The sequence below is a fragment of the Burkholderia sp. HI2761 genome (genome assembly GCF_002223355.1).
Classification (GTDB): Bacteria; Pseudomonadota; Gammaproteobacteria; order Burkholderiales; family Burkholderiaceae; genus Burkholderia.
This window is the reverse complement of the sequence record NZ_NKFN01000009.1, coordinates 1-230,686: the sequence shown is the minus strand read 5'-3', so window position 1 is coordinate 230,686 and position 230,686 is coordinate 1. Positions and strand designations below refer to the sequence as shown.

Here is a 230,686-nt window from a genome sequence, read left to right as displayed (position 1 = left end):
CCGACGCTCGCCTGCGCGAAGCGCAGGATCCGGTCCGCGATGCCACCATGCAGCATCAGTTCGCCGGAGAAGATGAAGAACGGCACCGCGAGGAACGAGAACGCATTCATCCCCGAGATCATCGCCTGCATCGCGGTCGCGATCGGCAGGCCTTCGACCAGGTAGGTCAGCACGCACGAAATGCCGAGCGCGAACGAAACGGGCACGCCGAGGACGAGAAAGATCAGAAAACTGACGGACAGGATCGCGAGTTCCATGGCGTTATTGTCCCGACGAAGAACGACGAAGCGCGAGCAGGTGCTCGAGCGAGAAGAAGATGATCGCCACCGCCGCGGGCATCGTGATCAGGTAACGCACGCCTTCGGGCAGCCCGATGATCGGGATGCGGTCGCCCATCGTCTCGGCGGCCATGCTGCCGCAGCCGATCATGATCATGATCGCGAACGCGATCAGGCTCAGATGCTGGATCGCGATGACGACCGTGCGCGCCTTCGGCGACAGCCGGCGCACCAGCGAATCGAGGCCGATATGGCCGCCGTCGCGCACCTTCATCGCCGCGCCGAACATCGCGATCACGATCACGAGCAACAGCGCGATCGGCTCGACGAAATCCGGCGCGTTCTCGAACACGTAGCGCATCACGACCGCGTAGAACACCAGCACCGTGAGCACCGCGAGGCACGCCGACGCGATCACGGCCAGCACGCGGAACAGCACGTCGTTCACGCAGCGCAACAGCGGCGCGGCGTGCGGCCGCGCCGGCGCCGCGCCGTCCGGTGCGCCGGCCGGCGAGCCCGCGGCCGCCGCACCGTTCAGGGAAGTACGACGCGTCACTTGGTGGCCTCGATCTCGTCGACGATCTGCTTCATCTGCGGCGTCTTTTCATACTTGGTCCACAGCGGCTGCATCGCCTTCACGAACGCCGCGCGGTCGATCTGCGCGGCCGGCAGGATCTTCGCGCCGCCCTTCGTCACCATCTGCTGCGCGGACGCCTCGCGCGCGGTCCACAGCTTCTGGTAGTACGGCACCGAATCGGCCGCCGCCTTCCTGATCGCCGCCTGCTCCTGCGGCGACAGCGTGTCCCAGATCTTCTTCGAGAACACCAGCACTTCCGGCGTCATCGCGTGCTGCGTCTCCGAGTAATCGGGCGCGACTTCGTAATGCTTGGTTTCCTCGTACGACGGCAGGTTGTTTTCCGCCGCATCGACGAGGCCCGTCTTCAGGCCCGTATACACCTCGGCGAACGGCATCGGCGTCGGCGTGCCGCCCATCGCCCGGATCTCGTCGACCATCAGGTCGGACGGTTGCACGCGCACCTTCAGCCCCTTCATGTCCGCCGGCGAGCGCACCGGGCGCTTCGCGTAGATCGAACGCGCGCCGCTCTCGTAGAACGTCAGCGCGATCATCCCCTTCGCGGTGAACGCGTCGAGGATCTTCTGGCCGGCCGGGCCGTACATCGCCTTGCGGAAATGGTCGACGTCGCGGAACAGGAACGGGAACGACGGGATCAGCGATTCCGGCACGATCTCGTTGAACGACGCGCCGTTCACGCGCGCCATGTCGATCGCGCCGATCCGCACCTGATCGACCGTGTCCTTCTCGGAGCCGAGCGCGCTGTTGCCGAACACCTTGATCGAATCCTTGCCGCCCGTCTGCTTCGACAACTCGTCGCCCATGAACTTCACGGCCATGTTGGTCGGGAAGTTGTCGCCGTGCACGTCCGCCGAGCGGAACACGCGCGCCTGCGCGGACATCGCGAAGCCGGCCATCAGTGCGACGGCCAGGGCGGTACGGGAGCCGGTGAATCGGTGCTTCATGGTGAGTCTCCTTGATGGTCGATCGTTGTTGTGCGGCGATCCGTCGGCCCGCGCGTGCATCGCCGATGCGCTTCCTCGAATCGCAGAGTCATACGTCGTATGACGTGTTGGGCAAATGTACGTCGGTTAACCGTTTAACTCACTTGGTGCATACCCCTATAACTGCCGCCATCAGGGGCTTTTGGCGGGGAACGGGGAATCGCATTCTCTGTTTCCACGCTTTTTCGCGAAACGTTTTCCGGAAATGGGTCGCCCTGCGAATCGGACGCCGATGAGACGGTTTCCCGACATCCGACGGTCTTCTTTCGCTTCGTTTGCGGTCGTTGTAGGATGACTGATCACAATACCATCAGCCCGTCGCGATGCCACGAGCATGCGGCGGCCCGCATCCCGCGCGACGCGATTCGCGCCTGCAGCGCCCGGCCCGACGACCCGCGCCGACGGCCGCGGCCGCCCGTTTCAGCCTTGCCGGCAGTTCGTCCACCACCCGTCCGCTCGCGCCGGGGGACCCGCACCGCCGAACGACCCGATACCAACCCGACATCGCGCAGCCGATGCCTCTTCAGGAGATCTCCGTCATGACCATCCCCGTTTCCCGGCCGAACCGGCGCCCGCGCGCGCTCGGCCTGCTCGCCGCCTTGCTCGCCACCGCCGCGGCGCTCACCGCGTGCGGCGGCGACGATTCGAGCACCGGCGGCGGCGTGGCGTCCACCGCGCCGCCCGCCCCCGCCGTGTTCCAGGTCGGCACGACGACCGTCGACCCGAACCTGCCGGCCGAACCGGCGCTGCCCGCCGATACGCAGGTATGCAGCACGCTCGAAGCCGCCAATACGCTCGTGAGCCGCCCCGACGGCTCGCTGCCGCCGGAGGCCGACCCGTCGACGGCCGGCGTCGGCAAGGCCGTGTCGGCCGCGACGGCCAACCCCGACCAGGCGCGCATCCAGGCCACGCTCGACGCGTGCGGCGCGGCGGTCGACGCCGAAGTCGGCGCGACGATCGCGGCGGCGGACGCCGCGGCCACCGCCGCGCAGAAGACGGCTGCCGTGCCGAACGTGAACATCGCCGGCGCGTCCGGCGAGGAGCTCGCGAAGCCGAAATACCGCGCGAGCAAGTTCGCCGTGCGGCTCGTCGTCAATCACGCGGGGCCCGGCAACGGCTTCATCAGCGGGCCGCTGACGCTGCCGTCCGGCGTCACGCTGTGGATCGACAAGGGCGTCACACTGTATGCGTCGCGCGACGTGAAGGCGTATTCGCCGAACGCCGCCGGCCCGTACTGCGGCAATACGGCCGTCAGTGCGACGAAAGCCGGCAGCTCGTCGAACTGCGCCGCGCTGATCGCCGGCGCCAACCTCGTCAACGCCGCGGTGGTCGGCGACGGCCGGATCGACGGGCGCGGCTACGCGGAGCTCGTCACGTCCGATGCGAAATACCCGCTGATGAAGGTCGACCTGACCTGCTCGAACACCTACGCGGCCTACAAGAGCGGCACCGTGGCGCCCGACGGCACCGCGTGCGACGACGGCGGCACCGTCGTCGATTCGAAATCGACGGTGCGCAACATGACGTGGTGGGATCTCGCGTATCTCGGCAACATGGTGCAGAACGGCACGACCGGCTTCGGCTCGCAGTCGAATTTCCGGCTGATGGTGTTCAACTACGCGAAGAACCTCACGCTGTATCGCATCACGCTGAACAACAGCCCGAATTTCCACGTGGTGCCGAGTGGCGTCGACGGGCTGACGATCTGGAACGTGAAGGTGCAGACGCCGACGCTCGCCGCATTCGCGAACCCGGCCGGCAACGGCAACCCGCTGTACAACGGCCAGACGTTCAACGCGGACAACGTGAAGAACACCGACGCGTTCGACCCGGGCTCCGCGGCGAAGCCGACGTCGGTGGCGCTGTCGACCGGCAGCACGACGACGTCCGCCGCCGCGATCTCGTTCGACGGCTACCTGAAGAACTTCGTGTTCGCCTACAACTACGTGAGCACCGGCGACGACGACATCGCACTCAAGGGCAGCAACAACCCGGCGCCCGCCGGCTCGGGGCTGTTCGGCATCGACGGCAATCGCGACGTGCGCGCCGACCGCAAATGGGGCGTCGCGATCGCGCACAACCACATCTACTGGGGGCACGGCATCTCGATCGGCAGCGAGACCAACGGCGGCGTGACCAACGTTCAGGTGTACGACAATTCGTTTCGCGATTCGGAGGAAGGGCTGCGCATCAAGTCCGACTATGCGCGCGGCGGCGAAGTGAGCAACATCCGCTACGCGAACATCTGCATCCGCGATGCGAAGAACGCGCTGCTGTTCACGCCGTACTACAGCACGAAGGCCGTACCCGCGAGCGGCCCGCTGTACCCGAACTTCCACGACATCTCGCTTGCGAACGTGGTGATCGAGGGCGCGGCCGGCGTGAAGCTGCAGGGGTTCGAGGCGAACACCGGCGGTTACGGCGAGCCGGCGTTCCCGCTCGCGATGTCGCTGACCAACGTGGTGGCCGACACGCCCGACGGCATCGCGACGATCGCATCCGACGCGAACCTCACGCTGCGCAACGTGAACCTGCCGGTGTTCCCGTCGACCGCGAACCGGGTGGTCGTCGACGGCGCCGCGGTCCATGCGATCGATCCGGCCAGCGTGCTCGACTGCAGCAAGGCGTTCGTCGACTTCCCGGGCATCGACCAGTCGAACCCGTTCGGGTCGACGTGGGCGCCGGCGCTGTAACGCGCGGGAAACCCGTCGTCGTCGCGCGTGCCGCCCGCCAGGCACGCGCGATGCTCACCACGACGACGTGCAACGCGAAAGGAGCCCGTGATGTCGACCACGAAGCCATCGGCGACCCCCGACCCCGCTACCCCGGCGAATGACGGCGACGAAGGCCCGGCAAATGCGCCGGGCATCGGCGAGGACACGTGCCGCGTCTGCCGCGGCACCGGCAGGGTGGAAGGCCAGCCCTGCACCGTCTGCGGCGGGACCGGCCGGATACTGCAGGGAATCGGCGGCGGATAGTAAAAACGCCGCCGCACCGGCGCGCATCGATCGCTCAGGTCTGCATGACCAGCGACGTCAGTTGGGCTGCGCGCGCCACGTCCGTTTTCGTGTAGATCGACTTGATCTGCGCGCGGACCGTGCCGATCGACACGCCGCGCAGCGCCGCGCATTCCTGCGGCGAACGCCCGTCGCAGCACAGCAGCACCGCGAGATCGGCTTCCGCCGACGACAGCCCGTAGAACACCCGCAAGCGCTGCGCGCGCGCCGACGGCGCACGCAGGTCGGCGGCCGTCATCAGCGCCGCGACCCCGGGCCGTTCGCGCGCGAGGCGCGACTGTTCGGGAACGGGAATCAGCGCAAGCGGCAGCGGTTCGCCCGTCGCACGACGCAGCAACAGCCCGCCGCATGCGAATGCATGACGCCATTGCGCATCGTCGACGCAGCCTTCCGGTGCGAAACGGCCGCTCACGATCCGCAGCGCCGGTTCGGCGGCAATCAGCTGATCGGCCGCGCGGTTCGTATAGCGCAGTTCGCGCTGCGCGCCGAGCAGGAACACCGGCACCGGCACCGCATCGAGCGCCGATTCCGCGGCGGCCACGCGCGCTTCGAGCTCGCCGATGCGCGCGTGGATGCGCAGCGCGCGGCTGATGTGCGCGCCCATGATTTCGATGGTGCGACGCTGCTCATGGGACAGCCCTTGCGATTCGGGGCCGCTCTGTACGCTGAGAAAAGCGCCCGCGCCGTCGCCGCGATGAATGTACAGGCCCGAGATGCCGCCGAGCCCGAACGGCTGCATGAATTCCCGATAGAACACGCCATGTGTGCGCTGCCGCACCGACAGGTGCTTCACGTCCTCGAACCAGCGCCCGACGGGCCAGTCCGCGGCAACCGGCACGACCGGGTCGTACAGGTGGAACTCGGTGTTGTAGCGGTGGAGGCACGCGGCGACCCAGGACGGATCGTCGCCGGCCACCTGCTCGATCGCCGGCAGCCTGGCGGCATCGTCGAACGACAGCAGGATGGCCATGCGTACGCCGACCGACAGACGCAGCCCGTCCAGCACCGTTTCCCATCGTTGGTCGCCCAGCGCCGCAGCGTAGACGTCATCGATCCATGCCGACGGAACCCACCCGTTCATCTGCATCTGGCCACCCCGCGCCGTGCGTTTGTGTCGAACGCCGTTCGGGCATCTTACTCAATCGGCCTCATTGTTCAAATTGCCGATGCAGGTTTGATCGAAATACCACGTTCAATACCGTTTCTCGTCAGACGTAATGGCCGTTTTCGACATGGCGGCGTCATCCGTGTCGACGCAGCAGACGGCCTGCGCAGCGCCGATCGACGTGACGGCATCCGGATAAAGGGACGCGGCCGACGATGCGATGAAACGCGTTTCGCTGCCCGGCCCGACGATGCACTTACTTCATCGTCGCGAACCGCACTTCCATCTCGTCGATCTTCGCGAGCACCGTTTCGCTCAGCTTTCTGACGTGGCGCGGCACGTCGGGGGTCGACAGCAGCGCCTCGATACGCCCGCGCCAGTATCTCGGATGCCGGACGCGCCCCGCGCCCGACATCGACACATCGTCGACGTCCGTCTCGCTGTCCAGCAGCGCCACCATTCTCTGGATGTGAGAGAGCTCACGTTCCACATAGTCTCGTGCGAGCATATTGATTGAAATTCCCCGAAATACGACGTAAGGCCTTCCGTCATCAACGCGCCATCGTCCGCGGCGCCGACGACGCACCGCACACGTTGCGCATCAGCGTACGCGACGACCGTGTCAATCAAGTGTGCGAGCGCGCACAGAGATCGACGAAGGAACGACGGACCTGTTCGAGTGTTCTGGCGACATCCGGTCCCGGTGCCTCGTCGTCCATCGTAGGCGTACGGCCCGGCGACGGCATCCCCAAAAGTGGGGATGCCGGCCGATATGGGCCGGGTGATGACGTCCGGAAACGACGAGGCGCCGAAACGGCCGGCATGGGGTGGCCGGCCGGCGCTGCGCGGTGACGCTGCCGCGCGCTACCGGCGATAGGGCGGCGGCGCGAGTTCGAGCGGATCGGGGTTCAGGCGTACCCACGCCACCGCGAGCCGGCACAGTTGCGCCGGGTCGCCGGATTGCCGCTTGACGTCCTGCACGACGGCCTCCATGTCTGACAAATCGGCCGCCGGCAGCGACGTGCCGGTGCGCACGATCGCCGCGAACGCATCGGCCATCTTCCTGAAATCGGCGTCCCAGTTGCAGCCGCCGTTGTGGTCGAGTTCATGCGCGATGCGGCCCGAGATCCGGATGAGTTCGCCCTGCACCGTCGCCGCGTGCCCCGTTCCCGGCACCAGTTGCGTCCACAACGCCTGATGCTGTTGCTGCCAGGTTCCGGCCGCGACGACGATCGGCGACCGGCCGTCGTGCAGCCGACGACGCGGCGCCGGAGGCACGTCGAACAGCGTGTAGAGCCGGTCCAGCGCAGCGCTCGCCGCATCGACCTCCTGCGGGTTGTAGCGCTCGCGCATGAACTCGAAACGCTCCCCGATTTCGGCGACGCTGGCCTGCATTTGCGGCGTCTTCGCCGCACCTGCGTCGAGCAGCACGTCGGCGAGCGCCACCATGTGCTCGAGATCCGCGTTGCCGCAGGTGCGCAATGCGCGCTCGAGCGGGGTCTGTCCGTCCCGGTTCAATGCATCGACGCGCGCGCCGTGCTCGAGCAGCAGGCGCGCGGACGATGCATGACGCGAGTCGGCCGCCGCATGCAGGGGCGTGCCGATCGACGCACCGTCGTCGTGAACGTCCGCGCCGAGTTCGAGCAGCACGTCGAAGCGGCTGCGCCGGCATTGCACCCGCGCGTGCAATGCCGTGTTGCCGTACGCATCGGCCGCGCCGATATCCGCGCCGTGCGCGACGAGCCAGCGCGCGAGATCGTCGGGACACCGGTCGAACGACAGCGCGGTCCGCTTGCTCGGCCCGCCGCGTGCATTCACGTCGCAGGTGTCGAACACCGCCTGAAGCTTCGCAACGTCGCCTTCGTCGAGCAGCGCGTCGAAGTCCTTCGGCAGCAGCTTCTTTTTTGCTTTCGGCATGGCGGCTCTCCTGCCTTCGATCGCGTCCGTATCGTCGGCCATTCGTCAAAGTGATAACGCGGTTTTGCGTTCGTTGCCGGTGCGCGTGCAACCGGCCGCATCCGTCAGTCCAGCGGCTCCAGCGCCTCCAGCCCCTCCGGGCGGCCGGATGCGCCGCGGAGCTTCGTGATGTTCCAGCGTGCGGCGTCGTTCCAGTCGTAATCCATTCGATAGGAAAACCGGGCATTGGCGCGAAACAGCGCGGCGCGGAATTTCCTGCCGTCGTTCGCGAGCGCGTCGCGCAGTTGCGGCCCGATGCGCATGATCCCGCCGATCAAATCCCGATGCTCCATGGTCGAAACCAGCTCGACGCCGGTCGCCGTCGCATAGGACGCACGCACGCCGTACTGCGCGTCGCCCGGTGCGCTGAAGCACACGTAAACTTCGCGCCAGCCGGGAAAAGCGGATTGCATGTAGCCGATTACGTGCCGGGCGAGTTCGATCACCCGTTCTGTCGCGTCGTCGTTCATCGATCGTCCCCGGAATGAGATCGGAGAGGAGCGTAATCGGACACGGCGCGACGCGTCAATGGCCGCCGGCAAACCGGCGCGCGGTGCGGTCGCCGTATCCGGATCCGTCAGCGATCCCGAGCATCGCCGCACGCGGCCGGCATCGCGTCGCCTGTCGTCCCCTGCATGTCGATTGGCGCGCTTTGCGAGTGAAGTGGCGCGCAAAAGGCGGCATCATGGCGCATCCTCTCCGCCACGGAATCCCGTCCATGAATATCGATACCGACCTGCCCGTCATGGTGACCGGCGCAACCGGATACGTCGCGGGCTGGCTCGTGCAACGGCTGCTCGAGGCCGGCCTGACGGTCCATGCAGCCGTTCGCGACCCCGACAGCCCGGACAAGCTCAGGCATCTCCAGCGCATCGCGGCCGGCAAGCCCGGCACGATCCGCTACTTCCGCGCCGACCTGCTCGAACCCGGGTCGTACGAGGACGCGATGGCGGGTTGCGGGATCGTGTTCCATACCGCGTCGCCATTCACGGTCACCGTTCGCGATCCGCAGAAGGAGCTGGTCGATCCGGCGCTGCTCGGCACGCGCAACGTACTCGAGACGGCCAATCGCACACCGTCGGTGCGGCGCGTCGTGCTGACCAGCAGTTGCGCGGCGATCTACGGCGACAACGCCGATCTCGCCGCGACGCCCGACGGTAGGTTCACCGAAGCAATCTGGAACACCAGTTCGTCGCTGGCCCATCAACCCTATTCGTATTCGAAGACGGTCGCCGAGCGCGAAGCGTGGCGGATCGCCCGCCAGCAGCAACGCTGGGATCTCGTCACCATCAATCCGTCGCTCGTGATCGGGCCCGGCATCAATCCGTACGCGACGTCGGAAAGCTTCGAGATCGTGCGGCAGATGGGCAACGGCGCGATGAAGGCCGGCGTGCCGGATCTCGGCATCGGCGCGGTGGATGTCCGCGACGTGGCCGACGCGCATTTGCGCGCGGCGTTTCTGCCGAGCGCCAGTGGCCGCTACATCGTATCGGCGCACGACACGAACCTGCCGGCGATAGCCGCCACGCTGCTGGAACGGTATGGCGCCGACTATCCGATACCGCGACGCATCCTGCCGAAGTGGCTGGTGTGGCTGGTCGGCCCGCTCGCGAACAAGAGCGTGACGCGCCGCGTGATCGCGCGCAACGTCGGCCTGCCCTGGCGCGCGGACAACAGCCGCAGCCGCAACGAGCTGGGCATCCGCTATCGCCCGCTCGCCGAGTCGATGAACGACTTCTTTCAGCAGCTCGTCGAAACCGGGCAATTGCGGCGATGAACCGCTTCGCGATTTCGCCGGGCTGGCGGGTCGTGATGGTCGACCTCGGCCTGCGCGTCGACGAACTGCTGCGGCGCGCGCGGTTGCCCGCCGATCTGTTCGCGCGGCCGGAGAACGGGCTGACGACCCGCGAATACTTCCGCCTGTGGCGTGCGATGGAAGACATGACGAATGCGCCGGCCGTCGCGCTGCGCATCCTCGATCTGCTCTCCGTCGAAACCTTCGATCCGCCGCTGTTCGCCGCGTTGTGCAGCCCGAACCTGGAGATCGCGATCCGGCGCATCGGCCAGTTCAAGCCGCTGATCGGCCCGATCCGGTTGCACGTGTCGCACGAGGCCGACGCGCTCACCCTCGCCGTCGACTTCCTGGAGCGCGACGTGCCGCCGCCCGGCATGCTGGTCGCGGCCGAACTCGGCTTCTTCGTGAAACTCGCGCGCCTGGCGACCCGCACCGAGCTGCCGGCGCACGCCGTCACGCTGCCGTGCGACGTCGGCCTCGATCCCGGCTATGCGCACTTTTTCGGCGTGACGCCGCGGTACGGCGATGCGCCTTCCGTGAGCATCGCGCTGCAGGATGCGCGGCGTCCGTTCGTGACCGCGAACCATGCGATGTGGAAGATCTTCGAGCCCGACCTGCGCCGCCGCCTCGATGCGCTGTCGGCCGAGGCCGGCATCGTCGAGCGCGTGCGCGCGGCGCTACTCGAATTGATTCCGGGCGGGCTCGCCACCGCGGACGGCGTCGCGCAAACGCTTGCGATCAGCAAGCGGACCTTGCAGCGGCGACTCGGCGACGAAGGCGCGAACTTCAAAACCTTGCTGGCCGAAGTTCGCGAGAAGCTCGCGTGGCACTACCTCGATCGCTCGGCCCTGCCCTACGGTCAGATCGCCTTCCTGCTCGGCTACCAGGATCCGAATTCGTTCTTCCGTGCCTTCAATGAATGGACCGGGATGACGCCCGAAGCGGCCCGTTCGCGGACGGCGCGGTGATCGACGCAACGCGGCCCGTCCGCCCACGCGGCCATTCTGGGTCAGGCAGTGGCGCCGCTGCGATTCAGCCCGAAAATGAAATCGGCTTCGACCGATGCGCCCTTCGGCAATTGCAGCACGCCGACCGACGAACGCGTATGGACGCCGGCGTCGCCGAGCACCGCGTACAACACGTCCGACGCGCCGTCGGCCACCTCGCTCTGCATCGTGAAGCCGGGCGCGCTTCGCACGTACACGGTCATGCGCGGCACCGTCGCGATCGCATCGAGCGTGCCGCACTGCTTGCGGATCAGCGCCAGCGCGCGCAGTGCGGAAATGCCGGCCGCGCGGCGGCCGTCATTCAGTGAAACGGATTCGCCCACGATGCCGACGAAATGCACGACTTCCCCGATTCGCGGAACCTGGCCGGCGACGTAGGCGGTTCTTCCGTCGACCAGGACGGGCGTGTACTTTCCGCCGATCCTGATCGTTTCGTCTGGATCGAATCCGAATTCGGCTGCGACCTGTTTCAGTTTGTCATCCCTGTTCATCAGTGAATTCCCCAATCCCTCTGAAAAAAGATAAAGAATAATTGAGTCTCCAAAGCTTGTCCCGCATGAGAAGATCGGACGCAAACGATCCAGACAAACCACTTCTCAGGTGTTCGAAGCAGTCGTGCATTGCCATATCGGCAATGGAATTCGTAGTCGGAGCAATTTTCTTCGTCATTTCCGATTGAAACCGCTATCATGTATGGACACAACCTGAAGAGTGATATATGGCAACTTACAAGGAACTGAAAGCTCAAATGGATGCTTTGGCCGAGAAAGCCGAAGCAGCGCGTGCCGCTGAATTCCAGGCGATCGTCGACGACATCCGCACCAAAGTCGCGGAATACGGCATTACCGAAAAAGACATTTTCGGTACGCGCCGCGGTCGGCCGGCCAAACAGGCGGGCGCTCCCGTGCAGGCAAAGTATCGCGATCCGAAGTCCGGGGCGACCTGGTCGGGCCGCGGTCGCGCGCCCGCATGGATCAAGGATGCGAAGAATCGCAATCGATTCCTGATCCAGGAATAAGATTCCCGCATGGCCCGGCGCGTGATTCAACACGCTGGCCGGCAATTTGGGCATTGATTGGGGCATCGATACCGGCGGTATTTCAAAGCCGCTCCGGTTGACGAGGTTTTGCCCGATCGGCGTGTCGCGCATCGGTCAGTCCACCGATCGTGCCGCACGCCAATCCTTTCTTCAGCGTTCGTAATAGATGGCAAGCCAGACGGTTTGCACGTCGTCATGCGTCCATGCGACACGATGACGGCAATGCGGCTCGATCAGCACGTAATCTCCGGCGCGCATATCGAGCCGCGTCGCATTCTCTTCGAATTCAAGCACGGCCGCGCCGGACAGCAGCACAACCCATTCGGCCCGCGGGTCGTCATACCAGAACCCGTCCGGGCTCGCATGCCCCATCGATACGATTCGCTCGACGTTCACGCCCGGGCCCGTGACGAGCATGTCGATTCGCTCGTCGCCGCCGCGCCGCCCTTCGACGTCGAATAAATTACCGGTTTGAAGTTGCATGGCTTCGCCTCGTCATTGCTCTTCGGGTAAAGGATGCGGATTTAAAGGCAACGGGAAATATTCGCTGCAGCCTGGCGTCGCCCTGGTTTGCCCGTGCGTCGTTAAAAGCCGTGTCAAAAAGATGAAGAATGACGGCGACTTCACCGGCGCTCATTCGTTGCAGCGATAAAGCACGCATCGGCATTCCGTTGGCGACGCGCGTGCCATCCCGCGCGATTTTTCGGTAAAAGCCGGTCGACATCCTGCCGGCCGCTGCAACGTCGAGCCAGGGCAATCAGCCTCGAACGTTCGCCCGGCAATTCGGCATCCTGCTTGCAGGGCGTGCGTCGATCGATGCATTCTCCATTCGCTGGCCGGCATGAGCAAGCGTCGGGAAGTCCATTCATTCTTTATTTCGATTCGAGGTAGCGTTTGTTCCATCAGCGACAATATGGTCCGGGGCAAGTCGCCGTGGCTCTTCGATACCGTCAAGCTGATCGGCGCGATCTACCTGATCTACCTCGGCGCAAAGATGCTCATGGCGAAAGCCGGCGGCGTGCAAGCCGATACCGCCGTGGCGCCGCTGTCCGATCTCGCCGCGTTACGCACGGGCTTCCTGACCAATGCGCTGAATCCCAAAACCACGGTGTTCATCGTCAGCCTGTTCATGCAGGCAGTCCGGCCCGACACGCCGTTGATCGTGCAGATCGGCTACGGCGTGTTCATCGCGGCCGCCCATGCCGGCTGGTTCAGCCTCGTGGCGCTCTGTTTCTCGGCCACGGCGGTCCACGATCGCCTGCTGTCGCTACGGCACTGGATCGATCGCACGTTCGGATGCCTGCTGGTGGGCTTCGGCGTCGCGCTCGCCATCGCACACGGCGGGCGCTGACGCTTAATGGCGCGGCGGCCTCAGAACGCGCGCGCCGTCGCCCGTGCCTCGTCGATCGCGCGGCTCCGATCGACCTTCCCGTCCGCACCGAACAACGTGCGCTCGACGACGATCCCGGCGACGTCCGTCACGCCCACGAACTTGAGCCACCTTTCCATGTACGGGCGCTGCAGATCGAACTCGGCGGCCGGCGTAAACGACCCCGGCGACTGGTAGGCGAGCCCGCGAGCATAGACCACCGCCGCCTTTTTCCCCGCCAGCTTGCCGGTAAAACCCGCTGCGTCGAACGTGAACAACACATCCTTCTGCGAGATCACGTCGATCAGGTGCTTGAGCTTGTACGGAATGCTGAAATTCCACAGCGGCACGCCGAACAGGAACTTGTCCGCTTCGTGGAACGGCGCCGCGAGCCGTTCGATCTGCCGCCACGCCGCCGCCTGCTCCGGCGTCAACGCCGTGCCGCTCAGCCCGGCATATTTCGCGGCCAGCGCGGCGCCGTCGAATTCGGGCATCGGCAGATCCCAGATATCGAGCTTCCGAATCTCGTGATCGGGATGGGCATGCCGGTACGCGTCGAGAAATGCATCGCACACCTCGATGGACGCCGAATAGGCCTTGTTGGGTGAGCCTTCGATATAGAGAACGCGTGTCATGGCGCCGGTCCTTGCCAAGGGTGACGACGGCGCGCCCAATGCGCGCTCGCCCACCGCGCTTCACAGCCTATCCAGGCAGCCTATAATCCGGAAACGATATTAATTGATCGAATTAACCCGGATTGGTGATGAATGAATCCTCCTCTCGACACGTCGCTGCTTCATACCTTCGTGGCGGTTGCCGACGTGTGCAGCTTCACCCGCGCCGGGCGGCGGCTGAACCTCAGCCAGTCCGCGGTCAGCGCGCAGATCGTTCGCCTCGAGGAACAGGTCGGGCAGGCGCTGCTCGTGCGCAACACGCGCAGCGTCACGCTGACCGCGCATGGCGAGACGCTGCTCGGCTACGCGCGCGCGATGCTCAATCTGAGCGAGGAAGCTCGAGCCCGGCTGGGAACGGGTGACGCCGTCGACGTCAAACTGCGGATCGGTGTGTCGGAGGACTTTGCAGGCGGCTGGCTTGCGGACCTGATGCGCCGCCACGGCGCCGCGCGGCGCGGCCTGCGGATGGATCTGGCCGTCGACATCGGCGACAGCCTGTTTCGACGGCACGCCAACGGCGAATTCGATCTCGTGATCGGCAGCCGGTGCTCGCACTCGGGCCACGGCGCGACGTTGTCGCACGAGCCGCTCGTCTGGGCGTTCGCGCGCCACGAGCCGCTTCCGGAAGGCGACGTGCCGCTCGCGTGCTTCCCCGATCCGTGCCCGTACCGCGGCGCCGCCATCAAGGCGCTCGCGCTGGCCGGCATGCGCTACCGGATCGCGTGCGAAAGCCCGAGCGTGACAGGCATCCGGACCTTCGCACGGGCCGGCATCGCGATCGCGCCCGTGCCGCGCAGCGCGATCGACGACACGCTCCGCGAATTGGGCTTGCCCGAAGGTTTGCCGGCACTGCCGGAGATGGAATTCGTGATGATGCACGACGCGCGGATGCCGGCGGCCGCCGAATTCGCCGCGACGATTCTGGACGAAACGGCTGCCCGCACGGGCGCGGGCAAGCGCGGCCGCGAGCGTACCGGCGGGCGGGGCATCCATGACGCCCCCGCCCGGCTCGAATAGCTGGCGCGAACTACGTTCGAATCACCTCGAAACGCAACCCGGCATGGCGAACCAGACGCTCGATATAGCGTTCGTCGAACATCGTCGCGGGCGTCCAGAAACCGCCGCCGCGCCCGGTCTTCACGCCGTCGCGGCTGCAATCGAGCGCGAGACCGATCGCGGCCTGGCCGAGCATCTTGCCGGTGGAGCCGTAGCCGGGATCGCGATCGCCGGTGACTTTCACGCGCAAGGTTCGCCCGTCGTCGGCGCGGCCGAAGAAGCGCAAATCGTAGCGGCCAGCCTGTTGGGCGTCGATGCTCGGCCCCTCGCCCGGCTTCGGCAGCAGGAAGCGCTGCATCAGGCCGCGCACCGGCCCGATGAGGACACCGATCATGAACGCGCCGAGGCCCGCCACCATCGTCAGCGCGATCATGCGCCCCTTCAGGCCCGCGCCCGTCATCACGGCTTCGTCATAGGTAAAGCGGCTGCCGTACGCATCGCCAGCCAGCGCATTGGAGCGGTGGACGACGCGCTCGTTGATCGCCGCCATCACGAACGGCGCGATCCACGCATCGCAGTCGCGATCGAATTCGGCGGAGCGAACCGCATGCTGCCGTACCGTGAAACCATGCCGTTGCGGACACAACGAATAAGGATCGAGCAGTTCCCGACGCAATGCCGGATCGGCCGCCGCTTCGCGCACGACGTTGATCACGCTGGCCACGGTGCCGCCCGACGCACCGCCCTTCAGCGTTTTGACGCGCATCGTCACGTGAGCGGCCGGCGCGCCCCACTGCCGCCGCGCCTCTTGCTGCAGGAAGAACACACCCATGTCGGACGGCACCGAATCGAAGCCGCAGCAATGCACGATGCGCGCGCCCGATTGCCGGGCCGCGGGCTCGTACTTGTCGATCATCCGCCTGATCCACTGCGTCTCGCCGGTGAGGTCGCAGTAGTCGGTGCCGGTTTGCGCGCAGACCCTGACCAGCGGCTCTCCGTACAGCGCGTAGGGGCCGACGGTGGACACGACCACCCGCGTTTGCGCGCACAGCGCCCGAAGCTGCGTTTCGTCGGCTGCATCGGCGACGATGATCGGCACGGATTGCCCGGCCGCGCCGAGCGTATCCCTGACCTGCCTGAGCTTCGCGTCGGACCGGCCCGCGATCGCCCAGCGCAGCGTGTCGTCGGTACCGGCGGCCGACAGATAGTCGGACAGATAGCGTGCCAATATCTGCCCGACAAAGCTGGTGGCGCCAAATACGACGAGATCGTAGGTCGGTTGGGGCATGGACGACTCCTTCCGTGCGCGCAGGTCGCACGCATCCGTATCGTTAGCGTGGCTTTCCGGGTTCATCGAAGGCCCTTGAAGGCGTCGGCAGATTCAGGACCCGTTGCGCATCCTCGACCACGTCGAGACGCATGATCGTGGATGCGCCGAGCCCGTCGAGCAACTGGCTTCATCCGGGACCGGTCGTAGCCCCCGCCCTCGGGCACGTCGACCGTGTGCGGCCCGAATTCGACCTGTATAAAACGCCTGTCCATGTCCGTTGCCCCTCGTCGATGATCGACCGTGGCAGGCGAGATCCGAAGCCTGCCGATTCGCCGCCGTCAGCAAGCACTCTAAGCTTCAAGTCAACTTCAAGGTCAAGGCGACGAGTAGAGGAATATGTCGGACTGCGGCGGCGCGGCCCGATGGCCGCAGCCGTTTCGTCGCCCGATCATGGGGCTGGCGGGCGTGGCCGATCGAGCTCGCAAAGAAAATCGGGCACCGCTTCCCCGATCGACGCCAGATACGCGACCATCGCACCGGCCACTTTCCGCACCGCCGGACGCGCCGTCATCCGGTCACGCCACGCGAGCAGGTTGGGCGTCTCTCCGGTCATCGGCGCCCCCTTGCGCGCGCCAAACAACTGCGCCATGTAGAACGCGATATCGGCATAGGAATAGGTATCCGCCAGAAATGCGCGATCCGCGAGCACATGCTCCATGCGCCGATAGTATCGTGCCGCTTCGGCGCGCGCGGCCCGTGCCGCCGGATCGTCCGGCGTTGCTTCAAGCCCCATCAGCCGGACGATGTGCGGAAAATAGATCTCGTCGCTGCCATGTTCGAGCTGACGCGCAACGGCGCGTGCCGCCGGTTGCGCCGGCCACAACGCAGGTTCCGGCTGCAGGTCCTCGAAGTACTCGAAGATCTGCGTGGAATCGAAAATCTCCAGCGCGCCGTCGATCAGCACCGGCACCTGGCGCCTCGGGTTGATCCGCAATACATCCGGATGCGTGGGGTCGTAGCCGCGTTGCTGGCTGAACGGCGCCATCGCCAGCTCGAAATCGATGCCCTTCTCGTGCGCCGCAATCTCGACCTTGGCGCCGAACATGCTCAGCGGTCCTGAAATGATTTTCATGATGTGTCTTCGCTTCGACGGAACGGATCGGGGATGCCACAAAGCATAAGCGTGAAAACACGACACCCGATGTCATGTATTTGCGGTAACGTGCCGTGTATGAAAGCGAGCCGCCTGTTGTCGATCATGATGATGCTGCAAGCGCGCGGCCGGATGACCGCGCCGGCGCTGGCCGAAGCGCTGGAGGTGTCCGAGCGCACGATCCTGCGCGATATCGACCAATTGTCGACGGCCGGCGTGCCGATCTGGGGCGATCGCGGCCGCAATGGCGGCTTTCAGTTGCGCGACGGCTGGAGCACCGATCTCACGGGGCTCACCGAGCACGAGGCGCATGCGCTGATTCTCGCGGGCCTGCCCGGCCCGGCGAGCGAACTGGGCCTCGACGGCATGGCAACCTCGGCACGGCTGAAGATGATCGCCAGCCTGCCGCCGGGCGCGCGCGAACGGGCCGATCGCGTCGCCAGCCGGCTGCATGTCGATACCGTGGATTGGTACCGCGCGCAGGAAACGCCGGAATTTCTGCGCGAAGTCGCCGATGCGGTGTGGGGTGCGTACCGTATCGACGTGAAGTACCAAAGCTGGCGCGGCATGTCCCGGCGCGCGCTCGAGCCGCTCGGCCTCGTGCTCAAGGGCGGCGCCTGGTACCTGGTTGCCCGGGTGGCCGGCAAGGCCGGCGCGCTCACCTTCCGGCTGGCGAACATCCGCGAACTCGAAGCGACGCACCGCCGTTTCAGGCGCCCCGCGCGATTCGATCTCGCCGCGCACTGGCGTGACGCGATGAGCCGGTACGAGGCCGATCTCTATCGGCTGACCGCCCATATCGCCGTGTCGCCGCGCGCCGAAACCTGGCTGGCCAACGCGCGGATCGAAACCGCACCGGTATCGCCGGACGCGGGCAGCCCGGATGTCCCGGCGGGATGGAAAGCGCTCCTGATGCCGATCGAATCGATCGAGCACGGTGCACGCAAGCTATTGGGGTACGGCGCACAGGTGAGGATCCTCGGGCCGCAGGCGCTCAAGGATCGATTCATCGACGAGTTGTCGCAGTTGAAAGCGCTTTATCGATCCGGCGACGATTGACGCGCCGCGACCGGCCGCCGTCGACGGCGTTGGCTTATAGTGCCGATTCCCATTCGACGAGGAGAACAGTCATGAAACTGCAGGCCAGCGGTCCGTTCGAAGTGAAGCTGAATCCGGAACCCCTGAGTCACGTCGCGGAAAGCAGCGGGCTCGGCCGCATGTCGCTGGACAAGCAATTTCACGGCGATCTGGAAGCCGTCAGCCACGGAGAAATGCTCGCGTTTCGCAGCAGCGTTCAGGGTTCGGCCGGCTACGTGGCGATGGAAACCGTCGAAGGCGTGCTCGGTGGACGCAAGGGCAGCTTCGTCCTGCAGCACAGCTCCACGATGACGCGCGGGCAGCCGACGCAGTCGATCACGGTCGTGCCCGATTCCGGAACGGACGAACTGCTCGGGCTCTCCGGCGCGATGCTCATCGACATCGACAACGGCCAGCACGCGTACCGCTTCGACTACGCGTTGCCGGACGCGCCGCAATAAGCCCGCACGTCACGCGAGCGCCGCGTCGCGCAGACGGAACTGTGCGACCGCCGCGCTCAGCCGCGCGCCCTGTTCGTCGAGCGACAGCGCCGCGGCCGCCGCTTCCTCGACCAGCGCGGCATTGCGTTGCATCGTCTGCTCCATCTGGATCACCGCGGCATTCACCTGCTCGATGCCCGACGACTGCTCGTCGAATGCCTGGCTGGTTTCGCCCATGATCGCGTTCACACGCTCGACCGCCGCGACGAGTTCGGCCATCGCCGAGCCGGCCCGGTCGACGAGGCCGCTGCCGTCTTCCACGCGTCGCGCGGAATGGCCGATCAGGTCGCGAATTTCCTTCGCCGCGGCCGCACAGCGCTGTGCGAGCCCGCGCACCTCGGTCGCGACGACCGCGAACCCGCGCCCCTGCTCGCCCGCGCGCGCGGCTTCGACCGCGGCGTTCAACGCGAGGATGTTCGTCTGAAACGCAATGCTCTCGATCACGCCGACGATGCCGGAGATGCGCGTGGAGCTGTGCGAAATCTCCGACATCGTCTCGACGACGCGTTGCATCGCTTCGCCGCCGCGCGACGCGATGCCGGCCGCGCCCTCGACATACGTGCGCGCGTCGCGCGCGTTGTCCGCGTTCTGGCGCACGGCCGCCGTCAGTTGCTCGACGCTCGCGGCCGCCTGCTGCAACGACACGGCCTGCTGCTCGGTACGCGCGGACAGGTCGACGTTGCCGCTCGCGATCGTGCGCACGTCGCCGACGATCGTCTCGGTGCTCGCGCGCACCTGGCTTACGGTATCGACGAGGCCGTCCTGCATCCGCTTCAGCGCATTGAGCAGATACGCCATTTCATTCTCGCCCGGGACGACGACGGCGCCGGTCAGGTCGCCTTTCGAGATTTTTTCGAACTGCTCGACCGCGAGATTGATCGGCTCGATGATCGCCTTCGCGAGCACGCGCTGCGCCAGGAACCCGACGACGAGCGCCAGCACCGCGACCGCCCCCATCCCCCACACGATCCGGTGGAAATGTATGCCGGCCGCATCGTAGCGGGCCTTCTGGCGCGTGACCTGGAACGATTCGAGCGCGTCGATCGCCGTCTGGTAGGCGGCGAACAATGCAGGCGGCGCGGTGCGCTGCGTGTCGAGGAAGTTGAATGCGTCGTCGCCGTCGAGCTGCGACAGCGCCTTCAGGAACACGCGGTCGAGCAGCGCGCGCCGGCGGCTCTGCAGCGTGTCGAACAGCGCCTGCTCGCCGGCGTCGCGCACGTGCAGACGCGTGTACGCATCCAGTTCGTCGTTGCTCTGCTTGAGCAGCGAATGAAGTTGCGCGACTTCCTCTTTCGCGGGCTGGCCGGCGCTGATGATCTGCGCGACGTCGCTCATGCGTTCGCGCAGCACCAGCATCCGCTCGGAGCTGGTCTTCAGGTGCAGCAGCGACGCGGTGTCGTCGCGGTACATCGCCTCGAGCGAGCCGTTGCCGACGTAGAGGGCCGCGATGCAGGCGCCGACCACCAGCACGAGCAGCACGGTATAGCCGGCGATGGTCGCGACGAGTCCACCACGGATAGTGAGTTGTTTTCGCATGACGTTCCCTTGAGCCGGCCGGGCACGGCCAGCGGCGGAGTGAATTCCGGAACACGAACGACGCGCGCCGTGGCGCAATACCAGGCGCGGGGCTGCGAACGGGTTAACGGCGCGGGGAACGGGCGGCTTTTATCCGCACGCGACGCGAATCTTGACGATTGCGACAGAGGGAGGCGAAAGCAGCGCGGCTACTCGCCGTCGCCGAGCCTCGAACGAATCTCGTCGGCCGACGGGTCGCGCTGGTGCGTGGCGATCTGCCAAACGTTTCCCCACGCGTCCTTCACCATCGCCCGCCGGTCGCCGTACGGCATGTCGGCGGGCGCTTCCAGCGGAATCGCCTGCGCCGCGAGCGCCCGTCGATAGGTGGCATCGGTGTCCTGGACATACACGTACAGAAACGCCGGCATCGGATCGCGCAGGCCGTCTGCGCCGCTGATCATCACGACGGAGTCGCCGATCCGGATCTCGGCAGGCAAACCGGTACGGAATTCGCCTTCCGCGTCGAACACCGTGCGGATGAAGGCGATCAGGTTGCGCGGATCGGGCACGACGATCCGCGGCGTGACGGTATGCCATCCATCGGGCTGGAATGGGGCCATGACGTGCGACCTCCGACGAGATTTCAGGCTGGATTGTCCTCCTCGAACGGCAGCTTGCAAAGCGGGCATACGGTATCGACCACGCACGTTGACGTGCCTCACTTCAGGTGTCGGTTTCGTAAAACAGGCCGTATTCGCCGTTCGTTCGCCTGATGCGCGCGAAGCCGGATTCGCCCAGATGCATGCCGGCGATCAACAGCCCTTCCGAGCTGACGCGGTCGAGCAGCCGCGAACGCGTCTTCGCCGCTTGCGACGCGTCCTGATCGAATGCAATCGCGACGTCCGGCCGTTCGATCTGGATGTGCGGAAAATGCACGATATCGCCCCACACGAGCAGGCCCTGATCGCCGGATTCGAGCAGGTATCCGGTATGTCCGTCGGTATGCCCCGGTAGCGGTATGGCAGCAATGCCGGGGAGCACTTCGCCTTCATCGAACGTCCGGAGCGCGTCGCTGTAAGCGTCGAATACCTGACGCGCGATCCGGAAATTGCCGCGAGCGCGCTCGCTGGCGTGGCTCAGATTGCCGTCGTCCCGCCAGAATTCGACCTCGCGTCGATGCGCGACCAGTTCCGCATTCGGGAACGCAACGTATCCGTCGGCATTCACCAGCCCGCCGACATGATCGGGATGAGCGTGCGTGAGCAGAACGGTGTCGATAGCGACAGGATCGATGCCGGCCAGTCGTAAGTTGTCCTGCAGGCGGCCGCCCCATTGCCTGATGCCACCGGCCCCGGCGTCGATAAGAATCGTGCGGCCCGCGCCGCGCACCACGTAGCAGTTGATATGCACGGCGGACGGCTCCTGCTGCCCGGCCGCACGCTGCATCGCGGCAGCGTCGGTCACGTCAATATTCGACAGGAAATCGAGGCTGGCCGTGAGGTAGCCGTCGCTGATCGCGGTGATCGTGAAATCCCCGACGCGCTGGCCGGGAAACGTAACGTTGGACATCATGCTTCTCCGCGGTGGCTAGTTTCGGGCGTGAAGGTTCGGCGCGGCATGACCGAAGCAACGGATGCGCGCCTTCAGCCCCGTGCGACGAACGATGGCGCGATCCAGCGCTTCCATGAACGCGTTCATGACCGCGGGCGGCCGGAACGACGCCACGCGATACTGGATTTCCGCGAAAACGGGATGCCCGCACCCATGCCGAACCGCCACGTAAATGACGTGGACGTTCCCGACTTCTGCCTGAAGGACATCCGTACAGAGTTCGATGCAGTCGCCGGACAGTTCGGCGAGGCGCTCGTCAGGCGGCATGCGTTCCGCATCGATATGGAACGTCACGTTAGGCATCGCTGCTCTTCTTCGTCAGTTGCGCCGTCATCGGTGCGTACAGGTCGAGGCCGGCCGGCACGTCGTCGACGAGCGGGGCATCGCGCCGGGGGAGTACCGCAAGCCAGCGGCGCGCCGGACACTGCTCGAGTGCAACGGCCTGCATGGCCAGCGGTTTCAGGCCCAGTTCGATCAGCGAGTCGGGCCCGCTGGCGCTCAGCAGGAGCAGTTCGTCGGCATGGACCGCCGGCGCACGACCGATATCGCTGTAGAGGTTGCGGTGCCAGTCGGTGATGTGCTGCTGCCACCGCGCGAAATTGCCGCCGCCTTTGCGTCGATATTCATCGCCGGTCAGCACGTCGAGGCCGTCGATCGTGTGAATGGCCAGATAAACGGGGCAGCCGCCGCTGATCGCCCTGAAGCGCTGCGACGTATGAAAGCCGGTCACCGAGATGAGGGCCGGCAGCTTGTCGACGCTGTAGAAGTCGTTCCATTCGGCTTCGCTGGCTGCGTCGGCGAAACTGCATTCAACGGTATAGATCATCGGATCGTCCTTCGTGACGAATGAGCATCCTGTGCTTCGAATGCGGGATATTCAGTGCAGTGACGTAATGCTAATCTGCTGTTTTTCGCAGAGATATCGACTTAAAGTCAGCCTTCAGTGATATTTGATCAAGCTGACCGTCGAATGCACCCGACCGGCGAGACCCCGATGCGACGCAAGATCCCGAGCAATTCCGCGCTTCTGGCCTTCGAGGCGGCGGCCCGACACGGCAGCTTCGCCCGCGCCGCCGACGAGCTGGCGCGCACCGAGGGCGCCGTCAGTCGCCAGATCGGCCGGCTGGAGGCGTTCCTCGGCGTGACGCTGTTCGAGCGCGTCGGCAATCGCGTGCGGCTCGCCCCCAACGGCACGCGATACGCGGTGCAGGTGCGCGAGATTCTGGATCGGCTGGAACGGGACAGCCTGTATCTGATGGGGCAGCCCGTCGAAGGCGCGAGCATCGACATCGCCGCGATCCCGACCTTCGCGACCCGCTGGCTGATCCCGCGGCTGAAGCGCTTTCAGGAGCGCCATCCGAACGTCACCGTGCACATCGCCGAACGGATGGAGCCGTTCCTGCTGGCCGGCAGCGGATTCGACGCCGCCATTCATTTCGAACATCCGGCCTGGGCCGGCATGCATCGGCATCCGCTGCTGGAGGAGGTGCTCGTGCCCGTCTGCAGTCCGGCGCTCATCGAACGCGCCGGCGCGAATCCGTCGCTCGATGCGCTGCCGCGCCTTCACCGGCGGCAGAATCCGGACGCGTGGCAGCTCTATGCGCAGGAAACCGGCATCGCGCTGACCAATTCGGCGGTCGGCCCGCGATACGATCTCCATTCGATGCTGATCGAGGCCGCGCTGGCCGGCCTCGGTGTCGCGCTGGTGCCGCGCCTTTACATCGGGACAGAGCTTGCACAAGGGCGGCTGGTCGCACCCTGGCCGGACGGCAAAGCGATTACGAAAAACTTTTGCCTCGTGCTTCCCGAGCCGATCGAATTGAGCGCGGCGCCGGTGCGGGCGTTTGCGGAATGGTTGCTCGACGAGGCGCGGGACGCGGCGCGCTGATGCCGTGCCCGATGTTCATCGCTACACGAATCAGGAGGGCCTTTCACGCATGATGCAGACGGATATCGAGGCACCCGGGCCGGCCGGCCCGCTGAAAGGCACGCTATTGTCTCCCGCCGCGGACGATGTTCCGGTGGTGCTGATCGTGCCGGGATCGCAACGGAAAAACGAGCGATGACGAGCCTGATTCGATTCCGGGTTCGGCCGGTGTATCACGGTAGCGATCTGCTGGTCGAGGTACTCGACGACCATCGCGCAGCCGACTTTCCGGATATCGCCGCGATCCTGCGCGATGCGCTGCATTCCGTCCGGCTCACACATCCGGACGGCCTCGACGACCCGCAGGCCGCCTCGTCGCAGGACCGCTATTTCAGCTATTGGGCGTATGCGCGCGGTCACTATGAAATCGACGACGATATCTGGGGATGGTGCGTCACCGCGCCGGTCGACAATCGGGCCATCGTCGCGGACATCGAACAAGCGCTGCTGTCGACCGGAAAATTCGTCCGGGAAGCCGTGGATTTCGGCAAGTTCGCATAACGCAAACGGCCGCATCCGCCAGCACGTCGAACCGCTCCCCTCTCAGCTAATCCAGGTAGGGCTGTAATACGCCCCCGATCCAGTCCATGAACGCCCGCACGCGCGGCGAAAGATTGCGCCGATGCGCGACGACGAGCGACGCGGCAAGCGGCTCGGGACGCAAGGCCGGCAACACCTCCACGAGCGCGCCGCTCTCGATGTGATGCGCGAGCGCCGAATAGCCGGCCTGGATCAGCCCGATGCCCGCCAGCCCCGCTGCATGATAAGTCTGGACACTGTTGACCTGCATCGCGCTCGGCAACGGTAGCCACGCATAGCCGTCGCCGTCCGGGTATTCCCATCCGGGATGCCGCGCGCCGAGCGTCAGCGTGTAGTGGATCATCTTGTGCCCCTGGCTGTGCAGATCGCCGAGCGTGTGCGGCACGCCATGCCGGGCCAAATAGTCGGGGCTCGCCGCATTCGTCATGCGCAGCCTGCCGAGCGGTCGGGCAATCAGCGTCTCGTCGGCGATCGGGCCCAGCCGGATCACGCAATCGAACCCTTCCCGAACGAGATCGACACGCCGGTCGGTACTGGAAAGTTCCAACTCCAGATCCGGATGCGCGGCCATCAGTTGCGGCAGCGCCGGCACCACGACACTGCGCGCCAGTTCCGTGGGCATGTCCACGCGCAACCTGCCGCGCAACGATGTGCCGCGCCCCGAAAACATCGACTGCAATTCCTGCACTTCGGCGAGCAGGTCGGTTGCACGGGCATAGAACGCGCGGCCGTCCTCGGTGAGCTGCACGCGCCTCGTGGTCCGATGCAGGAGCGCGACGCCCATGTCCCGTTCGAGTCCGCGAACGACCATGGACACGCGTCCTTTCTGAATACCGAGGCTCTCGGCGGCACGCGTGAAGCTCGCCATTTCGGCGACACGGGCAAAAATCAACAGCGCGTCAAGGTTCTGCATTGTTCATCCGGAAAGTAACGGAACGTTCAATCTGCCGTCGTTTATAACCCGATCGCGGCTCGGTAGAGTGGTTTCCCACGTCGTCTGAACGACAACCCCAAACGAAAGGAAACCATCATGGATCAACTCAACCCGCCGGTAAAAACGGTCGTCGTCTACCACTCCGGCTACGGCCATACGCAACGTATGGCCGCCGCCGTCGCGGACGGCGCCGGCGCCGTACTCGTCGCGATCGATGCCGACGGAAACCTGGCCGACGACGCGTGGAACACGCTGGCCGACGCCGACGCGATCCTGTTCGGCTCGCCGACCTACATGGGCGGCCCGAGCTGGCAGTTCAAGAAGTTCGCGGATGCGTCGTCGAAGGTCTGGTTCGACAGCGGCTGGCAGAACAAGATCTTCGGCGGCTTCACCAATAGCGCCAGCATTAACGGCGACAAGCTCAATACGCTCGAATACTTCTTCCTGCTGGCCGGACAGCATGGCGGCATCTGGGTCAGCATGGACATCAAGCCGGCCAACCTGAAAGCGTCGACGCGCGACGACCTGAACCGCATGGGCGCCTACATCGCGCCGATGGCGCAGACGCCGGCCGATGCGTCGCCCGAGGAGATGTCGCCGGGCGATCTCGAAACGGCCCGCCGCTATGGCGCCCGCGTCGCGGCGATCGCCGCGCGGTTGCGGGCCGGCACATCGCGCGGCAACTGACATTCCGACGTGCGGGGCGCCACCGGCCGACGCCCCGCCTGGTGTCCGGCCGATTCTGAAGGGGGCTGCATTGAAATACAAGCAATTGGGCCGCACCGGCCTGTACGTCTCCGAGCTGTGCCTCGGCACGATGACCCTGGGCGGCAACGCGGATGCCGGCATGTGGGCGGCGATCGGCGCGGTCGGCCAGGACGACGCGAACCGTTTGATTGCCCGTGCGCTCGACGCAGGCATCAACTTCATCGATACCGCCGATATTTATTCCTTCGGCCAAGCCGAACGCGTGCTCGGGCAGGCGTTGCGAGACATCGGCGTCCCGCGCCACGAGATCGTGCTGGCGACGAAGACGGCCGGCGTGATGGGCGCGGGCCCCAACGACCAGGGCGCGTCGCGCGGTCACATCATGGATTCGGTGCAGAGAAGCCTGGAACGGCTCCAGGTCGACCATATCGACCTGTACCAGATTCACGCGAGCGACCCCGTCACGCCGATCGAGGAGACGCTGCGCGCGCTCGACGATCTCACGCGGCAGGGGCTGATCCGTTACGTCGGCGTGTCGAACTGGCGCGCGGGCAAGATCGGCAAGGCGCTCGGCCTGAGTGCCGCGCTTCACGCCACGCGCTTCGAGACGCTCCAGGCCTACTACTCGATCGCCGGGCGCGACGTGGAGCGCGAGCTGATTCCGCTCGCCGTCGACGAGCAGATGGGGCTGCTCGTCTGGTCGCCGCTCGCCGGCGGATTGCTGTCGGGCAAGTTCGGCCCCGGTGCGTCGACCGAAGCAGGTTCACGGCGCGGTCATTTCGATTTTCCGCCGGTCGATCCGGATCGGGTCTGGCCGTGCGTGGCGGAGATGCGCGCGATCGCCGGCGCGCATGGCGTCTCGGTCGCGCGGATCGCGCTCGCGTGGTTGCTCGCCAAGCCGGCAGTCACCAGCGTCATCATCGGCGCCAAGCGGATCGACCAGCTCGACGACAACCTTGGCGCGGTCGACGCCGTCCTGACCGACGAAGAACTGGCGCGTCTCGATGCCGTGAGCGCGTTGCCGCCCTGCTATCCCGGCTGGATGATCACGCGTCAGGAAGCGGGCAGGCTGCCCCGGCCGGTCACGCGCGCCGCGTCGCAATAGGACCGCGACGCTTCGTCGTCGCGTCGGCACGGGCGGTTGCGAAGCTGCCAGTATCAAGGCGGGTGCGCGGCATGCGCGCTTGCGTCCGCCAGCCCGGTTTCTCGTACAGCGTCCCGGCACGTCACGTCGCGCGCCGTGAAAATACCTCCTTGAACACGGGCATCGCCGAAAAGACGTTCGGCCATCCCGCGTAGAACGCCAGTTGCGTCAACGTCTCGGACGCTTCGTCCTGCGTGAGCCCGTTGTCCATCGCCCGGTTCAGGTGATACGGGATCTGCGCCACCTGGCCGTTGGCGACGAGCGCGCTCACCGTCACCAGGCTGCGGTCGCGCGGCGCGAGCCCCGGGCGAAGCCACAAGTCGCGAAACAGCGCGTCGGTCGTGTACTCGACCACGCCCGGTGCAGCGGCGCCAAAGTTCTCCGCGACCGTCCGTGCGCGCTGCGCCTCGGCCGCCTCGTTCAACGGCAGCAGCGTGACGTCCGCAGGCGCGAGCTGATCGGGCCCGATGCCGCGTTCGTCATAGGCGTGCTTGACGACGATCGACGCAGCGCTCGCGTTGGGCCATCCCGAGTAAAAGGCCAGATGCGCGATCATTTCCGATATTTCCGCGGGCTTCACGCCATGATCCAGCGCGAGGCGGACATGAAGCGGCATCTCCGCGGTCTGGCCGCGAGCGATCAGCACCGACAGCGTCACGATGCTGCGATCGCGCGGCGACAGGTGCGGCCGCTTCCACAGGCCGCCGAACACGGTTCGAGTCGTATATCGCTCGAAGGCCGGGGCAATGGCCTTCAACTCATTGGAAGGCAAGGATTCCTGCATGGTGTCGGTCCTTTGCATGGTGGTGCACGCGGCGGCAAGCAGCGCCAGGCCCGTCGCGGCGGCGAGCCGCGACACGCAACGCGTGCGATCGTCAGCGCGGGTCGTACTGCGCATCGGTGACGTGTTCGAGCCAGTCGACGTTGCGCCCATCGAGTGCTTCCTGAATCGCGATATGCGTCATCGAGGTGGTCGACGTCGCACCGTGCCAGTGCTTGTGTCCGGGCGGGCACCAGATCACGTCGCCCGCGCGGATCTCGACGCGCGGCTCGCCGTCGCATTGCGTCCAGCCGCAGCCGGCGGTCACGAGCAGGGTCTGGCCGAGCGGGTGCGTGTGCCACGCGGTGCGGGCGCCCGGCTCGAACGTGACGCTGGCGCACGATACGCGCGCCGGCGGCGGCGGTGCGTTCAGCGGGTCGATCCGGACCGTGCCGGTGAACCATTCGTCGGGGCCCTTGATCGAGGGCTGCGAGCCCGCGCGCTTCAGTTCCATGATGTCGTCCTCTATCGAAAAGGGTGCCGCATGGATCGCTCCAGCGGTCAGCCATTCCACTTTAATGATTCGCGATTCATGCGACTAGATGGCAAAATCGGCATGGACCTATGCTGGGGTGCATGAATCAATGGAAGACTTCAACGATCTGGTGGCGTTCATGGCCGTCGCGCGCGAGCGTAATTTCACCCGCGCGGCCGCGCAGCTTGGCGTGTCCCAGTCGGCGTTGAGCCGAACGGTGCGCGCGCTGGAAACGCGCATGGGCATTGCGTTGCTGACGCGCACGACGCGCAGCGTGTCGCCGACCGAGGCCGGCGAGCGGTTGCTGGAATCGCTCGCCCCGCGCTTTCAGGAAATCGAGGCGGAGCTGGAATCGCTGCGCGCGACGACGGACCAGCCGGCCGGCAACGTCCGCATCACCACGACCGACTATGCGGCGAACGAGTACGTGTGGCCGCGGCTGCAACCGCTGCTGCGTCGGTATCCGGCGCTCAAGGTCGAGCTGGTGAACGACTATGGTCTGACCGACCTCGTCGCCGGCCGCTACGACATCGGCGTGCGGCTTGGCGACCAGGTCGCCAAGGACATGATCGCGCAGCGTATCGCGCCGGACATGACGATGTCGATCATTGGCTCTCCCGATTATCTAGCGTCCCGAGCCGCGGCGAAGACGCCCCAGGACCTGACCGGGCACAACTGCATCAATCTTCGGCTGCCGACCAGAAACGCGCTGCTGTCGTGGGAGTTGAGCAAGGGGCGCCGCGAATTGCAGGTCCGCGTCGAAGGGCAGTTGACGTTCAACAACGTCTATCAGATGGTCGACGCGGCGCTTGCCGGCTTCGGGCTCGCCTATGTGCCGAAGGACCTGGTCGCGCATCACGTCGAAGCCGGACGGCTCGGCTGGGTGCTGGAGGACTGGTTTCCGACGTTCGTCGGGCTCCACGTCTATTACCCGAGCCGGCGCAAATCGTCGCGGGCCGTGGAGCTCGTGGTCGACGCGCTCAGGGCCGGGTATCAACGCAACATGCGATCGGCCTGAGCCGTTACGCCGGTGTATCGGCAGCGTCCCGCCCGTTCTACCTGAAGTATCACGGCTATACCGCGTACTTCCCGCTGGGCACTCGCGCGTTATCGGAGGCTGGCGGGCGCCGCGGCGGCGGCTCCCGCGGCAGTCGAAGCGGACGACACGGCCATCGCTTGAACGACCCGCGCTGCGCGGCGCCGACCGCACCCCGCGGTCGTGACGGCCCCTCCACCGAATCACCCGGCTTCGTTCTCCCGCATCCTCGCGAACGCGTCGCGTAAATCCGCGCAGAACGCGTCGCCGATCATCGACAGCGGCTGCGACGCGGACGTCACCAGATAGAAGTGATCGGGCACGGCCGGCTCGAACGGCTTGACGGCCACGCGCGGGCCCGCGTACGCGGCCGTCACCGGATCGATCAGCGCAACGCCGGCGCCGTTCGCGACGAACGCGACGATCGTCCGCGACAGCTGCGCCTCGATCGACAACACGCGCGACACGCCGGCTTCGACGAACACGCGGTCGATCGCGCTGCGCGCCTCGAAACTCGGCGGAAACGAGATGAACGATTCGTCGCGCAGGTCGGCTGGCTGCACGACGCGCTTGCGCGCGAGCCGATGCCCGCGCGGCACGATGCAGCACATCGCGCTTTCCGCGAGCCGCTCGCCGCGCACGGCCGGATGCGGGACGGGCTCGGCGATCAACCCGACATCGCATTGCCCCGACGCGACCTTGTCGACGACGGTGGACGCACTGTGCGCGAGCAGCGTGATGTCGACGCCCGGATGCGCGTGCGAGAAACGCGTGACGAGCTCCGGCAGCAGGTCGAGCGCGACGGCGGGCGAGCCGGCCACGCGCAGCGTGCCGCGCCGCATCGCGCGGATCTGCTCGGCGGCCTGCGCAACACGGTCGAGGCCGACGAACGCGCGTTCGACCTCCTCGTACAGCACGCGCGCCTGCGCGGTCGGCGTGAAGCGCCCCTGCTGCCGCTCGAACAGCACGAAGCCGATCCGGTCCTCGAGATCGGCGATCAGCCGGCTCACCGCCGGCTGCGAGATATGGAGATCGCGCGCCGCGCGCGTGACGGTATGGCGCTGCATCACCGCGCGAAACGCTTCGATCTGACGAATCCTGAGCGAGGGCGTAGTCATAACATTGAATTATGGGTCGTTGATCAAGCTGTATTGGACAGCGCATTTTGCCTGTCCGAACATCGGCGCCACACCGTACTGAAAGCAAGGAGCCGCGCTCCCATGGGATATAACACGCAACCGCGTCACCCGCGACACCGGAGTCGCGCATGACCGTGCGCCGCTTCGACGTCGTCGTGGCCGGCGGAGGTCTCGTCGGCATGGCCCTCGCGTGGGGCATCGCGCGTCTCGGCCAACGCGTCGCGGTGTGCGACGGCGACGACATCGCGTTTCGCGCGGCGCGCGGCAATTTCGGGCTCGTGTGGGTGCAGGGCAAGGGCGGCCGCTGCCTGCCGTATGCGCGCTGGTCGTGCGAATCGTCGGCGCGCTGGCACGCATTCTCCGCGCAGTTGCAGCGCGAAACCGGCGTGGACTGTGCGTTCGAACGCCCGGGCGGCATCGAGCTGTTCGAACATCGCGCGGAACTCGACAGCGCGACCGACCTGCTCGAATCGCTGCGCCGGCGGGACGCCGCGCTGTCGTATGAAGTCCTCGATCCGGCGGCGCTGCGCCGGCGCATTCCATCGGCATCGCCGTCGCTGGCCGGCGCGCTGTGGTCGCCGAACGACGGTCACGCGAATCCGCTCCATACGCTGCGCGCCATGCTGCTGGCATTCCAGCAGTGCGGCGGCGTCTATCTGCCGCGCAGCGACGTCACGGAAATCCGCCCGCGCGCCGGGCGCTTCGAGATCGACACACGCCACGCGCGGCTCGAAGCCGGGCGCGTGGTGCTCGCGGCCGGCCTCGACAACGCACGGCTCGCGCCGATGGTCGACCTGCGCGCACCGATTTCGCCGTTGCGCGGCCAGATCATGGTCACCGAGCGCCTTGCGCCGTTTCTCGACTATCCGACGCTCGTCGTCCGGCAGACGCGGGAAGGCTCGGTGCTCCTCGGCGACTCGGCCGAAGACGTCGGCTTCGACGACGGACAGACGCGTCCCGCGATGGTCGACATCGCGCGCCGGGCCCGCACCGCATTCCCGGCCCTCGCGCATGCACGCATCGTCCGCGCGTGGGGGGCGCTGCGCATCATGACGCCCGACGGCCTGCCCATCTACGAGGCGTCGGCCACGCATCCCGGCGCGTTCATCGCGATCTGCCACAGCGGCGTGACGCTCGCGGCGACCCACGCCGATCTCGTCGCGCCGTGGATCGCCGGCCGCGCCGCGCCGGCCGACCTGTCCGCCTTTACCACCGCGCGCTTCGCCGCGCCCACGGAAGCCCGGCATGTTTGAATCCCTCATTCCCGCCGCCGCGATGCTCGAACGCGTGCGCATCCATATCGACGGCACGCCGTACGACGTACCCGCGCATGACAGCGTCGCGGCCGCGATGCTCGCCGCCGGTTCGGCCGCATGCCGCACGAGCGCCGTCAGCGGCGCGCCGCGCGGCCCGTTCTGCATGATGGGCGTGTGCTTCGACTGCCTCGTCGAAGTCGACGGCGTACCGAATGTGCAAGGCTGCATGACGCCCGTCGCCGACGGCATGCAGGTGCGCACGATGCACGGCAAGGCGAGGCTCGCATGACGCGCCGCCAGTGCGACCTGCTGATCGTCGGCGCCGGGCCGGCCGGGATGGCGGCGGCCACCGCCGCGCGTGCGACCGGCTTGTCGGTCGTCGTCGCGGACGAAGGCCGCGCACCCGGCGGCCAGATCTACCGCAACGTCGCCGATGCGCCGGCGCCGCTCGCGCAATGGCTCGGCGCCGACTACACGGCCGGCCGCCCGCTCGTCGACGGCCTGCTCGCCAGCGGCGCGCATTACCTGCCGCGCAGCGTCGTCTGGCAAATCGCGTTCGAGCCGGCGCCCGTCGCGATGCTCACGCAAAGCGGCCCGTCGCGCGGCACGCTCGAAATCGGCGCGCGCGCGGTGCTGATCGCGACCGGCGCGCAGGAGCGGTCGTGGCCGGTGCCCGGCTGGACGTTGCCCGGCGTGATGGGCATCGGCGCCGCGCAGACGCTGCTGAAAGCGTCGGGGCTCGCGCCATCGGCCGACGCCGTGCTCGCGGGCAGCGGCCCGCTTCTCTGGTTGTTCGCCGCGCAATTGCTGAATGCCGGCCGGCGCGTGCGCGCGCTGGTCGATACGACGCCGCGCGACGCGTGGCGCCGCGCGCTCCCGCATGCGCTGCCGGCGCTGCGCGGCGCCGACTATCTGCTCAAGGGCTGGCGCATGCTGCGCGCGGTGCGCCACGCCGGGATTCCGGTGTATCGAGGCGCGACCGACATCCGCATCGACGGCGCCGACCGCGCCGAACGCATTCGCTTTCGCGACGCGGAAGGCGTCGTGCAGATGCTCGACACGTCGCTCGTGCTGCTGCATCAGGGCGTCGTTCCGTCGACGCAGCTCGCCCGCTCGCTCGGCTGCGCACACGAATGGGACGATTCGTCGGCGTGCTGGCGGCCGCGCTGCGACGCACGCGGCCGCAGCAGCGTGCCGCACGTCTGGATCGCCGGCGACGGCGCGGGCATCGGCGGCGCGCGGGCTGCGGCACTCGCCGGCGAAGTGTCGGCGCTCGACATCGCCGTGCAACTCGGTGCGCTCGACGCGCAACGGCAGGCCGCGCGCGAACGCCCGGTGCTGCACGCGTTGCGCCGTCATCTCGCGGTGCGCCCGCTGCTCGACGCGCTCTACACGCCGTCCGCCGCGCTGCGCCGCCCCGACGACGACACGATCGTGTGCCGCTGCGAGGAAGTCACGGCCGGCGAAATCCGCCGGCTCGCGGCACTCGGCTGCCAGGGGCCGAACCAGATGAAGGCGTTCACGCGCTGCGGGATGGGTCCGTGCCAGGGGCGCTGGTGCGGCACGACGGTCGGCGAACTGATCGCCGACGTACAGCAGCGCAGCGTCGGCGACGTCGGTCACTACCGGATCCGCGCGCCGATCAAGCCGGTCACCGTCGGCGAGATGGCCGACGCCCTCGAACTGTCGAACGATTTTCAGCGCGGCGAATTCCCGAGCTGACGCGCACGCCCACTCTTCCCCACACGAACGGAGCCCGACCATGAAGACGCGCATCACGATTCTCCTTTCCGCCGCCGCGATGGCCTTCGCATCGCTGGCGTCCGCGAAGGAATGGACGACCATCCGCATCGGCGTCGACCCGACCTACCCGCCGTTCGAGTCGACCGCGACCGACGGCAGCGTGAAAGGCTTCGACATCGATCTCGGCAACGCGCTGTGCGCCAAGCTGAATGCGAAATGCGTGTGGGTATCGAGCAGTTTCGACGGGCTGATTCCCGGGTTGCAGGCGCGCAAGTTCGACGTGATCCTGTCGTCGATGGCCGCGACCGAACAGCGGCGCCAGCAGATCGACTTCACCGATCGCCTGTACCGCAACCAGACGCGGCTGATCGCGCGCAGCGGGTCGGGGCTGCTCCCGGACGCGGCCAAGCTCGCCGGCAAGCGCGTCGCGGTCGAACAGGGCACGGTCCAGGAAACCTATGCACGTGAAAAGTGGGCGGCCGCGAAGGTCGAGGTCGTGCCGTATCCGAGCTACGACCAGGCGTATGCGGATCTCGTCACCGGGCGCGTCGACGGCGTGCTGATGGATGCCGTGCAAGGCCAGCTCGGGTTCCTGGCGACGCCGCGCGGCAAGGGCTTCTCGTTCGCGGGCGGCGTGGTGTACGACGCGAAGATCATGGGCAACGGCGATGCGGCGGGCGTGCGCAAGGCCGACACCGACCTGCGCGACGCGCTGAACCGCGCCATCGCGCGAATTCGCAGCGACGGCACCTACGACGCGATCCAGTCGAAATACTTCGACTTCGACATGTACGGGAACTGACCGCACACGGGGCAGGAAAGCGAAACCCGGCAGCCATTCTTCCCGGGCGCCGCGATGCCTCTGATTGGGTGCACTCGCAACGACATCGACGTGGTGCGGTCTTGTGCCCGGCGGGATGACCGGCCGTGTCAGACGAAGCCCGCTTCGACCAGCGTGCAGCCGTGGGCCGTAATCTCGTGCCGCTGGCCCGAGCCGCCGACCACGCGGCTCCAGCTCTCGGACACGAGCACGGCGGCATCGCCGTCCGTGCGCAGCGCGTAATCGAATCCGCCGTACATGCCGGGCACCGCGAACCACATGCGCCCGGCCTGCGCGTCGAATTCGAGCAGCGGTTCGAGTTCGGGAAAACGCAGCGCGTCGACCCGCAGGTGCGCGATGCGGCCACCGATCATGTCGTGGAAATGACGCTGGATGGCGCGCAGCGTGCCGTCGGGCACGAAGCGTCGCGGCTGCGGCGTCAGCAGCGCGACCAGATGCCGATGCCCGCGCCGCGCGGCAATATCGATCGCACGCTCGCGTCGCGCATCACGCAGCATCCGCCATGCACCGAGCCGCAGCAGCTCAGTGACGACCTCCTCCGGCGCGCCGCCATACGCGGCCTGATGCAACGGCGCGTAAAGCGACGTGCCGCCCGGCCGCGTCGCGTTGACGAGCGCGGGCTGTTGCGCGATACGCTCGAGCAGGGTCGCCCATGCGCCGTCGCGCGCCGCATCGGCCAGCGCGTGCCGGCTCGCCAGTTGCGCGTCGTCAAGCACGTCGGCGCCCGTGATTCCGTCCCATGCGATGCTCAATCGGCTCTCCTCCGTCGCCCGGTGCGTCGCTCGCCGCGCACCGGATTGCCCGCCCATCATAAGCATTTCCCGACGGGCGGGCGCGGCAACGTTACCGCCCGTCGCCGAGCGACCCGAGGATCCGGTAGGCGACCTTCACGCGGTCCTCGATCGGCACGTTGCCGTTCGCGAGCATCACGATCGCGATCCGCTTCGCGGGAACGAACGCGACATACGTGCTGAAGCCGCCGGTCGAACCCGTCTTGTTGATCCAGGTCGCGGGGTTCGGCGCGAGCGGCGGCTGGATCGCGCTGGCCGGCACCGCATCGAACAGCATCTTCGGCGCATTGCCCGCGAGCAGCGTGGGCAGCGCGACCGGGTACGGATACTGTTCCCAGATCAAATCCTGGGTCAGCGGCCCCGCGCGGAAATAGCCGGTGTGCGTGCGTTCGATCGCGCGCTGCAGCCGCGGCGCCGTCTGGATCATCCCCATGTTCGCCTGCACGAAGCGCAGCAGGTCGGCCGCCGTGGTGCGCACGCCGTACGCCGGCTGCCAGAGCATGCCTTCCGTCATCCGGACCGGCTTGCCGTCCTTCGTGTAGCCCTGCGCATAGTCGGCCATGCGCGCGTCGGGCACGTCGATGTAGGTATGCGTCATCCCGAGCGCGGGAAAGAGGCGCTGCTCCATCAGCGTCGCGAAATCCTTGTGCATCGCCTTCGCGGTGAGCCAGCCGAGCATGCCGATCGCGACGTTCGAATACTTGCGGTGCGTGCCCGGCGCATATTCGGGCCGCCACGCGTCGAGATAGCGGATCAGGTCCGCGTCGTCGCGGATGCTGTCCGGCACCTGCAGCGGCGTCCCGCCGGGCGTGTGCGTGCCGAGCTGGAGCAGCGTCACGACGCCGAACGGCTTGCCCTGCAGCTCAGGCAGATATTTGGCCGCGGGGTCGGCGAGCGACAGTTCGCCGCCCTCCTGCGCGTCGGCGGCGAGCGTCGCGGTCAGCGTCTTGCTGACCGAACCGATTTCGAACAGCGTGTCGCCGGTCACCGGCTTGCCGGTTTGCTTCGACATCACGCCGTAGTCGAACACATAGGGCTTGCCGTCGGCGACGATGCCAACAGCCATGCCGGGGACCGCATACTGCTTCATCAGCGGCGCGATATGGCGGGTGACGGTGTCGTGGAGGGCGTCCTGCGTGACGGCGGCCGCACGGCCGGCCGCGGCGGTCGCGCATGCGGCGACGAACAGGGTCGCGGCGAAGCGTGTCGCATTGAATCGCATGAGTGCGGTTCCTTTCGATTTCTGATGGTTGCATGGACAACAGACCTGGCCGCGCCGCGCGGAGCGAGCGGCGGCCGGCCTGCCGAAGCAGGACTATCCGCTACCGCCCGGCCGCCAACAATCGACGATATGTTGCGCGAGCCGAAAGAAAAACTTATGCGATATGCGAAATGCCGGACGGGGGCGGCTCGCCCGCCGCGGCGCCGAGCGCGGCGATCCGGGCGACATCCTCGCGTGGCTCGGCAACCATTTCTTTCGCAGGGTCGTCTGGGCGTTCGAGTACGCGCAGCCGCTCGATTCGCTCGCCGAGTAACGCCCGCGCGTCGGCGGGCCGTGCGCGCATTAACCCGCCAACCGGTCGAGAAACGCCAGCATCGCCGCGTTGAACCGCGCGGGCCGCTGCAGCGGCGCGAAATGGCTCACGCCGGGCAGGATCGTCAGCGTCGCGCCCGGGATCGTCCGCGCGAGGTACGCCGCATGCTCGGGTCGGATGAATTCGTCGTGCTCACCTTGCACGATCGCAACCGGCACGGCAATCGCCGCGAGATCCTGCGCGGTGTAATTCGGTTGCGTGCGCATCATTTCGCTGACGGCAGCCACGAATGCGTCGAACTGGTCCGGTGTCGCGGACAGTTGCGCATAGTCCTTTCGATGTCGCGCGAAACAACGATCGATCAGCGGGCTCGGCACCATTTCCTTCGTGCCGCCCGGATCCATGTTGCACGCGAAGAAGAACACGCCGGCCGCGCGTTCCGGTGCGCGGGCGGCCAGCACGAGTGCGATGCATGCGCCGTCGCTCCAGCCGACGAAGCGTGCACGGTCGACCTGCAGCGCGTCGAGAACGGCCAGCACGTCCGAGGCCATGCGTTCGTACGAATAGGGTCTGTCGTCGCGCGTGCTGCGGCCGTGGCCGCGGCTGTCGATCACGATCGCGCGGTAGCCTGCCGTGAGCAGCGCCGGTACCTGGTTGCCCCAGTTGCCGCCGTGGCCGAGGCCGCCGTGCAGCAGCACGACCGCCGGCCCCCGGCCGAACGACGCGTGCCGGATGCGCGCGCCGTCGTGGTCGAGCCATCCTTCGGCATCGGCCGCGGGCAGCGGCGTGCCGCCGTGTGCGTCGAAGTGAACGAGTTCGTCGTCGTCGAGTTCCGCATTCATCGTTCAGCCGTCCTTGAGAGGGAGACGAGCTTGCGATTGTAATGCGTGCGGCCGACGCCGCCGTGGCCGCTCAGGCCTGCGTCGACACCAGCCCGCCCGACGGCGAGCCGCCGGATTTCTCGAGTGCCGCGGCGAGTTGCGAGATTGCCGTCGCGAGCGCGGCTGAAATCGCGCTGGCTTCCGCATTCAGCGACTGCTGTTCGACGGCCGCGGCCGGATCGTCCTTTGCGCGCTGCGCCGCAGCGGCCATTTGCCGCTCCACTGTCGCGAGCTGCTTCTGCAGCCGCTCGATCAGCGCCTTCAACTGGGCGACCGCCGGGTCTTCCGACGATGCGCCCGCAGCGCCGGCGGCGCCGGCCGAATCCTTCGTGCCGGTGGTGCCGGCCGTGCCGGTCGCACCCGTGGCGTCGGCCGTGCCCGTCGGGCTCGCGGCATCCGTGGCGGCGCCGGTGGACGACGTCGCGGCGGGCGGGTTCGCGGTCACGCCGCTGTCCGCGAGCGGGGATCTCGCGGTCGTGGAGAAATCGATCTGCATCGTGTCGGTCCGTGTGTCGGTAAACGAAATGACAGGGGCGAAAGTCGCCTTCCTATCGTTTTACGGCATTCGTCACACGAAACTTGAATATCGGGGTCGGGTGGATTGCCGGGCGATGACCGCAATTGATCGCGAAAGGGACGGATTGGCGGCATGACGGCGCTGGTAAAATCGCCGCTTCGCCGGCCGGGACGCGCATGTCGGATGCCTCTTCCAGGCCCGATCGCGTGATGCCGCCGGCTTCGACTCACGGCCTTTCGGGGCTCGGCATGCAACGTGTGCCGACGACGACGCGGCTTCCCGGGTCGCCTTTTCCGTTCGCCCGCGTGGATGCTCCGCTCACCGCTCGAGCGGCGAACGCCGCGCGGCACGCATTCACTTCATCACGCATTCGAGGAACACACGATGGCCCGCATCGGCGCCTTCTGCATCACGACGTGGCTCGCCGCCGCGATTCTCTACTTCGGCCAGCACTCCGTCGCGATGATCGTGCTCAGCGGTGTCGTGGTATTCGGCGGGTTCGATCTGCTGCGCCCGTAACTGCGCGGCCATGCCGCCCGGTGCGGCCGTACCGGGCACTTCTTTCCTCAGCATCCTCGTGTGCGCATGGCCGGCTTGCGTGAACGACAACACCTCGGCAAGCCGCGCGATGGTGTTTTCCGCCCGCTCATGGCTGATCGACGAGCCGTGGACTTCGTCGTCCAGCGCTTGCTTCAGCGCCCCGATCCGTATCCTCTGAAACGTCTCCAAGCTCCGTTCCCCGTTTGCATTCAGGCTCCGAAGCCGCGCGGCGGACAACCGCCAGTGACGTTCGCCGCCGCGCCGCATCACGCCAACCACCCGCTCAACATGTCGCGAACGTCGCCACCGCCTGGTCGACCGCCAGCGCGCGCTCGTTGAACACGACCGGCACACCGCCGAGCCCGAGCTTGCAGTTCGGCCGATCGAGTCGCCACCCGTCGATCCGCAACGCGACGCGCGATACCGGGGCGCCGTTCGCATGCGGCAGGTCGATCGTGATCCGCCGCTTCGCGCCCGGCATCAGGTTCAGATAGTTGTCGCTGTAGAACGCCGGCAGGATGCGCGCGCCGGTCGCCGGATCGAACACCTGCAGGTGCGTCATCAGCGCGATGGTAGCGCCGGCGTTGGCGACATCGACCGTGATGCGCGTCGTCACGTCGTCGACCTCGGCCGACGTCGCGCCGACGGCAACGGCCGCGCCCGGCATCGTGTCGAGCGACGTGTACGACGTGTCGCCGCCGTCGCGCTGCCGCCAGTAGACGTTCTCCGCGAGCGTATTGCCGCCCGAATCGGTCAGCGCGAGCGACACGATGCACACGTCGGACTTCGCGGCGGCCATCGCCGGCTTCAGGTTCGCCACCACGCGATACGACGCGCGGGCAACGCCGCCGACGTCGGCCGTGGCGCGGCTGCTCAACGTGCCGTCGAGGTTGTACACGCGCATCTCGACACGGCCGGTGACGGCCGCGCTCGTGTGATTCGCGATCGTCACGTCGGCGGTATTCGCGTCGAGGATCGCGTTGACGCGGCGGCAGCCGTGCCGCACCGCGAAAAACGACGAATGCTCCTCGAGATCGTGGCTGTACATTTGCCACACGAAGCTCGGCTGCGACGGGTTCGTCATCCACATGATCACGCCGGTGGCCGGCGACGTGATCTTCCCGGCCACCGGGCCGATCATCACGGCCGCATTCGCCTCGTAGATCGAGCGGATGCACTCGTAGTTCATCATCTGCGCCTTGCGCACGAAATCGGCGAGGTTGCGGATCGCGCCGTAGCGCAGCGCCGTCATCGCGATGTAGCCGGCGCCGCCCTGCTTGCCGACCTGATCGTAGTAGGCGCCGTTGCCGTTCATGTCGCGATCGGCCCAGAAATCGTCCGGGCAATCGTACGAGCCGGGCGGCAGCATCGACTCGACGAATTCGAGCGTCGGGATCGAGTGCGAGCCGACTTCGTTGTGGAACGCGACCGACGTCGTGCCGTAGCCGCGGCTGAACGCGGCCTGCGGCGACGCCCAGTTGTACGGGCCGCCGGACGAATAGCCGTTCACCGCGCCGGCGCCCGTATCGCCTGCCGAACTCGTGAGGCACAGGCGTTGCGGGTCCAGCTCGGCGACGAGCGCGTCGAGCCCCTTGACGAGGGCCGGCGGAGGCGCACCTTCGTTGCCGCCGCACCAGAGCAGGATCGACGGGCGATGGCGGTTGCGCGCGATCACGTCGCGAATGTCGTCGAGATCGCGCGGCACGTTGGCCGCGCCCGATCCGTCTCCTTCGGTCGAGAAGAAGAAGTCCTGCCAGACGAGGATCCCGTAACGGTCGCACGCATCGAAGAAATCGTCGCTCGTGCTCTGCCCGTTCCAGTTGCGGATCAGGTTGAGGTTCGCGTCGCGATGCAGCCGCACCTGGTTGAACAGCCGTTCGCGCGGAATGCGCTTCAACGCTTCGTCGAGCCCCCAGTTGCCGCCCATCACGAGAATCGGCAAGCCGTTGACCGTGATGCTCAACTGCGTGCCCTGGCCGATGTCGCGCGAGTAGTCGATGCGGCGCAGGCCGACGTTCAGCGTGCGTTCGTCCGACAACAGGCGTCCCACCTTGATCCCCACCGTCACCGCGTAAAGATCCGGCTCGCCGTACCCGTTCGGCCACCACAGGCGCGGCTGCCTGATCGACAGCGCCGCGATATCCGACGACGTGAGCGATAGCTTCGTCGTCGTACTCGATGCGGGAATCGCCATGTCGTGGCTGAACGTCGCGCCGTTGCCGATGCTGCCGACGAGCGTTGCGACGAGATCCTGGCCCGACCCGTTGTCGAGTTCCAGATCGAGCCGTAATTCCGCTCGCGACAGATCGGCGGAAAGCGTGTGCGCGACGTTGATCGCCGCGATCCGTACCGAGCCGGTCGTGAACCACGAAACGGGCTGCCAGATGCCGAGGTTGCGGTCGGGAATCGTCGGCAGCCAGTCCCAGCCGGCCGAGCAGAAGAACGTCGGGCCGTTCTTCAGCGTGACGCCGGTCGGACCGCCGTTGCGGCCGCCACGCGTGACGCCGCTCTGGTAGTTCGGCAGCAGCGGCCCTTCGGAGAAATCCAGCTTGACGACGCGCACGGCCAGATTGACCACACCGCCCGCCTGCGGGACCAGCCGCGAGATGTCGAACGCGCCCTGCTTGAACGCGCCTTCGAGCCGGCCGACGAGCGCGCCGTTCAGCCAGATCTCGGCGCAGTAATTGACCCCGTCGAAGTTCAGCCACAAGCGCTGCCCCGGTTGCCGGGGCGGTGCCGCGAACGTCGTCCGGTACCAGTAGTCGGTGTCCTTCAGCGTATCGGGAATGGTGTCCGTGACGATGCGGCCGTAGAACGGATCGGGATACTTGCCGTTGACGATCATGCTGTTCAGCACGGTGCCGGGCACCGTCGCGGGCGCCATGCCCGTCACGCCGGCAGCGCCCGACAGTTGCGCGCCGCCCGCGCCCGGCAGGCTGCTCGCGGGCGCGAACGTCCAGTTCCGCGTGAGCTGCTGCGTCGCCAGCAGGCTGTGTTCCGGGTCGGCCGGCACGCCGGGGACGGTGGGCGTGACCGTCGCCGGGCCGTCGGTGCTCGGCGTGACCGCTGCCCCCGACGGCGAATCCATGTCGCCATTGCAGCCGGCGAGCCAGCTCGTACCGACCAGCGCGGCACTGTAGGACAGAAACTTTCGGCGCTCTTTCGATTTCATGTAGTTGTCCTCCATGATTGCGTCGTCTCGACGGATGCGCGCAGCGCGGCGCCCTGCGCGCATCCCTGCATTTATCGCGCGCCGGCCTGGTGCAGCAGGCGCGTCGCAGTCGACGCGCCGCCGGCGGTCATCTGCGTATAGTCCGCATTCGGCCCGGACGGCGGCGTCAGGTTGTCGGCGGCCGCCCATTGCGTCGGCGTGGCGGACAGCGCGTAACGCATCGTTCCGCCGTTGGTGATCTTGCCGAGCGGCAGCCACGAGCCCGCGTAGTCCGCGCCGTTTACATTCAGCGACTGGATGTACGGGAACGCGGCGCGGCCGGTATCGTCCGCGGCAACCTGCTTGTCGCTTTCGAGTCGCAGCGTCTTGCCGTTGCCGAGCCACACCGTGATCCCGCTGAATTGCGGCGTCGACAACGCCAGACCGGCTTCCGACGGAATGACCGGGAACATGCCGAGCGTCGCCCACACGTACCAGCTCGACGTCGCGCCCATGTCGTCGTTGCCGGGCAGGCCGTCGCGGCCGGTGCCGAACGTCTGCGCCATGATGATCGGCAGGACGTACTGCGCGCCGCTCGGTTGCCCGGCCCAGTTGTAGCCCCACGGCGACTGGAACGACGGTTCGTTGCCGATATAGAGGCCGTTCGACGATTCGCCGCCGTTCAGGCTGCCGGAAGCCGGCACGGTCGAGTACGGGGTCGTGATCGAGAACAGTTCGTTCAGCCGCGCGACGGCCGCCTGCTTGCCGCCGATCGCGTCGATCAGCGCGGACCAGTCCTGCGCGAAGGTCCAGAAGTAGTTCGGCTCCGTCGATTCGTGGAACGAGCCCTGCACGAGCGTGCCCAGCGTCCCGGGCGCCGCACCGGCCGGCGGCGCATTGCGCGCGGCGATCACCTTGTTCGCGTAGTCGAAGATGTTGCGCCACCACGACGCGCGCGTGTACAGCGTGCCGATGTTGTCCGCCGTCACGCCGACCGACGGCGCGTTCAGCACGCTGGCGGGCAGTGCCTGCAGGAACGCGGCCGCCGAGCGGTCGCTCAGCACGCGCTCGATGGTCGCGGACGACGAATGGCCGTCGTCGCTCTGCGACAGGTAATGGGCCGTCAGGAAATTGGCGAGCCCCGGCGCGCTCGCGCGGTCGTTGCACGCGCTCGACGGATCGAATACCGACTGCTTCGTCAGACGCGCGGCCGACACCAGATCGAAATCGGTCGCGCCGAACTGGTAGGAACCGGCGATCACGTTCAGCGCGTTGTCGCCCGCCATCGGCGTCGAATCGTCGCTGCCGTCGACCCAGTGCGGAAACGCGCCGCATTGCAGCCCGTCGACGACGAGCGACTGCATCATGTCGCTCGCTTCGTGCGGCGCGAGCATGGCAAGCAGCTGCGCCTGCGAGCGATACGTATCCCACAGCGAGAAGCCCGTGTAGTGGTTGGCGCCGCCGCCTTGCGAGCCGTCCGGACGTTTGTACGCATAGTCCTTGACGTTCGCGGTGGCACGCTGCGGGACGGTGCCGGTCCGGTCGACCGAAGTCGGATAGCCGCCGTTCGCGTTCTTCGGCTGACGCATGCTGCGAAACTCGCCATTCGTGTCGCTGTAGAGCGTCGGCGCGCTGAACACGTGATACAGCGCCGTGTAGAACTTCGTGAGGTTCGCCTTCTGCGTGGCGTTCAGCGAACCCGGATCCTTCGCCTGATCGATCTGGATCGTGTTGAGCCGGTCGTTCCATGCTGCCGATGCCTTCGCACGCGCATCGTCGAACGTCAGTTTTTCGCCCTCGGCCGCCAGGTTGGCCTGCGCGTTCGACACGCTGACGGACGAGATGCCGACCTTCACGGTGACGGTCTTGTCAGCATCGGTCAGATCGAACTGCAGTGTCGCGGCGCCGTTGCTTGCGGTATTCACCGACGTACCCGTTTGCTTGCGCAGCGGCTTGTCGAAGGTCGCATAGAAATACACGGGAGCGTTCCAGATCGTGCCGTACGGCGTGCAGAACGCGGGTGCGATGGCCTGCCCGCTCATCGACCTGCCGTCGCTGGCAAGCGCGAGCGCCACGTTGTTCGCGGTGATGCTCGTGCTGCCCGAATCGCTGTTGCCGTTCAGCTTCGCATCGACCGAGAAAAAGCCCTTGTTCTTGTCCGTGTACGTGAAGCGCGCGAGGCCGGAGCGCGCGGTCGCGCTCAGTTCCGTCACGATGCCGTTCGCGAGGCGCACCTTGTAGTAGCCGGGTTGGGCCGCTTCGTCCGAATAGCTGTATCCGATGCCGGTCGGGCTGCCGCCCGGCGCGATGGCGTTCGCCCCGTCGGTGGGCAGCATCGCGACCGCGCCCTGCCCCGGGCAGCCGACGCCGCTCAGGTGCGTGACGCTGAAGAAATCGATCGTACCGTTCGACCCGCCCGACGACAGGTAGCCGCCCGAACCGTTGAAGTCGTAGCGCGGCGTGTTCGGCCCGAAATCGACCATCCCGAACGGCACCGTGGCGCCCGGGTTCACGTTGCCCGCGTAGCCGGAGTCGCCATTGACCTGCGTACCGATCAGCGGGTTGACGAACTGCGTCAGTTGCATGTTGGTACGCGTGGGTGTGGGCGTGGGCGTCGGCGTGGAGGGTTGGCCGGGCTGCGCCGGCTGCCCGGTTTGTCCTGGTTGCGATGGCCCCGATGTCGATGGCCCGTCCGTGCCGCCGTTGCCGGCGGTCGACGTACTGTTCACGTCGTCGCCGCCACATGCGGCGAGCGCGGCACACGTCAGTGCGGCGACGATCAAGAGTCGTGGATTTTTCATTTTTTCGTTTAGCACCATTAACTAAATGAGTCATCCGGCGTCGACGACGCGTGCTCGGTTCGTCAACGTGGGCCTCCTGTTCGGGATATCCGTCCTGCCTTCCCGGGCCTTACAGTGCCGTAACGATTGTTTATTCACCACGAGAAGTTTCCCGAATTTTCAGTTTGTTTAACTAAACAATCGAGAGTTAAGTGGCTTCTGGTACAAATTGCCGGCGTTTGTTGCGTTGCAACCAGACAAGAGAAGGATGGGGATCGGCGGGCACCCGGCGAATGCGGGTACCCTGTTCACTCACGGATGCGAAAAAACGGGCGAAGCGCGCGGCGGCGCGTCAGCGCGGCAACCTCCTCAACGACGACGGCCCGCCCGTCAGCGCGATCCGCTTGCCCGTATCGCGCAGCTTGCCGCCTTCGATCGCATACAGCGCAAGCTGCCGTTCGACGTTGAACTGCACGATCACGTGCCGGCTGTCGGCGGTAAACACGATGCCCTGCGCGGCTTCGCCGCCCGGCACTTCGCTCACCTTCACGGCCTGCCCGTCGCGGATTTCGAACAGCAGCACCTTGCCGAGCTTGTGGCGGCCCGGGTTGTCGGCCGTCAGGTTCGAGCCGTCCATCGCCTGCACGGCGATCCACTTGCCGTTCGGTGAAATCGCGACGCCTTCCGGCAGCGACGGCACCGTCAAATACTGGACCGTGCGGAACGGCACGCGCGATACGTCGATCAGCGCGACCGAATCGGCGTCGCCCGCGAGCGTGCCGGTGTAACCCGGCAGCCCGGCGAGCCCGACGTTGCTGACGACGGCCCAGCGGTTGTCGCTCGACACGTCGATCGTGTACGGCGCGACGCCCGTGCTCAGGCGCGTGCCGCTGTCGGTCACCTTGCCGTCGTCGACGTTCAGCACCGCGATGCCCTGCTCGTCGCGCAGCGACACGAGCGCATGCTTGCCGTCGTGCGTGAAGCTGATCCCGGCCAGCCGCTTCTTGCCGATTTTCAGGGTGCCGTCGAGCGTCACGTGCGTGCCGTCGATGCGAAGGATCGACACGCTGCCGTCGACGTTGGCGACGAGCGCGAGCCGACCCGAGCGGTCGATCGCGATCCCTTGCGGATGCGTGCCGAGCTCGACGCGCGTGATCGCGGGCGGCGCGGTGTCGAGATTCACGACCTGCAGGAACGTGTCGAGCACGAGCTGCTTCGCGGCCGCGTCATAGCGCGTCGGCGCGCCGACGAGCGCGAGCTTCGCGTCGGGCGTGATCGCGACCGCCTGCGGCGGCCCCTGGATGCCGTTCTCGACGTCGACCTGCAGCGCGACCTTCGGCGGGAACGTGCTGGCGTCGAGCAGCGTCAGCGTGTCGGCGGGCGGCGAAGGCAGATAGGTGTCGCGGCCCTCGACGCGCTGGTACTTGCCGTCGTTGCCGGACACGATCCAGTCGGCGGCGTGCACGGCAACGGCCGTCGTGGCGAGGGTCAGCGCGGCGAGCAGGCGCGCGCCGCGCAGGCGGAAGGGATTCGAATGCATGGCGGTCGGTTCTCCGGATCGGTTGCGGACGCAATGGATTGCCCGACCCTGCTGCCCGACGGGCCGGCGCCATCGCATGATGCCCGAAAGCGCGCGAGCCCGGCGTCTCGTATCCGTTTCCGTCAGGCCGTGCGGCCCGCGCCCGACGCCCACCGCCCGATGTCGTCGAGCGGATACACCGGCCGCGCGAGCCGCTCGTAGCGGAACAGCCCGAAGTCCGAACCCGTCACGCCGCGGCTGTCGCATTCGACCAGTGCGGATGCAATCGGCACGAACACCGGCCGGCAATACATCCGCGACTTCAGCAGCAGGAAGCGCGCACGGCGCGGATCGACGCCGACGCTCTCGAACACGCCGAGATCCCACGGCTCCTGCGTGCGCTCGGTGACGACGAGCGTGGCCGTGCCGATGTCGAGCACCGCCGCGCGGCCCATGTACGCACGCTGCCCGGTATACGTCGGCCCGGTGATCACGTATTCGCCGTCGGTGATCGCGCGCACGATGCCCGTCGCCCGAAACGGTTCGCGCCGCACGCCGCCGTGCGACGGCAGGCGGTTGCCGACCGGCACCGTGACGGTTGCGCCAACGCCCGCATCGATCAGCGCCGCCACGGCGTCGGGGTCGCACAACGGCCCGCTGACGATCCCGTCGAGCCCGTGCGCGAGCGCGGCTTCGAGCAGGTCCATCGTGTCGCACGGGCCGCCCGACATGCAGTTGTCGCCGTGATCGAGCATCAGCACCGGGCGGTCCGCGCCGCGGGCGAGCGCGGCGGCCTGCGCGACCGATTCGGCGAGCGGCGCGCTGCGATAGACGAATTCGTCGCGCGCGTCCCAGATCTGCCGCGCGATGCGCTCGGCCACGGCGTCGGCGCCGGCGCGGTCGCCGTCGGCCACCACGACCACGCTGATGCACGGCGCCGGAATATCCGCGAGCGAGAAGCCGGGCAACACCGACACCGCGAGCATCCCGTCCGCCTCCGCCGCGCGCGCGGCCTCCACCGCGCGCCGCATCGCGCCTTCGGCGCTCGCGCTGCGCAGCGTCGACGTCATCAGCGGCGGCTGCCGCCACGCGAGCACGGGCCGCGCGCGGCCATGAAGCCGGTCGAGCAGCAGCCGCGCCGCATGCTCGCCGGTCTCGTACATGTCGACGTGCGGATAGGTCTTGAAACTGACGATCACGTCCGCGTGATCAATCATCTTCTGCGTGACGTTCGCATGCAGGTCGAGCGCGACCGCGATCGGCGCGTCGGGCAGCGCCGCGCGTACGCGCGCGAGCAGGTCGCCCTCGCCGTCCGCGCTCTGCTCGGCGACCATCGCCCCATGCAGGTCGAGCATCACCGCGTCGCAGCCGGGCGCGGCCGCAACGATCGCATCGCAGATCGCCGCGTACGCATCGGCCGCGACCGGACCGCTCGGGTTCGCGGCCGCCGATACGGGCGTCACGATGTCGGCGCCTGCGCGCTCGGCCGCATCGATGAACGCGGCCATCGCGGTGCGCATCCCGCGATTCGCGCGATACGCATCGTCGCCCCAGTCGGGGCCGTTGCGGCCGAACGCGGCGAGCGGCGTCGGCACCGGCGAGAACGTGTTGGTCTCGTGGTTCATCCGGGCGATCAGGATCTTCATTGCGCACGGCCCTCCGCGATCCCGGCAGCGCCCAGCATCGCGTGCAGCAGCACGTTGCAGCCGGCTTCCAGATGGTCCGGATCGGCGTCCTCGATCTCGTTGTGGCTGATGCCATCCTTGCACGGCACGAAGATCATCGCGGTCGGCGCGACGCGCGCAAGATACACCGCATCGTGGCCCGCGCCGCTGATCACGTTCATCGACGACAGCCCGAGCGCACGCGCGCCGGCGCGGACCTGCTCGACCAGCGCCGGATCGAACGGCTGCGGCGGAAAGTACACGACCGGCTCGACGTCGATCCGCATGCCGGCCGCCGTGCCCAGGTCGGCGCATGCCGCACGCAATTGCGCATCCATCGTCGCCAGCGTCGCGTCGTCGGCCGCGCGCAGGTCGACGGTCAGCGTCACGCGGCCGGGAATCACGTTGCGCGAATTCGGGTGCACGTCGACCCAGCCGACCGTGCCGCGCCCGTGCGGCGGATGCGCCCGCGCGATACCGTTCACCGCGCGCACGAGATCGGCCGCGACCAGCAGCGCGTCGTGCCGGAGTTCCATCGGCGTCGGGCCCGCATGCGCCTCCATCCCGTGTACGGTCACGTCGTACCAGCGCTGTCCGAGCGCGCCCTCGACCACGCCGATCGTCGTGTCGTGCGCCTCCAGCACCGGCCCCTGCTCGATATGCGCCTCGAAATACGCGCCGACCGGATGCGCGTCGCGCCCGTCGCCCGCATAGCCGATCGCCGCCAGCGCATCGCGCACCGACACGCCGTCGCGGTCGCGTTGCGCGAGCGCATGGTCGAGCGTGAACGCGCCCGCGAACACGCCGGACCCCATCATCACCGGAACGAAGCGAGACCCTTCCTCGTTGGTCCAGACGGCCACCTCGAGCGGCGCGCGCGTGCGCACCCCCGCGTCGTCGAGCGTGCGCAGCACCTCGAGGCCGGCCAGCACGCCGTAGTTGCCGTCGAACTTGCCGCCGGTCGGCTGCGTGTCGATGTGGCTGCCCGTCGCCACGGCCGGCAGGTCACCCCGTTCGCCCGCGCGCCGCGCAAAGATATTGCCGATCGCATCGACGCGCACCGTGCAGCCGATTTCCTTCGCCCACGCGACGAACAGGTCGCGCGCATCGCGATCGAGTTCGGTGAGTGCGAGACGGCACACACCGCCCTTGTCGGTCGCGCCGATCCGCGCGAGACGCATCAGGCTGCTCCACAGCCGCGCGCCATCGACGCGCAAACCGGACGCCGCGACGCCCGGAGTCGAATCCTGTACTTGCATCGTTGCCATTCCTCGCATTGAAAGGGCACGGCGCTCATGCGACGCCGACGCCCAGGTACCGGTCCTTCACGTCGTGATCGGCCGCGAACGCCGCGTTGCTGCCTTCGTAGACGATCACACCCTGTTCGATCACGAAGTGGCGATCCGCGAGCTGCGTGCACACTTCGAGGTTCTGTTCGACGAGCAGGATCGCGACGCCGGCCGCCTTGATCCGCTTCAACTGCTCGACGATCTCCTCGACGATCACTGGCGCGAGCCCCTCGACCGGCTCGTCGAGCATCAGCAGCCGCGGATGATTCATCAGCGCGCGACCGATCGCGAGCATCTGCTGCTCGCCGCCCGACAACTGCGCGCCGCCGTTGCGGCGGCGCTCCTTCAGGCGCGGAAAGATCCGGTAGATATCGTCGAGCTGCCACGGCGAATCGCGACGCGCGCCGAGCCGCAGGTTTTCCTCGACCGACAGCAGCCGGAAAATCCCCCGATGCTCGGGCACGAAGCAGAGGCCGCGCGCGGCGATCCGGTGCGCCGGCTGCCCGGACACCGGACGGCCCGCGAACGTCACCGTGCCGCCGGTCGGCGCGACCACGCCCGCAATGGTCTTGAGCGTCGTCGACTTGCCCGCCCCGTTGCGGCCGAGGAGCGTCACCGTCTCGCCTTCGTTCACGTTCAGCGAAACGCCCTGCAGCACGTGGCTCTTGCCGTAGCAGGCATGCACCTCCTTCACGTCGAGCATCATGCGCGGCCTCCCGTGATCATGTTGCCGAGATAGGCGCTGCGCACGCGCGCGTCGCCGCGAATCGCGTCGGGCTTGCCCTCGACCAGCACGCGCCCCTGCTGCATCACCGTGATCGTGTCCGATATGTCCATCACGATGCCCATGTTGTGTTCGATCAGCACGACCGTGCAGTCGTCGCGCAGGCTGCGGATCAGCGTCTTCATGTCGTCGAGATCGTCGATGCCCATGCCCGACGTCGGCTCGTCGAGGAAGATCGCGCGCGGCCGTGCCGCCAGCGCCATGCCGACCTCGAGCCGGCGCTGCTGGCCATGCGACAGCACGCCGGACGCCGTGCCGGCGAAGCGCTGCAGGCCGAGCCGCTCGAGTACGTCGTCGACGATGTCGTCATGCGCAAGCGCGCCGCGAGGCGGCGTCCACGGATTCAGCGCCCGCCGCGATTCGACGCCCTGTGCGGCGACGCGCAGGTTCTCGCGCACGCTCAGGTTCGGAAACAGGCTCGTGACCTGGAACGAGCGCGCGATGCCGCGCCGCACGCGCTTGTGATCGGGTTCGTGCGACACGTCGTGACCGTCGAACAGGATGGAGCCCGACGTGATCGGCAACGTGCCCGTCAGCGTATGGAACAGCGTCGTCTTGCCCGCGCCGTTCGGGCCGATCACCGAATGCACGGTGCGCGGCATGATGCGTAGATCGACGCCGCCCAGCGCCGTGAACTTGCCGTAGCGCTTGACGATGCCGCGCGCTTCGAGAATCGCTTCGCTCATTGCCGCTCCTTGACCGTAGCCGCCGCGCGATCGCTACGCCGCAGCGACGCCACGACGCGTTCGCCCAGCCCCCACAACCCGCGCTGCATGAACAGGCTGACCGCGATCAGCACGAGGCCGAGCAGCAGCAGCCAGCGCGGCCACAGCGTCGACAGCCAGTCCGCGAACAGCACGTAGAACGCCGCGCCGAGCACCGACGCGAACAGGTTGCCCGTGCCGCCGATCACCGTCATCACGAGAATCATCTCGCTCGTGTGATAGTCGATGTTCGACAGCGGCGCGATGCCCGTCATCAATGCGTGCAGCGCCCCCGCCAGGCCCGTGACCGCGCCCGAGATCACGAACGCCGCGAGCTTGAAGCGCTTCACGTCGTAGCCGGCCGCCGCCGCGCGCGCCTCGTTGTCGCGAATCGCGAGCAGCGTCCGCCCGAACACCGAGCGCGAGACGCGCAGCAGCAGCCAGAACACCGCGACGAACAGCACCGCGACGAAGCCGTAGTAGCGCCACGGCGAATCGAGCGAGACGAGCGGATGCCCGAACGCGGCGAGCGCGGGACGCGGGATGTCGAGCAGCCCGTTGTCGCCGCCCGTCACATCCGGCGTCGTATACGCGAGAAAGTAGAACAACTGCCCGAACGCGAGCGTCAGCATCACGAAATACGTGCCGCGCTGCCGGATCGAGAACCAGCCGACGAGTGCGGCCGCGACGGCGCCGAGCACCGCGGCCGCGACCAGCGCGGCCGTCACGGATGGGACGCCGCGCGTCAACACCAGCCCCGCCGTGTAGCTGCCGAGCCCGAAGAAGATGCCCTGCCCGAACGACAACAGCCCCGTGTAACCGAGCAGCAGGTTGCAGCCGAGCGCGGCGAGCGCGAACACGAGCACCTCGGTCGCGAGCGAGCCCGAACTCAACACGAGCGGCAACACGCACGCGGCCACCACCGCGAGCCAGGCTTCCGGCCGCTGCAGCACGCCGCGCCACTGCGGACGTTGCGACGCCGCCGCGCCCGGCGGCAGCGGTTTCGACGAGTCGATCATGCGGCCCTCCCCAGCAAACCGTTCGGACGCAGCAGCAGCACGGCCGCCATCGCGACATAAATCATCAGCCGCGCGCCTTCCGGCCACAGCGTGCTCATCAGGCTCTGCACGATGCCGACCAGCAGGCCGCCCACGAGCGCGCCGAGAAAATTCCCCATCCCGCCGACGACGACCACGACGAACGCGACGCCGAGCGCCTCGATACCCATGAACGGATCGACGCCGCGGATCGGTGCGGCGAGTACGCCGGCCAGCGCGGCCGTCGCCGCGCCGAGCGCGAACACGAGGCTGAACACGCGCGTCACGTTGATGCCGAGCAGCGACACCATCTCCGTCGATTCGCTGCCCGCGCGCACCGTACTGCCGAGCCGCGTGCCTTCGAGCACCCACCACAGCAACGCGGCGAGGACGGCCGTGAACGCGATCACGAACAGCCGGTACTTCGGGTAGACGAAGCCGCCCCAGATCACGACGCCGTTCAGCGCGTCGGGCGGCGGCACGTTGTCGCCGAGCGGGCCCCATGCGAGGATCGCGCACTCCTGCAGCACGAGCGCGAGCCCGACCGTCGCGAGGATGTGAAATTCATGTTGCTGCGCGTACACATGACGCAGCACGAGCTTCTCGACGATCCATGCGAACGCGCCGACGACGAGCGGTACGATCGCGAGCGCCACCCAGAAATTCGCCGACCATTGCAACGCCTGGTAGCAGAGATACGCACCAAGCAGGTAGAACGCGCCGTGAGCGAAATTCACGAAGCGCAGCAGGCCGAACACGATCGACAGGCCGACGGCGAGCAGGAAATACAGCATGCCCACGCCGATGCCGTTGACGATCTGCAGCAGATAGACGTTCATGGCTTCCGTGTCGGAAAGGAAGATAACGGACGCCCGCGGCGCGCGATGCGCCGCGAACGCATGCACGGCGTCACGCGAGCTTGCAGCCCGTCTTGTCGACCGCCAGGAACGACTGGCCGGAGCTGACGATGTCCGCGTAGTCGTCCGCGTTCTTCATCCGGCTCTTCGGCTTGCCTTTCAGCAGGTAGTAGTTCTTCAGCACCTGGTGGTCGCCCTTGCGGATTTCCTCCGGACCCGTGAGGCCGTCGTACTTCATCCCTTCCATCGCGGCGACGACCTTCTTCGGATCGGCACTGCCGGCCTTCACCATCGCGTCGATCAGGATCTTCGAGCACATGTACGAACCCGCGAGGCTGTAGTTCGGGTTCGCCTTGAACGCGGCGTTCGCGCGCTTCACGAGATCGCGGTTCAGCGGCGAATCGATGCCGTGCCAGTACTGCGCGCCGAAATACACGCCGTCGCAGATATCCGGACCGAGCGCCTCGAACTGCTCGAGGCCCGATGCCCACGCGAGCAGGATCGTGCAGTTGCGCTTCATCCCGAAGCTGACGGCCTGGCGCAGCGTGTCCGACGATTGCGAGCCGAAGTTGAGGATCAGCAGCACGTCCGGCTGCGCGGCCGCCGCATTGGTCAGGTAGCCGCTGAATTCCTTTTCGGCGAGCGAGTGATAGCTGTTGCCGACGTGCTCGATGCCCTTCTCCTTGAAGAGCGCCTTCGCGGCCGACAGCAGGCCGTCGCCGAACACGTATTGCGGCGTGATCGTGTACCAGCGCTTCGCCTTCGGCAGCATCTGGATCAACGGGCGCACCGTCTGCTCGATCGCGCCGAACGTCGGCACCGACCAGCGGAAGGTCGCCGCGTTGCAATCCTTGCCGGTGATCTCGTCCGCCCCGGCCGTCGTGATGAACACGCCGCCCGCCTTCTGGACTTCCTTGCCCATCGCCAGCGATTCGGACGACAGGATGCCGCCCGCGAAGAAACGCACGCCCTTCTGCTGCGCGATTTCCTGCACGCGCCGCACGGCCGTCGCGGGCTTGCCCTCGGTGTCGAGCGCCGTATAGGCGAGCGGCGCGCCGAGCACCTTGCCGTATTGCTTGACGACCAGTTGCATGCCGAGATCGGCGTACTTGCCGTTGGCGGCGAACGGGCCGGACATCGGCACCGGGCAGGCAAGCTGGATGGGCGAGCCCTGCGCGAACGCGACGCGGGACGACATGCTGCCGAGCGCGCCCGGCACGGCCGACAGCGCGGCCAGTTTCAACAGTTCTCGGCGATTCAAGTTGATGCTCCTCATGATGGGGGACACACGCGATACGACCGACTGCCAAACCGTGCCCACGCCACTCCCGCATGCGCGCCGCCGGTTCATCCTATTTATCATGATAAATAGGATGAACCTGATGCTAGAGTTGATCAAAATTGGTGTCAATCAGGCAAAATTCCGTACCCGCGCCAGGACCGATCGTCGAAGATGACGCGGCGCGCGGTCAGAAAAAGGAGTCGTGAAGATGGTCATGGACCGACCCAGGGCGGGCCTCGCGGTCGAAATCAAGCAGCCGAAGCGGGCCGATCTCGTCGCCGAGGAGATCAAGCGGCTGATCACCGAGAAGGACCTGAAGCCGGGTGACCGCCTGCCGCGCGAAGCCGAGCTGCAGCAGCTCTATGCGGTGAGCAAGAGCACGATCCGGGAGGCGCTGAAGTCGCTCGAGGTGCAGGGCCTCATCAAGGTCACGACCGGGCCGTCGGGCGGCGGGATGATCGTCGAGGTGCCGCTCGACCGCACGCTTCAGCTCCTGCAGAACTACCTGTTCTTCAAGGACGTGACGATCGACGACATCTATACGGTGCGCAAGCTGCTCGAACCCGAGCTGGCCGCCGGCGCCGTGCCGCACCTGACGGAGCGCGACTTCGCGGCGCTGGAATCGAACATCGCGTGCTGCGACGGCGCGTCGGGCGTGCACGATCGCGGCCACATGCTGCGCCAGCGGCAGGAGGACACGACGTTCCACGACATCCTCGCGGCCGCGAATCCCAATCCGTTCCTGCGCTTCAGTTGCGAACTGATCAACGAGATGATCCGGCAGTTGATCGAGTTCCGGAACGATACGCCGCTCGTCGAGCACAAGCGCTTCGGCGAAGCGAACGTGTCGATCCACAAGGCGATCCTGCAGGCCGCGCGCGAGCGCGACGCCGAGCGCGTGCGTGCGCTGATGGTCGAGCACATGACCGAGGCTCCCAAGCATGTGAAGCGGATGAAAGGCAAGCTGCGTGGGCGGTTGATCCTCGATTCCGAGATCCGCAGGCGCGCGGCCGCCGCGCCCGTGGCGGGATCCGATGCGTCCGCAACGGATCCGGAAGAACGCTGAGCGGCGGCACACGCGGCGGGGGCACATTCGCCGCGCGCTTCGTCCGGGCGATCAGGTCGTCATCGCGCGCCGCCTTCCGTGTACCCGGTCGTACCCTTCGTTTCCAGATACTCGACGAGGCCGAACTCCGCATACTCGCGCCCGTTGCCCGAGCGCTTGTAGCCGCCGAACGGCGCGGCCGGGTTCCACGCCGGGTAGTTGATGTGGACGTTGCCGACGCGCAACCGTGCCGCGATCCGGCGCGCGCGCTCGAGATCCTTCGACTGCACGTAGGCCGCGAGCCCGTAGACCGAATCGTTCGCAAGCGCGACGGCCTCGTCCTCGGTCCGGTAGGTCATGATCGACAACACCGGCCCGAAGATTTCTTCCGTTGCGATCGTCATGCCCGGTGTCACGTTCGAAAACACCGTCGGCCGCACGTAGAACCCGTCCGCGTGCCCCGCCGGCCGGCCGGGGCCGCCGGCGACGAGCGTCGCGCCTTCTTCGATCCCGAGCCGGATGAAGTGCTGGATACGATCGAACTGCGTGCGGCTGACCACCGGCCCGATGCCGGTTTCCGTCGAACGCGGATCGCCGACGACGGTACGTTCCGCTTCCCGGCGCGCCGCCTGCTCGGCCCGCGCCAGATGATCGACGTGCACGAGCATGCGCGTCGGCGCATTGCACGACTGGCCGCTGTTGCTGAAGCAACTGCGCGTGCCGCGCGTGACGGCATCCTCGATGTCCGCGTCGGGCAGGATCAGGTTCGGGCTCTTGCTGCCGAGCTCCTGGTGCACGCGCTTCACGGTATCGGCGGCCGCCTTCGCGACTTCGACGCCGGCCCGCGTCGAGCCCGTGAACGACACCATGTCGACCTCCGGATGCCGCGATAGCGCGTCGCCCACTTCATGTCCATAGCCGTGCACGAGATTGAACACGCCGCGCGGCACGCCGGCTTCGTGCAGGATCTCCGCGAACAGGATCGCGCTGAACGGTGCGATCTCGCTCGGCTTGAGCACCATCGTGCAGCCAGCCGCGAGCGCCGGCGCGACCTTGCACACGATCTGGTTGATCGGCCAGTTCCACGGCGTGATCAGCGCGCACACGCCGATCGGCTCGTGCGACACCAGCAGCGAATCGGTCTGCGTGCTGAAGCGGAACGACTGCAGCGCGCGGATCGTCTGTTCGAGGTGCGCGGTGCCGACCGCGGCCTGCATCGCCCGCGCGAACGCGATCGGCGCCCCCATCTCCTGGCTGATCGTCTGCGCGACCTCCTCGTAGCGGCGCTGATAGATCTCGAGGACCCGCTTCAGCAACGCGACGCGCTCATCCACCGGCCAGCGCGAATAGGTATCGAAGGCCCGCTTCGCCGCGCCGACCGCGTGGTCGACATCGGCCGCGCCGCCGATCGCGAGCCGTGCATACGGCCGCGCGGTGGCCGGATCGATCACGTCGATCGATCTCGCATCGGCCGGATCGAGCCACTGGCCATCGACGTAGGACTGTTGTGACGTTCGCATCGAATGCTCCTGAAATGAAGGATGCCGCGCTCAGCGCGTCGCCCGTGCGTAGGTTTCGACGAGGATGTCGCGAATCTGCGCGACGAACCACACGATCTCGTCGCGCGACATCACGAGCGGCGGCGAGAATTGCACGATCGGCGTGCCTTCGTGATCGACGCCCGCGCGGCACAACAGCCCCGCGTCGAAGATCGCCGGCGCGAGCATCGTCGACACGAATGCCTGCGCACTGATACCGGCCGCCCAGCGGCCCGCGGCCTTGTCCGTCACAAGTTCGAGCGAGTAGTGATAGCCGTCGCCGCGCACGTCGCCGACGCACGGCAGCTCGAGCAGCCCGTCGAGCGTCCGGCGAAACACCGCTTCGTTGTCGCGAACGTTCGCGAGCACGCCTTCGCGCTCCATGATCGCGAGATTCGCGAGCGCGGCCGTGCACGCGACCGGATGGCCGCCGTAGGTCGCGCCGTGCAGGAACATCTGCTGCGGCCCGTCGAGCACGGTGTCGACGACCGCGTCGCTTGCGATCACGCCGCCGAGCGGCACGTAACCCGACGCGATGCCTTTCGCGAACGTGATGATGTCCGGCTTCAGCCCATAGCGTGCGGAGCCGAAATACTCGCCGAGCCGGCCGAAGCCGCAGATCACCTCGTCGGCCACGAGCAGCACGCCGTGCCGGTCGCAGAGGCCGCGCAGGCCAGCCGCGTAGCCGGCCGGCGGCGTCAGGCTGCCGCCCGCGTTCTGCAACGGCTCGACGACGATCGCGGCGACCGTGTCGGGCCCCTCCTGCACGATCAGCGATTCGATCTCGTCGAGCAGATGGCGCGTGAACTGCGCTTCCGTTTCGCCTGCCGGGCGGCCGTAGCGCTTCGTATTGCCGACGTGCCGCACACCCGACATCAGCGGCTCGAAATGCTTGCGGAAGTTCGTCATCCCGTTCAGCGCGAGCGCGCCGAACGACGTGCCGTGATACGCGACGCGCCGCGCGATGAACTTGCGCCGCTGCGGCTCGCCGCGCGACTGGTGATACTGGCGCACCAGCTTGATCGCCGATTCGTTCGACTCGGAACCGCTCGACGTGAAGAACACGCGGTTCAGTCCTTCCGGCGCGAGCGCCGCGAGCCGGTGCGCGAGCCGGATCGCCGGTTCGTGGCCGTATCCCCAGTTGGTCGCGAACGGCAGCCGCACCATCTGCTCGCGGATCGCATCGCCGATCTCCGCGCCGTGGCTGTAGCCGACCTGCACGCAGTACAGCCCGGCCAGCCCGTCGAAATAGCGCTTGCCGCTGCGGTCGACGAGCCAGCAGCCTTCGCCGCGGTCGAACACAGTCAGCGCGTTCTCGCGGTATGCATCGGCATGCGTGAAGTGCATCAGCAGATGGCGCTTGCCGAGCGCCTGCAGGTCCGCATCGAGATTGACGTCAACGGCGTTCATGGATCACTCCTCCTTCAGGGTTTCAAAACCGGCATCGCGCAGCCGGTCATTCAGTTCATCGACAACGTCGGCGCCGGGCGCGTGAAGCCGCGCGTGAGCCAGACGAGCTGGCAGAGCCCGAGCACGAGCCAGCCGATGCCGACGTAGAACGTCTGGCGCGACAGCCCAGACCAGAGCCACACGTTCATCGCGAAGCCGATCGCCGGCATCAGGCCGTATGCGATCCAGCCCGCGGCATGGCGATGCTCGGGCCGGCCCAGATAGCTGCGCATCACGCACAGATTCACGATCGCGAACGCGACGAGCGCGCCGAAGCTGATCATCGTCGACGCGAGATCGAGCGTGATGAACAGCGCGGACAGCGATACGACGCCGACCGCGAGCGTCGCTCGCACCGGCGTGCGCAGCCGCGCATGCAGATGACCGAACACGCATTCGGGCAGCACGCGGTCGCGACCCATCGCGAACAGCACGCGCGTCACGCTCGCCTGGCCGGCCATCGCGCTCGCGAAGCAGCCGGCCACGTACACCGCGACGAAGAACGCCGACAGCGTGCGGCCGCCGACCCGCCGCATCAGTTCGAGGCTGGCCGAATCGAGATCCTTGAACGCGTGCCAGTCGGGAAACACCCGTTGACCGACATACGCGATCAGCATGAACAGCAGGCCGCTCGCGAGCGTGCAGAGCAGAATCGCGCGCGGCACCGTGCGCCGCGGCTCGCGCGTTTCCTCCGACAGCGTGGTGACCGCATCGAAGCCGAGAAACGACAGGCACAGAATCGCGGAGCCGGCGAAGATCGCGCCCGCGTCGCCGGACGACGGCAACGCGACGGCCATCGACAGTCCTTCGCCGGCCGCGACGTACGTCGACGCGATGACGAAGACCGCGATAAACACGAGCTGGCTCGCGATCAGGATCAGGTTCACGCGATTGACGAGCCGGATGCCGACGAGGTTCAGCCCGGTGATCAGCGCGATGCTGCCGACGATCCACACGCCGGCCGGCACCGTCGGAAAGATCTGCTTCATGTAGATGCCGATCGCGAGGTAGCTGATCATCGGAATGAACAGGTAGTCCATCAGCAATGCCCAGCCGACCATGAAGCCGGCCGACGTGCCGAAGTTGCGGCTCGCGAACGTATAGGCCGACCCGGCGCTCGGCATCAGCCGTGCCATGTGCCCGTAGCTGCGTGCGGTAAACAGCATCGCGATCAACGTGACCGCATACGCGGCCGTCAGATGTCCGTTCGTCTCGCTCGTGACGAGGCCGTAGGTCGTGAACACCGTCATCGGCAGCATGTACGCGAGCCCGAAGATCACCAGCGTCGAGAGTCCGAGCAGGTGCGGCTTGCCGGCGTCCGTGTGGCCGCGCTCCACGTGCGCCCCGAACTCGTGCGTCGCGGCGACTGATACGGTTCGACCTGGCCTGTCGTTGTCCATGCTGTCCTCACGTGGGTGGCGTCCATGACTTCAACACGCGTGCGTCCGGCGCTGCCGGCGGGGCACGACTCGAGGAAAGTGTGGTGCGTCAAAAAATCGACGACGAATGAGAAAAGCGGACGTAATCGAGGGATATTTACGGACAGGTGGTCGCGCATCGTGCCATTTCACCTTGCATGCTGCTGTGCCGCACTGGCGTTTTGCGGACAATCCGGCTATGTTCGGTGCGACTCCGTCACCCCGTCGGCACCATGAGCAGCCGTTCCCAACGAAACCAGAGCCGGGCCGAGCGCAGCCTGCGTTCGGCGCTCGGCCTCGCGCGCCCGGCCGGGCGTCAGCAGGATATTCCCGCCACGGTCCATGCGATCGCGGTCGCGCTGGACGAGTGCCGCGTGCGGCACATCGACGGCGCCGCGCTGCTCGAAGGCACGGGGCTCGGCGCGGACGAAGTCGCGTCGCCGAACCTGCACGTGAATCGCGGCCAGGAGCAACGCTGCTTCCGCAACCTGCTGCGCTGCAGCGGCGTGCCGTCGATCGGGCTGTCGATCGGCGCGCGGCTGCATGTGTCGACGCTCGGCCTGGCCGGCTACGCGATGCTGATCAGCGGCTCCGTGATACAGGCGTTCCGCTGCATGGGCCAGTTTCCGCTGTTCATGGGGCTGTATTTCGACGTGCGGGTCGACGCGCACGCAGGCGGCATGAGCGTGACGATTGGCCGCTACAACGGCGAGCCCGATCTCGCCGTGTTCCAGGCCGACATGTGCCTGGCGAGCCTGCGCCTGATCGTGTCCGATCTCGTCGGCAAACCGGTATGGCCCGAGCAGGTTCGGCTCGCGCGCCCCACGCCGCTCAACGCGGCCGACTACGCGCGCCACTTCGGCTGCCCGGTCGTCTTCGATGCGGACGACAACCGGCTCGTGTTCACGTCGGTGAACGGCATGGAAGCGCCGCGTCTCGCAAACGAAGTCAGCTTCAATGCATTGCACGGCCAGTGCGAGGTGCTCGAACGGCAGTGGGCCGCATCGGTCGGCACGCGCTTCGCCGATCGCGCGAAGGAACTGATGGCGCGCGACCTCGCGCGCTTCAAGTCGATGACGGCGCTCGCCGACGCGCTCCACCTGACCGAACGCACGCTGCGCAGGCGGCTCGACAAGGACGGCATCACGTTCCAGTCGTTGCTCGACGACGTGCGTCGCGACGAAGCCGTGCGCTTGCTCGACGATCACGCGTTGACCGTCGCCGCGATCGCCGAGCGGCTCGGCTACAGCGAGCCGCGCAGCTTCCGTCATGCGTACCGGCGCTGGACCGGCAAGACGCCGCGCGCCGAGTCGGACGTCGACGCGTGAATCCGACGCACGGTATTCGGCGATCACGCGCGTCGCGGAAATCGACGTCGACCAATATCATCCGGCACACGACGTACGCGAGCGGACCGCGAGGACGATCGTGCGGCTGCCCACCGACATGAGCGGAACGAGCATGTCGCGACCGCGTCTTGACCCACTGATTCGGTCTTCGAATCAATTTTCACGCACCTCGCTCTTCGCTGTCGCGCGGCCGGGGACGCATCGCCGCGATCGTCCCCCACGGTAGACGCGATTAATCGATTGCTCTATACTCGCGTCAACTTCATCACAAAACGCATGATCTCGTGCGCAACGTGATGTCATTTCGCACTTCGTTGCGCATGCATCCGTTTCGCCACGTCAAAGGGGCCACCGGCCCCAGCGGTCGGCGTCAAGCCGCCCGCATCCATGCCGTCCTCACGGGACGGTGCCCTGCTCGAACGCGCCTCGCCGTTACGGCGCCGCCGGGCTGAACCTGACAATCAGACGAACGCGTCGTCGCGTTCACCCGACCGCCAGCCGCACCTCGGTGCAGCCGGCAGCACTGTTTCCGTCAGTTCAATCGCGGCCATGCCGGGATCACGAACTTCCATCGCGACGCCATTCGGCGTCATCGCGGCGTGCGCCTGCGCGCGTCGCACCGAATCGAGGAGGCGTATCTTCATGACTCGACGCACTGTCCAGCTGGTGGGCAGCCTGATGGCAATCATCGCAGTGGGATGGGCATTGGCGCGCGGCATCGGCGCCGAAACGTTCCATCAGCGCTCGGACGATCTCGCCTACTACGCAGGCCAGCACATGCTGCTGGTCGTCTATTCGATGACACTGGCCATCGCCGTGGGCGTGCCGGCCGGCGTGCTGCTGAGCCGGCCGCGATTCCAGCATCAAGCCGAGCGCTTCATGCAGATCTTCAACATCGGCAACACGATCCCCTCGCTCGCCGTGCTGGCCATCGCACTCGGCATCTTCGGCATCGGCAACGTGCCCGCGATCGTCGCGCTGTTCCTCGCGTCGCTCCTGCCCATCACTCGCAATGCGTACGAAGGCATGAAGAACGTGCCGGCCGCGCTGCGCGAAGCCGCCAAGGGCATCGGCATGACCGGCTGGCAGTCGCTGGTTCGCGTGGAACTGCCCAATGCGCTGCCGATCATCGTCGGCGGCGTGCGCACCGCGCTCGCGATCAACGTCGGGACGGCGCCGCTCGCGTACCTGATCGGCGCGGACAGTCTCGGCTCGCTGATCTTCCCCGGCATCTACCTCGACAACCAGCCGGTGCTGCTGCTCGGCGCGTCGCTCACCGCGATCCTCGCACTGGCGCTGGACGGCGTCGTCGCGGCCGGCAGCCGTCACTGGCTCGCACGCCACGGAGGTGCCGCATGATGCTTCGACGCATTCTTCGATCGCTCGCACGCCTGGGCGTCGCCGGCGCGCTGTGCGTCGCAGCCGGCACGCCGGCCTTCGCCGCGAAGCTCGTGCTGGGCGCGAAGAACTTCACCGAGCAATACGTGCTGGCGGAACTCACGTCGCAATACCTGCGCTCGCGCGGCTATGACGTCGAAGTCCGCGCCGGCCTCGGCAGTACGCTCGCACGCAGCGCACTGGAGAACGGCCAGTTCGACCTGATGTGGGATTACACGGGCACTGCGGCCCTCGTCTACAACAAGATCCAGGACAAGCTGTCGCCCGAGGAAATGTACCGGCGCGTCAAGGCGCTCGACGTGCCGCGCGGGCTCGTGTGGCTCGACGCGTCGCCGCTCAACGACACCTACGCGATCGGCCTGCCGAGCCAGCTCGCGCAGGCCACCGGCATCCGGACGGTGTCGCAGCTCGCCGAGCACCTGAAGAACGATCCGGCCGCGAAGCATTACGTATTCGGCATGGACGCGGAATTCGCGAACCGGCCCGACGGCCTGAAGCCGCTGCTCGCCGCGTACGGCATGCAGTTCAGCCGCGCCCAACTGAAACAGATGGATCCGGGGCTCGTCTATACGGCCCTGCACAACGACCAGTTGAAGATCGGCCTCGTCTACACGACCGACGGACGCGTGAAGGGCTTCGGCATCGTTCCGCTCGAGGACGACAGGCACTTCTTCCCGCCGTACAACGCGACGCCCGTGGTCCGCAAGGGCACGCTCGAGCGCAACCCGAAGCTCGCGACGCAGCTCAACGCGCTGTCGGCCGCGCTCGACAACGACGCGATGCAGGCGATGGCCAAGGCGGTCGATCTCGACGGCAAATCGCCGCGCGACGTCGCCGATGCATTCCTGCGCACCCATTCGCTACCTTGAAGGAGAACCGATGAACGTATTCGACTATCTCGCTTCGAGCTGGCCCGAGCTGCTGCAGCTCACGCTGCAGCACGTGTGGCTCGTCGCGATCGCCGTGGGCTGCGCGATCGTCGCCGGCGTACCGCTCGGTGTCCTGATCAATCGCCACGACTGGCTGGCGGGGCCGCTGCTCGGCCTCGCCACGCTCGTGCTCACGCTGCCGTCCATCGCGTTGTTCGGCCTGATGATCCCGTTCTTCTCGCGCTTCGGCCAGGGCATCGGCGCCGCGCCCGCGATCACGGCCGTGTTCCTCTACTCGCTGCTGCCGATCATGCGCAATACCTACCTCGCATTGCACAACGTGGATGCGGGGATCAGGGAAGCCGGCACCGGCATCGGCATGACGTCGTGGCAGCGCCTGCGCCTCGTCGAATTGCCGCTGGCGGTGCCCGTGATTCTCGCGGGCGTACGCACCGCGGTCGTGATGAACATCGGCGTGATGACGATCGCCGCCGTGATCGGCGCGGGCGGCCTCGGCACGCTGATCCTGCGTGCGATCGGGCAGAGCAGCATGATGAAACTGCTGGTGGGCGCGGTGCTCGTGAGCCTGCTCGCGATCGTCGCCGACCGGCTGCTGCAGATGCTGCAACGTGCATTGACACCGAAGGGAGTGCAGAAGACATGATCGAACTCGACAAACTGACCAAGACCTTCACGCGCAAGGACGGCCAGGCCGTGCGCGCGGTCGACTCCGTGAGCCTGTCGGTGCCCGAAGGGGAAATCTGCGTGTTCCTCGGCCCGTCGGGCTGCGGCAAGACCACCACGCTCAAGATGATCAACCGGCTCATCGCCGCGACATCGGGCCGCGTGCTCATCAACGGCGAGGATACGGCGCAGTTGAACGAAGTCGACCTGCGGCGCCACATCGGCTACGTGATCCAGCAGATCGGGCTGTTCCCGAACATGACGATCGAGGAAAACATCACCGTCGTGCCGCGCCTGCTCGGCTGGGACAAGAAGCGCTGTGCCGAACGCGCACGCGATCTGATGTCGATGGTCGCGCTCGATCCGAAGCTGTACCTGAAACGCTATCCGCGCGAGCTGTCGGGCGGCCAGCAGCAGCGCATCGGCGTGATTCGCGCGCTGGCCGCCGATCCGCCCGTGCTGCTGATGGACGAGCCGTTCGGCGCGGTCGATCCGATCAATCGCGAATCGATCCAGAACGAGTTCTTCCAGATGCAGCGGCAACTCAACAAGACCGTGATCATGGTGAGCCACGACATCGACGAAGCGATCAAGCTGGGCGATCGCATCGCCGTGTTCCGGCGCGGCCAGCTCGTTCAGTACGATCACCCCGACACGCTGCTCGCGCGCCCGCGCGACGAGTTCGTCGCGCAGTTCGTCGGCCAGGACAGCACGCTCAAGCGCCTGCTGCTCGTGAAGGCCGGCGACGCCGCCACGCAGCCCGAAACGGCGCGCGTCGATACGCCGCTCGCGCATGCGCTGGCGGTGATGGACGAAACCGACTGCCGCTACCTGACCGTGCTCGACGACGCGGGCCGGGCGCTCGGCTACGTGACGCGCCGCGCGGCACGCACCGACGGCGGCGTGTGCGGCGAACGCGTGACGCCGTACCCGGCCGGCGTCGCGGCGGACGACAACCTGCGCATCGTGCTGTCGAAGATGTACCAGTACAGCGTGTCGTGGATGCCGGTGCTCGACCCGGACGGTGCGTGGCTCGGCGAGATCACGCAGGATTCGATCGCCGCATACCTGAGCTCCGGCCGGTCGCGCCGGCAAACCGGTCAGCCGCCGGGCAGTCCGGTCGAGGTGGCGGCCGCGGTCGCCACGTCCTGAGTCGCACCCGGGCCGGTGCTGCCGGCGCTTCATCGCATCGGCTTCGGGAAGCGAATCGATGCCGCGCGTTGCCGAAAAAGAGGGGGCGTGTTTGTTCGGATCGCAAATCGAATGGAATCGAAACGGGCGGTCGGACGTCGCACGGTGCGACGCTGCTGCGCGAGCTGCGCGAGCTGCGCAAGCCGTCGGCCGCGCTACCGCGCATCGATGCGGCGTGGGTCGGGCACGACGTTCGGCTCGGCGACGGTCGGCCGACGCCGGCCGAATAGCATCGGCAAGTCGATGGCGCTCGCGCGCCGATCGGGAATCCCCATGGCGGCGTACCGAACCGGCGAGCGTCAGCGCAGCGGCGTGCGGATTTTTCCGTCGACCTTCAACGTGCGCCGGTCACGCGCGACCTCGTATTCGACCGTCTGCGCAGGCGCGACCGCGCCGTAGGATCGGCCATTCACATAGGCGACGCCGTCGCGCAACTCGACCCTGTCGCCGTTGACGGTCGCGGTGGCCCGGTCGCCCTGCAACACCGCGCCCGAACAGCCGGCGGTCGAGAAGCTGCGGACCGCCGCGCCCGGCATCGCGGCGTTCCCGCCGCCCCGATCCGCCGCGTGCGCGGCGCTGCACGGCGGCGCATCCATGGTGCCGGCCGCGTGCAGCGGCGCCGCCCCGATGCCGCCCCCCGCAAGCAACGCGATCGTCATCGGCAACAGCTTGTTCATGGTGATCTCCGTGGTGCGTGGTGCGTGGTCGTCGATCGATGATCGGTCGACGACCCTGCTCGCGGGTCGGCCCGTTCCGCCCAGTATGCGGCCACTTCTCCGCGCCCCGCCATCCGATTCGATACCGGTCGCCCCGTCCCGGTTCGTCCCCGCGCCTCGCCCGCTTGGCCGTCGCCTCCCCGAAGCACCGCCCCGAAACGACCGATCCCGCCTGAAAATCCGCGTTGCCAAAGTTGCGACCCGCAACTATTATTGATTGCGACACGCAACCTTTCGGGAGCCATCCATGGACCTCATCGATGCGCCGGCCAAGCCGCGCGACGCGACCATCCTCGAGCTGCGCGACTTCTCGCGCAAACTGGTGCGCGAGCTCGGCTTCATGCGGGCGACGCTGGCCGACAGCGACTGGGCGCCGTCGGCCGTGCACGCGATCCTCGAGATCGGGATGGCGCCCGGCATCAACGCGAAGGATCTCGGCGCCATCCTGCGGCTCGACAAATCGAACACGAGCCGGCAACTCGCGCGGCTCGAAGCGGCCGGTGTCGTGGAGCGGCGCGTGTCGAGCGAGGATGCGCGTGCGATCGAGCTGTACCTGACCGCCGAAGGCAAAAAGCTCCGGAAACGAATCGACACGTTCGCGACCGACCAGGTGTCGAATGCGCTGCGCCGCATGATTCCGGCCGATCAGCAGGCGCTGTTGCGTTCGCTCGCGCTGTACGCCGATGCGCTCGCGCAGGACAACGCGGCCAGGGTGCCCGTCGCGCCCGCCGACGCGCCGTCGATTCGCGAGGGCTACCAGCCGGGCTGCATCGGCGACATCGCGAGCCTGCATGCGCGCTTCTACGCGGAACACTGGGGTTTCGGCGCCTTCTTCGAACAGCGCGTGGCGACCGAGCTGGCCGCCTTCGCGGGCGCGCTGCCGGCCGACGGCAAGGCGCTCTGGCTGTGCCAGGAAGACGGCCGGACGCTCGCGTCGCTCGCGATCGACGGCGATCCGGCGACGGGCGTCGCGCACCTGCGCTGGTTCATCGTCAACGACGCGTTGCGCGGCTCGGGCGTCGGACGTCAGCTGATGACGCTGGCGATGCGTTTCGTCGACGATCACCGGTTTCGCGAGACCTATCTGTGGACCTTCAAGGGGCTCGACGCCGCACGCCATCTGTACGAATCGTTCGGCTTTGCGCTGACGAGCGAGTGCGCGGGTACGCATTGGGGAACCGAGGTGGTCGAGCAGCGCTTCAGCCGCCCAGGACCGGGCGGCTGATTTTCGACGAAACCTGTCATGCGGCTTCGGCGCCTGGATGTTTCGGCTGCGGAACCGGCTGCGGGTGCAGTTGAAGACCGGGCGCCGAGCGGTGCGGCGCGCCGCGCCTGCGGCAGTCCAGGCCGGCGGCACGCGCGGCGCCCCGCATCAGAACCGGTGAATGATCCCCGCACCGAATCCGAACTGGTTGCCCGTCGATGACGGTACTGTATTGAACCCGTCGCCCAGCGTCGCGGTCGCGTCGACGATGGTGCCCGCGCCGCTCGTGCCGAGCGTCTTGCCCTTCGCGTGCTGATACGCTTCGAGCAGGTACAGCCCGGTTCGCTTCGACAGCGAGTAGTACTGCGACAGGTTGAACTGATGATACTGCGCGCTATCGGCAATGCCGTTCGACTCCGTGGCACGCGTGTACGCATAGCCCGCGCCGAAATCCCAGACCGCCGACGGCTTCCAGTGCAGCACGGCGCCCGCCGTGTTGAAGATCGCCGTATTGAAGAACTTCGACGACGCCCCCGGAATGTATTCGGTGTTGGTGTACGTGGCCGTCGCGTCCCAGGCATCGCTGAACCGGTAGCCGAGTCCCACCGCGAACCGCTGCTGCGCCTTCGCGGTCTGGTAGCCGTTCGTGACCGCCGATACGCCGATCTGCGCGCCGCCGTTCGACGTGGTCGAATTCGCGCCCCATGCACCGCCGGCCGTATTCGAGTTGTTCACGCGCTCGAACGCAACACCGATACCGAGCGGGCCGGCCGCATACTGGATGCCGGTCGCCCACGTCGAACCCGCGTTCGTGCTGCCGGCCACGCCGCCGAGCGAATAGGAACCGCTCAGCGTCACGCCGTACCATTTCGGCGACGTGTACTCGATCGTATTGTTCGCGCGGTAAATGGTGTCGAGCCCGTCGACGTCGCCCGGATGCGCACCGTAGTAGCCGGTGATCCACGTGGTCGGGCTGAACGGCGACATCGTCTGGTAGTACGACGCATATTGCCGGCCCGCGGTCAGCGTGCCGTAGCTTGCATTCGTCAACCCGACCCATGCCTGCCGCCCGAACATCGCATCGGTGTACTGCGCGGCACCCGTTGCCGAATTGAAGCCCGATTCGAGCGTGAAAATCGCCTTCGTGCCACCGCCGAGATCTTCGCTACCCTTCAGCCCGAAACGGCTGCCGGCCCAGACGCCCTGGTTCATCCTGACGACCGACTTGCCGCCGCCCGTCGAGCCGACCGTCGTCGCGTTGCTCTGGTAGCCGATACCGTTGTCGACGATCCCGTACAGCGTGACGCTGCTCTGCGCGAACGCCGGTGCGACCACCGCCATCGCAACGCCGGACGTCAGCGCTACCCGCCATGCCTGCTTTTTCATCGATTCGTCTCCTTCCTTGTCTGGTTCAGTCAGTGAGTTGTTGTGATGCCGGCCTGCCGTCCGTCAGGGACGATACGCATGCCAGCCGTTGCCGTCCGTACAGACGAGCTGCGAACCCTTGGCCTGGCATTGCGCCTCGTAGCCCGGCGCATACAGCCATTCGCCGGCCCAATGCAGGTCGACATACGGGTCGGCCTTCGGCGTGTCGGCAACGAAATTGGCCGCGTCGTCGGTGCTGCCGCTGCCCGTGTAGCGCGCGGCGGCCGGGTACGGAAACACCGGGCGCGTACGCGTCGTGTTGCCGTTCGCATCGACGATGGATGCGACGATCCGGCCGGGCGTCGCGCCCGTTTCGGTCCATGCCATCAGCGGCGTGAGGACGTCGAACACGTTCGGCCCCTGCCCGCCACCGCAGTGCGCGACACCCGGGAACAGGTAGAAGCGCGCGAAGCGATCGACCTGCGCATCGCCCATGTAGTGCTTCATCGCTTCGTAGTACTCGATGCTCGAACGCGGCGAGATGTGCTGATCCTCCAGGCCGTGCCACAGCAGCAGCTTGCCGCCGCGGCCGGCGAAGCGGCCGAGGTCCGGATCGGTTGCGGCCAGGTAGTTCGACACCGGCACAGTCTTCACGAACGCGTCGAGCGTGAACTTCAGGTCGCCGATCGTCGCGGACGGATACGACGCGTTGTAGTAGTCGAGATAGCGCAGGAACGGCAGCACGAAGCTGATCGTGCCGCTCGGGGCCGTGGCGGTTGCCGGCACGAACAGGCTCCAGTTCAGCTCTGAGCCCCATTCGCGCGACACGAGCGGTTCGAGACGCGTGCCGTTCGCCGCGGTCGCGCCGTCGTGAATCCGGCGCACGACGTCGGCTTCCTGCGGCGTCAGGCACGTCGCGGTCGATTGCCCGGCCGCGCACACCAGCGTCGCGGGATCGAACCGGCAGGCGCGCGGGTTGTCGATCACGCCGTCAACCACGCCATCGAGCCCGTCGCACGCCTTCAGCACCGCGGCATGCAGCATCGGCAGCTTGCCGGCGAGCAGGATCGCGTTGCCTGTCTTCGGATCCGTGTTGACCGCGGCCGGCCATGCGTGATGGAACGTGTTCTGCACGATCAGGTCGTTCGCGGGCGCGCCGGCCGCGATGCCGTCGAAATCGTCGGGGAAGCGCTGCGCTTCCATCAGCGCTTCGCGGCCGCCGTCCGAGCAGCCGTCGAAATACGCATGGCGCACGGGCCGCGCATAGAACTTGCCGATGATCGCCTTGGCCACCTGCGCGGTGGCATGCTCGGCGCGATACGCGAAGTCGAGCTTCGCCTTCGGGTCGAGCGCCCACGAGCCGTCGTTGCCGCCTTCATGGCCCATGTCGGTCGCGGCCATCGCGATCGTCCCGTTGGTCACCGGCACGCAAGTGGACGCCATCGGCGCATTGACCGACAGGTTGCCGCATAGTCCGCCGCAGCCCGTCTGCAGGTAGCGTTGCGTCCAGCCCTGCGTCGGCAGTTGCAGTTCGAACAGCGACGCGCCCGGACCGATCGTGCCTTTCACGTCGCACATGGGCGCTGGCAGCGTGTTGTTGCCGACGACCGTGCCGGCGGGCAGCAGCACCGCCGACGTGATCGTGACGATGCCGTCGGTCACGCCGCTCAGGTCGAGCGCCGCGACGGCAGGGCACGACATCGCGGGCATCACCGCCGGAAGATTCGCGAGGCCGCCGGCGGCGCTTGCCGCGTTCGGCCAGCCGGCCAATGCCGTACACAACCCCATCATGCCGATCACCAGTATCCGGACCAGCGCATCGCGCCGGACGCCCGCCGCGCGATGCCATACGCGCACGCTCCACCCTGCCCTGCCGTTCGTCTGCATTTTTGTCTCCTGTCGTTCTGTTTGGCATGCCGCGTCGCTTTCGACAGACGATGCGGCGACGTCACGAAAATCCTGCGATACATCCGGCGAACCGAATCGGTACGGCATGCGCCGATTCATCAGCATAACTAAGCTCACTGACAGACCGCATTGCGAAGAATGCCGAATCCCATCCGATCCGTTTATCGATTCCGGTGCGGCGCTGCGATTGCGCCGCACTCCGGCCCTACGCCGGCTCCATCCCGCATTCACGCTTCACGCGATCGGCCTGCGGCGACGCCAGATACGCGAGAAACGCCGCGGCGGCAGCACGATCGTGCGCCGTCTGGCACACCGCGGCGGTGAACACCGTGACGGCCTGAACCGCCTCAGGCAGCACATCGACGACTTCGATGCCCGGCACATGCATCAGTTCGCTCAACTGCTGAAAGCCGAGATCGACCTCGCCGGAGGCGATCAGCGTACCGACCGGCACGCCAGGCGGCGCCTGGACGACACGCGGCGCGATCATGTCCGCGATGCCCCAGTACGCGAACAGGCGATGCAGGTGCGTACCGCTCGGCCCCGTCGAATAGCCGATCCGCCCTGCCTGCAGGATCGCGTCGCGAAGACCGGTTTCGGTGGCGATGTCCGGCCGCGCCGCGCCCGCCGCCACCGCGACCGCCATACCCGAGCACGCGAGCGCCACGCGGCTGCCCGCATCGACACGGCCATCGGCCACGAGCCGCTCGATCGCATCCGACGCGAGCACCACGAAATCGAACGGCTCGCCGGCCTGCACACGCCGCGCCGCGTCGACACCGCCGACTGACGTGACCGATACCCGGCATCCCGTTTCGTCCGCATACGCAACTGCCAGTCGCGCGAGCACCGGCCGCGTCGCCATCGACGAAATTCCGGTGACGGCAGCCGCCGCCTGGAGGGTCTGCACCATCGTCGCCACCCGCATCAGTCGACGTAGCGCAGGCCGGCCTGGCGCAGCGGCTCGCGCATGTCGTACATGTCGAGGCCGAGCACGCCGGACGCGAGCTTCGCGCGCTTCGCCGCTTCGTTCGTCTCGCGCGCGATCGCCTTGTCGAGCACGTCGGCGGCACGCGCCGCAGGCACCGCGACCACGCCATCGTCGTCCGCGACGATCACGTCGCCGGGATTGACGAGCGCGCCCGCGCACACGACCGGCACGTTCACCGAGCCGAGCGTGGCCTTGATCGTGCCTTTCGCGGAGATCGCCTTGCTCCAGACCGGAAACTGCATCGCTTCGAGCACCGCGACGTCGCGCACGCCGGCATCGATGATCAGCGCGTGCGCGCCGCGTGCCTTGAAGCTCGTCGCGAGCAGATCGCCGAAATAGCCGTCGGTGCAGTCCGCCGTGATCGCCGCGACGACCACGTCGCCCGGCCGGATCTGCTCGGCCGCGACGTGCATCATCCAGTTGTCGCCCGGATGCAGCAGCACGGTGACGGCCGTGCCGGACGCCAGCGCACGCGGATAGATCGGCCGCATGTACGGCTTGAGCAGGCCCGTGCGGCCCATCGCCTCGTGCACCGTCGCCGAGCCGAGCGCACCGAGCCGCGCCGCGACGCCCGGGTCCGCACGGTGGATCGTGCGGTAAACCACGCCGAGTTCATTCATGATCAAAGCCCCTTCGCTTTCAGTTGCGCATCCAGACGCGGATACACGCGTCGCGCATTGCCTTCGTAGATCTTGTGCCGCGCCTGCGCATCGAGCGACGACGCTTCGATATAGCGCTTCGTGTCGTCGTAGTAATGGCCGGTCTCGGGATCGATCCCGCGCACCGCGCCGATCATCTCGCTCGCGAACAGGATGTTGTCCACCGGAATCACGCCGGTCAGCAAGTCGATGCCGGGCTGGTGATACACGCACGTATCGAAGAACACGTTGTTCAGCAGGTGATCCTTCAGCAGCGGCTTCTTCAGTTCCTGCGCCAGCCCGCGAAAACGTCCCCAGTGATACGGCACCGCGCCGCCGCCATGCGGAATCACGAAGCGCAGCGTCGGGAAATCGCGGAACAGGTCGGAGGTCAGGCACTGCATGAAGGCCGTCGTATCGGCGTTCAAGTAGTGCGCGCCCGTCGTGTGGAAGCACGCGTTGCAGCTCGTGCTTACGTGGATCATCGCGGGAATGTCGTACTCGACCATCTTCTCGTAGATCGGGTACCAGTAGCGGTCCGACAGCGGCGGACTGGTCCAGTGGCCGCCGGACGGATCGGGGTTCAGGTTGAGCGCGACATTGCCGTATTCCTCGACGCAGCGGACGAGCTCCGGAATGCAGGTCGCGACATCGACGCCCGGGCTCTGCGGCAGCATCGCGGCCGGCACGAAATGGTCGGGAAACAGCCGCTGCACGCGATGGCAGAGTTCGTTGCAGACGGCCGCCCACGTGCTCGACACCGCGAAATCGCCGATGTGATGCGCCATGAAGCTCGCGCGCGGGCTGAAGATCGTCAGGTCGAGGCCGCGCTCGCGCATCAGCCGAAGCTGGTTGAGCTCGATCGATTCGCGCAGCTCGTCGTCGCCGATGTTCAGCTCGGCAACCTTCGGCCGCTCCGACGGGCTGTCGATCGCCGCGACCTGGCGATTGCGCCAGGCCTCCAGCGCCTTCGGCGCGGTCGTGTAGTGGCCGTGAATATCGATGATCATGCATGCTCCTGCGTGTAATGACGTGTCCGGCCGCCTGTCGACAGCCGCGCTCCGTCGGCGCGGCCGCGTCAGTGCGCCGGGTTTTCCAGTTCCTGCGGTTCGGGCGCGCTCGCGCGCTGCGACGTCATGATCGCGATCGCGGCCAACGTGGCCGGCACCGCGAGCATCGACAGGATCGCGCCGAACTTCCAGCCCAGCCCGAGCAGCGCGCCGCCGATCGCCGAGCCGAAGATGCTGCCGAAGCGCCCCATCCCGAGCATCCAGCTCACGCCAGTCGCCCGTGCGACGGTCGGGTAGCGGCCCGGCGCATACGCGTTCAGCCCCGTCTGCGCGCCGCTCATGCAGAAGCCGGCCGCGAACACCAGCAGCGCGAGCGACGACGACAGCGCACCGGCCCAGGCGAGCACGGCCACGCACAGCCCGCCGCCCAGATACGCGACGCCGATCACCGGCGCCGGCCGCACCTTGTCCATCAGCCAGCCGACACCGAGCGCGCCGATCGTGCCGCCGATCTGGAACATCGCGGTCACGTTCGCGGCCGTGCTGACGGACAGGCCCGCGTCCTTGATCAGCGTCGGCAGCCAGCCCGTCAGCAGGTAGATCACGAGCAGGCCCATGAAATACGTGATCCACAGCGACACGGTGACGAACCCGTAGCCTTGCGAGAACAGCACGCCGATCGGCTTGCGCGTCGGCAGCGGGGGCTCGTTCGACACGAACGTCTCGTTGCCGCTGAACTGCCCGCCGCATACGCGGTTCAGCAACGCGGCGATGCGCTGCGACGGCGCGCCGCGCACGGCCAGCAGCCGTGCCGATTCGGGCAGCAGCCACAGCTGCAGCGGAATCAGCAGCAGCGGCAGCACGCCGCCGAACAGCAGCACCGAGCGCCAGCCGTGCTCCGGAATCAGCCAGCCGGCGACGAAGCCGATCAGCGCCGAGCCGAGGTTGAAGCCCGTGAACATCACGGTGATCATCCGCGCGCGCATCCGCTTCGGCGCGTACTCCGACAGCAGCGTCGTCGTGTTCGGCATCGCCGCGCCGAGGCCGATGCCCGTCAGCAGCCGCAGCATCGCCATCTCGAACGGCGAGTGCGCCTGTGCGGTCACGATCGTGAACACCCCGAACAGGAACACCGACGCGATCAGCACACGCTTGCGCCCGAACCGGTCCGCGCTCGGGCCCGCCACCAGTGCGCCGATCACGAGGCCGATCGGCGCCGCGCTCATCACGAGGCCGAACTGGGGCCGCGAGATCGCCCAGTCATGGATGATCGACGGCGCAACGAAGCCCATGATCGCAACGTCCATCCCGTCGGCGATCACGACGAGGCAGCACAGCACGACCAGCAGCCACTGATAGCGCGTCACCGGCCGGTCGTCGATGAACGACTTGATGTCGATTGTCTTTCCGCTTCCCATCATGTCTCTCCTGTCTCCTTGACGACGATCCTTCATATCGATTCGTCATCCTATTTATATGCGTCGATATCTCGCTGAACTGGCCTGCATGATCGCGCGCGATGCGATGCGCGCGATCGTCGTCCGTCAAGCGTTTTCCTACTTCTCCGCGCCATCCCAGCCGAGCGGCCCCGCGCTCTTGCCCGCGACGGAATACAGCGCGCCGGGCGCGTTTCTCGTCCGCTGGAAATCCTCCAGCGATTCGCCGCGCATCGCCGCGTAGATATGCAGGTTCGATACGCCCGTTACCGCGCCGAGCTTTTCGAGCAGGAAGAAGATCACGCCGTAGCGCAGCAGCCCCGGCCAGTCGCGCCGGCGGATCAGGTCGCGCTCCTGCGCACTGAGGCCGGCCGCGTCGAAGCTCGCCTCTGGATCGCTCAGGAACTGCGCACGATGCGCGGGTTCGATCATCCGGTGCAGATAGTCGTTGATCCGGTATGCGTCGACGGCCTTCGCGATCGTGAACGGATAGGTTCCCGGCAACTGCTCGACGCCGGCGAGCTCGGCCGCGATCCGCTGCCGGTGCCGTTCGGCCGCCGCCGTGTCGATGTCGGTGTCCGCCGGCTCGTAGACGGCCGTCGCGATGCCCGTCATCGATGGCAGGTAATAGCCGCGATGCCGGCATACCACGCCGGCCGGCAACGCGCCGCGCATCGTGAGCCACATCACCACCTCGGCCCCCTCGTAACCGCCGAGCGTCGCGTATTCGGCGAGCGGCATGCCGGCAAGGCGTTCGGGATCGCGTTCGAGCAGATCGAGAAAGCGTGCGTCCCATTCGGGGTTATTGAAGCCCGAGCGCTCGCCATGTACCTGGTGCGACAGCCCGCCGGTCGCGACGATCGCGACGCGCAAATCTTCCGGATAGCTTTCGATCGCGCGCCGCAGCGCCTGCCCGAGCCGGTAGAAGCGGCGTGCAGACGGCACCGGCAACTGCAGCACACCCATCTGCAGCGGCACGAGCCGCACCGGCCAGTCGGGCCGGTGCGGGCACAGCACCGACAGCGGCGAGAAGCAGCCGTGATCGAGCGGCTTGTTCTGGAAGAACGACATGTCGAACTCGTCGGCCATCAGCGACTGGCCGACATGCGCGGCAAACGCCGGATGGCCGGCGATCGGCGGCAGGTCGCGCACGCCACCGCCTTCGTCGGCCGGGCGCCACTGCGGCCCGACGCCGAGCGCGAACGCCGAGTAGTGGTCGAAGAAGAACGACGTCACATGGTCGTTGTAGATGAACAGCAGCACATCGGGGCGCTTGTCGGCGAGCCACGCGGCCAGCGGCGCGAAGTTCTCGAAGATCGGTGCCCATACCGGATCGTCGCGCTTGTTCTTGTCGAACGCGAACCCGATCGTGGGCGTGTGGGAGGCCGCGATGCCTCCGATAATCCGTGCCATGCCAGTGCTCCTTCGTGATGCTCGAATGCGGTCCGGCCCACCCGGCCGGCCGCGACAGATTGAATGCGTGCCGCGCCCGCTGCCTCCGCGGCTGCCTACGCGCGGCCGTTCGGCTGCTGCGCGAGGCTGCGCTTGACGACCAGCGCGAGCGGGACGGCAAACACAAAGTGCGACATGAACCCGCCGATGATCACGTTCGGGTCGAAGTAGTTCGGATGGTTGCTCGACGCGATCATGATCAGCGCGTGCATCACGATCCACGCGACGATCGCGAAGAACAGCGCGACGAACGTCGCTTCGAAACCGCGCCGGCGGAACCACGGCCAGATCGCAGCGAACACGATGCCCCATGCGATCGCGAACGCAAAGTGAATCGCGGTGCCGATGAAGTACGACCCGATGCCGAGCGCGTCCTGCACGGCCTTGCCGAACACGAGCCCCGTCGCGTTGCGCGGGATGCCGGCAAGCGGCATCAGGTGCTGCGCGCCGACCCACACGAGTGCCTCGTAGACCCAGATCAGCACCGCGCCCGTCAGGCCGCCGCGAATGCCCGCGCGCACCGTGGCCGCAACGGCGGCACGACCCGGCGATGCGTCAGCCTGCGTGCCGCCCACCGGTTTGCCGGCTCCCAACGTATGCTGCCGTCCCATTGCGCTGCCTCGCTCGTCAAATGGGCACCGCGCTCGGCGGAACGCCCGGGGGTAATCGGACAAACAATGAATCAGATGGCGGCCCGACACGCCGGAAACTGCGTCGATGCGGCTGCCGGGATCGAAATTACGCAAGGGGCCGCCGGACCCAGTAGCCAGGGAAAACCCTGAAATTCCGTCGAAATGGCCGGACCTTCAAGCATTCCGGAACAACGCCATTCACCTGACGGATGGCCTGGAAGCCCGCCGGATATGGCGCTCGCGCCCGGCCGCACGCCGCTCCGCGAGCGTCATCGTCGGTCCTGACGAATCGAACCCGATAAATAAAACAGATAGCTGAATAAGCACGACGCAAGCTGCGGCACCCCCGTTCCGGTAAAGTCGAGCGACCTGCCGCCGGCGCGCCGCGCGCCGGCCGGCATTCAACGCGGCCCATCTGCACCTGACCGACCCATGGACAACAGCGACCTTCCGAACCTCGCCGGCCTGTACGCGGTGCAGCGCGTGTCCGAAGCGGGCAGCGTGAGCCGCGCGGCCGCGACCTTGTTTCGCGCGCAGTCTGCTGTCACGCGCGCCGTGCAGGAAATCGAAACGGCGCTCGGCGAGCCGCTGTTCGACCGGAAACCATCCGGCATGCTTGCGACACCGGTCGGGCGCGCAGTGCTCAAGCGCGGTGAGCGCGTGTTCGCCGAACTCGGCGAGCTGGCGAACTGGTGCGTGCTACGCCAGTCGCGACGGCGCGCATCGGCCGAGGGCGGGCTACCCGCGTATCTGCTCAACACGCGACGGCTTCAGCTGTTCTCGACGCTCGCGCGGCACCGGCACATGCCGAGCGCGGCGCGCACGCTCGGCGTCACGCAGCCGGCCGTCAGCAGCGCGATCCGGATCCTCGAGAGCGGCGCGGGGTTCGCGCTGTTCCATCGCCATCCGCGCGGCCTGCTGCTGACGACCGACGGCGAGACGTTCCTGCTGCACGTGCGGCGCGCGCTGAACGAATTGCGGCACGTCGCCGACGACGTCGCCGCGCTGCACGGCAGCATCCAGGGCACCGTGACTGTCGGCGCGCTGCCGCTCGGCCGCACGCTGATCCTGCCCGAAGCCGTCGCGCGCGTCGTCACGCGCTTTCCGAAGGTGCGCGTGATCACCGACGAAAGCGCGTATGAAGCGCTCGTCGCCGGCGTGCGCGCGGGCGATATCGACTTCATCCTCGGCGCGCTGCGCGCCAGCGACCCGACGAGCGATCTCGAGAACGAACGCCTGATGTCGGAGAACCTCGTCGTGCTCGCGCGGCGCGATCATCCGCTCGCCGGCGTGCGCAACCTCGGCATCAAGAGCCTCGCCGCGGCGCAATGGATCCTGCCGCGCAGCCATGCCCCCGCGCGCGGCCTGTTCGACGCGCTGTTCCGTCGCCTGAAGCTCAAGCCGCCGATGCCGACGGTCGAATCGGCTGACCTTGCCGTAATCCGCGGCCTGCTGCTGCACACCGACATGCTCGCGGTACTGTCCGCGCAGCAGCTGCATTACGAGTGCGACTCGGGGCTGCTGGCCGTCCTCGACGTCGCGCCGATGCGCGAGACGACGCGCGATATCGGCCTGATGACGCGCACCGGCAGCCCGCCGTCGCCGGCCGCGCGTGCGCTGATCGACGCGATCCGGATCGTCGCGACCGAAGTCGCGCGCTCGCCGCACGCAACCGTCGCGCGATAAAGAAAGCGCATGACCGGAGCGGCGGGTTCACATTGCATGGGCGCCGGCCGTCAGCCGACAATATCCAGCACCGGCCGATCGGCGCGGCGTCGATTCTCGATAGCGTCATCAACGACCCGGATACCGACGTTGCGAGCGCGACACGGCTTTTGCCCGACCCAGGTTCTGAAGGAGCGACACGCATGAACGAATCGACGCTCGCGTTCATCGGATTCGGCGAGGCCGGCGGCCTGCTCGGCGGTGCGCTGGCCGCGCGGAATCTGCGCGTGACGATGTACGACCGGCAACTCGACGACGCGCGCGCCGCGCCGGCGATGCGCGACAAGGCCGCACGCCTGAACGTGCAGGCCGCGCCGAGCGTCGCCGACGCGATCCGCGATGCGCGGTGGATCGTCTCCGCCGTCACCGCATCGTCCGATGCCGACGTCGCCGCAGCCGTGGCCGCGTGCATCCGGCCGGGCCAGACCTTCATCGACATCAACTCGGTGTCGCCCGCGCTGAAGCTGCACGGCCAGCGGCTGATCGAAGCCGCCGGCGGCCGCTATGTCGAATCGGCCGTGATGGCGCCCGTGCCGCCTGACGGGCTCGCGGTGCCGATGCTGCTGGGCGGCCCGCAGGCCGAAGCGGTCGCGCACGAACTGAAAGCGCTCGGCTTCAACGCGCGGGCCGTATCGCCCCGGGTCGGCGTCGCGTCGGCGGCCAAGATGTGCCGCAGCGTGATGATCAAGGGCATCGAGGCGCTGACCGTCGAATGCCTGGGCGCCGCCCGCGCGTACGGGGCCGATGCGCTCGTGCTCGCATCGTTGCGGCAGACCTTCGACCGGTTCGCGACGTCGCCCGACCTGCCCGGCTACCTGATCGGCCGCGTTGCCGAGCACGGCCGCCGGCGCGCGGCGGAAATGCGCGAAGTAGCCGAAACGCTACGCGAAGGCGGCATCGCACCGGAGATGAGCGACGCGTGCGCGCGCGTGCAGGATCGGTTCGTCGACAGGATGGCCGAACGTGGCCTCGACTATGCCGCACTGCTGCCGTTCGACTGGGCGCAGGTGCTCGACCTGCTGGACGACCGGCGGCGCTAAGCACCGGCAGTGGCGCGTGGAGGCCGCAACGCCTGCGATCGAAGCCGATCGCGCGACCTGACCTATCGCAGCGCCTGCGCCTGCTCCGCCGAAAACGCGTCTGCCACGAACCGGATCACGTCGTCGAGCGACGACGTGCACACCGCGTCCGCGGCAAGCGAGCGAAACGCCCCGTCCGGCCCGAAGCAGACGAGCGGCTTGCGCCAGCGCTGCGCGAGCGCAATTTCCTCGGCCGTGCCGTGCCCGCCCGGCAGCGCGACGATCAGGTCGCTGCTCAGCACGTTCACATAGTTGCGGTTGATCGTGTCCGGAGCCGCGCCCGGTTCCCGGCGCGGCAGCGGCGTGAGGACCGGAATGTCGACGAACGGATGCGGATAGCCGTCGAGCGGCACGAAGCCCGCGACCGGATCGGCCTGCGTCGGCAGGATGCCGATCGATCGGCCAGCCCGACCGGGCACGCCGGCGAACGCGCGCGCGACCGCCAGCATCACGCCCTGCCCGCCGCCCGTCAGCAGGTTGAACCCGGCCTGCGCGAGCCACGCGCCGAGCGGCTCCGAAAACGCGAGCCACGGCTCCTTGCCCGAGCCCATCACGCCGATCGTCCTGTTGTTCCGTTGCATCGTGGTTTCCGGTGAAATCGTGGCGGCGCAGGCGCGCATCGCGCTCATTCGAGCTCGACGCCCTTGAGTTCGGGGATCAGGAACAGCGTCGCGACCATGTCGAGCACGTAGAGGCCGGCGAGCAGCGCGATGGCCGTCTGGAACGAGTAGCGCGCGGCGAGCGCGCCGACCGCGACAGGACCAAAGCCGCCGACCGCGCGGCCGATGTTCCACAGTACGTTCTGCGCGGTCGCGCGTGCGGCCGTCGGATAGCCTTCCGACATCAGCGTCCCGTAGCCGCCGACCATCCCGTTGACGAACATGCCCATCAGCGCGCCGGCCCACAGCATCGCCGTCGGGTCCGACAGCCGTGCATACGCGACGACCGTCACGACCGAGCCGAGCTGGTACAGCAGGAACGTCGGCTTGCGGCCGATGCGGTCGGCCAGTTGGCCGAACACCCAGACGCCGATCATCATCCCGACGACGGTCGCCGCCGTCCACAGTCCCGATTTCGTCAGCGAGAAGCCCATCTGCTTCGACAGGAAGGTCGGCAGCCAGATCACGATTCCGTAGTAGCCGAAATTCTGGACCGAACACAGGATCACGATGCCGAGGCTCGTGCGCGCGGTGCGGCCGTCGGCGACGAGCATGCGGAAGGCGTTGGACTTCGGCTGCGCCGCGCGCTGCACGAACGCTTCGGGCTCGTGCAGCTTGTTGCGCATCGCCCAGGCGAGCAGCGCCGGCAACACGCCGACCACGAACATGCCGCGCCAGCCGATGTGAAGCAACAGAAACGGCGTCAGCAGCGCGGCCAGCAGCACGCCGGCCTGCCAGCCGAGCGCGACGTAGCACGACACGCGCGCGCGCTTGCCGGCCGGCCACGCTTCGGCCGCGAGCGCCATGCCGATCCCGAACTCGCCGCCGAGGCCGATGCCCGCGATGGTGCGATAGACGAGCAGATCCTGGAAGCCTTGCGCGAATGCGCACAGGCCGGTGAAGATCGCGAACAGCAGGATCGTCCAGGTCAGCACGCGCACGCGCCCGTAGCGGTCGCTCAGCGCGCCGAATACGATGCCGCCCGCGACCGCGCCGATCAGCGTCCACGTGACCAGCGCGCCGCCCTGCCCGGGTGTGAGGTGCAGCGCCGCCGTGATCGCCGGCAGCATGAAGCCGAGGATCAGCAGGTCGAAGCCGTCCATCGCATAGCCGATCGCCGATCCGGCCAGCGCTTTCCACGCGTACGCCCCGACCTGCTCCACGCGCGGGGCCGACGGGCCGCCGAGCGCCGAAGATTTCATGTTTGCTGCCATGGTGTCCTGCCACGAATGTCCGGCGACATTCTAAGGCCTGTGCCGGCGAACGACCGAGGCGCGCGCGTCGGCCCGCGCTGGCCGGACGGCTGGCGAGCAACGCGTGGAAAGGAGAAAGGGAAACGGGGATCCGGTGCGGCGGCAAGGCCGGCGATGTCGCGATCAGGCCGGACACCGGATGCAAGACTGCAGGCTGGCGGGGGATTGCCGGCCGAGCCGCCGGCGCGAACCAAACGGCGCCGGATGGCCCTGCGGCGCGGGCTTCAGCCCTGATCGTCCCCCGGCCACCAGGTTTTGGCCTCGCGGTCGACGGCGAGCGCTTCGAGATCCTTGCCGTCGAGCCATTTCGGCCGCGGGCCGCGCCCCGACCATGAGCGGCCGGTCGACGGATCGTAGTACTTGGCAGGCGCCTTGCGCTTGCGCTGAACGATGTAGCCGAGCGCGCTCAGCACTTCCTGCTGCGAAATTCCCAACAACTCGACCTGTTCCTTGAAGGCCGCGAGCGCGGCTTGCTTCTCCTTCTGCTTCGCCTCTGACAGCTTGATGTTCAGGTCCCGAAGTTGTGCTTCGAGTTCCTGCAGGGCCTGGGTCATGTATTCATCCTCTTTGGGCATGTTTTTGCAAAAAGCTCCGATGGCCGAACCTACCACGAAGTTCCGCCGATCGGGGCTGTCAAATAGGTGAATCGTCCACCTGAGCCGGCATGATTTGCGCGATGCGCACTAAACGACGTCGTGCGTCACTGACAGACAGGACCAGGCCGGCAATGGGCGGCACGCCGCGTACGCATGCACCGGGCGGACGGCGGCGGCAGGTGATCGCCGCACCAGGCACGGGTGCGGCATGGCGCGAATGATAGCAGTGCGCGGCGTCGCGATGCAGAAGTCGCCGGCCGGCGTCGATGCGGGCCCGACGGTTCAGCTGTCCGCGCCGTCGGCTTCCCACGCGATCCGGTCGAACAGCGCGCGCAGCTTCGCGCCGCGTGCCGCATTCAGCGCGGTCGCATGCGCGACGCGTCCGGCCAGATGCGCACGGAAATCCGGATGCGCGTCGCGATTCTGCGACGCCGGGCCACGCCGGATGCAGTTGGTCAGGATGGCCTTCAGGTGATCGAACGCGTCGCGCGCCAGGTTCGGATGACGATTGACGACCACGCCGGCCAGTTGCTGGCGCGTGCCGCGCCGCATCACGCGCGTCTTGCGCAAGTGCAGCGCGAAGCCTTCCTCGAGTGCGATCGCGGCGACCCGGACTTGCAACCGCTCGAGGTCGCGCGCGAGCGCGCCGCCGCCGGAAAACGCGAGATCGTCCGCATAGCGCGTGTAGGTCGCATCGAGCGAACGCGCGAGCGCGGCCAGCCGCATGTCGAACCGGAACGCGCACAGGTTCGCGAGCGCCGGCGACGTCGGCGCACCCTGCGGCAGATGCCGTTCGCGGTAGCGCTGGCGGCCGATCCAGTCGAACCGGTCGCGCAGGTCCGGCGCGAGCAGCCGCGCCGACGGCACGCGATTGGTGCACAGCCCGGTGAGCGCACGCGCGACTTCGGCCGGATACCCGAGCGTCGCGAACAACGCATGCACGCGCGCGGCGCGCACCGACACGAAGAAATCCGCGAGATCGAAGCGCACGACCACATCGCGATCCGCATGCGGCGCCGCGAACGACACGATCCCGTGCCCCTTGCGAAAACCGTGTACCGCGCCGTGCGGCGCAATGCGATCGAGCAGCCCGTGCAGGATGCGGCGCTGCGCTTCGCGCAGCCGCCCCTTCGGGATTTCGACGAGGCGGCACCCGCCGCTGCGCTTGTCGACCGCGACGTACGTGTAGTGATGCAGCGGCGTCGCGCTGCCGCGCGCATCGACGCGCCAGTGATCGGACAGCCAGTCGAGTTCCGGCGCGCTCACGCCGAGCCAGCCGGCGAGATCGCCGGGCGTTGGCCATTGCGGCACGTCGCAGCCGGCGAGCGGCGCCGGCAACGGTCGCTGGACCAGCGGCCGCCGCACGATGCGGATCACCGCCGGCCGACGGTCGCCATACCATGCGCGCACGAACGCGGGCGCCTCGGCCAGGACCGCCGCGAGCACGTCGGTATCGGTATCGGCCCAGTTCGTGCCGAAGCGCGCGAGCGCGAGGTTCGCGCATTCGTGCGTCCACGGCGACGCTTCGCCGAGCACGGCGGCCAGCCGGGCGACGACGCCGTCGCGTTCGGGCGGACCGGCGAGCATCGCCTCGGCAATCGTGCGGGTGGTGTCGCGCAGGGATGAGTGCATGGGAAAAGGGAGGCGGGACGATGAGTCAACGTGGCTGGTGCTGCGAGAGCCGTCGTTGCGCAACGCGCAACTTGCGCGCTTGCGACGCATCGGCGTATCGATCTGATCCACGGGGTAGCCCCGTAGTCCTGGAACATCGGCTGCCTGTTCCGGGCGTGTGCTTGACCCACCGCCCCGCGTCGGCGACTTTAACGGCCGGCGACGCCAGGTGTCAAATCGAGCCGGACGATGCGCGATGCGCGCCGGCGCCGCGATGCGGTCGCTCGTTTGCCCGACGCTCCCGACCGAATCGGGAACCCGCGCAGTGTATCGCCTTTCGATGCAGGTACGGCATTGCGCCATCCCGATCCATGCGGAGGCACCGGCCATCGCCGACTGAAGCGGCAAACGGTCCGCTCAGCGCTGACCCATCTCGCTTCCCTACATGTTGCCCGCCAGATGAAACCGCGACGCCGGATGCCACAGCCTGACCGACGTGGCGACCTGCTCGCCGACCCACGTGCGGCGTCGCAGCAGCAAGCACGGCTCACCGATTTCCATCACGAGATGCCGACGCACCTGCGCATTGGGCTTCTCCGCGTAGATCCGGAACTCCGCACGCTGGATCGGCGCCAGGCGCACCATGTAATGATTCGGCGTCTCGATCGTGAAGTCCTGCTCCAGATACGCGGGAAACAAGGCCGGATTGACGTAGCGATCCTCGAACTGGATCGGTTCGTCCTCCTCGTAATGCACGATGCGCGAATGAAACACGGGCCCGGTGCGCAGCCCGAGCGCATCGATCGCGTCCGGGTCGACGCTGCGCTCGATCAGCAGCACGCGCGCACTGTGCCGATGGCCGCGCTCCGCGATCTCGTCCGCGATGTTGCGGATCTCCAGCACCGTCGACTCGTAATGCCGGCGCTCGACGAACGTGCCGGCCCCTTGAATGCGCGTCAGCACGCGCTCGGCCGTCAGTTCGCGCAGCGCGCGCGACACCGTCATCCGGGCCACGCCGAATTCCTTGACCAGTTCGGCCTCGGTCGGGATCGCGCCGCCGGGCTTCCAGTCGCCCTTCGCGATCCGCTCGACGACGTAGCGCTTGATCTGCTGATAGGCCGGCAATGCCCGCGCCGGCACGGTGTCGGCCGACGCCTTCGCCGGCCGCGCGGAAAGTTTGCGTTCCGTTTCGCTCATGCGCCCTCGACCGAATGAATGTTGGGAGATCGGCCCGTCCTCGATCGTCGTCACTGCAACGACGGCGGCACACCGGCGACGATGCCGGTCGCGATCGCGATATCGTCCGCGAGCGGCCGGTCGTCGTGATACGCCGGCACGCGTGCGCGCACATGCCGCCACAGCGCGTCGGTCGCCGCGGCCCGCCCCGTTTCGTCCGGCTGCAGGTCGCACGCCTGCGCGGCGGCCAGCAGCTCGATCGCGAGCACGCGCGTCGTATTCTCGATGATGTCGAGCGCCTTCAGCGCGGCCGGCGTCGCATGACACAGGTGATCTTCCTGCAGCCCCGACGTGATGCCGCCGTCGAGGCTCGCCGGCGCGGCAAGCCGCTGATTCTGCGCGACCAGCGCGACCGCCGTGTACTGCGCGATCATGAACCCCGAACAACTGCCTCCCGGCGCGGCAAGAAACGCCGGCAGCCCGCTGACGAGCGGATTCACGAGCCGGTCGAGACGCCGCTCGGCGATCGCCGCGACCTGAGCCATCGCCGCCGCGAGGCTGTCCATCGCGAGCGCGATGCCCGCGCCGACCGCGTGCGCCTGCGAATGCACGGCCGGCGCCTCTCGCGTGCCGGCCACGATCGGATTGTCGGTGACGGACGCGAGTTCGCGGTCGACGACCTCTGCCGTGACGTCGAACACGTCGCGCGCCGCGCCATGCACGTGCGGAATCGTGCGCAGGCTGAGCGGATCCTGCGTATGCCGGCCGCTCGCCGCGGCAAGCATGCCGCTGTCCGCCAGCAGTGCACGCAAACGGGCGCCGACCTGCCCGATACCGGGCGAAATCCGCAGCGCGAGCGAAGCCGGATCGAATGCGGCGAGTTGCCCGCCGAGGTTCTCGAAGCTCATCGCCGCGATCCAGTCGGCCCAGTCGAGCAGCCGTTCGGCGCGGGCCAGCGCAAACGCCGCCAGCCCCGTGACGCACGGCGTCCCGTTGACCAGGCTCAGCCCTTCCTTCGCGCCGAGGACCAGCGGTTCGCGGCCGATGCGCCGCAGTGCCTCGTCGCCGCGCAGGCGTTCGCCGCGATGGCGCGCATGGCCGTGCCCGATGCAGACGAGCGCGACGTGCGCCATGTGGGTCAGATACCCGACCGAGCCGTGCGCCGGCACTTCGGGGAGGCAATCGTGCTCGAGCAGCGCGACGAGCTGTTCGACGACGTCGGCGCGGACGCCCGAATGCCCGTGCGCATAGTTGTTGATCGCGGCCGCGATGATCGCGCGCGTTTCGGCTGCACCGAGCGGCATGCCGACGCCCACCGCGTGACTCATCAGGATGTTGTGCGACAGCGTGCTCTGCTGTGCCGGCGACACGATCACGTCGCATAGCGCGCCGACGCCGGTATTGACGCCGTATGCGCGAATCCCGCGCGCGACGATCTCGTCGACGAGTTCGCGAGCGGCGACGACGCGCACGCGCGCATCGTCGGCCAACGCCAGCGGCTCGCCGGCCGCCACGGCCGCGACCTGTCGCCAGTCGAGCGGCCGCGCCCCACGGAATACGGTCATGGCAGCCTCAGTTCGCGGTGCGGTCGTGATGGCTCGACACGAATTGCCGGAAGCGCTCGGAGGTCTGCCCGCCGAACACTTCGTCGGGCGTTCCGTCCGTATCGACCTCACCCTGATGCAGGAACATCACGCGATTCGACACGTGGCGTGCAAACCCCATTTCATGCGTGACGACCAGCATCGTGCGCCCTTCCTCCGCCAGCGAGCGCATCACGCGCAGCACCTCGCCGACCAGCTCGGGATCGAGCGCCGACGTCGGTTCGTCGAACAGCATCACCTTGGGATGCATCGCCAGCGCGCGGGCAATGGCGACACGTTGCTGCTGGCCGCCCGACAGGTGCGCGGGATAGTAGCCGCGCTTGTCGGCGAGGCCGACGCGTGCGAGCAGCGCCTCGGCCTCCTCCACCGCTTCCGCGCGACTGCGCTTCTGCACGCGCAGCGGCCCCTCGACGAGGTTGTCGAGCACCGTCATGTGGGACCACAGGTTGAAGTTCTGAAACACCATGCCGAGCTGCGAGCGGATCCGGTCGACCTGGCGCCGGTCGCTCGGATGCAGCTTGCCGTCGCGTGCACGCTTCATCGCCAGTTCTTCGCCTGCGAGCGCGACGGAGCCGTCGTCGGGCGTCTCGAGCAGGTTCAGGCAGCGCAGGAACGTGCTCTTGCCCGATCCGCTCGCGCCGAGGATCGAGATGACGTCACCCTCGTGCGCATCGAGCGAAATGCCCTTCAACACATGATGATCGCCGAACGACTTGTGGATATTTCTGACCGACAGCGCAACGGGAGCAGGGGTGTTCATCGGATTCTCTTCAAAAGGACGGGGACGCTCAGGATGCGGCGCGCTGAGGATTGCGCGTCGCCGCGGCGGGCGCACCGGACGGCTTCGGCGCACGCAGGTGCCCGGAGAGCCGCCATTCGAGCGCGCCGAGCAGACGCACGACGATGAAGTTCAGGCCTAGGTAGATGATGGCCGCGCAGACGAACACCTCGGTCGTCCGGTAGGTTTGCTGGATGATCTGCTGCGCGACGCCCGTCACTTCCCACACCGTGACGAGGCTCGCCAGCGCGGTCGACTTGACGAGCAGCACGGCCTCGGTCGAGTACGCCGGCAGGCACTGGCGCAGCGCGATCGGGCCGATCACGCGCCGCAGCAGCGAGAAGCCCGACAGGCCGATGGAATACCCGGCCTCGATCTGCCCGACCGGTACGGCCATCAACCCGCCGCGCAGGATTTCGGCCGTGTAGCCGGCGGTGCACAGCGCAAGCGACAGCACCGCGCATACGTACGGCTCGCGCAGCACCGGCCACATGAAGCTCTCGCGGATCACGCCGAACTGGCCGAGCCCGTAATACACGAGGAACATCTGGATCAGCAGCGGCGAGCCGCGAAACACGAGGATGTAGGCACGCGCGAAGCGGTTCGGCAGCCAGCGCGGCGACACGCGCATCGTGACGATCACGAGCGACAGCAGGCCGCCGAGCACGAGCGATGCGAAGAACAGACCGAGCGTGGTCGGCACGGCCGCGAGCAGCTGGCGCAGCGTATCGAGGAGAAAAGCGAAATCGATGGACATGCTCGTTCTCCGTCAGTTGCGCGCGAAATTGCGGCGGAACGACCGGCCGACGATCGCTTCCGCCCGGTTGAACACGCGGTTCGACAAGCCCGTCATCAGCAGATACAACGCGCCGCCCGCGACGAAGAACACGAAGTACTGGTGAGTCGAACTGGCTGCGATCTGGCTCGTGCGGAGCAGCTCGGCAAGACCCGTGACCGAGATCAGTGCGGAATCCTTGAGACTCAGTTGCCACACGTTGCCGATACCGGGCAGCGCGAAGCGCAGCACCTGCGGAACCAGGATGCGCCGCAGCACCATGCCGCGCGGCATGCCGATCGCGCGCGCCGCTTCGAGCTCGCCTTTCGACACGGCGAGCACCGCCGCGCGATATACCTCGGCCTGATAGGCGCCCGAGATCATCCCGACCGCGAGCGCGCCGATCACGAACGGCGGCACGCCGATGAAACCTTCCGCGCCGAACCACTGGCCGACGGTCGTCACGAGCGTCGAACCGCCGAAGTAGAACAGATAGATGACGAGCAGTTCGGGCACGCCGCGAAATACCGTCGTATACAGATCGCCGAGCAGGCGGGCGGTGCGGTAGCGCGACAGCTTCGCAGCCGCGATCGCCGCGCCGATCACCGCGCCGACCGCGAGCGCGGCAAGCGTCAGCGCGACCGTCATCAGGGCGGCGAGCAGCAGCACACCGCCCCAGCCTTCGGATCCGAAGCCGAGCATTTCAAGAATCGCCATGCGTGCCTCCCGGCATGCGTTGAGTGAATCCGCTGGATGCGTGCCGCCGCGCGTCGTCAGGCGACTTACGCGGCGGCGCCCGAACGCGCGCTTACGGCGTGACGTCGGTCTTGAACCACTTGTCGGCGAGCTTCTTCACGGTGCCGTCCGCGAGCGCCGCGGCGATCGCCGTATCGAACTTCGTCTTCAGGTCGGCATCCTGCTTGCGAAACGCGAGCCCCTCGCCCGGCCCCCAGATCGGGCCGCCGAGCTTCGGCCCCGCGAGCACGATCGATGCGTTGTCCTTCTTCGCGTTGTTCGCCGCGTAGTACGTGACGTCGTCGAACGATGCATCGATGCGCCCGGCGACCAGATCGAGATCGCGTTCGGGCGACGTCTTGTACACGCGAATCGACGCGATGTCCTTGAAGCTGTCGTTGATGAATTTCGTGTAGACGGTGCCCGACTGGATACCGATCGTCTTGCCCTTCAATTGCTTGCGCAGCGTGTCGACGGTGGGCTTGTCCGCGTTGGCGTCACCCGTGAGCTTGACGATCGGCGCGCCGGGCGCGGCCTTCGGCAGGATCTTCGTATCGGTGACGGCGAACGTCGCCGGCGTCGCCGCGTACGGACGCGAGAACAGCAGGATCTTTTCACGCTCCGGCGTGATGGAAATCGCATCCATCAGGACATCGAACTTGCCGGCCTGCAGGCCGGGAATCATCCCGTCCCAGTCCTGCGCGACCATGTTGCACTGCACCTTGACGCGCTCGCACACGTTGGCGAGCAGTTCCGGCTCGAAACCGCCCAGCTTGCCGCCCGGCAGCGTGAGGTTCCACGGCGCGTAGCCGCCTTCCAGCGCGACCGTCACCGTCTTCCATTCCTTTGCCTGCACCGGTGCCGCAAGCGTTGCCGCCGCGGCCGCGATGACGCCGATCGCCCTGATTGCCCACTTGATGCGCTTGCCGTTCACGAGATTTCTCCTTGCGTTGAAGTTCGCCATCCCTTCGGTGCAGCAAGCCGCCTCAGGAATTTGTCTATACAAGCATGCAAGAAGAAAAACAGCGAGACAAGCGGCGATCAATAAAAACCGGGTAAACGCGGGAAATCCCCTAATTTCAGGGGTCCGGCGTGCATCGTTACGGGGAATTCCGGCACACGTTTGGTGCAATTCGAGCGGCCGAATCTCAAGGATGACTAGACAAATTTCGAATTCGATCGCCGGACGGGTTGGTCGTTCGGCGTCTCTCACACGCGTCGATTTCCGCCGGCTCGTCCGGGACGGACATCTGCGGTCGGCCGCGGTGCGCCGTCCGGGGCCGGTTTTGACGACAGCTTGCCGGTACGGGCCGGCGCCTGGCGGCCCGACTCAGCGTTCGAGCAGCCGCCCCAGCCGCATCATCGTGACGTTCACGCCGAGATGGCGCATCGACGGCTGCACGATCACGCAGTTGTCGTACGGCGTGACGATTGCGTCGTCGCCGTCGCGGGCGATCTCGGTGCCTGCCTTCGCGATCACTTCGAGCCCGGTGAACGGCTGCGAGAACCGGAAATCCATCGAACGCGCGACGACCGGCTCCGTGATTTCGATGAACTTCTGCCGGACCGGCGCGGCTTGCGTCAGGAACGCCGCGACATCGTCGCGCGCGACGACGCCTGCCTGCAGCAGGAAGCGCGCGGCGCTGTCGAGCGCAACGTCGCGCGCGCTCGCGGCGAAGTGCTGCCCCGTCTCGATCAGCAGCGCGTTCTTCGCGCTCGCCGGATCGCCGAAGCCGCCGTAGTCGCGCAGCCGCGTGCCGTTCGCATGGCCGCGATCGACGATCACGTGCTCCGGCGTGCCGAGCGCGGCCGCCAGCGCGATCGCCTTCTCGAGCGGCCCCGTCATCATCAGCGGCGCGGATGCTTCGTGCATCGAATGAATGTCGAGCAGCAGGTCGACCGTGTCGAGCAGCGGCCGCATCGCCCGCGCACGCGCCAGCTCGCGGCTGTCGCGCGTGCCGTCGAGCGCGGCCGGCGTCCACACGCGGTTCATGTCTTCGTCGAGGTAGCGCGTCGCGTCGGCGTTCTCCGCGCTGAAGTGCTCGTACGCGCCGACGTTGCCGAAGCCGAGCGACAGCCGGCCCGCGACCGGCCGCAGGCCGGCCGCCAGCAGCGCGTCCACGGCGATCGCGCCGCTGACTTCGTTGCCGTGCGTCAGCGCGAGGATCATCACGTGCTTGCCGGGCTTGCCGCTGTCGAACGTGTGCAGATAGTCGATGCCCGTATTGCCCGCGTGCCAGCGCGAGATGTCGGGAAAGGCCACTTCGATCGGATAGGCCGGCAGCGCGGCGCGGATGGCTTCAAGCGTGGTCATGTCGGAAGGATTCGTCAGGGTTCGGAAAAGGCGCGGCCGGCGCGGGCCGGTCACGCCGGAATCGGGTACGTGCGTGGCGCATCACGCCTCGGTCGCGCGCGTCGTCGTCGCGGCACCGGCCGCCGCGCCGCGCATCCGGCGGCCGAGCGAAATCACCGACGTGATGCCGAGCACGGCCGTCGCCATCACGTAGAAACTCGGCGCCAGCTTGTTATGCGTCGCGTCGATCAGCCAGGTCACGATCAGCGGTGCGAAGCCGCCGAACAGCGTCACCGAGAAGTTGTACGACAGCGCGAGGCCCGTGCCGCGCGTGCTGGTCGGGAAGATGTCCGCGAGCAGCGCCGGCAGCGGCGCAAGGCTCACCGCGATCAGCAAGCCGACCAGCGCCTGCACCGCGAGCAGCGTTTCGACGCTCGGATAGCGGTTCAGGATCACGAACAGCGGCCACGTCGTCACGCCGACGAGGATCAGCGCGATCAGCATCACGCGAATGCGGCCGAACCGATCCGACAGGTGCCCGACGACGGGCGCCGCGATCATCAGCATCGCCCCCGTGACGACCGCGCCGAGATACGACGACGTGGCCGGGATATGCAGCTGCTTCACCGCATACGTCGGCATGTACAGCTTGTGCACGTAGTTGAACGCCGTGGCCGTCGCGACCACGCCCGCGCCGAGCAGCATGTTCGCGCGATCGCGCACGAACACGTCGCGCAGCGGCGACTTCGCGCGCCCGGCCTCGCCGAGCCGGCGGAAATCGGCCGGTTCGTCGATGTTGCGGCGGATGTACAGCCCGACCGGGCCGATCAGCAGCCCGACCGCGAATGCGACGCGCCAGCCCCAGGCATGCAGTTGATCGGCCGTCAGCAGCAGGCTCAGCAGCGCGGACACGCCGGCTGCGAGCACCGTCGCGAGCCCTTGCGTCGACATCTGCCAGCTCGCGAAGAAGCCGCGCCGCTTCGCGTCGGCCTGCTCGACCATGAACGCGGTCGCCGCGCCGAATTCGCCGCCCGTCGAGAAGCCCTGCAGCATCCGCGCGACGATGATCAGCAGCGGCGACGCGATGCCGATTTGCGCATACGTCGGTGCGAACGCAATCATCGCGGTGCCGAGCATCATCAGCCCGATCGAGATCGTTAGCGAGGCCTTGCGGCCCGCGCGGTCCGCATAGCTGCCGAGCACGATCGAACCGAGCGGGCGCGTGACGAACGAGATGCCGAACGTGCCGACCGACAGCAACAGCGAGGTGGCCGCGTCGTGCGTCGGGAAAAACAGCTGACCGATGACGATCGCGAAATAGCCGTAGATCAGCAGGTCGTAGAACTCCAGCGCGTTGCCGATGCTCGCGGCGCAGATCTCGCGCCACGGATTGTGCGGGGCCGGCTGCGCGGCGTGCGGGTTGCGGGTCATGCCTGTGCTCCTCCATTGATGCTGGCCGTCAGGATTGTGAAAGACGGCGCGCGGCGGTTGCCGGCGGCCGTTCGGGCCAGTCAAGCGCGGAGTGTAGGCACCGCGGCGCGTGCGTTCGTGCCGTTTCGGCACGCAATCGTGCTGATCGGCGCATCGCGCGCCGCGCGAGCCGCCGGCGGGTTCAACCGGCTGGCGCCCCGCCGTCGTCGCGGGACGGCGCGGTGCGCCAGATCGCGTCGAGGACCGGATGCGATTCGTTCCGGCGCCGGTACAGCGCGACGTCGAAGCCGATCTGCCAGTCGGCGCCGCCGACGATCGCGAGTTCGCCGCGCCGCACGTCGTCCGCGACGAGCCGCTGCGGCAGCCACGCGAGGCCGAGCCCGCGCCGCGCCATCGCGAGGATTGCTTCGTACGAATCGGCCTGGTACACGGGCCGCAGCGTCGGACGGTTCGGCATTTCGGCGAGATGGCGCGCGAGCACCGCGCGCAGCGTCAGCGTGCGGGCGAACGCGAGCCACGGCACCGGCGCCTGCCCGGCCGGCAGCCGGTAGCGCGCGCTGCCGCGCGCATCGAGTGCGCTGACGGGCACCAGCACCTCGCGTGCGACGGACAGCCAGTCGAAGCGGTCGCGATCGATCAGCAGCCGCGTGTGCGGGCTCGAATAGACGATCAGCATATCGGCCTCGCCGGCCGTCAACTGCAGGATCGCTTCCTCCGCACTGCCGGTCGACACGGTCGCCGTGAAAAAGCCTGCGCGCGCAACCGTCTCGTCGTACCAGTCGGGGAAGAAGGTCGCCGACAGCGTGCGGCCGGTCGCGATCCGGAGGGTGTTTTCCAGCACCGGCGACGCCTCCTGCAATTGCGTGCGTGCACCGTGCAGAATGTCGAGCGCGTTCGACGCGGCGTCGAGGAACACGGTGCCGGCCGCGGTCAACTCGAGCGGCTTCGTGCGTGCAATCAGACGCGTGCCGACCCATTCCTCGAGCGAGCGAATGCGGCGGCCGAACGCCGGATGCGTGACGAAGCGGTTTTCCGCTGCGCGCGTGAAGCTGCGCGTGCGCGCGAGTTCGACGAAGTCTTCGAGCCATTTCAGTTGCATAGCCGGGCTCCTGAGTGGGCGTTGAACGGCTGTACGATCCTCGGCGGATCGGCTCGTCGATGTCGGCGGGACGCCGCGAGCCGCCCGGGGTGTCGATCCTACGGCGACTGCGGCGCATCGCGCAGCACGGCCCGCAGCGCCGTATCGAACGGCGTCGCGTAATCGATCCCGAGCGAGCGCACGCGCGCGGCGTCCAGATGGCAGTCGTACGGGCGCGGCGTCGCGTCGGTCGGCTGGTCGATCGGCGCGAGCGACGCGGCGATGCCGAGCGCGGCGGCGATTCGCCGCGCGATGTCGTACTTCGTCATCGGCTCCTCGCTCGACCAATGGCGAATGCCCGTCACCGATTCACCCGCGAGATGGCGCAACGTCAGGTCACGGATGACCTGCGCGACGTCGGGCGTATAGGTCGGGTAACGGATCGCCCATGCGTCCATGCCGACCGCGTCGGCGCCCGGCCGCGCCGACGCGACGACGGCCGGCACGAGGCTCGTGACGGCCGACTCGCTCCAGTCGGCGACCGGGCCGAAGAGCAACGGCAGGCGCAGCACGCACGACAGCGGCGACGCGGCGAGGAGCGCGGCCTCGCCTTCCAGTTTGGTGCGGCCGTAGATGTTCAGCGGATTCGGGACGGCATCTTCGCCGTAGGGCGCGGCCCGGCCGTCGAAGACGTAGTCGGTCGAAATGCCGAGCGTCCATGCGCCGTATCGCGCGGCGAGCGCGCCGATGCGGGCCGGTGCGGTGACGTTGATTGCGCGGGCCGCGGCCGGGTCGCGTTCGCAGACGTCGGGGCGGCGTTCGGCGGCGCAGAGAATCACCGCTGCCGGTCGGCAGGTTTCAAAAACGCGTTCGAGGGATGGCTGGTCGAGGACATCCAGTTCGGCAATGCTTTCGGATGGCAATGCGAGCAATTTGGCGCCGGCGGTTTGCGGGTTCCGGATGGTGGCGAGCAGGGTCAGCGACGATTCGCGCGCCAGCGAGGCGGCAACCGCGCGGCCCAGCAGGCCCGAAGCGCCGATGAGGAGGATGGTTTTGCGTACCGGGGATTGGTTTGGCATGGGTGGCGATAAATCACGGAAACGTATGGATTATCGGGCCTATTGGATCGCATGAACGGCTCGCATCCGATCGGGAACACGATCGCCCCCGTTCTTCGCCCCTTTCGCGCCTTTCGCGCCTTTCGCGCCGGCCAACGGCTTCGTGCTTCGTACGATGCGTGATCCGCGATGCGGATTCCGGCCGCGAACGGGCGCTGCGCGCCGGGCTTCGGCACGACACCGGTTCTGTCGTCGGCAGCGCACCGACTCCTCCGTCGCCCGCAAAAACGAAACCCGGCACGCGTGAGCGCACCGGGCTTCAGATACCGGACGGAAATACCGTCCCGCCTTACTTCCGGTCAACCGAATACCGGCCTGGCCCGCTCAACGCGAGCAACAACAACCCGCCGATGATGCTCACGTTCTTGTAGAAGTTGATCATCGCCATGTACTGCTCCATGCCCTGCAGCGCCCAGTAGCGATGGCCGATCAGCGCGGTGGCGAGCGTATAGGCGGCGAACGCCAGTGCGAGCGGACGCGTATAGAAACCGATCGCGATCAACACGCCGCCCACCAGTTCGACCGCCACCGCGATCACGGCCGCCAGCTCGGGCGCCGGATTCCCCGTCGACGCCATATACGCGACCGTGCCCGAGAACCCGTTCAGCTTCTGCCAGCCGAACAGCACGAACAGGATCATCATCAGTACGCGAGCCGCCAGCAGCAACTCGTCCTTCTTCGACTCCAATGAAACGTAACGCATAACAATCACCCTTGAATTGACGGTTCGATGCATCCAGTGCCGCTGCGCGCCCAATCGGCACGCTCTGCCGGCTACGGACCAACTCTTCGCGCAATCGGACGGCAAGCCACGTGGCCTGCCGTCGAAGAATCCGCCCGGTGACGCCGCGAGTAGCGGCGCGCTCCGAATCGGTTCTGGCGAAGCACGGGTGCAGTCTACTGTCCCGCCGCAAATCATCAATCCGTCCAAATATGATTCGCCGTCTCGAATCAGTTGACAATCAGGGAAGACCGGCCCGTTGTGCGACGGGTGGTTGGCCACGCAAACCATCGGCCTCCTTGTTTCTCAGCAACGCGAAAGGTGTCCGTTTTCTTTTACGTTATGGGAATCAGTGGATATTTCCGGATTGAATTGGAACGCGCCATCAAAACGGCGCATTTCACTAGTGACCCATCGGCACCCGCCAATACGCAACTCCTCAACGCCGTCTTTAGCCCGGTTACTCCCCGTCTTTACCAGCGATACCCGTATTATTTTTCAAGTCACGGACATGGCGCGAATGCGCCTCTCCGACCAAAACGCATGGAAACCAGACCTGCGAGACGACTCATCCGCCTTATATTTAGCGAAATCAACGAAAAGCATGTCACCAAACATTCATGCTTTCTCAAACTTCCACTCTACCGAAATTCCTTTAATAAATTCGATATAAATCATGCCTTTGTGAGAAATGCATCACACGTTTCCAGCATTCCACATCCTTCCATTCATCCACCTACATTCCCCTCAAGAAACATTACAAAAAATGACTAATTAATACCGATTTAAGAATACGATAGCGCACCGATTCGTTCTTACGTTTTCCCGACACTCCCGCGAGCCACGCGACGCGTCATACGAGAAAGCGCCATGCACGCGAATCGCCGCGCGCCCGCCCCGATCGCCGCAGGCCGACTCGACCGCCGTACGCCACTGGATCGCCTTTCAACCGGAGCTCACCCATGCCAACGAACACGCCCGTCAACAGTGGCGCGAACGCGAACAGCCTGATGCAACAGGCGGCGCAATCGATCATCAACGGCTCGACCGGCAATCCGGCGATGGACGTCGGCTCGCTCGTCAAGACGCTCGTGAACGCGAAGACGGCCGGACGGGCCGCGATGCTTGCCGCGTCGCAAGCGACCGGCAGCACGCGGATTTCCGCGTTCGGCGCGTTGTCGTCGGCGCTCGGCGCGCTCGAGGCCGGCCTGACGTCGCTGAAGAACGGCGCGCTGCAGTCGACGTTCAACGCCGTCGCGAGCGGCAAGGGCTTGACCGCAACGGCGGGTGCGGGCGCGGTCGCCGGCACCTACACGGTCGGCGTCACGCAGATCGCGACCGCGCAGGCGCTATCGTCCGCCGGCTTCAACGGCAGCAAGGCGCTCGGCACCGGCACGCTGACGCTGTCGCTCGGCAGCCAGTCGTTCAAGGTCGAAGTCCGCGGCACCAACAATACGCTGGCGGGCATCTCGGCGGCGATCAACGGCGCGTCGGGCAACCCGGGAATCAGCGCGACGGTCATCAACGGCACGGACGGCGCGCACCTCGTGCTCGCGTCGTCGAAGACGGGCGCGGCGAACGCGATCAGCGTCGCGGTCGGCAACGTGTCCGGCGACAGCGGCCTGTCGAATCTCGGCGTCACGTCGACGGCCGACCCGTCCGGCGGCGCGTCGAAGATCGAATCGGCGAACGGCGCGGCCGCCTGGCGGCAGAGCGCCGTCGCGCAGGATGCGAAATTCACGCTCAACGGAATCGCATCGGCCAGCGCGAGCAACACGGTATCGGGCGTGCTGACCGGCATCACGCTGAACCTGTCGGCGGCCGCGGTGAGCGCGACCGATACGCAGACGCTGACGGTCAGCACCGACACGAAGTCGCAGGCAGCCACAATCACGAATTTCGTGAGCCTGTACAACACCGCCGTCAAGACGATGGGCGCGCTGTCGAGCTACACGGCAGGCGCAAGCTCGCAAGGCGCGCTGATCGGCGATTCGACGCTGAACACGATCCGTAACGCGTTGGCTTCGATCGTCGCGCGCGGCGCCGACAACGGTACCCCCTCATCGAAGGGCAACGGACACGTGAACCTATTGTCGATCGGCATCAAGCTCGAGCGCGACGGCACGCTGAACGTCGACGGCGCGAAGCTCGACAGCGCGCTCTCCGCCAATCCGTCGGGAGTCGCGCGCCTGTTCAATCCGGAGAATGGAATCGGCACGCGCCTGGCCGACCAGATCTCGCAGTTCACGAAGAAGAACGGAATGATCGACGTGCGCACGACCGCACTGAACGCCGATCTGAAACGTGTCGCGCAGCAGCAGTCGGATCTGTCCGACTATGCCGCGCAACTGACGAGGCAGTATCAGGCGCAGTTCACCGCGCTCAACACGCTGATGACCCGGATGAATACCAACTCGCAATACCTGACGCGATTGTTTGGCGGTGCGAACAGTAACGGCACGCTGTCCAGGAAGTGAGCGGGTCGCGCGGTGCGCGCGGCCCGGAGACATCGTTCATGCCCGGCGGCGCGCCGGCGCCCGCCGGATTCGCATCGTCGCGGCCGGCAACCTGCCCGCGGTTGTCCTTGCAGCGCGCACGCGTCAGCCGAGACCTTCGACGCGGTCGGCGAACAAATCGATTGCACACGATACCTGGCGTCCGAAATAACCGGCGCGTTCGCGCTCGTACGCGCGCAGCAGCGACGTGCATTCGCGCTCGGCCCAGCGCCATACCGGGCCCTGCTTGGCGAATACCGGATGTTCGCGCAACTCGGCGGGTACCGCGTGCTCGTCCTCCCAGCCCCAGAAATAGGCCTGGTACGCACGGGCGAACGGCATGCCCAACTGGTTCGCAACGGTCTCGTCATGGCGCAGCGTGAAGTCGACGATCTCCTTGCGCGTGCGCCCGCCCACGTCGTCGTGGCGCGCCTCGACCCAGCAGTGATACCGCGCGAGTTGCGACAGATGCCGCGCGGTGCGGCGCCGCTCGCGCGTCGTGCACAGCGCGTACAGGTTGCCGCCGCCGAAATCCATCACTTCGCCACCCGCGAACGGCCGATAAGGCTTGCCGGTCAGCAGCGTCAGCACCTGCGCGCCGACGATCGCATAGTCGGCGCAGCGCATGTAGCCGCTGCGCGTCGTCGCTTCCGACACGCTCCGGTGGACGACTTCGTCGATCACGGCGTGCAGCATCGCATCAACCGGTGCCGCCAGGATCGGCGGCTGGCTTGTCGTCGTCACGTGTTGCATGGGCGAATGCGGCTTCAGCGGTTCGTCGGTAAAAGTCACTCCGCGGAATGGTATTACTAACCGTTACGACGAACGGATGCGAGATTGCGCAGATTTGTGCGCTTTTCTCGCCGCGTGCGAGAACATGTCGACAGTCCGTCAGACATCGTCAATACGACGCGCAGCAGGATGGCCGGACGAGCATCGACACCGCGCTCGCGGATCGCGGGCGGTTCGAGTGCGTGATTCGGTGATTTCGTGAAAAACCGCCGAATGACAGCCGGACAGCACGGCCGCGCGGCGGCACGCGTTGCCGCCATCGACGGAATGGGAATCGCGACGATCTCGCCGCGATGGCGACGCATCGCGCAACGCGGATCGCTCCAGCAGGCAACGGGCGTGCCGGCCTCGGGCACGGGGCACGCGATGCGATCACGCGCCGCGCTGCCGGTGCGGCGCGCGCCCTCCGTTATGACGCGGCGATCCGCCGGCGGAAATGCTCGGTGCCGGCCACGATCTTGTCGAGCACCGCGTCGAGCGCCCAGAATCGTTCGCGCACGTCGTAGTCGATCGCACGGCATTTGATCGACCCGAACGTGCCGATCCGCTGGTGATAGAGCTTCGCGAGCGCCGGGTAGCCCAGCGCCTCCGATACCGCCGAGACGACCAGGAACGTCGACAGTTCGTCGGCGAGCGCCGGATTCGACTCGCCTTGCGTACGCAGCCACCGGTAGAGATCGGGATGGAAGTTCGTGAACACGCCGTTGAAACCGGCGGACCCGGCCTTCATCGCGTCCCACGCAATCGCGGCGTTCGCGTTCAGAATCTTCAGCGGCGACCCCGCGGCAAGCGCGACGCGCCGCTTCACCGTCGCGAGATCGCAGCTCACGTCCTTGAGCATCACGAACCGGCCCGTGTCGATGCACGCGCGCAGTTCGTCATCCGACAGAAGCCGCCGGTAAGGCGCCGGGCATTCGTACAGGCCGAGCGGGAGATCCGACGGCAGTCGCGCGAGCAGCCTGTGAAGATGGTCGAGCAACGCGGCGCTGCCCTTGCGTTGCGGATCGAGACGGTTGGTCACGAGCACGACGCCCTGCGCGCCCGATTCGGCCGCCGCGCACAGTTCGACGGCCTGCGCGTCGATATCGTCGCTGATGTGGCCCGACGCGACGACCGGCACGCGCCCGGCCACCCGTTCGACCACGAAGCGCGCGAGTTCCGCGCGTTCGGCCAGGCTCAGGAACTGCATCTCGCTCGATTGCGCGACCGCGAACAACGCATCCGAGCCGTGCGCCAGATACCATTCGATGAGCCGCTCGAGCCCGGCGTAGTCGATCGAGCCGGCGTCGTCGAACGGCGTCAGCATCACCGGCACGATCCCCTCGATGGTCACGTTCGATTGCTGCGAGTGTTGCATCGGTTTCTCCTTCCTTCAGTGAATGCGAATGCAGGCCACGATCACGCCGGCAACGGTCCGGGCGCGGCGTTCGCGGCCTGTTCGGGAATCGGCTTGCGCACGAGCAGCAGGTAGGCCATCGCGCCGGCGAACGCGATCGCCGCCGCGGTGAGCAGCGCCGGCACGAACGACCACTTCTGCGCAATGACGCCGGTCAGGATCGGGGCCAGCGCGCCGCCGATGAAGCCGCCGAAATTCTGGATCGCGCCGAGCGACGCGATGCGGCTCGGCGGCGCGGCCGCCGTCGCGAGCGCCCACGAGCACGCCGATGCCGCGTTGGCGAGAAAGATCACCACCGAAATACATGCGAGCGCAACCGTATTGCTCTGCACGAGCGCGGCCGGGATCGTGAACGCGACCATTCCGAGCATCGCGGCCACCACCGCATTGCGCCGACTCACGACCGGCGAACGGCTGCGGCGCGTGACGAAATCCGACAGCCAGCCGGCGACCAGCGACCCGACGAACCCGCACAGGAACGGCACCGATGCGGCAAACCCCGTGCGCATCAGGCTCATGTGCCGCTCCATCGTCAGGTAGCCCGGCAGCCAGGTCAAGTAGACCCAGTTCAAGTACACGGAGCCGAAGAAGCCGATCAGCATCCCCCACGTCGTGCCGTGCGAGAACAGGCTGCGCCATTCGGCGAAGGTCAGCTTCGGTGCCGCGACGACGCTTTGCGCATCGGCATCGAGATAACCGCGTTCGGCGGCGGACAGTTGCGCGCGCACCGGATCGCGATACAGCGCGAACCACACGACGGCGACGACGAGGCCGAGCGCGCCGGTCGCAATGAACGCCCAGCGCCAGTCGAATGATGCGACGAGAACCGACAGCAGCAGCGGCGCAAGCGCGGTACCGAGCGGCGACGCGGCATTGAAAATGCCCGTCGGCGTGCCGCGCGCGCGCAGCGGAAACCAGTTGCTCACCACGCGCGCGGCCGACGGGAATTGCGGCGCCTCCCCGATGCCGAGCAAGATACGCGCGACGATGAACCAGCCGAAGGTGGACACGAGGCCGCCCGCCGCCTGCGCGAACGACCAGACGATCAGCCCGATGCCGAGCAGCCGGCGCGGGCCGATGCGGTCGACCAGCCCGCCGACCGGAAACTGGCACAGCGCATAGCTCCACGAGAATGCCGACAGCAGCAGCCCCATCTGCGCGAGCGACAGGCCGAGATCGCCGCGGATCGCCGAACTCGCGACGGCCAGCGTGCCGCGATCGAGATAGTTGACGATCCCGCTCGCCATCAACAGCGCGAGCGCGATGCGCTGACCGCGCCGAATCCGTGGCGGCGCGTGCGGAACAGGTTGGTTGTCGTAGTTCATGTCGATTGTCTCCATGTCACTGATATGGGCCGGGTCCGGCCGTTCCGTCGCATGCGGAATTCAGGTATCCATACGGTTGACTTCGTCGCGCGTCGGAATCGACGTCTGCGCGCCGTGGCGCGTGACGCTGATCGCGGCCGCACGCTGGCCGAAGCCGATCGCGTCGTCCATCGACGCGCCGCCGGCCCGCGCGGCCGCGAACCCGCCGACGAACGTGTCGCCGGCCGCGGTCGTATCGACGGCCACCACCGCCATCGCACGATGGCGGCCGCTTCCTGCGCTGCCGCGCCAGCAGACGCCGCGCGCGCCGAGCGTGACCAGCACGTTGCCCACGCCTTTCGCGCACAGCGCATCGGCGGCGCGCGCGGCCGACGCATCGTCGCCCACGGCGATGCCGGTCAGCGACTCGGCCTCGGTTTCGTTGACGACGAGATAGTCGACCCGCGCCAGCAACGCATCGAAGAGCGGCTGCGCGGGTGCGGGATTGAGCAGCACCGGCGTGCGGTGCGCGCTTGCGCAGGCAATCGCGCGCGCCACGGTGGCGACCGGCACCTCGAGCTGGCACACGAGCAGCGCGGCTCCGGCGATCGCGTCGCGCGCCGCGTCGATCCGGTCGGCGTCGACGCACGCATTCGCACCGGGCACGACGACGATGCTGTTCGCGCCGTGGTCGTCGACCGTAATCGTCGCGACTCCGGTCGCCGTGCCGCCGATCCGGTGCAGGTGCGTCACGTTGATGCGCTCTGCCGCCAGCGCGCCGTGCAGGCGTGCACCGAACGCGTCGTCGCCGACGCAGCCGATCATCGCGACCGATGCGCCGAGGCGCGCGGCCGCCACCGCCTGATTCGCTCCCTTGCCGCCATGAACGGTTTCGAACGTCGTGCCCAGCAGCGTCTCGCCCGGCACCGGCAGGCGCGGCGCGCGCGTGACGAGATCGATGTTGACGCTGCCGACGACGGCAATACGCGGTGATCGACGGCCGTTCATTGCTTGATGTAACCGCTTACATTTGCGATCGACAAAATGACCGGAAGGGTCGTCGTCTCTGAAAATTTCGCCATACGGATTGAACGAGTGTCTGAGATAATGGAAAGCAGCAGCAAGATAGCGCTTACATTCTCGCAGGCTCGCTCGAGAATGCAAGCGGGGCCATCACGAATCGAGGGTAAACAATGACGCTTTTGACGGCACACGGCGGCGGGACCGCCGCCACGCGCGGAGACGGCCGATGAGCACGCCCCGGGCACGCCGCGGCAGCGGCCGCTCGGTGCTCGGCGACGTCGCGAAACTGGCCGGCGTGTCGACCGCGACCGTCTCGCGCGTGTACAACGATCCCGGCAAGGTGTCGGCCGACGTGCAGCAGCGCGTGCGCGACGCGGCGCTCGCCCTGAACTGGATCCCGAATGCGGCCGGCCGCGCGCTCGCGTCCACGCGCACCCACATCACGGGCGCGATCATCCCGACCCTCGACGACCAGGTGTTCGCGTCGCAGGTCGCCGGCATGCAGACGGTCATGGCCGAGCACGGCATCACGCTGTTTCTCGGCTGCTCGAACTACGACCCCGCGCAAGCGCTCGCGCAGGTGCGCGCGATGCTGTCGCGCGGCGTGGAAGCCGTGTCGCTGGTCGGCGAAGCGTATCCGCCGGAACTGTTCGAACTCCTCGCGATGCATCGCGTGCCGTACGTCGTCACGTACGCCTATCGCGACGACAGCCCGCACTGCTGCATCGGCTTCGACAACCGCGCGGCGTTCGCACGGCTCACCACGCACCTGCTCGACCTCGGCCACCGCGATTTCGCGATCATCATGCAACCGTCGACGGACAACGATCGCGTGCAGGCCCGCCTGCGCGGCATTCACGACACGCTTGCCGCGCACGGGCTCGCGGTGCGCCCCGTGCATCAGCACGAAGGCACGGCCACGATCGCGTTCGGGCGGGCGAGCCTGCGCGCGATCGTCGGCAGCGATGCGGCGACGCGGCCGACCGCGGTGATCTGCGGCAACGACGCGCTCGCGCTCGGCGCATTGCTCGAAGCGCAGGCGCTCGGCATCGACGTGCCCGCGCAGTTGTCGATCACCGGATTCGACGACATCGCGCTCGCGCGCGAGATCCAGCCGCCGCTGACGACGATGTGGGTCGACACCGACGCGATCGGCCGCCAGGCCGCGCATGCGTTGCTCGACACGCTGGAGAACGGCGCGACGGGGCCCGGCCATGCCGTCCTGCCCGAACTGCGCATACGGGAATCCGCGGCGCCCCCAGCACGGACGCAGGCGCGCGCGACGCGCAAGAAATAGCGGGCAGCGCCTGCTTACTGCATCACGTCGATCGGCAGCGTCTTGTCGAGATTGTCGTGCCACGCGTTGATCGTCTTCGGCACGGTTTTCTTCCACGCGGGCACGTTCGAGTAGTAACGCATCCGGACGTTGTTCTTCGCATCGAACACGAGTAGCCCGATCCACAGATCGGTGCCGCGGCGCATCACGATCGCCGCGTTCGTCGTCGCGATACCGCGCACCCAGTACGACGTCACGTGTGCGCCGAGCCCGTCGAGATCCTTCTCCTCGGCGCTGTAGTTGACCATGTCGACGAGCGTCTGATAGTCGGCGCCGAGCAGCTTGTGCGCGGTCGCGTTCTGCTGCGCGTCGGCGACGACCTTGAGGCTCAGCAGGTCGGCTTTCGGTTCGGCCTGCGACTGCGCGGCGGTCACATAGTCGCCTGCGTACGTCACGCCCGCACCGGCGCCACAATCGAAATCGGCGCCCTGTTGCGTGACGCGGATGCGCCCGCCCTTGCGGTCGAAGTCGAGCCGGCACTTGTTCTGGCGGTAGGTGCCGCTGTCGCCGTGCAACATGATGTCGCCGTCGAGCCCGCCGGTATTCGCGCCGTTGTTGGCGCTCAGCTCGAAATGCAGGCGCGGCACCGTGCCGGTGAACGTCAGTTCGCCGCCGAACGACGGGTTGTCGCTCGTCCGATGCCACGTCTGCTGCCAGCGATCGGCAGCGAGCGGCATGCCGCTCAGGCTCGCGAGCCGTTCGCGGTAGCGGTCGCCCAGGCATGACGCATCGCTGCCGCACTGGTCGCGCTGCTTGAGCCACTTCAACTGCGCGGCCTTCAGCGCGGCCGTATCGCCGCCCTTCGCGAGCGCCGTCTTCCACGCGGCCGACAGATCGCCGTCGAGTTTCGATAGCGCGGGTTTCGCGCAGATCGTCTTCTCGGTCGGCGACGCGGCCTTCCCGCAGTCGAAGCCGGCCGCATGCGCGGCGACCGGTGCGAGCATCAGCATCAGCAGCGCGGCCGCCGCGATGGAGGGCAGCCGCGTGCGCGGCATTTCACAGGCGGGAATCGCGGCTTGCCCGCGCGAATTCGATCGGTTCTGGGTTGTCATCGGCTTGATCGTCGCTGGGTCGCGCGCCCGTAGAAGCTACCTGCACGCGACATTCGAAGTAAAAACGCCCGGCCCGGCATGCAGCGCATGCCGCCGCCCGCCGAAGCGTAACCCGGATGCGCGACGCCGATCAATCGACGTTCGATGTCGTCGCAACCATTTCGGCGACCGCACAGCAGCGCCCGACGCCGTCGCGCAACGCAGCTTCCGTCGCGGGATCGATGATCCCGATGAACACCATCACGCAGTCGTCATGCGCAGTCATGCTTTCGTCTTCCAGTGACGAGCACCGGATGCGCCAAGTCCGATACGCCGCATGACTCAACAATCTCCGCAAATCATGCGGAGATTAATCGCCACATTCACCGCAAAATACCCCGCTACCGTATCCGGCCCGCCCCGCTCGCGCCCGTCGGCGTCGATTGCCCGAGCCGCTCCGCGAGAAACCCGATGAACGTGCGCAGCGTGACGAACCCCTCCCGGTGCTGCGGAAACACCGCATTGAGCGTGATCGGCGGCGGCACGTAGGCATCGAGCACCGGCACCAGCGCCCCGCTGTCGAGCGCCGCGCCGACGATGAAGTGCGGCAGCAGCGCGATGCCTAGCCCCGCGATCGCGGCGTCGCGCACCACTTCGCCGTTGTTCGCGACGAGGGGGCCCTGCACGTCGAACGTGCGTGCCGCGCCGTCGACGCGGAATTCCCAGCCGACCCGCCGCTCGCGCCCGTACAGCACGCACGTATGGCCGGCCAGATCGGCCGGCGTCTGCGGCGCGCCGTGCCGCTTCAGGTAGGCGGGGCTCGCGCACGCGATCATCCGCCACGCGCCGAGCGGACGCGCGATCAGCGTCGAATCCTCGAGCGAGCCGATCCGCAGCACGAGGTCGAAGCCCTCGCCGATCAGGTCGACGCGCCGGTCGGTCAGGTCGAGGTTCAGCCGCACGGCCGGGTGCGCGGACAGGAATTCGGCGATCAGCGGCGACACGTGCGTAATTCCGAACGACAGCGGCGCGCTGATCTTCAGCGAGCCATGCAGCTCCGTGCTGCGCACCGACATCGCCTGCTCGGCGTCGGCGATCTCCGCGAGGATGCGCTGCGCGCGCGCATAAAACTCCTGCCCCGATTCGGTCACCGCGAGATTGCGGGTATTGCGATGCAGCAGCCGCACGCCGAGCGACGCCTCCAGCGCCATCGTGCGCCGGCTGACGAACTGCTTGGACAGCATCAGCTGGTCGGCCGCCGCCGTGAAGCTGCCTGCGTCCACGGTCGCGACGAAGATCCTGAGGTCGTTGAGTTCCATATTGTCCACTCCATAGCGACAGTCATTATCGCTACAGCGATTTATTTGTCAAATCGATTGACCTAAGATTCATCTCAACGAACGGCCGGGCCCACTTTCGAGGTCCGGCGACTTCAAGGACAGAAAATCATGATCGATATCCGTGCAGCAAACCAACGTGGCCGTGCGGAGCATGGCTGGCTCAGCTCCCGTCATACGTTTTCGTTCGCGAATTACTACGATCCGAAGCAAGTCGGCTTCTCCGACCTGCTCGTGATCAACGACGACCGCGTCGCCCCGGGCCGCGGCTTCGGCACGCACCCGCACCGCGACATGGAAATCCTGTCGTACGTGCTCGACGGCGCGCTGGAACACAAGGACTCGATGGGCACCGGCTCGGTGATCGTGCCGGGCGATGTGCAACTGATGAGCGCGGGCACGGGCGTGCGCCACAGCGAGTTCAACCACTCGCCGGACACGCCGGTCCACTTCCTGCAGATCTGGGTCGGGCCGTCCGAAAAGGGTGCCGAGCCGCGTTATCAGCAGACGAATGTCGCGGCCGACGACAAGCGCGGCAAGCTCGCCCTCGTCGTGTCGCCGACCGGCGACGCCGGTTCGCTGAAGATCCGGCAGGACACCAAGATTTACGCGGGCCTGTTCGACGGCGACGAAAGCACTACGCTGGAACTTGATCCGAGCCGCTTTGCTTACGTGCATGTGGCGCGCGGCAGCGTGACGGTCAACGGCGTGACGCTCGGCGAAGGCGACGGCGCGCGCATCCGCGGCGAACACGCGCTGACGATCGCGGACGGCAAGGATGCGGAAGTGCTGGTGTTCGACCTGCGTCCGGTCGAAGTAACGGCCGAATGGGCGTGACGCCCGTTCGGGAAACCGGGCTCCGCTGACCGCGGGGCCCCTTTAATCGGAGATTCACAACATGGCCAAGGTTCTCGTTCTTTACTACTCGTCCTACGGGCACGTCGAAACGATGGCGCAGCACATCGTGGAGGGCGCGAAATCGGTGCCCGGCGTCGAGGTCACGCTCAAGCGCGTGCCGGAAACGATCCCCGCCGACCAGGCCCGCGCGGCCGGCGTGAAGGTCGACCAGGCCGCGCCGGTCGCCACGGTGGACGAACTCGCCGACTACGATGCGATCATCTTCGGCACGCCGACCCGCTTCGGCAACATGGCCGGCCAGATGCGCACGTTCCTCGACCAGACCGGCGGCCTGTGGATGAAAGGCGCGCTCGTCGGCAAGATCGGCAGCGTGTTCGCATCGACCGGCACGCAGCACGGCGGCCAGGAAACGACGATCACGTCGTTCCACACGACGCTGCTGCATCACGGGATGGTGATCGTGGGCGTGCCGTATGCGTGCAGCGGGCTCGTCAACATGAACGAAATCACCGGCGGCACGCCGTACGGCGCGACCACGCTCGCGGGCACGGACGGCAGCCGCCAGCCGAGCGCGAACGAGCTCGACATCGCGCGCTACCAGGGCAAGCACGTGGCGGAACTCGCGAGCAAGCTCGCGTCGTGACGCGACGGCCCCGCGACCGGGGGCCCGCACACGAACGAACGGCGCCGGGTCGACCGGCGCCGTTCGTCCTGTGCAACGCTTTCGACCGTTACTGGCCCGAAGCCGGCGCGGCCGGCGCCGCCTTCGTCGCGGGCGCCTTCTGCACGGCGTTCTGCGGATAGTTGCTCTGGTCGTTGGTCAACCGGTAGCCGCTGCCGGTGCCGATCGCCTTCAGGTCCGACGCGTGCCGCGCGCGGGCCGCCTTGCGCGCCGCCTTCTTCTGCGCCTTGTCGAGTTGCTTCGGCACCGGCGCGGACGAGGGATCCTGCGCGTATGCCGCCGGCGCGGCGGTCAACAACAGACCGAACGACGCCGCTACTGCCACTGCCACCGAAACCACGCGAGACTGCTTCATGACCGATCTCCTTGTCGATTGTTGAGTGTGGGTCGGACACCGGCGTGCACGCGACGGCTTGCGACAACGGCGCCGATGCAACGTTAGCCGATCGCTGCGCAAATGTCCTCGGGCGTTCCTGAATTCTCCTGATAACGCCCACGATACATGCACGCCGGGGGCGCCGTCCTTTCGGCCTGTCGTCCGCGCCATCCGGGAAACCGATACCCCGTCGGCCGCGCGCTCAGATCCAGCGCGACAGCACCGGCAGCAGGATCGGCACGACGAACGCCGTCAGTACGCCGTTCAACCCCATCCCGAGCCCGGCAAATGCGCCGGCCTCCTCGCTGACCTGGAACGCGCGCGCGGTGCCGATCCCGTGCGACGCGACGCCGAGCGCGAAGCCGCGCACGGCCGGCTCCTCGACCCGCAGCAGATTGAGAATTCCGCGCGCGCACACCGCGCCGAAGATCCCGGTCGAAATCACGAGCACGGCCGTGAGCGACGGAATGCCGCCGATCTCGGCGGCGACGGCCATCGCGATCGGCGTCGTCGCCGATTTCGGCGCGAGCGATGCGATCGTCTGGTGCGACGCCCCGAACAGCGCGGCGATGCCGACCGCCGACACGATCGCGGTCAGCGAACCCGCGAGCAGGCCGACGAGCAACGGCAGCGCGGCGCGCCGCAGCTTCGACCACTGGCGGTACAGCGGCAGCGCGAGCGCGACGGTCGCGGGGCCGAGCAGGAAATGGACGAACTGCGCGCCGTCGAAATACGTCGGATACGGCGTATGCGTGAGCGTCAGCAGCACGACAATCACCGCGACCGCGATCAGCACCGGATTCGCGAGCGGGTTGAAGCGCGCCCGCGCATAGACGGCCTGGGCGAACAGATACGCGACCAGCGTGATGGTCAGGCCGAGCAGCGGGCTCGCGGCGAGATAGACCCAGATCGCGCCGAGCTTCGGGAAGGCCGTCATTGCGCGCCCTCCGCGGTGCCGCCCGCGCGGCGCTGGCGCCGCAGCAGCGCGCGCGTGACGAGCGCCGTCACCGCGATCGCGAGCGTGGTGCTGACGGCCAGCGCGACGACAACCGCGACCGCGTCGCCGCGCACGCGGTCGGCCGACACCATGATGCCGACGCCGGCCGGCACGAACAGCAGCGACAGATGACGCAGCAGCTCGAGCGCGGTCGGCTCGATCGCATCGGCCACCTGCGGGCGCAGCATCACGAAGCCGAACAGCAGCAGCATGCCGATCACGGGGCCCGGCACCGGGAGGCCGAACAGATGGGACACGCCTTCCCCGAGACACTGGAAGATCAGCAAGACCGCGAACGCCTGCAACATGAACCGCTTCTCCCGAACCTGGCCGCGACCGTGCAGCCGCGCGGCCGATGAGCCGGCGACTTGCGACGCCGGCGTGAACGATACGCGCGATCGTACCAACAATGCCGGCACCCGGGCGCGATCGTGCGATTGCGTGCTCGCCATTCGACCGTTTCGCCCGCTCCGACCGACACCCTGCCGGGCATGAATGAAACGCTCGCACGCAAAAAAACGGCGGGCACGTGCCCGCCGTCCTGTCGTTCGGGTTCGAACGACCGTCGATCGCGTTACTTCAGCCGCGTCGCGATTTCATTGGCCATCGCCTTCGTCGCGGCCTTCGTCGGCGCATCGTCGGCCAGCGCGTTCAGCAGACCGAAATCATGGATCGTGCCGTCGTAGCGCGTGGTCGTCGCGTCGACGCCGGCCGCGTCGAGCTTGCGACCGTACGCTTCGCCTTCGTCACGCAGCACGTCGAACTGCGCGACCTGAATCAGCGCGGGCGGCAGGCCCTTCAACTGCGCGATGCTCGCGCGCAGCGGCGACGCGTAGATCTCGTTGCGTTGCGCTTCGTTCTTCGTATAGGCGTCCCAGAACCACTGCATCATCGGCCGCGTCAGGAAGTGGCCCTGCTGATACGCGTGGTACGAACCCGTGTCGAAGTTGTGGTCGGTGACGGGCCACATCAGCCCCTGGAAGCGGATCGCGGGGCCGCCCTTGTCCTTCGCCATCAGCGCGACGACGGCCGACATGTTCCCGCCGACGCTGTTGCCGACCACCGCGAGGCGGCTGCCGTCGACGCCGATCTCCGCGCCGTGCGCGGCCACCCATTTCGTCGCCGCATACGCCTGGTTGATCGCGACCGGGTAACGCGCTTCCGGCGACGGCGTGTAGTTCACGAACACCGCGACGGCGCCCGACTGCACGACGAGATCGCGGACGAGGCGCTCGTGCGTCGGGAAATCGCCGAGCACCCAGCCGCCGCCGTGAATGAACACGAATACCGGCGGCGTGCCCGTCGCGCCTTGCGGGCGCACGATCGTGACCGGCACCGACAGGCCGTCCTGCTCGATCGCGCGGTTCGAGACGTCGATGCCGGACAGATCGACCTTCGCGCCGTTCTGCGCGTCGACCAGCACCTGGCGCGCCTTCGCGGGGCTCAGCGTTTCGAGGCCCGGGCCTTTCTGGCCGTTCAGCGCGGCGAGGAACGCGCTCGTCTTCGCATCGGGACGGACGGCGTCGGCGCCGGCGGCGAACGCGGCAGGTGCGGTGGACAGTGCGGCTGCAACGGCGGCGGCGATCAGCAGCGGCTTGACGATCTTCATGGTGCAACTCCTTGGTTGATGCTTTGAATGACGATGAATGTTTTGCAGTGCGATCGATCAGACGAGCGTGAGCGTGACGTCGATGTTGCCGCGCGTCGCGTTCGAGTACGGGCAGACGACGTGCGCGCGCTCGATCAGCGTTTGCGCGATGTCGCGATCGAGGCCGGGCAACGAGATCTTCAGTTCCACTTCGATGCCGAAGCCGTTCGGGATCGCGCCGATACCGACGCTGCCTTCGATCGCGGCGTCCGCGGGCATCGCGATCTTGTCGCGCGCCGCGACGAACTTCATCGCGCCGATGAAACACGCGCTGTAGCCTGCGGCGAACAGTTGCTCGGGGTTCGCGCCCGCCCCGCCCGCGCCGCCGAGCTCGCGCGGCGTGGTCAGCTTCAGGTCGAGACCGCTTTCGGGCACCGTCGCACGGCCGTCGCGGCCGCCGGTGGCTTTTGCATGGGCGCGGTACAGCACTTTTTCGATCGACATGACAGACTCCTTTTTCAGCAAATGAATGAAACAGCCTTCGAACCGGGGCCCGCGTGCCGGCGGCTTCTCCGTCGACATCGCATCAATTTATCTACTCATAGATAGACAAACAGTCCCAAAAAAGCAGATGGGCGATCCATCTGCGCCAGCCATCTATCTACTACATGATAGATAACGAGATTCAATAAAAAGGCGGCGAACCGCCCGACTGCTTGCGCCGCCCGTCAGGGCCGCGTTTTCCAGACGGCCCCGACATCCTCGAGACGCGCCCGCGTGTGAAACAGCCGGCTGGCCAGCACGCTGCCCTGAAACGCCGCGTACAACGTGCGCGCCGCCGTATCGGGCTCGCCGCTGAACCGCAGCGTGCCTTCCTTCGCGCCTTGCGCGAGCAATTCCGCGAGCCAGCGCTCGTTGGCCGAGAAGAACGCCTGCACGGCCTGCCGCACGTTCTCCGGCAACGTTTCGATGTCGGCCGCGAGCATTCCGCACAGGCAGATCAGGTTGCCGTCACCGAGCGTGCGGCCGAACATCTTCGTGTACAGGCTCAGCTTTACGTCGGCCGGCAAGGCCGGATCGATTGCCCGCACGGCCGCGAGGACTTCGTCGCTGTAGGCCGCCACCGCTTCCAGCACGAGATCGTCCTTCGACGGGAAGTAGTAGTGGATGCTCGACGTCTTCACGCCCACCAGATCGGACAGGTCTCGATAGCTGAAGCCGTTGTAACCGCGCTGCATCATCAGCGTGATCGCATGATCGAGAATCTGTTCGCGGACGGTCGGTTTCGTTTCCATGAATCGAACTTTATCTACTCATAGATAGATAGTCAAGGGTTTTTTAGGAACGTGATTCCATTCGTGCGAGCCCGATGCGCGAGTACAGCGCCGTTCGCACGGCCGGGGCAGCTTACAACCCGCCTGCAGCACGATCGAATCGATGCGACACTTGAAGCCGGGCCACGCGATCGCGGCGTAACGTCCGTCGGCTGGAAGGGACGTGCCGGCACACGACGACCGCATCGCATCCGGCCCGGCATCATCGGCCCACCCGCTGCGTCGGGCCGCTATAAGGAGAACACGTCGATGTATTCGTGGTTTGAACGGCGCCTGCCGACTTTCCCGCTCGAGGATCCCGTCACGCCGCCGAAGGGATTCTTCTCGTTCGTCTGGGCGTGCACGAAAGGCGCGCGCGGCTGGATCCTGCTGATCGCGCTGACGTCGGCCGCGCTGGCCGCGTACGAAGCCGCGCTGTTCGCAATGATGGGGCACATGGTCGACTGGCTGTCGTCGTCGACACCGGCCGAATTCGGCGGCCGCCACTTCGGCACGCTCGCCGGTTTCGCGGCGATCCTCGCCGGCAGCGCGCTGCTGATCGCGCTGCATACGATGGTCAAGCACCAGGTGCTCGCGATCAACTTCCCGATGCGGCTGCGCTGGCTGTTTCACCGGCTGATGCTCGACCAGAGCCTGTCGTTCTACGCGAACGAGTTCGCGGGCCGCGTGACGACCAAGATCATGCAGACCGCGCTCGCGGTGCGCGATACGCTGTTCATGTCGGTCGACGTCGTGATCGGCGTCACCGCCTACCTGATCGGCATCCTCGTGCTCGCCGCCAGCTTCGACTGGCGGCTGATGATTCCGCTCGTGCTGTGGGCGCTCGGCTACGGCGCGGCATGCGCGTATTTCGTGCCGCGCCTGGGTGCGGTCGGCAGCCGGCAAGCCGACGCGCGCGCGCTGATGACGGGCCGCATCACCGACGCGTATTCGAACATCACGACCGTGAAGCTGTTCTCGCATACGCGGCGCGAAGCCGACCACGCGCGGCGCGCGATGGAAGCGTTCAAGGCGACCGGCGACGCGCAGATGCGGCTCGTCAGCGCGTTCGAGATCGTCAACCACCTGCTGTCGACGCTGCTGCTGATCGGCTCGGCCGGCCTCGCCCTCGCGCTGTGGATGCACGGCGAGGCGAGCGCGGGCGTGGTCGCGGCCGTGATCGCGATGGCGCTGCGCCTGTCGAGCTACTCGCACTGGATCATGTGGGAAATGACCGAGCTGTTCGAGAATGTCGGCACGATCCAGGACGGCATCAACACGCTGACGAAGGTGCGCAGCGTGGTCGACGCGCCCGATGCGAAGCCGCTCGCGGTGCAGCGCGGCGAAATCGTGTTCGACAACGTGCAGTTCGCGCACGAGGACAACGATCGCGCGGTATTCGACGGGCTGAACCTGACGATCCGGCCCGGCGAGCGGATCGGACTGATCGGCCGCTCGGGCGCCGGCAAGTCGACGCTCGTGAACCTGCTGCTGCGCTTCTACGACGTCGGCGGCGGCACGATCCGGATCGACGGGCAGGACATCGCACACGTGACGCAGGACAGCCTGCGCGGCGCGATCGGGATGGTCACGCAGGATACGTCGCTGCTGCACCGGACGATGCGCGAAAACCTGCTGTACGGCCGCCCCGACGCGACCGAGCGCGAGATGCAGGACGCGGCCGTGCGCGCGGAAGCGTCCGAGTTCATCGACCGGCTGCGCGACCGCCACGGCCGCAGCGGCTACGACGTCGAGGTCGGCGAGCGCGGCGTCAAGCTGTCGGGCGGCCAGCGGCAGCGCGTCGCGATCGCGCGCGTGATGCTCAAGGATGCGCCGATCCTCGTGCTCGACGAAGCGACCAGCGCGCTCGACTCCGAGGTCGAAGTCGCGATCCAGCGCAGCCTCGACACCCTGATGCGCGGCAAGACGGTGATCGCGATCGCGCACCGGCTGTCGACGATCGCCGCGATGGACCGGTTGATCGTGCTCGACGAAGGGCGCATCGTCGAGGAAGGCACGCACCAGCAGTTGCTGCAGGCGGGCGGCATTTACGCGGCGCTGTGGGCGCATCAGAGCGGCGGGTTCCTCGGCGAAACGGCGGAAGCGGAAAGCGTGGCGCAGTAGGCCGGGCGCCATGGCGACATGGCGGCCATCGATCGTCGGCGGATATCTTTGCCGATCGATTTCCCGCCGCAGGCGCTCCGTGGCGATCCATAGTGCCAATGGTATATTCTGTATACCTAGCATCAATTCGATATCAAAAGCGCTTGGACATCTTCCAAAAGGAACCGCCATGCTTGAACTGGAACCGCTCTGCTTCTCGTCCGACTGCCCGAGCCGGGTCTTATTCGATCAGATCTCCGACAAATGGTCGATGATGGTGGTGACCGTGCTTGATGGCGGTCCGCTTCGTTTCAACGAAATCCGTCGTCGGCTGCAAGGCGTCACCCAAAAGGCGCTCACTCAGTGTCTGCGCCGGCTGGAGCGCAACGGTCTGGTATCGCGCGAAGTGATTTCGCTTTCGCCAGTGGCGGTGCAGTATCAAATCACGCCGCTGGGCCGCACGCTGCAACAGCCTCTCCGAGCGCTGCACGAATGGACGCTCACGAAGCTGCCCGAGGTCGATGCCGCCCGGCAGATGTTCGATACCGCATCAAGCCAAAGTCCGGACGGAAGGCAGCTCCACTCGATTGCATGAGCGCGTCGTCGGCCGGTCGTGCAGCGCTTCGAGATCAATAGTCCGATGCACGAAGGCCAACCGACAGATGCTGTAGAACGGCGTGGCCCGGTGCGCATGACGGAAAGCAGTCTGCGGTTTTCATCCGGGGCAGTGCGCGGGCTCCGGCGTGTTCGTATGCGGGCATTCGATATCGATTCGTACCTCGAACAGATCCACACATTGACTGCTCGAGCTATTTGGATCTGAAACGCAGAGCACCCCACTGCTCTTGCACGCGCGGCCACTATCGACGGCTCGATAGTCCAGGCGCCGACGGCAATTCCCCGACAGTAGGTATCTTCAAACCTACTAGGGCGACTCAAAGTGCCTAATTGACGCCAAGTGTACGTTTGATACCGTATCGCTTGTCCTCATTGCGAGGCAAGCAACCTGCCAATCGGTCATCCGAGCGCAAGCACTTCTTTGGTCAAGTCATTTGGCCAATCGTCGAGCGCGAGCGGCTGTCCGAGAAAACGTTCACGTCCGAGAAAATATGGAAAATCGAAAGCTTCTTGCCCCCTTGAGCAACAAAGCGCTTACCTTCAAGAACCGAGTCTTCATGGCGCCGATGACGAGAGGTCGATCCAAGGATCAGGTGGCGACCGAACTCACCGCGACGTATTACGCGCAGCGCGCATCGGCGGGCCTGATTTTCACGGAAGGCTCCCAGATCAGCGCCCAGGCGGTCGGCTGGACGAATACCCCGGGGATCTACACCGCCGAGCAAATTGCGGGATGGAAGAAGGTAACCCAGGCAGTTCATGAAGCTGGCGGTCTCATTTTCGCCCAGCTCTGGCATACCGGGAGAGCATCTCATCCTGATTTTCACGGTGGAGAACTACCGGTCGCGCCGTCGGCAACCCCTTTCAATAGCCAGGCATTCACGCCCGAAGGCATCAAACCTTCCGTGACGCCGCGCGAACTGACCGTTGATGAAATCAAGTCCACAATTTCGGACTACGAAAAGGCAGCGCAGGCCGCGAAGGATGCGGGTTTCGATGGTGTCGAGGTTCACGGTGCCAATGGTTATCTGCCCGCGCAGTTTCTGGAAGACGGTTCAAACAAGCGCACCGACGAGTATGGCGGCACCGTCGAGAAGCGGGCGAGATTTCTGCTTGAAGCCACTGACGCGGCAATCAAGGTCTTCGGACCGGCCCGTGTCTCGGTCAGGCTTTCGCCGCGCATTCCGTACAATGACATGGGCGACTCGAATCTCGAGCAGACCTACATGTACGCGGTGGAAGCCCTGGAAAAGAAAAAGCTTGGGATCCTGCATTTCATGGAACCCGCGACCCTGCCTGAAGGCGTGAAACCCCTGGCGCCCGGGGCGCGCGAGCGGTTCTCGGGGATTTTCGTGTTGAATGTCGGTTATGACCAACAGTCCGCGGAACACGTGCTGCAGACCGGCCTCGCCGATGCAATCTCATTTGGCACGCTGTTTATCAGCAACCCTGATCTACCGGACCGCTTCCGCCTGGACGCACCTCTGGTCACCGCGGACGCCTCCACTTATTACAGTGGTTCCGAAGAAGGCTATACAGACTACCCGGCGCTTGCGTAGTCGGTCACGGTCGAAGCGGGCCCGGGCGAGCTCAGGTCTTGATCTTGATCGCCGCGCTCCGTCACGCGCCGTACCCATCGGGCCCGGCGCGGCGCTGCCGGCGATGGCCGCGTAAGCCTCATCGACACGCATGATGTTGCTGACGTGGCGCGCGTTGCGCTGCTCGATGCCGTCCATGCGAACTCGCAACGGGCTTATCACCTTACCGGTCCGGCGACGATCAACATGGCGGAAGTTGCCGAGACACTCTCGCGGCTTCTCGGCAAAACCGTGAGCTGTCAGCACCGCAGTCCGGATGCGCAGCGCGACGCGGGCGTATTTGCGTCAAGTTGACACCAGCGATTGCGATCGGCAGTCTGGCTCGATCAAGCGCTAGCTGCCGCATTCGCGAGATCGACCGTCGATCGCCAGGATCAAGGGTCGAGCCTCTCGGCTCGCCCCTTTATCGGCCCGGACTTACCGTCCCGACGCTACTCGCTCATGGTGAAGTACACGTATAGTTCTCCGCCGACATCGCGGCCTTGGCGTCATTGGCAGGCCCGGTGTAGCGCGGGTACTGCGGATACTGGCACAAGGGTCGCGTGAACGCCACGCTGCCATCCGTGTTCAGCTTCGATGCGACGAGGTTCCCGGGCGCCTTGCCCTTCGTCACCCACTGATCCAATACGGCTACCAGGTTGGTGGAGTCCGCACCCGGGCCGCCGGCGCAGTGATTCACGCCTGGAGCCTGGTAATAGCGAGCGAATGAGCTGACGGTCGATGCGCCCATCGTAGCTTGCAGCTTCTGGTAATACGCTGTCGTTGCACGGTGACTCAATGCCATGTCCGCGGTGCCGTGCCAAAGGAGCAGTTTCCCGCCATGGCTCACGAACGGGCTCACGTCGGCATTCGTCGCGCTATTGAGCGCAGCCATGGTGAACAGGGCCGCAGGGTTCGAATTCCAGTCGTATGCAAGTGAATTCGCATTGGCGTCATTGGCCAGATACGACTTCACCGTCGCATCCTGAAGCAGGAACTGAAGCGAACCATTGCCATTTCCCGTCGGGCCGGTAAACCACTGCGACCATCCGCCCGGGTCGTCTTCGTTGCCCGTCAGCGCCCAGCCTGGATAGCTATACGTTCCGTTCGCGAAACTCGAAGCACTGGTCCAGGTATTCGCCGCGGCAATCTGCGCGTCGGACAAGCATGAATCGCCGGCGTCGGTCCCGCTTGGGCAGCGAAGGACGGAAGGATCGAAATTGCATGCGGATTGATTGGACACTACCCCGTCCACGATCCCGTCTGCTGCATCGCATTTGTCTCGAATCGCTTTCGCCAGCAGGGAAATCTTCCCGGCCGTGAATGCCGCCCCGGGGGCCGCGACCGCCTTCGCGTTGCGATTGAACGCTCCCATGAATGCCGGCCAATCGTATGCCGGTGCGCGGACGATCACACCGTCGAAGAGATCAGGATTCCGCTGGATTGCCATCAATCCCTCACGCCCGCCATTGGAACACCCTTCGTAATAGGACTGGTCCGGCGCTTTGCCATAGATCAGATGCAGCATGTCTTTCGCAGCAGCCGCGGCCGTCGGAACGGAACCCGAACCGAACAGGGATGCCAGAAATGGATCCGTTGCAAACGAAGCATCCGCCGAAGACGAACCGATGTGGCCGCCGTTGCTTTGAACAATCGCGTATCCCGCTTTCAGGACTTCCGGCCCGCTCCACAGGAAATTCTGGATCGAGCCATCGTAACCGCCGCCCCCCGCATACAGCAGTTTCCCGTTCCAGTTGTCGGGCAGTTGCACCTGCATCGCGAGTTGAGGCGAGATCAGCGCCGATACCTTGCAGTAAGCCGGATCGGCACCTGCCGCCGCCACCATCGACGCGTCGGTGACCGACGCACCGCCAGCTGATTTTCCCTTTATCGCGTCGCAAGCCTGTTGTGCCGTCAGCGATACCGGTGACGCAGGCGCGTCGTCACTTCCACCACAACCCGATATCCCCATCGATGCAATGGCGGCCAGCGTGATCGCCACTACCGGACTTCCTCGCTTCGTTCTCACCTTCGTCTCCTCCTGATTGGAATGGCACCGCGTCACGGTCGAGGACGCCAGGACATGCTGCCTGCGTCGTACGTGCGCATTTGTCTCGCGTGTGACATTCAGACGCGACGTGGGCCATTTTCGGGAAAACACCTAACGGAACGTGGGGCGATGTATCGCATGCCATGTTGTCGTGCGACGGACCTTGCGCACCACTTCGGGCCCGGCCGGCTCACTCGGCAACGCGCGGAACGAGCACGGAGCCCGTCGCACGCACGCACGATTGCCCCGCCGCATTCGTGATGGAGCCGTCGAGGTCCAGCAAGCGGCCGCTGCGGTGCGGCCGGATGGCCGAAACCTCCCACGCGAGATCGATCCGCTCATCCGGAAAGACCGGCAGCAATAATTCGAACTGGAAGCGCACGCCAACCACCTCCCCCATTCGGGCGAAGTGCGACGCCGCGAGTCCCATCAGCAATGCGACGGTATAGGTACCGCTGACGATGCGTGTGCCGAAACGGGTGGCCGCCGCGTAGACCGCGTCGTGGTGTACCGGGTTGTCGTCTCCGCAAGCGAGCGCGAAGGCACGAGCGTCACTGTCGTTACAAACATGGCTGCGTGCGAACCGGTACCCGATTTCAATCGCCGAGGTGTCGCTTCTCATGCGCGTGGGTCAAAGTCGAAGATGGGTTCCGAACACGTACGCCGCGACCTCGGCAGAGGAAGCCGTCGTCGTCGACGGCGCCCGCTGCAGCAACGCACGCGGTCGCTGTCGTGGACTACACGCCCGATAAAGCCGTAATGGCTTCCCGACTTCCGACCCGTTCCCGAAGCCGGAATTTCTGGATCTTTCCCGTGCCGGTCTTGGGCAGTACGCCATACACGACGCGCACGGGGCACTTGTAATGGGCAAGGCGTTCCCGGCAAAAGCGGATGATGTCGGCTTCATCCGGAACCGCGGCGCCGGGCTTCAACTCGATGAACGCGCACGGCGATTCACCCCATTTGGCATCGGGCTGAGCAACGACAGCCGCGATCAGAACTGCTGGATGCCGATGAAGCACGTCTTCGACCTCGACGGAGGAAATGTTCTCTCCACCCGAGATGATGACGTCTTTCGAACGATCGGTGATCTGGATATAGCCGTCCGGATGCACGACGGCAATGTCGCCCGTATGAAACCACCCGCCGCTGAACGCTGCCGCCGTAGCAGCCTCGTTCTTGAGATAGCCCTTCATCACGACATTGCCGCGCATCAGCAGTTCGCCTTGCGTCTTGCCGTCCCAAGGCACCGGCGCATCGCTACCCGGCACCGCGACCCGGAGCCCCTCCAGGCAGGCCGACCGACTACCCTGTCTCGCCATGAGGCGCGCCTTGTCGTCCGGCGACAGGCCGCTCCAGGCAGGCTCGACGAAGCAACTCACGGGCGTGCCCGATGCTTCGGTGATGCCGTAGACGTGCTCCACTTCAAAACCCATCTCCGACACTGCCTTCAATACGGCAGCCGGCGGAGGTGAACCTGCCGTTCGCACACGAACCGTATGCGGCAGCGGCAGGCGGTCCGAGTCGGACGAACTGGCCAATGATGCAAGCACGATCGGCGCCGCGCAGAAGTGGTCGACACGGTGCTGCCGAACGGCCTCGAAGATGTTCGAGGCCGTCACCTTTCGCAGGCAGACGTGCGTGCCCGCCGCCGCCGTGATGGCCCATGCGAAGCACCATCCATTCGCATGAAACAAGGGAAGCGTCCAGAGGTATACCGGGCGACGCGGCATGCCCCAATCCGTCAGTTGAAGCATGCTCATCAGATACGTGCCGCGGTGGCTCGGGACCACGCCCTTGGGGTCCGAAGTCGTTCCGGACGTGTAGTTCAGCGCGATTGCATCCCACTCGTCCGATGGCCAGACGCCGGAAAATTCGGGATCGCCTTCGGCCAGGAACGCCTCGTACTCGATTTCCCCGATCGGGTCTCCCGACGTCGCCTCGGTATCGGCGATATCGATGATCAACGGCTTGTTCTCGAGGTGTTCAAGCGCGCTTGCCGCCAACGAAGAAAACTCGCGGTCCACCAGCAGGATCTTGCATTCGCCATGACGCAGGATGAACCGGACGCCCTCCGCATCGAGCCTGCAGTTGATCGCGTTGAGAACGGCTCCGGACAGCGGCACCCCGTGATGCGCCTCGACCATCGCCGGCGTGTTCGGCGCAAGGATGGATACCGTGTCCCCTCGCTCGATCCCGCGCTTGACCAGTGCGCTGGCAAGGCGACGGCATCGCGCCCTCGTCTCTCGCCACGTCTGCGTCGATTGGCCATGAATGATGGCCGTGTGATCGGGATACTGGTCCGCGCATCGATCGAGAAAATGAAGCGGTGTGAGCGGCACGTGATTGGCCGGCGTGCGATCCAGCCCTTTTCCATAGATGTTTTCGCTCATTTCCACGTCTCCTCATCGGTTCATGACTGCGCGTCCGTGGACGTATTCCGTCCTCGATCCGTCAAAGCAGTCTAGAGAAGATTCGGTACACGAAATGTCACCCCCGAGACATTCCCGCGGGCCTCATTGATTTCATCGAAGCGGGACGCCGATTGTCTTGCGCGAGACATTGGCGTCGGGCGCAGATCGCTACTCTCGCCGTGTGGACGTGCGGTTCGCACGATTGGATAGCGAGGTCATGGATGGAACGAGCAGCAGCACCGCCGCAGGAACTCTCGTCGATCAGGGCGGCGGTTGAATGGGCAATCGCGACGCGCCGCAGCGTCAGAGCGTATCTTCCGACGCCCGTGCCCGAGGAGACCATCAAGGCAATTCTCGACGTGGCCCGTTATGCGGCGACCGGCGTGAACATTCAGCCGTGGAAGGTCCACGTCGTCACCGGCGCGGCGCGAGACCGCGTATGCAATGCGATCAAGGAAGTCGACGCCGATCCGTCGCGGGCGGACATGCACGTCGATGAGTGGAACTACTACCCGAACGAGTGGGTATCCCCGTACATCGACAGACGGCGCGCGCTCGGATGGACGCTGTACGGGCTGCTGGGCATCCGGAAGGACGATAAACCGAGGATGCGCGAACAGCACGGGCGCAACTACCAATTCTTCGATGCGCCCGTCGGGCTGTTCTTCACCATCGACCGCGTCATGCAGCAGGGAAGCCTGCTCGATTACGGCATGTTCCTGCAGAACATCATGATCGTCGCGCGCACCTACGGCATCAGCACGTGTCCGCAGGCCGCCTTCATGAAGTATCACAAGATCATCGAGGAGGAACTGGGCATCGGGTCCGACGAAATGTTCCTGATCGGCATGAGCATGGGCTACGCGGACGACAGCCGTATTGAAAATGCGCTCGTGTCCGACAGGGCGCCTTCTTCCTCTTTCACCGTCCATCACACCACCTGAGTCCGCCGGCAGAGCGGTCGTCACTTGCAGCAATCACGATATCCACAAGGAAATGGAGGAGACCATGAGCAACGAAATCGATGTCCAGAAGGTCGTACAAGACGCAAGATTCTCCCGCTTTCACGGCTTGATCCTGTTCTGGTGTGTCCTGATCCTGGTTCTCGATGGCTACGATCTCGCCGTCGTCGGCACGGCGCTCCCGTCGATCATGAAAGATATGGGCGTCAACGCGGCAAAGGCCGGCTTCATGGCGAGTTCGGCACTGTTCGGCATGATGTTCGGCGCCATCTACCTCGGCATGCTGGCCGACAAGATCGGCCGTCCGGTTTCCCTCTGTGCATGCATCGGGTTATTCAGCGTATTTACCGCTGCCGCCGGTCTTACACATGATCCCGTGTCCTTCAGCATCACGCGGTTCCTGGCCGGCCTCGGAATCGGCGGGGTCTTGCCGATCGTCACCGCGCAGATGGGCGAGTTCGCACCGCGGGCCATCCGGGCACGCCTCGTCACGGTCGTGTTTGCCGGCTATTCGATCGGCGGGATTCTCGTCGCGCTGACGGGCAAGCAGATGATCGAATCCTACGGCTGGCAATCGGTCTTCTTTCTCGCAGGGACACCGGTGTTGCTCATCCCGTTCATCCTGATGACGATGCCCGATTCCTTTGCGTTCCTGGTACGGAAAAATCGTGCCGCGAAGATTGAAGCGACGATTCGCAGGATCGCGCCGGACGCGCGGCTTCAACCCGGCGACCGTTTCGTCATGCCGCAGCAGGCAATCAGCAGCACGCCCGTGGCGAGCCTGTTCCGCGATGGCCGCGGATTCAGCACCGTCATGATCTGGATCGCGTTCTTCATGGGGCTCTTCATGGTGTACGCGTTGAGCTCGTGGCTGACGAAACTCATGGCGATGTCGGGCTACAGCCTGGGGTCGGCATTGACGTTCGTCCTCGTCTTCAACGTCGGCGCGGTGGCAGGTGCGATCGGCGGAGGGTGGCTCGGCGACAAGTACAACATCAAGCATGTGCTGGTGGCGTTCTACGCCACGGGAGCCGTCTCGCTGGCGCTGATGGGATACACCCGGTCCACCGCGCTGCTGTTCCCGATCGTGTTCGTGGTCGGCGGCTCGACGCTCGGCACCCAACTCCTGGCCTATGCGTATGCCGGAGAGTTCTACCCGGCGGCGATCCGGTCGACGGGCGTCGGATTCGCGTCCGGCGTCGGTCGCCTCGGCGCGATAGCGGCACCCGTGCTGATCGGCTTGCTGGTCACGATGCGCCTGCCCCTCGAACAGAATTTCCTGGCGATCGCGCTTGCCGGCGCGCTGGGTACCCTCGCGGTCACGATGATCGACCATCGCCGCAGCGCGGTATCTCGGCACGATGTGGACGTGGCTCCCACGCGCATCGATGCCGCATCGTCCGCCAGCAGGTAAGACGACGCGTTTCCCGTCGCGGCCGGTCGACGCAGATTGCGGCTCGCGTTCACGCGCCGACGTTGCAGGATCGCCGGCGCGGAACGCACCGCACCGGCAGCAGAAGCCGGCGTTCGCGCGGGTTGTCGTGCAGGAGACGCCGACGCACCGCGCGTACCGTCCGTGCAGGCGATGTCGCCATCACCCGACCGTCACCGGCAATACCGGGGAGCCGGACACGCCGCGCAAACAAAACGTGATGATGGCCGTCACGTGGGCGCTGGCCTGCTCGGCATCGGGTGCTGCGTTGCCGGTGAGCGGGACGACCAGTCCCTCGAACAGACACCCGACGATGCAGTCCGCCGAAGCCATCGCATCCTGTGCCGGGAACTCGCCGTTCGCCATCCCCTGCTCGATGATCGTCTTGAATACCCTCGCCAGCGCTCTGTGAAAGGTCAGGCGCATTGCCTCGACATCGGGCTCGACAGGTTCGGCGACCAGCGAATAGGCGAGGCGCCGCCCCTGCAACGCACGGCTGGCGAACGTCCAGACGGCGGCACCGAGACGCTCCGCCGCCGTACCGTCGCGCATGGCAATGCCGGCGACGACATCGACTTCACGCTGTGCCGTCGTCCTGACCACCTCGACCATCAGGTCGGTCTTGGATGCGAAATAGCGGTACAGCGTGCCGATCGCGATTCCGGCGGCTTCCGCGATCGCATACATCTGCGCGTCGCGAAACCCCACGTCGGCCACCAGATCGCGCGCGGCCTTTACGATCAACGGATGCTTGTCGGCCCCTCTGCGGCGAACGCGAACACGCGCCTGACTAACTGGAATTTCCATTTCATTTACCGTCACATCCGAAGCACGGGCAGGCATCCCGCCGCGCTTCCCTGCATCATCACGATCGCAAACGTCGAATCGTCCGACCGTTGGCTCCCTGTACGTTTCGTATGATACGCCCAGGCAAAAAATCGAGTATGGGTTCGTGACATGCCGGTACAAACACCTAGCCACCGTGCCTTGACAGTGAATATACTGGAACCTACTCTTAAGCGAATTTCAATTCTATTTAACGGATTGGCCAGTACATCCGGATTGTCCGAACGGCCCATGCACCATGTGATGCGTGGCGTCGGGAGCCCTCGCGCAACGGCACGCTATTGTTCCGAACGATGAACCAACTTTGTGGCATGCAAACCATCGACGCAAAGCGGGAAGCAGCGCCTCCGGCCGCCGAGATGGCACGGCCCTGCAACCGTGCGAATCTCGGCGTCCGAAAACATGACGACGGCCCCGGCGCCCCGGCAGCCGTCACCGTCGACGCCTTTCTCGCACGCTGCTCGTGGTACGTCGATCTGACCGAGGGCCAACGGGAGATGGTCAAGCGCGATTGCTTCGATAGGTCCTACGCTCCCGGTGCGGTCGCTTGCCACCGGGGCGACGCCGTGGACCATTGGCTCGGCGTGATCGAAGGCATCGTCAAGGTCGATACCGCGTCGAAAAATGGCCGCGTCGTCACGTTCGCCGGCATCCCGGCGGGCTCCTGGTTCGGGGAAGGCAGCGTCCTGAAGGACGAACCTCGCGCCTACTCCGTCACCGCGGTCCGCGACAGCCGGTTGGCCTTCATGCCGCGTGCGACGTTTTTCCGGCTCCTCGAGAACAGCCATACGTTCAGCCGCTATGTGATCGACCAGCTCAACGCCCGATGCGGCTACTACATCGGTCTGGTTCAGAACCTGCGGATACAGGAGGCGCCCGCCCGCGTGGCGTTTTGCCTGACCGAACTATTCAACCGACAACTGCATCCCGCCACGACGGCGACGCTCGGTTTCTCGCAGGAAGAAATCGGCAGGCTTTCGGGGCTCTCCCGCCAGAACGCCAATCGCGCGCTACGCACGTTGACCGATGCAGGGCTCATCCTCGCCGAATACGGGGCGGTGCAGATCCTGGATCTCGAGGGGCTGAGAAAATTCGCGCATTCGGAGGATTGAGTCCGGCTTCGTGTGGATAATCGGCGGCAAGACTCGGTACGGCATGCCGTTGCGCCAGGCAACGCTGCTTCGCCGCTTTGGTGGAGATATCTCGTCGAATACGCTGGCAACCAGCGGGTGCCGGTGGGCTTGGCCGCGCGGCCCATCCAGGGTCGAACGGGCACCACACCGTCCCGGGATCAGCGTGCAGTCTCGCGTCGGGCGACGCAGTACACAGCCGCTGCCGTGATCCCGAATATCAGATGAGCGATCAGCGTGATCGCGCCGCGAACCGGGATGAACCACGGAAAGATCGCCGTGAATCCATACAGGTTCACGCCGTACAGGAGAAGCCCGAACGCGCCGCCCGCAACCAGCGCGGCCACGCACGACAGACCGTGGACCAGCCGCACCAGCACGGCCGCATAGACGAGCGAAAGCATCGCATGCACGAGCGTCGCCACGCCCATGACCAGCGGATCGAAGCCGCCGGACGTATCGAGCACGCTTCGCCCCATCACGATCGCGGCCGTCAGGCGCGCGTCGCGCAACAGATTCCGGACGGCGTCATCGCCGGCGATTGCCCAGAGCAGCAATTCGATGACGGTCGATCCAAGCGCCGCGCCAAACGCCGCGCAGAGTATCGGGACCACACTCGCTCGTTTCAATGGTCGTCCTCATGGCGGGCCGGTCGATGCATCGGACCAACCGCCGTGCAACCCGGCTTACGACGCCCCTTCGCAGTCCGACCAGTACGCAAACGGGTCACGATGTTTCGGATAGTGCTCGTCCAGCCATTTCAGCAGCGTCGCCCGGGCATTGTCCATGTCGGCCTTCAACGACGACGTCGTCAGTTCGTGCACTTCGATGGACTTTTCCCGATCGATCACGAAGCAGTTCCAGTCGGGGCCGTCGAGATCCGGATCGTCGGATGCCTTCGACGACTGGCTCCAGCCGAAACGCTTGCGCGCATCGATGTAGTAGCGCGGATGCACCTTCAGATACGACATCTCGCCGCCCTGCAGGCTGCTCTCGGCGCGCAGCACGTCGCGTTCGTCGACGATCTGCGTGACTTCCGGAAGCCGGCGGGAGCGCCATCCGGCAGGCAGCGTCGCCACCGCACGGACGCTGTCGTAGGTGCCCCACTCCAGGCCCCACGCTTCGGCCATGCGTTTCATGAACGCGTCGGCGCTCGGATAACCGCGCAGCTGGATACGGGTCGACAGCGTGACTTCCACGCCGCCGCGACCGCCGGATCCACTCGACACCTCGTCGCCCGTTTCGAACGGATTGCCCGGGCGCGGCGAGTCGCGCTTCGCGTCCGCGGGCGCCAGGCCGGAAAAAAGCTGATCCAGCGCCGCACGCGCTTTCGACGATTTGTCTGGTCTATTCATCGGTTCCCTTTTGTACAAATTTGAACCCGTACTGTAATGGTTGGTGATTGCCCTGCCGTCGGGCAAAGGCTCGATTCCGCTTCACTGCGGCGATCTCGCCGTTTTCCGCGGCTGCATTGTAACGATTCGGCATCCACGATCGAACGAACGGAACGGGCGGCCCGCCGCATACGTGACGCGCGGGCCGAAGCGGTCGCCTGCGCGAACCGCCGGGTGCGCGCTACCGCAGCGCCCTCACCATCCGTTCCATCAACGCGAGGACCTCCGGCCGATTCTCGCCCTTCGCATGCACGAAGTGATAGCTGAGCAGCGAATCGACCTCGTGACGGCTCACGCGCACGAGTGCGCTGCGCTGCAGATACGCATCCGCAAGCGGCGTTCGCGCAAGCGCCACGCCCAGCCCCGCTTCGGCCGCCGCCAGCACGAGGTTGTAATCCTCGAACCGGCGATCCTGCGCGCGCGGCTTGAATGGAATGCCGAGCGCATCGAACCACGTGCGCCAGCCGGTCACGTCGGAATCGTGCAGCAACGGCATGTCGAGCAGCGCGGCGTCGCCCGTTGCGCGACGCATCCCGGCCAGTTGCGCGGCGAGCCGCGGATGTGCGACCGGATACAGCCGTTCCGGCATGAACGGGCGGGTGTCGAGTCGACGCCAGTTGCCGCGCCCGTACCGGATCGACAGATCCGCTTCGCCGCCGGCGATGTCCACGTTGCGCAGTTCGATGCCGAGCTCGATGCGCAACGCGGGCGCTTCACTCTCGAGCGCGGGCTGCCGCTCCAGCAGCCACAGCTGCGCGAACGCGGGCACCACGCTCATCCGGACCAGCCGCGGCGTGCGCGGCATGCGCCACTGATCGGCCGCGCCGTCGATGATCGCGAACGCCTGCTCGATCCGGCCGACGAAGCGCTGGCCGTCCGGCGTCAGGCGCACGCCGCGCGCATGCCGTTCGAACAGCGCCATCCCGAGCCAGTTTTCCACGGCGGCCACCCGGCGGCTGATCGCGCCGTGCGTGACGCCGGAGACGTTGGCGGCCGCGAGAAACGAACCCTCGCGCGCCACCGTGCAGACCGTCTCCAGGCTCGCGAGCGGCGGCCGCGGGCCCGGTATCGGCGCGGCGGCCGAGAGCCCGCCAGCCGCCTGACGCGCATGCGCCGAACCGTCGGCCCGCCGCGCTCCGGAGCTGTGAGCCATATTCATATCCGGATATTGATCTGTGCGCTAGCTTAACATCTTGCGACGCCGCACCATTGCCGCATGAATACGCTTTCGTCACCGACGTCGCGCAGCGCGCGACAACCGCTCGTCGCGGCAGCCGCGATCGCGTTCACGATCGTCTCGTGGGCATCCGCGTTCCCGTTCATCCGGATCGGCCTGCACGGCCTCGCGCCGCTGCAGCTCGCGGCCGCGCGTTTCGCGACCGCCGCGTTGCTCGTGATCGCGTGGCTCGCATGGCGGCGGCCGCCGCTGCCGGCGAAAGGCGATGCATGGCGCTTTCTCGCGTGCGGCCTGCTCGGCATCGCACTCTACAACGCGCTGCTCAATACCGGCGAACAGACCGTGTCGGCCGGCGCGGCGAGTTTCATCGTGAACACGCTGCCGATCTTCACCGCATTGCTGGCCGCCGTGTTTCTGCGCGAGCGCTTCAATCGCTGGGGCTGGCTCGGTTCGCTGATCAGCCTCGCCGGCATCGCGGTGATCGCGCAGGGGCAGCCCGGCGGCCTCGTCCTCGGCTCGGGAAGCACGCTGATCCTCGGCGCGGCGTTGTGCTCGGCCAGCTATTTCGTGTTGCAGCGGCGGCTGATTCCCGTGTACGGCGCGCTGCCGTGCACCGCGTACACGCTGCTGGCCGGCGCGGTGCTGCTCGCGCCCTGGTTGCCCGGCGCGCTCGCGTCGCTCGGCGGCGGGTCGCGCGACACGGCGCTGGCCGTGGTGGTACTCGGCGTCTTTCCCGCCGCGCTCGGTTACGCGACCTGGACCTTCGCGCTCGGCTACTTCGGCGCGGCGCGCGGCCAGCTTTCTCTACCTGACGCCGGCGGTCGCGACGCTGCTGTCGGTGGCGCTGACCGGCGAGCGGCCGGGCATCGCGACGGCGTGCGGCGGCTTGCTGGCGATCGTAGGCGTGATCGTCGTCGCATTGCGCGGACGGTCGTAGGGTCGAGATTGCCGTGAATTGCGGGGCCGACGCGAACGATCCGGATTTGCCGCGACGCCGGTCCCCGAGACGCCCCGGTCTTTGCCGATCAGGATGGACGGTTCGGCCTGCGCGATCGGCACCCATTCGCCGGCGCGGGCGGATTTGACCGTTAGTTGCATAATAGTGGTGATCGTCCTCAATGAAGCAGAACCATGAAACCGGATACGCCATTCGCCAATGACCAAACTGTGCAGACAAATCGACCGAACAGTTCCCGATTGACCGTGCGTCAGTGTCCATGGCTTCGCCGTGGCGACCGGCCGAATAATGGATACGGCCGTAAGGCCGACGACAGCGAACCGCAATCCGGGGGCCGCTGCGGCGCACGATTTCCGGTATCCGGAAGCATCGACATCCGCGCGCCGGCACACGCCGCAACGGCCCGCCACGCGGTGCACCGCAGCACGCGGAAGCGGGTTCCGATATATTCATACGAATTGCATCGCGTCAGGCGCGCGCCCGCTCGCCCGGGCGGCAGGTCACCCGGCCCGACGCCATGCAAGCGACGCCCGTGACGGGTATGGAAAATCGTCCGATCGCCCCGGCCCGCGGCCGGCCGGTCGAGACGTCAATAGAAAGACATTCAATTCGGAGATGGCAGATGGAACGAAGCACTGTCGGCATGCGCTGCAAACCCCTGATCACCGTTGCACTGGCTGCCGCCGCGTTCACGGCCGCGTCGAGCGCGATGGCCGACCAGGTCGTGAAGATCGGCAGCGTCGAACCGACGACGGGCGGCATTTCGCACCTCGGCAAGGACAATGAGAACGGCGCGCGCCTCGCGGTCGAGGAAATCAACGCGAAGGGCCTGACGATCGGCGGCAAGAAGGTCACGCTGCAACTCGACGCGCAGGATGACGCGGCCGACCCGCGCCAGGCGACGCAGGTTGCGCAGAAGCTCGTCGACGACAAGGTCGTCGCCGTCATCGGCCACCTGAATTCGGGCACGTCGATCCCGGCATCGAAAATCTACAGCGACGCGGGCATCGTGCAGATCTCGCCGTCGGCCACGAACCCGACCTACACGCAGCAGGGCTTCAAGACGACCTACCGCGTCGTCGCGACCGATGCGCAGCAGGGCCCGGCGCTCGCGAGCTATGCGCAGTCGAAGGGCGTGAAGAGCGTCGCGGTGATCGACGACTCGACCGCGTACGGCCAGGGTCTCGCGAACGAGTTCGAGAAGAAGGCGAAGGCGCTCGGCCTGAAGGTGCTGTCGCACGACGCGACCAACGACAAGGCGGTCGACTTCCGCGCGATCCTGACGAAGGTGAAGGGCGAGAACCCCGACGCGATCATGTACGGCGGCATGGACGCCACCGGCGGCCCGCTCGCGAAGCAGGCGAAGCAGCTCGGCCTGCGCGCGAAGATCCTGTCCGGCGACGGCGTGTGCACCGACTCGCTGGCCGAACTGGCCGGCCCGGCGGCCGACAACGTGCTGTGCTCGCAGGCCGGCGCGGCGCTCGAGAAGATGCCGGGCGGCGCGAGCTTCCTCGCGAAGTACCAGAAGCGCTTCAACCAGGGCATCAAGTTCGACGCGCCGTTCGCGTACGACGCGGTCTATATCGCGGTCGATGCGATGAAGCGCGCGAACTCGACCGACCCGGCGAAGATCCTCGCGGCGATGCCGGCGACGAAGTACGACGGCGTGATCGGCACGACGACGTTCGACTCGAAGGGCGACCTGACGCACGGGATCATCTCGATCTACGGCTACAAGAGCGGCAAGAAGACCTTCCTCGACCAGGTGAAGATGTAACCCGACGCGGCGCCGGCACGACGGGAACGCCACCCGTCGGCGCCGACGCCGTGCGGGCCGATTCAGGCTTTACGGAGACGAAGCATCATGTGTGCAATGGCGTATGCGGAATTCCAACAGGAGTTGAAGAAGGCGCAGTTGACGGCGCGCGAGTTCGCCCGCCTGATCCGGATGAACGAAAGTTCGATCACCAACTATTCGAGCAAGGGCACCGTCCCTTCCCACCTCGCGGTCATCGCGAAACTGATCGGCACGCTGGCCGCGCATGAAATCGACTTCCGGCGCGTGATCCGGCAAATGCGGATCGAGCCGAAACGGCCGCGCGGCGTCGGGGTGTTTCCCGCGGCGGAAAAACCGCGCGCCGGGAAGACCGTCGACGGCGAATCGTGAACCGCCGCGTTCATTGACGATACCCCTGCAATTTCCGGTGCGAAGTGGCGCTTCAACCCGTCTGCCGCGCACCAAGAGGCTGCCAAGCGGGAACGTGCTCGATACCCTGCAGGAAGTTCTCGAGGTCGCGCCGCGATAGCGCGATTGTCGCGGCATTGTCGAGCGGATGAAACAGGAAGACCGGTTCGTCGGCCAGGTCCGTGTCGATCACCAGCTGAACCTTGCCGGCGTGGTCATTGACCAGCGCGAGCGGACTCAGCGATCCAGGTCGAACACCGAGCAGCTCGTAGAGATGCTCGGACGAAGCGAACGACAGGCGCTTGCTGTTCAGCAAACCGGCCACTGCATGCAGGTCGAGTGCCTTGTCCGCGATCGTGACGACGAGGTACAAGCTGCCCTGCTTATCCTGCAGCAGCAGATTCTTGCAGCGTGCGCCATCGATCGAAAGCGCGAGCGCCCCGGATTCAGCCATATTGAGTACCGGCCGATGGTACTCGCACTCAAACCGCACGCCGCGTTGCTCGAGCAGTTCGAGCAATTCATCCCGCTCCATCATTTCCCGTTCGAATCAGAGGATTTCCAAAAAGCCGGCCGCCGCGCCGCGTGCCCGGCCAGACATCCGTCACCGCGGCTCGAAGACCGGATACGAAGCCTTGTCGATCTCCGCCAACGCGTCGGTCCTGGACAGCAGGCCTGACTCGTCGAGGATAACCGCCAGCGGGCGGCCTTCCGCAACCGACTGACGCGCCAGCTTGCTCACGCGTGCGTAGCCGAGCGTGGGCACGAGCGCGGTGGCAACCGCCATCGAATCCATCAGATGCTGCTCGTTGCGCGCGATATCCGCCTTGATGCCGGCGACGCATTTCCGGGCAAATCGCTGGATGCCGTTGGTCAACAGCGTGATGCTGTCGAACACGCGGGACGCCACGACCGGCTCGAAATGATTGATCTCCAGTTCGCCGTACTGGACCGCCTGTGCGACCGCGACATCGTTGCCGATCACCGCAAAGCTCAGCTGGATCATCGCCATCGGCAACACCGGGTTGACCTTGCCCGGCATGATCGACGACCCGGCTTGTGCTTCAGGGAGCCGCAGTTCGCCCAATCCCCCCGCCGGGCCGGACGACAGGACGGTCAGGTCCGATGCGATCTTCGCGAGCGATGCCGCACATGTCCGAAGCTCGCCCGAGACCCGCGAGTACACGTCCATGTTCTGCATGGCATCGAACGGATTGACCGGTGCGACATAGTCGACACCCGTGATCTCCGACAGATGCTTGAAGACAGCCGGCCGATACCCGGCAGGCGCACCGAATCCGGTCCCGATCGCCGTGCCGCCCAGCGGAAGCGTACGCAGCTTGCCGCGCACCGCCGTCAGTTCCTCGGTCAGACGCCGGGTCAGCGACGCATAGCCGCCGAAAAGCTGGCCGAGCCGCATCGGCTGCGCATCCTGCAAACATGTCCGGCCAAGATGCAGGACATCGGCAAACTCGGCGGCCTTGTCGTCGAACCGTTCGGCAAGATGGTCCAGTGCGGCGACGAGCGGCCCGAGCAGCGCATATGTCGCGATCTTCATCGCGGCTGGATAGACGTCGTTGGTGGACTGCGAGCGATTGACATGGTCGTTCGGATGGACCACGTCGTACGACCCGGCGGCATGACCGAGGACCTGTTGCGCGCGGTTCGCGATCACTTCGTTGAAGTTCATGTTCGTCGACGTGCCGCCGGAGCCCTCGAGCAGATCGACGATCAGCGAGTCGGAAAACCTGCCGTCGATGATTTCCCGGCACGCCTGGCCTATCGCATCGCATTGCTGCTGCGTAATCACGCCGTTGTCGCGGTTCGCGAGCGCCGCCGCCCATTTGCATTGCGCGAACGCCGTCGGGAACGCCGCATAGTGCGCGATACCCAGCGGCGAAACCGTCAGATTGTCAACGCCCCGCACCGAATTGACGCCATACAGTTTGTCGGCCGGAATCGTGACTTCGCCGACATAATCGCGTTCCGTACGGGTTTCAGCTTTGGCCAGACTGTTCATGTGAGTTCCTGTTTCCAACATCGATGAGTTGTTCGATTTCCTGACCGAGGGCTCGTTTCACACGCGGCAGGAATGACTGTTCGATCACTTCGCATGCCGTATCGCATGCATCTTCGAAGAAGGCGCCGTATTCGTCCCGACGCGCCACCAGATACAGCGACCGCTCGAGACCGAGCCGGTCGACGACGTGGGTCTTCACCTGGTCCGCATAGGCGGCCCCCTGCAGCAGGCACATCGGCGACGTCACGGCCCATCCGATGCCCTCGGCCACCATCGAGGTCAGCGCGTCGGCATTGTCGAGCTCCAGGCGGGTCGGGGTACGTACTTCGATGCGTCGCAGATAACGCTCGATCTGCATGCCGACCTGTGAATTCCGGTTGAAACGCACGATCGGCAATGCGTTGGCAAGCGCCCTGATGTCGTCGACGGTCCGGATCGACTTGCGAAAATCCTTGGGCGTGACGACCAGATATTTCTCGGAAAGGAGGCGGAATCGCACGATGTCGTTGGCATCGATGAGCGCATCGCTCGTGACGATGAGATCGAGATCGCGCCGCAGCAACGCTTCGCCTTGCTGCGGACTCAGCCCCGTCCGGATCGACAGTTGCGAAACCTTGCCCAGCAGGCGCTTCGTGAAGACCGAACCGCAGGTCGCGGCGAACGAATCGACCAGCCCGATGCGCAGGTCCGGCTTGATGCCTTGCCCGGCTTCGACGACCTGCGCCCTCAAGTTGGCGATCTCCTCGCTGAGCACCGCCCCCCGGTTCCGCAACGCGATGCCGAACGGCGTCAGCGCGAGGGGACGGGTCGTACGATTGACGAGCACGACGCCCAGTTCATCCTCGAGTTGCCGAACGATCTGCGAGACACCGGATTGGGATATGCCCATGCGTGCGGCCGCACCCGACATGCTGCCCTCTTCCGCAACCGCGACAAAGACTTGCACGGCATACATATCGATGGGCTTGTTGGCGGACATGATGGGCTCCACGGGTTGCGATCAACTGTTGCGATGTGCAGCCGGCAGGATGGCGTCGCGCTTGCCGTCGAGCGCCACTTCATCGCTGCCGTGGCCTGAACCCACGTCAGACAGATTCTCGCGGCCGGTTTCCGGCGCAAACAGATGGCAGAACACGCCACCGAACACCAGCACGGCCACGCATGCGCCGAGCGCCGCGTGAATGCCGACGTGCTGCACGGCCACCGGCAGAAGAAACGTGCTGATCGCGGACCCGAACCGGCTCGAGGCGACGGCCAGCCCCACGCCCGATGCGCGCAGGTGGGTCGGGAAAAGCTCGGGCGGATAGACGAACTCCAGGTTGGCTGCGGCGGAAAGAATACAGGCGAAAATGCCGAACGCGAGTATCGTGCCGAGCGGCCCGAATCCCGCATACGCCAGCACCGCGAGGCCGAGCGCGGCGAGGTAGAAGCTCCCGACGAGGAACGCGCGGCGCGACAGTCGGTCGGCGATCAGCAATCCGAAGATTGCACCGGCAAAGAGCAGTACGTTATAGACGAGGCCGCCGACAAAGCCATCCTTGACCTGCAACGCCTGAAGCACCTTCGGCGCAAACGTCCCGAGCGCGAAATACGGAATGACCTGGCACGTGTAGAAGATGCAGCCGACCAGCGTGTTTCTGCGCCAGCGCGACGAAAACAGTTCCGACCACGCGCCTCGACGTTGCGGAGGTGCGTCCGGCGATATGGGCAGAACGGTATCTGCGCCCAGTTTTGCGCGGATGATTGCAAGCGCCTCGTCCTTCCGCCCGCGTTTCATCAACCACATCGGCGACTCGGGAACGCCGAGGCGGAACGGCAGAATCAGCAGGGCAGGCAGGCCGCTCGCAGCCAGCATGATGCGCCATGCGTCGGGGCCGATGTCGCGAATGGCGAAACCGGCGAGGTACGCGCCCACATAGCCGGCCGCCCACGCCGCGGCGAGGACGCTCAGTAGCCGGCCGCGATATCGGCGCGGCGCAAACTCCGTGACGAGCGATTTGCTCACGACATAGTCGGCGCCCAGAATGACGCCCAGGAGCAAGCGCAACACCAGCAACTGGGCCGGTGACGTGACGAAATATTGCGCAGCGGATATCGCCGCGAAGAGCAGCATGTCGAATGCGAAGATGGTCCGGCGGCCATACTTGTCCGCCACGGGGCCCGCAAACATGCTGCCGACAAAAAGACCTGCAAGGGACGCCGCGCCGAGCGCCCCCATCCAGAGCGCGTCCAGATGAAGCGTGCCGGCCGCCATGCTCACGGCGATCCCGATAATGCCCAACACGAAGCCGTCGCTGAACTGTCCGCCTGTCCCGCTGAATGCCACCCGCAAATGGAAGCCGCGCAGCGGAACATCCTCCATCAAGATCTGCTTGCTCACTTTCGTCTCCTGTGACTCTGGTCATCTCGACGCGTTTGCTCGCGCCTTCGGAAACCAGTGTAGAGACTCAAATTCACAAATACAGCATGTCTCCATTCATCATCAGTGATTCTAATAGTAGGTCGCGCAGTCCCTGAACGTAGGCGCCGTTTGCACCCGTGTGAAGCGCTCGACGACCGGTCGCGCGCACCCGCTCCCGTAAACGACGCGGGGCGCGGCGATGCGTCTCCGGCATCGTCGCGCCCCGGCCAGTGCCTCGGCAGGCGGACGCTGCGTCAGAACTGATGCAGCATTGCCTGAATGCGGGAAGGATCTTTCGTCAACGTCAGCGCGAGCATGAGGAGAATGCGCGCCTTCTGCGGGTTCAAGTCATCGCCGAGGAGCCCGAGGTAAGCCGGATCGGCCGGCACGAATCCGCCTCCCGTTCGAGACGAACGAACCACGATCGCCCCTTTCTCGATCGCCTGCTTGATCGAGGGAAGCGTCAGCAGCGATTCGCTGCCGGCTCCGACGCCCGCGACGACGATACCCTGCGCGCCATGTGCGACGGCAGCGTCGTACATGAATCCACCGTCGTTCTGGTAGCCGTAGACGATATCGACTTCCGGCAGCGCGTCGAACTTCGATACGTCGAACGGCGTCGCCGTGGTGTGACGCTTCAGGACGGACGTGTCGAAATGCGGCACTTCGTCGACCAGCGTGCCCATGTAGCCGGCGTCGTTCCCTTTGAATGTATCCAGTGTGGTGCCGTTGGTCTTCGTCGTGTAGCGCGCGGCGCCGATCCGGTCGTTCAGCACGATCATCACGCCGCAACCGCGTGCGTCCGGTGAAGCGGCCACGGTTACTGCTTGCAACAGGTTGCTCGGGCCATCCGCGCCGATCGCCGTCGACGGCCGCATCGATCCGGTCACCACCACGGGCTTGTCGCTCTTGACGACGAGGTCGAGGAAGTACGCGGTTTCCTCGAGCGTATCCGTGCCATGGGTAATCACGACACCCGCGACATCGGGATCGGCGAGCAACTGGTTCACGCGCCTGGCGAGCTTCAGGAGAATATCGTTCGTGATGTTTTCGCTGCCGACATTCGAGATCTGTTCGCCGGATACCTGCGCAATCTTGCCCAGCGACGGCACCGACGCGAGAAGCGCCCCGGCGGTCAGCACACCCGGCTTGTAGCCCGTCGTTTGCGTTTCGCTGCCTGCGGTGCCCGCGATCGTGCCGCCGGTTGCCAGCACCACGACGTGCGGCAATTCACCGGCTGCATTTAATTTCGCCATCACCGGTCCCACCGACAGCAAGCAAAGCGCGAAGCCGGCGAATAGCTGGCGCATGAAGTGGTGTGCAAAAGCGCGGTTGTGTCTCACAACGACCCCCAGATCAAAAGTATGGAACGGGATAGCGCATCGATATGACGCACTACCTGACATCGGGAATCGGTGAGTCGACGCTTGACGCACCCGTCCGACACGAACGAGTGTAGTGACACATTCGCGTGGCCAAATCTGCGCCCCGGCATCATTAGAAAAACTGAATGTCCGATGCACGGACGATGAAGATCGGTGCGCCGGTGCGCGCGGTCTGAATGTCGTGCGAGCGATTCGGCTGATCAGACGATTCCGACCTCAGCTCGCTGTCCCGCCCGCACATGATCGAGCAGCGCCTGCAACGGATGACGCACCTGTTTCGACGACAGACGTTTCACCTGGCTGCGGCACGAATACCCGGTCGCCAGCGCTTCGCCCTCCTGTTCCGGCCCGTCGACGTGCGCGGCCCACGACTGCGCATAGATCGTCTTCGACGTCGCGAGATTGCGCGCCTCGTGCCCATACGTGCCCGACATTCCGCAACACCCGGCCGCCTGGACCTGCAAGCGCAACCCGCGACGCGCGAACACCTGCGCCCATTGCTTGCCGCTGTCCGGCGCATTGGTTTTCTCGGTGCAGTGCGGCAACAACCGATATGAAACCGTCGCCCCACCCGCACCGGCTTCTGGCAGCGCATCCAGCAGCCATTCCTGCGGCAGCGCGACCTTCGGTACGTCGGCGAGCCCCGTCACCTTCAGGTATTCCTGCCGATACGTCAGCGTCATCGCCGGATCGAGGCCGACCAGCGCGACGCCCGAGCGCGCCAGCGCGGCCAGTTGCGTCGCGTTGCGGATCGCCGCCTTCGCGAATGCATGAAGAAAGCCCTGCACGTGCAGCGCCTTGCCGTTCGGCGCGAGCGGCGCGAGCCACACCTGAAAGCCCAGGCGCGCCGCCAGCTCGATCAGCGCCGCCAGTTGCTCGGTATCGAAATAGCGCGTGAACGTATCCTGCACGATGACGACGCTGCGTGCGCGCTGCGCATCGCTCAGCGCGGCGAGCGCATGCGGGTCGGCCGGCTTCACGCGCCACGCGCGGATCACGGCCGCGAGATCGAAGCGGCTCAGCAGCGGGCTGTCGACCATGCCGACCTGACGCTCGAGCAGCGCCCGCACCCAGCCGGCTCCCATCAGCCCGTTGTACAGCGCGGGCACGTGCGCCATCCACGGCATCGTGAATTCGAGCGAGCCGATCAGGTAGTCGCGCAGCGGCCGCAGGTAGCGCTGGTGATACAGCTCGAGAAAGCGCGAGCGAAACTCGGGCACGTTGACCTTGACCGGACACTGCCCCGCGCACGACTTGCATGCGAGGCAGCCCGCCATCGCGTCGTACACCTCGTGCGAGAAATCCGTGTCGCCATGACGGGCGTCGCGGCTGTTGCGCCACCGCTCGACCAGACCGCGCAGGAGCGGCTGCCGCGTGCGCGCCGCCGCGACGACGTCGACGCCGGCCTGCCCTTGCAGGCGCAACCATTCGCGCATCAGCGACGCACGCCCCTTCGGCGACTGCACGCGTTCGCGCGTCGCCTTCCACGACGGGCACATCGCGTCGTCCGGATCGAAGTTGTAGCACGCGCCGTTGCCGTTGCAATGCATCGCGGTGCCGTAGCTCTGCCACACGCGCTCGTCGATCTGCCGATCGTGATCGCCGCGCGTCGGCACCTCGTCGATCTTCAACAGTCGCAACGTATGATCCGGCGGCGTCGCGATCTTGCCCGGGTTGAACTGGTTGTGCGGATCGAACGCGGCCTTCAACTGCTGCAGCGACGGATACAGCTCGCCGAAAAACGCCGGCGCATATTCGGAGCGCACGCCCTTGCCATGCTCGCCCCACAGCAGGCCGCCGTGACGCTGCGTGAGTTCGGCCACCGCGTCCGACACGGGCCGCACCAGCGCCGCCTGCTTCGGGTCCTTCATGTCGAGCGCCGGGCGCACGTGCAGCACGCCCGCATCGACGTGGCCGAACATCCCGTACTGCAACCCGTGGCCGTCGAGCAGCGCGCGGAATTCGGCGATGTACGCGGCGAGGTTCTCGGGCGGCACCGCGGTGTCCTCGACGAACGGCTGCGGGCGCGCCTCGCCCTGCACGTTGCCGAGCAGGCCGACCGCGCGTTTGCGCATCGCATACACACGCTTCACCGCATCGTTGCCGGCCGCGAGCGTATGGCCGAGACGCTCCACGCTCGTATCGGTGCGCAGATGCTCGACGAACGCGCGCACCCGCGCATCGACGTCGCGTTCGTCGTCGCCGCTGAATTCGATCAGGTTGATGCCGAGCGTGGGACGCGCGTCGTCCTGCGGGAAATACTCGGCCACGCTGCTCCACACGAAGTCCTTCATCGCGAGCATCAGCACCTTCGAGTCGACCGTCTCGATCGATAGCGGCCGATGTTCGAGCAGCGCGCGCGCGTCGCGCAGCGCGTCCATGAAGCCCGCGTAACGCACGTTGACCAGCACCGAAAACTTCGGGATCGGCAGCACGTTGAGCTTCGCCTCGACGACGAAGCCGAGCGACCCTTCCGCGCCGCACAGGACGCTGTTCAGGTTGAAACGGCCGTCCGGTTCGCGCAGGTGCGCGAGGTCGTAGCCGGTCAGGCAGCGGTTGAGCTTCGGAAACTTCGCGTCGATCAGCGCCGCCTTGTCGTCGCTGATGCGCCGCGCGGTGCGATACACCTTGCCGACGCGGTCCTGCCGCGCACAGCGGCGCGCCAGTTCTTCATCGTCGAGCGCGCCGCTGTGCAGGTGCTCGCCGCCCATCAGCACGAAATCGAGTTCGAGCACGTGATCGCGCGTCTTGCCGTACGTGCAGCTACCCTGCCCGCTCGCGTCGGTGTTGATCATCCCGCCGACGGTCGCGCGGTTCGACGTCGACAGCTCCGGCGCGAAGAACAGCCCATGCGGCTTCAGCGCCGCATTGAGCTGATCCTTGACGACGCCCGCCTGCACGCGCACCCAGCGCTGCTCGACGTCGATTTCGAGGATCCGGTTCATGTTGCGCGACAGGTCGACGACCACGCCGTCGGTCAGCGACTGCCCGTTGGTGCCCGTGCCGCCGCCGCGCGCGGCCACCGCGACGTCGCGGTGCGCGGGTTCGGCCAGCAGCCGGGCCAGCAGCCGGACGTCGTCCGCATGCGCGGGACAGATCACCGCCTGCGGCTGGCGCTGGTAGATCGAGTTGTCGGTGGCCTGCACGGTCCGGTTCGCGTGGTCCGTGTGAATCTCCCCGGCGAATCCCGTCGCCCGCAGCGCGGCGAGGAAATCGCGGTAAACGTTCGCGGGCGGGCTGGCGGGACGGGGCAACGGGGCGATCGACATGGGGCAAAAACGCAATGTGGGTGGAGCAGGGTGATTCGCGTGCGCCGAAACATGACTTCGTTGCAAGTTTCCGCACGACCGAGAATTCGAGTATCTTCGGATATTCGGCCAGAAACAAACGAATTCCCCCCCGGCGAAGCTTGCATAAAACTCATGAATTACCGTCGCCTGACCCCGTCGATGTCGTTGCTGCTCGTGTTCGAGGCCGCCGCGCGGCATGAAAGCTACACGCGCGCGGCCGAGGAGCTGTCGCTGAGCCAGAGCGCGATCAGCCGGCAGGTCCAGACGCTCGAGGATCAGCTCGGCGTGCCGCTGTTCCGGCGCGAGGGTCGCTCGGTGAAGCTGACCGACGTCGGCCGCCGCTATTTCGCCGAACTGACCGGCGCGCTCGGGCGCATCCGCGGCGCGACGTTGCAGGCGATGTCGCACCAGGCGGGCGCCGGCTCGCTGCGGCTGGCCACCCTGCCGACCTTCGGGTCGAAATGGCTGCTGCCGCATCTGCACGGCTTCTATGCCGCGCATCCGGGCGTGACCGTGCACCTTCATTCGCGAATCGGCGCGATCGATTTCCTCAACGACGACCTCGACGCGGCGATCACCGTCGGCGCCGGCGACTGGCCGGGCCTGCATGCGCACCGGCTGTACAACGAATTCCTGATCGCGATCGCGCCGCGCGCCACGGGCAGCGGCCGCAAGGCCGACGCGCGCACGCCGGCCTGGGCCGCGAAGCAGACGCTGCTGGGCGTGACGAGCAATCAGCAGGCCTGGGCCGAGTGGTTCTCGCACTATCGGCTCGATCATCGCCAGATGCGCATCGGCCCGAGCTTCGAGCTGACGTCGCACCTGATCCAGGCCGTGCATGCCGGAATGGGGATCGGACTGGTGCCGAAGGTGCTCGTGGAGGACGAATTGAGCCGCGGCGAGCTCGACTCGATCGGCGACGCGATTACCAGCCAGCGCAGCTATTACCTGGTCTACCCGCCGGGCAACGACGCGCTGCCGTCGCTCGTCGCCTTCCGCGAATGGCTGCTGACGTCGTGCTGACGTGCCGCTGGCGACGTGCCGGTCAGGCGCGCCATTCGCCGAGAATCTGCTCGGCGAGGTAGTCGCACGGCGGGCGCGCGGACTGCGCGCTGCGCGCGAGCACGACCTCGAGTTCGCCGAGCGACGGCAGCCCGTGGCTCTCCGACAGCTGCAACAGGTGATCGGGCACGCAGCAGCGCGCGAGCGGCGCGACGGCGAGGCCGGCCTCGACCATGCTGAGCAGGCCGAGAAAGCTCGGGCTTTCGTATGACATCCGGTACGGAATCTTCCGCCGGTTCAGCGCCTTGACCGCGTGATCGCGCGCCATGCTGCCGCCGTGCGTGAAAAACGCCACCGGCAGCGGCCGCTCTTCCCACACATCGCGTTTCGGCGAGCCAGCCCAGACGAGCGGCTCCATCCGGATCAGCTCGCCCGTCACGCCTTTGATGCGCGTCAGGCACGCGAGGTCGACCGTGTTGTCCTTCAGCATCGGCACGAGCGCGCTGCTCGGCTGGCCGATCACGCGCACTTCCACGCGCGGATGCATCGCGGCGAACTTGCCGAGCACCTGTGGCAGCAGCGACGCGATGTAGTCGTCGGGCACGCCGATCGTCACGCGGCCGCGCATCTCCGGCCGCACGATCGACGCCCACGCCTCGTCGCGCATCGCGAGCATCCGGCGGCCGTAATCGGCGAGCATCCTGCCGTCGTCGGTCGCCGTCACGTTGCGCGTGTCGCGGATGAACAGCAGCTTGCCGAGCGCGTCTTCCAGCGTCTTGATCTGCATGCTCACCGCCGACGGCGACCGGTGCACGGCCTGTGCGCCCTGCGCGAACGATCCGGATTCCGCGACGGCCACCACCATCGCGAGCACATCGAGGTCGAGCTTCTTCATGTCGATTCAGAAAAACTGATCAATCGATTCAGTTTATCCCGTTTTACTGTTCACCTCCATCGCCGGACAATCGACGTCGTCAGCACTCACTCGATGCAGGAAGCGGAAAACATGCACACGTCCGGATCGCTCTACGGGTTTCTCGTCATCGGCGGCATGCTCGCGGTCACGCCGGGGCCGAACATGGTCTACGTGATGTCGCGCTCGATCGCGCAAGGACGGGCGGCCGGGTTCATTTCGCTCGCCGGCGTGATGATCGGCTACCTGTTCTACATGTTCGCCGCGGCGTTCGGCATCACGACGCTGTTCATGAGCGTGCCCTATGCGGGCAGTGTGCTGGGCGCGGTCGGGGCAATCTATCTGCTGTATCTCGCATGGCAGGCGGTGCGGCCCGGCGGCCGCTCGCCGTTCGAGGTGAAGGCGCTGCCGACCGAGCAGCCGCTGCGGCTGCTCGCGATGGGCGCGACGACCAGCGTGCTGAACCCGAAGCTCGCGATGCTGTTCGTGTCGCTGCTGCCGCAGTTCATCGACTACGGGCAAGGCAGCGTGTTCGGCCAGTCGCTGTTTCTCGGCTCGCTGCTGATCGCCGCGTTCGCGTCGGCCAACGGGCTGGTGGCGCTCTGCTCGAGCAGCCTCGCGAAGTTCCTGCACGGCCGCCCGACGCTGCTGCTCGCGCAGCGCTGGACGATGGGCATCATCCTCGGCAGTCTCGGCGTGCGGATGGTGATCGAGGCATCGAAGCTGGCCGGCGTCGCGTGAGCGGCACGCCGCCGCGCGGGCCCGCGCGATCGCGGGCCGCGCGCGTGCGTCGGGCAGGCGTCACGCGGCAACGGCCTGCCGCTGCGCCTCCAGCTCGCGCACGAGCGGCAGCACGCGGCGGCCGAAGTATTCGACTTCCTCGATGAAGTGCAGGAAGCCGGTCAGCACGAGATCGACACCGATCGCCTTCAGTGCGACGATCCGCTCGGCGATCTGCCGCGGCGTGCCGATCAGGTTCGTGCGAAAGCCGTCGTTGTACTGCACGAGATCCTCGAACGTCGATTTCGCCCAGTTGCCCTCGCCTTCGGGCGACGCCTTGCCGGCCTGCTTCACCGCATCGCCGAACGCGTGCACGGCCTCGACGTGCGCATGCCGGATGATGTCGTCGAGCACGGCCTGCGCTTCTTCCTCGGTGTCGCGCGCGATCACGAACGCGTTGACGCCGATGCGCACGCGATGGTCGTTCGCGGCCGCCTTCGCGCGAATGTCGTCGATCTGCGCCTTCAGGTTCTCCGGTGTATTGCCGTTCGTGAAATACCAGTCCGACACGCTCGCCGCGTTGTCGCGCGCCGCGCGCGAGCTGCCGCCCTGGAAGATTTCCGGATGCGGCTTCTGCACCGGCTTCGGGCTCAACGTGTAATCGTTGAAGCGATAGAAGTCGCCCTTGAACGTGAAATTGTCCTGCGTCCAGATGCCCTTGAGCGCCTGGATGAATTCCTTCGAGCGCCGATAGCGTTCGTCGTGCTCGAGCCACGGCTCGCCGATCGCGGTGAATTCGCCCTTGAACCAGCCGCTCACGACGTTGATCGCGATGCGCCCGTTCGAGATGTGGTCGATCGTCGCGAGCTGCTTCGCGACCACGGCCGGATGCCACGGCCCCGGCAGGATCGCGGCGAGCACCTTGAGCTTCGTCGTCGCATGCAGCAGCGCCTGGCTGAACGACACCGACTCGTGCTGGTATTCGGCGCCATAGCCGGCCGTGAAGCGGATCTGGCTCAGCGCATAGTCGAAGCCGGCCGCTTCGGCCGTGCGCGCGAGCTTCTGGTTGTATTCGAGGCTCCAGTCGGTACGCTGCTCGATCGTGCTGACGACGAGGCCGCCGCTGACGTTCGGCACCCAGTACGCGAATTTGACGCCGTCGGCGGAAGGGTCGGGAAGGCTCATGAAGGTGTCCTGGTCGGAGGGGAAACGAAAGCGGCTTACGCGGCCGCGACGGAAAGCGCGTGCGGGCGCAGTTGCGGCACCGCGCGGTCCACGGCGAGCGCGATGCGCTCGCGCAACGCCGGGCTGGCGATCTGGTACCGGTCGAAATCGCTTTCGGACGCATACACGCCGATCGGCAGCGTGCGCGCCTGGAAGAAGCTGAACAGCGGGCGCAGCTGGTGGTCGATCACGAGCGCATGACGCTCGCTGCCGCCGGTGGCCGCGAGCAGCACCGGCACGTCGACGAGCGCGTCGTGACGCACGAGGTCGAACAGATGCTTGAAGAGGCCCGTGTACGACGCGCGATACACCGGGCTCGCGACGACGAGCGCATCGGCCGTCTCGATCGCGCGGATCAGTACATCGAGATCGGCCGGCACCTGTGCGCGGGTAAGCGCGCCGGCCAGCCGGCTGCCGATCTCGCCGAGTTCGATCCGCCGCGTATCGATCGGCAGCGCGGCGCCGAGCGCCGTGACGATCGCGTCGGTCAGCGCCAGCGTGCGCGACGGCCGCTGCAGGCTACCCGATATCGCGACGACGTTGAGGGGTTGGCTCATGCAATGCGTTCCCATGGTGGAGCCGCGTGGAGCGCGGCGATACCGGTTCGGGTCAGCAAGGAGCGTGCCATTGGCGCGGGGGCGTGACGGAAAGGTCGTCTGCATCACGAAACTTTTCGCCAACGCCCGCCGGAAATGGCGCTTCGCCAAATACGCGACGGCGGCAAGCGTTCCGGCTCGCGCTTCACATCGATATTCCGCAACACGATGAACCGTGTGCAGCGAGTCTGCTGATGTACTGCTGATCAGGCAGCAGCCCGTCGCGCGCGATAACGCCCGATTCGACGCCGTGACGTCACCGCACCGACGCTCTTCCGCCCCATTGCAGGTTCCGCAGCAATCGCGCTTTGGTTATCAGAAATCGATGCTTTTCGCGCGCGGCGAAACGTTCAACACTCTGCTGACTACGCAGCAGCCAGACCGCGGCGCCCGCCGGCACGGGGCCGCCTTGCCCGGCCATCCAACGGTTCATCGCCATGACTTCCATTTCCACATCGCCGCGCCCGCTCAACCTTCGCGTCGTCACCGCTTCGCGCGATCCGGCCGGGCTTCAGCCCGCCGAGCGCGCGGCGCCGGCGCTCACGTTGCCCGAACGTCACGCGCCGGCCCGCGCGCCTGCGCAGGTGTTCGCCGATCCGCGTTCGCTCGCGCTGCTCGAACAGGTTCGTCGCGTCGCGCCGAGCGACGCGAACGTGCTGATCGTCGGCGAGACGGGCACCGGCAAGGAACTGATCGCACGCCACGTGCACGAGCTCGGCGCCCGTCGCGACGGGCCGTTCGTCGCGGTGAACTGCGGCGCATTCTCCGAAACGCTCGTCGACAGCGAACTGTTCGGGCACGAGAAAGGCGCGTTTACGGGCGCGTTCAGCGCGAAGCCCGGCTGGTTCGAAGCCGCGCACGGCGGCACGCTGTTTCTCGACGAAATCGGCGATCTGCCGCTCGCGATGCAGGTCAAGCTGCTGCGCGTGCTGCAGGAGCGCGAGGTCGTGCGGCTCGGTTCGCGCACGGGCATTCCGGTCGACGTGCGGGTGGTCGCTGCGACCAACGTCGACTTGCAGCAGGCGGTCGCGGCCGGGCAGTTTCGCGGCGACCTGTTCTACCGGCTCAACGTCGTGCAGCTCGCGGTCCCGCCCTTGCGCGACCGCCCGGGCGACATCCTGCCGCTCGCGCGCCACTTCTTCGGCATTTATCGCGACCGGCTCGGCGGCGGCCCGCGCCGCATCGATCCGCGCGCCGAGCGCCGGCTCGAGGCGCACGGCTGGCCCGGCAATGTCCGCGAACTGGAGAACGTGATCCATCATGCGCTGCTGACGAGCCGCCACGATGCGCTGCAGGACACGGACCTGCACATCGCGCCGCCGTGCCTGCCGGCTGCTGCCGCGCCCGTAGCCGATTCGTCCGCCGACGCACAGGCGGCGCTCGAACACGCGCTGCGCGACCTGTTCGACGACGGGCACGGCAACCTGTTCGAACGTATCGAGGACACGGTGATGCGTGTCGCGTTCGAATTCAGCCACCGCAATCAGATCCGGGCCGCGCAGTTGCTCGGCATCAGCCGCAACGTGCTGCGTGCGCGGCTGATTCGCGCGAAGGCGATCACCGCACTGAAATAGCGGCACCGGCCCGCGCGCCGCTCCGCCCCGGGCGCCATGGCGCCGCGATCCGTGCCGCGACGTCCGAACCTGATGTATCGTGGCGCGAAGCGTACGCTTCGTTGCCTGCCCCTCGCCCGGTCGCCCGTCATGCGACCGTCAGCGACCGGCAACAGGTCGCGCACGAACCTCCGCAACACGAAAACGAAAGTCGTCCGGCGCCCGTGCGCGCCCGGCCGAGCCCCGTTCACCCGTCCGGAATCCGTCGCCATGAAAAAGCTTGTGAACCGCCCGTCCGACGTCGTGCGAGAAATGCTGGAAGGCATCGCACGGCAATCGCCGCATCTCGCGATCCTCGGCGACGAGCACGTGCTCGTCCGCCAGCCGCTGCCCGAGCCGTCGCAGCGGCCGGTCGCGATCCTGTCCGGCGGCGGCAGCGGCCATGAGCCCGCGCACGGCGGCTATGTCGGCGAAGGGATGCTGAGCGCGGCCGTATGCGGCGAAGTGTTCACGTCGCCGTCGACCGACGCGGTGCTCGCCGCGATCCGCGCGAGCGCCGGCCCGAACGGCGCGCTGCTGATCGTGAAGAACTACACCGGCGACCGGCTCAATTTCGGGCTCGCCGCCGAGCTCGCGCGCGCGGAAGGCATTCCGGTCGAAATCGTCATCGTCGCCGACGACGTGTCGCTACGCGGCCGCGTCGAGCGCGGCCAGCGGCGCGGGATCGCCGGCACCGTGCTGATCCACAAGCTCGCGGGCGCTGCCGCCGCGCGCGGGCTGCCGCTCGCCCGCGTCGCGAGCATCGCGCGCGACGCGGCGGCCGAGCTCGGCACGATGGGCGTCGCACTCGACGGCTGCACGATCCCGGGCGCCGACAAGTCGGGCTTCAGCCTCGCCGATCACGAGATCGAGCTGGGCCTGGGCATCCACGGCGAGAAAGGCGTCGAGCGCCGCGCGCCGCTGCCGGCCGATGCGCTGGCCGACACGCTGTTGTCGAGCATCGTCGCCGATCTCGTGCTCGACCGCGACGAACGCGTCGCGCTGTTCGTCAACGGCCTCGGTGCGACGCCGGACATGGAACTCGCGATCGTGCTGCGCGCCGCGTTCGACAATCTGAGCCGGCGCGGCATCGTCGTCGCGCGCGCGTGGGCCGGCACGTTCCTGTCCGCGCTGAACATGCCCGGCTGCTCGATCTCGGTGCTGCGGCTGAACGACGAGCGCGCGGCGCTGCTCGACGCGCCGACGCAGGCGCGCGCATGGCCGGGCGGCGGCCTCGTGAACACGCAGATTCGCGTGGCCGCGGCCGCGTCGCAGGACGCGCCGCAGCCGCCGCTCGATGCGGCCGGCCGCGCGTGGGCCGCGCGCCTGCAACCTGCGCTGCACGCCGTCGCGCAGACGCTGATCGACCACGAGCAGACACTGACGGATCTCGATGCGGCAGCCGGCGACGGCGATCTCGGTGCGAGCATGCGGCGCGCCGCGCAGGCGATCCTCGAATTGCCCGACACCGCGTACGGCACGCCGTCCGGTGCGCTCGCGGCGCTCGGCGCCTCGTTGCGGCGCGCGATCGCCGGCAGCTCCGGGCCGTTCTATGCGACCGCGCTGCTGCGCGCGTCGCGCCGGCTGGCCGATATCGCCGAGCCGTCGCCGCGCGACTGGGCCGCGGCATTCCGCGCGGCGGTGGATTCGATCGGCGAACTCGGCGGCGCGCGAGCGGGCGACCGGACGATGCTCGATGCGCTGGTGCCGGCCGTCGACGCCTTCGGCCGCGCGCTGGACAGCGAGCGCGACCCCGCGAGCGCATGGACGGCGGCCGTCGAAGCGGCCGAGCAAGGTGCGGAGGAAACGACGCGCATGACGCCGCGCGCGGGACGGGCAAGCTATCTGGGCGAGCGGGCGATCGGTACGCCGGACGGCGGTGCGGTGGCTGTGTCGTACTGGTTGCGGGCGTTGCAGCCGCACGTCCGGTAACGGACGCGCGGCCGCGCTCAGACGCCCTCGACCAGCACCGCGCGATAGCGGGCGCCCTTGAAGCGGTGCTGGACGACCTTCTGGTATTCAGCGCCGTGATACCACGCGTGCGCGGCCTCCTTCGACGGGAACTCGACGATCACGACGCCTTCCGGGCCTTCGCCCTCGAGGATCTCCTGCGGACCATATGCGGCGAGCACCTTCACTGGATGGCTGGCAAGGGTCGCACCGACCTGGCTCGCGTAGATGTCGAGTTCATGCTGGTCCTGCGTGCTTTCCCGTGTAAAGACGATGTAGGTCGCCACGATATGCGCTCCGGATGAATGATGAAAAAAAGGGACGCCACGCGCTGCACGGCCCGATGAATCGCGCGCGGCAGTGCGCAGCTTACCGCCGTTCGCCGGCCGGCGCCGCGGCGAGCCGGCCACGGCCTGCGCGGGCCGCCCGGCCCCGGCACGGGAAAACCCCGATCCCCACATCGTCCTATGACATCGGGCGTCGCGAATTGGCGGGATTACTTTGATCCTCGTCGGCGCCCGCCCGGGCGCATGCTGATAGCGAGGACCCCTCATGCGATACGTGCCATCGTGGACTTCCGTTTCCGCCGCGTCGTCGATTCCCGACGACGCGACCACCCAACGCGGCGACGAGCCGCACTGTCTGCCGCGGGTCGCGATCGCGGCCGCCGCCCTCGGCAACGCGACCGAATGGTTCGATTACGGTATTTACGCGTATGGCCTCGCGTACATTTCCGCCGCGCTGTTTCCCGGCAACACCGCGAGCGCGACGCTGTTCGCGCTCGGCACGTTCGCGGTCTCGTTCCTGATCCGCCCGCTCGGCGGCCTGTTCTGGGGGCCGCTCGGCGACCGGCTGGGCCGCAAGCGCGTGCTCGCGTTGACGGTCCTGACGATGTCGGGCGCCACGTTGCTCGTCGGCATGCTGCCGAGCTACGCGACGGCCGGCTGGCTCGCACCGGCCGCGCTGATCGTGCTGCGCATGGTGCAGGGCTTCTCGACCGGCGGCGAATACGGCGGCGCGGCCACCTTCATCGCCGAATATGCGCCCGATTCGCGGCGCGGCCTGTGCGGCAGCTTCCTCGAATTCGCGACGCTCGCCGGCTTCTCGCTCGGCGCGTTCCTGATGCTCGGCTTCGCGCTGCTGCTCGGCGATTCGGCGATGCATGCGTGGGGCTGGCGCCTGCCGTTCCTGGTCGCGGCGCCGCTCGGCCTGATCGGCTTCTACCTGCGCTCGCGCCTCGAGGAAACGCCGGTGTTCCGCGAACTCGAGGAACAGGCGCACCGCCGCGAGAAAAGCGTCGCCGCCCCGCTGCCGATCCGGCAGCTGCTGGTGCGCTATGCGAAGCCGCTGCTGCTGCTCGGCGGCCTCGTCGTCGCGTTGAACGTCGTCAACTACGTGCTGCTCGCGTACATGCCGACCTACATGCACAAGGAGCTCGGCGTCAGCGAGAACATGTCGCTGCTGATCCCGCTGATCGGCATGCTCGCGATGATGGTGCTGCTGCCGTTCGCCGGCTGGCTGTCGGACCGCGTCGGCCGCAAGACGATGTGGTGGATCTCGCTCGTCGGGCTGTTCGTCGCGGCCGTGCCGATGTTCACGCTGATGACGCACGGTCCGCTCGGCGCCTTCATCGGCTTCGCGGTGCTCGGCGTACTCTACGTGCCGCAGCTCGCCACCATTTCCGCGATGTTCCCCGCGATGTTCCCGACCCACGTCCGGTATGCGGGCATGGCGATCGCCTACAACGTGTCGACGTCGCTGTTCGGCGGCACCGCGCCGATCGTCAACGACTGGCTGATCGGCAAGACCGGCAACGCGCTGATTCCCGCCTACTACATGATGGCCGCCTGCGCGGTCGGGTTGATCTCGCTGCTGGCGGTGATCGAGACGCGCGGGTGTTCGCTGCGCGGCGACACGCTCCCCGGCCAGCCGGGCTGACCCGCACGCCGGCGGCGCCCGGCTTCCCATAAACGGCATCCATGGCATCGCCCGCCGTCCGGTAACGGACGGCGGGCGATGTGCATTTCGGGCGGCGAAGCCCGCTGCCGGATTGTTGTTCTCCGGACAACACGATGTGCGCGCGTACGGCGCTGTCGGCACGTGTCGGCCGTCACTACAATCGCTGACACGTTCGATCGAAATCCGGTCGAACCGAAGCGCGACCGTCACGATCGCGCTCGCGAACCGCGCGGTGCCGCGCGGCTTAATTCCCTCGACGAACAGGATTACTGAACATGAACGCACCCATCCGCAACGTCCAGCCCGTAATCGCCCGCCTGGGCAACGAAGGCTCGGGCGAGCTCGTTTCGTCCCGCTACGCCGTGCGCATCGGCGAGGTCGATGTCGTGCTGATCAGCGACGGCGTGCTGCCGCTGCCGACTTCCACCATGTCCACCAACGTGAGCGAAGCGGACCGCAACGCATGGTTCGACGGCCGTTTCCTGCAACGCGACATGTTCGACTGGGCGCTCAACATCGCGCTCGTGCGCAGCGCCGATCGCCTGATCCTGATCGATTCGGGCGTGGGCGACGGTTTCGAATACTTCACGCGCGCCGGGCGCTCGGTCATGCGCCTGGAATCGGCCGGCATCGACCTGGCCGCGATCACCGATATCGTGATCACGCACATGCACATGGATCATGTCGGCGGGCTGAACGTCGACGGCGTCAAGGCGAAGCTGCGCCCGGACGTACGCATTCACGTCTCGGCCGCGGAAGTGGCGTTCTGGAAAAATCCCGACTTCAGCAAGACGGTGATGCCGGAAACCGTTCCGCCCGCACTGCGCAAGGCGGCGGCGAGGTTCGTGGAACTCTATGGCGAAAACATCGTGCAGTTCGACCGGACCGTGGAAGTCGCCCCGGGCGTGTCGGCGCGGGTGACGGGCGGCCATACGCCGGGGCACTGCGTGGTCGACGTCGCATCGAACGGGGAAAAGCTGACGTTCGCGGGCGACGCGATTTTCGAAGTCAACTTCGACAATCCCGACTGGCAAAACGGCTTCGAACACGATCCGGACGCGGCGGTCGACGTGCGTCTCGCGCTGTTCAACGAAGCCGCGGAAACCGGCTCACTGCTCGCCGCGGCCCACGTCGCGTTCCCGTCCATCGGCCACGTTGCAAAAACGGGCGACGGGTTCCGTTTCGTTCCGGTCGTGTGGGATTACTGAGTGACGAGCGGTAGCCGACACACACCGCAGGCGATGCACTGACGGTTTTTCCAAACCGTATCGGCAAGAAAAAACGCCGCCGCACTTGCATGCGGCGGCGTCACCTCACGCGCCGAAGCGCGTGTCAGAACCGTTGAACACTCACGCGACGGCGGAAATATTCCGCTCGGCGACCTCGTCCACCGCGTCCTTCACGATGCCGACGATCTCGTCGGCTTCCTCGCGCGTCATCACGAGCGGCGGCGCAAAGCCGAGAATGTCGCCATGCGGCATCGCACGCGCGATCACGCCGCGCTGCAACGCGGCCGCCGACACCTGCGCACCGATCTTCAGCGCGGGATCGAACGGTGTGCGCGCGTCCTTGTCGGCCATGAACTCGAGCGCGGCCAGCATGCCGACGCTACGCACCTCGCCGACGAGCGGATGCGCACCGAATGCGTCGCGCAGCTTCGCCCCGAAGTAGCCGCCCACGTCGGCCGCGTTGCCGACCAGGTTCTCGCGCTCCAGAATCGCGAGGTTCGCGAGCGCGGCGGCCGCGCATACCGGATGGCCCGAATACGTCCAGCCGTGCCCCATCGGCCCGTGTTCCTGCGAGCCGCGCGCGATCACGTCCCACACCTTCTCGCCGACGATCACGCCCGACAGCGGCGCATAGGCGCTCGTCAGGCCCTTCGCGACCGTGATCAGGTCGGGCTCGATCCCGAAGTGCTGCGCGCCCATCTTCGAGCCGAGACGCCCGAACCCGCACACGACTTCATCGGAGATCAGCAGGATGTCGTGCTTGCGCAGCACGGCCTGGATCGCCGGCCAGTAGCCGGCCGGCGGTTCGATGATGCCGCCCGTGCCCATCACCGGCTCCGCGATGAACGCGGCGACCGTGTCGGCGCCCTCGCGTGCGATCAGCTTCTCGAGTTCGTCGACGCAGTACGCGACGAACTGTGCTTCGTTCATGCCGGCCGGCGCCTTGCGATACCAGTGCGGACACACCGTATGCTTCACGCGGTCGATCGGCAGGTCGAAATGCTGGTGGAAGCTCGGCAGGCCCGTGAGGCTGCCCGTCACGATGCCCGAGCCGTGATAGCCGCGCTCGCGCGAGATGATCTTCTTCTTGTTCGGGCGGCCGAGCACGTTGTTGTAGTACCAGACGATCTTGACCTGCGTCTCGTTCGCGTCGGAACCCGACATCCCGTAATAGACCTTCTTCATCCCCGCCGGCGACCAGTCGATGATGCGCGACGACAGCTCGATGATCGCGTCCGACGCGTGGCCGACGTACGTGTGGTAGTACGCGAGCTGCTTCGCCTGTTCGTACATCGCGTCGGCGACTTCGGTGCGGCCGTAGCCGATGTTCACGCAGTAGAGGCCGGCGAACGCGTCGATATAGCGCTTGCCCTGGTGATCCTCGATGCGGATGCCTTCGCCGCCGCGCACGATCTTGCCCGGCAGCGCGCCGGTCTCGTGGTCGTACGCGTGCGTCGACGGGTGCATGAAGTGGGCGCGGTCCTCGCGCAGCAGTGCGTCGATCGATTTTTTCATGATGAGCTCCTTTGAATGGGTCAGGCCGTCGCCGCAACGGGCAGGCCGAGATTGCCGAGGCAGAAGTACTTGGTTTCGGTGAACGGCTCGAAGCCTTCGGCGCCGCCTTCGCGCCCGAGGCCCGACGCCTTCATCCCGCCGAACGGGATCGGCGCGCCGGTGAATTTCACGCCGTTGACCGACACCATCGCGAAATCGAGCCGCCGCACGAGCTGGAAGATCGTGTCGATGCGCGTCGCGCATACGTAGGCGGCGAGGCCGTACTCGGTGTCGTTGGCCGTGTCGACCGCTTCGTCGAGCGTGTCGAATGCGCCGACGGCCGAGATCGGGGCGAAGTTTTCCTCGTCGACCACCCGCATGCCGGGCTCGGCATCCGCGATCACGGTCGGCTCGTAGAACCAGCCGCCGAGCGCATGCGGCCGGCCGCCCGCGACGATGCGCGCGCCGCGTGCCCGCGCATCCTCCACGCGCGCCACGGTCGCGTCGAACGCGGCCTGATGCATCAGCGGGCCGACGTCGACGCCCTGCTCGAACGCCGGCCCCGTCTTCAGCGCGCGCACCGCGTTCGCATACCGTTCGACGAACGCGTCGTACAGCGGGCGGGCGACGAGTATCCGGTTCGCCGCGCAGCAGTCCTGGCCGGACGTCTGGAACTTCGCGCCGACGGCAATCCGCACCGCGTGGTCGACATCCGCATCCTCGGTCACGATGAACGGCGCATTGCCGCCCAGTTCGAGTGCGATCTTGCGGATGCCGGCCTTCGCGGCGGTCTCGGTCACGAGCCGCCCGACGCGCGTCGAGCCGGTGAAGCTCACCGCACGCACGCGCGCATCGCCGACCAGCGTTTCCATCGCCATCTGCGGCTCGCCGAGCACGACGTTGAACACGCCGGCCGGGAAGCCGGCCTCGTCGGCGAGCTGCGCGAGTGCGAGCGCCGAGAACGGCGTTTCGTGCGCGGGCTTCACGACCACGGTGCAACCGGCCGCGATCGCGGCCGCTGCCTTGCGCGTGATCATCGCGGCCGGGAAATTCCACGGCGTGATCAGCGCCGCGACGCCGACCGGCTCCATCACGGTGCCGAGATGCGCGCCGTCGATGTGCGTCGGGATCGTGCGGCCCGCGACACGCTTCGCCTCGTTCGCGAACCATTCGACGAAGCTCGCCGCATAGCGGATCTCGCCGCGCGCTTCGGCCAGCGGCTTGCCCTGTTCCAGCGACAGCAGCGCGGCAAGATCGTCGACGTGACGCAGGATCAGCGCATGCCAGCGCAGCAATGCCGCGCTGCGCACCGCTTGCGGCGTCCAGCGCCAGGTTCCGTACGCGCGCTGCGCGGCGTCGACGGCCGCGACGATCTGCGCGCGTTCGAGCATCGGCACGTGGCCGATCACGGCCTGGTCGGCGGGGTTCACGACGGCGACCGTCGCGGCACTGTCGCTGTGGATCCAGCGACCGTCGACGTAGCAGGTCGACTTGAACAGAACGGGGTGTCCGGGCAGCATGCTGCGTCTCCTCGTTGGTGGGCACGGACTTCATTCTGGCGCGCCCGCGCATGCGGAAATTTCGGTTTGCGCGGCCGGAAATGCCGGTTTTTTCCGTATTGCCGCGCGCCGGCGCGAACTTTTACAGCCAGTCCGGCGCGCCGCCGGCGGTGCACTTCACGACCTTCGTCACGATGTACGTGAAGTAGCGCTCGATGCCGAGGTCTTCCATCAGCAACGCATCGATGAAGCGCTGGTAATGGTCGATGTCGCGCGCGACCACGTGCAGCACGTAGTCGACGCCGCCGCCCGTCGCATAGCACTGCGCGACCTCGGGCGCCGCTGCCACCCGATCCTCGAAGCGCCGCATGTCGGGCGCGGTGTGCCGCGACAGCGTCACCTCGACGACGATGCGGCTACCGGAGAACGTGCCGATCCAGTCGACGTCCGCGCGATAGCCGCGGATCACGCCGCTTTCCTCCAGCTTGCGCACGCGCTCCCATGCCGGCGAAATCGACAGGTTCACGGCCTCGGCGAGCTTCGACTTCGTGATGCGCCCGTCGCGCTCGAGCAGGCGCAGGATCGCGAGGTCGTATCGGTCGAGCTTGATCACGTTATGCGTCGCCCCAGGTCACCACCGGGATGTTGCGCTCGACGATGTCGGCCACCACCGCGATCGTGTCGCCGGTCTGCACGATGCCCGGAAAGTGCCGTGCGGCGAGCAGCCCGCGCCGCCGCGCGACGTATTCGACCGGCGTGACGCCCGTGCGGTCGATGTCGTGCACGCGCGCGAGCACGTCGCCGGCCTCGACCTCGCTGCCGAGATCGACGCATATCTCGAGCAGCCCGCGATGCTCGCTGGTCGTGTAGCAGGCACTGTCCGGCATGTCGAGCAGTGTCGTCGTGCGCGGCGCGCCGCTCGCGCCGGCTCCGGCCCGCTCGCCGTCGCGCCGCGCGAGCACGCCGGCATGCGCGAGAAAACCGCGCACGCCGCGCTCGGCGATCGCGACGCTCGCCGCCGTCGACGTGCCGCCGCCGCCCAGCTCGGTCGACACGAACACCTTGCCGGCTTCTTCCGCCGCGCTGTCGTAGAGGCCGACGCTGTCGAGTTCCAGCATGCGCATCGAATACGGCGCACCGAATGCACGCATCGCGCGCTCGCAGCGCGCTTCCTGGTCGCGGTCCTCCAGCACGTGAATCGCCGCGAACGGCACGAAGTCGAGTGTGCGGCCGCCCGCGTGAATGTCGAGCACGTGCGTCGCGAGCGGCAGCAGGTGGCGCTGGAAGTAATCGGCGATCTTCTCGGTCACGGTGCCGTCCGGCCGGCCCGGGAAGCTGCGGTTCAGGTTGCCGGCATCGATCGGCGACGTGCGGCAACCGGCACGGAACGCCGGGTAGTTCATGAACGGCACGACGATCACGCGGCCGCTCACGTCGGCCGCCTTCAGCGAACCGGCGAGCTTCGACAGCGCGACCGGCCCTTCGTATTCGTCGCCGTGATTGCCGCCGGTCAGCAACACCGTCGGCCCGTCGCCGCGCTTCACGACGGTCACCGGAATCATGATCGCGCCCCACGCGGAATCGTCGCGCGAGTAAGGCAGCTTCAGGAAGCCGTGCTGTTCGCCGTCCGCGTCAAAATCGACGGTCGGCGTAATCGGGGAAGCACGCATCGCCCTACTCCTTCACGAACAGCTTGCGCGGCACATTGCAGAACGTCTCGACGCCGGTCTCGGTGATCAGGATGCTTTCCGTGATCTCCAGCCCCCAGTCGTCAAGCCACAGCCCCGGCATGAAATGGAACGTCATGCCGGGTTCGAGCACCGTACGGTCGCCCGGACGCAGGCTCATCGTGCGCTCGCCCCAGTCGGGCGGATAGCTCGCGCCGATCGGATAGCCGCAGCGGCTGTCCTTCTCGATACCCGCGCGGCGCAGCACCGCGAAGAACGCGTTCGCGATGTCCTCGCACACGTTGCCCGGCTTCGCGGCCGCGAGCCCCGCTTCGATTCCGTCGACCACCGCGCGCTCGCCTTCGATGAAGTGCGCGGGCGGCTTGCCGAGATAGACGGTGCGCGACAGCGGGCAGTGATAGCGCCGGTAGCAGCCGGCAATCTCGAAGAACGTGCCGGCGCCGCGCGAGAACGTCGAGTCGTCCCAGGTCAGGTGCGGCGCGGCCGCGTCCGCGCCGGTCGGCAGCAGCGGGACGATCGCCGGATAATCGCCGCCGAAGCCGTTCGCGCCGCCGATGCCGGTCGCATAGATCTGCGCGACCAGGTCGCTTTTCTTCATGCCCGGCTCGATCGTCTCGACGATGTGCGCATGCATCCGCTCGACGATGCGCGCGGCCGCGCGCATGTATTCGATCTCGCGCGGCGACTTCACCGCGCGCTGCCAGTTGACGAGTGCGGTCGCATCGACCCAGCGCGCAGCCGGCAGATGCTTCTGCAGCGACGCATACGCGGCGGCGCTGAAGTAGTAGTTGTCGAGCTCGACGCCGATGCGCAGCGTGCTCCAGCCGCGCGCCGCGATCACCTCGGTCGACAGGTAATCCATCGGATGGCGCGCGGTCGACTGCACGTAATGATCGGGATAGCCGACGATGTTCTCGTGCGCCATGAACGCGGTGCGCTTCGCGCCGTTCGCGTCCTGGCCGCGGCCGAACCACACGGGTTCGCCGTCCAGCGCCAGCAGCACGCACTGATGCACGTAGAACGACCAGCCGTCATAGCCGGTCAGCCAGCCCATGTTGGTGGGGTCGGTGACGATCAGCAGGTCGATGCCGGCCCGCTCCATCGCCGCGCGCGTCTTCGCGATGCGCGCGGCATATTCGCTGCGTGCGAACGCGAGACGCGGCGCGGCTTTCTGGGTTTCGATGACTGCGGACATCTGTCTCCTCTCAAGTCGTGAGGTCGTTGTGAAAAATCGTGCCTACTTCGGCCGCACGCGCGCGTTGCAGCGCGAGCACGGCAATCGCGGTGTCCTGCGCGCCGGTGCCGGTCAGGTCGCAGATCGTGATGTCGTCGCGATGCGTCCGGCCGTCACGGCGGCCGGCGATCACTTCGCCGAGTTCGGGAAACACGGCATCGGCTGCAACGGCCCCGGCTGCGATCGCGTGCGCGAGTTCGCCCGCCACGCGGGTCTGCTGCAGCCGATCGCAGAAATAGCGTGCGGCGCCGAACACCGACGGCGCGAGTTCGGTCTTGTAATCGGCGTCCGAACCCATCGCCGTCACGTGCAGACCGGGATGCAGGTCTTCCGCGTGCACGAGCGGCGCGCGGCTCGGCGTGGTCGTGACCGCGATGTCCGCGTCGGCCAGCGCCGCATGCACCGAGCGCGCGACCGTCGCATCGATGCCGTGCGCCGCGCGCACGTCGGCCGCGAATTCCGTGGCCCGCGCGGTATCGCGCGCCCACACCGTCACGTGCGTGATGTCGCGCACGAGCATCAGCGCGGCGAGTTGCAATCGCGCCTGCTCACCCGCGCCGACGATCGCCGCGCGGCGCGCATCGGCACGCGCGAGCCGCCGCGCGGCCACGGCGCCGGCCGCCGCGGTGCGTACGGCCGTCAGGTAGCCGTTGTCGAGCAGCACGGCCTCGGTCAGGCCGGTGCGCGCGGACAGCACGAGCATCAGCCCGTTCAGGCTCGGCAGCCCGAGCGACGGGTTGTCGAAGAAGCCCGGGCTGACCTTGATCGCGAAGCTGTCGAAGCGCGGCAGGTACGCCGTCTTCACGTCCACTTCGGCGTGGCGCTCCGGCAACGCGAGATTCAGGATCGGCGGCATCACGACCGCGTCGGTCGCGAGCGACGCGAACGCGGCCTCGACCTGGTCGATCGCGGCGAGATCGAGCGGCACCAGCGCACGCAGTTGCGCCTGGCCGAGCAACGTGACGGGATGGGCCATGTCAGTTCTCCGAAACGAGCCGGCGATGTGCGGCCATGTCGATGTTCGCGCCGCTCACGACGACCACGATCGGGCCACCGCGATCGCGACGCGCGATCCGCTCGTCCAGCAACGCGGCGAGGCCGACCGCGCCGGCGCCTTCGACGACGAGCCGCTCTTCCCGATACGCATGCGCGATGCCGCGCGCGATCGACGGCTCGTCGAGCAGCACGACGTCGTCGGCCAACGCGCGTGTCATGTCGAACGTGTAGCGGTTGTCGAGGCCGATGCCTCCGCCGAGCGAATCGGCCAGCGTGGGCTGCTCGTCGATGTCGACCGGGCGGCCGGCCGCGAGGCTCGCATGCATCGCGGAGCCGCGCGCCATCGATACGCCGATCACCTCGATCGGCGGCCGGATCGCCTTCGCGGCAAACGCGACGCCGCTGAACAGGCCGCCGCCCGACAGCGGCACGACGAGCGTCGCCGTATCGGGCAGCGCCTCGAGTATCTCGACACCGATCGTCGCCTGCCCCGCGATGATGCGCGGATCGTCGAACGGCGGCACGTACGCATAGCCTTCGTCGCGCGCGAGGCGCCGCGCTTCGATCTGCGCGTCGTCCTGGCTGTCGCCGACGATCACCACGCGTGCGCCGAGCGACGCGACCGCATCGACCTTGTTGGCCGGCACGAGCGACGACATGCAGACGGTCGCGTCGATGCCGAGCGCGCGTGCCGCATGCGCGAGCGCGCGGCCGTGGTTGCCGGTCGACGCGGTGACCACGCGCGTCACGCGCTGCGCCGCGAGTTCCGCGAGCGCGTTGGTTGCGCCGCGCAGCTTGAAGCTGCCGGTCGGCTGCAGCGTTTCGAGCTTCAGGTAGACCGGTGCGCCAACGCACGCGGACAGCGCGGCGGACGCGACGAGCGGCGTACCGTCGGCGCGCCCGGCGAGGCGACGGCGCGCGCGGTAGACGTCGGACAGCGACAGGAAAGACATGGAACGCACGCCTCGCGACGAATGTGATGCGATCCAGTCTAATGTTCCAAATCGCGCTTTCGAATGTCCTGATACATTGCGCGCGATATCGCGGCAGCGCCGCCGGTTCAGTGGAAATCGTTCAGGTGCGGATACTGTTCGAACACGCCCGCGATCGTCTCGAGCGCTGCGTTGCACGCGGCATCGGAAGTTTCGGCGCCGATGCACACGCGCACCGCGTTCGGCCGCTCGGTGCCGCCGACGAGAAACGGATCGGGCGACGTCACCGCGATCTTGCGGGTGCGCAATTCGCGCACGATCCGCTCGGCCTGCCAGTAGTCGGGCACGCGCAGCCATGCCGAAAGCGCGTTCGGATGCGCACCCAGCACGTACGGCCCCAGCGCGGCCTTCACCATCTCCTGGCGGACGGCGAGCCGCTGGCGCTGCAGTTCGACGAGCCGCCGCGCGGTGCCGTCGGCGATCCAGCGCGTCGCGATTTCCGCGATCGGCGACGTCGCCATCCAGCTGCTCACGCGCAGCACGCTCTCGACGCGCAACGCGAGCCGCCGCGGCATCGCGAGATAGCCGGTGCGCAAGCCGGTCAGCACCGATTTCGTCATGCTCGTGCAGTAGAAGCCCAGCTCCGGAATCAGGCTGGCGATCGGCGTGCCCGTCTTCTCGGGGAGCGGGCCGTACACGTCGTCCTCGATCACGTAGACGCCGTAGCGCGTCGCGATGCGCGCGATCGACCGCCGCCGCGAATCGGTCATCAGCGACACGGTCGGGTTATTGAGGGTCGGCGTGCAGACGAGCGCGCTGATGCGCTCGCCGTCGCACATCTCCTCGAAGTGTTCGGGACGGAGGCCGTGCTCGTCCATCTCGAGCCCCTTCAGCGTAAACCCGAGCACGTTCGCGGAGCCGATCACGCCGTGATCGGTCAGGCTCTCGCACAACACGGTATCGCCCGGCCCGACGATCGACGCGAGCGCGAGAAAGATGCCGTGCGCCGCGCCGTTCGTGACCAGCAGCGATTCGCGGTGCACCGGCATGTTCAGCGACGCGAGCCACGCGGCGCCGGCGTCGCGATGCGCGTCGAGGCCGGCGATCGGCCGAAACGAGCGGATCCACGGCTGATCGTCGGTGCCGGCCAGCGCCGCGCACACGCCGCGCCACGCGGCATCGTGCTCCGGCGTGTGCACGATGCGCGCGATCGAGAAGTCGACCAGTTCGCGCTCGGTCGTATCGAGGATGTAGTTCGACATCGATTCGGTCACGCGTGCGGCCACGAAGCTGCCGCGGCCGACCTCGCAGCGGATCAGTCCCTGGCGTTCCAGCTCCTTGTACGCATTGGTGACGGTCTGCACGCTGACGCCGAGGCTCGATGCGACGTCGCGCTGCGGCGCGAGCCGTGCGCCCGGCGCGAGCGCGCCGTTCTCGATGTCGCCGGCGATCGCCTTCACGAGCCGCTTGTATTTCGACTCGATGCTGTGCACCGCGCCAATTGCGTCGCGCCAGCCTGCCGATACCTCGGTCCGTCCCATCTCGATGTCTCCGTCGTGGCTTCCGCATGGTCGCTCAGAAAGACACCCTGAAAATATTGTCCTAGTGCAATCGCGTGCGAATGCAGGACGTTACGGGTCGGATCGGGGGTGCAATCGGCGTGCCCGTGCGAATACGGGGCCACCGGCACTTTTATTGTTCAGACGAATGTCGCGGGCCGCCTACCCTCGCAGAATGCGCGGTGCATCGAGGATCACCGACGTGTCGACCCACCCTGCAGTCGAGCGCTACCGCCGCGCCGCCGCTCGCATCCACGGCGTCGAGCACGCGCCGCGCCCACGCCCCACGCCTGCTCGTCGTCGGTCCACGCATACGCGCGATGCGCCGCATCGAGCTGCTTCGGGTTGGATGCACGGCTTTCCGCCGAAGCAGAACCGCCGCGCGCCGCGCACCGTGCTGCCGGACGGTTCTCGTCTGACCATTCAATATAGTCGCCGCACGCACGCGGACGGCTCGGGATCGCCACCCTCACAGCTTGACCACGGCCGGCACGCCGCCTAGATTGCTTCAGACGAGCCGGCCGTGCCGCATGCGCTGTGTCATCCGGGTGACAAAAACCGATAGTTTGCTATCGAATGATTTTGCCCTATCATCTCGCCCATGACCAATCTGCACGACCTCCGCCTCGCCGTCAGCAGCCTGCTCGTGCTCACCGCGCGCAAGTGGCGCCGCACCAGCGACGGCGTGCTGACCGCGTACAACGTATCCGAGGCCTGCGCGACGCCGCTGCTGATCGCCGGCCGCCTCGGCGAAGGCGTGCGGCAAGGCACGCTCGCCGAGCACGTCGGCATCGAAGGGCCGTCGCTCGTGCGCCTGCTCGACCAGCTGTGCGCGGCCGGCCTCGCGCGCCGCGACGAGGATCCGCACGATCGCCGCGCGAAGACGATCTCGCTGACGGCCGCCGGCCGCGCGATCACCGCGAAGATGGAGGAAGACCTGCGCGCGCTGCGCGCACAGGTGCTCAAGGGCGTGTCGCGCGCCGATCTCGAAGCGACGCTGCGCGTGCTGAACGCGTTCAACGCGGCCGACCCGCATCCTTCGGCGTCACACCCGTCGCACCCGTCCCGCCCCGTCGATTCCGCGTCATGACCTATCCGAGCCTTCGCGACTGGCTGTTCTCGGGCAAGACGTTCGCCGCGTCGATGCTGGCGCTGTACCTCGGCCTGTATTTCCAGTTGCCGCGCCCGTACTGGGCGATGGCGAGCGTCTACATCGTGTCGAACCCGTTCGTCGGCGCGACGCGCTCGAAGGCGCTGTACCGCGCGCTCGGCACCGCGCTCGGCGCGGCCGCCGCGATCTTCTTCGTGCCGCCGTTCGTCGAGACGCCGCTCCTGTTCAGCATCATCGTCGCGACCTGGTGCGGCACGCTGCTGTACCTCGCGATCTCCGACCGCACCGCGCGCAGCTACGTCTTCATGCTCGCCGGCTATACGATGCCGCTGATCGCGCTGCCGACCGTCACCGATCCGTCCACGGTATTCGACGTCGCGATCGCGCGCACCGAGGAAATCGTGCTCGGCATCGTCTGCGCGAGCGTGGTCGGCAGCGCCGTGTTTCCGAACCGGCTCGCGCCGACACTGATCGAGCGCACCGACGCGTGGTTCAAGGACGCCGCGTTCTACGGCCGCGAAACGCTGTCCGGGCACCTGGCCGGCAAGGCGCTGTCCGCGTGCCGGCAGCGGCTCGCCGCGACGATCACCGGCCTCGAGTTCCTGCTGAGTCAGTTGGGCTACGACCATGCGCATCCGCGTGTCCTCGCCCGCGCGCAGGCGCTCGCGGGCCGCATGCAGCTGTTCCTGCCGCTGATGTCGTCGCTCGCCGATCCCTTGATCGCGCTGATGCGCGACCTGCACGTGCGCCCGCCCGCACTCGACGCGCTGCTGGCCGATGCCGCGAAATGGTTCGACGCGCCGCTGCCGGCCGTCAAGACCGGCTCCGACGGCGACATGGCCCACGATCCGGTCGCGGACAACCTGCGCGAGCGCATCGCCGCGCTGCAGCCGCCCGACAGCGCGCTGGCGAGCTGGGACGGCGCGCTGCTGTCGAATGCGCTGTGGCGGCTGCGCCAGGTCATCGACATCTGGCAGGACTGCCGCTCGCTGCGCGCGCTGATCGCGAACGAGTCGGGCGTGTGGCAGCCGCGCTATCGGCACTGGCGGCTCGGCGGCACCGAGCGCTTCTTCGATCGCGGGATGATGCTGTTCTCGACGCTGACCGTCGTGTTCGCGATCGTGTTCGCGTGCTGGCTGTGGATCTCGTCCGGCTGGCACGACGGCGCGGCCGCCGTCACGCTCGTGGCCGTGTCGTGCAGCTTCTTCGCCGCGCTCGACGAGCCGGCGCCGCTGGTGTTCAAGTTCTTCCTGTCGACCGCCGCGAGCGTCGTGTTCGCGGGCCTGTATCTGTTCGTCGTGTTGCCGCACGTGCACGATTTCGCGATGCTCGTGCTGATGTTCGCGGGCCCGTTCATCTTGATCGGCACGCTGCTGCCGCGCCCGCAGTTCAACATGGTGACGATGCTCGTCGCCGTGAACACGGCCACCTTCATCAGCATCCAGAGCGCGTACGAAGCCGATTTCTTCGTGTTCCTGAACAGCAACCTCGCCGGTGTGGCAGGGCTGCTGTTCGCGTACGTGTGGACGCGCGCGACGCGCCCGTTCGGCGCGGAACTCGCGGTGCGGCGCCTGCTGCGCTCGGGCTGGGAGGACGTCGCGCGCTCCGCGTCGACGCAGCCGCTCGACGATCAGCGCAACCACGCATCGCGGATGCTCGATCGCGTCACGCAACTGCTGCCGCGCCTCGGCGCGTCCGACGACCACCGCCACCCGTCGATCGAGAGCTTCCGCGACCTGCGCATCGCGCTGAATGCGCTCGACTTGCGCCGCTCGCGCCGCCGGCTGTCGGGCGACGTGCCCGACGCGATCGATCGCGTGCTGGCCGGCGTCACCGATCACTACACGCGCTGCGCGGCCGCGAACGCGCGCCAGCCCGCGCCGCCCGCGCTGCTCGCGACGATCGACGACGCGCTGCAGCGCGTGGCCGGCCGCACGCTGCCGGGCGCCGCGCCGGCCGACGGCGCGGCCGCACCAACGGCGCCGGCCACGCACCGCCGGCTGCGCGACACGCTGCACGCGCTCGTCGGCCTGCGCCTGTCGCTGTATCCGGCCTCGGCCGCGCAAGCGCCGCAGGCGCCGGACGGAGCGCGCGCATGAGCCGGCTTTCCACCCTGTCCTTCCGAGCGCGACCATGATCGGCGAAATCGATATCTTCGGCGTGTTCGTGCCGGCCCCGCTCGTGCTGATGCTGATCGCTTACCTGATCAACATCGTCGTGCGCGCGGTGCTCGAGCGCGTCGGCTTCTACCGCCTCGTCTGGCACCGTTCGATCTTCGACCTCGGCATCTACGTGTTCGTGCTGGCCGCCGTCGTGATCGTGTCCCACCAACTCGTGGCTACCTAACGTGAAAAAAACCTGGCTCTCGGCAGGGCAAGTCCTGCTCACCCTGATCGTCGTCGTCGTGGCCGGCCTCGTGCTGTGGCGCATCATCAACTACTACATGTTCTCGCCGTGGACGCGCGACGGGCACGTGCGCGCCGACGTGATCCAGGTCGCGCCGGACGTGGCTGGCCTCATCACGTCGGTGCAGGTCGCCGACAACCAGGAAGTCAAGCGCGGCCAGGTGCTGTTCGTGATCGACCAGGCGCGCTACGCGCTCGCGGAACGGCTCGCCGAAGCGACGCTCGCGCAGCGCCGCGCGACGCTGGCGCAGGCGAAACGCGAATACGCGCGCAACGTGCAACTCGGCAACCTGGTCGCGAGCGAACAGGTCGAGGAAAGCCGCACGCGCGTCGAGCAGGGCGAAGCCAGCGTCGCCGATGCGCAGGTGTCGCTCGATACCGCGAAACTGAACCTGCAGCGCACGACGATCGTCAGTCCCGTGGATGGCTACCTGAACGACCGCGCCCCGCGCGTCGGCGAATACGTGCCGGCCGGCCGCGCGGTGCTGTCGGTCGTCGACCGCAACTCGTTCCGCGTCGACGGCTACTTCGAGGAAACCAAGCTGCGCGGCATCCATATCGGCCAGCCGGTCGACATCATCGTGATGGGCGAACCGCATGCGCTGCGCGGTCACGTGCAGAGCATCGTCGCCGCGATCGAGGATCGCGACCGCACGCAGGGCGCGAACCTGCTGCCGAACGTGAACCCGGCGTTCAGCTGGGTGCGGCTCGCGCAGCGCGTGCCGGTGCGCGTCGTGCTCGACGAGGTGCCGGACGATTTCCGGATGATCGCGGGCCGCACCGCGACCGTGTCGATGCGCGACGCCGACGCGCGCCGCAACGACAATGCAAAACCGGCCGCAGCCAGCGCCGCGTCGGCGGCCCCGACTGCGTCCGGTACGGCCGCGAGCGCCGTGGGAGCATCGCAATGAAGCGGCACGGTCTGCGCGTCGCGGCGACGCTCGCCCCGCTTGCGCTCGCCCTCGGTGCGTGCAAGTCGGTCGGCCCCGACTACACGTTGCCGCAACAGGCGTACGTCAATGCGCCGCTCGCGAACCATGCGCTCGACGACGCGAACGGCACGCTGGTGTCGCGCGACGCGGTGCCCGGCAACTGGTGGCAACTGTACGACGACCCGGTACTCGACGGGCTCGTGCGCGATGCGCTGAAATCGAACACCGACCTGCGCGTCGCCGCGGCCAATCTCGCCCGCTCGCGCGCGGCGCTGGTGGTCGCGAACGAACAGGGCGGCTTCTCGGGCAGCGCGGAAGCGGCCGTGCAGCGCGCCCAGGAATCGGCCGAGCAATACCTGCTCGAAAACAAGCTGCCGATCGTCAACGAAGGCATGGTCGGTATCAACGTGTCGTACGAGCTCGACCTGTTCGGCAAGCTGCGGCGCGGCGTCCAAGCCGCGCGGGCGGACAGCGAGGCCGTCAAGGCGGCCGGCGACCTGGCGCGCATCACGGTCGTGGCCGACGTCGTGCGCGCGTACGTCGAAGCGTGCTCGGCCGGCGACGAACTCGCGATCGCGAAGCAGTCGCTCGCGCTGCAGAAGCAGCGCGTCGCGCTGTCGCAGCGGCTGCGTGATGCCGGGCGCGGCAACCAGACCGACGTGACACGCGGCGTGACGCAGGTGCGCACGCTCGCCGCCGACATTCCGCGCTTCGAAGGCCGCCGCAAGATCGCGCAGTACCAGCTCGCCGCGCTGCTCGCACGCGCGCCGGCCGACCTGCCGAAAGCCGCCGCCGAATGCGAGCGTCTGCCGAAGCTGCGTCGGCCGATTCCGATCGGCGACGGCGCCGCGCTGCTGCGCCGCCGTCCCGACGTACGCGAAGCCGAGCGGCAGCTCGCCGCCGCGACCGCGCGGATCGGCGTGGCGACCGCCGCGCTGTACCCGTCGGTCAGCATCGGTGCGTCGGCCGGCTCGGTCGGCGTCGCCGCCGACCTGTTTTCGTCCACCACGAATCGCTGGTCGTTCGGCCCGCTGATCAGCTGGTCGTTCCCCGTCAATGGCCAGCGTGCGCGCGTGCGCGAAGCCGAGGCCGCGACGGGCGGCGCACTCGCGCACTTCGACGGCGTCGTGCTGAATGCGCTGCGCGAAACGCAGTCGAGCCTCGCGACCTATGCGGCCGACGTGCAGCGCACGGATGCGCTGCGCACGGCCTACGAATCGGCCCGCAGTTCCGCTGCCGAAACGCATCGTCTCTATGCGGCCGGCCGCGAATCGTTCATCTCCGATCTCGACGCGACGCGCACGTTGACGAGCGTGCAGGCACAGGTCGCGGCGGCTGAGGGCCAGGTCGCGGCCGACCAGGTGCGGCTCTTCCTCGCGCTCGGCGGCGGTTGGGACGGCGACGGCGCGACGGCCGCGACAGCCGCGGCGGACGCCGGCTCCCCCGTCGCGGCACCCGCGATTGGCGCGTCAGCACCGTAGCGTCATCGCCGTCGGCACGAAACGCGTGCATGACGCAACGCGCCATGACGGCGAGCGCTCCTGATTCGCGCCATGGCATCCGCGTTGACGGTACACTGGCCGATGCATTTCCATTCATCTGCCACCGCGGCCGCCCAGGCCGCGGCATCCACCCGGAGAGTCATCATGCGAACCAGCGCCCGCAACCAATTCGCCGGCCAGATCGGCGCCGTCAAACCCGGTGCCGTCAACGACGAAATCACGCTGCGCACGCAGGACGGCCTCGAGATCGTCGCCGTGATCACCCACGGCAGCGCCGCGTCGCTGGGCCTCGCGGCCGGCACGAAGGCGTTCGCGCTCGTCAAGGCGTCCTCGGTCATCGTGATGGTCGACGTCGACGGCAGCAAGGTGTCGGCTCGCAACTGCGTCGCGGGTACCGTCGCGTCGGTCGCGAAGGGCGCGGTCAATTCGGAGGTCGTGATCAAGGCCGCGGGCGGCGCGGAGATCGTCGCGATCGTCACCAATGACAGCGTCGATCGTCTCGGTCTCGCGAGCGGCACCGCCGCATCCGCGATCTTCAAGGCATCGAGCGTGATCGTCGGCGTCGAGTGATCGCGTGACGGATGCGATGGCGCTTCATCGTGCGCCGCGTATGAGTGCGGCCGGGTTCTCGTCCGGAGGTTGACGATGACCGCCTCGACCGATCACACGCATGAACGGGTGTTGCATTCGTTGCAATCCGCCGCGACCAACGCCGACGTGCCCGACGCGCAGTTGTTCGGCGCACTCGTTGCGGCACGCGCGGGTCGCAACGAGCTCTCGCTGCTGGGCTTGTCTCCCGGCCAGTTCGCCGGCCTGCTGGCCCGGCAGTTTCCGCATCTGCGATCGGTCGATACCGCCGCACTGGTGCCGACGGCCGCGCCGCCACCGTTGCCGGCCGCCCACTCGGCATTCGTCGCGACGCTGCACGCACGGCTGATGGATGACGCCAATCCGGCCGTCGCCCGCGACGACGCAGACTGCCTCGCCTCGATCGTCGCGCATGCGTGCCTGCGCCCCGATCATCTGTGGCGCGACCTCGGGCTCGATGGGCGCGACGCGGTATCCGCGATGCTCGAGCGCTTTTTCCCCGCGCTCGCCGCGCGCAACGTCGCTCATCTGCGCTGGAAGAAATTCCTTGCGCAGGAAGTGGCCGCATCGCTCGGCATGCCGCCCGGGCCCGCACCCGGCTGCCTGGGCTGCGAGGATTTCGGTTTCTGCTTTCCTCGAGCGTGATGGTCGTCGCGGCGACGTGCGTGCCGATGTCTGTTTCGTCGCATCGTCAGCCAGAACGTGTCGTTACGCGACTTCGGCGCCACGTCCCGCTTCCACGAAACTCGCGGATCGCCGATATTTCACGCAACAACGACCGCATGTTCGGCAAACGCGCAGACCGGTTGCCGGAGCGTGTTCCGCCCCCTCCGCACGATCCAGCGACGAACGGCTTCCAGTGCGCGAAGCCGGTACATGCGTCCGCGACATGCCTGCAATCCGCATTCCGGGGCCGACGATCGGCTGTCTGCGTTTCCCATAAACGGTCACCTTGGAATGTGCAGCGCTCATCGCTGACGACACGATCAGTGTCGATGCCTGTGATGAATGTCCGGAAAATGTGCGTGGCTGTGCGTGATCGGCAGATGCACGTGCGGATGCGTGTGCGGTTCGTCGCCGTCATACGGAAAGTCGTGCGCGTGCTGGTGATGGTCGTCGTGCCGATGCCGATGCGTATGCTCGAGCCGCTCGTGCGCATGCGTGTGTTCGTGCCGTTCGCGCACGTGCAGCCAGATGCCGAGCGCCATCAGCGCGGCCGCGATCCAGAACGTCGCGGGTGGCAGCGCGGGCCAGATCAGCAGCGACAGTACGACCCCGAACAGCGGGGCGATCGAAAAGTACGCGCCGGTGCGCGCGCTGCCGAGATGGCGCAGCGCGACCACGAACAGCACGAGGCTGATCCCGTAGCCGCCGAGCCCCGTCAGCATCGCCGCGGCCGTGACCGGTATCGCAGGTAGCGTCGCGCCGGTTGCCAGCGCGACGCCGATGTTCACGGGCCCCGCGATCAGCCCTTTCACGCACGCGATCACCATCGCGTCGTTCGCGGCGACCTTGCGGGTCAGGTTGTTGTCGATCGCCCAGCACAAGCATGCGCCGACGATCAGCAGCGCTCCGACCGGCACGCCGGCGCGGCCCGGCGTCCACGACAACAGCGTGCCGCCGGCGACGATCGCCACCATGCCGAGGAATACCTGCGTATCCACGTTCTCGCGAAATACGACCCACGCGATCACGGCCGTCAGCACACCTTAGAGGTTGAGCAGCAACGCGCTCGTCGCCGCCGGCGTGCTCGACAGCCCGAGCATCAACAGTGCCGGGCCGGCCACGCCGCCCGCCGCGATCGCACCGGCCAGCCACGGCAGATCGGCACGCTGCAACGGCGCGGCATCCACGGCCGGTGCGCGTCGGCTGTGCCAGCCGCGCAGCAGGATCCCGATGCCGAGCCCGACACCGCTGCCGAGATAGAAAAGGCCGGCGACCATGAACGGCGAGATCGCGCCGACCAGCGCCTTGGCGAGCGGTGTCGCGGCGCCGAACAGCGCGGCGGCCGCGAGCGCGACGAAAATCGCGGAATGTCTCGGGTTCATGGTCCGGGTCGAATTGACGTTGATGAAGCCAAGCGTGGCTTTGGGTCGGGACGGGCTGACCTTACTTTTCGAAAGGCGGGTCGTATCGTGGCGCCCGGCTTGCCCGCGCCCAGTCGGGATTATCGCGCACCGTTTTGTCCGGATGGGCGGGCGGGATCGCTCGCGCGGCGATTGACGATTCCACTCGATCATTTCGTAAAACGAATCATCTGGTCGACGCGGCGAGTTAATCAGTTATGCATAGCATTGCACAATCGAAATATCATGCGCGCCGACGTCGATCGTTAGTCGTCCGGTTGCGTTGTCTGTTCGACGAGAGGGTGATGTACCGGGAGGTTCTGCGGCGGGGGAGGCAGTCCCGACCTGCCTCGGTCGAGGCAGGTCGGTCTGTCGTGTCATGCACCGCATGCGACTTGCATGCGGGTACGCGCCGTAGGGTCGGCGAGCGCCGTGCGAATTACTCGTTGCCGGCCGCTTGCTGTTCGACCTGCGGCGCGGCGTCGGTCTGGGCCTTCGCTTCCGCTTCCGCCTCGGCTTGCGCCGGTTGCGACGCGGCAGCGGTCTCGGCCTGCTGCTCGGCCTTCGGCTGCTGCGGTGCACCCTTGGCCGATTGCGCCGCACCCTTGCCGGGGCGGCGAGCCTTCAGGCGGCGCGCACGCGCCGCGTCGTCGTGCGTCACGCGCCCGACTTCGTTGCCCTGCAGGTCGACGCGCACCGCGTCTTCGACGAGGCAGGACCAGTAGCGGTTGCCGCGGCACCACGTCGACATTGCTTCGCGCAATTCGGCTTCGTTGAGGCCGACGGCCTGCGCTTCGCGTGCGAGATCGTCCCAGATGCCGACCTTGAGCGGCACTTTCGGAGCCGGATTCTTCGGGAACGCGCGCGGAAACTTCCGCTGCAGTTTGCCGATTGCGACGATGACCGGATCGACCGGCGCCGACGGCTTCGCCGAAGCAGGCTTCGCCCGGTGCTGCGGCTTCGCGCCGGCACCCGGCTTGGCGCCGCGGGACGGCTGGTCGCCGGACTTCGGCTTCGCGCCGGCGTCCGTCGGCGCTGCCGGCCGCTTCGCGTTGCGCTCCTGCTTGGCCTTCGCTGCGAGCTGCGCCCGCAATTCGGCAAGTTGTTCAAAACCCATAAATTCAATCCACCAGGAATATAAGGTGTGGTTCGTGCGGCCGTGCCGCGCGGCATAAAAGCGTCGCCGCCGCGCGTGCGGCCGGCCTGCCGCCGATGCGGAATACTACGGGGCCGCATCGCGCACGCCACTCTGTTTCAGGCACCCGGCCTCGATGCCGGACAAGACAGGAGTGGAAGTATACCGGTACGCGGGGCGGCCGGTTGACTCGCCGGTCTGCATTTGCCCGATCCGCAACGCCGAAAATGCGTCCACGCGGTCGTGTTGCGCATTATATGGATACGTTTCCGGATGTCACGCCATTCGCGGCTACTCCCCGAAATCGGGCTGGGCGGAGACTCGATACGCAATGGTCCGCGCGACGGCCGTCGAACAGCGTCGTGCCCCATCCGCGACGCGTTGCGTTGCGTGGCGTGGCTGCCCGACGCCGCGCGACACGCCCGCCCCTTGTTTGCGCCGGCATCGGTGCACGATTCGTTGCGTCCGCATCGATCGCGTCGCGGACGAAGATATCGGAAAGTGCGTAGTATGGCCGAATCGACTTCGTTGGCAGCATGTCCCGCCTGCGTTTCACCGCACGCCTGATCGATCGGACGCGATTCCGTTGCCTGCGAAAAGACCCGGTTACGAGCGATGGAGCGGATGCATGGTTTCCCAAGACGACACCCCGCACGACGACGTCACGCGCGAGGAGATTCACCATCGGCAGATCGACATGCGCGGCTATCGGCGCAGCGATGGCCTGTTCGAAGTGACGGCCTGCCTCGCGGACCGCAAGACCAGCGATTTCAAGCCACCCGGCGGCACGCGGACAGTCGCGGCGCTGACGCCGCTCCACGATCTCGGCGTGACACTGGTCTTCGACATCGACATGGTCGTGCGCGCCGTATCCACGTTCATCCGCTCGCATCCGTATGCGCAGTGTCCGGGCGGCGGCGACTCGCTGCAGGCGCTCGTCGGATTGAACATCGGCGCCGGCTGGAACAGCGAGATTCGCAAGCGCCTGCCGTCCTGCGAGACGTGCACGCACCTGAAGGAACTGCTCGGCCCGATCGCCACGACGGCCTATCAGACGATGGTCGGCATGCGGCGATCGTCGCTCGATTACCGCGACAGCGAAGGAAAGCCGCTCAAGATAGACAGCTGCTACGCATACGGCGCATCGCGCGATCTCGTGAAACGTCTTTGGCCCGAATATCACCGGCCTCCGGCGACGGCACCGGCAAAGGACAGCTAGCGCGCCGGCATTCGGTCGGTTAGGCGGTTGTGGAACGGTATCGAGCGAACAGCCGCGGATCCTGCCTTTGTCGATTCGGTCGATAGGCGCCGCCGCATCCGTCATCAGAAAACGCCCAGCGCCAACCCCGCGGCGAGCCCCGCACCCAGTTCGGCGCAGCGCGCGAGCGCGTCGCGGTCGATCGTCTTCGTCGCGAGAATACGCTCCGGCGTCTGCGCATGCGTGCAGACGATCAGGCCGGGCGCGACGTTCTTCAACCGCCATCCGGTCGCGATCCGGTCGATCTGGCGCAATGCGTTCTGTCCGTCGCTTCCCGCGCAAATCATCGCCGCATACGGACGGCCGTTCACGCGATCGAGCGCCGCGTAGTAGCAGCGATCGAAGAAATCCTTCATCAGCCCCGACATCGCCGCAAGATTCTCCGGCGTCGCGAACAGGTACGCGTCGGCGGCCAGCACGTCGTCTGCGCTCGTCGCGTCCGCGCGCTGCAGCCTGACGTCGACGCCGGGCTGCTCGCGCGCCGCACCGGCAGCCGCTTCGGCCATCTGCTGCGTGCCTCCGGTCATCGTGTGATAGACGATCAACAGCGTCTTCATGGATAGTTGCTCGCAGTCGGCTTCGGATGCGCCGGCGGTATCGTCGAATTTGGGCCGGATAGCCGATCGTTTTCCCCGGATCGGCAGGTTTCGCGCATTGCAACGATTTTGATTGGCCCGCGCATCCGGATGCTTACGGATGCACGTTCAGTCGAGCGTGCGATGCCGCGCCGTGCCGCCGTCTGGTCGCGCGTAGTACGCGAGGAACATGTCGGTCGCCGATTCCGCCACTTTCTGCTGCTCCTGCACCGTCAACGGCGGCTGGCCCATCGTGATCTGCGGCCAGAACGCGAACGCCTTCACGGCGCCATGCAATTGATGCGCGGCGAACACCGGATCGGCGACCGACAGACGACCGGCGGCCGCCGCGGCACGCACCCAGATCGCGACGTCTTCCTCACGCTCGCCGAGGCGTTCGACCATGTCGCGCGCCCGTTCCGGCGAATGGATGGCCGCGCCGATCGCGACACGCGCCAGCGCGAGAAATGCCTCGTCGTTCATCAACCGCAATTTGCGGTCGAGCAGTGCGAGCAGTTGATCGCGCAGCGGCACGTCGGCGCGATAAGTCGGCGAGTTGCCGGTCCGGGTCGCGTCCCACAATTTGTTCAGGATCGCGGCGAACAGCGTCTCCTTGCCCGGGAAGTGGTTGTAGACGGTGCGCTTCGACACGTCCGCGCGTGCCGCGATGCGATCCATGCTCGTTGCATCGTAGCCCGCCGCAAGAAATTCCTCGATCGCCGCGTCGACGATGGCCGCGCGCTTTCGATCGGTCAGACGCTGAGGGGGAGTGCTGGTATCCATTCAGAAATTTTACACCGTGCAGTTTACTTATCCCAAAGATAAACTACACTGTTTAGTGTACTTTATTCTCCGGACGGACCCACATGGCATCGCCTCTCGTTTTGATTCACCGCATTCTGGGCCTCGCGGCCGCCCGACGTGGCCGGACGCTGTCCGGCGGTTCGCCGCAGCACAACGGCGAGCGCTTTGCCAACGTCGCGCCGCGGCCCGCCGAAGGATTGGGCAAGACGCTGGGAATCGCCTGGAACATGCTGGTCAACAAGCCGCGTCATACCGTGCCCGCCGGCGCCTTGCCCGTCGATTCGCTGACCCGCGCCGAACTCGACGTGGCGCCCGATCGCAGCCTGTACCGGCTCGGCCATTCGACGCTGTTGCTGAAGTTGCGCGGCGAATTCTGGTTGACCGATCCGGTCTTTGCCGAGCGCGCATCGCCGTTTCGGCGCATCGGCCCCAAGCGCTTTCATGCGCCGCCGATCGCGCTGGAGGATCTTCCGCCGCTGCGCGGCGTGATCCTGTCGCACGATCATTATGATCACCTCGACCGCGACACGGTGCTCGCGCTTGCCGCAACCACCGGCGTGTTCGTGACGACGTTGGGCGTCGGCGATCGGCTGATCGAATGGGGTATCGACGCGAACAAGGTCCGCCAGCTCGACTGGTGGCAAAGCATGGACGTGGCCGGGCTGACGCTGACGGCTACGCCCGCCCAGCACTTTTCCGGGCGTAGCCTGTTCGACGGCAACAGTACGCTGTGGGCGTCGTGGGTGATCGTCGACGACGACCTGCGCCTCTTCTTCAGCGGCGATACAGGCTATTTCGACGGCTTTCGGGAAATCGGCGAGCGCCTCGGGCCGTTCGACGTCACGCTGATCGAAACAGGCGCCTATGATGCGCAATGGCCGTACGTGCACATGCAGCCGGAAGAAACCGTGCAGGCCCACATCGATTTGCGCGGACGCTGGCTGATCCCGATCCACAACGGCACGTTCGACCTCGCCATGCATCGCTGGCAGGAGCCGTTCGAGCGTGTCACGGCGTTGGCGCTCGTGCGCGGCATCGAGCTGTCGACACCGAGGATGGGCGAACGCCTCGATCTCGGCGCACCGCATCGCGGTGAGCGCTGGTGGCGCACGGTCGACGACCGCGCGCCAGCGCCGGCGGCGAAATCGCGACGCCGGCAGCTTTGCGCATCGCAGGCAACGAAGTAGCCCGCCAGTCGTTGCACGTGCGTTCCGGGCAGGGGGCGTGCCGCCGGCCTCCCCTGCACGTCGACGGCCTGCCTTCGACCTGATTATTCGAGTAGAGAAGTCATGCATCCGGTATCCGTCCGATACATACCCGGCCAAGGAGACGATGACGTCGCCATCGCGGCATTCGATCAGGCAGGCCATCGTTCGATCCGCCGCAGCCGTGAAAACGAGCTGCGACAGACGCTCGCGGAGCGCGTCGCGAGATGGACCGAAGGTGTCAATCAGCTCAACACGGCCATTCCCAACTTGAGCTTTCATCGAAGGGAAGCACCGACGCTGCCGATGGAATGCATGGTCGAGCCGAGCTTCGGCCTCGTCGTTCAGGGTGCGAAGCAGGTCATGCAGAGCGGGGACGCCTACATCTACGACGCCGACCGCTTTCTGATCACGTCTCTCGATCTGCCCGGTTCGACGCAGATCGTCGAGGCCCGCCCCGACAAACCGTTTCTCGGGCTGGGCCTCAAGCTCGACTTCCGCGTCATGGCCGAACTGATGATGCAAGTCGCGCCGGATCACGACGATGCGCCAGCAGGCCGCGGACTCGTCGTCGGCGACATGACCGAACCGCTGTACGACGCGCTAAACCGGTTACTCGCGCTGCTGGACGACCCGAACGCCATTCCCGTTCTCGCACCGTACGTCGAGCGGGAAATTTACTATCGGCTGCTGACGAGCGACCAGGGCGCCCGGCTGCGCCAGATTGCGTCCGCCGGCAGTCAGTGCAACCGCGTGTCACGCGCGATCCGGTGGTTGCGCGCTCACTATGACGAGTCGTTACGCGTCGATGATCTCGCGGCGCAGGTTCAGATGAGCAGCTCGACCTTCCATCACCACTTCCGTCAGCTCACCGGCATGAGTCCATTGCAGTATCAGAAATGGATACGGCTCAACGAGGCACGTCGACTGATGCTGGCGGAGCGGCTCGACGCTGCCTCGGCGGCCTTCCGGGTCGGGTATGCGAGCCCAACCCAGTTCAACCGCGAATATAGTCGGCTATTCGGTAACTCTCCGCGAAGGGATATCGATAGCCTGAGAGGTGGCGCGGACGTCGCTCTGTCGATCGTGGCGAGTTATTGATCGCGATGGGCGACGGGGGAGATGTGCTGGTTCTGACGGGATCTCCAAGGTGCGGGATGGGCTTCTCGCACGATGGGTCGAGTGGGCTCGCTCCTCTTCCGAAGACTACGTTGTACCGGCCGCGCACCGGATTTCTTCCCGCCTCCTCCAACCTTAGCTTCTTCTCGCGATGCTCTCAGATTCCATGAATCGGGTGCTCGAGAGATGCGTTGTCACGTGACAACTGGCGCTAAATATCGGCGCACGTTGCGCTGAATTGGCGCCTCGACGCCGTTCGGTTGTGCACCGATCCGCCGGCATGTCGATGTCCTCCGGAGATGCCTCATCGAGAAACGTATCGAACACTACAAATTACGTACTATCAAAAACAAATTTGCATGCCGTTGGCATCAACTTTCACGTTGGTAGGCTGAAAAAGCATACGCCCCCATTTCTGGGCGCCGCTGTCCTCTTTTCGCGTGAAACAACATGAAGAATATGGCGCAAGCCATTGCCACACAAGGATTTCCGGCAACCACCGATTTTCGGAGAATGTTTCACGACCCGCCTCGTTTAGATCGTCACATGCTTCTGGCACGTGCATTCGGCACCAATTGCGGCCTATATACGCTGCAACCTTACGCACTTTGCTACCCCCGGTGCAACGCATCGGATACCTGCCACAAAACTAACCCCCTGCCCTATCCGAGCAGTACGAGCGGCGATGCCAAGAGCAGTACGAGCGGCGATGCCAAACTTCACGCCCACAAAAATAGGGACATATCAATACGATGACGATATCCCCTTTGGGACATACCTCGGCAATCGCTCAGTGGCATCGCGTCAGCATACGAGCGCACGCACGACGAGAGGAATCAGGTGAGCCGCCAATCATGCCCGGATCTCGCTACCCGGACGCTCCTTTGCAATGCCGCCCGGAACGCATTCTTTATACGTCCTCACGCCGCCCGAGCTTCCAGACATCGCCTCCTGTTGTCACGTGACAACTTACCGATTCAGCGACGTGCCAGGTGGACTAAAAGCTATCGGCGACGCCTTTTTCCTGAGCAATACGCCTCCTACGCAGACTGGATCGACCAACCACGGCTATTCGTTGATGATCGCAAAGTCTCTCCTCGGTGCGCGCCTGGAGGCGTTTGTCACGTGACAACCCATCTCGTCGCCAGGTAAGCGTAGGTAGTCACGAGCCACGCATCGGCAATTGAAGTTAAGCGGCTTCATCGCCACCCAAGTAGTACTCGCATCGAAGACTTCCCCGCCACGTACGCCTCGGGAGGAATCGAGTGTCCGGGGACTTGTCACGTGACAACTGCCTCTTTTCGCGCTGCCGACAACATCATGGACACGGATTCGTACCGAGCTTCGAATGGAATCAACATACGACGAGGCATGAAGTCTCAGCGCCATGGTCCGTTATCGATGTCAAAGACAGTCGCTTTCTTTATGTCGATTGTTATTTATAAACCGTAGTCGACGATTTTTTATCGAGTCACTCGCGAATAGTGTTTTGGCCATTCGGCCTATTTGTCACGTAACAACCACAATGCTCAATAAAACGTCCACGGGATCGAGCGCTTTTCTGGACATTCCATGAATAACTGCATATATTACGAAAAACTCCGTGGAGGAATTCAATGGCTTTCAAGATCGCCGTCAGTAATCAAAAAGGTGGGACTGGAAAGACAACCATCTCCGTCAACATCGCGGCTGCGTTCGAAGCCGGCGGCAACAAGGTCGCACTGATCGATGCCGACCCTCAAGGCACTTCCGTCCGTTGGGTCACGAGCGGCGAGAACACACTCCCGATGACGGTCCTGTCGCTGGCGCCCGCCGGCCGCGGCATCGGCGGCGAGATCAAGAAGCAGGACGCAAATTTCGACGTGATCGTCGTCGACTGCCCCGGCAACCTCGAAGATCCGCGTATTGCATCCGTCCTCGAAGTGGCCGACTTCTGCCTGGTGCCGCTTTCGCCGTCACCGGCCGATCTGTACAGCACCGTCGCCATGATCCGCATGATCGAGTCGATGCGTGCCGTTCGAAACCCTCAACTTTCTTCCGCATTGATGTTGAATAGTGTTAATGGAAAAACTAAAATGCGTGAAGAAATTTTAAAAATTCTAAGGGCTGAAGAAATAGGGGAGCATCTGCTCGACAGCCAGATCGCGCAACGCGAGGTCTATCGTCAGACGTTCGCGCTCGGTACCACGATCCATCACCACAATCGATACATGAAGGGCCTGAAGGAAGCCCGGGCGGAAATCGAAAAGCTGGTCACGGAAATGGCCCAATACATCGCGTCGACGCGCGCTACCGGAGCCGCCCATGGCTAAGGACACCTCGAAAGACAAGAAGCCGACCGGCAACCTGCATCTGGCAGCCGGCCTGTTGCGCGGACTCGCGCAGGAAAATGCGGCACTCGAAACGCGGCTGCCCGAGCCGGCGGCCGCACCGGCTGCCGTCGTTGAAGCGACGCCCGCCAGTGTAGCGGCCGCAACCGCGCCCGCCGGTACGTCCGATCTGGACGCGCCGCAGAAGGTGCTGGTCAAGGACTGCATCCCGAACCCGTTCAACCCGCGCGTGTTCTACTCGGAGTCGAGCCTGCACGAACTCGCGCTGACGTTGAAACGGGAAGGGCAGATCGAACCGATCAAGGTCACGCGGCTCCCCGAGTTTCCCGGCAAGCTCGTCGTGATCGACGGGCAACGCCGCCTGCGAGCGACGAGCATCAACGGCGACGAAACGATCAATGCGACGTTCCGCACGGATCACACGCCCGAACAGCTCTATACGATCGCGTATCGGGCGAACCACGACCACGAACGCCAGACGATCTTCGATGATGCGGTGGCATGGAAACGTCTCCTGGACGAGAAGGTCTTTGCCGACCAGAACACGCTGGCGGAGAAAATCGGCAAGGACAAGGCATCGATCAGCAAGACGCTGTCGCTGAACGCGTTGCCGAATACGTTGCTGGAGCGGATGGCCAGTGCAAACGACGTGGTCGGTCTGCAGGCTGCGTATTTCCTGAAGCTGATCTTCGAACGCCTGGGCGAGCCGACGGCCGACCGGCTGCTGACGGCCGTGATCGACCGGAAAAAATCCGTCCGCGATCTCGAAAATTTCCTGCGTACGCAGAGCGACGGCGCCAAGAAACCCGGACGCACACGCTACAGCGTCCGTCATGACTTCGCACTCGAATCGCGCGCGATCGGCCAGTTGAAAACCTATCCGGACGGGCGTCTGGATCTGCAGCTCAAGGGCGTCGACGCATCCCACCAGGAAGCGCTTGCCGACAAGCTCAAGACCGTCATCGACGCGTACGTCGCCGATCTGGCGGCGGCCACGTCAAAGTAACGTCCACCGGCAAAAGGTCTCGCCTCCGCACTGCGCCGCAACGCCGGACCGCACCATGGTCCGGCGAAGGCGCGCACGGCAGCGAGGCCTCGTTCAGTTGCCCGCGAGGCTGCTTTTGAGCAGGAATTCCAGCAGGTCGTCCGAGGTCGGCTCGCCCCAGGTGTCGAGTGCCAGCCATCGGAAGAAGCTGGTCTGCGCCAGCTTGCTCGCCTTTTTCTTCGGCGACAGCGTCAGGTCCTTCGAACCCGCCACCGTCTCGTTGTAACGCTCGATCAGCTTGGTCTGGTCGTCGATCTCCAACTCGCGGAAATACGCGCCGGCTTCCTCGACCTTCGCCGCCAGATACTTGTCGCGAATCTGTTCCTGCTTGCTCTGCGCGGACTCCTTCGCCGGCGCGGCTGCTTCGGTTCCCTGCCCGTCGGCCAGCGTGTAACCGTGCGTCAGCGCCTTGCGGAAGTACGCGGCGACGTTGTCGACCGGCGCCGCATTCTTCTTCGTAGTCCGATTGAGCGTATAGGCGATCGCCGCCTTGATGCGCTGCACGCCGTATTGCGTGATCAGCCGGCGCGCTTCCGAACGCGGAATGCCGAACTTCGCGACCTCGTCGACCAGCGCTTCGTTCTTGACGTCGCCTTCTTCGACCGTATCGGTGCTTTGCTTGCGCGTCACCTTGAACTGCACGGCTTCCACGCTGCGGCCGGATTTGTGTTCGATCAGCTCGAGCGTGTGGTCCGATACTTCGTTCACCTCCTGGATGCACGGCACCAGGACCTTGCTCTTGAACAGCTTGTATTCCTTGTACGACTGCGATGCCTTGTCCTGGCCGAGAATGAGGTCACGGAATTTCGGCAACGGAATCTTCGCGGTGATGCCGATCCCTTCGTAGCGCACCGTGTTTTCCCACAGCGCGAGCGAGTGCGACCGCCGGAACTCGCGCGCGATCCGCATATCGATCAGCGCGTAGATTTCGGGATTGAGCAGTTCGCTGCGAATCTGGTCGGAGAAGCTGTACTTCAGCACCGATTGCTCGAGCTCCGCGCCGGCGAGCAGGCCCGACGCTTTCCAGACCGTCGAACGGTCCGCGGCCAGGTAGTCCCAGTTGACGACGGTACTGATCAACGAGTTGACCGTGTCCTTCACGTACTTCGTGTTGTTGCTGTTCAATCCGCTCTCGTGCGACAGCGACGCGATCGAGATCGAGAAGCTCGTCCGGCCCGGTTCGAACGCCTCCTGCCGAAGCGCGTTCTTGATCAGCGAGCTGAACATCTTGCGCTGTTGCAGACCGATCTTTCCCGACTTCGGTGCGATATGAATCGCCTGGACCGCCTTGCGCAACAAGTCGGGAGGCTCGGGGGTCTGAAACAGCGAAACCTGTTTGTCTGAGCCTTTACTTGCGGGCTTGCGCGGCATCGTCGTGTCCGGGTAAGGTTGCCTTATTGAAAGCGGACTTTATACCTTTTCGTGCCGCGGAGCAACGTCCTTGCTCCAGCATCACTTTCACTATCTTATTTAACTCACTGATACAAAATGGAAAATGCCGGTTACGCGATTTGCGCAGAGCCCCATATCCATCTACCTTTTGATCAAAAAAGCCTCCCAGAAGTCGCTACCTTTCAGGGGTGCACAGGGAAACCCGGCACAAGATTTGCCACAAAGAAGGTACCCGTCCATGGGGGCAAATGAGCGGAATCGAGATCGCCGGCAGGATTCGTGGTGCCCTGCAACACGACCGAGGTTTTCTCCCATAACTTGCTACCTTCGTCGATTCCCATAGATGGGTCCCTGTCAGTATCGGAGACACTCTTGCTTTCCGTCCTCAAGGTGGAAATCGCTCCCATAAATGGCAACCATTCGTTTTCCCCATAAAAGGTAACCTGTCCACGGCCTTGGCCCTGTCTATGGGAAAGCTTCATGGGACGCCGAAGCGATGAGCAGAGAATTGACAGAAATAGCCTCCCATAAATGGATACCTGAGAGACTCCCCATAACCGGCTACCCGAGAAAAATCGCTGTGCACACATTCGACTACCGATCGAGAAAAGCACCCCATAAAAGGCTACCTTCATGTGTTCCCATAGACGGCTACCCAACGCGAATTGCGGTCGATTTCCCATAACAGGATACGTTTCGCCCCATATCCACAACCCCGATTCCCCACAGCGCGGTACCCCAACCCCCAAATCCACAGACCTGAAACCCCAGACCCTTCCACCTGTGCTCCCATAAATGGGTACCGAACACCGCTCAAACCCTTGGCACACAAGGCTGCGAGCCGTCTAAAAGTAGTTAAAGAAGTAAACGTGGTTTACCAAAGATGTAAACACACGTGTGCTTGCACAGAAAGACGAACCCCATAAACCGCTACCAATGGGAGCCATCTGTGGGATGCCATGCGCCCAGAACGCTCGACTCAGGCTGACTTGCCCTGTGTTTGGGACCCTCTGCCTGGACAACATCAGGCCTGACAAGGCAACCCGAAGAGGTAAGTGCCCACTCACAAACACCGAAACGTAGAAACTTATGGGAAGAAATCCCTGGATTCAACGTAGAGGTTCCCGTTTATGGGACCCAAAACTCTGCCCAGTGCCCTCTCGGCACCCGTGATTGACCAGCGGAACGAATCCCGTCGATTTCCCCCCACAGCGGTTCGAAATCATCCTGGACCCGTTTCAAGTGGTTTTTTGTACTCGCGCTGCGTCGTCTGGGGACAAGTTTTTGTCGATCGCCTGTGACGCGGCTCGCCAAATTTAGCCTGTGGACTGTGCCGGACGGGATCCGCGCCTGGCTGTTTTTCATCCCCACGACCCGTCCGTTTTTCTACCTTTGGAGCCTCGCCCGGGAAGTCATGCTGGCCCGTCGCCGGCAACGAGAGACTCAGACCTCGCCCGAAAACGAACCGGGTGCGCCGAAATGCCACCGCATGGAGGGGGCCCCGGGACGATCTCGACGGGCTGCATCGAGATCGCTGCAAGCCAACGTGAAGATGTTGTTGTTGCCGAAGCTCACCGTAATCGAATTCCACGATGCTCCCGTACATGCTCACCTTCCCAAAAATCCGGAATCCCGTAAAAGCTCACCGATCAGGCGTAGCACACAGGTATCAGCAAGCTGTGTAGATTGCCGGCCAGCCTGTCGACACAACACATCATCGATCGAAGCAAACAAGAAACGATCGGCATCCATGTGTGGCGCCCGATGCGTCGGCAAGCTCGGTCGCATGGATGGACAGGCCTTCGCGGGCATCTGCGCACCCTCTAGACGAGTGCTGCTCGTCCATGATGGGTTTCGGCCCATTCGTGTAATCAATCGCGCGACGTTTTCACTGCTCGCGCAGCCTTCGCCTTTTTCGTCAGACCTTGCCAGTCGACAACAAGCCCAGCCTCCACAGCTAGCCTTCTGCATCACGAGGTGGCAACGGTTGCCGCACGAGCGTCACAGCACGACGCAACGACGCAACGTAATCGACTTGATCGCCGTCGAAGCGAATCGTGGCCGTTTATGGGAGGAACCGTCGTTCGAGTCGCGTCGAACGACGACGTGACGCACGGATCGACTGCTGCTGCGGTGATCGTGCAAGCACGTCGATACTCATGTCGCGCATGAGCGTGTCGATATCACCACCAGTGAAACAGCCGTCGGTGCCGCGCGTCGCAACGTGTCCAACGATTCCCGTCATCGAACGCACGGACCACGTTGTCTCCCATACGTGTATCCCCAATTCCGTCAGCACGTTGGCGCCACATTTTTTGCGACACGGTTATGATGCTCAGGTCCTGATCGCGACATGACGACTGATCAGGGCAGGGGCGGTATCTCGATGGTTTTTCAAACCGTGATGGTCATCCAAAAAGAGAGTTCAGCGATGCGAATCCAGATCAGAAAACTCACGCTGGCTGCTACTGCAGCCGCTTTCCTGTTCGGCTCGGCCGTTCCGGCATTTGCGCAGACCGACGCCGCCAGCACATCGGCTGCACCGGCAGCACAGGACGCCAAGGCCGCGAAGAGCCAAGCGCGCAAGGCGGCCCGGGCCAAACGCAAGGCCGAGCACAAGGCTGCGCGTGCGAAGAACACCGCCGAGCTGAAGAAACTCGAAGACGCCGGTTACAAGCCGGCGGCCAATGATCCGAACTATCCGCAGAACCTGCAAAACGCGGAGAAGAAGGACGGCGCAGCAAGCCAGTAAGTCGGCAAGCGTCCGTCCGGCGGCAAGCCGCGGTTCGTCCGCGGCTTGCCGCGTGCGTTGCGATCGCGCGATGTACGAAGGCAAGCAGGTTCCGCACGCTTATCCAATTTGATTCGGAATCCTGCGTGTCGCGAAGATGCACGACACGCATGCAGGCGGCGGTCAGCGCCGCCCACCCGCCGCAGTTGCGCTTCCCGTTGCCTTCAGCCAGTCCTTGAACGCGCGTACGGTGTCGTCATCCGCCCGCGCCGACGCCACATACGTGAAGTAGCGCCACGGCGGTAGCGCCGGTTCGCTGAACGGCTGAACGAGCCGGCCTTCCGCGATGTCGTCGGCCACGAGCGCGATCGGTCCCATTGCGACACCGAGACCGTCGAGCGCGCCTTGCAGCGTCAGGTAGAAATGCTCGAGCGTGAGCGAGTGCCGCGGGACGAGATTCGGGTGCCCGGCCGCGGCGAGCCATTCCGGCCACATGCCCGGATAGGTTGCCGCGTGCAGCAGCGTGAAGCCGGCGAGATCGGCGGGCGTATCCAGCGACCGGCCCTCCAGCAGCTTCGGCGCACATACCGGCAGCCGGACTTCGGACAGGAATTCTTCCGCGACGTATCCATCGATGGCCTGCGGGCCGCCGCGAACGATCAGGTCGACCTTGTCGCGCAGCTTTTCGATCGGCTCGTTCGACGTCGACAGCCGCACCTCGATGGCCGGATGCGCCACCTGGAACGACGACAGCTTCGGGACGAGCCAGCGCAGCGAGAACGTCGCGGGCGCGCTGACGCGCAGCACGCGCTGCTGTGCGTGGCCGAAGTGCTGCGCGGTGGCGAGTGCGATTCGGTCGAACGAAGCGCCGACCTCGGCGAGGTACGCGCGCCCGGCCGCGGTCAGTTCGACGCGGCGGTTGTGGCGTTCGAACAGCGGCCGTCCGAGCCATGCTTCCAGTTGCTGTACATGCCGGCTGATCGCGCCGTGCGTGACGCACAGCTCGTCGGCGGCCAGCGTGAAGCTGCCGAGCCGCGCGGCGGCTTCGAACGCGCGCAGCGAATTCAACGGAGGGAGTCGTCGGGCCATTGCATCGTTTCGCGTGAAATTTACTCACACGATGGTTCAGGTTTAATCGTTTGATCGGGTGATCCGACTCCGCCAATATGGCACACAAACGGCCGACTTGGGCCGAACCAGTGTCTGAATTTCTCACATGGAGTACGGAGCATGCCGAACGTGGTGGTAGTGGGCGCCCAATGGGGTGACGAAGGCAAGGGGCGCGTCGTGGACTGGCTGGCGGCACAGGCCGATCTCGTCGCACGCTACAACGGCGGCCACAACGCGGGTCACACGCTGATCGTCGGCGGCCGCACGTACAAGCTCGCGCTGCTGCCGAGCGGCGTCGTGCGCGGCAAGCGCGGCGTGATCGGCAACGGCGTGGCGCTCGACCCGGAAGCGCTGCTCGCGGAAATCGGGCGGATGGCCGAGCTCGGGTTGTCGGTTACGCCGGACAACCTGTCGATCGCGGAGAACGCGACGCTGGTGCTGCCGATTCACCGCGCGATCGACCAGGCGCAGGAGCGTTTGCGCCGCGAACCCATCGGCACCACGCTGCGCGGGATCGGGCCGGCCTACGAGGACAAGGTCGGGCGTCGCGGGCTGCGCGTCGGCGATCTCGCGGAACCGGGCGGGCTCGCGGCCAAACTCGACGTGCTCGTCGACCATCACGACGCGTGGTTCCGCGGACTGGGGCTCGACGAGTACGATCGCGACGCGATGCTGGCGACGCTGCTGGCGCTTGCACCGAAGATCCTGCCGTTCGTGCGTCCCGTCTGGGCCGACCTCAACGACGCGACCGATCGCGGCGAGCGCATTCTGTTCGAGGGTTCGCAGGCCGTGATGCTGGACATCGACTGGGGCACGTATCCGTTCGTGACGTCGTCGGGCACCGTGGCATCGGCCGCGGCGGCCGGCACCGGGCTCGGTGCAGCGAAGCTCGGCCACGTACTGGGTGTCACGAAGGCGTATGCGACGCGGGTCGGCGGCGGCCCGTTCCTCACGGAGCTGACCGACGCCACCGGCGAAACGCTGCGTGCGCGCGGACAGGAGTTCGGCGTCAACACCGGCCGCCCGCGCCGCTGCGGATGGCTCGATGCCGCGCAACTGCGTCAGGCGGTCAGGGTCTCGGGCATCGATTCGCTGGCGCTCACCAAGCTCGACGTGCTCGACGGCTTCGAGTCGATCGCGCTGTGCGTCGGTTACGAATTAGACGGCGTGCGTGTCGACCATCTGCCCGCGAGCCTCGATGCGCAGTCGCGCGCGAAGCCGCTCTACGAACGCTTCGAAGGCTGGCAAGGCTCCGTGAAGGGCGTGCGCGAGCGTGCGGCGCTGCCCCGGGCCGCGCAGGATTTCATCGCGCGCATCGAAGCCGTGGCGGGCGTGCCCGTCTCGATGATCACGACCGGCGCGGAGCGCGACGATACGATCGTGTTGCGCAATCCGTTCGATGCGGCGGGCGCCGCGTAACGCGCGAGACGCGAAGGGCGTCGATCGACGAAGGAATCATGGTCGGCGGGTAGTTTTTGCCGACCGCGGCGTTGGCCTGTCGGCACCTTCGATACGCATGTACGTCCGGCCCGGATGCCGCGCGGCGAGCGGCTCGGCAGCACGATCCGGCATCCGGAGCGTGCCGCATACGGCGAACTGGACACGCCTGCAACGCTGCTGTACTGTTCCGCACAATTCGCGCCAGACCGGCGTGTGCCGGCGCCGCCGGCATCCTGGCGGCACGGTGGCGCGACGTGACAATCCCGGGGACAGGTCGATGGACACGTTACAGATGATGCGCATTTTCGTCCGGGTCGCGGAGGAGGGCAGCTTCACGAGCGCGGCCCAGCGCTTGGACATCACGACGGCCTACGCGTCGCGTTCGGTCGCGCAACTCGAAACGCATCTGCGCACGCGCCTGCTCAACCGCAGCACGCGCCGCATCGCGCTGACCGACGCCGGGCAGCGCTATCTCGACCGCTGCCAGCGTATCCTCGGCTATATCGACGAAGCGGAAGCCGAGGCGGCCGATGCACAGGCGAAGCCGTCCGGACGGCTGCACGTTCACGCGACGACGAGCTTCGGCCAGTCTTACGTGGTGCCCGCCGTCGTGCGCTACCGTGAGCGTTATCCGTCGGTCGCGGTCGAGCTAACGCTGTCGCAGCATGTGCCCGACATCATCGACGAAGGCTACGACGTGTCGCTGCAGTTGAGCACGACGGAGCTGCCCGATTCCGGGTTGGTATCGCAGCGGCTCGGCGACGTGGGCAGCGTGTTGTGCGCGTCGCCTGCCTACCTGAAGACGCGCGGCACGCCGCGCACGGTGAGCGATCTCGCCGGGCATGCGTGCCTGCAGATCGTCACGCCGCTCTTTCCGCGCGACCGCTGGCATCTCGACGGTCCGAACGGCCGCGAAACGTTCGAACTGCCGGTGCCCGATTTCCAGGTGAATATCGCCGATGCGCTCGGCGCCGCGTTACGCGCGGGGCTCGGGATCGGCTCGCTGCCGATATCGGCTGCGCTGCCCGCGCTCGCGAGCGGCGCACTGGTGCGCGTGCTGCCCGATTACCGGTTGCAGAAGCTGACGGTCTATACGTTGTATGCGTCGCGTCAGTATCTCGATGCGAAGATCCGCACGTTCGTCGATTTCCTGCGGGAATGCGTGCCCGAGCTGCTGGCCGCCGACGAGGCCGCGTTGAACGCTTGCTGCGCGTCCCCTCGCTCCTGATTCACGCAAGGTCGGTATCGTAAGTACCGTGCACTGTCTTCCGGCTCAATATAAGTAATTCGGAATCCTTTATTAAAGGAAACTGACGAATGCATGTGCATCGACCGGGCCGGACGACGATGCCCGTGCCACCGGCGTGTCCTTATGAAAACGCTTGCTTTTGATATCGAACATCATTGGTTCGGCGTGCGGCGGCCGCCTTTTAGAATCGGTTCGACCTGCTTCATCGCATGCGCGCCCTCCGTTCGCGCCCACTTCATCGAACCCGAAACGACATGGCAGATCAATACTTCAGAACCCGCCGCCGGCTGCTTCATGCCGGCCTGGCGATCGCGGCAGGCACCGCCGCCCACCCGGGCCTTGCGCTGGCCGGCGCGGCCAGCACGCGTACGTTGCGCATCGGTTATCAGAAAGGGCCGCTCAGCCTGCTGAAGGCGCGCGGCACGCTGCAGGGCAAGCTCGCGACACTCGGCGTGAACGTCACGTGGACCGAATTCCCGTCGGGCCCGCCGCAACTCGAGGCGCTGAACGCGGGATCGATCGATTTCGGCGATGTCGGCGAAGCGCCGCCGATCTTCGCGCTCGCGGCCGGCGCGCCGCTCGTCTACTACGCGCAGACGCCGGCCGGTCCGGCAGCCGAAGCCGTGATCGTCCCGAACGATTCACCGGTCAAGACCTTTGCCGACCTGCGCGGCAAGCGCATCGCGCTGGTGAAGGGATCGAATACGCACTTTCTGCTTGTCAGGCTGCTGCAGGCCGCGAAGCTCGGCTATACCGACGTCACGCCGGTCTGGCTGTCGCCGTCCGATGCGCGGGCCGCATTCGAGAACCGCTCGGTCGACGCGTGGATCATCTGGGATCCGTTTCTCGCGGTGGTCCAGCAGGCATTCGGCGCGCGCATCGTCGCGGACGGCACGGGGCTCGTCGAGAACCGCAGCTACTACTTTGCGTCGCGCACGTATGCGCAGCGCAATGCCGACGTGCTCGACGCGGTCGTGTCGGAACTGGCGACGGTCCAGCGCTGGCTCGATACGAATCGCGCGCAGGGCGCGGCCGAATTCTCGAAGCTGTGGGGGATTCCGGAGCCGGCCGTGGCGCTCGCGTTTCGCCGCGCACGCTTCGGTGTCGAGCCCGTCACCCGCGACACGCTCGCGTACCAGCAGCGCATCGCGGACGTGTTCCATCAGGCCGGCATCCTGCCGAAACGCGTCGACGTCAGCCTGGCTGCACCGCCCTCGCTCGCGTGAAGGTGTCGCCGGCCCCACGATGGGGTTCGCGATGAGCAGCGAACCCGCCGCGATATCCGTTCATGGTGCGACGCGCGACAGCGGTACCGCTTCGCCGCGCAGTCTCGCGACGTCGCGGCCCGGCGCGTCGCCGAACAGCCGCGCGTATTCGCGGCTGAACTGCGACGCGCTCACATAGCCGACGCTTCGGCCCGCCTGTCGCGCATCCATCGCCGACAGGCACATCAGGCGGCGCGCCTCCTGCAGCCGCAGCACCTTCTGGCATTGCAACGGACTCATCGACGTGACCGCACGGAAGTGATGGTGGAAAGTCGACGGGCTCATCTCCGCCTGTCGCGCAAGCGAGTCGACCGCCATCGGATCGAGGTAGTGGTCGCGAATCCATGCGACGGCGCGCGAGATGCGCTGGGTCGTCGAACCGGCGTCGCCGATCTGCGCGACGCGCGCGCCCGACGGGCCGCGCATCAGCCGGATGAGGATTTCGTCGACGATCAGCGGGGCGAGCAGGTCGAGGTCGTCGGGTTGTGCGATCAGTTGCATCAGCCGCGCGACGGCGTCGACGATTTCGGGCGTCGCGTCGAGTGTGTCGAGCGCGCCGTAGTCGGCGGCTTTCGGCAGTCCGTGCGGAAAGACAACCGGCGTGAGCGCCGCAATGCGGCGCGGATCGAGTTCGAGTTGCGCGTAGAGGAAGGGCTCGGCCGGGCTCGCGCGCGTCACGCGTCCGGTCACGGGCAGGTCGGCGGTGGCGACCAGCATCCGCGATGCGTCGATCGTGTAGGTAGCGTCGCCGACCCGCATCGACTTCGCGCCCTGCCCGACGATACTCAGGCACGCGTGATGCACGCCGTGGTTCCACTGTGGCGGCGGCGCGGAAGCGCGCGCGATGCGCATGCCGCGCAGCGGGAGGTCGAACATGCCGTCGTGCGGCGCGTACGCGGCGATCAGCGCCGCGAGCCGGGCCGCGGATGGCCGGGTTCGCGACCGGGCATCGTGATCCGGCGGGTTGCGCGGTTGTGGCGGCGTTCGAGCGTCGATTTCCATGTTGCGTAAGCGGCTGGCGGAGTGGGCGATGCAATGCGCGCGGCGGCGATTCGCTGTCGAGGTGCACGCACGGCGGTCACATCGTACGGCGAGTTGCGTGTGCGGGATTGCCTAAACCTGTCCGAAATTAGCCCGATCATCCGGACCTGCACGGTCGGCGAGCGCGTCGTCCATCGTTGCACGGTGTGCAGCGCACAAATTCGGAAATTAAGGCAAAACAATCGCAGGATCGGGCAAGCCATTTTCCGGCGGTTTCCCTACCATTGCACCTGCTGAAGGAAATGCGATTCAGCGCGCCCGGATGATGCGGGCAACACCGTCCGCGTGATGCGCGGACGCCGCTGGCCATGCCGCGTGCGTCGCCGCCGCGAATCGCCGGAAAAGACTCAGGACTGCTATTGAACGATCGTGCATCGGGCTTGCCGAGGCCGGTTTGCGTCCGTTGCAAGCCGGCTCGTGCGTGTCGCACGCGTGCCGACCGGCCCGGCTGAGCCCGCGTCGGTGCCGCCGCATTGGCCGTGCCGATGCGGGCCGGCCGCGGCGCGGCGTCGGGTGCAGGCATACGGGCAGTCGTCCGCGCAGGGAAATCCGGACAAATGGACCAACTTCAATCGATTCGGGCATTCGTGACGGTGGCACGAGAGGGCGGGTTTCGCCGGGCGGCGACGCGGTTGCGCGTGTCGACTGCGATGGCGAGCCGGCTGGTCGATGCGCTCGAGATGCGACTCGGTGCGCGGCTGCTTCAACGCAGCACGAGTCACCAGTCGCTGACGGAAATCGGCGAGCTGTATCTCGCGCGCGTCGAGCGGATTCTCGGTGCGATCGACGAGATCGACGGTCGTTTCGTCGCGATGGGCTGCAAGCCGGAAGGCGTATTGCGCGTGGCCGCGCCGGTCGCGTTCGGGCTCAGCCAGTTGAGCGCGCTGCTCGATCGCTTCGTGCACCGGTTTCCGGACGTGCGGCCGACCGTAACGCTGACCGATGCCCACGTCGACCTGACCGCCGAGGACATCGACGTCGCGTTCCTGACGGATGGCATGCCGGTGTCCGGCGCCCACGCGCTGCATACGCTGGCCGCATACGAGTCCGTGCGGGTCGCGGCGCCGGGTTACGTCGCCGCGCACGGCGGCGCGGCTGCGTCGGGCGACTGGCCGGACATTGCGACCGTGCGGCTGGAGCTGCCGGCGGCCGACGACGACCACGCGGCCCGGATTCGATCCGGCGCGACGCCCGGCAATACGGGCGTCGGCCATCTCGAGATGGCGCGGCGGCTGGCCGTGGCCGGCATGGGCGCGGCGGTGCTGCCCGCGTATCTCGTCGACGCCGATCTGGCGGCCGGCACGCTGGTGCGCGTTGCACCTGTCCACCCGCTCGCGCCCGTCACGCTGAAGCTCGCGCATGCGCGTGCCGCGCGTCTGCCGGCCGCCGCGCGCGCGTTCGTCGAATTCGTCGGCGCCGCGTTCCGGCCCACGAACCAGCGGTCTGGCTGAACCCACGGCAACGCGAGCCCACGGGCTCGCCGTTCTTTTTCGGAAGCAGTTCGGTGCACGAACGCTTCGCAGGGTGCAACGCACACCCGTAACACACGTCCGCATCCGCGGTGGACAGGAAGCTGCAAGTCCGCCGCGCGTCAGGGCCATGAGGAGATCTGGTGATTCCCATTGAAGGTCGTCTAATTGTGAGAGGTCGCTCCATGCGCGTCGAACGGGTTCCATACCGCTTAATCACTGCCGCAACGGCTGCCGTTTTCCTGGCCGCGTGCGGCAAGAAAGAATCGGCACCGTCGCCGCAAACGCCGGAAGTCGGCGTCGTCACCGTGCAGCCGCAAGCCGTGCCGGCGGTAACCGAACTGCCGGGCCGCACCAGTGCTTTCCTCGTGGCGCAAGTGCGCGCACGGGTCGACGGCATCGTGCTGCGCCGTGAATTCACCGAAGGCACCGACGTCAAGGCCGGCCAGCGCCTCTACAAGATCGATCCGGCGCCGTACATCGCCGCGCTGAACAGCGCGAAGGCGACGCTCGCGAAGGCGCAGGCGAACCTCGTCACGCAGAACGCGCTGGTCGCGCGCTACAAGGTGCTGGTCGCCGCGAACGCGGTCAGCAAGCAGGACTACGACAACGCGGTTGCCACGCAGGGTCAGGCTGCCGCAGACGTCGCGGCCGGCAAGGCGGCGGTCGACACCGCGCAGATCAACCTCGGCTACACGGATGTCGTGTCGCCGATCAGCGGCCGCGTCGGCATCTCGCAGGTGACGCCAGGCGCATACGTGCAGGCGAGCCAGGCGACGCTGATGTCGACGGTGCAGCAGCTCGACCCGGTGTACGTCGACCTGACGCAGTCGAGCCTCGAAGGGCTGAAGCTGCGTCAGGACGTGCAGAGCGGCCGTCTGAAGACGAGCGGCCCGGGCGCGGCGAAGGTGTCGCTGATCCTGGAAGACGGCAAGACCTATTCGGAGTCGGGCAAGCTGCAGTTCTCGGACGTGACGGTCGACCAGACCACCGGCTCGGTGACGATCCGCGCGGTCTTCCCGAACCCGGGCCGCGTGCTGCTGCCGGGGATGTTCGTGCGCGCACGGATCGAGGAAGGCGTGAACGAGAACGCGTTCCTGGTGCCGCAGATCGGCGTCACGCACGACCAGAAGGGGCAGGCGGTCGCACTGGTCGTGACCGCGGCCAACAAGGTCGAGATGCGTCCGTTGACGACGACCGGCACATACGGCCAGAACTGGATCGTCGAAGGCGGTCTGCAGGCGGGCGATCACGTGATCGTGCAGGGCGTCGACAAGGTGCGCCCGGGCGCGACCGTGAAGACCGTGGCCGCGCAGCTCGCCCCCGCGGCGGACGCCGCATCCGCCGCAGCGGCAAGCGCCGCGCCGACGAGTACCGCGGCCCATGCCGCAGCGAGTTCGGCCGCCGAGTCGAGCGCGCAATAACCGGGAGTCCGTTTCATGGCCAAGTTCTTTATCGATCGCCCGATCTTCGCGTGGGTGATCGCGATCGTGCTGATGCTGGCCGGCGTCGCATCGATCTTCAAGATGCCGATCGCGCAGTATCCGACGATCGCACCGCCGACGATCCAGATCCAGGCGAACTATCCGGGCGCTTCCGCGAAGACGGTGGAAGACACGGTGACGCAGGTGATCGAGCAGCAGATGAGCGGGCTCGACAATTTCCTGTACATGTCGTCGACGAGCGACGATTCGGGCAACGCGACGATCACGCTGACCTTTTCGCCGGGCACGAATCCGGACGTCGCGCAGGTGCAGGTGCAGAACAAGCTGTCGCTCGCGACGCCGAACCTGCCGCAGGTCGTGCAGCAGCTCGGCATGCAGGTCACGAAGTCGAGCAGCAACTGGCTGATGTGGTTCGCGTTCAACTCCGAGGACGGCCGGATGTCGAAGGAGGACCTGACGAACTACGTGGCGTCGCACGTGCTCGATCCGCTGAGCCGTGTCAACGGCGTCGGCCAGACGCTGCTGCTCGGTTCGCAGTTCTCGATGCGGATCTGGCTCGACCCCGTCAAGCTGACCAACTACAGCCTCACGCCGACCGACGTGACGGCCGCGATCACGCAGCAGAACGTGCAGATCGCGGGCGGCCAGATCGGCGGTACGCCGGCGAAGCCGGGCACCGTGCTGCAGGCGACGATCACCGAATCGACGCTGTTGCGCACGCCCGAGCAGTTCGGCAACATCCTGCTGAAGGTCAACCAGGACGGCTCGCAGGTTCGCCTGAAGGACGTCGGCCGCGCGGCGCTCGGTTCGGAGAACTACACGTTCGACACGAAGTACATGGGGCAGCCGACGGCCGGCTTGGGCATCCAGCTTGCGACCGGCGCGAACGCGCTCGCGACCGCGAACGCGCTGCGGGCCAAGATCGACGAGTTGTCGAAGTATTTCCCGCATGGTCTCGTCGTGCACTACCCGTACGACACGACGCCGTTCGTGCGCCTGTCGATCGAGGAAGTGGTCAAGACGCTGATCGAGGGCATCGTGCTCGTGTTCCTCGTGATGTATCTGTTCCTGCAGAACCTGCGGGCGACGATCATTCCGACGATCGCGGTGCCGGTCGTGCTGCTCGGCACGTTCGCGATCATGGGCCTCGTCGGGTTCTCGATCAACACGCTGTCGATGTTCGGCCTCGTGCTCGCGATCGGCCTGCTGGTCGACGATGCGATCGTGGTGGTCGAGAACGTCGAACGCGTGATGGCGGAGGAGGGGCTGTCGCCGAAGGAAGCGACCCGCAAGGCGATGAGCCAGATCACCGGGGCACTCGTCGGCGTGGCGCTCGTGCTGTCGGCGGTGTTCGTGCCGGTGGCGTTCTCCGGCGGCTCGGTCGGCGCGATCTATCGTCAGTTCTCGCTGACGATCGTGTCGGCGATGGTGCTGTCGGTGCTGGTCGCGTTGATTCTGACGCCGGCCCTGTGCGCGACGATCCTGAAGCCGGTCGAGAAGGGGCATCACGAAGAGAAGAAGGGCTTCTTCGGCTGGTTCAACCGGACCTTCGATCGCAGCCGCGATCGTTACACGGGCGGCGTGAATCATGTGATCCGGCGCTCGGGCCGCTGGCTCGTGATCTACCTCGTCGTGTTCATCGCGGTCGGTGTGATGTTCGCGCGCCTGCCGAAGTCGTTCCTGCCCGACGAGGACCAGGGCTACATGTTCATGATCGTGCAGACGCCGTCCGGCTCCACGCAGGAAACGACCGGCAAGACGCTCGACAACATCAACACGTACCTGACGACCGCCGAGAAGGATGTGGTCGACTCGGTGTTCACGGTCAACGGCTTCAGCTTCGCGGGCCGCGGCCAGAACGCGGGTCTCGTGTTCGTGAAGCTGAAGCCGTACGAGCATCGCCAGCGTTCGGACCAGAAGGTGCAGGCGCTGATCGGCCGGACCTTCGCGCACTACTCGCAGTACAAGGACGCGATGGTGATTCCGTTCAACCCGCCGTCGATTCCCGAACTCGGCACGGCCGCCGGCTTCGACTTCGAGCTGACGGACAACGCCGGTCTCGGCCACGACGCGCTGATGGCCGCACGCGGCCAGTTGCTCGGGATGGCTTCGAAGGATCCGGCGCTCGCACTGGTGCGCCCGAACGGCCTGAACGATACGCCGCAGTACAAGGTCGACATCGACCGCGAGAAGGCGAACGCGCTCGGCGTGACGGCCGCGGCGATCGACCAGACGTTCTCGATCGCGTGGGCATCGCAGTACGTGAACAACTTCCTCGATACCGACGGCCGGATCAAGAAGGTGTACGTACAGTCGGACGCGCCGTTCCGGATGACGCCGGAAGACATGAACATCTGGTACGTGCGCAACAGCTCGGGTGGGATGGTGCCGTTCAGCGCGTTCGCGACCGGCCACTGGATCTATGGTTCGCCGAAGCTCGAGCGTTACAACGGCGTATCGTCGATCGAGATCCAGGGGCAGGCCGCGGAAGGCAAGTCGACCGGCCAGGCGATGGCCGCGATGGAAGCGCTCGCGAGCAAGCTGCCGGAAGGCATCGGCTATTCGTGGACGGGGCTGTCGTTCCAGGAAATCCAGTCCGGTTCGCAGGCGCCGGTCCTGTACGCGATCTCGATCCTCGTCGTGTTCCTGTGTCTCGCGGCGCTGTATGAAAGCTGGTCGATCCCGTTCTCGGTGATCATGGTCGTGCCGCTCGGCGTGGTCGGCGCGCTGCTCGCGACGATGCTGCGCGGCCTCGAGAACGACGTGTTCTTCCAGGTCGGCCTGTTGACGACGGTGGGCTTGTCCGCGAAGAACGCGATCCTGATCGTCGAGTTCGCGCGCGAGCTTCAGGCGGGCGGGAACATGGGGCCGGTGCGTGCGGCGATCGAGGCGGCGCGCCTGCGGCTGCGCCCGATCCTGATGACGTCGCTCGCGTTCATGCTGGGCGTGCTGCCGCTCGCGATCAGCAACGGCGCGGGCTCGGCGAGCCAGCACGCGATCGGCACGGGCGTGATCGGCGGGATGATCACGGCGACGTTCCTCGCCATTTTCATGATCCCGATGTTCTTCGTGCGGGTGCGCGCGATCTTCAGCGGCGAGACGGAAAACGTCGACGATGCATGGCGTCTCGTGCAGGGCGATCTGCAGCGCGGTCGCGACGACGCACACGATTCGAAGGGGCAGTAACGATGCAAAAACACGCTTTGAACGCAACCGCGGTCGCACTGTCTGCCGCGCTGTTTGCCACGGGCTGCACGATGGCGCCGCATTACGAGCGGCCCGACGCACCCGTCGCGCAGGCGTACCCGGCCGGCGGCGTCTACGCGACGCAGCCGGGCGCGGCCGGCGCGCGCAGCGCGAATGGCCAGGCGGCGACCGCCATCGGCTGGCGCGAATTCTTCGTCGATCCGCGCCTGCAGCGGCTGATCGAGATCGCGCTGAAGAACAACCGCGACCTGCGCGTGTCGGTGCTGAACATCGAGGCGGCGCGCGCGCAGTACCAGATCACGCGCGCGGGGCTGTTCCCGACGCTCGACGCGGTGGGTACCGGCAATCGTCAGCGTTTGCCTAATTCTCTGACGGTAGTGCCGGGACGGAACATCACGACGACCTACAACGTCGGGCTGTCCGCGTCATGGGAACTCGACCTGTTCGGCCGCGTGCAGAGCCTGAAGGATCAGGCGCTCGCGCAGTACCTGTCGACGTCGTACGCGCGGCAGGCGTCGGAGATCTCGCTGGTGTCGCAGGTGGCGGATCAATACCTGACGCTGCTGTCGACCGACGATCTGCTGAAGGTCACGGAAGACACGCTGAAATCCGCACAGGCGTCGTACGACCTGACCAAGCTGCAGTTCGACAACGGCACGGGCTCCGAGCTCGAGCTGCGTCAGGCGCAGACGGTGGTCGAGACGGCGCTGGCGAACCAGCAGGCACAGGCCCGTGCTCGCGCACAGGCGCTGAATGCGCTGGTGCTGCTGATCGGCGAGCCGCTGCCGGACGATCTGCCGCCGGGCATGCCGCTCGACGCGCAGAACCTGCTGACGGACGTGCCGCCTGGCCTGCCGTCGGATCTGCTCGCGCGTCGTCCTGACGTGATGCAGGCCGAGCAGACGCTGCTGGCCGCGAACGCGAACATCGGCGCGGCCCGCGCGGCGTTCTTCCCGAAGATCTCGTTGACCGCGGCATTCGGCACCGCGAGCCCGACGCTGGGCGGCCTGTTCAAGGCCGGCACGGCGGCGTGGTCGTTCGCGCCGAATATCGCGCTGCCGATCTTCGAAGGTGGGCAGAACATCGCGAACCTCGATCTCGCGCACGTGCAGAAGCGCATCGAGATCGCGAACTACGAGAAGGCGATCCAGTCGGCGTTCCGCGAAGTGTCGGACGGCCTCGCCGCACGCGGCACGTACGACCAGCAGATTGCGGCGCTGGAGCGCAACGAGCACGCGCAGCAGCGTCGCTTCGACCTGTCGGACCTGCGTTACAAGAACGGTGTCGACAGCTACCTGTCGGTGCTGACCGCGCAGACGGATCTGTACTCGGCGCAGCAGTCGCTGATCAGCGCGCGTCTGGCACGCTGGACGAACCTGGTCGACCTGTACCGCGCCCTGGGAGGCGGCTGGATCCAGCGCGCAGGCGAAGCGCCGCGCGCGCCGGATGCACCGGTCGACTATGACAAGGCGGCTGCTCCGGCGCCCGCGTCGTCAACTGCGACGAACGGGTAAGCATGGAGAAAGGCGGGCGCGGTTTGCCGCGTTTGCGTTTCGAACCGGCTGTATGTGAAAACGAAAACGCCACGGACGCAACTCCGTGGCGTTTTCTTTCGTACCGTCAGCCGCGCTGAGAGCGGCGTTACGTTACGCCTGCTTCGTCCAAAGCGTCCGGCCGAAGAACGTGAGCGTGCGGTCCCACGCCATTTGCGACCACACCGGATCGAACTGCGTGCCGGCGATGCGGCCGGGGCCGACGGCCGTTTCGTTCGCGAACGCATGGTGCGCGAGATAGCGATGGAATTCGAAACCGACCTTCGCATCGGTCAGCTTCTTTTCCAGTGCGTCGACCTGGTCGATCGCAAAGAACGCATCCTGCGTGCCCCAATGGCCCATCAGCGGCACCTTGAGCTTGGCCGGATCGATGTAGTCGAGCGGCGGAACGCCGTACCACGTGACGCCGGCGTCCGCTTCGGCGTGCTGCAGCGACAGCAGCGTGAGGGCGCCGCCCATGCAGAAGCCCGTCACCGCGACACGCGGCGCCAGCGTCTTCAGGTACGCGACCGCGCCCGGAATGTCCTGCGACGCGGCGTCGCCGAAATCGAGGCCGGTCATCAGGTGATGCGCTTCTTCCTCCTCGACCGTCGACTTGCCGCGATACAGGTCGGGCACGAGCGCGAAGTAGCCGCAGCGCGCGAGGCGATCCGCGACGCCGCGGATCTGGTCGTTCAGCCCCCACCATTCCTGGATGACGACGACCGCGGGCGCGCCTTCGGTCCGCTCCGGCGTGGCGAGATAGCCCTGCAGTTCCTGGCCGTCCGGGCGGCGAAACGTGATCATGGAACCGGGTGTTTGAGACATGAAACCGCTCCTTTTCGAAAAATGCGCCGAGTGCGACATCGGGCCGACCAGCGGGCGTCGCGATACCGCTCGCATTTGTTCTGGCCGACGCCGACCACGCGGCCATTCTATGCGCAAACACCGGACGCTTGCGTGAACGGCGCCGCGCGGCACGCGACCGGCAAAGGGAGCGGACGGCCGGAAAACGAACACCCCGCCCCGATGAACGGGAGCGGGGTGTCGCGTGTACGGCGTGCGTCGGAATGCGCAGGAAATATGCTGGCGCGTATCCGGCTTACTGGCCGAAATAGACCGAGTCGCGGCCTTCCTGCTTGACCGCGATCGCGCGGCCGGCACGCGCGCCCGCGGCTGCTTGCGCGCCGTAGCCGGTTTCATCGGCGTTCGTCACGCGGGCCTGCGCGGTCTGCAGCGCACGCGGGTAATACTGATCGGAGACTTCGGGCTTGTAGCCGGCCTGTTCGAGCTGGACGAGTTCCGCACGCACCTGGGCGCGCGTCAGCTGGCCCGACGGGTTCGATTGGGCGAATGCGCCGTACGATGCGGACAGGGCGGTTGCGGCGACGACAGCGGTGATGAACAACTTCATGGTGACCTCCGGTTCTGTTGATTTCGCGCTTTGCTCGTGGCGTTCAGCGGTTGATTGCATCGTAACGAGCGCGTTACCGGTCGGAAATACGCGTGGCAGCGAATCATTATTGCAACTGGGTAAACGATTCGCGCGCAGCGCAATTTCGTCTGACGATTGCAGGCATGCCGGAGCAGCGGCTTGGTCTTCGGGGAAGCGACGGGGGCAATCGGCGCAACAGAGGCGGGATGGAGAGTTGAATCGTATTCCGAATGATGGTGGCGAGGCCACCGGCGTCGCTTGTTTCACATCACGCAGCCAGGGTCGCCTGCCGTTTCCGGTATTCGGCCGGCGTGATGCCGACATGCCGAGTGAACGCTCGCCTGAGCGTATCGACGTTCGCGAAGCCGCATTTCGCGGCGACCTGCTTCGGCGTGTCGTGGCCGTTCTCGAGGAGCTGGCGGGCGGCCGAGATGCGGGTCGCCTCGACCCATGCGGCCGGCGTCATGCCGACTTCCGCGCGAAACAGTCGCGCGAAATGGCGCGGGCTCATGCCCGCATGCTTCGCCATCTCGGCCACCGAATGCTCGAGTTCCGGATGTGCGGCGATCCAGCGCTGGACTTCCTGCAGTACCGAACGCCCGGCGGGGCGCGCTTCGCCCTTGCGGCTGAACTGGAGTTGGCCGCCCGGGCGCTTGAAGAACATCACCAGTTGCGCGGCGACGCGTCGCGCGATCTCGCGGCCGAGATCCTCCTCGACCAGCGCGAGCGCGAGATCGAGCCCGGCCGTGACGCCAGCGCCGGTGCGCAGCTTGCCGTCGCGTACGTACAGTGCGTCGGCGTCGACGGTGACGGACGGATACGCTTCGGCGAGCGCATCGGCGGCGGCCCAGTGCGTGGTCAGGTGGCGCCCTTTCAGCAGGCCGGTGGCCGCGAGGATGAACGCGCCGGTGCAGATCGAGCCGTAGCGCCTGCTTTGCACGGCCGCCGAGCGCAGCCACGCGAGGACGTCGGTGCGCAGCGCGATCTGGCCGGCGTGCGGCGCGCCGGCGACCAGCAGCGTGTCGAGGCGCTCCGGGATGTCGGGCACGATCCAGTCGGGCAGCATCCGTGCGCCGGACGAACTGCGGATCGGCCCGGGCCCGCTCGCGATGATCCGCAACGTGTAGAACGGCTTGCCGCACTCGGCGTTCGCTTGCGCGAACACGTCGAGCGGCGCGGAGACGTCGAGCAGTTGAACACCCGGAACGGCGAAAATACCCACGACCTTCGACATGATCGGTTGCGTGTTGTAACGAACGTGATGCGCAGCAGTATAGGAGCGCTTTCTTCACCGTGCAGACACCATGTCCGTTCGTCGCGCGAAATGGCAGGATTCGTCGTAATACGTCCATTGGAGACACGTGTTGGACTCCGGAAAATCGAGGGTGTCTTCCATGGAGGTCCATCATGACTGTGAACGTTGCCGGCATCACCCTTCCCGATACGCGTTTGACGCGCGAGATCACCGAACTCGTGCGCGATACCGAGTCCGAGCTGCTGTTCCACCACTCGAGCCGCGTGTTCTATTTCGCTGCGCTGGCGGGCCGGCGGCGCGGGCTCGAGTACGACCCCGAGCTGCTGTATTGCGGCTGCATGTTCCATGACATGGGACTGACGCGCCGGCACAGCAGCACATGCGAGCGCTTCGAAGTGGACGGCGCGAACGCCGCGCGCGATTTTCTGAAGGGCAAGGGGATTTCGCAACAGGACATCGATGTCGTATGGACCTCGATCGCCCTGCACACCACGCCCGGCATCCCGCAGCACATGCATCCGGTCGTCGCGCTGGTCACGGCGGGCGTCGAGATGGACGTACTGGGCCTCACTTACCCGGAATACAGCGATGTCGAGCGGGAAGCGGTCGTACGCGCGCATCCGCGCACGCCGCATTTCAAGGAGGACATCATTCAGGCGTTCTACGACGGCATCAAGCACAAGCCCGACACGACGTTCGGCAACGTGAAGGCCGACGTGCTCGCGGACAAGGATCCGCATTTCCATGCGGGCAACTTCTGCAGCGTGATCCGATCGTCCGCGTGGGCCGGCTGAGCGACGGGCCGGCGCGCATCACCCGACGTTGATCGACTGCCCGACGTGCAGCAGATTCGGCGCCGAAGCCAGGCCCGGATTCAACTGCAGGATCTCGTTCAGCGCGCGCGCATCCTGCTGGTCTCGCGTCATCGCCTTCCGGTCGTCCGGTGACACGTGTGCGGCGTCGAGCAGCGACTGGCGATGCGCGTCGGCGATCACCCATAGCGAATCTCCGGCCACGACGATGTACGGCTGCGCGGCCGTCGACGGCGGCGCGGAGGGCTGCGCGGGCGCGGTAGTGCCCGTCGTGCCGGTCCCGGGCGGTTGCGTTGCGGTAGTGCCCGGCGCGAGGCCGGTCGTCGGCGTGCCGGCGGTCGGCTGCGGCGGCTGATGTGATGGCGACGACGATGCCGGCTTCGACTGCGGCTTGTGCGTCGACGATCCCGAGCCACCCGACGGCGGCCCGAAGAACAGGTTCTGCAATTGCGTGAAACCCCAGATCCCGATCGGCACGAGGATGAGCGCGGTCGGGTATTTCTTGACCCAGCGCGTCGCGTTCGGGAAATGGGTGTTCAGGCGCGCACCGAGCAGTATCGCCGTCGACGTCGCGGCCGTTGCCGCGAGCCCGTAGTGCCCTTTGTCGTATTGCGCGATCGTGCCCGCGATGCCGCTCGCGACGCCGACGAAATCCGACGTCGAATCGATCAGGCGCACGACGCGGCTACGCTTGTCCGCGTTCACGCGGTGCGCGCTCACCGCATAGACGAGGCCCGAATAGGTCGCGGCGAGCCCCGCGCTTGCCGTCGTCAGCGCACCGGCGACGGTCGGCGCGGTCATGAGCCCGTGCACGCCGACGGCGATCGTCCCCGAGTAGCCGACGATCGCGCTACCGCGCCCGACGAGGCCGAGGAACCGGCGGGAATTGCCGTGATGCAGTTGCGCGAGCGACGTGCCGCCGACCATGCCCTGCATGTTCGCGAGCAAGTCGACCGACAGTTCCTTGATCTGCGCGGCCGCATCGTCGAAGCCGATGAGCCCCTGTCGATGCATTTCGACGAAGTGGCTCGCCTTCACTCGCGTTTCGTTCGTGAGCAGGTCGAGCTGCTCGAGCCGCGTCGGGTTGTAGCCGTGCACCGGCGCGCTCAGTTGCTGCGCGAGCGAGCGCTGCAGCCGGTCGAGCACGTCGTGCACTGCGCGCGGGTCGCCGCTCTGCAGGCTCTGCACCGCGCCCTGGTGCATCGCACCGAATACGCGACCCGCGCGCGCACCGACGAACAGCGCGGTGTTCGCGTGGGTGAGCGCATCCGAGCTCATCACGGTCATGCCGTTGAACACGTTCAGCGCCACGAGCGAGCTGGCGCCGGCCACCGTTCCGCCGAAGCCCAGCGACCACGCCCAGTCGCGTTTGCCGAACGACGGCCGGTGGACGCGCAGCGCGTTGAGCTGCGCGAGCGCAGCCTCCTGCGGGTTGCCGCGCTGGTGGCTCGGCTGCGTGGCGATGTCGCGGTTCACGATGATGGGCCTGGTCTCGTCGATCGCGAGCTTCGGATCGGCGGCCACCGCGCGCCAGAACGCGGTGCTCGATGCATTCGGATTAGCATGCGCGTCGATCTTGCGTTCGGTATCGGGCCTGCCGTACCGGCTCAGCCAGCGCTTGCCGGCGTCGCGTGCGCGCGCTTCGGCGCGGTTGGCGGAATCGGCGGTATTCCAGTAGTTCTCCTTCGCATAGGTGATCGTCGCCTGTCGTGCGCGGTCCATCAGCGCGGTCGTGTGCCCTTCGTACAGATCGGCCCGCAGTTGCGCGAGCTGGTCGGGCTTCAGCCCGTTCGCGAGGCCGACGCGTTCGACTTCGGCGAACAGCACCTGATGCTGGTTCGCGAGCGTCTGCGCGCCGACCCGTTCGAACACGCGCGTGAGCGCGTCGGCGCCGTGCAGGCGAGCGAGCTTGTCGGGCGCATGCAGCTTGTATTCGACGAGCTTGCGCGCGAGTGCGGCGGTCAGATCCTGGTTCGCGACGAAGTCCGAGCCGTGCGTCGCATACGACAGCCCGAGATGAACCCAGTCGAGTTCCTTGCGCTCGAGCACGGCCTCGACGAGCTTCATGTGGCCGTCGCCCGGCGCCGGTTCGAGCACGGCGTCCCAGCCGTGGAACGTCACCATCACATGCGGCGCGGTTGCGCCGGCGTGCTGCCGCGCCCACGTTTCGAGCGCATCGAACGTGCGCACGTAGTCGTGGTACGCATCGTTGGTGCCGGCCAGCGTGCGCTGGTCCTCGGCCGATACGAGCGCGCGCGACGGCGCGGTTTCGAGGCGCAGCACGAAGCCGCCTTCGGACGCCGCGTCGAGCCATTTGTACAGGTGGTCGAGGTCGTCGAGTTCGAGATGGCGGTCCGTGCCGTCGATATCGATCCGCGCGTTCGCTTCGTCGAACTGCGCGTTGTCGAGCTTGCCGAGTTCGCGCACGCGGCGGATGAAGGCGGGGTCGTGTTTCCGGCCGAGCGCGGCGGCCAGCGAATACGGATCGACCGCGACCGACACGACCGGCATCGCACCGCCGTAGCGTTTCACGAGTGCGAGCATCTCCGCGGGGTCGTCGCGCAACGTGAAGCCGCGCGCCATCAGCGCGAGGCGATCCTGGATCTCGGGCTTCGCGCGGCCATAGGCCTGCAGCGCATGCCGGTCGGCGGCCCGCGCGATCGACAGATAGGTGATCGCGCTCTTCGCATGGCGCGACACCACGTTCGCCGCACGATCGGGCCGCGACAGCGGGCCGCGCCACGGCATGCTCGACACGTCGCGCGCGAGCCGCAACGGGATGCCGAGCGCCTTCATCATCACGCTGTCGGCCATCATGACCTGGCGTGTCGTGCCGAGGTCGAGCGGCTTGCCGGTGCGGCCCGCGAACGCCTTCACGCGCTCGTGCTCGGGGAACCAGTCGTCGAGCTTCGCCTTGCCGAAGCGGAGAATCCATTCGGCGACCGTCGCGCTCGTCAGGCCGGGCTGATAGGTCTTGATGCTGAACGGCTCGCCGGCCGGCGCGGCCTGCGGCGCCGGTGGCGCGGCCGGCGCAGGCGCCGCCTGCACGTTCTGCTTGCCTTTTTTGCCTTTTCCGCTCGCAGGCTTTTTCGGCTTCGCGGGCGGGCTGGCGGACGCAGTGGCGGACGCAGGGTCACTGGCAAGTCTGGCCTGCTGGTTCTTCGCGGCCGTCAGGTCGGCCGCGATGCGGCTCTCCAGTTCGCCGAACGGCGCGGACGATCCCGCGGCGGCCTTCTGCAACTGCTTGCCGAGTTCCTCTTGTTTCAGCGCATAGGCCGCGACCTGCGTCGGCTGCGTGCGCGCATCGAACTCCGCCGGGTCGAGCCGCGTCACGAGAAAGTGCCGGTCCGAGCCGTCCGGACCGCCGCCGATCTTCGTCTTGTCGAGGTCGACGCCGGGCTTGCTCTTGTCGGCGAAATGCGCGGAGTCGTCGAACCATTGCAGCGTGCCGTCGCGGGTCGCGAGGATGCCGTCCGGCTGGTGCAGCGTGTCGATCAGCGCCCCTTCCGTGCCGTAGACGTAGATGAAGTATTCCGGGCCGACCTGGCCAAGATCGATCACGCGCCGCAGGTGAAGCGTATTCGCGCCGTTGAAATCGTGCACGTCGTCGGCCGATTTCGGCAGCAGGTTCGGCGCGACCCATCGGTTGGCGAGCGGCGTCGCGCCGGCCGGCGGCTTGCCTCTCGACTGAATCTTGCCGAGCCGGCGCTGCACGCGGTCGCTCGTTTTCATCGACGGCGGCTTTTGTTCGGCGATCGGCAACGCGCGCTCGGCCGGCTCGAAGCCGCCATAGCGGGACACCACCGATTCCGGTAGCGAGGACGGCACGAACACGACGCCGCGCCGGCCGTCGGGCAGGCCGCGCGCGCGGCGACGGAAGGCGGTGCCGAGATCCTGCTCGCCGATCGACGCGTCGCCGACCGAGGTTTTCTCGTGATAGGTCCAGCCGCCACCGCCTTGCTTGGGCACGGCGTAGCCGAGCACCTTGCCGGTCTTTCTGTCTACCGCGAAGATCGTCGTGCTGTCGTCCGCGGCCTTCGCGGCCGCCTTGGGACGCTTGAATTGCGGCGCGCGGGCGAGTTTGCCGATCTGGTCGACGACCTCCTGCGCAGGCGCGTCACCGGAAGGCTCGGCATTCCACACGCGCTTCGAATCGACGGCTTCGACCTTCGCCGCGCCGCCGAATTGCCGCAGCTCGTCGAGCGACACCGGCGACAGGTAGAAGTCGAATTTCGCGCGTGCTTCATGCGGCGTTTCGCTGCCGCTGCGCTTGCGTGGACGCGAGCCCGGATAGAGCGCGTCGCGCAAGTCGTGCGACGGCGTGCCGCCGGGATCGGCCGATTCGACCGGACCGGGCTGGCCGTGCGCATCGGTCGTCAGGCTCGCGACGAAGTCGGGTTGCCGATGCGTGCCGTCGTCCGCCGGGCGGTCGTCATGCTTCGCGATCAGCACGTGGGCGTTGGGGCCAGCATAGTGCGCGAGGTCGCGGATGTCGGCCAGTTGTGTGCCGTCGATCCGCTTCAGGTCGCGTTTGCCGTGCGCATCGAGCCAGTCGGCCGCGCGCGCTTCGGGCGGGAGCGCGGGGGCGGCCGGCAGGAACGACGACGGGTCGAGCACCGGCCACATCATCATCGACGGCATCGTCCGCGGTGCCGTGCCGGCCCGTCCGGCTTCGCCGTCGCGCATCGCCTGCTCGGCCTGCGCGCGATACAGCGCACGGTAGACGGGGTTGCCGGGCAGCGAGGTCCGCGCGTTGCCGAATGCGTCGGCGAGGCGCGCGAGGCCGGCTGCGTCGCCCGGCATCACATGATCGGCTTCGCGCGCGATCTCGTCGGGGAGCACCGCGTGCTCGGCGATGTCGATGCCGGTCGATTCGAGGATCTGCTTGCGCACCGCGAATGCATTGGCCTGCGCGCGCGCCTCGGCGCGCAGCGCGCTTTCCGCGTACGCATCGGGGCTGCTGGTGTCGAGGCCGAGCCGGTTCGTCGCCACGTCGACCGCGTGCCCGACCTCGTGTGCGAGCACGTAGACGATCGTGCCGGCATTGCGCAGGCCGCCGTCGATCACGATCCGGCGCTGTTCGGCATCGACTTTGCTGCCGGCGCCCGCGCGGCCCTGCACGATCTCCCAGCGGCCGGGGTTCAGCAGCCGCAGTTGACCGGCGAGGAGGCTCGACTGGTCGGCCAGCGCATACGCGGCGTCGGGCAGCGGCGCGCCGCCGAACCACATCCGGATGCGCGTGAAGAGCGACGGCTTCTGGACGAACGCACCGTCCGGCAGCGATTCGCTGATCACCGGATGCGCGAGTTCGACGCGGCCGCTCGCGATGCCGCGTTCGAGCGGCTGGATGACGGCGTCGATCATCCCGGGCGTGCGGTTGGTGGCCGGGTCCGGATGCGGGATCAGGACGGAAGGATCGCTGAAGTAGAACGTGCCGTGCGCATCGAACAGGCCTTCGAAATCGAACGACAGGCCGTGCCGCGCGGCAAGCTCGCGCATCGCGACGAGCTGCCGCATCGATTCGCGCGTCACGCGTTTCGGCAGGATGCCATGCATCACGTCGAGGCTGCCGAGCTCGGCCAGCGGGCTGTACAGCACCGCGACGCGCCCGTGGTACGTGAACGGCCCGTCGACCGTGACCGTGCGCATGCCGAGCTGCGTCAACTGGTCGAGCCCGCGCTTTTCGTGGGCGAGCATCGCGCGCGCCTTGTCGCCGCTGGCGTCGAACACGCCGATCGCATTGCGCTTGCCGAGTTCGAATACGGCCTTCGCGGTGCCGGCGCCGAGGAACGGGCCGAGCAGCGTGTCAGGATCGACGCGCCGCGACGGATCGCCGGCGACGTGCAGCCCGTGCTCGTCGACGGCGAGCGCGCCCGCATCGATCCGTTCGCGCGGCGACGGCGTATAGCGAGTCCACGCGCCCGGGCCGCCGAACTGCATGCGCTGCGTGCCGTCGCCGCGCGGCTCGCCGAGCGGGCGGACCGTGCCGCTGTCGGGCACGTAGATCGTCCGCTGCCAGAGGTTCGCGAGCCACGCGGCGTGGGTCGCGCCGCCTTCGCCTGCGAGGACGATGGGGGCGCCGGCCCGTGCGGGCGTGAACGCGTGGCGATGATCGATCGAATAGTCGACGGGCGTGGCGGGGCGGCCGCGTGCATCGAGCAGGCCGCCGGCCGCATCGGTCCGCGCATGGACGAGCGTCAGCGGCTCGCCGTTCGCATAGGACACCGGACCGTTGCGCGAGAAGGACAGTTTCGGCGAGCCGCCGCCGAACAAGCGGCGCGGAAACGGCGACGCACGGTCCGCATGCGCGTGGCTCCACTGCGCCTGTTCGTCGAGCGTGCGCGGCAACCGTGTGCCGCCGCCGGCGCCGGACGATTCGGTCGTGTGCGGCGCGGGCATGCTCGGCGATGCGCTGCCTGGCTGCTGCTGCCGGTCCCACGCGCGGCCATAGAACGAACCGTAGTGTTCGCCGTCGCGGCCCGATACGGGGGCGTTGCCGAATGCGTCGGCCAGGCGCGCGAGGCCGGCTGCGTCGCCCGGCATCACATGATCGGCTTCGCGCGCGATCGCGTCGGGGAGCACCGCGTGCTCGGCGATGTCGACGCCGGTCGATTCCAGGATCTGCTTGCGCACCGCGAACGCGTTGGCCTGCGCGCGCGCTTCGGCGAGCAGCGTGCTTTGCACGTACGCTTCCGGGCTGCTGGTGTCGAGGCCGAGCCGGTCGTTCGACACGTCGGCCGCGTGGCCGGCTTCGTGCGCGAGCGTATAGACGAGCGTGCCGGTGCCGCGCAGGCCGCCGTCGATCACGATCCGGCGCTGGTCGACGTCGGTGCGGCTGCCGCGTCCCGCGCGGCCCCACACGACCTGCCAGCCATCCGACTTCAGCAGTCGCATCTGGTCGGCGAGCAGGCTCGACTGGCCGGCGAGCGCATACGCGGCATCGGGCAGCGGCGCGCCGCCGAACCACATCCGGATACGCGTGAAGATCGACGGCTTCTGGACGAATGCGCCTTCCGGCAGCGATTCGGTGATCGCCGGATGCGCGAGCGCGATGCTGCCGTTGCGGATGCCGCGTTCGAGCGGCGCGATGACGTTGTCGATTTCCTCGAGCGTGCCGTCGATTTGCTCGCGATCATCCGAGCGGGATACGGTGGCCGGGTCGCTGAAGTAGAACTCGCCGCGGGCGTCGAATACCCCCTGAAAATCGAACACCAGACCATCGCGCTCGACGATCTCACGCATCGCGGCGAGCTGTCGCATCGATTCGTGCGTGACATGCGACAGCAACGCGCCGTTCGAGACGGCACGGCTGCTGAGTTCGGCGAGCGGATGGTAGAGGATCCCGATCCGGTTGCCGACCGAGAACGGGCCGTCGATGGTCAATGTACGCATGCCGTAGCGGCGCAGCAGGTCGAGTCCGTTGCGTTCCGTGTCGAGCGCGTCGTAATGATTGGCGAGCTGGCCGTCGCGAGGCTGCGTGGGATCGATGTCGTACAGGCCGATCGCGTTGCGCTTGCCGAGTTCGAACACGCTCTTCTCGATGCCGGCCCCGAGGAACGGGCCGATCAGCGCTTGCGGGTCCAGCCGCCGTGACGGGTCGCCCGCGACGTGCAGGCCGTTCGCGTCGACGGCGAGTTCGCCGTAGTCGATGCGCTCGCGCGGCGACGGCGCATAGCGGGTCCACGTGGGCGCGTGATCGAATCCCACCTGGGCCCGCGTGCTGCCCGGGTTGCCCATGGCCGCGTCGAACGCGCGGATGGTGCCGCCGTCCGGCACGTAGACCGGCCGTTGCCAGGTGTTCGTGAGCCATGCCGCGGCGGTGTGGCCGTGGTCGGCGGCCAGGACCAGCGCGCGGCCGGTGCCCGCGCTGGTCGACGTACCGGCGAAGAAGTGCGCGATCGAAAAGTCGACATGCTGCACAGGGCGGCCGTGTGCGTCGAGCAGTTGGCCCGCGTCGTCGGTTCGGCCGCGGATGATCGTCAGCGGTTCTTCGATCCCGGACGACGTGTGTTCGTCCAGGATCCGCAACGTCATCTGTCGCGGCTCGTTGCGCCCGCGTTCGGCGATCGGCGAGATCACCTCCGCATGCGCGACGCTCCACTGCACCTGTTCCTCGAGCGTGCGCGGCAGGTGCGTGCCGCCGCCGGCCGATTCGGTCTGCGGCGCGGGCATCCGGCGCGGGGCGCCGCCGTCGCGTTTCTGCTTGTCCCAGATGCCGTCGTAGAAGGCCTGGTACGTCTCGCCGCGGCGGCCCGACACCGGCGCATCGGCGAACGCGTCGGCAAGCCGTGCGACCGTGCCCGCATAGTCGCTCGACGGCGTCCAGCGGTCGGCCTCGTGCTGGAGCGCGTCGGGCAGCGTCGTGTTCGCCGCGATGTCGCCGCCGCCCGCGAGATCGATCTCGTAACGCGCCTCGAACGCGTTGATCTGCGCGCGCGCTTCGGCTTCGAGCGCCTTGCGCGTGAAGCGGCTGCGGCCGCTGTAGTCGAGCGAATCCAGCGTACCGTCGATCGCCTCGACCGCATGCTTGGCCTCGTGCGCGAGCGTGTACGTGATGCTGCCCGAATCGTGCAGTGCGCCGTCGATCGTCACGCGGCGCCGCTTCGGATCGATTCGGCTGCCGCCGCCGCGCTTGCCGAGGCTCACGCGCCAGCCGGCATCGCTCAGCATCCGCAACTGCTGCGTGAGCGTGTCCGATTGCTGCGCGAGCGCGTGGACCGCGTCCGGCAGCGGCGCGCCGCCGAAACGCATTTGCAGCCGCGTGAACAGGCCCGGCCCGGCAAGCGCCGGGTCCGGCGGCGCTTCGGTGGTTTCAGGGTGCGCGGCGGCCGGCAGCGCGTGGTCGTCGGCCCGTGTGTGGCGGGCCGGCTTCGGCCGGGATGCGTCGCGCGCATCGTTCGCCGCTTGCGACGCGGATCGTTCGGCCGGCTTGACGAGCACCAGGACGCGGTTCGGTGCACTGAATGCGCCGTCCAGCGCACGCGCCGGGCGAGCGGGCGGCTGCGGCAGCGCGGCGTGCGTTTCGGGATCGGCGGCGTTGCGCCGGGTCGTTGCGAGCACAACGACCGTGTCGTCGTTCGCGGGCTGCGGCGCGCGCCGCGCGGCGGGCGCTTCCGGATTCGCCGCGGGTGGGTCGGCTTCGACGACGCCGGCCGCATCGGCGTGCGCCGCCTGCGCGTTCGTGCCGACGACGCGGCCGCCTGCCGCCGCTGCGTCGGGGGCGGGCCGGTAGCGCGTCAGCGGCGCGTCGGCGCGCAGCGTGCCGTCCGTGTGCAGCGCGTCCGGCGCGGCCGCGAATACCGGCCGCTGCCAGCGGTTCGCGAGTTCGGGCGCGACGTGCGCGTCCGACGCATCGGCGATGACGACGATCGGTTCCGCGACGTCGGCGGGCAGCGCGCCGGCCGCACGCGGCCGCGCTGCGTCGGGCATGGCGGCTGCCGGGTCCTCGCCGTTGCGCACGATGAAAAGCGTATGTTCGCCGTAGTCGAACGCTTCGACCGACGGGCCGCGCGGCACCGACACGCCGGCCGGGTCGAGCGTCGCGGGCCGGGAGGCCGGTTCGGCGTCGGTCAGGTCGATCACGCGGACCGGCGTGCGCGGCGCGACGCTGGCCGGCTCTTCAAGGGCGCCCGCGCCGGGTGCGCCGGGCGCCCGCGCGATGGCCGGATCGTTCTCCGCGCGCAGGTCGCTGCTGCGGCGATTCTGCGCGGCGACATGCGAATCGGACGCGCGCGTTTCCTGCTGGTTCTCGTCGCGCGCGGTCCGTGCTTCGCTCGTGTGCTGCGCATTGCGTGCGCTGGCGGTCGTGGTCGCGGTGGCCGTGTCGTTCGCTTCGGTGGCGCGCGCCGCGGCTTCGTTGGCCGGCGTGGTCCGCGGGGGCGCGCTGTCGGCCGGCGGCGCCTCGTCGCTTGCCGGCGGCCGCGAGTCGCTGCGCGACGGAATGGGCGCTTTCGCGACGAGCTTCGACGGTGCATTGATTTCGCCGTCGCTGCCGAACGACAGCCGGTCGCCCGTTTCCGTGACCGAATCGATCTTCGTGCCTTCGGTCCAGGTCTTGCCGGTCAGCTTGACGATGCTCAGTTCGCCGTTCTCGCCGAGGATCACCGACGTCCCGCGCGGCAGGTTGTTCAGGTCCTTGTTGTTGAGCGAGTCGAGCACGCGCACGGGCATGTTGTCGTAGATAAGTACCTTGTCGCCCGCCATCAGCGTGCCGTCCTTCGCGACCTTGATGTCGACGCCGTCGAGCGACGCGCGCGTCGCGCCGAACGCGAGTTGCGACGGCTCGTTCCTGCTCAGGATTTTCTGCAGTTGCTGCCCGTCGATCGAGATGCGTTCGCCGCCCGCCGAGCGGGCGACCACTGGCCGGCCCGTGACGCGAACCGTCGCGTTGACCACGCGGTCCCGCACGCCGCCCGCGCCCATCAGCGCGACGTTCGTGAAACCCGATTTGAGCGCGTCCCAGCCGTGCTCGCTGTCCCCGTGCGCGAAGTCGATACCGGCTTCGACAAAGCTCTCGCCTGCGGCGCCGACGCCGGTGGCGAGCGACGTGCCGCGCACGATCGCGGTGGTCACCCGCGCGGCCTTCGCCGAGCCGGTGAGCGCGGTGATCGTCTTGCCGAACACTTCCGAGCCCGCGAACTTCGCCGCGCCGGCCGCACCCATCGGCACGAGGTTGAGCCAGTCGCCGCGCGCGCCGGCGTCGGTGAACGGATTGATGCTCTGGTTGTGTTCCCAGCGCGAGCCGATATCGAGCGCGGATTTCGCCATGCTCGAACCGATCGCCGTGTCCATCATGACCGCGCCCCCGAAATTCAGCGCGGCACCGGCAAAGGCGCCCACACCCGTTGCGTCCAGCAGCACGCCGGCGCCTTCCATCAGCAGCCCGAGACCCATCATCCCGAGGTTCACCTTGCCGCCGGTCAGCGTGTTCAGCGCGCTGTCGAACCAGTCGTCGTGATGCGCGGCCTTCTGCTGGAACTGCGCGTGACCGTTGTCGTCGTAGCCGGTCACGAGATCGAGCGTGCCGCTCGACGCAAGCCGGTTGTTGTCGAGGTAGTCGCCGACGTTGTCGTAGTTCGCCGACGTGTCGTCGACGTACTGGACGTGGCCCTTGCTGTCGGTGACCTTGAAGAGCGCGCTCGTCACCATTCCGGCCGTCTTGTCCGAGTAGATCAGCGGCAGGATGTTGACCTGCGTGCCGCTGCCGCCGCCGAGCTTCAGGATTTCGCCGCGCACCTTGTTGATCGTGTCGAGCTTGTCCTTGTCGGTGTAGCGCACCGTGTCGTCGTTGACGGGCGCGGTGGGCGTGCCCGTGTCCGACGACGGCTGCACGTCGGACGGCAACCCGATCGCGGTGCCGATCAGGTTGCGCTGCTCGTTGTCGGTCAGCTTGCCGAAATTGATCGTCGCGGCCTTGTTCGTGCTCACCCCGGCCTGATCGAGCAGCGATTGCGACAGCTCGCCCTGGTGCGCGCGGAAGAAACCGTCGAGCGCGTTCGAATATGCGTCCTTGTCGTCCTGGCTCTGCGGATTGCGCAGATTCTCGGCGAGGCTCGCATCGAACTGGTCGAGCAGCACCTGCTGATGCGACATCTCGGTCAGCAGCTGCAGCTTGTTGATGTTCGCGCTGGCCTGCTGCAGGTCGTTGCGCGCCTGGTCGAGCTGGTCCTGGTACGGATTCGGACGCTGCGGCGTGCGCATCGGAATCTCGTCGCCGTTCACCTCGCGCATGCGCACCGGCGTCGGGTTGTTCGCGTACCAGTCGTCGTAGGTTTTCTGAATGTCGGCGAGCTTGCCCTTCAGCACGCCTTCCTGCGTCTTCGCGTTCGCCAGCTGGAATTTCGCGGCCGCGTCGTTGAAGGTGTTGGACAGCCGGCCGTCGGCCGCGCGCAGCGCGCCCGCGACGACATGGAGTTTTTTCGCGTCGAGTGCGGTCTGGCCGGTCGCGGTGGTCGGCACGGACGTGTTCGAGCCGGGCGGCTGCAGCACGAACGACGGATTCGTGAACAGCGTCGTGGGCGCGAGCGACGTCGATAGTGCGCCCGGCGGCGTCGACGTGCTCAACGACGACGTCGGCGTCTGCGTCGTCGACGGCGCCGGCGTGCTCGATGTGCTCGAGGTGCTCGGCAGCGACGTGCTCAGCGACGGCGACGGTTGTGCCGAGGGCGACGGTTGTGCCGACGGGGACGGCGGCGTGGTGGGCGGCGGCGGATTCGTCGACAGCGTCGGCGTCGGGTTCTGCAGTACGAACGGCACCTTCGGCTTGAGCTGTGCGTCGATTTGCGCGCCGGCGTCGTCATACTGCTGCGCGAGCGTCTGACCGTACGCGACGACGAACCCGTCGTGCGCGAGGCGAGCCTTCTGCTTTGCCTGTGCGAGCGCATCAGACGCGGTGGCTAGGTCGGTGTCGACGGCCGGATGCGGATCCAGCGAGCGCGGATTCGCGGTATGCCAGTCGTCGGACGCCGATTTCGCGGTGTCGTACTTGCCCTGCAGGTCATCGACGGTCAACTGCGCGCCGAGCATCTGCATGTAGCTGCCGCTCGTGTTCGCCTGCGTGGTCGCGCGATCGAGCGCGGCCTTGTCGTCTTTCGCCGCGCTGGGCGTCGAGCCGATCAGGCACGCGCTGTCGGCGTCGTACTTCTGCTGCAGCGTCGTGACCTGCTGCGCGTCGAGCGACGCCGCATAGGCCGCGTTCGAGTAATTGGCGATCTTCGCGGCCTGCGCGACATTGGCCTGCACGGCGTTCATGTCGACGTTGCCGTTCGCATCGGCCGGCGGCGGATCGGGCAGGTCGACCTGCAACTGCAGCGGCTCGAGCGCATCGTTCAGCTTGCCGACGCCGGTATCGATCGCGTCCTTGTAGGCGGGATCGGCCATGTACGACTGGAACTGCGTATAGGCGAGATTCGCGTTGCTGACGTCTGCCCAGTACTTCGCCTGGCCCGTTACCGCGCTCGAGGTCGCCGATTGCCAGTCGTCGTAGGCCTGGACCTGGGCGGGCGTCTTGCAATCGCCCTGCTGCGGGACGAAGTTCGGATTCGCCTTCGTCTGGTCGGGGAACAACTTTTGCAGCGTGGCGAGCTTCGCATCGGCCTGCTGTTGCGCGGGCCCCTCGATCTTGTCGTTCGTCGGGTCGGTGCTGTACTGGTCGGCTTTCGCCTGTTCGCCGTACAGGATCCGGTAGCCGGCGTCGGTCGTGACGTCGAGTTCGCGTTGCGCGGTGTCGGCCGCATCGTGCGCCTTCGTGTAGTTGTCGCGTGCGGCCTTGCGCTCGTCGGGCGTCGCGTCGGGGTCGTGGTTCGTCATCCGCAGCACGCCCTGCGCACCTTGCAGCGTCTGCTGCGCGTTGTCGTACTTGGTCTGCGCGTCCTGGATCACACCCTGGACAGCTCGCGTCGTGTCGTTGTCGACCGTGATCTCGGGCGGCGCCACGCGATATTGATCGGCCATGCTCTGGAGCAGGGCGGTGGCCGACGCGATTTCGGGGTTGGTCGGCTTGGACGGATCGGTGCCGAGATCCGCCTGCACGGGGATCGGCGGCGTGGTAGTCGGGTTGACCGGGTTGGCCGGGCCGTTGTTCGGGCCGTCGTTGGACGTACCGTCCGCATTGCGCGGCGGTTTCGGTGCGAGGTCCGGATCCAGCGTTTGCGACAGGAAACGCTGCCAGTTCAACCCCAAACCCATTCCGTCGATCGACAACATGCAAGGCTCCCGTCAGGCGCGGCCGTACGCAGGGTGCACGCCGCCGGCGCCGCATGGCGCGATTTCGAGTGTACGGAAGCGGTGGGAGTGGGCACGGGGGCGATTCGTAGCGCGTGTCGAGGGGGAGCGGGTCGGTCCGGGGATCGCTACGAGAAGCAATCATGTGCTGATCAGTGCGCGATGCGGAAGGCCGGGGATGCGGCGGCTTGCGCATCGATTCGGTCGGGTTCGTGTGTTACAGCTGGCTTTCGGTGATGGGGCGTGTCTTACTGTTCGCTTTCGATTTTTGATAAGTTATGCGAAGTGATTTGTGGGGGTGTTGGGGGCGTAAGTAGTGCGGTATGCCGCGAATTGAGGGAAGGGATTCGGGCGACATGAATGCGGTCAACCCATATCGATGCCAGAGGAACAGGAGCCGGTGCGGTGGATGATTCGCTTTGGTGATGGACAAGTGTTGCCGACTGAATTGCGCCGATATCCGATGGGCGCGGGCAGCTTGCTCGAGCAGGCGGTCGACGGGTAGTCGGCGGAATTCTGCGTGTAACCGAGGGACGGCGAAGAATCGGACGGGGGAAAGAAGCGACTCCTTCCACTGGCGCATCACCATCGGAAAATTGTTACGTGACAACTTCAGATCATCGCAGCCGATGACTTTATATACTGAATTTTTACACCCCCTCACCGAGGCGAATCTCCGATTCGCATACCCCCGAATACGAGTCCGCCAGCCTGGTCCGCAAGCCCTGCGCTCAATGACCAGCCAACATTCGGCAAAACGCCTATAATGATTGGGCAAATTGCCGAAGAGAGGTCAGGTCATGAGCACCATCGCTTTTCATCCGTCGGGCGTCGCTCATCCGCGTCAGGCCGAATTCACGATTCTCGAGCAGCTGCTGGCGATCCGCGTCCGGTCGGGCGCCGATCTGGCCGAGCTGGCGAGCGCGCGCGTCGACGTGTCGGTGATCGATCGACTGTCCGAGCGCGGGCTGAAATCGGACGAGCTGGCCTTCATCATTCCACGCCGCACGCTGAGCCATCGTCGCCAGGCGCACGAGCGCCTGTCGCCGGAAGAGTCGGACAAGGCGATCCGCCTCGCGCGCATCGTCGCGCAGGCGACGGCCACGTTCGGCGACCAGGACAAGGCGATGGCGTGGCTGCGCAACGGGCTCCAGCGCTTCGGCGGCCGCACGTCGCTCGACATGGCGAGCACCGAGCATGGTGCGCGGCTCGTCGAAGAGGCCCTCACGCAGATCGACGAGGGGTATTTCGCTTGACGACGCTGTGGCGGATCAGCAATTACGCCGATCTGAAAGGCATCGGCGGGTTGCGGGCCGGCGGGCGCTGGCACTTCGCCGGGCAGCCCGTCGTGTATCTCGCCGAGCATCCGGCGCTCGCGTTGCTCGAGACACTGGTTCATTTCGAAATCGCCACCGTCGCGCAATTGCCGAGCGGATACCAGTTGCTGCGTATCGAAGTGCCCGATTCGGTGGACGTCGCCGAAATCGCCGAAGGCGATGCGCCGGAGGACTGGCGAACGAACGTCGACTGGACCCGCAGCGCCGGCACCGAGTGGCTGCACACGCAGCCGAGCGCGCTGCTGCGCGTGCCGAGCGTCGTCGTGCCGCACGCCCACAATTTCCTGTTGAATCCGCTGCATCCGGCCGCGTCCGACATCCGCATCGCGGAGGTGATGCAAGCGCCGTACGACACGCGGATTCTGCGGCTGGTCCAGTCGAAGCCGGGCGAATAGGGAACCGAGGGAACACGGCTCGCGCCGGCGGCGCGCGATCAGCGTTCGTGGGCAGCGCGATCCGCGGCCGCATCGGGTGGCAGCGTCTGCCGAATGCGCGTGACCGTCCGCATGCTGGCGAGACCGAGCATCGCGGTGACATCGGCATGCGCGTGGCCCGCGAGCAACTGGCGGCGCGCATACGTATTGCGCAGCACGCGCGGGCTCATGTCCGATGCGTGAAAGCCGATCGCGTTCAGCGCGTCGCGTACCACGATCAGCAGGAACATGTCGTTCATCGCGCCACCGCGCGGCGCGGGAAACAGCAGTGCCGATGGCGGTGTGTCTATCGAGCGCGTGCGCCATGCGGCAAGCGGCGCCAGCGCGAACTCGGCGAGTTCGATTCGGCGCGCCGGCCGTGCGCGATCGCGCGGCACCGACAACACCGGCGGCCGCGCGTCGAGATCGGGTGCGTCATACGCCGCCGCGCGAATCTCGGCCGACGTGATGCCGCTCGCGAGCAGCAGCGCGACGATCGCGCGATTGCGGCAATCGGCCAAGGTGTCGTCTGGTCGGGGCTGTACATGGCGCTGCAGCGCCGCGTCGGCATCGGGCGGCAAGTAGCACGGCTCCGGCTCGCCGTCCGGCCATGCGAGATCGCGTGTCGAACGGCCGGCCGGATGGAGCGTCCGCACACCCGCGTCGACCAGATGCCGGCCCAGTCGGTCGATCAGCTTCGCATAACGCACGCGCGTCGACGTGCCGGGCGCGCAGGTGCGTTCGAGTTCGACCAGGAAGGCCGCGACGTGGTCGGGCCCGAACGTGGCGAGCGACACGCGCTGTGCGCTCAGGTGGCGCAGGAATCGCTCGAACATCGCGACATGCTGCACGACCGAACGCGGCGCGAACGGCCGGCGGCCGGCGCCGGTCGCGGCCGTTTCCTGCCATGCGCGAAACGCGCCGACGGGGTCGTGAATCCAGCGATTCGTGTCCATCCTCGCTTTATAGCCGGACGCAGTGACGTCGGCAATCGTTCCGATGTCTGGTCGGCCGGCGCGCGACGAAGCCGGCGCGTCGGTGCGCGGTGCGCGTGTCGTCGACGCATCGTCGTTCATCGTCAGATCAACGAGCACGAGCAGCAGCGTCGAGCGCTGCGCAGCGTGAGCGTGCCGCTGCCTTTATGCGTCGCGCGAAGGCGCCGCAGCCGCCTCCGCGTGCGCTTGGCCACTCAGCCGCGCAAGCGCGGCGAACGCCAGTTGCGTCGCAATGGCCGCGAGCGTGCCGGCCGCCATGCCGTTGCCGAGCACGATCTGAACGGGCGCGCCGAAATGGCGATACAGGTTCGGCACCAGGATCGGCGCGAGCCCGACCACCAGTGCGGCCGCGAGCGTGTACTGGTTCGCGCGCATGCAGGTCGACGCTCGCGAGCAGCCGGATGCCCATCACGCCGATCATCGCGAATACGACCAGCGCGGTGCCGCCGACCACGGCGGCCGGGATCGCGTACGCGAGCCGCGCAAGCGGTGCGAACAGCGCGATGACGATCAGGATCCCGCCGGCGGCCGCCGTCACGTAGCGCGAGCGTACGCCGGTCGTCTGCACGACGCCGATGTTCTCGGCGCTCGTCACGATCAGCGGCGTGCCGAACAGCGCGCCGGCCAGCGATGCGAGCGCGTCGCCGCGTATCGTCTTCGGCACGTCGCGCTGGAGCGAGATCGCCTTGCCGCATGTTTCGCCGACGGCGACCGTCTGTGCGGTGGCCTCGGCCATCGAGATCGCGGTGAAAATCAGCAGCGGCAGCGCGGCCAGCACGTCGAAGCGCGGCATCCCGAACGGCAGCCACACCGGATGCGTGAACAGCGGCCCATGCCATACGTCGGCGAGTGCCGGCATCGCGCCGAGCGCCCAGCCGAGCGTCGCGCCGACCATCAGCCCGATCAACACCGCGAGGCGCCCGGCCGTGCCGCGGAATGCGCCCGCGACGACGACGGTGGCGACGATCGTCGCGAGCGCGAGCCCGAGGGCGCGCGGCTGTGCGAAGTCGGCCGAACCGGGCTGGCCGACGACGATCGTCGCGTAGATCCGGATCAGGTTGATCGACACGAGCAACAGCATCGCGCCGACGACGATGCGCGGAAAGAGCCGCAGGCAGCGCGTGAAGACGGGCAGCAGCACCCAGTAGAACGCGCTGGCGAGCAGGGCCGCGCCGGCCGCGGTCGGCAGGCCCGATTGCGCGGCGATGCCCGCGAACAGCATCGTCGGTGCGCCGCCGGGCACCATCACGAATGGCATGCGCGCACCGATCGGGCCGGCGCCGAGCGATTGGAGCAGCGTGCCGATACCGCACGCGAAGAACGTCGCGCCGATCAACTGGACCGTCAGGTCGGCCGGCAGCGCGAGCACTTTCGCGATCAGGAACACGGCCGTGATCGGCGACGCGGCCATCGACAGTACGTGCTGCAGCCCGAACAGCGCGAGCTGCCACGCGGGCAGCCGGGCATCGACGGGCGGGGAGATCGGATCGTGCGACACGGCAGGCCCCTCGGAAGCGAACGGCGACGATGGCAGGAAACCGGCGGTGAACGGAAGCTCAGGTTCGTAGCCAGGGCAATTGCGCGGCGCTGTAGCGGAACGTCTGGAACACGCTGTTCAACTGGCCGGGGCCTGTCTTGCGCGCCGCTTCGTCCGGGTATTCGTCGAACCACGGGATCACGTATTCCCAGACGACCTCGCCGGCCGGCGTCACTTCGAACAGTCGGCCCGTCGACGATTCGGTGACGTGCGTGTTGCCGTTCGGCAAGCGCTGCGCGTTGCCCATGAACGGCGTGTAGAACAGGTTCACGACGTCGTCCGCGTACGACCACACGACGCGCTGCGTCGCCGGATCGATTTCCACGACACGCGAGAACACGACATGCGCACCATGGCGGAAATTGCCGTTGTCGAACGCGAGGATGTGGCCGTTCGCCAGCGGCACCGGCGCATGCTGGTGCGACACGACGTCGGGCCCGATGTGCAGGTCGACGCGGCCGGTTGCGCGGTTCACGCCGATGATCCCCGACGTCGTGCGCAGGCTCATCAGCACGCGGCCGTTCGCATCGACCGCGAGACCGTTGACGAGCGGCCAGTGATAGCGGCCGAAACCTGCAGCGATCGGAAAATCCTCCGGCCGAAGATGGTCGCGCGCGTGCCATTCCCAGACGATCTGGCCGGCGCGGTTCACTTCGCGGATCACGTCCGTGTACATCACCTCGTCGTCGCCATGCGCGGTGCCGCCCGGTACGCGCCGCGCGAACGCCGCGTCGACCGGTTCGCACGCGGCGTACAGCAGGTTGCCGTTCGGCAGCCACTGCGCGTCGTGGTGATGCGCGGGATCCTCGTAGCGCCACACGGTTTCTCCCTGCGGGGTGACCTCGTAGAAGTCGCCGCCATGCCACATCGACCATGGCGCATAGCGCGATTCGGAGTGAGGATGATTGCCGTTGTAGCCGAGATTGCCGTTCGCGAGGATGACCGCGTGGCGGCCGGGGCGCACGGGCATCTTCCACTGGTGGACGACTTCGCCGTCGATGCCGACGAGATAGACGTTGCCGTCGGCCGTCTGCGGGGCGATGAGCGTATAGCCGCCCGCGGACAGCGCGGGGTCGTGGGCGATGAGGCCGACGCCGCGGCGGCGCTGGGTAATCTGGTCGACGGTCGTCACTGCGGTCTCCATTCGAATCGGATACGGGGATGCAGCGGAATCTAGACGATTCGTCCGGTCAGTAAAATCGGATTATTCTTGACGGCCTGTTCGGAAAAATCTAACGGACCCTTCATGCGTTCGATATCGCAGACATTCCGCTGTTTCGACGAAGTCGCGCGGCGCGGCTCGATTCGCAAGGCGGCCGATGCGCTGCACCTGACTGCCGCGGCGGTGCACCAGCAGATCCGCAATCTCGAAGAGCAGGTCGGCGTGCCGCTGTTCGACCGGCTGCCGCGCGGCATGCAGCTGACGCTCGCCGGCGAAATCGTGATCGCGGCCGTGCGGCGCGGCCAGCGCGACTTCGACAACGCGCTGACGCAGGTCGAGGATCTACGCGCGCTGCGGCGGGGGCACGTGAATCTCGCGGTGCCCGCGTCAACGGCGGAAAAGCTCGTGCCCGACGCGATTCTCGCCGCGATGCAGCGTTATCCGGGCGTCACGTACAGCGTGCGCTCGGGTAACGGCGAGAGCATCGTACGCTGGGTCGAGACGGGCGAGGTGGACATCGGTTATGCGCTGCGCCGGCGCAGCGCGGCGGGCGTCGTCGAGGTGCGCGCGTTCGCGCAGCCGCTGGGTGTCGTCACGGCGCCCGGCCATCCGCTGGCGTCGACGGGCGGCAAGGTGCGGATGCGCGACTGCTTCGCGCATCCGCTGATCCTGATGACGCCCGACACGGAGCTGCGCGCGATGTTCGACCAGATCGATGCGCGGCAGCCGCGCAGCGTGCGGCCGCTCGTCGAAACCGGTTCGGTGTCGATGGTGCGGCGCCTCGTGGCCGAAGGCGCCGGCGTCGGCTTCCTGATCGCCGAAAACGTCGCGGACGACGTGGCCGCCGGCCGGCTCGCCTGGACACCGCTGGCCGATGCGGGCGCGCGCTCGTTCAGCTGTATCTACCAGCGGGCGGACATGAGCGCGACGGTCGCGATGACGATGTTTCTCGCGTTCTTTTCGGAGGCGATCGACGCGATGGAGCGCGGGTTCGCGCGCGGCGGGCAGACGGCCGGCACGCGTCGCCGGGCGAAAAGATGACGACGTCACGATGCGGGTGCATCTGCGTATCGCCATGCGATGCAATGCAGCAAGCAACCCCGCGTGCCGGTTCGGTGACGTAGCGCACACGACGTCCGCTGCATGACGCCATTTCCTTATTGCGGAAAAATTTTTGTTCATGGGATTATCGAACGCGTTGCCCATGCGCCGAGGGGCGCAGGCAGCGGGATGTCCACCACAACGACCTACAAGAACATCGGCATACCATGAACAGAACAGCGATCTTTCCGTATGCGTCCGCGTTGCTGGCGGCTGCCCTGCTGACCGCCTGCGGCGGCGACGTCGAGAACGAGGCGAGCCGCACGACGACGCCTTCCACCGATGCGAGCTGCCTCGCGCTCGACAACAGCGGCGCGACGGTCGTGGTGGGCTCGAACCAGCCGGGCGACCCGTCGTTGCCCGAAGCATCGTCGGGCTATCGCACCGGGATGAAGCCCGTCTATGCGAAAACCTACCTGGTGGCCACGTCGAACGCGTACGCGAGCGCGGCCGGTTGCGCGGTTCTGAAGAAGGGCGGCACGGCCGCCGACGCGGCGGTCGCCGTGCAGGCCGTGCTCGGCCTGACCGTCCCCGAGGCGACGGGTCTCGGGTCGGGCGGCGTGCTGCTCTACTACGATGCGCGCGGCAAGACGCTGCAGGCATACGACGGCCGCGAAACCGCGCCGGCCGCCGCGACGGAGAACTACCTGCGCTATGTCGATGACGCCGCCGATCATTCGGCGCCGCAGCCGAACGCGCGCGCGAGCGGCCGTTCGATCGGCACGATCGGCGTGCCGCGGCTCATCGAGGCGCTGCAACAGGATCACGGCCGCTTGCCGTGGCAGAGCCTGTTCGGCGATGCGATCACGCTGGCGACCAACGGTTTCCCGATCGGCGGCCGGCTCGCCGACGCGATCGCGGCGAACGCCGCGAACCTGAAGCGGGACCCCGAAGCCGCCGCGTATTTCCTGAACGCCGACGGTTCGCCGAAGCCGCTCGGCACCGTACTGAAGAATCCCGCCTACGCGCGCACGCTGTCGCTGATGGCGCAGTCCGGCGCGAATGCGCTGTACACGGGGCAGATCGCGCAGGACATCGTCGCGAAGATCGCGGTGACGAAGGGCGCGGACGGCTCGACGCTCACGCCGGGCAAGACGACCGTCGCGGATCTCGCCGCCTATCAGGCGAAGCGCCGCGAACCGGTGTGCACGACTTATCGCAGTTACTGGGTCTGCGGGATGCCGCCGCCGTCGTCGGGCGGCATCGCGGTCGCATCGGCGCTCGGCATTCTCGAGAATTACGACCTGAAGTCGCTGAAGCCGACGGCGATCGATCTCGAAGGCGGCAAGCCGACGGTGGCGGGCGTGCACCTCATCACCGAGGCCGAACGGCTCGCGTATGCCGATCGCGACAAGTACGTGGCCGATACCGACTTCGTGCCGCTGCCGGGCGGCACGTGGGACACGCTGCTGAACAAGCCGTACCTGAAATCGCGCGCGGCGCTGATCGACACGACCAAAAGCATGGGCACCGCGCAGCCCGGCAACCTCGGCGCGGTGCCGCTCGGCGTCGACACGACGCTGATCGAGCACGGCACGAACCAGTTCACGATCGTGGACGGCGACGGCAACGTGCTGAGCGCGACGACGACGGTCGAGTCGAGCATGGGCTCGTTCCACATGACTAACGGCTTCCTGCTGAACAACCAGTTGACCGACTTTTCCGCGAACCCGCTCGACACGTCCGGCAATCCGGTGGCGAACCGCCTGCAGCCGGGCAAGCGGCCGCGCAGCTCGATGGCGCCGACGATCGTGTTCGGGCAGGCCGCCGACGGCTCGCGCGGCGACTTCGTGATGGCGACTGGTTCGCCGGGCGGCGGCACGATTCCGCAATACGTGGTCAAGACGCTGGTCGGCGCGCTCGACTGGGGGCTCGACGCGCAGCAGTCGGCGGGGCTCGTCGACTTCGGCGCGAGCAACAGCCCGACGACCACGATCGGCGGCGAGCATCCGAACGTCAACGCGGCGAACAACGGGGCGAACGATCCGCTGATCACGGGGCTGCTCGCGCTCGGACACAAGGTGTCGACGTCCGCGCAGGCGAGCGGCGTCAACACGGTGATGCGCGTGACGGTCGGCCAGTCGCCGGCGTTGCAGGGCGGCACCGATCCGCGTCGCGAAGGCGTCGTGCTCGGCGATACGTTCCGGCCGTAACCGGGCGGCATGTGCACGGCCCCGGTCCGCTCGTTGGCGGCCGGGGCCGTGCATCGTGACGATGCCGAATCGACGGCCGGGCAATCCCCATCCTTTGGAATGCAGATCAAAGCGGCCGGCTCGTCAGTCGGCCGTTTCGTTGGTCGGCTTCCCCGATACATGACGATCGCGCGAATCGCCGGCGTGAAGCAGCCGAGCGCCCCGGTTCATGATTCACCCCGTCCGTTGTCGAATATAGCGTTCACCCCGCCGCACGTCCCCGATTGTCAAACAGTGTGAGTCAATCGTCAGCATTTGCAACGGAAGTAACAGTCCCCGCAATTCGATCGTTTTGCGCGCCGGTGCCGCTACATTAGCTCCACCTGCCGCATGTCGCGGCAAGGCATGCGACAAGCCGCACGAAGGCGGCCCGCAGCAACAACGTCTTTGGGGAGAATGACCATGAACAAGATTCGTACGATTCTGCTGGGTGCCGCTCTGACGGCGATGGCGACGTCGGCTGCATTTGCACAGACGGCCCAGACCGGTGCGCAGGGTTCCGCAGGTGTTGGCGCTCAGGTCCAGACGCCGCTGCTCGGCGGCGGCGTGGGCGTGCAGGCCGGCGCCGGCGCGAATGCGGCAGGCTCGGGTTCGGGCGCGGGCAATGTCGTCGGCGGCGCGCTGAACGGCGTCGGCAAGACGGTCGGCGGCGTCGGCTCGGCAGCCGGCACGGCGGTGGGCGGTGCGACGCAGGCGGTCGGTTCGGCAGCCGGCGCGACGAAGGATGCGGCGGCATCGGCCGTGCACGCGACGAAGTCGCACGTGAAGCACGTCGCGGCCTCGGCGAAGAGCCATGCACAAGGCGCGATGTCGACCGCGGGCGACGTCGCGGGCGGCGCGAAGGCGAAGGCCGGCGAAGCGCTCGAAGGCGCGACGAACTCGGTTCAGGGCGGCGCATCGGTCGGCTTGAAGGGTTCGGCGTCGGCGCAAGGCGGCGCGCTGTAATAAGCAGCACGGATCCCGTCACGGCCCGGCCCGCTTCGATGCGGGCCGGGTTTTTCTATTGGGGAACGCGATGCGTCGTGCATGGTGCCTCATGTCGAAACACGGGAAGAGGAATGTATCGATATTGATTAGGATCACAAATAACAGGCTGCCGACCGACTGAGCTTGACGCCAAAAGGACGCGACTGTCGGGCAGGGGCAAGCTGGCCGGCTTGGACGGACGAAGATGGAACGAATGCAGTATCCGGGTTACTGAGCTGCGCATCGCAGCGTCGTCCAGTTCGTCCTCAAGCTTGTCGGTTCTCTACCCGTTTCGGGGAAGCCGAACTCATCCCAGTCGTTTCGTATTGGCTCCGGAGATTCCGAGCGCGCATGCGCGCTGTGCGATCTTCGCACTCGCCGCTCTGCCGCGCTCCGCGAAAGGAAGGATTGACCGCGTCCGCCTACTTTCCGATGACGTCGGCGTTCGCCGGCATGATCGCCATGTGACGTCTCGCGACAGGGTAGAAATGGCGATCACGAAATCTGGTTCGGGTTCCCTGATCGGGGAGGCGACCGGCCCATTGCCCACGCGCCATGCTTAAATAGCAGGGCTCGCGACAGCCGGCCGCCGCGACGGCCTCGCCGGTCGCCCGACCGCGCCTCGCTATCGCTCGCTCGCGCTGCGGCAAAATGGCGGTTCGCATCGGTATCGCGTGCTTCCCCGTCATCCGCACCGACCGAGGACGCATGTCGTCATCCGCTTTCAGGTACCATCCCGAGCCGCTTGCAACGGGCGGCGCGATCCGGTCCGGTACGTGTCGCATGTGCGGCGGCAAGCTTGCGGCTCCCGGGACGACGCTTGACGGCACGGGCCCGTGCGAGCGGCGTCGCCCCTTCGCCATGAAACAGAGGAACCTTCGTGAAGTTCATCCACGCGGCAGACATTCACCTTGACAGCCCGTTGCACGGCCTGAGTGCGTATCCCGACGCACCGGCCGCGCAGTTGCGCAACGCGTCGCGCGAGGCGCTGCGGCAACTCGTGGATCGTGCGATCGAAGAAGAAGTCGCGTTCCTCGTGATTGCAGGCGACCTGTACGACGGCGACTGGAAGGATCACAACACGGGCATCTTCTTCGGCCAGCAGATGGGGCGCCTGCGCAAGGCCGGCATCCGCGCGTTCGTGCTCGGCGGCAACCACGATGCCGAAAGCGAGATGACGAAGAAGCTGACGCTGCCCGACAACGTTACCGTGTTCGGCCACCGCAAGCCGGAAACCTTCAGGCTGCCTGAATTCGACGTCGCGCTGCACGGGCAGAGCTTCAAGGACAAGGCGGTCGTCGACAATCTCGCCGTCGGCTATCCGGACCCGGTGCCCGGCCACTACAACATCGGCGTGCTGCATACCGCGCTCGAAGGGTATGCGGCGCACGCGAACTACGCGCCGTGCACGCTGGCCGAACTGCACGCGAAAGGCTACGACTACTGGGCGCTCGGCCACGTGCATGAATTCCAGCAATGGACGGGTTCGTCCACCGTCGTGTTTCCCGGCAACCTGCAAGGGCGCCATATCCGCGAGACGGGCCGGCGCGGCGCGGTGCTCGTGACGGTCGAGCAAGGCAAGACGCAGGTCGAGCGCCTGTATCTCGACGTGCTGCGCTGGGAAGCCGTGTCGGTCGATGCGTCCGATTGCCTGTCGGTGGCCGATCTGTCGCGAAAGATCGGCCAGTCGCTGGAGGCGCTGTTGACCGTCGACGGCCACGTGCCCCGCGCGGTGCGCGTCACCGTCATCGGGCGCACGCCCGCGCACGGCCTCTTTTTCGGCCGCGCGCCGCAGTTGCGTGCCGAGGTGCTGAACCAGATCGGCATCATCGGCAACGAGCGGCTGTGGCTCGAGAAGGTTCGGCTCGCGACATCCGCCGCCGATCAGCAGCCGGGCGAAAGTGAACCGCTCGAGGCACTGGAGGACCTGAAGCAGATTCTGGCCGACGCCGCGCACGATCCGGATTTCCTCGCGCTGCTCGAACGCGACCTGAAGCCGTTCGTCGGCAAGGTCCGCAGCGACGTGAAGGAGGAAGTGCCGTTGCTGACGATGGCGCGCGCGGGCGAGCTGACGGCGCTGGTGGAGCAGGTCGGGCCCGCGTTGCTGGCGCGGCTGGCGAGGGGGGAGTAAGCGATGCGTATCGGCCAGCTCGATCTGATCAAGTACGGCAAGTTCACCGACGAGACGCTGCGTTTCCCGTCGGCCAGCGAGGATTTCCATGTGATCGTCGGGCCGAACGAGGCCGGCAAGTCGACGATCCGCACGGCCGTGTCCGAGTTGCTGTTCGGGATGAAGCTGCAGACGCCGCTCGATTTCCTGCACAGCACGCCCGAGTTGCGGATCGGCGGCGTGCTGGAGAGCGGCACGGGCGAACTCGCGTTCCACCGTGCGCGCGGGCGCAGTCCGTTGCGCACGCCCGCCGACGACAAGCTGCCCGACGACTATCTGGCGGCGGTCCTCGACGGCGCGACGCGCGAGTTCTTCGAGCAGATGTTCGGGCTCGATCACGGGCGGCTCGTCGATGGCGGCCGCAGCATTCTCGACGCATCGGACAAGCTCGGCCAGGTGCTGTTCGAATCGGCGGCCGGGGTCGGCAGCCTCGGGCCGGTGCGCGAGGAGCTCGACGCGCGCGCACTCGAATTGTGGGCGCCGCGTCGCAGCGGTAGCACGTTTGCGCTGGCCGAAACGGCGTTCAACGAAGCCGTGACCGAACTGAAGACGGTCCAGGTGCGCACGCGCGACTGGGTCGATCGCAAGGACGCGCGCGAAGCCGTCGAGCAGCAGATCGAGCAGGCGCGCGCGGAACAGCGCCGGCTCGAAGCGCTGCGCTCGAAGCTCGAACGCGTGCGTCGGCTCGCGCCGTACCTGAAGGAGCTGACGGTCAAGGACGCGGCGCTGGCCGAACTGGGCGCGGTCGTCGAGTTGCCGCCGACCGCGTATGCGGATCTGCTGAAGGCGCAGGGCGATCTCGCGGCCGAGCAGAAGGTGCTCGAGGAACGGCGCGCCGACCTGATCGCGAAGCGGCAGGCACGCGATACGATCGACGCGGATGCCGACACGCTGGCGCTCGAAGCCGATATCGAGGCGCTCGATCGGCTGCGCGGTGCATGCATGAATCACGCGCAGGATCTGCTGCTGCTCGGCACGGACGTCGAGCGGCACCTGTCCGCCGCGTTGTCGGCGGCCGCGCAGCTCGGCTGGCCGACGGACGAAGCGTCGCTGCGCGCCGCGTTGCCGACGGCGCTGTCGCTGCAGACCGTCGCGAACCTGCTGCGCGAACATGGCGCGCTGCACCAGGCGCTCGCCGGTGCACGCGAATCGCTCGACGAGCGCACGCGCGAACTGGCGCAGGTCCGGGAACAACAGGCGCGCCTGTCGACCGTCGACGTGCCGGAAGCGTTGCGCGCGGCGCTCGCCGACGCGCAGGGCTTTCGCAACAGCGGCCCGCGCGAGCAGGCGCTGGCGCACGAAATCGCGGCCGCCGAGCGCACGCTGTCCGGTGCGCTCGACGCGCTCGGCCAATGGCGCATGCCGGTCGACTCGCTGCGCGCGCTCGACGTACCGTCGGCGGCGCGGCTCGGCGCGCTGCTCAAGGAAGACAGCGAACGTGCCAGCGCGGCCGCTGCCGCGCGCGAGGCGCGCGATGGCGCACTCGAAGAACTCGAGCGGCTTCAACTGCAGGAGAAGCATTTCGCGGAGAACCACAAGGTCGTCACGACCGCCGACGTGCTGGCGGCGCGCGCGCGTCGCGACGGCGCGTGGGGCGAGATCCGCAGCGGCGCCGTCGATCTCGCAACGGGCGCACCGGCGGTCGACGACGCGATTCGCCTCGCCGACGAACTCGTCGATGCGCAACTCGGCGCGACCCAGGCCGCGGCGACGCTGCAGTCGCTGCGCCAGCAGGTCGAATCCGCGCGTGCGGGCGTGACGCGCCGGCAGGCGGCGCTGGACGAACGCGAGCGCGAGCTCGCCGCCCATCGCGACGCCTGGGCCGCACTCGCGACGGCGGCCGCGGTGCCCGGCATGCCGCTCGCGGCGATGGGCGACTGGCTCGCGAAGCGTGATACGGTGTTCGCCGCGCAAGCCGATCTCGATCGTCAGCGCCGCGAATTCGACGCGATGCGTGCTGCCCGCGCCGGCGCCGAAGCTGCGCTGCGTGCGGCGCTGCTGACGGTATCGCGGGGTGGCGAGTCTGACGGACTGGCCGCGCTCGTCGCCATTGCCGAAACATTCGTCCAGTCGGCCGAGAAAGCGGCCGCACAGAGGGATAGCCTCGACGATCGTGCGCGGGAAGCCGAACGCGGATGTGCGACCGCGCAGTCGCGGGCCGGCCATGCACAGGCGGCTTACGATGCGTGGCAAGCGCAATGGCGTGACGCGCTGGCCGACGCGAAACTGTCCGAGAGCGCGACGACGCTGGCCGCGGCGGAAGGTGCGCTTGGGCTCGCGAATACGGTGACGGCCGAGCTGTCCGATGCCGATGCGCCGCGCAACCGGATCGCCGCGATCCGCGCGGAGCTGGCCGCGCTCGAGGCGGGCGCGCGGCAGCTTGCCGAAGCGCTCGCGCCGGCGTGGCTGGCGAGCGGCGACTGGCCTGACGTGGCGCGCCGGTTGACGATGCGCCTCGCCGCCGCCCGGGAAATCGCGCGTGCGATCGAGCGTGCCGACGAGGCCGTGCGGCAGGCCGACGGCAAGGTCGCGGACGCGGCTGCCGCGGTGGCCGGCGCCGATGCGCGCATCCAGCCGCTGTTGCAACTGGCCGGCGTCGCGTCGATCGACGCGGCGCTGCCGCTGGCCGAGCGTTCGGATCGCCAGCGCCAGCTACGTCAGGCGGTCGAGGCCGCGCACGAGGCGCTGGTGCGCGACGGCGACGGGCTTTCCCGGTCGGCCGTCGAGGCCGAGGTGGCGGAACAGGACATTGCCGACGTGCCGGCGCATCTCGAAGCGGTGAAGCAGTCGCTGGGCGATGTCGGCAAGCGGCTGAACGAGCTGGCGCAGCAGCAGGTTGTGGCCGAGCAGGCGTTCGGCGCGATCGACGGCCAGGCGAACGCGGCCGTCGCCGAGTCGAAACGCCAGGAGGCACTGGCGGCGATGGGCGATGCGGCCGAACAGTATCTGGAAGCGGCCACGGCGAGCCGCTTGCTGAAGTGGGCGACGGATCGCTACCGCGACCAGAAGCAGGGGCCGATGCTGCGGCGTGCGGGCGAGATTTTCGCCGGGCTCACGCTGGGTGAATTCGCGAAGCTGACCGTCGATACCGAACGGACGCCGCCCGCGCTGTATGCACGGCGTACGAGGGGAACGTCGGTCGAGGTCGCCGGGCTGAGCGAAGGGACGCGCGATCAGCTGTTCCTCGCGCTGCGGATCGCGGCGCTGGAGTTGCAGCTCGGCAGTCGCACGGCGCTGCCGTTCGTCGCCGACGACCTGTTCATCAATTTCGACGATGCGCGCGCGAAGGCGGGGCTCGACGCGCTGCGCGATCTGTCGACGCGCACTCAGGTGCTGTTCCTGACGCACCACGACCACCTGCTGCCGCTCGTGAGGGACGTCTTCGGCGCGCGGGTCAACGTGGTCGAGTTGCAGCGCGCGCCGGCCGGCACGTGATGCAGGGGTACGCCGGGATGCCGGCGCACGGGAAGGGTCATCGCGTACAGGTAGTATGAGCGGTTCCGAAACGCATGCGGCCGGTTCAACGGCCGCGGGTCTGGCCACACGAGGGGTGAATATGAAGAAGCTGGTAGCCGCGATTGCGTTCGCGGCGGACAAGCATCGCAATCAACGACGCAAGGATGAGGAGGCGTCGCCGTACATCAATCATCCGATCGCGCTCGCCGACGTACTGGCCAACGAGGCCGGCGTCGAGGACGAACGCGTGATCGTCGCGGCCGTGTTGCACGACACGGTCGAGGATACGGAGACGACCGAGCAGGAGTTGCTGAGGCTGTTCGGCAAGGACGTGGCGGACATCGTGATGGAAGTCACCGACGACAAGTCGCTGCCGAAGGACGAGCGCAAGCGTCTGCAGGTCGAGCACGCGGCCACCATCAGCCGGCGCGCGAAGCTCGTGAAGCTGGCCGACAAGATCTGCAACCTGCGCGACATCGCCCGACATCCGCCCGCGGACTGGCCGCTCGAACGCAAGCAGGCGTATTTCGACTGGGCGAAGTCGGTGGTCGACCCGATGCGCGGCGTCCATCCCGGTCTCGAGGCGATCTTCGATACCGCGTACGCCGCACGGCCGGCGGACTGAGGCACGCACGTGCGATCGGCCCGATTCGCCGCGCGAGAACCGGCCGCCGTGGCGGGTGTCGATGTCGGCGGCGACAGGAAGCTGTGCGATCTCGTGATCCTGCGTGGCTCGACGGTCGTCTGCCGGGAAGCGCGGATCGCGCCGGAATCGTTGCCGTCACTGTGTCTCGCCCATGATGTCGTGGCCGTTGGCGTCGACGCACCGAGCCTGTGGTGGACCGGGAGCGGCCGCCGCGCGGCCGAACAGGCGCTCGCCCGCGAACGAATCTCGTGCTTTCCGACACCGTCGCGGGAGCAGGCCATCGCGAGCACGTCGGGCTTCTTCGACTGGATGTTCATGGGGGAGCGCGTCTACCGCGCGCTCGCGCACGCCTATCCGTTGCTGACCGGCGCGCGCTACGCGGGCGGGCGTGCGAGCTTCGAGACCTATCCTTATGCGATTACCTGCGCGATGCTGGGCAAGGCCGTGGCGTCTGCGAAGCAGAAGCGCAACCAGCGCCGGCAATTGCTGGAGCGGCTGGGTATCGACGTATCGACGCTGCGCTCCGTCGATGCGCGGGACGCGACCCTGTGCGCGTTGACGGCGCAATACGTGATCGACGGGAACGCGCATGCGTATGGCGATACGGTGGGCGGATACATCCGCGTGCCGATGATGAGCGAGACGATCGTGCTGGATTCGCCGTAGAGGCGACGTGCGGCTCCGCGCATGGTGGCGGTCGCAGGACGGCCGCTTCGGGCTGGAGCATGCGGCAGGCCCGGAAACGAAGATCGTCAGCCGGCGGTTGTCGGCGGGCACGACGTGAGGCCGGTGCACCGCGCGATTCGGTGAGCCTGTTCAATCCTCGAGGATGGATTTCGGCACGCTGGACAGGTCGCAGGCTTGTGCATGCTCGAAGTAGCTTTCCGCATCGTCGACCATCACGACCGCGACGTCGATCAGCTCGTCCAGCCGTTGCAGCAGCGATTCCCGCCACTCGATGTCCTCGTCGCGCTCGGGTGTCTTGTCCAGTTGCTCGATGATCGAGTCGGCCGTCTGCAGGAATGGAATGGCCTGCTGATAGTTTTCGATCGAGACCAGCGCCGCATTGCGTGCGCCGACGAGCCGCTCGCGATGCGTGTCCGCCAGTTCGGATTCGCCGCTGATGCGCGGCAGCATATCCGAGATGCGTTGCAGAAGCGGCGGGACCTGTTCTTCCAGCAGGATCGCACGCTCGCGCAGGGCGGCATATTCGTCGCGAAGGTCGGTGTCGCCGGGTTGAGTCGTGCTGTCCATCATCGGTATGCGTGCGTGGTTCGGTCGCGGCATGATACTCGACCGCACCAGGTTCCTTGCCCGTTTCGCGTTCTCTTACATAGGGAACGAGATGTGTTCGTCATATCTTTGGCGGGCTGCGCGCGTTGCGTTTCACGGCCCGTCGCGCCCAAAGCCTCCGTGCGCGGCAGCGCACGGAGGCTTTTTCAAATTTTCTTCACAAAGGACTTGCGCGGATGGGGGTGGGTGCTTAGAATCACGCCTCTTTCGCGCTAACGGAAACGCGGCACGGGAGGAAGGGAAGTGGTGCTGTTGAGGTTCGGTGGTAACGAGCCTTGGCGGCGCAGGAAGAGAGCCCCGCAGTCGCAACGATGTAGGTAAAAAGTTGTTGACGAGCTGCGAAACACGGTTCATAATCTCGCTTCTCTGCTGCTGAAAACGCAGCGCTGCCGGGAAACTTCAGGTTTCTCGCAGAAATGCTC

General features: G+C 66.8%; 196 protein-coding genes and 4 pseudogenes (1 of these 200 cut by a window edge). 79 read left to right on the top strand and 121 right to left on the bottom strand.

The features are described from left to right. The 3 genes in view from CFB46_RS33040 to CFB46_RS33030 are tightly spaced (at most 4 nt apart) and all read right to left on the bottom strand, a layout consistent with a single transcriptional unit that may run on beyond the window. A protein-coding gene (locus CFB46_RS33040) for a TRAP transporter large permease (protein ID WP_027786430.1) crosses the window boundary here: on the bottom strand, positions 1–257 show its 5' portion. It extends 1,096 nt beyond the left edge of the window; 257 of the gene's 1,353 nt are visible here — the first part of the coding sequence; its start codon is at positions 255–257; its stop codon lies off the left edge, out of view. Positions 258–261: 4 nt separating this feature from the next. Then, positions 262–834, bottom strand: coding sequence for a TRAP transporter small permease (locus tag CFB46_RS33035; RefSeq protein ID WP_027786429.1), 573 nt, complete (start codon positions 832–834; stop codon positions 262–264). Then, positions 831–1,817 carry a TRAP transporter substrate-binding protein gene (locus CFB46_RS33030; protein ID WP_027786428.1) on the bottom strand — a complete coding sequence of 329 codons (987 nt, stop codon included), beginning with the start codon at positions 1,815–1,817 and terminating at the stop codon, positions 831–833. Before CFB46_RS33030 ends, CFB46_RS33035 begins: the two co-directional genes overlap by 4 nt. Before the next feature lie 578 nt (positions 1,818–2,395). Between CFB46_RS33030 and CFB46_RS33025 the strand changes: the two genes are divergently transcribed. Continuing rightward, the gene (locus CFB46_RS33025; protein WP_027786427.1) at positions 2,396–4,549 is read left to right on the top strand and encodes a glycoside hydrolase family 28 protein; all 2,154 of its coding nucleotides are present in this window, start codon (positions 2,396–2,398) and stop codon (positions 4,547–4,549) included. A gap of 90 nt (positions 4,550–4,639) precedes the next feature. Further along, positions 4,640–4,834: a hypothetical protein gene (locus tag CFB46_RS36730; RefSeq protein ID WP_080681422.1), complete on the top strand. Its 195-nt coding sequence runs from the start codon at positions 4,640–4,642 to the stop codon at positions 4,832–4,834. Between the two features lie 34 nt (positions 4,835–4,868). Here CFB46_RS36730 and CFB46_RS33015 read toward each other — a convergent pair whose 3' ends face one another. The 4 genes from CFB46_RS33015 to CFB46_RS36180 form a co-directional block, all read right to left on the bottom strand. Continuing rightward, entirely contained in the window at positions 4,869–5,954 is a 1,086-nt protein-coding gene (locus CFB46_RS33015; protein WP_227789472.1) for a helix-turn-helix transcriptional regulator, read from the bottom strand. A gap of 280 nt (positions 5,955–6,234) precedes the next feature. Then, positions 6,235–6,486, bottom strand: coding sequence for a hypothetical protein (locus CFB46_RS33010; protein ID WP_027786425.1), 252 nt, complete (start codon positions 6,484–6,486; stop codon positions 6,235–6,237). Between the two features lie 356 nt (positions 6,487–6,842). Further along, positions 6,843–7,895, bottom strand: coding sequence for an ankyrin repeat domain-containing protein (locus CFB46_RS33005; protein WP_027786424.1), 1,053 nt, complete (start codon positions 7,893–7,895; stop codon positions 6,843–6,845). A gap of 104 nt (positions 7,896–7,999) precedes the next feature. Next, positions 8,000–8,404: a hypothetical protein gene (locus CFB46_RS36180; RefSeq protein ID WP_175888567.1), complete on the bottom strand. Its 405-nt coding sequence runs from the start codon at positions 8,402–8,404 to the stop codon at positions 8,000–8,002. A 248-nt stretch (positions 8,405–8,652) separates the two neighbouring features. On the opposite strand from CFB46_RS36180, the gene CFB46_RS32995 reads away from it, so the two are divergent. Further along, positions 8,653–9,711: an NAD-dependent epimerase/dehydratase family protein gene (locus CFB46_RS32995; RefSeq protein ID WP_027786423.1), complete on the top strand. Its 1,059-nt coding sequence runs from the start codon at positions 8,653–8,655 to the stop codon at positions 9,709–9,711. Then, positions 9,708–10,697, top strand: coding sequence for an AraC family transcriptional regulator (locus CFB46_RS32990; RefSeq protein WP_027786422.1), 990 nt, complete (start codon positions 9,708–9,710; stop codon positions 10,695–10,697). Before CFB46_RS32995 ends, CFB46_RS32990 begins: the two co-directional genes overlap by 4 nt. A gap of 41 nt (positions 10,698–10,738) precedes the next feature. On the opposite strand, the gene CFB46_RS32985 is transcribed toward CFB46_RS32990, so the two are convergent. Further along, on the bottom strand, positions 10,739–11,227 hold the full coding sequence (locus CFB46_RS32985) for a RidA family protein (RefSeq protein ID WP_027786421.1): 489 nt from the start codon (positions 11,225–11,227) through the stop codon (positions 10,739–10,741). Positions 11,228–11,454: 227 nt separating this feature from the next. Here CFB46_RS32985 and CFB46_RS32980 point away from each other — a divergent pair, with 227 nt between their 5' ends. Then, positions 11,455–11,754, top strand: coding sequence for an H-NS histone family protein (locus CFB46_RS32980; protein WP_027786420.1), 300 nt, complete (start codon positions 11,455–11,457; stop codon positions 11,752–11,754). Positions 11,755–11,925: 171 nt separating this feature from the next. Here the strand turns inward: CFB46_RS32980 and CFB46_RS32975 are convergent, their stop codons facing one another. Both CFB46_RS32975 and CFB46_RS35675 read right to left on the bottom strand, forming a co-directional pair. After that, positions 11,926–12,258 (bottom strand): cupin domain-containing protein, encoded by a 333-nt coding sequence (locus tag CFB46_RS32975; protein WP_089502461.1) that lies wholly within the window; start codon positions 12,256–12,258, stop codon positions 11,926–11,928. Then, positions 12,239–12,532, bottom strand: coding sequence for a hypothetical protein (locus CFB46_RS35675; RefSeq protein ID WP_143751685.1), 294 nt, complete (start codon positions 12,530–12,532; stop codon positions 12,239–12,241). The genes CFB46_RS32975 and CFB46_RS35675 overlap by 20 nt, the downstream gene beginning before the upstream one ends. Positions 12,533–12,616: 84 nt before the next feature. Between CFB46_RS35675 and CFB46_RS32970 the strand changes: the two genes are divergently transcribed. After that, complete coding sequence (locus tag CFB46_RS32970) at positions 12,617–13,126, top strand: LysE family translocator (protein WP_080681421.1); 510 nt, start codon at positions 12,617–12,619, stop codon at positions 13,124–13,126. A gap of 20 nt (positions 13,127–13,146) precedes the next feature. Here CFB46_RS32970 and CFB46_RS32965 read toward each other — a convergent pair whose 3' ends face one another. After that, complete coding sequence (locus CFB46_RS32965) at positions 13,147–13,779, bottom strand: FMN-dependent NADH-azoreductase (RefSeq protein ID WP_089502460.1); 633 nt, start codon at positions 13,777–13,779, stop codon at positions 13,147–13,149. A gap of 132 nt (positions 13,780–13,911) precedes the next feature. Here CFB46_RS32965 and CFB46_RS32960 point away from each other — a divergent pair, with 132 nt between their 5' ends. Further along, complete coding sequence (locus tag CFB46_RS32960; protein ID WP_051421439.1) at positions 13,912–14,835, top strand: LysR substrate-binding domain-containing protein; 924 nt, start codon at positions 13,912–13,914, stop codon at positions 14,833–14,835. Positions 14,836–14,845: 10 nt separating this feature from the next. Here the strand turns inward: CFB46_RS32960 and CFB46_RS32955 are convergent, their stop codons facing one another. From CFB46_RS32955 to CFB46_RS32950, 3 genes and pseudogenes are all read right to left on the bottom strand, one after another. After that, the gene (locus CFB46_RS32955) at positions 14,846–16,102 is read right to left on the bottom strand and encodes a saccharopine dehydrogenase family protein (protein WP_027786417.1); all 1,257 of its coding nucleotides are present in this window, start codon (positions 16,100–16,102) and stop codon (positions 14,846–14,848) included. Positions 16,103–16,145: 43 nt separating this feature from the next. Next, positions 16,146–16,271, bottom strand: a pseudogene (locus CFB46_RS36725) (acetoacetate decarboxylase); the annotation flags it as partial. 261 nt (positions 16,272–16,532) lie between these two features. Continuing rightward, on the bottom strand, positions 16,533–17,216 hold the full coding sequence (locus CFB46_RS32950; protein ID WP_027786416.1) for a glutathione S-transferase family protein: 684 nt from the start codon (positions 17,214–17,216) through the stop codon (positions 16,533–16,535). A 99-nt stretch (positions 17,217–17,315) separates the two neighbouring features. Between CFB46_RS32950 and CFB46_RS32945 the strand changes: the two genes are divergently transcribed. After that, positions 17,316–18,296: a helix-turn-helix transcriptional regulator gene (locus CFB46_RS32945; RefSeq protein ID WP_027786415.1), complete on the top strand. Its 981-nt coding sequence runs from the start codon at positions 17,316–17,318 to the stop codon at positions 18,294–18,296. 71 nt (positions 18,297–18,367) lie between these two features. Beyond that, complete coding sequence (locus tag CFB46_RS32940) at positions 18,368–18,775, top strand: DUF3224 domain-containing protein (RefSeq protein ID WP_027786414.1); 408 nt, start codon at positions 18,368–18,370, stop codon at positions 18,773–18,775. Between the two features lie 9 nt (positions 18,776–18,784). Here the strand turns inward: CFB46_RS32940 and CFB46_RS32935 are convergent, their stop codons facing one another. The 5 genes from CFB46_RS32935 to CFB46_RS32910 form a co-directional block, all read right to left on the bottom strand. Beyond that, entirely contained in the window at positions 18,785–20,350 is a 1,566-nt protein-coding gene (locus CFB46_RS32935) for a methyl-accepting chemotaxis protein (RefSeq protein WP_027786413.1), read from the bottom strand. Positions 20,351–20,538: 188 nt separating this feature from the next. Beyond that, complete coding sequence (locus tag CFB46_RS36720; RefSeq protein ID WP_227789473.1) at positions 20,539–21,018, bottom strand: VOC family protein; 480 nt, start codon at positions 21,016–21,018, stop codon at positions 20,539–20,541. A 34-nt stretch (positions 21,019–21,052) separates the two neighbouring features. Next, entirely contained in the window at positions 21,053–21,898 is an 846-nt protein-coding gene (locus CFB46_RS32920) for an MBL fold metallo-hydrolase (RefSeq protein WP_027786411.1), read from the bottom strand. An 18-nt stretch (positions 21,899–21,916) separates the two neighbouring features. Continuing rightward, a complete protein-coding gene (locus CFB46_RS32915) occupies positions 21,917–22,243 on the bottom strand; it encodes a hypothetical protein (RefSeq protein WP_027786410.1) in 327 nt (108 codons plus the stop codon). After that, on the bottom strand, positions 22,236–22,766 hold the full coding sequence (locus CFB46_RS32910; protein WP_027786409.1) for a hypothetical protein: 531 nt from the start codon (positions 22,764–22,766) through the stop codon (positions 22,236–22,238). The genes CFB46_RS32915 and CFB46_RS32910 overlap by 8 nt, the downstream gene beginning before the upstream one ends. Before the next feature lie 168 nt (positions 22,767–22,934). Here CFB46_RS32910 and CFB46_RS32905 point away from each other — a divergent pair, with 168 nt between their 5' ends. From CFB46_RS32905 to CFB46_RS32900, 3 genes are read left to right on the top strand one after another with little or no spacing between them, the layout of a single operon-like run. Further along, on the top strand, positions 22,935–23,828 hold the full coding sequence (locus CFB46_RS32905; protein ID WP_027786408.1) for a LysR substrate-binding domain-containing protein: 894 nt from the start codon (positions 22,935–22,937) through the stop codon (positions 23,826–23,828). Positions 23,829–23,877: 49 nt separating this feature from the next. Next, on the top strand, positions 23,878–24,006 hold the full coding sequence (locus tag CFB46_RS35665) for a hypothetical protein (RefSeq protein WP_256980743.1): 129 nt from the start codon (positions 23,878–23,880) through the stop codon (positions 24,004–24,006). Further along, on the top strand, positions 24,003–24,368 hold the full coding sequence (locus tag CFB46_RS32900; RefSeq protein WP_027786407.1) for a hypothetical protein: 366 nt from the start codon (positions 24,003–24,005) through the stop codon (positions 24,366–24,368). The genes CFB46_RS35665 and CFB46_RS32900 overlap by 4 nt, the downstream gene beginning before the upstream one ends. A 46-nt stretch (positions 24,369–24,414) precedes the next feature. Here CFB46_RS32900 and CFB46_RS32895 read toward each other — a convergent pair whose 3' ends face one another. Beyond that, positions 24,415–25,320: a LysR family transcriptional regulator gene (locus tag CFB46_RS32895; RefSeq protein ID WP_027786406.1), complete on the bottom strand. Its 906-nt coding sequence runs from the start codon at positions 25,318–25,320 to the stop codon at positions 24,415–24,417. 117 nt (positions 25,321–25,437) lie between these two features. Between CFB46_RS32895 and CFB46_RS32890 the strand changes: the two genes are divergently transcribed. After that, on the top strand, positions 25,438–26,028 hold the full coding sequence (locus CFB46_RS32890) for a flavodoxin family protein (RefSeq protein WP_027786405.1): 591 nt from the start codon (positions 25,438–25,440) through the stop codon (positions 26,026–26,028). A gap of 70 nt (positions 26,029–26,098) precedes the next feature. Then, positions 26,099–27,154, top strand: a complete 1,056-nt coding sequence (locus CFB46_RS32885; protein ID WP_027786404.1) for an aldo/keto reductase — start codon at positions 26,099–26,101, stop codon at positions 27,152–27,154. Positions 27,155–27,275: 121 nt separating this feature from the next. Here the strand turns inward: CFB46_RS32885 and CFB46_RS32880 are convergent, their stop codons facing one another. Together CFB46_RS32880 and CFB46_RS32875 are read right to left on the bottom strand one after the other, a co-directional pair. Beyond that, complete coding sequence (locus tag CFB46_RS32880; RefSeq protein WP_373558219.1) at positions 27,276–28,052, bottom strand: carboxymuconolactone decarboxylase family protein; 777 nt, start codon at positions 28,050–28,052, stop codon at positions 27,276–27,278. 16 nt (positions 28,053–28,068) lie between these two features. Then, positions 28,069–28,467, bottom strand: a complete 399-nt coding sequence (locus tag CFB46_RS32875; RefSeq protein ID WP_027786402.1) for a (R)-mandelonitrile lyase — start codon at positions 28,465–28,467, stop codon at positions 28,069–28,071. A gap of 130 nt (positions 28,468–28,597) precedes the next feature. Between CFB46_RS32875 and CFB46_RS32870 the strand changes: the two genes are divergently transcribed. Then, complete coding sequence (locus CFB46_RS32870; RefSeq protein WP_027786401.1) at positions 28,598–29,506, top strand: LysR family transcriptional regulator; 909 nt, start codon at positions 28,598–28,600, stop codon at positions 29,504–29,506. A 221-nt stretch (positions 29,507–29,727) separates the two neighbouring features. On the opposite strand, the gene CFB46_RS32865 is transcribed toward CFB46_RS32870, so the two are convergent. Further along, positions 29,728–30,642, bottom strand: coding sequence for a LysR family transcriptional regulator (locus tag CFB46_RS32865; RefSeq protein WP_027786400.1), 915 nt, complete (start codon positions 30,640–30,642; stop codon positions 29,728–29,730). Positions 30,643–30,791: 149 nt separating this feature from the next. On the opposite strand from CFB46_RS32865, the gene CFB46_RS32860 reads away from it, so the two are divergent. Genes CFB46_RS32860 through CFB46_RS32845 form a run of 4 tightly spaced genes read left to right on the top strand, consistent with a single transcriptional unit; the run spans position 30,792 to position 34,464 of the window. Next, on the top strand, positions 30,792–31,916 hold the full coding sequence (locus CFB46_RS32860; protein ID WP_089502459.1) for an NAD(P)/FAD-dependent oxidoreductase: 1,125 nt from the start codon (positions 30,792–30,794) through the stop codon (positions 31,914–31,916). Next, positions 31,909–32,208: a (2Fe-2S)-binding protein gene (locus CFB46_RS32855; protein ID WP_027786398.1), complete on the top strand. Its 300-nt coding sequence runs from the start codon at positions 31,909–31,911 to the stop codon at positions 32,206–32,208. Before CFB46_RS32860 ends, CFB46_RS32855 begins: the two co-directional genes overlap by 8 nt. Beyond that, complete coding sequence (locus CFB46_RS32850; protein ID WP_027786397.1) at positions 32,205–33,641, top strand: FAD/NAD(P)-dependent oxidoreductase; 1,437 nt, start codon at positions 32,205–32,207, stop codon at positions 33,639–33,641. Before CFB46_RS32855 ends, CFB46_RS32850 begins: the two co-directional genes overlap by 4 nt. Before the next feature lie 40 nt (positions 33,642–33,681). Next, the gene (locus CFB46_RS32845) at positions 33,682–34,464 is read left to right on the top strand and encodes an ABC transporter substrate-binding protein (RefSeq protein WP_027786396.1); all 783 of its coding nucleotides are present in this window, start codon (positions 33,682–33,684) and stop codon (positions 34,462–34,464) included. Between the two features lie 128 nt (positions 34,465–34,592). Here the strand turns inward: CFB46_RS32845 and CFB46_RS32840 are convergent, their stop codons facing one another. Continuing rightward, a complete protein-coding gene (locus CFB46_RS32840; protein ID WP_027786395.1) occupies positions 34,593–35,255 on the bottom strand; it encodes an ankyrin repeat domain-containing protein in 663 nt (220 codons plus the stop codon). Between the two features lie 91 nt (positions 35,256–35,346). Beyond that, entirely contained in the window at positions 35,347–36,516 is a 1,170-nt protein-coding gene (gene ampC / locus CFB46_RS32835) for a class C beta-lactamase (RefSeq protein ID WP_027786394.1), read from the bottom strand. 163 nt (positions 36,517–36,679) lie between these two features. Here ampC and CFB46_RS36175 point away from each other — a divergent pair, with 163 nt between their 5' ends. Then, entirely contained in the window at positions 36,680–36,829 is a 150-nt protein-coding gene (locus CFB46_RS36175; protein WP_155257384.1) for a hypothetical protein, read from the top strand. 29 nt (positions 36,830–36,858) lie between these two features. Here the strand turns inward: CFB46_RS36175 and CFB46_RS32825 are convergent, their stop codons facing one another. The 13 genes from CFB46_RS32825 to CFB46_RS32765 all read right to left on the bottom strand — a co-directional run bounded on the left by CFB46_RS32825 (position 36,859) and on the right by CFB46_RS32765 (position 53,813). After that, a complete protein-coding gene (locus tag CFB46_RS32825; RefSeq protein ID WP_027786393.1) occupies positions 36,859–37,671 on the bottom strand; it encodes an alpha/beta fold hydrolase in 813 nt (270 codons plus the stop codon). Positions 37,672–37,741: 70 nt separating this feature from the next. After that, entirely contained in the window at positions 37,742–38,206 is a 465-nt protein-coding gene (locus tag CFB46_RS32820; RefSeq protein ID WP_027786392.1) for a hypothetical protein, read from the bottom strand. Between the two features lie 375 nt (positions 38,207–38,581). After that, the gene (locus tag CFB46_RS36170; protein WP_175888563.1) at positions 38,582–38,956 is read right to left on the bottom strand and encodes a hypothetical protein; all 375 of its coding nucleotides are present in this window, start codon (positions 38,954–38,956) and stop codon (positions 38,582–38,584) included. Positions 38,957–39,050: 94 nt separating this feature from the next. Beyond that, on the bottom strand, positions 39,051–41,939 hold the full coding sequence (locus CFB46_RS32810; RefSeq protein WP_027786391.1) for a glycoside hydrolase family 2 protein: 2,889 nt from the start codon (positions 41,937–41,939) through the stop codon (positions 39,051–39,053). A 71-nt stretch (positions 41,940–42,010) separates the two neighbouring features. Further along, the gene (locus tag CFB46_RS32805; RefSeq protein ID WP_175888568.1) at positions 42,011–44,503 is read right to left on the bottom strand and encodes a GH92 family glycosyl hydrolase; all 2,493 of its coding nucleotides are present in this window, start codon (positions 44,501–44,503) and stop codon (positions 42,011–42,013) included. Positions 44,504–45,050: 547 nt separating this feature from the next. Then, the gene (locus tag CFB46_RS32800) at positions 45,051–46,238 is read right to left on the bottom strand and encodes a beta-propeller fold lactonase family protein (RefSeq protein WP_027786389.1); all 1,188 of its coding nucleotides are present in this window, start codon (positions 46,236–46,238) and stop codon (positions 45,051–45,053) included. Between the two features lie 122 nt (positions 46,239–46,360). After that, positions 46,361–47,863: a M81 family metallopeptidase gene (locus tag CFB46_RS32795; protein WP_027786388.1), complete on the bottom strand. Its 1,503-nt coding sequence runs from the start codon at positions 47,861–47,863 to the stop codon at positions 46,361–46,363. Beyond that, a complete protein-coding gene (locus tag CFB46_RS32790; RefSeq protein ID WP_027786387.1) occupies positions 47,860–49,140 on the bottom strand; it encodes a Zn-dependent hydrolase in 1,281 nt (426 codons plus the stop codon). The genes CFB46_RS32795 and CFB46_RS32790 overlap by 4 nt, the downstream gene beginning before the upstream one ends. 34 nt (positions 49,141–49,174) lie before the next feature. Then, on the bottom strand, positions 49,175–49,876 hold the full coding sequence (locus CFB46_RS32785; protein ID WP_027786386.1) for an ABC transporter ATP-binding protein: 702 nt from the start codon (positions 49,874–49,876) through the stop codon (positions 49,175–49,177). Then, a complete protein-coding gene (locus tag CFB46_RS32780; RefSeq protein ID WP_089502458.1) occupies positions 49,873–50,640 on the bottom strand; it encodes an ABC transporter ATP-binding protein in 768 nt (255 codons plus the stop codon). The genes CFB46_RS32785 and CFB46_RS32780 overlap by 4 nt, the downstream gene beginning before the upstream one ends. Beyond that, positions 50,637–51,677 carry a branched-chain amino acid ABC transporter permease gene (locus tag CFB46_RS32775; protein ID WP_027786384.1) on the bottom strand — a complete coding sequence of 347 codons (1,041 nt, stop codon included), beginning with the start codon at positions 51,675–51,677 and terminating at the stop codon, positions 50,637–50,639. Before CFB46_RS32775 ends, CFB46_RS32780 begins: the two co-directional genes overlap by 4 nt. After that, positions 51,674–52,534: a branched-chain amino acid ABC transporter permease gene (locus tag CFB46_RS32770; RefSeq protein WP_027786383.1), complete on the bottom strand. Its 861-nt coding sequence runs from the start codon at positions 52,532–52,534 to the stop codon at positions 51,674–51,676. Before CFB46_RS32770 ends, CFB46_RS32775 begins: the two co-directional genes overlap by 4 nt. 70 nt (positions 52,535–52,604) lie before the next feature. Continuing rightward, complete coding sequence (locus tag CFB46_RS32765; protein WP_027786382.1) at positions 52,605–53,813, bottom strand: ABC transporter substrate-binding protein; 1,209 nt, start codon at positions 53,811–53,813, stop codon at positions 52,605–52,607. Positions 53,814–54,042: 229 nt separating this feature from the next. Here CFB46_RS32765 and CFB46_RS32755 point away from each other — a divergent pair, with 229 nt between their 5' ends. After that, on the top strand, positions 54,043–54,900 hold the full coding sequence (locus tag CFB46_RS32755; RefSeq protein WP_027786380.1) for a FadR/GntR family transcriptional regulator: 858 nt from the start codon (positions 54,043–54,045) through the stop codon (positions 54,898–54,900). Between the two features lie 59 nt (positions 54,901–54,959). Here CFB46_RS32755 and CFB46_RS32750 read toward each other — a convergent pair whose 3' ends face one another. Genes CFB46_RS32750 through CFB46_RS32740 form a run of 3 tightly spaced genes read right to left on the bottom strand, consistent with a single transcriptional unit; the run spans position 54,960 to position 59,266 of the window. Beyond that, positions 54,960–56,399 (bottom strand): aldehyde dehydrogenase family protein, encoded by a 1,440-nt coding sequence (locus tag CFB46_RS32750; protein ID WP_027786379.1) that lies wholly within the window; start codon positions 56,397–56,399, stop codon positions 54,960–54,962. Between the two features lie 30 nt (positions 56,400–56,429). Continuing rightward, positions 56,430–57,827, bottom strand: a complete 1,398-nt coding sequence (locus CFB46_RS32745; protein ID WP_027786378.1) for an aspartate aminotransferase family protein — start codon at positions 57,825–57,827, stop codon at positions 56,430–56,432. 50 nt (positions 57,828–57,877) lie between these two features. After that, entirely contained in the window at positions 57,878–59,266 is a 1,389-nt protein-coding gene (locus CFB46_RS32740) for an APC family permease (protein ID WP_027786377.1), read from the bottom strand. A 251-nt stretch (positions 59,267–59,517) separates the two neighbouring features. Between CFB46_RS32740 and CFB46_RS32735 the strand changes: the two genes are divergently transcribed. Next, positions 59,518–60,612, top strand: coding sequence for an AraC family transcriptional regulator (locus CFB46_RS32735; RefSeq protein WP_027786376.1), 1,095 nt, complete (start codon positions 59,518–59,520; stop codon positions 60,610–60,612). A gap of 482 nt (positions 60,613–61,094) precedes the next feature. Here CFB46_RS32735 and CFB46_RS32725 read toward each other — a convergent pair whose 3' ends face one another. Further along, positions 61,095–61,226, bottom strand: coding sequence for a hypothetical protein (locus CFB46_RS32725; protein WP_256980740.1), 132 nt, complete (start codon positions 61,224–61,226; stop codon positions 61,095–61,097). Between the two features lie 49 nt (positions 61,227–61,275). On the opposite strand from CFB46_RS32725, the gene CFB46_RS32720 reads away from it, so the two are divergent. The 4 genes from CFB46_RS32720 to CFB46_RS32705 are packed head-to-tail and all read left to right on the top strand — an operon-like array spanning position 61,276 to position 64,736. Next, on the top strand, positions 61,276–61,992 hold the full coding sequence (locus tag CFB46_RS32720; protein ID WP_089502457.1) for an ABC transporter permease: 717 nt from the start codon (positions 61,276–61,278) through the stop codon (positions 61,990–61,992). Further along, positions 61,989–62,900, top strand: a complete 912-nt coding sequence (locus CFB46_RS32715; RefSeq protein ID WP_027786373.1) for a glycine betaine ABC transporter substrate-binding protein — start codon at positions 61,989–61,991, stop codon at positions 62,898–62,900. The genes CFB46_RS32720 and CFB46_RS32715 overlap by 4 nt, the downstream gene beginning before the upstream one ends. A gap of 10 nt (positions 62,901–62,910) precedes the next feature. Next, positions 62,911–63,564, top strand: a complete 654-nt coding sequence (locus CFB46_RS32710; RefSeq protein WP_027786372.1) for an ABC transporter permease — start codon at positions 62,911–62,913, stop codon at positions 63,562–63,564. Beyond that, on the top strand, positions 63,561–64,736 hold the full coding sequence (locus CFB46_RS32705; protein WP_027786371.1) for an ABC transporter ATP-binding protein: 1,176 nt from the start codon (positions 63,561–63,563) through the stop codon (positions 64,734–64,736). The genes CFB46_RS32710 and CFB46_RS32705 overlap by 4 nt, the downstream gene beginning before the upstream one ends. 338 nt (positions 64,737–65,074) lie before the next feature. Here CFB46_RS32705 and CFB46_RS32695 read toward each other — a convergent pair whose 3' ends face one another. Then, positions 65,075–65,452, bottom strand: coding sequence for a hypothetical protein (locus tag CFB46_RS32695; RefSeq protein ID WP_027786369.1), 378 nt, complete (start codon positions 65,450–65,452; stop codon positions 65,075–65,077). Between the two features lie 286 nt (positions 65,453–65,738). On the opposite strand from CFB46_RS32695, the gene CFB46_RS32690 reads away from it, so the two are divergent. Further along, the gene (locus CFB46_RS32690) at positions 65,739–66,716 is read left to right on the top strand and encodes a bifunctional helix-turn-helix transcriptional regulator/GNAT family N-acetyltransferase (RefSeq protein WP_027786368.1); all 978 of its coding nucleotides are present in this window, start codon (positions 65,739–65,741) and stop codon (positions 66,714–66,716) included. Positions 66,717–66,863: 147 nt separating this feature from the next. On the opposite strand, the gene CFB46_RS32685 is transcribed toward CFB46_RS32690, so the two are convergent. From CFB46_RS32685 to CFB46_RS32650, 8 genes are all read right to left on the bottom strand, one after another. Continuing rightward, positions 66,864–68,081 carry a porin gene (locus CFB46_RS32685; protein WP_027786367.1) on the bottom strand — a complete coding sequence of 406 codons (1,218 nt, stop codon included), beginning with the start codon at positions 68,079–68,081 and terminating at the stop codon, positions 66,864–66,866. Positions 68,082–68,144: 63 nt separating this feature from the next. Further along, a complete protein-coding gene (locus tag CFB46_RS32680; protein ID WP_027786366.1) occupies positions 68,145–69,947 on the bottom strand; it encodes a tannase/feruloyl esterase family alpha/beta hydrolase in 1,803 nt (600 codons plus the stop codon). A gap of 226 nt (positions 69,948–70,173) precedes the next feature. Beyond that, on the bottom strand, positions 70,174–70,881 hold the full coding sequence (locus tag CFB46_RS32675; RefSeq protein ID WP_027786365.1) for a substrate-binding domain-containing protein: 708 nt from the start codon (positions 70,879–70,881) through the stop codon (positions 70,174–70,176). 14 nt (positions 70,882–70,895) lie between these two features. Further along, positions 70,896–71,579, bottom strand: coding sequence for a 4-carboxy-4-hydroxy-2-oxoadipate aldolase/oxaloacetate decarboxylase (gene ligK, locus CFB46_RS32670; protein ID WP_027786364.1), 684 nt, complete (start codon positions 71,577–71,579; stop codon positions 70,896–70,898). 2 nt (positions 71,580–71,581) lie between these two features. Further along, the gene (locus CFB46_RS32665) at positions 71,582–72,607 is read right to left on the bottom strand and encodes an amidohydrolase family protein (protein WP_027786363.1); all 1,026 of its coding nucleotides are present in this window, start codon (positions 72,605–72,607) and stop codon (positions 71,582–71,584) included. A 68-nt stretch (positions 72,608–72,675) separates the two neighbouring features. Further along, entirely contained in the window at positions 72,676–74,025 is a 1,350-nt protein-coding gene (locus tag CFB46_RS32660) for an MFS transporter (RefSeq protein ID WP_027786362.1), read from the bottom strand. A 138-nt stretch (positions 74,026–74,163) separates the two neighbouring features. Continuing rightward, positions 74,164–75,456, bottom strand: a complete 1,293-nt coding sequence (locus CFB46_RS32655; protein ID WP_089502456.1) for a gallate dioxygenase — start codon at positions 75,454–75,456, stop codon at positions 74,164–74,166. A gap of 95 nt (positions 75,457–75,551) precedes the next feature. Then, complete coding sequence (locus CFB46_RS32650; RefSeq protein ID WP_027786360.1) at positions 75,552–76,106, bottom strand: hypothetical protein; 555 nt, start codon at positions 76,104–76,106, stop codon at positions 75,552–75,554. Between the two features lie 106 nt (positions 76,107–76,212). Between CFB46_RS32650 and CFB46_RS35660 the strand changes: the two genes are divergently transcribed. The 3 genes from CFB46_RS35660 (at position 76,213) to CFB46_RS32640 (ending at position 78,892) form a co-directional block, all read left to right on the top strand. After that, positions 76,213–76,446: a hypothetical protein gene (locus tag CFB46_RS35660; protein ID WP_143751684.1), complete on the top strand. Its 234-nt coding sequence runs from the start codon at positions 76,213–76,215 to the stop codon at positions 76,444–76,446. 113 nt (positions 76,447–76,559) lie between these two features. Beyond that, entirely contained in the window at positions 76,560–77,813 is a 1,254-nt protein-coding gene (locus CFB46_RS32645; RefSeq protein ID WP_027786359.1) for a LysR family transcriptional regulator, read from the top strand. Positions 77,814–77,995: 182 nt separating this feature from the next. Continuing rightward, positions 77,996–78,892: an NAD(P)-dependent oxidoreductase gene (locus tag CFB46_RS32640; protein WP_027786358.1), complete on the top strand. Its 897-nt coding sequence runs from the start codon at positions 77,996–77,998 to the stop codon at positions 78,890–78,892. Between the two features lie 62 nt (positions 78,893–78,954). Here CFB46_RS32640 and CFB46_RS32635 read toward each other — a convergent pair whose 3' ends face one another. The 15 genes from CFB46_RS32635 to CFB46_RS32560 all read right to left on the bottom strand — a co-directional run bounded on the left by CFB46_RS32635 (position 78,955) and on the right by CFB46_RS32560 (position 94,741). After that, positions 78,955–79,560, bottom strand: coding sequence for a DNA-binding protein (locus CFB46_RS32635; protein ID WP_027786357.1), 606 nt, complete (start codon positions 79,558–79,560; stop codon positions 78,955–78,957). Then, on the bottom strand, positions 79,557–80,804 hold the full coding sequence (locus CFB46_RS32630) for an MFS transporter (protein ID WP_027786356.1): 1,248 nt from the start codon (positions 80,802–80,804) through the stop codon (positions 79,557–79,559). Before CFB46_RS32630 ends, CFB46_RS32635 begins: the two co-directional genes overlap by 4 nt. Before the next feature lie 263 nt (positions 80,805–81,067). After that, a complete protein-coding gene (locus CFB46_RS32625) occupies positions 81,068–81,397 on the bottom strand; it encodes an H-NS histone family protein (protein ID WP_027786355.1) in 330 nt (109 codons plus the stop codon). Positions 81,398–81,721: 324 nt separating this feature from the next. Next, positions 81,722–83,071: a reverse transcriptase family protein gene (locus tag CFB46_RS32615; protein WP_027786354.1), complete on the bottom strand. Its 1,350-nt coding sequence runs from the start codon at positions 83,069–83,071 to the stop codon at positions 81,722–81,724. A gap of 420 nt (positions 83,072–83,491) precedes the next feature. Next, the gene (gene hutC, locus CFB46_RS32610; RefSeq protein WP_027786353.1) at positions 83,492–84,247 is read right to left on the bottom strand and encodes a histidine utilization repressor; all 756 of its coding nucleotides are present in this window, start codon (positions 84,245–84,247) and stop codon (positions 83,492–83,494) included. 50 nt (positions 84,248–84,297) lie between these two features. Then, positions 84,298–85,791, bottom strand: a complete 1,494-nt coding sequence (locus tag CFB46_RS32605) for an HAL/PAL/TAL family ammonia-lyase (RefSeq protein WP_027786352.1) — start codon at positions 85,789–85,791, stop codon at positions 84,298–84,300. A 7-nt stretch (positions 85,792–85,798) separates the two neighbouring features. Then, the gene (locus tag CFB46_RS32600) at positions 85,799–86,590 is read right to left on the bottom strand and encodes an ABC transporter ATP-binding protein (protein ID WP_027786351.1); all 792 of its coding nucleotides are present in this window, start codon (positions 86,588–86,590) and stop codon (positions 85,799–85,801) included. A 28-nt stretch (positions 86,591–86,618) separates the two neighbouring features. After that, on the bottom strand, positions 86,619–87,365 hold the full coding sequence (locus CFB46_RS32595; RefSeq protein ID WP_027786350.1) for an ABC transporter permease: 747 nt from the start codon (positions 87,363–87,365) through the stop codon (positions 86,619–86,621). Positions 87,366–87,377: 12 nt separating this feature from the next. Continuing rightward, positions 87,378–88,100: an ABC transporter permease gene (locus tag CFB46_RS32590; RefSeq protein ID WP_027786349.1), complete on the bottom strand. Its 723-nt coding sequence runs from the start codon at positions 88,098–88,100 to the stop codon at positions 87,378–87,380. Positions 88,101–88,191: 91 nt separating this feature from the next. Further along, positions 88,192–89,052, bottom strand: a complete 861-nt coding sequence (locus tag CFB46_RS32585; protein WP_027786348.1) for a transporter substrate-binding domain-containing protein — start codon at positions 89,050–89,052, stop codon at positions 88,192–88,194. 396 nt (positions 89,053–89,448) lie between these two features. Further along, positions 89,449–90,432, bottom strand: a complete 984-nt coding sequence (locus CFB46_RS32580) for a succinylglutamate desuccinylase/aspartoacylase domain-containing protein (RefSeq protein ID WP_027786347.1) — start codon at positions 90,430–90,432, stop codon at positions 89,449–89,451. 81 nt (positions 90,433–90,513) lie between these two features. Next, positions 90,514–91,842 (bottom strand): MFS transporter, encoded by a 1,329-nt coding sequence (locus CFB46_RS32575; RefSeq protein WP_027786346.1) that lies wholly within the window; start codon positions 91,840–91,842, stop codon positions 90,514–90,516. A 181-nt stretch (positions 91,843–92,023) separates the two neighbouring features. Further along, positions 92,024–92,941 (bottom strand): LysR family transcriptional regulator, encoded by a 918-nt coding sequence (locus tag CFB46_RS32570; RefSeq protein WP_027786345.1) that lies wholly within the window; start codon positions 92,939–92,941, stop codon positions 92,024–92,026. A gap of 98 nt (positions 92,942–93,039) precedes the next feature. Beyond that, positions 93,040–93,999: a dTDP-4-dehydrorhamnose reductase family protein gene (locus tag CFB46_RS32565; RefSeq protein WP_027786344.1), complete on the bottom strand. Its 960-nt coding sequence runs from the start codon at positions 93,997–93,999 to the stop codon at positions 93,040–93,042. A 328-nt stretch (positions 94,000–94,327) separates the two neighbouring features. Next, on the bottom strand, positions 94,328–94,741 hold the full coding sequence (locus CFB46_RS32560) for a DoxX family protein (RefSeq protein WP_027786342.1): 414 nt from the start codon (positions 94,739–94,741) through the stop codon (positions 94,328–94,330). Between the two features lie 980 nt (positions 94,742–95,721). Here CFB46_RS32560 and fliD point away from each other — a divergent pair. Continuing rightward, positions 95,722–97,236, top strand: coding sequence for a flagellar filament capping protein FliD (gene fliD / locus CFB46_RS32555; RefSeq protein ID WP_027786341.1), 1,515 nt, complete (start codon positions 95,722–95,724; stop codon positions 97,234–97,236). A 123-nt stretch (positions 97,237–97,359) separates the two neighbouring features. Here fliD and CFB46_RS32550 read toward each other — a convergent pair whose 3' ends face one another. The 4 genes from CFB46_RS32550 to rbsK form a co-directional block, all read right to left on the bottom strand. After that, positions 97,360–98,007, bottom strand: a complete 648-nt coding sequence (locus CFB46_RS32550) for a hypothetical protein (RefSeq protein WP_027786340.1) — start codon at positions 98,005–98,007, stop codon at positions 97,360–97,362. 448 nt (positions 98,008–98,455) lie between these two features. Beyond that, on the bottom strand, positions 98,456–99,403 hold the full coding sequence (locus tag CFB46_RS32545; RefSeq protein WP_027786339.1) for a dihydrodipicolinate synthase family protein: 948 nt from the start codon (positions 99,401–99,403) through the stop codon (positions 98,456–98,458). 41 nt (positions 99,404–99,444) lie between these two features. After that, positions 99,445–100,782, bottom strand: a complete 1,338-nt coding sequence (locus CFB46_RS32540) for an MFS transporter (protein WP_080681418.1) — start codon at positions 100,780–100,782, stop codon at positions 99,445–99,447. Positions 100,783–100,827: 45 nt separating this feature from the next. After that, entirely contained in the window at positions 100,828–101,754 is a 927-nt protein-coding gene (rbsK, locus tag CFB46_RS32535; RefSeq protein WP_027786337.1) for a ribokinase, read from the bottom strand. Between the two features lie 241 nt (positions 101,755–101,995). On the opposite strand from rbsK, the gene CFB46_RS32530 reads away from it, so the two are divergent. Next, positions 101,996–103,066 carry a LacI family DNA-binding transcriptional regulator gene (locus CFB46_RS32530; RefSeq protein WP_027786336.1) on the top strand — a complete coding sequence of 357 codons (1,071 nt, stop codon included), beginning with the start codon at positions 101,996–101,998 and terminating at the stop codon, positions 103,064–103,066. 14 nt (positions 103,067–103,080) lie between these two features. Here the strand turns inward: CFB46_RS32530 and CFB46_RS32525 are convergent, their stop codons facing one another. From CFB46_RS32525 to CFB46_RS32515, 3 genes are all read right to left on the bottom strand, one after another. Beyond that, complete coding sequence (locus CFB46_RS32525) at positions 103,081–104,100, bottom strand: lysozyme inhibitor LprI family protein (RefSeq protein WP_034185516.1); 1,020 nt, start codon at positions 104,098–104,100, stop codon at positions 103,081–103,083. A 187-nt stretch (positions 104,101–104,287) separates the two neighbouring features. Beyond that, a complete protein-coding gene (locus CFB46_RS32520; protein ID WP_256980735.1) occupies positions 104,288–104,422 on the bottom strand; it encodes a hypothetical protein in 135 nt (44 codons plus the stop codon). Positions 104,423–104,537: 115 nt separating this feature from the next. Further along, entirely contained in the window at positions 104,538–105,455 is a 918-nt protein-coding gene (locus tag CFB46_RS32515; protein ID WP_027786334.1) for a LysR family transcriptional regulator, read from the bottom strand. A 129-nt stretch (positions 105,456–105,584) separates the two neighbouring features. On the opposite strand from CFB46_RS32515, the gene CFB46_RS32510 reads away from it, so the two are divergent. Further along, positions 105,585–106,310, top strand: a complete 726-nt coding sequence (locus CFB46_RS32510) for a pirin family protein (RefSeq protein WP_027786333.1) — start codon at positions 105,585–105,587, stop codon at positions 106,308–106,310. Positions 106,311–106,371: 61 nt separating this feature from the next. After that, positions 106,372–106,974: an NAD(P)H:quinone oxidoreductase gene (wrbA, locus tag CFB46_RS32505; RefSeq protein ID WP_027786332.1), complete on the top strand. Its 603-nt coding sequence runs from the start codon at positions 106,372–106,374 to the stop codon at positions 106,972–106,974. An 88-nt stretch (positions 106,975–107,062) separates the two neighbouring features. Here the strand turns inward: wrbA and CFB46_RS32500 are convergent, their stop codons facing one another. The 6 genes from CFB46_RS32500 to CFB46_RS32475 form a co-directional block, all read right to left on the bottom strand. Continuing rightward, positions 107,063–107,368 (bottom strand): hypothetical protein, encoded by a 306-nt coding sequence (locus CFB46_RS32500; protein ID WP_027786331.1) that lies wholly within the window; start codon positions 107,366–107,368, stop codon positions 107,063–107,065. 223 nt (positions 107,369–107,591) lie between these two features. Then, on the bottom strand, positions 107,592–108,326 hold the full coding sequence (locus tag CFB46_RS32495; RefSeq protein ID WP_027786330.1) for an LrgB family protein: 735 nt from the start codon (positions 108,324–108,326) through the stop codon (positions 107,592–107,594). After that, positions 108,323–108,694, bottom strand: a complete 372-nt coding sequence (locus tag CFB46_RS32490) for a CidA/LrgA family protein (RefSeq protein WP_027786329.1) — start codon at positions 108,692–108,694, stop codon at positions 108,323–108,325. Before CFB46_RS32490 ends, CFB46_RS32495 begins: the two co-directional genes overlap by 4 nt. A 266-nt stretch (positions 108,695–108,960) precedes the next feature. Then, complete coding sequence (locus tag CFB46_RS32485; protein WP_027786328.1) at positions 108,961–109,995, bottom strand: alpha/beta hydrolase; 1,035 nt, start codon at positions 109,993–109,995, stop codon at positions 108,961–108,963. Positions 109,996–110,052: 57 nt separating this feature from the next. Further along, on the bottom strand, positions 110,053–110,478 hold the full coding sequence (locus CFB46_RS32480) for an organic hydroperoxide resistance protein (RefSeq protein ID WP_027786327.1): 426 nt from the start codon (positions 110,476–110,478) through the stop codon (positions 110,053–110,055). A gap of 224 nt (positions 110,479–110,702) precedes the next feature. Next, the gene (locus CFB46_RS32475; RefSeq protein WP_027786326.1) at positions 110,703–111,269 is read right to left on the bottom strand and encodes a TetR/AcrR family transcriptional regulator; all 567 of its coding nucleotides are present in this window, start codon (positions 111,267–111,269) and stop codon (positions 110,703–110,705) included. Between the two features lie 288 nt (positions 111,270–111,557). Between CFB46_RS32475 and CFB46_RS32470 the strand changes: the two genes are divergently transcribed. The 3 genes from CFB46_RS32470 (at position 111,558) to CFB46_RS32460 (ending at position 115,567) form a co-directional block, all read left to right on the top strand. Then, positions 111,558–113,411 (top strand): ABC transporter ATP-binding protein, encoded by a 1,854-nt coding sequence (locus CFB46_RS32470; RefSeq protein ID WP_027786325.1) that lies wholly within the window; start codon positions 111,558–111,560, stop codon positions 113,409–113,411. Positions 113,412–113,580: 169 nt separating this feature from the next. Continuing rightward, positions 113,581–113,985 (top strand): winged helix-turn-helix transcriptional regulator, encoded by a 405-nt coding sequence (locus CFB46_RS32465; protein WP_027786324.1) that lies wholly within the window; start codon positions 113,581–113,583, stop codon positions 113,983–113,985. Between the two features lie 514 nt (positions 113,986–114,499). Continuing rightward, positions 114,500–115,567, top strand: a complete 1,068-nt coding sequence (locus CFB46_RS32460) for an alkene reductase (protein WP_027786323.1) — start codon at positions 114,500–114,502, stop codon at positions 115,565–115,567. 478 nt (positions 115,568–116,045) lie between these two features. Here the strand turns inward: CFB46_RS32460 and CFB46_RS32450 are convergent, their stop codons facing one another. From CFB46_RS32450 to CFB46_RS32440, 3 genes are all read right to left on the bottom strand, one after another. Continuing rightward, positions 116,046–117,587 carry a tannase/feruloyl esterase family alpha/beta hydrolase gene (locus tag CFB46_RS32450; protein WP_230469156.1) on the bottom strand — a complete coding sequence of 514 codons (1,542 nt, stop codon included), beginning with the start codon at positions 117,585–117,587 and terminating at the stop codon, positions 116,046–116,048. A 238-nt stretch (positions 117,588–117,825) separates the two neighbouring features. Beyond that, positions 117,826–118,257, bottom strand: a complete 432-nt coding sequence (locus CFB46_RS32445; RefSeq protein WP_027786320.1) for a MaoC family dehydratase — start codon at positions 118,255–118,257, stop codon at positions 117,826–117,828. 115 nt (positions 118,258–118,372) lie between these two features. Further along, a complete protein-coding gene (locus CFB46_RS32440) occupies positions 118,373–120,028 on the bottom strand; it encodes an AMP-binding protein (RefSeq protein ID WP_027786319.1) in 1,656 nt (551 codons plus the stop codon). Between the two features lie 242 nt (positions 120,029–120,270). Here CFB46_RS32440 and CFB46_RS32435 point away from each other — a divergent pair, with 242 nt between their 5' ends. Together CFB46_RS32435 and CFB46_RS32430 are read left to right on the top strand one after the other, a co-directional pair. Beyond that, the gene (locus CFB46_RS32435) at positions 120,271–120,993 is read left to right on the top strand and encodes a nitroreductase (RefSeq protein WP_027786318.1); all 723 of its coding nucleotides are present in this window, start codon (positions 120,271–120,273) and stop codon (positions 120,991–120,993) included. Positions 120,994–121,057: 64 nt separating this feature from the next. Then, positions 121,058–122,425, top strand: a complete 1,368-nt coding sequence (locus tag CFB46_RS32430; RefSeq protein WP_027786317.1) for an MFS transporter — start codon at positions 121,058–121,060, stop codon at positions 122,423–122,425. 180 nt (positions 122,426–122,605) lie between these two features. Here the strand turns inward: CFB46_RS32430 and CFB46_RS32425 are convergent, their stop codons facing one another. Then, the gene (locus CFB46_RS32425) at positions 122,606–123,250 is read right to left on the bottom strand and encodes a TetR/AcrR family transcriptional regulator (RefSeq protein WP_027786316.1); all 645 of its coding nucleotides are present in this window, start codon (positions 123,248–123,250) and stop codon (positions 122,606–122,608) included. Positions 123,251–123,600: 350 nt separating this feature from the next. Between CFB46_RS32425 and CFB46_RS32420 the strand changes: the two genes are divergently transcribed. Further along, the gene (locus CFB46_RS32420; RefSeq protein ID WP_227789474.1) at positions 123,601–124,401 is read left to right on the top strand and encodes a Crp/Fnr family transcriptional regulator; all 801 of its coding nucleotides are present in this window, start codon (positions 123,601–123,603) and stop codon (positions 124,399–124,401) included. A 179-nt stretch (positions 124,402–124,580) separates the two neighbouring features. On the opposite strand, the gene CFB46_RS32410 is transcribed toward CFB46_RS32420, so the two are convergent. From CFB46_RS32410 to CFB46_RS32400, 3 genes are all read right to left on the bottom strand, one after another. Beyond that, entirely contained in the window at positions 124,581–125,048 is a 468-nt protein-coding gene (locus CFB46_RS32410) for a hypothetical protein (RefSeq protein ID WP_027786315.1), read from the bottom strand. Positions 125,049–125,105: 57 nt separating this feature from the next. Then, complete coding sequence (locus CFB46_RS32405) at positions 125,106–125,774, bottom strand: hypothetical protein (RefSeq protein ID WP_027786314.1); 669 nt, start codon at positions 125,772–125,774, stop codon at positions 125,106–125,108. Between the two features lie 220 nt (positions 125,775–125,994). Next, positions 125,995–126,972: a LysR substrate-binding domain-containing protein gene (locus tag CFB46_RS32400; RefSeq protein WP_027786313.1), complete on the bottom strand. Its 978-nt coding sequence runs from the start codon at positions 126,970–126,972 to the stop codon at positions 125,995–125,997. A 57-nt stretch (positions 126,973–127,029) separates the two neighbouring features. On the opposite strand from CFB46_RS32400, the pseudogene CFB46_RS32395 reads away from it, so the two are divergent. The 3 genes and pseudogenes from CFB46_RS32395 to CFB46_RS32385 all read left to right on the top strand — a co-directional run bounded on the left by CFB46_RS32395 (position 127,030) and on the right by CFB46_RS32385 (position 130,115). Then, positions 127,030–127,927 (top strand): annotated as a pseudogene (locus CFB46_RS32395) (DMT family transporter). A gap of 643 nt (positions 127,928–128,570) precedes the next feature. Then, on the top strand, positions 128,571–129,725 hold the full coding sequence (locus CFB46_RS32390) for a branched-chain amino acid ABC transporter substrate-binding protein (RefSeq protein WP_089502455.1): 1,155 nt from the start codon (positions 128,571–128,573) through the stop codon (positions 129,723–129,725). 87 nt (positions 129,726–129,812) lie between these two features. Further along, positions 129,813–130,115: a hypothetical protein gene (locus tag CFB46_RS32385; protein WP_027786311.1), complete on the top strand. Its 303-nt coding sequence runs from the start codon at positions 129,813–129,815 to the stop codon at positions 130,113–130,115. Between the two features lie 52 nt (positions 130,116–130,167). Here CFB46_RS32385 and CFB46_RS32380 read toward each other — a convergent pair whose 3' ends face one another. From CFB46_RS32380 to ydiJ, 6 genes are all read right to left on the bottom strand, one after another. Beyond that, positions 130,168–130,653, bottom strand: coding sequence for a prolyl-tRNA synthetase associated domain-containing protein (locus CFB46_RS32380; protein WP_158683530.1), 486 nt, complete (start codon positions 130,651–130,653; stop codon positions 130,168–130,170). Positions 130,654–130,737: 84 nt separating this feature from the next. Then, a complete protein-coding gene (locus CFB46_RS32375) occupies positions 130,738–132,174 on the bottom strand; it encodes an aspartate ammonia-lyase (RefSeq protein WP_218827939.1) in 1,437 nt (478 codons plus the stop codon). Further along, entirely contained in the window at positions 132,131–133,132 is a 1,002-nt protein-coding gene (locus tag CFB46_RS32370; RefSeq protein ID WP_027786309.1) for a LysR family transcriptional regulator, read from the bottom strand. The genes CFB46_RS32375 and CFB46_RS32370 overlap by 44 nt, the downstream gene beginning before the upstream one ends. 21 nt (positions 133,133–133,153) lie before the next feature. Continuing rightward, a complete protein-coding gene (locus tag CFB46_RS32365) occupies positions 133,154–134,533 on the bottom strand; it encodes an MFS transporter (RefSeq protein ID WP_199779087.1) in 1,380 nt (459 codons plus the stop codon). Positions 134,534–134,808: 275 nt separating this feature from the next. Beyond that, positions 134,809–135,960, bottom strand: a complete 1,152-nt coding sequence (locus tag CFB46_RS32360) for an asparaginase (protein ID WP_279610183.1) — start codon at positions 135,958–135,960, stop codon at positions 134,809–134,811. A gap of 179 nt (positions 135,961–136,139) precedes the next feature. Further along, the gene (gene ydiJ, locus CFB46_RS32355) at positions 136,140–139,208 is read right to left on the bottom strand and encodes a D-2-hydroxyglutarate dehydrogenase YdiJ (protein ID WP_027786307.1); all 3,069 of its coding nucleotides are present in this window, start codon (positions 139,206–139,208) and stop codon (positions 136,140–136,142) included. Between the two features lie 153 nt (positions 139,209–139,361). On the opposite strand from ydiJ, the gene CFB46_RS32350 reads away from it, so the two are divergent. After that, a complete protein-coding gene (locus tag CFB46_RS32350) occupies positions 139,362–140,252 on the top strand; it encodes a LysR substrate-binding domain-containing protein (RefSeq protein ID WP_027786306.1) in 891 nt (296 codons plus the stop codon). Positions 140,253–140,274: 22 nt separating this feature from the next. Here CFB46_RS32350 and CFB46_RS32345 read toward each other — a convergent pair whose 3' ends face one another. After that, on the bottom strand, positions 140,275–141,126 hold the full coding sequence (locus tag CFB46_RS32345) for a LysR substrate-binding domain-containing protein (protein ID WP_027786305.1): 852 nt from the start codon (positions 141,124–141,126) through the stop codon (positions 140,275–140,277). A 111-nt stretch (positions 141,127–141,237) separates the two neighbouring features. On the opposite strand from CFB46_RS32345, the gene CFB46_RS32340 reads away from it, so the two are divergent. Continuing rightward, on the top strand, positions 141,238–141,885 hold the full coding sequence (locus CFB46_RS32340) for a LysE family translocator (protein ID WP_027786304.1): 648 nt from the start codon (positions 141,238–141,240) through the stop codon (positions 141,883–141,885). Positions 141,886–141,945: 60 nt separating this feature from the next. Here the strand turns inward: CFB46_RS32340 and sfnG are convergent, their stop codons facing one another. The 3 genes from sfnG to CFB46_RS36710 all read right to left on the bottom strand — a co-directional run bounded on the left by sfnG (position 141,946) and on the right by CFB46_RS36710 (position 144,123). Beyond that, entirely contained in the window at positions 141,946–143,049 is a 1,104-nt protein-coding gene (gene sfnG / locus CFB46_RS32335; protein WP_027786303.1) for a dimethylsulfone monooxygenase SfnG, read from the bottom strand. 35 nt (positions 143,050–143,084) lie between these two features. Continuing rightward, positions 143,085–143,645, bottom strand: a complete 561-nt coding sequence (gene msuE / locus CFB46_RS32330) for an FMN reductase (protein ID WP_027786302.1) — start codon at positions 143,643–143,645, stop codon at positions 143,085–143,087. A gap of 295 nt (positions 143,646–143,940) precedes the next feature. Then, positions 143,941–144,123: a hypothetical protein gene (locus CFB46_RS36710; protein WP_227789475.1), complete on the bottom strand. Its 183-nt coding sequence runs from the start codon at positions 144,121–144,123 to the stop codon at positions 143,941–143,943. Between CFB46_RS36710 and CFB46_RS32320 the strand changes: the two genes are divergently transcribed. Both CFB46_RS32320 and dhaL read left to right on the top strand, forming a co-directional pair. Beyond that, complete coding sequence (locus CFB46_RS32320) at positions 144,122–145,258, top strand: sigma-54 interaction domain-containing protein (protein ID WP_080681413.1); 1,137 nt, start codon at positions 144,122–144,124, stop codon at positions 145,256–145,258. The two genes, CFB46_RS36710 and CFB46_RS32320, sit on opposite strands and share 2 nt — an antisense overlap. 249 nt (positions 145,259–145,507) lie before the next feature. Continuing rightward, complete coding sequence (dhaL, locus tag CFB46_RS32315) at positions 145,508–147,208, top strand: dihydroxyacetone kinase subunit DhaL (RefSeq protein WP_027786301.1); 1,701 nt, start codon at positions 145,508–145,510, stop codon at positions 147,206–147,208. 17 nt (positions 147,209–147,225) lie between these two features. Here dhaL and CFB46_RS32310 read toward each other — a convergent pair whose 3' ends face one another. Further along, positions 147,226–147,513, bottom strand: a complete 288-nt coding sequence (locus CFB46_RS32310) for a DUF1330 domain-containing protein (RefSeq protein WP_027786300.1) — start codon at positions 147,511–147,513, stop codon at positions 147,226–147,228. Positions 147,514–147,778: 265 nt separating this feature from the next. Here CFB46_RS32310 and CFB46_RS32305 point away from each other — a divergent pair, with 265 nt between their 5' ends. Then, the gene (locus CFB46_RS32305) at positions 147,779–149,164 is read left to right on the top strand and encodes an MFS transporter (protein ID WP_027786299.1); all 1,386 of its coding nucleotides are present in this window, start codon (positions 147,779–147,781) and stop codon (positions 149,162–149,164) included. Between the two features lie 296 nt (positions 149,165–149,460). After that, a complete protein-coding gene (locus CFB46_RS32300) occupies positions 149,461–150,393 on the top strand; it encodes an MBL fold metallo-hydrolase (protein ID WP_027786298.1) in 933 nt (310 codons plus the stop codon). Between the two features lie 141 nt (positions 150,394–150,534). On the opposite strand, the gene CFB46_RS32295 is transcribed toward CFB46_RS32300, so the two are convergent. From CFB46_RS32295 to ehuR, 8 genes are all read right to left on the bottom strand, one after another. Next, positions 150,535–151,929, bottom strand: a complete 1,395-nt coding sequence (locus CFB46_RS32295) for an aspartate aminotransferase family protein (RefSeq protein WP_027786297.1) — start codon at positions 151,927–151,929, stop codon at positions 150,535–150,537. Between the two features lie 20 nt (positions 151,930–151,949). Continuing rightward, a complete protein-coding gene (locus CFB46_RS32290) occupies positions 151,950–153,428 on the bottom strand; it encodes an NAD-dependent succinate-semialdehyde dehydrogenase (protein ID WP_027786296.1) in 1,479 nt (492 codons plus the stop codon). A gap of 121 nt (positions 153,429–153,549) precedes the next feature. Further along, complete coding sequence (locus CFB46_RS32285) at positions 153,550–154,020, bottom strand: Lrp/AsnC family transcriptional regulator (RefSeq protein ID WP_027786295.1); 471 nt, start codon at positions 154,018–154,020, stop codon at positions 153,550–153,552. A gap of 1 nt (position 154,021) precedes the next feature. Next, the gene (gene doeB / locus CFB46_RS32280) at positions 154,022–155,077 is read right to left on the bottom strand and encodes a N(2)-acetyl-L-2,4-diaminobutanoate deacetylase DoeB (protein WP_027786294.1); all 1,056 of its coding nucleotides are present in this window, start codon (positions 155,075–155,077) and stop codon (positions 154,022–154,024) included. 4 nt (positions 155,078–155,081) lie between these two features. Then, complete coding sequence (gene doeA, locus CFB46_RS32275; RefSeq protein ID WP_027786293.1) at positions 155,082–156,290, bottom strand: ectoine hydrolase DoeA; 1,209 nt, start codon at positions 156,288–156,290, stop codon at positions 155,082–155,084. 10 nt (positions 156,291–156,300) lie between these two features. Further along, positions 156,301–157,305: a cyclodeaminase gene (locus tag CFB46_RS32270; protein ID WP_027786292.1), complete on the bottom strand. Its 1,005-nt coding sequence runs from the start codon at positions 157,303–157,305 to the stop codon at positions 156,301–156,303. Position 157,306: 1 nt separating this feature from the next. Continuing rightward, a complete protein-coding gene (gene eutB / locus CFB46_RS32265; protein ID WP_027786291.1) occupies positions 157,307–158,278 on the bottom strand; it encodes a hydroxyectoine utilization dehydratase EutB in 972 nt (323 codons plus the stop codon). Between the two features lie 107 nt (positions 158,279–158,385). After that, entirely contained in the window at positions 158,386–159,798 is a 1,413-nt protein-coding gene (gene ehuR / locus CFB46_RS32260; RefSeq protein WP_027786290.1) for a MocR-like ectoine utilization transcription factor EhuR, read from the bottom strand. Between the two features lie 619 nt (positions 159,799–160,417). Here ehuR and CFB46_RS32255 point away from each other — a divergent pair. The 7 genes from CFB46_RS32255 (at position 160,418) to CFB46_RS32225 (ending at position 166,999) form a co-directional block, all read left to right on the top strand. After that, positions 160,418–160,906 (top strand): MarR family winged helix-turn-helix transcriptional regulator, encoded by a 489-nt coding sequence (locus CFB46_RS32255; protein WP_027786289.1) that lies wholly within the window; start codon positions 160,418–160,420, stop codon positions 160,904–160,906. Continuing rightward, complete coding sequence (locus CFB46_RS32250; protein ID WP_027786288.1) at positions 160,903–163,026, top strand: FUSC family protein; 2,124 nt, start codon at positions 160,903–160,905, stop codon at positions 163,024–163,026. The genes CFB46_RS32255 and CFB46_RS32250 overlap by 4 nt, the downstream gene beginning before the upstream one ends. 34 nt (positions 163,027–163,060) lie before the next feature. Further along, on the top strand, positions 163,061–163,273 hold the full coding sequence (locus CFB46_RS32245) for a DUF1656 domain-containing protein (RefSeq protein WP_006481008.1): 213 nt from the start codon (positions 163,061–163,063) through the stop codon (positions 163,271–163,273). 1 nt (position 163,274) lies between these two features. Then, a complete protein-coding gene (locus tag CFB46_RS32240; protein WP_027786287.1) occupies positions 163,275–164,243 on the top strand; it encodes an efflux RND transporter periplasmic adaptor subunit in 969 nt (322 codons plus the stop codon). After that, positions 164,240–165,745: an efflux transporter outer membrane subunit gene (locus tag CFB46_RS32235; protein ID WP_027786286.1), complete on the top strand. Its 1,506-nt coding sequence runs from the start codon at positions 164,240–164,242 to the stop codon at positions 165,743–165,745. The genes CFB46_RS32240 and CFB46_RS32235 overlap by 4 nt, the downstream gene beginning before the upstream one ends. A 165-nt stretch (positions 165,746–165,910) precedes the next feature. Then, on the top strand, positions 165,911–166,336 hold the full coding sequence (locus tag CFB46_RS32230; protein WP_027786285.1) for a TOBE domain-containing protein: 426 nt from the start codon (positions 165,911–165,913) through the stop codon (positions 166,334–166,336). A gap of 75 nt (positions 166,337–166,411) precedes the next feature. After that, positions 166,412–166,999 carry a nitrogen fixation protein NifQ gene (locus CFB46_RS32225; RefSeq protein WP_027786284.1) on the top strand — a complete coding sequence of 196 codons (588 nt, stop codon included), beginning with the start codon at positions 166,412–166,414 and terminating at the stop codon, positions 166,997–166,999. A 341-nt stretch (positions 167,000–167,340) separates the two neighbouring features. Here CFB46_RS32225 and CFB46_RS32220 read toward each other — a convergent pair. Further along, positions 167,341–168,402 (bottom strand): annotated as a pseudogene (locus CFB46_RS32220) (DMT family transporter). A gap of 457 nt (positions 168,403–168,859) precedes the next feature. After that, positions 168,860–169,537: a ProQ/FinO family protein gene (locus CFB46_RS32215; protein ID WP_027786283.1), complete on the bottom strand. Its 678-nt coding sequence runs from the start codon at positions 169,535–169,537 to the stop codon at positions 168,860–168,862. A gap of 646 nt (positions 169,538–170,183) precedes the next feature. On the opposite strand from CFB46_RS32215, the gene CFB46_RS32210 reads away from it, so the two are divergent. Then, positions 170,184–170,774: a DUF2889 domain-containing protein gene (locus tag CFB46_RS32210; protein WP_027786282.1), complete on the top strand. Its 591-nt coding sequence runs from the start codon at positions 170,184–170,186 to the stop codon at positions 170,772–170,774. A gap of 104 nt (positions 170,775–170,878) precedes the next feature. Here the strand turns inward: CFB46_RS32210 and CFB46_RS32205 are convergent, their stop codons facing one another. Next, the gene (locus tag CFB46_RS32205; RefSeq protein ID WP_027786281.1) at positions 170,879–171,370 is read right to left on the bottom strand and encodes a flavodoxin family protein; all 492 of its coding nucleotides are present in this window, start codon (positions 171,368–171,370) and stop codon (positions 170,879–170,881) included. 147 nt (positions 171,371–171,517) lie between these two features. Beyond that, positions 171,518–172,171 (bottom strand): TetR/AcrR family transcriptional regulator, encoded by a 654-nt coding sequence (locus tag CFB46_RS32200; protein WP_027786280.1) that lies wholly within the window; start codon positions 172,169–172,171, stop codon positions 171,518–171,520. Between the two features lie 83 nt (positions 172,172–172,254). Here CFB46_RS32200 and CFB46_RS32195 point away from each other — a divergent pair, with 83 nt between their 5' ends. The 4 genes from CFB46_RS32195 to CFB46_RS32180 all read left to right on the top strand — a co-directional run bounded on the left by CFB46_RS32195 (position 172,255) and on the right by CFB46_RS32180 (position 177,852). Beyond that, positions 172,255–173,379, top strand: a complete 1,125-nt coding sequence (locus CFB46_RS32195; RefSeq protein WP_089502454.1) for an MBL fold metallo-hydrolase — start codon at positions 172,255–172,257, stop codon at positions 173,377–173,379. Positions 173,380–173,481: 102 nt separating this feature from the next. Next, positions 173,482–174,498, top strand: a complete 1,017-nt coding sequence (locus tag CFB46_RS32190; protein WP_027786278.1) for an AraC family transcriptional regulator — start codon at positions 173,482–173,484, stop codon at positions 174,496–174,498. Between the two features lie 1,634 nt (positions 174,499–176,132). Next, a complete protein-coding gene (locus tag CFB46_RS32185) occupies positions 176,133–176,828 on the top strand; it encodes a ParA family protein (RefSeq protein WP_027786277.1) in 696 nt (231 codons plus the stop codon). Continuing rightward, a complete protein-coding gene (locus CFB46_RS32180; RefSeq protein WP_027786276.1) occupies positions 176,821–177,852 on the top strand; it encodes a ParB/RepB/Spo0J family partition protein in 1,032 nt (343 codons plus the stop codon). Before CFB46_RS32185 ends, CFB46_RS32180 begins: the two co-directional genes overlap by 8 nt. Positions 177,853–177,945: 93 nt before the next feature. Here CFB46_RS32180 and CFB46_RS32175 read toward each other — a convergent pair whose 3' ends face one another. Beyond that, positions 177,946–179,262: a replication initiation protein gene (locus CFB46_RS32175; RefSeq protein WP_027786275.1), complete on the bottom strand. Its 1,317-nt coding sequence runs from the start codon at positions 179,260–179,262 to the stop codon at positions 177,946–177,948. 2,452 nt (positions 179,263–181,714) lie between these two features. Here CFB46_RS32175 and CFB46_RS32160 point away from each other — a divergent pair. Next, positions 181,715–182,035, top strand: a complete 321-nt coding sequence (locus tag CFB46_RS32160) for a hypothetical protein (protein WP_089502453.1) — start codon at positions 181,715–181,717, stop codon at positions 182,033–182,035. Between the two features lie 162 nt (positions 182,036–182,197). On the opposite strand, the gene gcvA is transcribed toward CFB46_RS32160, so the two are convergent. Continuing rightward, positions 182,198–183,103 carry a transcriptional regulator GcvA gene (gcvA, locus tag CFB46_RS32155; protein ID WP_027786273.1) on the bottom strand — a complete coding sequence of 302 codons (906 nt, stop codon included), beginning with the start codon at positions 183,101–183,103 and terminating at the stop codon, positions 182,198–182,200. A gap of 141 nt (positions 183,104–183,244) precedes the next feature. On the opposite strand from gcvA, the gene CFB46_RS32150 reads away from it, so the two are divergent. From CFB46_RS32150 to CFB46_RS32135, 3 genes are all read left to right on the top strand, one after another. After that, positions 183,245–184,543, top strand: a complete 1,299-nt coding sequence (locus CFB46_RS32150; protein WP_027786272.1) for an adenylosuccinate synthase — start codon at positions 183,245–183,247, stop codon at positions 184,541–184,543. A 298-nt stretch (positions 184,544–184,841) separates the two neighbouring features. Beyond that, positions 184,842–185,792, top strand: coding sequence for a LysR family transcriptional regulator (locus CFB46_RS32145; protein ID WP_027786271.1), 951 nt, complete (start codon positions 184,842–184,844; stop codon positions 185,790–185,792). 275 nt (positions 185,793–186,067) lie between these two features. Next, positions 186,068–187,039 carry a sulfonate ABC transporter substrate-binding protein gene (locus CFB46_RS32135; protein WP_027786270.1) on the top strand — a complete coding sequence of 324 codons (972 nt, stop codon included), beginning with the start codon at positions 186,068–186,070 and terminating at the stop codon, positions 187,037–187,039. A gap of 60 nt (positions 187,040–187,099) precedes the next feature. Here the strand turns inward: CFB46_RS32135 and CFB46_RS32130 are convergent, their stop codons facing one another. Continuing rightward, on the bottom strand, positions 187,100–188,080 hold the full coding sequence (locus CFB46_RS32130; RefSeq protein WP_027786269.1) for an AraC family transcriptional regulator: 981 nt from the start codon (positions 188,078–188,080) through the stop codon (positions 187,100–187,102). 596 nt (positions 188,081–188,676) lie between these two features. On the opposite strand from CFB46_RS32130, the gene CFB46_RS32120 reads away from it, so the two are divergent. The 4 genes from CFB46_RS32120 to CFB46_RS32105 all read left to right on the top strand — a co-directional run bounded on the left by CFB46_RS32120 (position 188,677) and on the right by CFB46_RS32105 (position 195,754). Further along, positions 188,677–189,570 (top strand): LysR family transcriptional regulator, encoded by an 894-nt coding sequence (locus CFB46_RS32120; RefSeq protein ID WP_027786268.1) that lies wholly within the window; start codon positions 188,677–188,679, stop codon positions 189,568–189,570. Between the two features lie 203 nt (positions 189,571–189,773). After that, on the top strand, positions 189,774–191,012 hold the full coding sequence (locus CFB46_RS32115) for an efflux RND transporter periplasmic adaptor subunit (RefSeq protein WP_027786267.1): 1,239 nt from the start codon (positions 189,774–189,776) through the stop codon (positions 191,010–191,012). A 15-nt stretch (positions 191,013–191,027) separates the two neighbouring features. Next, complete coding sequence (locus tag CFB46_RS32110; protein ID WP_027786266.1) at positions 191,028–194,219, top strand: efflux RND transporter permease subunit; 3,192 nt, start codon at positions 191,028–191,030, stop codon at positions 194,217–194,219. A gap of 2 nt (positions 194,220–194,221) precedes the next feature. Further along, entirely contained in the window at positions 194,222–195,754 is a 1,533-nt protein-coding gene (locus tag CFB46_RS32105; RefSeq protein ID WP_027786265.1) for an efflux transporter outer membrane subunit, read from the top strand. Between the two features lie 132 nt (positions 195,755–195,886). On the opposite strand, the gene CFB46_RS32100 is transcribed toward CFB46_RS32105, so the two are convergent. The 3 genes from CFB46_RS32100 to CFB46_RS32090 form a co-directional block, all read right to left on the bottom strand. Continuing rightward, positions 195,887–196,600 (bottom strand): dienelactone hydrolase family protein, encoded by a 714-nt coding sequence (locus CFB46_RS32100; protein WP_027786264.1) that lies wholly within the window; start codon positions 196,598–196,600, stop codon positions 195,887–195,889. Positions 196,601–196,874: 274 nt separating this feature from the next. Continuing rightward, a complete protein-coding gene (locus CFB46_RS32095; protein WP_027786263.1) occupies positions 196,875–197,186 on the bottom strand; it encodes a DUF4148 domain-containing protein in 312 nt (103 codons plus the stop codon). A gap of 289 nt (positions 197,187–197,475) precedes the next feature. Further along, positions 197,476–198,441, bottom strand: a complete 966-nt coding sequence (locus tag CFB46_RS32090) for a GlxA family transcriptional regulator (RefSeq protein WP_027786262.1) — start codon at positions 198,439–198,441, stop codon at positions 197,476–197,478. Between the two features lie 173 nt (positions 198,442–198,614). Here CFB46_RS32090 and CFB46_RS32085 point away from each other — a divergent pair, with 173 nt between their 5' ends. Beyond that, complete coding sequence (locus tag CFB46_RS32085; protein ID WP_027786261.1) at positions 198,615–199,256, top strand: HD domain-containing protein; 642 nt, start codon at positions 198,615–198,617, stop codon at positions 199,254–199,256. An 18-nt stretch (positions 199,257–199,274) separates the two neighbouring features. Here CFB46_RS32085 and CFB46_RS32080 read toward each other — a convergent pair whose 3' ends face one another. Beyond that, positions 199,275–212,978, bottom strand: a complete 13,704-nt coding sequence (locus tag CFB46_RS32080; protein WP_027786260.1) for an LWXIA domain-containing protein — start codon at positions 212,976–212,978, stop codon at positions 199,275–199,277. Between the two features lie 818 nt (positions 212,979–213,796). On the opposite strand from CFB46_RS32080, the gene parS reads away from it, so the two are divergent. Together parS and CFB46_RS32065 are read left to right on the top strand one after the other, a co-directional pair. Then, entirely contained in the window at positions 213,797–214,252 is a 456-nt protein-coding gene (gene parS, locus CFB46_RS32070) for a type II RES/Xre toxin-antitoxin system antitoxin (protein ID WP_006480981.1), read from the top strand. Beyond that, positions 214,249–214,728, top strand: a complete 480-nt coding sequence (locus CFB46_RS32065; RefSeq protein ID WP_027786259.1) for an RES family NAD+ phosphorylase — start codon at positions 214,249–214,251, stop codon at positions 214,726–214,728. The genes parS and CFB46_RS32065 overlap by 4 nt, the downstream gene beginning before the upstream one ends. A 38-nt stretch (positions 214,729–214,766) precedes the next feature. Here CFB46_RS32065 and CFB46_RS32060 read toward each other — a convergent pair whose 3' ends face one another. From CFB46_RS32060 to CFB46_RS32050, 3 genes and pseudogenes are all read right to left on the bottom strand, one after another. Next, positions 214,767–215,702: a tyrosine-type recombinase/integrase gene (locus tag CFB46_RS32060; protein ID WP_027786258.1), complete on the bottom strand. Its 936-nt coding sequence runs from the start codon at positions 215,700–215,702 to the stop codon at positions 214,767–214,769. Positions 215,703–215,885: 183 nt separating this feature from the next. Continuing rightward, positions 215,886–217,239 (bottom strand): annotated as a pseudogene (locus CFB46_RS32055) (uracil-xanthine permease family protein). A gap of 58 nt (positions 217,240–217,297) precedes the next feature. Continuing rightward, entirely contained in the window at positions 217,298–218,422 is a 1,125-nt protein-coding gene (locus CFB46_RS32050) for an aryl-sulfate sulfotransferase (RefSeq protein WP_027786256.1), read from the bottom strand. Between the two features lie 102 nt (positions 218,423–218,524). On the opposite strand from CFB46_RS32050, the gene CFB46_RS32045 reads away from it, so the two are divergent. From CFB46_RS32045 to CFB46_RS32010, 7 genes are all read left to right on the top strand, one after another. Further along, positions 218,525–219,481 carry a LysR family transcriptional regulator gene (locus tag CFB46_RS32045; protein WP_027786255.1) on the top strand — a complete coding sequence of 319 codons (957 nt, stop codon included), beginning with the start codon at positions 218,525–218,527 and terminating at the stop codon, positions 219,479–219,481. Positions 219,482–219,708: 227 nt separating this feature from the next. Continuing rightward, on the top strand, positions 219,709–221,694 hold the full coding sequence (locus tag CFB46_RS32040) for a gamma-glutamyltransferase family protein (protein WP_027786254.1): 1,986 nt from the start codon (positions 219,709–219,711) through the stop codon (positions 221,692–221,694). A gap of 441 nt (positions 221,695–222,135) precedes the next feature. Further along, positions 222,136–222,678 (top strand): hypothetical protein, encoded by a 543-nt coding sequence (locus tag CFB46_RS32035; protein ID WP_027786253.1) that lies wholly within the window; start codon positions 222,136–222,138, stop codon positions 222,676–222,678. 901 nt (positions 222,679–223,579) lie between these two features. Beyond that, complete coding sequence (locus tag CFB46_RS32025; protein ID WP_027786252.1) at positions 223,580–224,830, top strand: metallophosphoesterase family protein; 1,251 nt, start codon at positions 223,580–223,582, stop codon at positions 224,828–224,830. Positions 224,831–224,833: 3 nt separating this feature from the next. Continuing rightward, a complete protein-coding gene (locus CFB46_RS32020) occupies positions 224,834–228,304 on the top strand; it encodes an ATP-binding protein (RefSeq protein WP_089502452.1) in 3,471 nt (1,156 codons plus the stop codon). A 121-nt stretch (positions 228,305–228,425) separates the two neighbouring features. Beyond that, positions 228,426–228,950: an HD domain-containing protein gene (locus tag CFB46_RS32015; protein WP_027786250.1), complete on the top strand. Its 525-nt coding sequence runs from the start codon at positions 228,426–228,428 to the stop codon at positions 228,948–228,950. 9 nt (positions 228,951–228,959) lie between these two features. Further along, positions 228,960–229,637 carry a DUF429 domain-containing protein gene (locus tag CFB46_RS32010; protein ID WP_027786249.1) on the top strand — a complete coding sequence of 226 codons (678 nt, stop codon included), beginning with the start codon at positions 228,960–228,962 and terminating at the stop codon, positions 229,635–229,637. A 150-nt stretch (positions 229,638–229,787) separates the two neighbouring features. Here CFB46_RS32010 and CFB46_RS32005 read toward each other — a convergent pair whose 3' ends face one another. Then, positions 229,788–230,225 carry a hypothetical protein gene (locus CFB46_RS32005; RefSeq protein WP_027786248.1) on the bottom strand — a complete coding sequence of 146 codons (438 nt, stop codon included), beginning with the start codon at positions 230,223–230,225 and terminating at the stop codon, positions 229,788–229,790. Positions 230,226–230,460: 235 nt separating this feature from the next. Further along, positions 230,461–230,686, bottom strand: a 226-nt coding sequence (locus tag CFB46_RS36260; protein ID WP_218827940.1) for a hypothetical protein, incomplete at its 5' end; no start/stop codon positions are given.

What these genes read in the sequence shown, in the direction of transcription:
- CFB46_RS32305 (WP_027786299.1), top strand. Translation starts at nt 147,779, where the DNA reads ATGCGATACGTGCCATCGTGGACTTCCGTTTCCGCCGCGTCGTCGATT.
- CFB46_RS32255 (WP_027786289.1), top strand. Translation starts at nt 160,418, where the DNA reads ATGACCAATCTGCACGACCTCCGCCTCGCCGTCAGCAGCCTGCTCGTG.
- CFB46_RS32465 (WP_027786324.1), top strand. Translation starts at nt 113,581, where the DNA reads ATGCTTGAACTGGAACCGCTCTGCTTCTCGTCCGACTGCCCGAGCCGG.
- CFB46_RS32755 (WP_027786380.1), top strand. Translation starts at nt 54,043, where the DNA reads ATGGTCATGGACCGACCCAGGGCGGGCCTCGCGGTCGAAATCAAGCAG.
- CFB46_RS32630 (WP_027786356.1), bottom strand. Translation starts at nt 80,804, where the DNA reads ATGGCAGCAAACATGAAATCTTCGGCGCTCGGCGGCCCGTCGGCCCCG.
- CFB46_RS32250 (WP_027786288.1), top strand. Translation starts at nt 160,903, where the DNA reads ATGACCTATCCGAGCCTTCGCGACTGGCTGTTCTCGGGCAAGACGTTC.
- doeB (WP_027786294.1), bottom strand. Translation starts at nt 155,077, where the DNA reads ATGCGTGCTTCCCCGATTACGCCGACCGTCGATTTTGACGCGGACGGC.
- ydiJ (WP_027786307.1), bottom strand. Translation starts at nt 139,208, where the DNA reads ATGTCGATCGCCCCGTTGCCCCGTCCCGCCAGCCCGCCCGCGAACGTT.
- CFB46_RS32575 (WP_027786346.1), bottom strand. Translation starts at nt 91,842, where the DNA reads ATGACCCGCAACCCGCACGCCGCGCAGCCGGCCCCGCACAATCCGTGG.
- CFB46_RS32660 (WP_027786362.1), bottom strand. Translation starts at nt 74,025, where the DNA reads ATGGGAAGCGGAAAGACAATCGACATCAAGTCGTTCATCGACGACCGG.
- CFB46_RS32955 (WP_027786417.1), bottom strand. Translation starts at nt 16,102, where the DNA reads ATGCCCCAACCGACCTACGATCTCGTCGTATTTGGCGCCACCAGCTTT.
- CFB46_RS32790 (WP_027786387.1), bottom strand. Translation starts at nt 49,140, where the DNA reads ATGCAAGTACAGGATTCGACTCCGGGCGTCGCGGCGTCCGGTTTGCGC.
- CFB46_RS32405 (WP_027786314.1), bottom strand. Translation starts at nt 125,774, where the DNA reads ATGAATAGACCAGACAAATCGTCGAAAGCGCGTGCGGCGCTGGATCAG.
- CFB46_RS32200 (WP_027786280.1), bottom strand. Translation starts at nt 172,171, where the DNA reads ATGGATACCAGCACTCCCCCTCAGCGTCTGACCGATCGAAAGCGCGCG.
- CFB46_RS32605 (WP_027786352.1), bottom strand. Translation starts at nt 85,791, where the DNA reads ATGACCGTATTCCGTGGGGCGCGGCCGCTCGACTGGCGACAGGTCGCG.
- CFB46_RS32515 (WP_027786334.1), bottom strand. Translation starts at nt 105,455, where the DNA reads ATGGAACTCAACGACCTCAGGATCTTCGTCGCGACCGTGGACGCAGGC.
- CFB46_RS32865 (WP_027786400.1), bottom strand. Translation starts at nt 30,642, where the DNA reads ATGACTACGCCCTCGCTCAGGATTCGTCAGATCGAAGCGTTTCGCGCG.
- CFB46_RS32770 (WP_027786383.1), bottom strand. Translation starts at nt 52,534, where the DNA reads ATGAACGTCTATCTGCTGCAGATCGTCAACGGCATCGGCGTGGGCATG.
- CFB46_RS32205 (WP_027786281.1), bottom strand. Translation starts at nt 171,370, where the DNA reads ATGAAGACGCTGTTGATCGTCTATCACACGATGACCGGAGGCACGCAG.
- CFB46_RS32800 (WP_027786389.1), bottom strand. Translation starts at nt 46,238, where the DNA reads ATGCATTCGAATCCCTTCCGCCTGCGCGGCGCGCGCCTGCTCGCCGCG.
- CFB46_RS32920 (WP_027786411.1), bottom strand. Translation starts at nt 21,898, where the DNA reads ATGTCCAACGTTACGTTTCCCGGCCAGCGCGTCGGGGATTTCACGATC.
- CFB46_RS32820 (WP_027786392.1), bottom strand. Translation starts at nt 38,206, where the DNA reads ATGCAGATCGATTTCTCCACGACCGCGAGATCCCCGCTCGCGGACAGC.
- CFB46_RS32640 (WP_027786358.1), top strand. Translation starts at nt 77,996, where the DNA reads ATGAACGAATCGACGCTCGCGTTCATCGGATTCGGCGAGGCCGGCGGC.
- CFB46_RS32690 (WP_027786368.1), top strand. Translation starts at nt 65,739, where the DNA reads ATGGACCTCATCGATGCGCCGGCCAAGCCGCGCGACGCGACCATCCTC.
- CFB46_RS32445 (WP_027786320.1), bottom strand. Translation starts at nt 118,257, where the DNA reads ATGAGAAGCGACACCTCGGCGATTGAAATCGGGTACCGGTTCGCACGC.
- CFB46_RS32245 (WP_006481008.1), top strand. Translation starts at nt 163,061, where the DNA reads ATGATCGGCGAAATCGATATCTTCGGCGTGTTCGTGCCGGCCCCGCTC.
- CFB46_RS32360 (WP_279610183.1), bottom strand. Translation starts at nt 135,960, where the DNA reads ATGTCAGGTAGTGCGTCATATCGATGCGCTATCCCGTTCCATACTTTT.
- CFB46_RS32320 (WP_080681413.1), top strand. Translation starts at nt 144,122, where the DNA reads ATGACTTCCATTTCCACATCGCCGCGCCCGCTCAACCTTCGCGTCGTC.
- CFB46_RS32740 (WP_027786377.1), bottom strand. Translation starts at nt 59,266, where the DNA reads ATGGACAACGACAGGCCAGGTCGAACCGTATCAGTCGCCGCGACGCAC.
- CFB46_RS32915 (WP_027786410.1), bottom strand. Translation starts at nt 22,243, where the DNA reads ATGCCTAACGTGACGTTCCATATCGATGCGGAACGCATGCCGCCTGAC.
- CFB46_RS32345 (WP_027786305.1), bottom strand. Translation starts at nt 141,126, where the DNA reads ATGAAGAAGCTCGACCTCGATGTGCTCGCGATGGTGGTGGCCGTCGCG.
- CFB46_RS32675 (WP_027786365.1), bottom strand. Translation starts at nt 70,881, where the DNA reads ATGGTGCAGACCCTCCAGGCGGCGGCTGCCGTCACCGGAATTTCGTCG.
- CFB46_RS32545 (WP_027786339.1), bottom strand. Translation starts at nt 99,403, where the DNA reads ATGCAACACTCGCAGCAATCGAACGTGACCATCGAGGGGATCGTGCCG.
- CFB46_RS36710 (WP_227789475.1), bottom strand. Translation starts at nt 144,123, where the DNA reads ATGGCGATGAACCGTTGGATGGCCGGGCAAGGCGGCCCCGTGCCGGCG.
- CFB46_RS32975 (WP_089502461.1), bottom strand. Translation starts at nt 12,258, where the DNA reads ATGCAACTTCAAACCGGTAATTTATTCGACGTCGAAGGGCGGCGCGGC.
- CFB46_RS32190 (WP_027786278.1), top strand. Translation starts at nt 173,482, where the DNA reads ATGCATCCGGTATCCGTCCGATACATACCCGGCCAAGGAGACGATGAC.
- CFB46_RS32400 (WP_027786313.1), bottom strand. Translation starts at nt 126,972, where the DNA reads ATGAATATGGCTCACAGCTCCGGAGCGCGGCGGGCCGACGGTTCGGCG.
- msuE (WP_027786302.1), bottom strand. Translation starts at nt 143,645, where the DNA reads ATGAGCCAACCCCTCAACGTCGTCGCGATATCGGGTAGCCTGCAGCGG.
- ehuR (WP_027786290.1), bottom strand. Translation starts at nt 159,798, where the DNA reads ATGGGACGGACCGAGGTATCGGCAGGCTGGCGCGACGCAATTGGCGCG.
- gcvA (WP_027786273.1), bottom strand. Translation starts at nt 183,103, where the DNA reads ATGGCCCGACGACTCCCTCCGTTGAATTCGCTGCGCGCGTTCGAAGCC.
- CFB46_RS32645 (WP_027786359.1), top strand. Translation starts at nt 76,560, where the DNA reads ATGGACAACAGCGACCTTCCGAACCTCGCCGGCCTGTACGCGGTGCAG.
- CFB46_RS32350 (WP_027786306.1), top strand. Translation starts at nt 139,362, where the DNA reads ATGAATTACCGTCGCCTGACCCCGTCGATGTCGTTGCTGCTCGTGTTC.
- CFB46_RS32780 (WP_089502458.1), bottom strand. Translation starts at nt 50,640, where the DNA reads ATGAGCGAAGCGATTCTCGAAGCGCGCGGCATCGTCAAGCGCTACGGC.
- CFB46_RS32225 (WP_027786284.1), top strand. Translation starts at nt 166,412, where the DNA reads ATGACCGCCTCGACCGATCACACGCATGAACGGGTGTTGCATTCGTTG.
- CFB46_RS32855 (WP_027786398.1), top strand. Translation starts at nt 31,909, where the DNA reads ATGTTTGAATCCCTCATTCCCGCCGCCGCGATGCTCGAACGCGTGCGC.
- CFB46_RS32085 (WP_027786261.1), top strand. Translation starts at nt 198,615, where the DNA reads ATGACTGTGAACGTTGCCGGCATCACCCTTCCCGATACGCGTTTGACG.
- CFB46_RS32845 (WP_027786396.1), top strand. Translation starts at nt 33,682, where the DNA reads ATGAAGACGCGCATCACGATTCTCCTTTCCGCCGCCGCGATGGCCTTC.
- CFB46_RS32985 (WP_027786421.1), bottom strand. Translation starts at nt 11,227, where the DNA reads ATGAACAGGGATGACAAACTGAAACAGGTCGCAGCCGAATTCGGATTC.
- CFB46_RS32130 (WP_027786269.1), bottom strand. Translation starts at nt 188,080, where the DNA reads ATGGAAATCGACGCTCGAACGCCGCCACAACCGCGCAACCCGCCGGAT.
- CFB46_RS32100 (WP_027786264.1), bottom strand. Translation starts at nt 196,600, where the DNA reads ATGTCTCAAACACCCGGTTCCATGATCACGTTTCGCCGCCCGGACGGC.
- CFB46_RS32810 (WP_027786391.1), bottom strand. Translation starts at nt 41,939, where the DNA reads ATGAAATCGAAAGAGCGCCGAAAGTTTCTGTCCTACAGTGCCGCGCTG.
- CFB46_RS35660 (WP_143751684.1), top strand. Translation starts at nt 76,213, where the DNA reads ATGCGGCTGCCGGGATCGAAATTACGCAAGGGGCCGCCGGACCCAGTA.
- CFB46_RS32570 (WP_027786345.1), bottom strand. Translation starts at nt 92,941, where the DNA reads ATGCAACTGAAATGGCTCGAAGACTTCGTCGAACTCGCGCGCACGCGC.
- CFB46_RS32990 (WP_027786422.1), top strand. Translation starts at nt 9,708, where the DNA reads ATGAACCGCTTCGCGATTTCGCCGGGCTGGCGGGTCGTGATGGTCGAC.
- CFB46_RS32080 (WP_027786260.1), bottom strand. Translation starts at nt 212,978, where the DNA reads ATGTTGTCGATCGACGGAATGGGTTTGGGGTTGAACTGGCAGCGTTTC.
- CFB46_RS32710 (WP_027786372.1), top strand. Translation starts at nt 62,911, where the DNA reads ATGAACGTATTCGACTATCTCGCTTCGAGCTGGCCCGAGCTGCTGCAG.
- parS (WP_006480981.1), top strand. Translation starts at nt 213,797, where the DNA reads ATGAGCACCATCGCTTTTCATCCGTCGGGCGTCGCTCATCCGCGTCAG.
- CFB46_RS36720 (WP_227789473.1), bottom strand. Translation starts at nt 21,018, where the DNA reads ATGCCCGCTTTGCAAGCTGCCGTTCGAGGAGGACAATCCAGCCTGAAA.
- dhaL (WP_027786301.1), top strand. Translation starts at nt 145,508, where the DNA reads ATGAAAAAGCTTGTGAACCGCCCGTCCGACGTCGTGCGAGAAATGCTG.
- CFB46_RS32035 (WP_027786253.1), top strand. Translation starts at nt 222,136, where the DNA reads ATGAACAAGATTCGTACGATTCTGCTGGGTGCCGCTCTGACGGCGATG.
- CFB46_RS32540 (WP_080681418.1), bottom strand. Translation starts at nt 100,782, where the DNA reads ATGGAGACAATCGACATGAACTACGACAACCAACCTGTTCCGCACGCG.
- CFB46_RS32525 (WP_034185516.1), bottom strand. Translation starts at nt 104,100, where the DNA reads ATGCCGCGCACGCGGCTGCCCTCCATCGCGGCGGCCGCGCTGCTGATG.
- fliD (WP_027786341.1), top strand. Translation starts at nt 95,722, where the DNA reads ATGCCAACGAACACGCCCGTCAACAGTGGCGCGAACGCGAACAGCCTG.
- CFB46_RS32795 (WP_027786388.1), bottom strand. Translation starts at nt 47,863, where the DNA reads ATGAAGATCCTGATCGCCCGGATGAACCACGAGACCAACACGTTCTCG.
- CFB46_RS32695 (WP_027786369.1), bottom strand. Translation starts at nt 65,452, where the DNA reads ATGAACAAGCTGTTGCCGATGACGATCGCGTTGCTTGCGGGGGGCGGC.
- CFB46_RS32005 (WP_027786248.1), bottom strand. Translation starts at nt 230,225, where the DNA reads ATGGACAGCACGACTCAACCCGGCGACACCGACCTTCGCGACGAATAT.
- eutB (WP_027786291.1), bottom strand. Translation starts at nt 158,278, where the DNA reads ATGTCTTTCCTGTCGCTGTCCGACGTCTACCGCGCGCGCCGTCGCCTC.
- CFB46_RS32720 (WP_089502457.1), top strand. Translation starts at nt 61,276, where the DNA reads ATGACTCGACGCACTGTCCAGCTGGTGGGCAGCCTGATGGCAATCATC.
- CFB46_RS32135 (WP_027786270.1), top strand. Translation starts at nt 186,068, where the DNA reads ATGGCAGATCAATACTTCAGAACCCGCCGCCGGCTGCTTCATGCCGGC.
- CFB46_RS32680 (WP_027786366.1), bottom strand. Translation starts at nt 69,947, where the DNA reads ATGCAGACGAACGGCAGGGCAGGGTGGAGCGTGCGCGTATGGCATCGC.
- CFB46_RS32120 (WP_027786268.1), top strand. Translation starts at nt 188,677, where the DNA reads ATGGACCAACTTCAATCGATTCGGGCATTCGTGACGGTGGCACGAGAG.
- CFB46_RS32020 (WP_089502452.1), top strand. Translation starts at nt 224,834, where the DNA reads ATGCGTATCGGCCAGCTCGATCTGATCAAGTACGGCAAGTTCACCGAC.
- CFB46_RS32110 (WP_027786266.1), top strand. Translation starts at nt 191,028, where the DNA reads ATGGCCAAGTTCTTTATCGATCGCCCGATCTTCGCGTGGGTGATCGCG.
- CFB46_RS32870 (WP_027786401.1), top strand. Translation starts at nt 28,598, where the DNA reads ATGGAAGACTTCAACGATCTGGTGGCGTTCATGGCCGTCGCGCGCGAG.
- CFB46_RS32195 (WP_089502454.1), top strand. Translation starts at nt 172,255, where the DNA reads ATGGCATCGCCTCTCGTTTTGATTCACCGCATTCTGGGCCTCGCGGCC.
- CFB46_RS32095 (WP_027786263.1), bottom strand. Translation starts at nt 197,186, where the DNA reads ATGAAGTTGTTCATCACCGCTGTCGTCGCCGCAACCGCCCTGTCCGCA.
- CFB46_RS32785 (WP_027786386.1), bottom strand. Translation starts at nt 49,876, where the DNA reads ATGATGCTCGACGTGAAGGAGGTGCATGCCTGCTACGGCAAGAGCCAC.
- CFB46_RS32805 (WP_175888568.1), bottom strand. Translation starts at nt 44,503, where the DNA reads ATGCAACTGACGCAGTTCGTCAACCCGCTGATCGGTACGCAGGTCAAT.
- CFB46_RS33010 (WP_027786425.1), bottom strand. Translation starts at nt 6,486, where the DNA reads ATGCTCGCACGAGACTATGTGGAACGTGAGCTCTCTCACATCCAGAGA.
- CFB46_RS32625 (WP_027786355.1), bottom strand. Translation starts at nt 81,397, where the DNA reads ATGACCCAGGCCCTGCAGGAACTCGAAGCACAACTTCGGGACCTGAAC.
- CFB46_RS32910 (WP_027786409.1), bottom strand. Translation starts at nt 22,766, where the DNA reads ATGATCTATACCGTTGAATGCAGTTTCGCCGACGCAGCCAGCGAAGCC.
- CFB46_RS32590 (WP_027786349.1), bottom strand. Translation starts at nt 88,100, where the DNA reads ATGGCGATTCTTGAAATGCTCGGCTTCGGATCCGAAGGCTGGGGCGGT.
- CFB46_RS32895 (WP_027786406.1), bottom strand. Translation starts at nt 25,320, where the DNA reads ATGCAGAACCTTGACGCGCTGTTGATTTTTGCCCGTGTCGCCGAAATG.
- CFB46_RS32945 (WP_027786415.1), top strand. Translation starts at nt 17,316, where the DNA reads ATGAAAGCGAGCCGCCTGTTGTCGATCATGATGATGCTGCAAGCGCGC.
- CFB46_RS33015 (WP_227789472.1), bottom strand. Translation starts at nt 5,954, where the DNA reads ATGAACGGGTGGGTTCCGTCGGCATGGATCGATGACGTCTACGCTGCG.
- CFB46_RS32295 (WP_027786297.1), bottom strand. Translation starts at nt 151,929, where the DNA reads ATGAAAAAATCGATCGACGCACTGCTGCGCGAGGACCGCGCCCACTTC.
- CFB46_RS32060 (WP_027786258.1), bottom strand. Translation starts at nt 215,702, where the DNA reads ATGGACACGAATCGCTGGATTCACGACCCCGTCGGCGCGTTTCGCGCA.
- CFB46_RS32375 (WP_218827939.1), bottom strand. Translation starts at nt 132,174, where the DNA reads ATGTTGGAAACAGGAACTCACATGAACAGTCTGGCCAAAGCTGAAACC.
- CFB46_RS32460 (WP_027786323.1), top strand. Translation starts at nt 114,500, where the DNA reads ATGGAAAATCGAAAGCTTCTTGCCCCCTTGAGCAACAAAGCGCTTACC.
- CFB46_RS32045 (WP_027786255.1), top strand. Translation starts at nt 218,525, where the DNA reads ATGCGTTCGATATCGCAGACATTCCGCTGTTTCGACGAAGTCGCGCGG.
- CFB46_RS32440 (WP_027786319.1), bottom strand. Translation starts at nt 120,028, where the DNA reads ATGAGCGAAAACATCTATGGAAAAGGGCTGGATCGCACGCCGGCCAAT.
- CFB46_RS32485 (WP_027786328.1), bottom strand. Translation starts at nt 109,995, where the DNA reads ATGAAGATCGTCAAGCCGCTGCTGATCGCCGCCGCCGTTGCAGCCGCA.
- CFB46_RS32560 (WP_027786342.1), bottom strand. Translation starts at nt 94,741, where the DNA reads ATGCGTTACGTTTCATTGGAGTCGAAGAAGGACGAGTTGCTGCTGGCG.
- CFB46_RS32230 (WP_027786285.1), top strand. Translation starts at nt 165,911, where the DNA reads ATGCGAACCAGCGCCCGCAACCAATTCGCCGGCCAGATCGGCGCCGTC.
- CFB46_RS32530 (WP_027786336.1), top strand. Translation starts at nt 101,996, where the DNA reads ATGAGCACGCCCCGGGCACGCCGCGGCAGCGGCCGCTCGGTGCTCGGC.
- CFB46_RS32550 (WP_027786340.1), bottom strand. Translation starts at nt 98,007, where the DNA reads ATGCAACACGTGACGACGACAAGCCAGCCGCCGATCCTGGCGGCACCG.
- CFB46_RS32900 (WP_027786407.1), top strand. Translation starts at nt 24,003, where the DNA reads ATGACGAGCCTGATTCGATTCCGGGTTCGGCCGGTGTATCACGGTAGC.
- CFB46_RS32940 (WP_027786414.1), top strand. Translation starts at nt 18,368, where the DNA reads ATGAAACTGCAGGCCAGCGGTCCGTTCGAAGTGAAGCTGAATCCGGAA.
- CFB46_RS32390 (WP_089502455.1), top strand. Translation starts at nt 128,571, where the DNA reads ATGGAACGAAGCACTGTCGGCATGCGCTGCAAACCCCTGATCACCGTT.
- CFB46_RS36175 (WP_155257384.1), top strand. Translation starts at nt 36,680, where the DNA reads ATGCGAAATGCCGGACGGGGGCGGCTCGCCCGCCGCGGCGCCGAGCGC.
- CFB46_RS32875 (WP_027786402.1), bottom strand. Translation starts at nt 28,467, where the DNA reads ATGGAACTGAAGCGCGCGGGCTCGCAGCCCTCGATCAAGGGCCCCGAC.
- CFB46_RS32750 (WP_027786379.1), bottom strand. Translation starts at nt 56,399, where the DNA reads ATGCGAACGTCACAACAGTCCTACGTCGATGGCCAGTGGCTCGATCCG.
- CFB46_RS33030 (WP_027786428.1), bottom strand. Translation starts at nt 1,817, where the DNA reads ATGAAGCACCGATTCACCGGCTCCCGTACCGCCCTGGCCGTCGCACTG.
- CFB46_RS36730 (WP_080681422.1), top strand. Translation starts at nt 4,640, where the DNA reads ATGTCGACCACGAAGCCATCGGCGACCCCCGACCCCGCTACCCCGGCG.
- CFB46_RS32510 (WP_027786333.1), top strand. Translation starts at nt 105,585, where the DNA reads ATGATCGATATCCGTGCAGCAAACCAACGTGGCCGTGCGGAGCATGGC.
- CFB46_RS32090 (WP_027786262.1), bottom strand. Translation starts at nt 198,441, where the DNA reads ATGTCGAAGGTCGTGGGTATTTTCGCCGTTCCGGGTGTTCAACTGCTC.
- CFB46_RS32615 (WP_027786354.1), bottom strand. Translation starts at nt 83,071, where the DNA reads ATGCACTCATCCCTGCGCGACACCACCCGCACGATTGCCGAGGCGATG.
- CFB46_RS32425 (WP_027786316.1), bottom strand. Translation starts at nt 123,250, where the DNA reads ATGGAAATTCCAGTTAGTCAGGCGCGTGTTCGCGTTCGCCGCAGAGGG.
- hutC (WP_027786353.1), bottom strand. Translation starts at nt 84,247, where the DNA reads ATGAGCGAAACGGAACGCAAACTTTCCGCGCGGCCGGCGAAGGCGTCG.
- CFB46_RS32180 (WP_027786276.1), top strand. Translation starts at nt 176,821, where the DNA reads ATGGCTAAGGACACCTCGAAAGACAAGAAGCCGACCGGCAACCTGCAT.
- CFB46_RS32430 (WP_027786317.1), top strand. Translation starts at nt 121,058, where the DNA reads ATGAGCAACGAAATCGATGTCCAGAAGGTCGTACAAGACGCAAGATTC.
- CFB46_RS32015 (WP_027786250.1), top strand. Translation starts at nt 228,426, where the DNA reads ATGAAGAAGCTGGTAGCCGCGATTGCGTTCGCGGCGGACAAGCATCGC.
- CFB46_RS33025 (WP_027786427.1), top strand. Translation starts at nt 2,396, where the DNA reads ATGACCATCCCCGTTTCCCGGCCGAACCGGCGCCCGCGCGCGCTCGGC.
- CFB46_RS32495 (WP_027786330.1), bottom strand. Translation starts at nt 108,326, where the DNA reads ATGACGGCCTTCCCGAAGCTCGGCGCGATCTGGGTCTATCTCGCCGCG.
- CFB46_RS32725 (WP_256980740.1), bottom strand. Translation starts at nt 61,226, where the DNA reads ATGACGCCGAATGGCGTCGCGATGGAAGTTCGTGATCCCGGCATGGCC.
- CFB46_RS32105 (WP_027786265.1), top strand. Translation starts at nt 194,222, where the DNA reads ATGCAAAAACACGCTTTGAACGCAACCGCGGTCGCACTGTCTGCCGCG.
- CFB46_RS32050 (WP_027786256.1), bottom strand. Translation starts at nt 218,422, where the DNA reads ATGGAGACCGCAGTGACGACCGTCGACCAGATTACCCAGCGCCGCCGC.
- CFB46_RS32715 (WP_027786373.1), top strand. Translation starts at nt 61,989, where the DNA reads ATGATGCTTCGACGCATTCTTCGATCGCTCGCACGCCTGGGCGTCGCC.
- CFB46_RS32860 (WP_089502459.1), top strand. Translation starts at nt 30,792, where the DNA reads ATGACCGTGCGCCGCTTCGACGTCGTCGTGGCCGGCGGAGGTCTCGTC.
- doeA (WP_027786293.1), bottom strand. Translation starts at nt 156,290, where the DNA reads ATGTCCGCAGTCATCGAAACCCAGAAAGCCGCGCCGCGTCTCGCGTTC.
- CFB46_RS32935 (WP_027786413.1), bottom strand. Translation starts at nt 20,350, where the DNA reads ATGCGAAAACAACTCACTATCCGTGGTGGACTCGTCGCGACCATCGCC.
- CFB46_RS32980 (WP_027786420.1), top strand. Translation starts at nt 11,455, where the DNA reads ATGGCAACTTACAAGGAACTGAAAGCTCAAATGGATGCTTTGGCCGAG.
- CFB46_RS35665 (WP_256980743.1), top strand. Translation starts at nt 23,878, where the DNA reads ATGATGCAGACGGATATCGAGGCACCCGGGCCGGCCGGCCCGCTGAAA.
- CFB46_RS32185 (WP_027786277.1), top strand. Translation starts at nt 176,133, where the DNA reads ATGGCTTTCAAGATCGCCGTCAGTAATCAAAAAGGTGGGACTGGAAAG.
- CFB46_RS32040 (WP_027786254.1), top strand. Translation starts at nt 219,709, where the DNA reads ATGAACAGAACAGCGATCTTTCCGTATGCGTCCGCGTTGCTGGCGGCT.
- CFB46_RS32150 (WP_027786272.1), top strand. Translation starts at nt 183,245, where the DNA reads ATGCCGAACGTGGTGGTAGTGGGCGCCCAATGGGGTGACGAAGGCAAG.
- sfnG (WP_027786303.1), bottom strand. Translation starts at nt 143,049, where the DNA reads ATGAGCCTTCCCGACCCTTCCGCCGACGGCGTCAAATTCGCGTACTGG.
- CFB46_RS32115 (WP_027786267.1), top strand. Translation starts at nt 189,774, where the DNA reads ATGCGCGTCGAACGGGTTCCATACCGCTTAATCACTGCCGCAACGGCT.
- CFB46_RS32965 (WP_089502460.1), bottom strand. Translation starts at nt 13,779, where the DNA reads ATGACACGCGTTCTCTATATCGAAGGCTCACCCAACAAGGCCTATTCG.
- CFB46_RS32235 (WP_027786286.1), top strand. Translation starts at nt 164,240, where the DNA reads ATGAAGCGGCACGGTCTGCGCGTCGCGGCGACGCTCGCCCCGCTTGCG.
- CFB46_RS32215 (WP_027786283.1), bottom strand. Translation starts at nt 169,537, where the DNA reads ATGGGTTTTGAACAACTTGCCGAATTGCGGGCGCAGCTCGCAGCGAAG.
- CFB46_RS32705 (WP_027786371.1), top strand. Translation starts at nt 63,561, where the DNA reads ATGATCGAACTCGACAAACTGACCAAGACCTTCACGCGCAAGGACGGC.
- CFB46_RS32600 (WP_027786351.1), bottom strand. Translation starts at nt 86,590, where the DNA reads ATGAACACCCCTGCTCCCGTTGCGCTGTCGGTCAGAAATATCCACAAG.
- CFB46_RS32650 (WP_027786360.1), bottom strand. Translation starts at nt 76,106, where the DNA reads ATGGGACGGCAGCATACGTTGGGAGCCGGCAAACCGGTGGGCGGCACG.
- CFB46_RS32385 (WP_027786311.1), top strand. Translation starts at nt 129,813, where the DNA reads ATGTGTGCAATGGCGTATGCGGAATTCCAACAGGAGTTGAAGAAGGCG.
- CFB46_RS32420 (WP_227789474.1), top strand. Translation starts at nt 123,601, where the DNA reads ATGCAAACCATCGACGCAAAGCGGGAAGCAGCGCCTCCGGCCGCCGAG.
- wrbA (WP_027786332.1), top strand. Translation starts at nt 106,372, where the DNA reads ATGGCCAAGGTTCTCGTTCTTTACTACTCGTCCTACGGGCACGTCGAA.
- CFB46_RS32490 (WP_027786329.1), bottom strand. Translation starts at nt 108,694, where the DNA reads ATGTTGCAGGCGTTCGCGGTCTTGCTGATCTTCCAGTGTCTCGGGGAA.
- rbsK (WP_027786337.1), bottom strand. Translation starts at nt 101,754, where the DNA reads ATGAACGGCCGTCGATCACCGCGTATTGCCGTCGTCGGCAGCGTCAAC.
- CFB46_RS32475 (WP_027786326.1), bottom strand. Translation starts at nt 111,269, where the DNA reads ATGGAAACGAAACCGACCGTCCGCGAACAGATTCTCGATCATGCGATC.
- CFB46_RS32580 (WP_027786347.1), bottom strand. Translation starts at nt 90,432, where the DNA reads ATGACCACGCTTGAAGCCATCCGCGCCGCGCTGCCGGCCTATCCGATC.
- CFB46_RS32520 (WP_256980735.1), bottom strand. Translation starts at nt 104,422, where the DNA reads ATGACTGCGCATGACGACTGCGTGATGGTGTTCATCGGGATCATCGAT.
- CFB46_RS36180 (WP_175888567.1), bottom strand. Translation starts at nt 8,404, where the DNA reads ATGAACGACGACGCGACAGAACGGGTGATCGAACTCGCCCGGCACGTA.
- CFB46_RS32745 (WP_027786378.1), bottom strand. Translation starts at nt 57,827, where the DNA reads ATGAACGCCGTTGACGTCAATCTCGATGCGGACCTGCAGGCGCTCGGC.
- CFB46_RS32905 (WP_027786408.1), top strand. Translation starts at nt 22,935, where the DNA reads ATGCGACGCAAGATCCCGAGCAATTCCGCGCTTCTGGCCTTCGAGGCG.
- CFB46_RS32500 (WP_027786331.1), bottom strand. Translation starts at nt 107,368, where the DNA reads ATGAAGCAGTCTCGCGTGGTTTCGGTGGCAGTGGCAGTAGCGGCGTCG.
- CFB46_RS32655 (WP_089502456.1), bottom strand. Translation starts at nt 75,456, where the DNA reads ATGGCACGGATTATCGGAGGCATCGCGGCCTCCCACACGCCCACGATC.
- CFB46_RS32480 (WP_027786327.1), bottom strand. Translation starts at nt 110,478, where the DNA reads ATGTCGATCGAAAAAGTGCTGTACCGCGCCCATGCAAAAGCCACCGGC.
- CFB46_RS32635 (WP_027786357.1), bottom strand. Translation starts at nt 79,560, where the DNA reads ATGAGCGCGATGCGCGCCTGCGCCGCCACGATTTCACCGGAAACCACG.
- CFB46_RS32685 (WP_027786367.1), bottom strand. Translation starts at nt 68,081, where the DNA reads ATGAAAAAGCAGGCATGGCGGGTAGCGCTGACGTCCGGCGTTGCGATG.
- CFB46_RS32300 (WP_027786298.1), top strand. Translation starts at nt 149,461, where the DNA reads ATGAACGCACCCATCCGCAACGTCCAGCCCGTAATCGCCCGCCTGGGC.
- CFB46_RS33005 (WP_027786424.1), bottom strand. Translation starts at nt 7,895, where the DNA reads ATGCCGAAAGCAAAAAAGAAGCTGCTGCCGAAGGACTTCGACGCGCTG.
- CFB46_RS32370 (WP_027786309.1), bottom strand. Translation starts at nt 133,132, where the DNA reads ATGTCCGCCAACAAGCCCATCGATATGTATGCCGTGCAAGTCTTTGTC.
- CFB46_RS32175 (WP_027786275.1), bottom strand. Translation starts at nt 179,262, where the DNA reads ATGCCGCGCAAGCCCGCAAGTAAAGGCTCAGACAAACAGGTTTCGCTG.
- CFB46_RS32825 (WP_027786393.1), bottom strand. Translation starts at nt 37,671, where the DNA reads ATGAATGCGGAACTCGACGACGACGAACTCGTTCACTTCGACGCACAC.
- CFB46_RS32970 (WP_080681421.1), top strand. Translation starts at nt 12,617, where the DNA reads ATGAGCAAGCGTCGGGAAGTCCATTCATTCTTTATTTCGATTCGAGGT.
- CFB46_RS32270 (WP_027786292.1), bottom strand. Translation starts at nt 157,305, where the DNA reads ATGGCCCATCCCGTCACGTTGCTCGGCCAGGCGCAACTGCGTGCGCTG.
- ligK (WP_027786364.1), bottom strand. Translation starts at nt 71,579, where the DNA reads ATGAATGAACTCGGCGTGGTTTACCGCACGATCCACCGTGCGGACCCG.
- CFB46_RS32470 (WP_027786325.1), top strand. Translation starts at nt 111,558, where the DNA reads ATGTATTCGTGGTTTGAACGGCGCCTGCCGACTTTCCCGCTCGAGGAT.
- CFB46_RS32850 (WP_027786397.1), top strand. Translation starts at nt 32,205, where the DNA reads ATGACGCGCCGCCAGTGCGACCTGCTGATCGTCGGCGCCGGGCCGGCC.
- CFB46_RS32160 (WP_089502453.1), top strand. Translation starts at nt 181,715, where the DNA reads ATGCGAATCCAGATCAGAAAACTCACGCTGGCTGCTACTGCAGCCGCT.
- CFB46_RS32595 (WP_027786350.1), bottom strand. Translation starts at nt 87,365, where the DNA reads ATGTCCATCGATTTCGCTTTTCTCCTCGATACGCTGCGCCAGCTGCTC.
- CFB46_RS32565 (WP_027786344.1), bottom strand. Translation starts at nt 93,999, where the DNA reads ATGCCAAACCAATCCCCGGTACGCAAAACCATCCTCCTCATCGGCGCT.
- CFB46_RS32210 (WP_027786282.1), top strand. Translation starts at nt 170,184, where the DNA reads ATGGTTTCCCAAGACGACACCCCGCACGACGACGTCACGCGCGAGGAG.
- CFB46_RS32995 (WP_027786423.1), top strand. Translation starts at nt 8,653, where the DNA reads ATGAATATCGATACCGACCTGCCCGTCATGGTGACCGGCGCAACCGGA.
- CFB46_RS32960 (WP_051421439.1), top strand. Translation starts at nt 13,912, where the DNA reads ATGAATCCTCCTCTCGACACGTCGCTGCTTCATACCTTCGTGGCGGTT.
- CFB46_RS32145 (WP_027786271.1), top strand. Translation starts at nt 184,842, where the DNA reads ATGGACACGTTACAGATGATGCGCATTTTCGTCCGGGTCGCGGAGGAG.
- CFB46_RS32950 (WP_027786416.1), bottom strand. Translation starts at nt 17,216, where the DNA reads ATGAAAATCATTTCAGGACCGCTGAGCATGTTCGGCGCCAAGGTCGAG.
- CFB46_RS32435 (WP_027786318.1), top strand. Translation starts at nt 120,271, where the DNA reads ATGGAACGAGCAGCAGCACCGCCGCAGGAACTCTCGTCGATCAGGGCG.
- CFB46_RS32340 (WP_027786304.1), top strand. Translation starts at nt 141,238, where the DNA reads ATGCACACGTCCGGATCGCTCTACGGGTTTCTCGTCATCGGCGGCATG.
- CFB46_RS32290 (WP_027786296.1), bottom strand. Translation starts at nt 153,428, where the DNA reads ATGCTGCCCGGACACCCCGTTCTGTTCAAGTCGACCTGCTACGTCGAC.
- ampC (WP_027786394.1), bottom strand. Translation starts at nt 36,516, where the DNA reads ATGCGATTCAATGCGACACGCTTCGCCGCGACCCTGTTCGTCGCCGCA.
- CFB46_RS32890 (WP_027786405.1), top strand. Translation starts at nt 25,438, where the DNA reads ATGGATCAACTCAACCCGCCGGTAAAAACGGTCGTCGTCTACCACTCC.
- CFB46_RS32735 (WP_027786376.1), top strand. Translation starts at nt 59,518, where the DNA reads ATGAGCAGCCGTTCCCAACGAAACCAGAGCCGGGCCGAGCGCAGCCTG.
- CFB46_RS32775 (WP_027786384.1), bottom strand. Translation starts at nt 51,677, where the DNA reads ATGATCGACTCGTCGAAACCGCTGCCGCCGGGCGCGGCGGCGTCGCAA.
- CFB46_RS32665 (WP_027786363.1), bottom strand. Translation starts at nt 72,607, where the DNA reads ATGATCATCGATATTCACGGCCACTACACGACCGCGCCGAAGGCGCTG.